Origin of the sequence: Hymenobacter properus, assembly GCF_015694735.1 — a bacterium.
Taxonomy (GTDB): Bacteria; Bacteroidota; Bacteroidia; order Cytophagales; family Hymenobacteraceae; genus Hymenobacter; species Hymenobacter properus.
The window spans coordinates 634,113-864,798 of the sequence record NZ_JADQDP010000002.1 but is presented as its reverse complement, the minus strand read 5'-3'; the positions used below and the strand labels follow the sequence as shown (position 1 = coordinate 864,798).

Genomic DNA, 230,686 nt, shown 5'->3' with positions numbered 1-230,686 from the left:
TGCACGACAACTCGGTGCCTACCCTCGACGAGCTGCTGAACCCAAAGCGCGGCAAAACGGCCCCGCACCCCTTCTACGTGGTATCACCCGCCCAGCGCACCGAGTTGGTAGCCTACCTGAAAAGCCTCGACACCGACAGCAAATAGGCTTCACGCATCTTTCAACTTATTTAATCCTCCATCTCATGAGCTACATCAAAGCCGGCCAGGATGCCAACGGCGAAGACATCAAACTGCATTACACCGACCAGGGCAAAGGGGCGGTGGTAGTGCTCATCCACGGCTGGCCGCAGAGCCACGAGGCGTGGACCTACCAGCTGGGCGAACTGCCCAAGCACGGGCTGCGCGTGGTGGCTTACACCCGCCGTGGCTTCGGCAACTCGACCAAGCCCTTCGAGGGCTACGACTACGACACGCTGGCCGACGACCTGAAAGCGGTGCTCGACACGCTGAACCTGCAAAACGTGACGCTGGTGGGCTTTTCGATGGGCGGCGGCGAAGTGGCCCGCTACATGAGCCGCCACGGCGGTGCCCGCGTAGACAAAGTGGCCTTCGTGTCGTCGGTGACGCCTTATTTGCTGAAAACCGACGGCAACCCCGACGGCGTGGACAAGTCGACTTTTGACGATATCCAGGAGAATATTGCCAAAGACCGGTTCGATTTCCTGCAGACCTTCGGCAAGCAGTTTTACGGCGAAGGGGCGTTGAGCAAGCCGGTGAGCCAGGCCGTGCTCGATTGGTCGTTTGGGCTGGCGGCGCTGGGCTCACACCAGGCTACCGTGGCCTGCGGCCATGCCTTTGCCGAAACCGATTTCCGCCAGGACTTGGCCACCATTCAGGTTCCGGCGCTGGTTATCCACGGCGAAAGCGACAAGACGGTGCCGATTAAAAACAGCGCCGACCGCATGAGCCAGTACCTGCCGCACGCCACCTTCATCACCTACGAAGGCGCGCCGCACGGCTTATTTATTACCGACAAGGACAAGTTCAACCGCGACCTGATTGACTTTGCCACCGGCACCGACGTGCGCGGCGGGCAGGCCAGCTAGCGGCCCGCACTGCCTCCGAAGGCCGGCTCCGCTACTCGCAGGGCCGGCCTTTTTTACCTTTCTTATTTTGCGCACCCGGCTGCTCACGGGGTACCGGGTTGCGTTTTACACTCTTTTGACCATGACACTACATCACATCAGACGGGGCAGCGGCTCGCCATTGCTGTTGGTGCACGGCATCGGCGGCAGCTGGCGCTCCTGGAACACCGTGCTGGACCAGCTGGCGGCCGAGCACGAAGTCATTGCCGTGGATTTGCCCGGCCATGGCGACTCGGCCCCGCTGACCGGGAAACACACCGTCGGCACGCTGGCCGATGCGCTGACGGCGTTTCTGACCGAGCAAGGCCTGCTGGGCATCGACGCGGTGGGCAGCTCCATGGGCGCGCGGCTGGTGCTGGAGCTGGCCCGGCGCGGGGGGGGAATCGTGGGCGCGGTGGTGTCGCTGGACCCCGGCGGCTTCTGGGAGGGCTGGGAGGTGCCGGTCTTCTACCATTCTGTGGACTTGTCGCAGCGGCTGGTGAAAGTCCTGCAGCCGGTGATGCCGGCCCTGGCGGGCTCGGCCGTGGGCCGCACGGTGCTGCTGCCCCAGTTTTCGGCCCGCCCCTGGGCCGTGCCGGCGCGGCAGGCCCAGGAAGAAATGTACTCGTTTGGCCACACGCCCGTGTTTGGCGAGTTGCTTGATGCGTTGGCCCACGGAGAGAAACAGCAGGGAGCCCCCCAGGGGAGCCTGCCGCCGCTCGTCATTGGCTGGGGACGGCAGGACCGGGTGTGTTTGCCCCGGCAGGCGGCGCGGGCGGTAGCGGCCTTTCCCGACGCCCGCTTGTACTGGTTTGCTAACTGCGGCCACTTTCCGCAGTGGGACCAGCCCGCCGAAACTGCCCGCCTGATTCTGGCGGCGGTTTCCCGGCAGCCGTTTCACGACCGCGACATCGCCGGGGCGGCTTCAGTGCCCACTCCGCGCCCTGTGCCGCGTGCCGCCGTTGCCGCAGCTGTAGTAGGGCTGGTAGCCGGTGCCCTCTGGCTGCTGCGCCGCCGGTAGGGCATGGTGGAAACCCTGCTGGTGGCTGGCTACCAGACGCTGGTGCCGTCCATGCGCGGCTGCGACAGTTCCGTCTTTCCAGACGTCGCCCCGCTGGGTATACCACGGCCCAGACGCAGGATGTCATGGACCTGCTCAACCGGCTGGGCATCGACCAAGTGGGGCTCGTGGGGCATGACTGAAGCGCGCGGCCGGGTATGCGGTCGTCGGCGTGACCCAGCAGGAGAAGCGGAGCGGACGACCACCGTGGCCGAGACGCTCTGTCGCGAGCAGCAACTCGGGGTGAACAAAATTGCGCAGCGCCCGCGCATCTCCAAAGTCACGCTCTATAAAACACTTGCGCCATCGGGGCGTCATGAAAGCCGCAGCCAAGGTGACCGGATTGAGTTATGTGCCAAACGCTCAGTCGAATCCCTCAATGTGCTATTTATTCCGTTTTCTGAGAGGACCCCAAGTATGGGAATGGCGCCCTCTCGTTCACTTTAACGGTCATTTCTGCGGCCGAAGCAGTCCTATGGTTTCTGCTTTAATCACGGATTAAAATTCTCCGCCGTTACCTTCAGCAAATCCATGTCCGGGAAACTACCCAGCAACGAAAGCGCGTGTTTGGTTAATTCCTGGGGAATGCGGCCCGCCAGGTGTTTCAAACGGGCCCCGTTGTCCGGGAAAACATCGAAAATGCCGTACTCCCCATTCGGCAGGCGGATGGCAAACCACGCAATGGTTTCTTCTTCGGCCATGGCCAACGGCTGGGCATCTTTTAAAAATTGAACCACTTCCTGCTCGTGGCCCTCCTTTGCTTTGAAGGTGAGCAACAGTCCTTTTGTATTCGGCTCAGCGGGCGGTTGGGAGGGTAGTTTGCTGGCCAATACCTCTATTTTCTGGATATCCGGAGAGGTTTCAAATAAATCGGCGGCTTGTTGCCGCAAGGCGCTGGCAACCGCTCCGTTAAGGTGTGCCTCGCGGGCCGCTTCATCAGGAAAAAAATCGACGATGCCGTATTCAGACCGGCCAAAACGAACGGCAAACCAGGCTGTTGTACCGGCCTCCTGTCGTACCAATGGAAGGGCAGAAGAAAGAAAGGCTTCTACCGCGTCGTCTTTGCCATGTTTCGCCTCTAAACGAACGAGTAACCCTTTTGTCGTCATCGTCATGTCTGAATTAATTAATATGATTTTTTAAATGTAGTCTATTAAAGGATTAAAACCTAATGGTTTTCTGTGCATGCCTATTCCGGCGTTGGGTTTTCCTGTTTCATCCTTTTCTCACTCAGCCGCGGCAAGGCAAAGTAGACGTACAGCAGCACCACGGGGACGATGCTAAACGGAACGCTCCACCAGCAAACGAGCAAAGCCGCTAGGTGCAGCGCTGGGGCAATGGCGTATTCTTTGGTCAGCAGTCGAATGAGCCGCTTATCGGTCCCGTCTTGCACCAGTTCCTCCCGGCTGATGGCGTACCACCAGGTGCCATTGTAGAACAAAGTCATCAGCACCAACGTCCCGTGGTAAATCAAGGCGGCCGTCCGTTCGTCGGGGTGGCCGACCTGCCGGGCCAACAGCCCGGTGGTAAAGGATTGCAGGGTCACAAACAGCAAAAACAACGTATTGAGGAGCAGCAGGTACTGGTCCGTCTGCTTGATGTACACAAACATGTTGTGGTGGTTGGACCAGGCAATGCAGATGAAGAGAAAAGACGCCGCGAAGGCCGCGTAATGCGGCCAGAGCTTCGCCATCTCCTGCAGCAGGCCCGTTTCCGTGTCGGGCTTGGGCAGTTCGGTCGCCAGCAAGGTGGCCGCGATGGCCAGCACGGCGTCGCTGAAATATTCGAGTCGGTCCGTTGGTCGGTGGTTGTGCATACGAGTGGTTCAACAGTAAATGCCCCGAAACCCTAGAAGCCGCCCGTTAAGCGCCCAACCGCACCTCCATCATAGGTATGCGTACGGATTTAATATTTATTATACTTACTATACGTCCCTGCTCGATGGGTGGCCCGCGGTTTACTACGGATATTCGCCGGGACAAACCCCTAATCTTGGCGGCACGGGAATGCCCTTGCGCCTCGCGTGGCAAGGCGGGTGGTCGCCGCCCTGCGTGGGCGAACGCGCCTCTTCGTGCGCCCACACCCCGGACGGGCGCGGCGGGGGAAAAGCCCGGGGATGGCCGGGGGCGGCACCAGACGCGGGCCAGGCCCCGGCCCGTTGACGCACCCGTCCGGTCGTCGCCTCCCCTCAGGCCACACGAAATTGTCTTGTTCGGTAAGCTGAACGTTCGTTTACGAAAAGGGTGGTATATCTGACGCTGGTATCCTCAACGCGATTTGGTCGATTTTCTTCGGGGGACCCGTCAGGGGACCCGTCGCTTCTCTCCCTTATATCAGAACGCATCAGACTAGACAATAGCCTGCAGCGCGAACCGCCAAGGAGACCAGAGAAGGCTACTCTTATCTGTTCTCATCTAGCTCAATAGCCTATTTCTGGGCCTTATGCGACCACAGAAAAGGCCCTCACGCTAGCGTGAGGGCCTTTTTCGTTATATCCTGTGGCAGTTTCTATAGCAGAGAGGGCCGTTAATCTTTTGCGAGGCAATCCAGTCACGGCTGACAGGGGGTCCGAAACGTTATCTTTAAGTTTCCATTTTCCCGCCCTGCCCTGCGCGTCTTGGCGCTCTGCTTTTTACCAGAGTCAGTTCAACCGCCCGAATTAAATCCGATGAAATACATTCTATTCGCGCTAGCCTTACTCACAACCGCCCCCTCAGTTTACGCTCAGAAGGCGGGCACAACGGAAACTGCTCCTGCGTTGCCTATTGACCCCAATACGCACCTGATGACCTACACCGCCGTTGTTGAAGTCCCAGGTGCCACCAAAGACGAACTGTATGCCCGGGCGTTGGAGTGGATGGCTAAGACCTACCAGTCGGCCAATGATGTCGTGCAGTTGAAGGATAAAGCAGCCGGAGAAATCATTGCAAAAGGCGGCATACCGTTCTTCTTCAAGCACCAGCCTTGCGGCTACGTTGTGCATACCCAGACCCTTTTCGTGAAAGACGGCCGTTACAAATTTGTGATGACCGATTTTAAGCATGTCAATGTGCTGCCGGTGCGTGACTGGTCTATGGGGCCACTAGAGCAGCCCACTACGCCCAAAGGCTTTTTAAAGAGGGCATGGGCCGAGGTGCAGAGCACGACCGACGAAAAGGCGAAGGCAATGATTGCCAGCTTAGAACAAGCCATGCAAGCCAAAGGCAAAGCTGCCAGCGACTTCTAAATGCTGCTGATGAAGCATCAGCTACTGCGCGGCCAGTTCAACTGTTCTAACAAACATTTCTATGAAAGCACGACCGTTTTTTCCTTCGCTGGCAGTTGCGGCTTTGTTAGTATTGAGTGCCGGTTGTTCCAAAAAATCAGACCCCTACGCGCCCCCCAAAGTCGCTCCAAGCGCCGGTAGCTACGACCTTAACGGCCGCATCGCCAGCAGCGGCGCGGCGACGAGCCGCCAAATCACGGCGCAAGTGCGTACGGTCACCACTTCCGACAATTTAAACGACCAGCTAGAGGTACGCTTTACCACTACTCCCAAACCAGCCATCGGCGAAGAGCACCTCTTGCTCACCTTCATCAAAGGCAAAGACCAGCCCGCAACGGCATACCGTTACTTTAACGGAGCATACTACACCGATTTAGCGCCTTACGCCTTGTTCACCGACGACGTGGCCACGATTATGCCCACCAGCGACGGTGCTTTCTCGGGCATGTTTTCGGCCAAGTGTAGTTGGCAAGTAGGCACTCCCAGTCAAACGGATTACACCATCTACGGCACCTTCACCAACGCCAAACCCTAGGCTGCGCAGCCAGTTCATCAGGAACACGGGGCGCTACTAACCAGCTCGGGAGGCTAATCCATCGATGTGGGTTACGCTTTCAGGGCCTTTGGCGCAGCCTCCAGCCGGCTCCGGCCAGCAGCAACGCCCCGCCGCACATGATTGCCTTCATGAGCAGGAAAGATACCGGGTAGAGCAGGCTGCCGCCGATAATAACCCCCACGCCCAGCCACCAGAGCACTTCCACCGGCAGGGGGCCGGTTTGGAGCGGTACGGCCTGCAGGGCCACACCGGCCGGGGGATACAACAGGTACTTGAGGCGGTGGTAGTCGTGCAGGAGTAGTCCAACGGTGAGCACCAGGAAACCCGATACCAAAAAGGGCGTGCCCACCCAGTGCTGCGACCAGGTCAGGAAGATGATGTTAAGCCACATGGGCACCAGCAGCACCGCCCCCAGCAAGGCGAAGCGGCGCGTGAGCAGCAACACCCCAATGAGCAGTTGCGCCACCCCGATGAACTGGGCGAAAACCTCCAGGCCGTATTTCGCCAGAAAAGCATGATTCACGGGCGGCCCCATGATGCCCCGAATGTGATTGTCGGATAGCTTATAAAGGCCGCCCGTCAGCATGAGCGCCCCCAGTAGCAGCCGCGCGCCCAGCACGTAGAGGCGCCGCCACCAGCCGCCGGCCCGCAGCGCCACCCCCGTAGCCAGCGCGGGCAGCACAATCATTAGCGTGTACAGAAGGGTGCTCATAAAGCTGTTCATGAAAAGTGGTAGCAATACCGCTCTCGCCAGGCCTTTTGGGACCGGAAACGCCAAGTTGGTTTCGCAGGCAGTGCCAGACAAGCACTACCTGCGAAACCAACCTGTTGTGCTTATCAACCGGTCTTCTTAGTGAGTGGCGAAGTAAAGATTGGCCCAGCCCATCCACGCGCCCGGCAGCGTGTCGTGGTAGATGCCGCTCCAGTCGCCTTTCACGGGGCTGTTGAGGGTGCCGTTGCCGTTGGAATCGCCGCCGCGGCTGTCGTCTTTGAAGGAGGTGAAGGTCACGCCCGGGCCGGTGGCGTTGAGGAGCTGGCTCGGGCCGTCGCGCAGGGTCACTTCGCGGCCCGACGTGAACTTGAGCGTGACGTTGTTGCCTAGGCGCAGGGTTTTGCCCCTGGCGATGTCGATGTTGCTGATGTTGACGTAGGCCAGCTCGGTTTCGTCCCAGCCCACGTTGGGCTTGCTCACGTTGTTGTTCCACTCCGTCACGATGCCCTGGTACTGATTTTTCTCAGTGGCGTTGGCGGGGTTGTGGAAGGTGTTGGAGTCGTCGAGGTCGATGTTGGAGGTGATGGACAAGGGTCGGACGTTGTCGAAAAACGTGTTGTTCTGGATGACGGTGCCGGCCTGGGCCGAGTGCGCGTTGAGGGCCGCCGTGGTGATTACCGACACGTCGTCGCCGTTGTGGGCGAAGGTGCAGTTGGTGATGCTGGCCGCGCCGCCGTCGCAGAAGAGCGTGTTGCCGCCATTGCCGCCGTACATAAACTGGCAGTAAGCGAATTGCGAACCCGTGGTGGCGTTCAAATCCATGTAGCGCCAGTCTTTGCGGGCCGGGCCGGTGGCGGCACCGTTGGCATTGGAGTCGCCGCCGTGGGCGTCGTCGTGGTAAGACGTGAAGTAGATGGGCGCCGCGGCCGTGCCCTTGGCCACGAAGCGGCCGTTGCCGGTGAGGGCCAGCGCGGCGTTGGGCCCGAACTTCACCACCGTGCCGGGCTCGATGGTGAGGGTGTTGCTCACCATAATGCCCGAGTTCAGGTAGTACACGTTGCAGGCCGTCCAGGTGGTGGCGGTGGAGATGGAGGCCGTCACGGGCACCACGCCGCCGCAGCCCACGCTCACGCGCTGGCTGGTGGTGTCGGTGCCCGCGGCACTTTGGGCCGTGAGCTTTACGCGGTAGAAACCGGGCTGAGCGAAGCTGTGCGTCACCTGGGCATCGGCCTGGGTGCCGGTGGTGTTGTCGCCAAAATTCCAGGTGTAGGTGGTGGCGTTTTTCGACGTGTTCTGGAACGTGACCGGGCAGCCGGTTTGGCAGGCGCCGCCGGTATAGGTGAAGGCCGCCGTGGGCTTGGGCGTCGGCGCGGGTGTATCGGCGTCCTTTTTAGAGTCGCAGGAACTCAGCGACAGTGCGGCCGCAGCGGCCAGGAGTACGGAGAGGTGTTTTTTGCAGAAAGTCATAAGGGAGAGAAAGCTGAGGAGTATAGAATGCAGGCAGCCCCAAAGGCAGATACCGGGCATCAGTTAGAAGCGGGCGTTGAGGCCGAGCTTGAGGTAGCTCGTGTCGTTGCCGAGCTCGGCAAAGGCCCCGATGGCCTCCGAGAAGAAGTAGCGGACGCCCGCGAAGCTGTTCACTTCCACCTGGCTGCCGCTGTTGGTCTGGCTCTGGCTGAGCCCGCCGCCGTTGTAGCTGTCGGTATAAGACGCCACGCGCAGGCCCACGCCCAGGCCGGCGTAGGCGTCGAGGTGGGGGTTGTGGAAGCCGTAGTGAAAGGCGCCGCGAGCCCCAGCGTAGATGTTGCGCAGCGTAGCGCTTTCGCTGCCGTCTTTCCAGGTAATGCTCTTGTAACCCACCAGGGCGCCCACGCTGATGGCGCCGGGGCCGGCATTGCCCACACCGTACATGTAGCTCAGGCTCAGAGCAGGCGTTTGGGAGGTGTTGCTGCCGGTGGTGTAGTTGTAGCCCAGCCCGAAGCCCACGCCCAGGTTGAGGGCGCTGGAGCCTTTACTAAAGGAGCGGTCAGCCGCCTTTTTCAGCGACAGCGTTTTACCCAATGGCTCCGGGCTGCTGGTGCGGTCGGCTTCGGCAGGGCGGGCTACCGGTGCGGCGGCCACCGGGGCGGGCTGCGGCTGGGCAGCGGGCATAGCGGCGGGCTTGGGCGCAGGGGCAGCAGGGCGCTTAACGAGGGATTTGGCGGCTGGATGAGTAGCCGGGCGGGCGGCGGGGCGGGTTTGGGCCTGGGCCTGACCGGCCAGCAGGGCAGCCGCTAGGGCGAAAGTGAATATTTTTTTCATGACAGAAAAAAGGAAGGAGCAGTGGGGAGTGCAGCGATGAAATGGGCAAAAGCAGTGGCTGGCCCCAGCGGCGGGGCAGCATTTGGGGCGGCCGAAGTGAGCCTCCGGCCGCCCGCACCACGAAATGAATTGGATGAAAAATGCTGGGCCTATGCCGTGCGCCTAACCCTACTGCTTGGTGTAGGTGAGGGTGTAGGCCACGCTGGTGCCGGTGCCAATGCCGAACACGTCGTCGTTGGTGACCACCTTCAACTGGGTGTCGCTCACCTCGAGCACTTTCAGGTGCAGGGTGCCGCCGCTCACGGTCACGTTCACGTTGGTGTCGTTGCCGGATTTGGCGCTGGTCCAGGTGCCGGTGGTGGTTTGCGGGTCGTTGGTGTCGCACTTGCTGGCGCCTTCGTCCATCTTAAACTGACCGCTGGCTACGAACTGCTGGGTGTCGTCCTTGGTGCAGTTCGGCACGAAGGGGTAGATGTCGGTGACGATGGCGCCGGTGCTGGTTTGCAGGCCGGGGTTGGCGGTGATGGCCGTCATGCGCCACACATTGGCGCTGAGCAGCTGCTCGGTGGTTTTGGGCTGGGGGGCCGGGGTGTTTTCCGAGTCCTTTTTGCAGGCGGTGGCGAGCAGCGTGGCGGCGGAGAGGGCGAGGAGGGCGAAGCGTTTCATTGCAGAAAAAATGTGAGGGTGTGAAAAATGAGTTTGCAGAAAAAAGGTGTTAGTATGCAGGTTGTGAGCCAGCTACCCTTTTGGAGTGCATCAGTATGCAGCTCCGTTGGCCAGTTGACGATGCAAAGATTCCGGGCCGGGGCAGGGGTACCCAACGGCCCGTGCAGCCAATTGCAGTTTGTATGACATGAACCGGAATAATTAGGACTTCAACTGGCAGCAGCATTTCCTCAATTGCACTCAACTGACCTGCCACGGCACACCCGTCCCCTATTTCAATCTGAATGTCAGTGGTTTAATTCCGCCCAGCCTTACGTCTCCTTACTCTACGCACAGCGGTTCATGCAACTGGTCGCGCAGTTCGCGCGGCGGTTTGCACAGTTCACGCGCGAAATGGTGCAATCCATGCGGGCCGGAGGGTGATAACCCGAACAGTCCTTGTAATTTAGCTTCTGCACGCCCACTAGGCGCTCCATTTAATTTTGCCCGGTATTCTTAGCTTGCTTTCTGCCCCATCGGCCGTGCCGCGTGACCCGCTCCTGCTGCGCATCCTGCTGAAAGGCCTGCGGCCCAGCACGAGCCAGACTAGCCTCTACCGCTGGATTGCCACCGTGTGCGTGCCGGTGTATGGCTATGTGTATTTTGGGCAGCGCTACTTCGCCGACTGGCAAACCTTCCTCGGCGCGACGGCCATCCTGTACGTGCTGGCCGCCGCCTGCCTGGCGCCGCTCAACTACCTTACCGAGAGCGTTTTTCAGCGCTACCCCGAACCGCACCAAAGCCTGAAGCGCTTCGGCGCCTACGCCCTGGCCATGGGCCTGACCACCGGCCTCGGCACCTTTTTCACGATGTGGACTTTCAACGCCGTTCACCTCTTCGGCTACCGCTTCCAGGCTTCCGAGGCCTTTTGGGTAGTGGTATCGGTCATGATTTTCAACGTGTTTGTTGCGGCGCTCTTTGAAGTGTCGCTGGCGTTCAACCAGTGGCAAACCAACCAGCTGGCCGTCGAGCAACTGGAGCACCAGGAGCTGCGGGGCCAGCTCGACGTGGTGAAGCAGCAAATCAGCCCGCACTTTCTCTTCAACAGCCTCAACTCCCTGTCCGTCCTCATCGGCGAAGACCCGCAGCACGCCGAGCGGTTCGTGGACGAGATGGCCCAGGTGTACCGCTACCTGCTCCAGGCACACCGCCCCGGCCTGCTGCCCGGCCAGCCCAACCTCACCACCCTGGAGGCCGAGTTGCGCCACCTGCATTCCTACGCTTACCTGCTGCGCACCCGCTACGGCGCGGGCCTGGAGCTCGACATTGCGCCCCTGCCGGCCCTCGACCGGCAGCAGGCGAATGGGCTGCTGCCGCTGACGCTGCAAACGCTGGTCGACAACGCCATTCAATACAACGTGGTGTCGCCCACCCGGCCCCTGCGCATTGCCGTGGCCACCACAACAGCCGGCCAGGTGCGCGTGCACAACAACCGCCAGCGCCGCTCGGTGCGCGTGGCCAACTCGTCGGAAAGCCTAGGTGCCTTGCAGGCCCGCTACCAGGAACTGGGCTGCCCCAATGCCGTGCAGGTGGAGGCCGATGAGGCGCAGTTTTCGGTGGCGGTTCAATTGCTGGCGTCCTGATGCAAACCGCTCGACTTTCCTGGTTGGGGCGGTTCCGGTTCCGCCAGCACTGGCATCGCGTGCTGGTGCTGCCCTGGGCGGTGCCGCTCACGTGCCACCTCCTGGTGGGGCCGGCCTACCTGAGCCGGCCCGTGTCCTTCGTGGGGGCCACGCTGCTGATGGCTCTGCTGGTCGACCGCTGGTTTTGGGGGCTGAACCGGGCCACCAGCGCCGTGGTGCAGCGCTACCCCGACCTGCACCAAACCGGCCGCCGGGTGGTCGCCAACGTACTGGTGTGCCTGACCGTGTCGGCCTGCTTTCTGGTGGCCACGGTGGCGCTGTTTTCCTACCTGCACTTGTTCGGCACCACCATTTCGGTGGAGGAATTTTTTTCCACGGCTAAAGTGGTGCCCCGCACGCAGGAGTGGGTGTCGCGCACGCTGGGCATTTCGTTGAAGCCGACCCTGGTGCCGCTGCTGTTTTACGCCTTCGATTTGGTGGTGCTGCTGCTGGTGGTGCTCATGTACGAGGCGTTTTACCTGCTGGGGCAGTGGCAGGCCAGCAAAATTAACTTCGAGCAGCGCCGCAAGGCCAGCCTGCAGGGCCAGCTCCAGAGCCTGAAAAACCAGGTTAACCCGCATTTCCTGTTCAATACCCTCAACTCACTGTCGTCGCTCATTGCCGACGAGCCCCGCCGGGCCGAAGAATTTGTGGACGAGATGGCCAACGTGTACCGCTACCTGCTGCAAACCAACGAGCAGGAGCTCACGCCGCTGGCCGTGGAGCTGGCCTTTATTCAGTCGTATTTCCACCTGCTGAAAACCCGCCACGGCTCCGGCCTGCACCTACGCATCCGCGTTAAGGAGGAGTTTCTGGGCCACCGCCTGCCGCCCCTCACGCTGCAAATGCTGGTGGAAAACGCGGTGAAGCACAACGTCATCCAAACCCACAAGCCCCTGCTCATCGACATTGCCACCACCCCCGCCGGCGGGCTGCGCGTGCGCAACAACACCCAGCCCAAAAACACCCGCGTCGACTCCAACCACGTGGGCCTGGCCAACATTGCGGCCCGCTACCAGCTGCTGGCCCAAGCCATGCCGCTGGTGAAGGCCGACGCCGAACACTTCACCGTAACGGTGCCACTGCTGGCGCCGGCTACCTGAGCATTATTGGAGCGCACCACCAAGCAGTTGAGGCTGGCAAATTCGCAATTGATGCAACTGCAGCTTGAGCCCCGGTTTAAGCGCCTGCAACTTTGAAGCACGGTGGCCCTGAAACGCTTGTCTTGACCGCTAAACATTTATTTTTCATCTTTTTGACAATACCTGGCTGAACTCTTCAAACCACGCGAAGCCAGGTGCTCAGGCCATGTCGGCGGTGGACTAGCTCGCCACAGTTCAAGCGCCCTCCCCTACAATTCACGCACTGAACAGTGCAGCTCATGCGCCGACAGGTAGGATTCAACCGGCTCGGCATTCAATTTCGGGGGTTACGCGGCGGACGGGCCAAGGCCACAAATCCGCCCGTTTGGGCCCCGGTTTTCACTTGATTATCTTTCCCTCGCTACTCCTATTTCCTGGTGCTTTCGGCTCCTGAATTGTCCTTCGCCATGCCGCAGTTTCCGGCCCAGCTCAGTTCCCGCCTTCGTTGGGGTTTTGCCCTCACGATGCCGTGGTTTCTGGTGCTGTTCAGCTACTTGCTGGTGGGGCCGGCCTACTGGCATAGCCTGCGCACGTTTGCCGGGGCCACGCTGCTAAATCTGGTGCTGCTGTCGACTACCTTTCTGGCGCAAAACTGGGTGTCGGAGCGCATCAGCCAGCGCCTGCCGCGCTTCGAGCAGACGCTGTGGCGGGTGGGGCTCACGCTGCTGGCGCACGTGACGCTGTCGGGGGTGTTTCTGGCGATGGTGGCGGCGCTGTACATCCATTTTCGGCTGTTTGGCTCCACGGTGAGCTACCCAGCCCTGCTGAAAGTGTACACCCTGAACCTGATTGCGCTGGTGCTGGTCATCGGCCTCTACGAGTCGTTTCACGCCCTGAGCCAGTGGCGGCAGCAGCAAATGGACCGCGAAACGCTCAAGCGCGAAAACCTCAGCGGCCAGCTGCAGGGCCTGAAAAGCCAGGTCAGCCCGCACTTTCTGTTCAACAGCTTCAACTCTCTATCCTCCCTCATCGCCGATGAGCCCGCCAAGGCCGAGCAGTTCGTGGACGAGATGGCGCGGGTGTACCGCTACCTGCTGCAAAGCCACGGTCCCGCCCCCGGCCAGCCCGATAACGGCGCCGAGCGGCACGACGAGTTGACCACGCTGGACTGCGAGCTGGCCTTTATCGACTCTTATTACCACCTGCTGAAAACCCGCCACGGCCCCGGCCTGCACCTCAGCGTAAACGTGGAGCCCAGCCTGCGCCAGCACCGCCTGCCGCCGCTCACGCTGCAGCTGCTGGTGGAAAATGCCGTGAAGCACAACGTGATTCTGCCCCACCGGCCGCTGCTTATCGACATTGCCACCACCGCGCAGGGCCGGCTGCGGGTGCGCAACAACCTCCAGAAGAAAGCCGCCCGCGCGGGCGGCTTCGAGTCCACCGGCATCGGGCTGGCCAATATTCAGGCCCGCTACCAGCTCCTCACCCCCGCCGAACAGCCCGTCATCGAGGCCGATTCGAGCTATTTTACCGTCACCCTGCCCCTGCTGGCCACAACTCCCCCCAATTTATGAATGCCCTGATTGTTGAAGACGAAGAACTGGCCGTCCGCAAGCTGCGCAAGCTCTTGCAGGAAGTGGCCCCCGACCTGGCCGTGGAGGGCGTCACGGCCAGCATCGAAGACACGGTGGAGTGGTTTGAAGCGCGCCGCGCCGCCGGCCAGGCCGAGCCCGACTTGATTTTCCTGGACATCGAGCTGGCCGACGGGCAGAGCTTCGAGATTTTTGAGCGCACGCCCGTTCGCAGCACCGTCATCTTCACCACCAGCTACGACGAATACGCGCTGCAGGCCTTCAAAATCAACAGCATCGACTACCTGCTCAAACCCGTGCAGCGCGACGAGCTCAAGCGCAGCCTGCAGAAATACGAGGACCTGCGCGGCCCCGCCAACCCCGAAACCGCCGCCCTTAACATCGACAAGCTGCTGCAGCAGCTGCAGAAACAGGCGCCGCGCGAGTACCGCCAGCGCTTCCTGGTGCGGCAGGGCCAGCGCATGCTCTCCGTCGAAACCGGCGACATCGCCTATTTCTACACCGACGAGCGGTACAGCTTTTTCGGCACGCACACGGGCCAGAAATTCCTGGTCGACTACACCCTCGATGAATTGACCGAAGCGCTGGACCCGGCCCGCTTTTTCCGCATCAACCGCGGCATGCTTGTCACGCACCAGGCCGTGGACCAGATGCAGCCCTACTTCGGCAACCGCCTGGCCCTCACCCTGCGCCCGCACTTTGAGAAGGAGGCCCTTGTGAGCCGCGAGAAAGTGAGCGACTTCAAGACGTGGATGGGCAAATAGAACGTCATGCTGATTTTAGAATGTCATGCTGAGCGCAGCCGAAGCATCGCTACCGCAACACTAAACCCAAGCTATTGGATTACTTGCGCGGTAGCGATGCTTCGACTTCGCTCAGCATGACGTTTCTTTTTGCGCGCCGCATTACGTCCTGTATTACGCTACCTCAACCAAACATGCCTGAGCTGCGCCCCCGTTTTTTCTCCAAGCCGGAGTGGTGGTATCACCTCACCATGATGCCGTTGCTGTTTCCGCTCGGCAACTACTACCTGATGGGGGCTCGCTACTTTGGGGGATGGCGGCCGTTTGTGGCGGGCACGCTGTTGGTGGCAGTGCTGTACTGGTTTTCCGTGGTGGTGCTGACGGTGGCGGTGCGCTGGGCCGTGAGGCGGTTTCCGCACCTGTGGCAGGCCGTGCCGCGCACCATCACCATGTTGGCGCTGGTGGGCGGGCTCACGGCCGGGCTGGCCGTGCTCGACGTGTGGGTATACAGCCTGGTGCCGGCCACCGGCGTGCGCTTTACGAGGGCGGCGGTAGAGCCCATTTTGGTGCTGGGCGCGTTGTTCGCTGTGTTTTTGTGCTTGGCCCTAAGCATCTTCTACTCCTACGGCCAGTGGGACCGCCACCAGGCCGACAACGATGAGCTGAAGCGGGCCAACCTCCAGCACCAGTTCGATACGCTGAAGCGCCAGCTCAACCCGCACTTTCTCTTCAACAGCCTCAATTCCTTATCGCTGCTGATTGGCGAAGACCCCGCCCAGGCCGAACAGTTTGTGGACGACCTGGCCCGCGTGTACCGCTACCTGCTGCAAGCCGGCCCCAACGCCCGCCCGCGCACGGCCGCCGATGCTGCGCACGAACTGGTGCCTTTGCAGGGCGAGCTCGCGTTTATTCGTACCTACGCCTCGCTGCTGCGCGCCCGCTACGGTGACGGCCTGCGCATCAACGTGTGGGTGCCGCCGGGCTTTGCCACCCACTACCTGCCCCACCTGAGCCTGCAAGCCGTCATCGACCACGTGATTCAGCACAACGTGATGCTGCCGAAAACACCGCTCGTCATCACCATCACGGCGCACAGCGAGGGACTACTGCGCATTCAGCACAACCGCCAGCAGAAAACCATCCGCCTGGAAACCAACCAAAATGGCTTTGCGCAGCTGGAAACCAAATACCACCTGCTCGGCCAACAGCGCCTGCGCGTGGAACAGACCGAACAGCACACCGCCGTGCTGCTCCCGCTGCTGAATAGCTGTGAACTGTAAGCTGGGAATAAAGAACGTCATGCAGAGCGCAGCGAAGCATCTTTACCGCAGCAGTAAATGATTACGTTGTTAGGTAAAGATGCTTCGCTGCGCTCTGCATGACCGTTCTTGCCATAACACTACCCTTTCATGCCTGCTCCCGACGCCCGCACCTTACTCACCGCTTTGCTCAGCCAGATTCCTGGCTTAAGCCCAGAGGAAGTAGCCGATTTTGCTGCGCGCTGGGACCAATCCATCCTATTGCGGCGCAACGACTTTCTGGTGCAGCCCGGGCAGGCGGAACAGCGGCTGTGCTTTGTGCGGCACGGATTGCTGCGCATTTACTACCCCACCACGCCGGGCGAGGAAACCTGCGTGGGCTTCGGGCACGCCAACTCGCTGTTGTGTTCGTTTCCATCGTTCGTGACGGGGCAGCCGTCGGAATACGCCATTCAGGCCTTGCGGCAGAGCGAGCTGCTGGCCATCGGGCGGGCTGATTTTCTGGATTTTGTGGAAAGCTGCCCGGCCTTTGCCCGATTCTGGCGCGCGGAGCTGGAAAAGGCCCTTGTGGGCCGCATGGAGCACGAAATCGACCTGCTGCTGCCCGAGCCGGCCCAAAGGCTGGCGCGTCTGCGGCAGCGCAACCCGCGCATCTTCCAGGTGGTGCCGCGCAAGTACCTGGCCTCCTACCTGCGCATGACGCCCGAAACGCTGAGCCGACTGCGCTAATTCTTGATTCCGGTCAAGGTTTTGCGGTGGGTGAGGGCCAGAACTTTGCAGCAGTTAATCAACTTTTTCTGCACCCTCCATCCTCATGCAAACCGCTCCTTTCCTCGCCGCCCTCGAAGCCGCTGTAGCCGACCTGCGCGCCACCGCTCAAACCGATTTCGCCAAGCTCGATGTGGCCCTGCTCAACCAGCGGCCCGCGCCCGCCAGCTGGAGCATTCTCGAATGCCTTGAGCACCTGAACCGCTACAGCCGCTACTACAACGCTGCTTTTGCCAAAGCCCTGGGTCGGCCCGCCGCCGCCACATCGGCCGAGGTCGCCTACACCTGGCTGGGCCGCAAATCGGTGGACATGATGCGGCCCACCAACGCTAAGAAGAGCAGCACGCTCAAGCACCTGAACCCGCTGGGCAGCCGCCTGGGCCTCGAAGTCCTGACTGAGTTTGACCAACACCAGGCCCGACTGCTGGAGCTGCTGGCTCAGGCCCGCCACACCGACCTCAACCGCAAGGCCATGCCTGTGGAGTTTTTCCGGCTGCTGAAACTGCGGCTGGGCGAGGCACTCGAATTCGTGGTAGTGCATCAGCAACGCCACCTGCAGCAGGCGCAGCGCGTGCAAGCCGGCCTGCGCGTCGAGCTGGCCTGCTGATTTCTGAGTGTGCGCTCCCAAAATGCGGAGCTTCTTCAACTTCTCAGCACAGGCACGGCCCGTAAGGCGGACCAAAACCTTAGCCAAAGGGGGCCCAGCACATGGGCCTGCCGCCCACCGGCTGCGGCCACTGCCCGGCCCGAGCCCAAGCCGACCCAGCTGACCATGCCCAAAAGCTGGCTGAGCCGCTAAATCTATGCTGCTGAATTGCGGGCAGCAGGGCACGGGCTGCCGTTTGCCTCAAAGCGCCAATTTTGCTTTTCACTTAACGATATTATTTGCACAGTACAGGGAAAGTTTTTGACAATTCACGCAGAAATGGGTGGTGCGACGAGTGCACTTCGGGGAGCTTTGTACAGGATTTACGCAGCGCATTAGCGGCATAGTGATTCCGCTAGCTGCTTAAAACCAGCCTGGTGCAGCTTCCCCCAACGCCTCTTCTCACTCTCTTTTCTGCAAACTTCATGTTCAACTTTCCCTCATTCCGCACCCTGACTGTGCTGCTCGCTGGCAGCAGCCTCTCGCTGGCCGCCTGCACCCATACCGGCGACCCGGCCCCTAGCCCTTCTGGCGGCAACACCGGCGGCAGTGGCAGCCAGGCGGCCTACACCGTGGCCGGCGTGGTGCTCGACACCAAAGGCCAGCCCGTGGCCGGCGCCCTGGTGCGCGCCGAAAACGACGTGACCCACAGCCAGGCCGAAGTGCACACCGATGCCACCGGCCATTACACCATGCCAAAGCTAGAATTCGGCGGCTGGAAAATCTATGCCTGGAAGGAAACCACCTACAAAGGCCAGGCCTACACCCTGCGCATGGGCATGCCCAACGCCGCTGACTACGACGCCTTCTCGACCACGGCCCAAGGCACGGTGCGCAACTTCCGGTGGCAGCTCAGCGGCCGCATCCCCGACCGTCCCATCTCCTCCATGTCGCCGGGCGCGGGCTACTTCGGCGGGGCTTTCCGCTTTGGCACGCTCGATTCGAATTTTAACTCCCTGCCCGCCGGCACCGAAGTCACCGTGACGCTCACGCCGGTGGCCGGCGCCACCTTGTTCGACGGCAGCGCCCCGCAGGTTATCCAAAAATCTTTCACGGTGGTGAACGCCTCGCCGGCCCAGTACAACTACTGGCTCACCGACATCCCGCAGTGCGAGTACCGCATCACGGCCCAAAGCAACTTCAACGGCATCACCAAAGCCTTGACGCTGAGCGCCGACCTGGCGGCGCCCTACCAAACCGCACTGCCCGGCAACTACTTCAAATCGAGCGGCAGCGGCAGCTACGAAAGCGGCCTGGGCGAGCCCCAGATTCCGGTCATCTACCTGCGCTAATCCTGCAGTTTCCATCCTCCCACACCTTTTTCTGCATTCTTATGAAACGCTTTTGCATCCTGCTGGCACTGCTCATTGTGGGCGCCCGCAGCCACGCCCAGACGGTGCCGAACGGCAACCTCGAAACCTGGCCCACGGCCAACCACGCCCAGAACTGGCAAACCACCGACGACATTTTGCAGGCCGTTATAGGCATTCCATTTGCCACCGGCACCACCAGCAAAACGACCGATAAGTACGCCGGCAGCTTTGCCGCCCGGCTCGAAACCAAGTCCATGCTGGGGTCCTCCGCCATTCCGGGCTCCCTGGTGCTGGGCACCGGCCCGCTGAACCCCGCGCTCGACAACCTTGGCGGCATGCCATATACGGGCCACCCCGCTGCACTGCAGCTGCGCTACAAACTGAGCGGCCCCGCCCTGGCCACGGATTCGGCCTTCGCCGGCGTCACCCTCACGCGCCGGGCCAACGGCCGCACCGAAGTGGTGGCCTCGGGCTTTCTCTTCCTGCTGCAACCCGCGGCTGCTTACACCCTGGCCACCGTACCGCTGCAATACGCCTCAAACGCGGCTCCCGACTCGGTTTACATCATGATTGCCTCGGGCTCGAGCAGCAACCTGACCGTGGGCACCGCCCTCACCGTCGACAACATCGAGCTGACGGGCAGCGCTTTGGCTAGCCGGGCCGAAACCGCCGCGGCCGCCAGCCTCTCGGTGTTTCCCAATCCCAGCGCCGACGGCCTGTTCACCCTGGCCGCGCCCCAGGAGCCGGCCCTATTGCAAGCCCCTGTGACAGTGCACGACCTCACGGGCCGCCTCGTGCTCACCGCCCCTGCCGCGGCGCCGGGCGCCGCCAGCCGCACCATCAGCCTGCGCGGCCAGCCCGCGGGCGTGTACACAGTGCGCCTCGAAACTCCGCACGGCCTTATCACACGGCGCTTGACGTTGCAATAGGCTCATCTACAGCATTTTTCTACAGCTTTTTCTACACCATTTTCTGCAACCAAGTACCCACTTCCATTCTGTTTCACTCATGAAAAAAGCTTTGTTGGCCCTCCTCCCGCTGTTTGGCCTCAGCACCGCGGCTTCGGCCCAAACCAATGCGCTGAAAGTAAATATTCTGAGCCCGCTGGTCCGCACCGGCTCCTTTTTCATCGAGCACAAGGTGAACGAGCATCAGAGCGTGCAGCTCGGCGGCCTGTTCACCGCCTGGAGCGCGGGCGATACCAAAATCACCGGCTTTGCGCTCACCCCCGAGTATCGGTTTTACCTCTCCGATAGCAAGACGGCGCTTGAGGGCTTTTACCTGGCTCCCTTCCTGCGCTACCAGAACCTAACCCTCACCGCCGTGGACGGCTTCGAGGACCCCTACGGCAACACTTCCGATGGCAAGGCGACGCTCAATACCGTGGGCGGTGGCATGCTGGCCGGCTACCAGTTTGTGTTTAAGCGCCGCTTCACCCTCGACGGCTTCCTGGGCCCTTCCTACAATGGCGGCTCGCTCACGCTGCAAGCCGGCGACGCCAGTCATTCATTCGATGCCGGCCCTTTCAAGGGGTTTGGCTTGCGCAGCGGCATCACCTTTGGCGTAGCCTTCTAAGCGAATCCGCCTGTCTACGAGCTTTAAAAGCCCGTTCTGTTGACGTTAGCAGAACGGGCTTTTTGGCTTTGCTTTACGCGGTTTTCACCCCTCTCCTGTCCTTTCTAATGCCAACGCCCGATGCTTCCACCTTCTTCTCGCTGGCTCTTTTCTAGCCACAGGGCGTTGTTGGTTTTGAAGTCGTGCGAGTGGCAGTCGTAGCACTTGTAGTGGCCAACCACGAGGTATCGGCCGAAGGCTGCAGCATTGATTCCTGCAGGGTTTGGCCCCTCTTGTTAGATGACTAGAATTAGGGCACCCGTCGGGAGACCGGTGGCTTTTCTTCACTAAATGCAGGACGTATTAGATTAGATAATCAGCTACCAAATAGACGGCCAAAGAGTCAAGAGAGGGCTAATCTTAACTATTTTCATCCAGCTGAATAGCTAATTTCCGAGCCTTATACGACCACAGAAAAAGGCTCTCGTGGCAGCTTGATGGCCTTTTCCATTCACGCCATATTGCTCCGATTTATCCGCTTAGCAGCATGGTTTAATGACCTTGGCGAATCCATGGAGTTAAAGCTCAGCGGCCCCTGCACTTATAAGCTGGCGCAAATGCGGTTTCGCGCTTGTTTACTAACCGTGCAAACTCCCTGGCTCGTCTTTTGCGAAGGGCCATTTTGTGGCGTTATTTGGCCGTGGGGTTGCCTTGCTTGCATGATAAAAGCAAGCCTCTCGCGCTGAATGGCCTTACCGCTGGCCGTATCCTAAACCGACTATTTTCAAGATGTCCTTCTCCTTTGCAAACCGCGCCGCCGGTTTTCTGCTGCCACTGGCCGTGCTCGGCAGCCTCGCTTTTCTGCCCCACCGGGCCAGCAAGCTTTATGTGTCGGACTATGAGAACGTGCTGGGCACCTCGCTCGAAATCAAGTTGGACGCCGACGCGGAAGCCCACGCCGCCCAGTCCGAAAGCGCCGCGCTGCGCGAGGTAGACCGCCTGAACAAAATCCTGAGCGGTTACGACGCCAACAGCGAGTTCAGCCGCTGGCTGCGGGCCGGCAAGGCACCGGTGGCCGTGTCGCCGGAGCTATACGAGGTGCTTTCGCTGTTTGAGCAGTGGCGCCTGAAAAGCGGTGGCGCCCTCGATGCTTCGGCCGAAACCGTGGGCCAGCTCTGGCGCGATGCCGCCAAGCAACACCGCCAGCCCACGGCCGACGAGATTGCCGCGGCCGTGGCCACCGTGCACCAGCAGCACTATGTGCTGAACGCCCAAAACCACACGGCCCAGCGCCTCACCGACGCGCCACTGCGGCTGAACTCCTTCGCCAAAAGCTATATCATGAACAAGGCGGCGGAGGCGGCCCTGGCCACGCCCGGCGTGAGCGGCTTGGTGGTGAACATCGGCGGCGACATCCTAGTGCGGGGCGCGCACACCGAGCAGGTTGCGGTGAGCAACCCTAAAGCCGACGCCGAAAACGACCTGCCCGTGGCGCAGCTGCAGGTGAGCGGCAAAACCATTGCCACCAGCGGCAACTACCGCCGCGGCGAGCTGATTGGCGGGCGCTGGTACTCCCACATCGTCGACCCGCGCACGGGCCGGCCTGCCCGCGAGGTCATCAGCGCCACCGTGGCGGCCGATAATGCCACTGATGCCGGCGCTCTGGCCACGGCCCTGAATGTGCTGCCGACTGCGGAAGGCGAGGCCCTGGTGGCCGCCGTGCCCGGGGCCGAGTATATGCTTCTCACCGCCGACGGCCGCCGCCTGGAAAGCGCCGGCTGGAAAAAGCTGGAGCTGCCCGCCACCAAGCCCGCCGCCAAAACGCCCGCCACGGTGACCAAAGACAAGCCCTGGAACCCCGACTACGAAGTGGCCGTGAACCTGGAGCTGGCCACCATTGAGGGCATGCGCGTGCACCGGCCCTTCGTGGCCGTGTGGGTGGTGGACGAGAAGAAGCAACCCGTGCGCCAGATAGCGTTGTGGTATAACAAGCCCCGCTGGCTGGATGACATGCGCTTCTGGTACGCCACCTACTACACCCAGTTTTCGGCCGCCGGCAGCCCGCTCAGCTCCACCACCAGCGCCACCCGCTCGCCAGGCAAGTACACCCTGAAATGGGACGGCAAGGACGACAAAGGCAACCTCGTGCCCCAGGGCAATTACACGCTGTTCATTGAAGTGGCCCGCGAGCACGGCACCCACCAGCTGCTGAAGCAGGACCTGAGTATCAAGAAGCAGCCGCTGCACTTCGACCTGCCGGCCAACACCGAGGTAGCTTCGGCGTCGGTAGACTTCCGCAAAAAGGCGAATGACAAGCAATAAGGAACCGCAGAATGCCAGCGCGCCCGGCAAGCACAAGCACGTATGGAAAAAACGTGGGGCGGCGTGGTCGCGCTGGCTGCACCTGTACCTGTCGATGCTCAGCTTCGCGGTGGTGCTGTTCTTCGCCGTCACGGGCCTCACACTGAACCATGCCGAGTGGTTTGACGGGCAGCAGGCCGAGAACAAACGCACCGGCACCCTACCCGCCGCCTGGGTGAACGCGCCGGATACGGCCCGCATTCGCAAGCTGGAAATCGTGGAGCTTTTTCGCAGCAAATACGGCGTGAAAGGCGCTGTGAGCGACTTCCTGGTGGAGGACGACCAGTGCTCGGTGTCATTCAAAGGCCCCGGCTACAGTGCCGATGCCTTCATCAACCGCCCCGACGGCACCTTTAAGCTCACGGAGCTGCGCCTGGGCTGGGTGGCCGTGCTCAACGACCTGCACAAGGGCCGCGACAGCGGCCCGGGCTGGAGCTGGCTCATCGACATCTCGGCCGTTTTCCTGACGGTAGTGTCGCTGAGCGGGTTGGCGATGCTGTTTTTCCTTAAGAACAAGCGAGTGAAAGGCCTGGTGGTGGGCCTCGTCGGCGGCATCGTCTGCTACCTGCTATACTGGCTGCTAGTGCCGTGAGGCGAACGGGCCGCCTCAGTAGTAGCGGGAGCTTCTGCTGAAACGAAAAGCCCCGACGCTGCATAGCGTCGGGGCTTTTTGCTATTTCTGAGCAGGCTCCCAGGCCTGCGTGCCGCCGAAAATGGTTTTGAGCGTGTATTGCCTGGCTTGTTTGGCGGTGAGCTGGTGCGCCCATTTCACCCGGTCTTTGGCGTTGGCGCCGGGGCCTCGAGAGTTGAATTCGGCGTAGTAGGCCGTCTGCTCGTTGCTGGGGGCGTGCCAGTTGTCCCAGCCGGCGGGGGTGATGTGGGCGCCCATATCCGTGTTTAGGAAAACCGTGTTGGAGTGGGGGCGCCAGGGCCGGCCCAGGTAGACTTTGGTGGCTTCAGGCGCGGCCGTGAGGGTGCAGCCGAGGAACACGAAGCCGAATTTCTGGCGCGGTGAGGTGGAGGCGGCGGTGATGTAGGAATTGGTTTTGCTGAAGATGGTGCAACGGTCGAACACGGCCGTGCTGCCGCCGAAAATGAAGTCGGTGGTGCCTTCGATGTAGCAGTCCTGGTAGTACTGCCGGCTGTTTTCCACGGCCGGAAACAGCGTGTCCTGGTTGCCGAGCATGCGGCAGTGGCGGAAGGTGGCGCGGTCGCCTTCCACGTGCAGGGCCACGGCCTGGCCCACGCGACCGGCCGAGTTCTCGAAGGTGATGTTTTCGGCCGTGAAGTCGTTGGCCTGCACCCGCGCCGTGGAGGAACTGTAGGTGCTGTGCTTGGCGGCATCGCCGGAGTAGTCGCCAAAGGTGATGACGACGCCCTCGCGGCTCTCACCCAGCAGGGTGATGTTGGTTTTCTGCGAGGGCACAAGCAACTTCTCCTTGTAGGTGCCATTCTTGATGAAGATGGTGGCCGTGACCTGCATGAAATCGCGCACGGCCATCACGGCTTCCTGCACGGTGCGGTAGTCGCCCGAGCCATCGGCCGCCACCGTCAGGCGGATGGGCACGAGGAAGGTTTCTTTCTTAGCAGGTTCGGCTGGGGCAGGCGGGGCTGTCTGGGCAAAAAGGCTTTGACTGGCTAAAAGCAGGCTACCGGCCAGTAGAAAGCGGCGAGAATTCATAGCGGATAAATGAGGGAGAAACGGCCACAAAGCCGCTACTTGTGAAACTGAGTGGCAAGTAGCGTCACGCGGCGCGAACCGCCGCGCGCAGAGCCGTGCAGAAACCTAACTTTGCGAGGTAGCTTTTGAAGTTTAACCAACCGAAAAAAGCCTGTCGTGCTGTCCAGGGCACTCGCTCCGTCTGGCTCCCCTCTCCTGAGGAGAGGGGCCGGGGGTGAGGTTCCGGTGCCAGACGAAGCGGTAAAGCTGCTTCGGCTGCGCTCAGCATGACGTTCTAACATTCCTAATCCCACCCCACATGACGCCCACCCTCGAAAATTATACCCTCGGCCGCTGGACGCCCGGCGCCACCGCCCCGCAGGAACTCCTCGACGCCAGCACCGGCGAAGTCATTGCCCTGGCCAACACCGGCGGCTTCGACTACGAAGCCATCCTCGATTACGGCCGCCGCGTGGGCAACCCCAAGCTGCGCAAGATGACTTTTCATGAGCGCGGCCGCATGCTCAAGGCCCTGGCCCTGCACCTGATGGAGAAGAAGGAGCAGTTTTACGAGCTAAGTTACCGCTCCGGCGCCACCCGGGCCGACTCGTGGGTCGACATTGAGGGTGGTATCGGCAACCTGTTTGCCAATGCCTCACTGCGGCGCAAGTTTCCCGACAAGCCTTTCTATGTGGAGGGCGAGCCGGTGGGCCTGAGCAAGGGCGGCACCTTCATGGCCCAGCACCTGATGGTGCCGCGCGAGGGCGTGGCCGTGCACATCAACGCCTACAACTTCCCCGTGTGGGGCATGCTCGAAAAAATTGCCGTGAACCTGCTGGCCGGCATGCCCGCCGTGGTGAAGCCCGCCGTGCCCTCGGCTTACCTCACCGAGGCCGTGGTGCGCGAAATCATTGCCTCCGGCATCCTGCCCGAAGGCGCGCTGCAGCTGGTGGTAGGCACCGGCGAGGGCCTACTCGACCACGTGACCTACCAGGACGTGGTGACCTTCACCGGCTCGGCTGCCACGGGCCGGAAGCTGCGCGCCCACCCGCGCCTGCTCAGCGAGGCCGTGCCCTTCACCATGGAAGCCGACTCGCTGAACGCCGCCGTGCTGGGCCTGGATGCCAAGCCCGGCACGCCCGAGTTTGACCTCTTTGTGAAAGAAGTGCGCAAGGAAATGACCGGCAAATCGGGCCAGAAATGCACGGCCATCCGCCGCATTTTGGTGCCCGAAGACGTGCTGGAAGACGTGCAGATTGCGCTGGGCAAGCTCCTGAAGCAAACCACCATCGGCCACCCGCTGGCCGAGGGCGTGCGCATGGGCGCCTTGGCCGGCCGCGAGCAGCTGCAGCGCCTGCGCCAGCAAGTGCAGCAGTTGGCTCAAAACACGCCCATCGTGTACGGCGACCTCGAAAACGTGGAAATCCTGGGCCAGGAGCGCGGCGCCCACGCCGAAAAGGGCGCCTTCTGCTCGCCCATTCTGCTGCTCAACAAGGAGCCTTTCAAGCACCTCGACTCGCATGAGGTGGAAGCCTTCGGCCCCGTGGCCACCCTCATGCCCTACCGCGACACCGACGAAGCCGTGAAGCTGGTGAACATGGGCAAGGGCTCGCTGGTGTGCTCCATTGCCACCAACGACCCGCGCACGGCCCAGGACTTCGTACTGGGCGCGGCCACCCACCACGGCCGCATCCTGGTCATCAACGAGGAAATGGCCAAGGAAAGCACCGGCCACGGCTCGCCCCTGCCCCTGCTCATCCACGGCGGCCCCGGCCGGGCCGGCGGAGGCCAGGAAATGGGGGGCATGCGCGGCGTGGAGCACTTTATGCAGCGCGTGGCCCTGCAGGGCTCGCCTAGCATGATTACGGCCATTACCGAAGTGTATCAGCCCAAGGCCAAGCAGATTGAAAAGGACAAGCACCCCTTCCAGCACTACTTCGAGGAGCTGGAAATCGGGCAGGCTTACACCACGCACAAGCACACCGTGACGGAGGCCGACATTGCCAGCTTCGCGCAGGTATCGGGCGATAATTTCTACGCCCACGTGGATGCTACCTCGCTGGAAGGCACGCTCTTCACTGGCCGCGTGGCCCACGGCTACTACATCCTGAGCAAGGCCGCCGGCATGTTCGTGGACCCGCGCAAGGGCCCCGTGCTGCTCAACTACGGCCTCGACGAGTGCCGCTTCACCAAGCCCGTGTACCCCGGCACCACCATCGGCGTGACGCTGACGGTGAAAGAGAAAATCGGCCAGGAAAAGCGCGACGCCGAGGACGTAGCCAAGGGCATCGTGCGCTGGTACGTGGAAGTGACCGACCAAACCAACGAAACCGTGGCCGTGGCCACAATTCTGACGATGGTTAAAAAGAAAAATCAGGAATAAGCAGCCGCTTGGCTCAGGCGTGAATTACTCAAAACGGTCCTGCTGAGCGCAGCCGAAGCATCTCTACCGCGCCGTCTGTCATGCTGACCAAGGAAGCAGCTTATCACCACTGAACGACAGTCGTTCTTACTTGATAAGGTCCTTCGTCTCTGCTTGAGCCGCAGAATGCTCAGGATGACAGACGGCGCGAGCGAGATGCTTCGGCTGCGCTCAGCAGGACCGTTTTATAGTAAGTAGACGGCGCTGCTACGTGTGCTCTAGCCCGCCGCTTCCTGTTTCCGGACCTTTTTGCCCTGAGCCGCTGCCCGGCGCACCGAAGACTGGCGCACCACCAGTGTCGGGGGCAGCACCACCTGCTGCAGGGCCCGTGGGGCCGGACTGGCGCACTGTGTGAGTTCGGCCAGCAGGATGTCGATGACGTTTTTGGCGATGCTTTCCACGGGCTGGGCAATCACTGTGATGGCTGGGGTATAGAGCCGGAACAGGTCGTGGTCGTCGTAGGAAATGACGGCTAGGTCGTCGGGGATGCGCAAGCCAAGGCGGGAAATGGCTTCCAGGCCGTAGATGCTGAGGTAGTTGGTGGAGAAGATGAGGGCATCGCACTGCCGATGCTCGTCGATGAAGGCCATGAGGTCGGCCAGCACGGCTTCGCGGTCTTTGCTCACGGCCACGTGCTTCACGGTTTGGGGCAGTTGGTGCTCCTGCACGGCACGCTGGTAGCCGGCGAGGCGGTCCTGCATCTGGGTTTGAGCCGAGTCGGTGGTGACGAAGGCAATGTTCGAGAATCCCTGTTCGAGCAAATGGGAGGTGGCGTCGTAGATGCCTTGGGCGCCGTCAACCACCACGTAGTTGGTGGGCAAGCCGGGCAGGTAGCGGTCGAACAGCACCGTGGGCGTGTGTTCGCGCAGAATCTCGGTGAGCTGCTGCTCAATATCGGCGGCGGGCACCACGATGTAGCCATCCACGTGCCGCTCCTGGAACATGGAAATCAGCTCCTGGGCCCGCGCGGTGTCATTGTTGGTGCTGCAGTAAATGATGCGGTAGCCGCGCTCGAAGGCCTGCCGCTCGATGAGAGCCGCCACGGTGGCAAAAAACGGATTGGCAATGTCTTCCACCACCAGCCCGATGACGTGGGTTTTGCCGGTGCGCAGGCTTTTGGCCAGGTGGTTGGGCTTGTAGCCCACTTCCTTCACGTAGGCCAGCACCCGCTCGGCCACGGCGTCGCTGATGCGGCTCTGCTTGGCCTTGCCGTTCAGCACCAGCGACACGGTGGCGATGGACACTTCCAGGTGGGCGGCGATGTCGCTGATTAGCGTGCGTTTTTTCACCTTTTCGCTCATTTTGGCTCGGGAATAAAGGGCAAAGGTAAAGTTCCTAAAACGATTAGGCCGGCGCAGCCGATTTCCGACCATCTTTGCGCGGCAGGTACCCCGCCGGTTTGTTTACGCAAAACCGGGGCGCAACCGCCAGTTATTCTGCCTTTTCCTACGTCGTATTCCTCCCTGCCCTGCTTCATGGCCTCCATCGCTCCCACCCTACCCACCCCACCTGCCACCGACGAGGGCACGCCGCGCTACACCACGGCCCTGAGCGCCGTAACCACGCTGTTTTTCCTGTGGGGCTTCATCACCTGCCTCAACGACATCCTCATCCCCTACCTGAAGGCCATTTTTCAGTTGAGCTTCGCACAGGCCAACCTCATCAATCTGTGCTTTTTCGGGGCTTATTTTTTCATGAGCATTCCGGCCGGGTGGCTGGTGGCGCGCGTGGGCTACAAGCGGGGCATGCTCATCGGGTTTGCGGTGGCGGCGCTAGGGGCGTATTTGTTTTATCCGGCGGCGGCGCAGCGGGTATACGGGCTGTTTCTGGGGGCGCTGTTCGTGCTGGCTTCCGGCATCACGGTGCTGCAGGTGGCGGCCAATCCGTACGTGGCCATTCTGGGGCCGGCGCGCTCGGCTTCGGCCCGGCTCACGCTCACGCAGGCGTTCAACTCGCTGGGCACCACGCTGGCCCCGCTGCTGGGCACGGCCCTTATTCTGAGCCACCTGCCCAAGCTGACCACCTCAGGCAGCGCGGCCGCCATCGACGTGACAGCCGTACAGGTTCCTTACCTCGTCATTGGCACTGCGCTGCTGCTCATCAGCCTGCTGCTGAGCCGGGTGCACCTCCCTCAGATTGAGCCCCCCACCGAACAGGTGGCCGACGTGGCCGCCGATTCGGTGCGGGCCTGGCACTACCGGCACCTGGTGCTGGGCGTGGTGGGCATTTTTGTGTACGTGGGCGCCGAGGTAGCCATCGGCTCGCACATTGCCAACTACCTCACCCTGCCCGATGTGATGGGCCTCAGCCTGGCCGACGCGGGCCCGCGCGTGTCGCTGTACTGGGGCGGGGCCATGGTGGGGCGCTTTCTGGGGGCCTATGCGCTCAATAAGTTTACGCCGGCCAAAGTGCTTGCTTTCAACGCCGTCATGGCGGTCATTCTGGTGCTCATTTCCATTAATACCACCGGGGCCGTCGCCATGTGGAGCCTGCTGGCCGTGGGCTTGATGAATTCCATCATGTGGCCGGTGATATTCCCACTGGCGCTGGCCGGGCTGGGGCGCCATACCGAGGCGGGCTCGGGGCTGCTGTGCACGGCCGTGGTAGGCGGGGCGCTGGTGCCCATGCTGTTCGGCTTCGTGGCCGACCACCACGGCCTGCGCGTGGCCTTGCTGCTGCCAGTGCTGTGCTACGCCTACATTGTGTGGTACGGGCTGCGCGGCAGCCGCCATCGCACCGCGGCCTGAGTAGGTGCGGGCTTGCCGGCTCGCGTTTCGGGGCTATTTTGGGCAGTGTGCACCCGTTGGCCCTTGCCGACGGCGCTAGTTCTCCTTGTGCTCTTGATGTTCTGACCTATGCCTGCAAAAAAACAACAAACGTCCATCCGCGACTTAGCCCAGCAGCTTAACCTTTCCATCTCAACGGTTTCGCGGGCGCTGGCCGACCACAAGGACATCAGCGAAAGCACCAAGCAACGGGTGCGCGAGCTGGCCCAGCAGCTCAGCTACCGTCCCAACCAGCTAGCCGCTGCCCTGCGCAAAGGCCACAGCAAGACGCTGGGCGTGGTGGTGCCCCACATCAAGGGCTACTTTTTTCCGGCCGTGCTCAACGGCATCGAGAAAGTGGCCACCCGCGAAGGCTTCAACGTGCTCATGTGCCAGAGCAACGAGGACGTGCAGCGCGAGCAGCGCAACATCGAAACCTTTCTCGATGCGCAGGTAGAGGGCATTCTCATTTCGGTGTCGGCTACCACGCACGGCGAAGTGCAGCACTTCGAGCAGGTGCGCCGCCAGGGCATTCCGCTGGTGTTTTTCGACCGCGTGCCCGAGCTGCCGAACAGCATGGCCGTCATCCTCGACGATTTTCAGGGCGCCTACCAGGCCGTGGCGCACCTCATTGCGCAGGGCTGCACGCGCATTGCCCACCTAGCCGGGCCGCAACACCTCAACACCAGCCGCAACCGCTACCTGGGCTACCGCGAAGCCCTGCGCGCCCACGGCCTCGAATACCAGGAGGAATGGACTTATTCCCTGCCGGCTCTCACCCACGAGGCCGGCCGCCTGGGCATGCAGCACCTGCTGGCCCTCGACGCCGGCCTCGATGCCGTGTTTGCCGCCTACGCCATCCCCACGGTGGGCGCCATGGAAGTGCTGCGCGACCAAGGCCTGCGCGTGCCCCAGGACCTGGCCGTGGCCTGCTTCAGCAACGACCCCTTCACGGCCATGACGCAGCCGCAAATCACCGTCATCGACCAACGCCCCGAGCAAATGGGCGAAACCGCGGTGCGGCTGTTTCTGCAGCTGCTCAAGCGCGGCCCGGCCTACACGCCGCCCCACCTCATGCTCAAGCCTGAGCTGGTGATTCGCAACTCCTCGCTGCACCGCTCGCGGGAGGGCATGGCGCGGTAGGCGCTATAGCAGTTGCTTGCGCAAGCACACGCTGTTTTCTACCCCAATGTACTGGCCGTAGTTGGGCGTGTGGGCGTAGCCGCTTTTCTCGTAAAGCCGAATGGCCTCAGGCTGCTTTTTGCCCGTTTCGAGCACGCAGGCGGCGCAGCCCAGCTCCCGGGCCCAACGTTCCAGCTCGGCCAGCACGGCGGGGGCCACGCCGGTGCCCCGGTGCGCAGGCAGCACAAACATGCGCTTGACTTCCATCTGGCTGACCTCAAACTGCTTGATGGCGCCGCAGCCCACGGGCTCATCGCCTTGGTAAGCCACCACTACGTGGTTGATTTTGTCAATCTTGTTGAACTGGGCGTAGAAGGCGTGCTCGGCCCCGTCGCGGCGCGCCAGGTCCTGGTCGAGCAGCTGCACGAGGGCGCGGAAATCGGCATCATCGGAGGTAGTGCGGACGAGGCGTAGCATGTTTACTCCGGCAGATGGCGGTTGAAATGGTTTTTCAGCACGTCGTTCAGCTTTTCCTTGGTCAGCGGCTTGTTCAGGAAGCCGCCGATGTTGAGGCGGCGCACGCGGTCCACGTCCTGCGGGTGCAGCGAGGTGGTGAGCATCACAATGATGATAGCCGCTTTTTCGGGCAGCGGTAGCTTGTCATAGGCTTCCAGAAACTGAAAACCGTCCATCACCGGCATTTTCACGTCGAGCAGTATCAGGGCCGGGCAGTCGGGCGTGGCTTCGTGGCAATGGGCTTGCACCAGGTCCAGCGCCTCCTGGCCATTGAGGGCGATGAGCAGCTTGTCGGTGATTTCCAGCCGGTTTATCAGCAGCTGGTTGAGGTAGTTGGTCGTCTGGTCGTCGTCGACCAGCAGCACACAAGTAAGCTTTTGCAAAGGCATAGGCAGCCGGAAAACAAGTTTAGCACAAGACGCAGAAGCCGCGGACTAGCGGTTGAAAAGCACCGAAAAGGTAGTGCCAATTCCGAGATTAGTGCTCACACTGATGCGCCCACCGGCGTTTTCCACCATCTTCTTCACCATGTAAAGCCCAATGCCCGAGCCCTCTACGTGGTCGTGAAAGCGCTGAAACATGCCAAACAGCTTCTGCTCGCTGGCTGCGTCGAGGCCCAGGCCGTTGTCCTGCACTTCTAGTACCACGCCGGCGCCCTCGGGGCGGGCGCGCAGGTGCACCTGCGGCTGCCGCCCCGGGGCGCGGTACTTAAGGGCGTTTGAGAGCAGGTTGAACACCACCGAGCGCAGGTTTTTCTCCGAAAACATCACCGCAGGGGCGGCGGCCACGTCCACTTCCAGCTGCGCGCCGGTGCTTTGCAGCAGCGGCTCGAGGTCGAGGCGCACGTCGCGCACCACGGCGGCCAGGTCCACGGGCTCGGTGGGCAGGCCGTGCTCCTTCTGCAGCTTGCTCACGTCGGTGAGGAGCTCAATGGTGCGCTTGAAGCGGTTCACCGAGTCCTGCATGAGGTGCAGAATGGGCTGCACGGGCTCGCGCGCCACGGTTTCGGCCGGTAGCTCCGTCAGCAGGGCATCGAGCAGGCCCTCGATGTTGCTGATAGGGGCCTTGAGGTCGTGCGAGGCGGTGTAGATGAAGTTGTCAAGGTCCACGTTCACGCGGGTGAGCTGCTCGTTGTAGTTGAGCAGTTCGCGCTGGCCCTGGTCGATGCGCTCGAGGGCCAGCTTGTGCTCGTGGATGTCGGTGTAGGTGCCAATCCACTGCAGCACTTCGCCCTGCGCGTTGCGCGAGGGCTGGGCCCGGCCCAGCATCCAGCGGTAGTCGCCGTCGGCGTTGCGAATGCGGCATTCCACCTCAAACGGCGCCCCGGTGCGCAGGCTCTCGTTCCAGCGGGCCAGGGTGGCGGGGGCGTCGTCGGGGTGCAGGCGCTCGCGCCAGGCCCGGCCAATGCTGGGCCCCTCGCCGGGCGCCACGCCGATGTAGTCGTACCAGCGGCGGTTGCGGTAGGTGTTGGCGCCGCTGGGGTCCACGGTCCAGGCTATCTGCGAGATGCCTTCCAGCAGGCGGCTGGCTTCGGCGGCGGCGCGCTCGCCGGCGAGGCGGGCGGTTTCCTCGCGCTTCAGCTCTTCGTTTTTGCGGTCGAGCAAGGCATTTTGCTCTTCCACCTGCGCCCGAATGGCCGTGATTTCGCGCTGGGCCGAGAGGTCGGTTACAATCACGGCCAGCGTGGCCGTCTCGTTGAAGCTCAGCACGTTCATGCTCACCGAAAACGGCACCAGCGCGCCGCCGCGCGTTTGCAGCGGCAGCTCGCCCTTGCTCTTGCTTTCCCAACCCTTCAACAGCAGCCCGGCCCAATAGTCCCGAAACGCGGGCGGCACAAAGTCCGCGAAGGCGCGGCCCATTACCTCGCTTAGGTCGCATTGGAGCAGGCCGGCCAGGCAGGCGTTGCAGTAGAGCACGGTGCCGTCGTCGCTCAGCAGCAGGGCGCCCTCGTTCATTTGCTCAATCAGGGTGCGGTAGCCCTGGTCGGCGCCCTGCAGCGTGAAAATGCGCGGCCCCTCGGTGCCCTGCACAGCCAGCGCGTCCACGGCCCCGGTGCGGATGGCGTGGATGAGGTCGTGCGCCTCCTCCAGTTGATGGCGCAGCTCCTCGTTGGCGCGGGCCAGCTCGGCGGCGGGGGGCAGCGGGGTGCTACTCATGGGCGGGCGCGTCGTCGGATGAGTCGGGCAGGGCCGACACGATGCCGAGCACCTTCAGCACCCGCTCGCGGTCGGAGAGGTCGCCCACCATGCGGCGCACCAGCCCGGGCCGCTGCTTGATGAGGGTGGGCACGCCAATGAGGTCCTGCTCCTGGGCCAGCTCGGGCTGCTGGTAGATGTCGATAATCAGCAGCTCGTAGCGCCCTTTCAGGTGCTGCTCGCAGATGTCCTTGATGTTGCGCACGGCGCGCGTCGAGTTGGGTGTGGCGCCCGTAATGTACAGGTGCAGCACGTACTCGGGGCCGTCCGACGGGGCCGGGTCCAGAAAATCCGGAAATGGTTCAGGTTCCATGTCCACTACTTGCCGGCCAGGGGGCGCACGTCGAGGCCCACCAGCACCTTTTCTTCGTTCGAGAGGTCGCCAATGATTTTGCGAATAGGCTCGGGCACCTTGCGCACCAGCGTGGGAATGGCCAGAATCTGGTCGCCTTCGGCCAGCTGCGGGTTCACCAGCAGGTCGATGACTTCCAGCTTGTAGCGCCCTTTGAGGTGTTGCTCGCAGTACTTGCGCAGGTTGGCGACGGCCGTCACCGACTTTGGCGTCTGGCCGGCCACGTACAGGCGCAGCTCCCAGGTCTCGGCATCGAGGGGTTCGTTCAAATCTTCAGCCATGGAAAGGAAAGGAATGGGTGGCGAGCGTCTGGGGCCGCTCGGTGGCTATAAGTTACTGGCCGCTCTCGCCGGTGGCGGGCGCGCCGGGCGTGGCGGGCAGGTGGTGGGCCGCGGCCATGCGCTGCTTGCCGGTGGCCAGGGCCTGCTGGCGGGTTTGCTCGTCGGAGGTCATCTGGCGCAGCTCTTCTTCCACGCTCTCGAACTCGGTGCGCAGGTTGGCGATGTTGGCTTCGAGCACGCGGCGGCGGCGCTCCAGCTCCCGGTCGCGGCGCTCGGTTTCCTGCTGGGTGGCCAGGGCCTGGGCGTGCTCTTCGAGCTGCTGGGCCAGGCGGCTGGCCCCGGTCACGATGCCCGTGGGGCCGAGCACCACGTCCAGCAATTCGATGCCGTGGCTGGTCACGATGAACTCGCGCACTTGGTTGGAATGGGCCATGCCGCGCGATTTGAGGATGCTCAGCCCGCGGTTGCGCTCGCCGATGCCCTCCAGGTCGCGCACCGAAATCCAGGTGTCGACCAACGACGACACGCCTTCGTCGGTCATCTCCTGCTGCTGCCCGCGGCCGCTTATCAGAGCCGTGAAAAACGCCGTGATGTTGCTAACCTTTAGGAAATCGATGAGGCGCGTAAGCATACTGCGCACCTCCGAAATATTGCCCACCGTGATGAGGTTGGTGATGGGGTCGATGACCACCGCATCGGGCTGGAACTCCTTCACCAGCCGGTGCAGCGTCACGAGGTGCTGCTCCAGGCCGTTGAGCGTGGGGCGCGACGCCTCAATGCGCAGCAGCCCGGAAGTTACGTGGCGCTGCAGGTCGATGCCCACCGAAGCCATGTTGCGCGTGAGCTGCATGGGCGACTCTTCGAACGCAAAAAACAGGCACCGCTGGCCTTCCGCGCAGATTTTATCGGCAAAAGCGGCGGCCAGGGTGGTTTTGGCCGTGCCAGCCGTGCCGGTGACGAGCACGCTGCTGCCCTGGTAAAAGCCGCGCAGGCCGAACATGTCGTCGAGCGCCGGAATGCCCGTCGACACAATGTTGCTCGACACCGTGTGCTCCAGCTTGAGCGAGGTGACGGGCAGCACCGAAATGCCGTCAGCCGTTATCAGGTAGGGGTATTCGTTGGTGCCGTGCGTGCTGCCGCGGTACTTCACAATGCGCAGCCGCCGGGTGGTAATCTGGTCGATAACGCGGTTGTCGAGCAGAATCACGCAGTCCGACACGTATTCTTCCAGGCCCTGCCGGGTCAGGGAGCCGTCGCCGCGCTCGGCGGTGATGACGGTGGTCACGCCCCGGTCCTTGAGCCAGCGAAACAGGCGGCGGATTTCGGAACGCAGCACGGCCTGGTTGGGGAAGCCCGAAAACAGCGACTCGATGGTGTCGAGCACCACGCGCTTGGCCCCGATGGAATCGATGGCGTAGCCCAGCCGGATGAACAGTCCTTCGAGGTCGTACTCGCCGGTTTCCTCAATCTCGGAGCGGTCAACGTGCACGTGGTCGACGCGCAGCAGCTTGCGCTCCTGCAGGTCCTTTAGGTCAAAGCCCAGCGAGGCCACGTTGGCGGCCAGTTCCTCGCCGGTTTCCTCAAAGGCCATGAGCACGCCCGGCTCGCCGTAGTCCTGAATGCCGCGTACCAAGAACTCGACGCCCAGCAGGGTTTTGCCGCAGCCCGCACTGCCGCAGATGAGGGTGGGCCGCCCCTGGGGCAAGCCGCCTTCGGTGATTTCGTCGAGGCCCTCGATGCCGGTGGGCGACTTGGGCAGCGTGGGCAGTGCCGGGTGCTGGGATGTGGTATTTTCCTGCATGAACAAAGAGGCTAACCGGGCAAAGGTAACCCGACGCGGGCGTGGAACCTCACCCCTGCCAGCCCCCGCCCCGCAACGCCGCAGCGCCCCTACCGGCTGCCCGCCTCAAAGTCCATCCAGCCGGCGCGGTGCTCGTCCATTTCCTCGGCGCTGATGCCGTAGGCCGTGCAGGCTTCTTCGGCGTTCATCAGGCCTTGGTCCACAGCGTTGAGCACAGCCCACACCTTCAGCTTGCGCTCGGCGTCGGCGCTGGCGTCACGGGCCGGTTCGGGGCGGCCATCGGTGTCGTAGTAGTTGGGCTCAAGCTCATTCATATCCACTGCAAGATAATCGAATATTTATTAAGCCAGAGTGAATTTTGCGCCTTTTCGTTGCGCCGCTGGCAATTATTTCCAGCGGCTAAAAAACTGGTCGAACGCCTCGCGGTAGCCGTCGCTCACGGGCAGGGTTTCGCCGGCAATCTGCACCGTGCCGCGCCCCACGGCCTGGATGTGGTTCAGCCCCACAATGTAGCTGCGGTGGATGCGCAGGAACTTGCCGGCGGGTAGCTTTTCTTCCATGCTGCGCAGGCTGGTGAGCGAGAGCAATGGCCGCGGCTGGCTGGCCAGGTGCACCTTCACGTAGTCCTTCAGGCCCTCCACGTACACGATGTCGGCCAGGGCCACGCGCACCAGCTGGTACTCCACTTTGAGGTAGATGTGGTCTTCCTGCGGCAGCGGGGAAGGAGCCGCAGGGAGCTGCGCTGATGCCGCAGCATTGCCGGCCTGATTTTGCTTCAGCTCAAAGTAGGTTTTGGCCTTGAGGGCGGCGCGCAGAAACTCCTCGTAGTTGAAAGGCTTGAGCAAGTAGTCCAGCGCATCGACGCGGAAGCCTTCCAGAGCATATTGGTTGAAGGCCGTGGTGAAGATGACGCGCGGCCCGCGCTGCAGCACGCGGGCCAGCTCCATCCCGCTGAGGTCGGGCATCTTGATGTCGAGAAACAGCAGCTGAATTTCGGGCTGCTCGTGCAAGGCTTTGAGGGCGGCCACGGCGCTCTCGTGGCGGCCGGCCAGGCGCAGAAAGGGCGTTTGCTCGATGAAGGAGCAAACCAGCCCCAGGGCCAGCGGCTCGTCGTCGACGGCCATGCAGTTGATAACCAGCGGGGCGGGGGCTACAGATTCAGATGGAGACATACTTCGTACTCGTTGGAGGCGTTGCGGGGCGTGACGTGGACGGTGTGCTGCTGGGGGTAGAGCAAATCGAGGCGGCGCTGGGTGTTCACCAGGCCAATGCCGCCGGGCTCGTCGTCCTCGTCGGGCCGGTCGGGAAATACGGTGTTGCGCACGCACAGCTCCACGGTGTGGGCCGTGGGCTGGCGCAACTCGATGCTGATGCGGCTGGGCGCGGTGGCGCTCACGCCGTGCTTGAAGGCATTCTCCACGAAGGGCTGAAACAGCATGGGCGCGATGAACGGGTCGGGGCTGAGCGGGTCGGGCCGCTCGAACTGCACCTGCACTTTGGAAGTGAGGCGCAGGTGCATGAGGTCGATATAGTCCTGCAGGAAGCTGATTTCCTGGCTCAGGCGTGTGTGGCCGGCGGGCGACTCGTAGAGCACGTAGCGCATCATGCGCGAGAGGCGGTGCAGGGCAGCGCGGGCCTGGTCGGCGTCGAGCAGCGTGAGGGCGTAGATGTTGTTGAGGGTGTTGAAGAAGAAGTGCGGGTTAATCTGGGCCTTGAGCAAACTCAGCTCGGTGGCCACCTGGCGGCGCTCCAGCTCCAGGCGGCTTTCGGCGTCGCGCTGGCCTTTTTGCATGGCCGCGAGGCTGGTAGCAATACCCAGCACCAGCAGCGTGATGAGGAGCACGCCGCTGTTGAACAACGGGCGGCCCTCCTCGGGGCCCAGTTGCGGATGCGGGCGCGGGCCCGACCACGGGTTGGGCGGGTTCAGCACGGCCTCGCGGGCAGTGGCCACCAGCTCGGGCACGTTCAGGCGGGTTTCTACTTGCTGATGCACGGCCAGCACGGCCAGCACCAGTGTCGCGTTTAAGGCCACGTAGGCCCACCATTTGCCGCCGTAGAGCAGGCGCGGCGCGGCCCACAGCACGTTTAGGTAAAATACGCCTACCAATAGGACGAATACCACGGCCTGCGTCAGCCAGAACTCGGTGGGCTTGGGGCCGGGGTAGTCGGGCTGCTGCCCCACGAGCAGCACCGTTACCAGCCCCCACACCAGGGCGTGCAGCAGCAGCGTGGAAGCAGAACGGAGTAGCGGTAAGGGCATGGGTGTTAGTTAAGAGTTAACAGTGAAGAGTTAAGAGTTGAATCTGGAGTTGCTCATGTTTCAACTCTTAACTCTTCACTGTTAACTCTTAACTGCCGCAAGCTACTACCCACGCCTACGGCGGCACGCCAGGTATCGGCCAGCCGGACGGGTTTGCCGGCCAGTTGGCGGTTTGGGCCGCTGGCCCTGATGAACAGCCGGGCCGAAATCTATCCGGTAGCATTTGGCTTCCAAAACCGGCCAATGGGCGACGCCGCTCCGCAACTGGCCGATTGTAGTTGAGATACCTTCTGACACGCGAGCAAATTTGAAGTAACGAGTCCACCGGCTCCTTATCAACTCCCTGCTTCCCTCCCGCTTCCGCATGGCCTACTCCCTACTCCCCCGGGTTGCTTCGATGCTGGCCGCCGCGGCGCTGCTGGTAGTGGTGGCCTGCCAGAAACAAGACACCGACCCCAACGCCGCCGACCTGGCTGCCCTCACGGCCCTGCCACTGGTGGCGCCCGCTCCGGCCAACAACCCCAGCAGCCCGGCCAAAATCGCCCTGGGCCGGGCCCTGTTCTGGGACCCCGTGCTCTCGGGAGGCAAGGACGTGAGCTGCGCCAGCTGCCACCACCCCGCCACCGGCTACGCCGACGCCCTCGACCTGAGCGTGGGCGTGAACGGCCAGGGCCTGGGCGCCAGCCGCCGCTTCCGCGCCCCGAATGACATTCCCTTCGTGAAGCGCAACTCGCCCACGGTGCTCAACTCCGCCTTCAACGGCCTGCACGCCGACGGCTCCTGCGACCCCACGGCGGCCGCCATGTTCTGGGACGTGCGGGCGCAGTCGCTGGAGGCGCAGTCGCTGCTGCCGGTGGCCACGTTGGAGGAGATGCGCGGCCACCAGTACGCCGAGGGCGTGGCCCTCGACTCGGTGGTGGCGCGGCTGCGGCGCATTCCGGCGTATGCGTCCCTGTTTGCGGCGGCGTTTCCGGAGGCTTCGCCGGTTAACAGCACCAACATCGGCAAGGCCATTGCCTGTTTCGAGCGCACGCTGCTGGCGACGGATTCGCCCTTCGACCGCTACCAGCGCGGCGAGACCTCGGCTCTCACGGCCCAGCAGGTGCAGGGGCTGCAAGACTTCGTAACCAGCGGCTGCGCCAAGTGCCACAGCGGCCCCATGCTGAGCGACTACAAAACCCACGTGTTGGGCGTGGCCGACAACCCCAAAAACCCCGCCTCCGACGCGGGCGTGAACGGGACCTACGCTTTCCGCACGCCCAGCCTGCGCAACGTGGCCCTCACCGCGCCCTACATGCACGACGGCACCCTGCCCAACCTGCAGGCCGTGCTCAACTTCTACGACCCCGGCCGCGGTGGCCCCGCCCCCTCGCCCAACCCGCACGTGGCCCCGAGCCAGCGCGACCCGCTTTTCCCCACCCGCGTGGCCAACCCGGCCAACATCATCGCCTTCCTGCAGTCGCTCACCGCCGCCAGCTACGACCGCACCGTGCCCACCAGCGTGCCCAGCGGCCTCCCCGTGGGTGGCAATTTGTGAGGATGGGAGGAAGTGAGATGGGAAAAAGGGGAGCGGGAGATAGATAAACAGAGAAAGCCCTCTCCCCACCTTACCGCCCTCCTACCTCAACCTTCTACCCACCTCCTCCTCTCCCCGCCTTCCCTTCAGCTCATTTTTTCACCCTTTTTCCCATTTCATTTTTATGCGTACCCGTTCCATCCTTCGCATTGCCAGCGCCGCGGCGCTGCTGTGCTCCATGAGCAGCTTCTCGGGCTGCGAAAAAGACAACGTGAGCCCCAGCGGTGGTTGCCAAAACAAGAAAACCACCACGCCCACGACCACCACTACCACCACGACGGACACGACGCCCACCACCTCGACGAGCACCTCGTCGGGCGGGGCTGGCTAAGCCGCCAGCGCTTTTGCGCTACCCAGCCGGGCCTTGCTCTTCGGAGCGGGGCCCGGCCTTGGTGGGCAGGCGTAATTCAGAACGGTTTTCAGGAAATTATTCATTAACCACCGGTGTATTCCTTAGACAATATTATTTGAAACCACTTCTTACTACTTATTAATCAATACTTACCACTATCCTGTCATGAAGTGTTTCTGGACGGCTCTGCGTTTTTCTCCGTGGCTGTTGTTGGGGCTGCTGCTGGCGCCGTTGGGCGCTTCGGCCACGCACATTGTGGGCGGTGAGCTGGATTTGCAGTACAAGTCCGGCAGTACCTACGCTCTCACGCTCAACCTTTATTTCGATGCCATCTACGGCGACCCCAACGCCCTCGACCAGTCCCTGGTAGCGGGCATTTTTGCCAAGGGCACTAACCAGCGTATCACTCTCGTGACGCTGCCGCTCACCAGCAACACCTTCGTGCAGTACACCAACCCGGCCTGCTCGTCGGGCTCGCTGAGCACCCGCAAGCTGGTGTACACCAAGGACATTACCCTCGACGCCGCCACCTACACCAACGCCGCTGGCTACTACGTGGCCGTGGAGCGCTGCTGCCGCAACGTGAGCATCAGCAACATCGTGAATCCCGGCGGCGCGGCCCAGGCCTTTTACCTCGAATTTCCAGCCGTCGTCCGCTCGGGCGCGGCTTTCATCGACTCGACGCCCCGCATTTTCCCGCCGCTGGGCGACTATGCCTGCCGCAATGAGTTGTTTTATTACGACTTCGGTGGGCAAGACGTGGACGGTGACTCGCTGGTATACGACATGGTGACGCCCTTGAACGGCCACGCCACCGCGGCCGTGGGCAACACCGCACCTACGCCCCTGGGCGCCCCCTACTCCACCGTCAGCTGGAATGCCGGCCTGGGCACCGCCAACCAGATACCGGGTTCGCCGGCCCTGGGCATCGACGCACACACCGGCCGCCTCACGGTACGGCCCCGCGACCTGGGCTTGTTTGTGTTTGGGGTGCGCTGCTCGGAGTACCGCCGGGGCGTGAAAATTGGCGAGACGCGGCGCGACTTCCAGCTTTACGTGTTGGCTTGCCCCACCAACGTGGCACCCAAAGCCACCGTGCGGGCCGCCGGCAGCACGGTGGCTTACCGCCCCGGCCGCGACACGCTGCGCCTGCTGCCCGGCGGCAACCGCTGCCTCACCATCCGCTACACCGACCCCGACCCCAACTCGGTGCTGACCATGAGCGCCCGGCCGGTGAACTTCACCACACCCGCCGTGGCCTTCACCACCAGCACCAGCGGCACGGTGCGCACCGCCGCCGATACCCTGACGGCCACGCTCTGCTTCCCCGACTGCACCGACACCAAGGGCAAGGTTTATCTGCTCGACATCATCGTGGCCGACAACGGCTGCAGCCTGCCCAAGCACGACACTGTGCGGGTGGCCTTCACGGCTGCGCTGGCGCCCAATACGGCCCCGGTGCTCACCAGCAGCTTCCCTCCCGCTCCGCTGCCGGTATCGGACCAGGCACCGGCCGTGGTGCGCGTGGCGCTGGGCCAGCGCTACACCGCCACCCTGGCGGGCCTCGATGCCGACCGCGACGCGCTGACGATGACAGCGGCCGGCGTTGGGTTTGACATGGCTGCCGTGGGCATGCAGTTCACGGCCCAAAACGGCGCGGGCCAGGCCAACGCCACCTTCAGCTGGGAGCCGGCCTGCGACGCCGTGGCAACGGCCGGCGAAGACGGCGGGCTGCTGGTGCGCTTCCGGCTGGCCGAAGCCGGGCCCTGCGTGCCCGTGCCGCAGGAGCGCCTCATCCGCTTCGAGGTGGTGCCGGCGGCGCAAGAGCAGGCCTTTCTGCCGCCCAACATCATCACGCCCAATGGCGACGGGCAGAACGACTACTTCACCATGCCCAGCCTGCCGGTGGATTTCTGCGACCGTAAATTTGCCAGCATCAAAGTTTTCTCGCGCTGGGGGCAGAAGGTGTACGAGTCCGACGCCCGCGACTTTCACTGGGGCGGCGCGGGTGCGGGCGGCTTGTACTACTACCTCGTCACCTACACCGATGGCCGTAAGTTTAAAGGCTGGGTGGAGGTGGTGCCGTAATGATTTTGGGCTCCTGATTATCGCCTGTCATCCTGAGCATTTACTCCTCTACCCAGCTATCCTATTCATGAAGCTCAAAAAGAACATTGCCACCAGCGAGGCCGGCTTCATCTTCAACCCCGCCACCGGCGACTCGTTCGCGGCCAACCCGCTGGCGGCCGACATCCTGGCCCGTGCCAAAGCCGGGCAGGATGCCGCCGCTATCAAGGCCGACATTCTGGAGCGCTACGACGTGGCCCCGGGCCAGCTGGAAAAGGACTGGGACGACCTGCTGGCCCAGCTGCGCGAGTTCAACCTGCTAGACTAACCCCGTGCCCGCTTCAACTACTCTTCCCCGTCTCACCGTGGCCGTGACCGGCCTCAACGCCACTGACAGCCCTGGGCCGGGCGTGGCCGTCATCCGCGCCCTGCGCGAAACGGCCGACTTCGACCTGCGCATCATCGGGCTGAGCTACGAGGCGCTGGAGCCGGGCATTTACCTGCGCGAACTGGTGGACCGCACCTACCAGCTGCCCTACCCCTCGGCCGGCACGGCGGCGCTGCTGGAGCGCCTGCGCTACGTGCGGGAGCAGGAAGACGTGGCCGTGCTCATCCCCAACTTCGACGCCGAGCTGCACAACTTCATCAAGCTGGAGCCGCAGCTGCGGGCGCTGGGCATCCGCACCTTCCTGCCCACGCTGGCGCAACTGGAAGCCCGCGACAAGCTGAACCTGCCGGCCTTCGGGACGGCCCACGGGCTGCCCGTGCCGGCCAGCCGCGCCCTGCACCACGCCGGCGAGCTGCTGGCCGCGGCCGAGACATTGGGCTGGCCCCTGGTGCTGAAAGGGCGCTACTACGATGCCGCCGTGGTGCACACCCTGGCCCAGGCCGAGCAGGCGTTTGGGCGGCTGTCGGGGCAGTGGGGCGTGCCGCTCATCGCGCAGCAGTGGGTGGGTGGCCAGGAAATCAACATCGCCGGGCTGGGCGACGGCCACGGCCGCTGCCTGAGCGCGGTGCCCATGCGCAAGCTCACCATCACCGACAAGGGCAAGGCCTGGGCCGGCATCACCCTCGAAGACGAGGCCCTGCTGACCCTGGCCCGCCGTTTTGCCGAAGCCACCCAGTGGCGCGGCGGCTTCGAGCTGGAGCTGATGCGCGCCGCTTCGGGCGAGCTGTTCATCCTGGAAATCAACCCGCGCTTCCCGGCCTGGATATACCTGACGGCCGCCGCCGGCCAGAACCAGCCCGCCGCCCTGCTGCGCCTGGCCCTGGGCCTGCCCGTGATGCAGCAGGAAGGCTACGCCGTGGGCAAGATGTTCGTGCGCTACGCCTGGGACCTGATTACCGACCATACCGCCTTCCAGCAAGTGGCCGCGCTGGGCGAACTTTGATGCTTGGTTTAATGGAAAACGTCTGTCATCCTGAGCGCAGCGAAGGACCTTCTCACGGCTGAGCCGATTGAAATTACTGCAAGCTGTTCGGCGGTGACAAGGTCCTTCGCTACGCTCAGGATGACAGCCCCCCTTGTCTGCCCGATTATCCCACCCATGAAACTCCCTTACGAACGCCCCACCCTCCGCAAGCTCACGGCCGGCGCCCTGAACAAATTTGGGCCGCGCGCCGGAGTTCGTCCCGTCACGGCCCTCGACGGGGTGGCGGTGGGCGAACTGGTGGCGCGCTTCGGCTCGCCCTTGTTTGTGCTGAGCGAGCGACAGCTGCGGCGCAGCTACCAGGCGGCGGTGCGGGCCTTCGGCACGCGCTACCCGCGGGTGCAACTGGCGTGGTCGTACAAAACGAACTACCTGAACGCCGTGTGCCGGGTCTTTCATCAAGAAGGCGCTTGGGCGGAGGTGGTGAGCGGTATGGAGCTGGAAAAGGCGCTGCTGAACGGCGTGCCCGGCCCGCACATCCTGTTTAACGGCCCGGGGAAGCGGCGGGCCGACCTGGAGCGCGCCTGCGCGGTCGATGCCGTCGTTCACCTAGATAATGCCGACGAGCTGCACCTGCTGCTGGACGTGGCCGCTGGCCGCCCCCGCCGGCCTCGCGTGGCCCTGCGCGTTAACCTCAATGCCGGCATCGTGCCGCAGTGGGACCGGTTCGGCTTCAACCTGGAAAACGGCGAGGCCTGGCAGGCGCTGAGCCGCCTCGTGGCCTCAGGCCAGCTGGAGCTGGTGGGGCTGCATTGCCACATTGGCACTTACATTTTGCAGCCGGCGGCCTACGGCGCGGCTGCTACCAAGCTTGCGGCGTTGGCCCAGCGTTGCGCCCGAGAGCTGCACACCGTCGTTCAGTACCTCGACCTGGGCGGCGGTTTTCCCTCGACCAACACGCTAAAGGGCGCCTACCTGCCCGCTACCGACACTGTGCCCCCGCTCGACGACTACGCCGAGGCCGTGGCCGGCGCCTTGCTCGGGGCAGGCTTCAAAACCGACGACCTGCCGCTGCTGGTGCTCGAAGCTGGCCGCGCGTTGGTTGACGAGGCGGGCTCGCTCATCGGCACGGTGCTGGCCAACAAGCGGCTGGCCGACGGCCGCCGTGCCACCATCCTCGACTTCGGCGTGAACCTGCTCTTCACTTCCTTTTGGTACGACCATCACATCAGCCCCACCCGCGAGTTCTCGGCCGATACCGAGCCCACCGTGCTATACGGCCCACTGTGCATGAACATCGACATGCTGCGCGAAAGCATCGCCCTGCCCCTGCTCGCACCCGGCGACACCGTGGTGGTGCACAAAGTGGGCGCCTACAACATGAGCCAGTGGCAGCAGTTCATCAACCTGCGCCCCTACGTGGTACTCATTGACCAAGCCGGCCAGCCCCACGTCATTAGAGCCGCCGAGACACTGGAGTATCTGCAGCAGCTGGAGCAGGTGCCAGCGCATTTGCTGGGCTAACTTTCATCGTTCTGGCGGCTAACCTCACCCCCTGCCCCTCTCCTTGGGGAGAGGGGGAGCCAGCCGACAGGATGCAGACAAAGAACGAATTATCATCTGCTTTTCTCAATACGTAACATCTAACCAAAGGCATGTCCGGTGCCCCCTCTCCCAAGGAGAGGGGGTCAGGGGGTGAGGTTAGCCGCCAGAACGATGAACTCCTACTTCCGCACCATCCTCCACAGCTACGCCATGCTGTTCTTCTCGCAGCACCGCGGGCTGGGTGCGCTGTTGCTGCTGGTGTCGTTTGCCCACCCGCTGGTGGGGGCGGCGGGGCTGGCCAGCACCGCGCTGGCAGTGGCGGGCGCGCGGGCGGCGGGCTTCAACCGGGAGTGGACCGGCCGGGGCGCTTACAGCTTCAACTCCCTGCTGACGGGGCTGGCGCTGGCCTCGTTTTACGCGCCGGGCTGGGCGCTGGCGGGGCTGGTGACGGTGGGCGCGGGCGTGGCCCTGCTGCTAAGCGTGGCGCTGGGCGGCTGGCTGGGCGGGCGCGGACTGCCGTTTCTATCCCTGCCCTTTGTGGCCACGGTGTGGCTGCTGATGATGGGCAGCGCCCCGCTGCTGCACCTGCCGCCCGCCGAAGCCAACATCTACTGGCTGAACGAGGCCTACGCGCTGGGCGGGCCGCGGCTGGTGGCCGTGGCGCAGTGGGCCGCCGACTGGCCCTGGCCGCCGTTGTTGGCTACCTACCTGCGGGCGCTGGGCTCGGTGCTGTTTCAGGACAATGCCTTGGCCGGGCTGCTGGTGGCGGCGGGGCTGCTGTGGCATTCGCGCATTGCGTTTTCGCTGTCGGTACTGGGCTTTTTGGGGGCGTATGGGGTGCTGTGGCTGACGGGGCCGGCCGGTAGCGGGCCGCTGGAATACAACCTGGGGGCCAACTACGTGGTGGCGGCCGTGGCGGTGGGCGGCGTGTTCGTCATCCCCTCGGCGGCCAGCTACGGCTGGGCCCTGCTGAGCGTGCCCGTGACGGTGGTGGCGCTGGCCGCCGCCACGGCGGTGCTCACGAAGCTCGGGCTGCCGGCCTTATCGTTGCCCTACTGCGTCACGGCGCTGCTGTTTCTATACGTGTTGCTGCTGCGCGAGCGGCCGGGTGCGGGGCTGGTGCTCACGCCCGTGCAGCGCTACTCGCCCGAGCGCAACCTCTACGCCTACGCCACCGACCGTGTGCGCCTGGCCCACCAGGGCGCGGTGGCTTTCACCCTCCCCTTTCTGGGGCAATGGGCCTGCACGCAGGGCTACACTAGCGGCGGTCCCACCCACCTCGGCGACTGGGGCCAGGCCCTGGACTTCGCCATTGCCGACGCCGACGGCCACACCTACCACGGTGCGGGCTTCGCCCTGAGCGACTACTACGCCTACAACAAGCCCGTGCTGGCCCCCGCCGACGGCGTGGTGGAAGAAGTCATTCAACACATCGAAGACAATCCCATCGGCGAAGTAAACCTGCGCGAGAACTGGGGCAACACCGTGGTACTGCGCCACGCACCCGGCCTGTATTCCCAGCTCTCGCACCTGCGGGCTCACTCTGTGCCCGTAAAACCCGGCGACTACGTGCGGCGTGGCGACATCGTGGGCACCTGCGGCAACTCGGGCCGCTCGCCGGAGCCGCACCTGCACTTCCAGGTGCAGGCCACGCCTTATGTAGGCTCCAGAACGGTGGCATACCCACTGGCCTACTTCGTCGCGGAAGCAGCTACCAAGCCGGATTTGCTGCCTGTGCTGAACCCATTTGGTACGACTGATAACGTTTACAAAGCACCGGGAGGCGCTTCCAAGGCGCTGGCAGCATTGTCCAATACGACCAAGCCTTCAGCGGCGATACCCAGGACGCCGCAGCTCCGCCACTTCGCCGTGCCCAATGCGGGCGACCTTGTGAGCCCGCCCGCCATCAACCGCACCCTGAGCCAGGCCCTGCGCCTGCCACCCGGCTATGCGCTGGACGTGCGCAATGCCGACGCGCCCACTGCCCCGGCCCAGCGCTGGGAGGTTTTCACCGACGCCTACAACCTGACCTATTTGCGCTGCCAGACCACCGGGGCCGTGGCCTATTTCGCGGGCGATGCGTCGGTGTTCTACTTCACGGCGTTCTATGGTTCGGAAGACTCGTGGCTTTACTTCTTCTATCAGGCTGCTTACCGGGTGCCGCTGGTGAGCTTGCCGGGCCAAATTACCCGCGATGCTTTTCCGCTGTCGGTGGTACGCAACCCGGCCTTGGCCTGGGCGCAGGACTTGCTGGCGCCCTTCTACCGTTTCCTCAAGCCCACGTTCGCCCTCGAAGCCGTGCCCGATGCCGATGCCGCCTGGCCCGGCCGCCCGGTGCGCCTGCGCAGCCGCGCGGCGGTGGGCTATTTCGGCCGGGAGCGCGCAACGCAAACAGCGGAGCTGACCTTTGCTGACGGCCATTTGGCCGCGCTGCGCGTGCAGCGGGCGGGGCAGGAAATCAACCTCACCTGTTCCCTGGTCGGCGCATGAAAACACGCATTCTCTGCCTGCTGGGATGGTTGATGTTGGGGCTTGGCCTACAGGCGCGCGCCCAACAGCCCGACTTCCAAGCCACCGACAGCCTCATTCACGCGCTGGCCGGCCAGTACCGCTGGGCCGAGCTCGACTCGGTGGGCCGGGCCCAGCTGCGACTTGGCCTCGACTACCCCGCCCTGCGCCGCCGCCTCGGCCAGGCCGCCCTGGCCCTCGACCAGCCTGCCCTGGCCCTGCGGCACTACGGCCGCGCCCTGCGCGAAAATCCGCTCGACACCATCGCCCGCTACGGCCTCACCCTGGCCTACCTGGAGCTGAACCAGCCCGGCCCCGCCGCCCTGCTGGCCCGCAACCTGCCCGACTCCTTGCGCCGCCCCCTGCACCTGATGGGCTTCCGCCCCGTGGCGCGCGTGGAACTGGAAGCCAGCGGCCAGCAGACCGAGAACATCCACCGCGGCGGCGCGGGCTTCGTGCGTCTGGGGGTGAGCAGCCGCCTCAGCCCGCGCCTCACCCTGACCCAAAACGTGAGCCATTTCGGGCAGGACATCGACTTGCCCGACCCGCGCCGCCCCCGCTTCGGCGAGCGCTACGCCGTGCGCCAAAACCAATACCACGCCCTGCTGCAAGTGCAGCTGGCACCACGCTGGCGCGCCCTGCTGGCCTACCACAGCCTCGCCAGCGACTTCGGCCGCCCGCGCACCACCCCCGACCACTTGGGCTACGCCGCCCTGGCCTACGCCCGCCCCTACTGGACGGCCCAAGCCGGTTACTATTTCGGCACCCTCACCGACACGGCCCGCCAACAGGCCGACCTGCGCCTGACCGTGTACCCCCTCGGCAACCTGCGCCTCTACGGCTTCGGGCGGGCCAGCGTGGTGCGCTCGGGCGGACGCAGCTTCCCCAACGGCGTGCTGGGCGTGGGCGGCCGCCTGCACCGCCGCGTGTGGGCCGAAGCCTACGGCGGGCTGGGCCAGGTGCCGGTGCTGGCCGAGCTCGACGGCACCTACGTCTACAACCTTTTCGACGCCCTGCGGCAGCGCGGCAGCGCCAGCTTGCTTATTTTGCTGTCCCGGCCGCTGCTGTTGCGCCTGAGCTACGGCGCCGAGCAGCGCCGCGACGGCATCGACGGCCGGACGTATTCCCTCTATTCCTTAAGCACCGCCCTTGCATGGACCTGGTAAAGCTGACCTTTTCCGCCGCGCTGGTGTGCGCCGCCCCGGCCGTGGCCTGGGCCCAGGCCGACCAGGCTACGGCTTTTGCCAGCAGCTACGCCGCCGAAGCCAAGGCCGACTACGCCGACGCCATTGCGCCCATCAAGGCCATCTACACCGGCACCTACGAGCAGAACCTGCGCCTGGGCTGGCTCTACTTCCTGGCCAAAAACTACACCGCCTCGGCCGCCCATTACCAGAAGGCCGTGGAGCAGCGCCCCTATGCCGTGGAGCCCAAGTTTGGCCTGGTGAAGCCGCTGAACGCTCTGGGGCAGGTGGAGAAAATGCTGAACCTGTACCAGGACATCCTCAAAATTGACGCGCAAAACACCCAGGCCAACTACTGGGCCGGCGTCATCTACCTCAACCGCAAAAGCTACGCCCAGGCCGCTCGCTACTTCGAGCGCGTGGTCAACCTCTACCCTTTCGACTACGATTCTACCATCTCGCTGGCCTGGGCTTACCTCAACCTTGGCAAGAAGGCCGAGGCCCGCGCCCTCTATACCAAGGCCCTGCTCATTCGGCCCGGCGATGCGGCGGCCACGGCCGGCCTCAAGCGCCTGTAGGCAGCTCAGGCGGCCAGCCGCTACGTCGGCCGCCTGAGCTGCTGGCGAATTCGGCGTTGCCGCGACGTGGGGATGGCCGGCTGCAGTGACGGGAAGGCCCGGACCGCCCAATGAGGGCTTGCGTCCTACATTTTAAAGGCCAAACTGGCTATTTCAACGGGGCATTAAACCAAGTCATCGATTATTGGTCTGAGCCTTGCCAAGGGATGCTGATATTTGCTTCCAGGAGGGCTTTTAAGTAATTTCGCTGCGAAGTCTACCGGTTCTTGTTCTGTTTTTTGCCATTTACTTGCCCGGTGTATGTCCGACTCCAACCGCACCTCATTTCTAGCTTTTGACCTCATCGGCAGTGGCTGCGCCGTTTCGCCGGAGGTTACCCCCAGTCCGCAACACCACGACCGCGAAACCGGCGGGCAGTTCACCCTCGGCCAGAACTACCCCAACCCCTTCGTGAGCGAAACCACTGTGCCGTTCACGCTGAACACCAACGCCGACGTGCGCCTCGACCTTTTCGACCTGATGGGCCGCAAAATGGCCGGCGTGGTGCGCAAAGGCCGCAGTGCCGGCGCCCAAAGCATCAAGCTCAACCTCGACGGCATGGGCCTTTCGGCCGGTGACTATACCTACCAACTCGAAGTAACCACCCGCCACGGCGTGTACCGCCAGCGCAAGCTCATGACAGCGGAATAACGCTTGGGTCCGGAACGTGAAGATGAAGCCCCGGAGGCTGGCCGCTGCAACGGCCAGCCTCTTTTTTTGGCAATGCGCGAGGCGGCCAGCCAACTCCGGGCGGTGGGGTCTTTCAGGTTAGGCGGCGGCAGGCGTACTTTCGCTGCCGGAGCCGCCGCTGGTGCGGCCCGCTCGTTCTACTGCTTTCACTTCCCACCGCGGCCTGGCCGCACATTCCATTTTTATGGCTGACCAAACCCTTACCGGCCTGCGCGCCGGCGTGCTGCACGGCGACGAAGTGCAGGCGCTTTTCCAACACGCCAAGGCCAACGCCTACGCCCTCCCGGCCGTGAACGTGACCGGCACCAACACCGTGAACGGCGTGCTCGAATCCGCCAAGGCGGTGAACTCGCCGGTGATGATTCAGTTCTCGAACGGCGGCGCGCAGTTCTATGCCGGCAAGTCCTTGCCCAACGACAAGCAGCAGGCCAGCATCGCCGGGGCCATTTCGGGCGCTCACCACGTGCACCTCATGGCCGGCCTCTACGACGTGCCCGTGGTGCTGCACACCGACCACGCCGCCAAAAAGCTCCTGCCCTGGATTGACGGCCTGCTCGACGCCGGCGAGAAGTACTACCAGCAGCACGGCCAGCCCCTCTACAGTTCGCACATGCTCGACTTGTCGGAAGAGCCGATTGAGGAGAACATCGAAATCTGCAAGCGCTACCTCGAGCGCATGGCCAAAATCGGCATGACGCTGGAGATTGAACTCGGCGTGACCGGCGGCGAGGAAGACGGCGTGGACAACTCCGACGTGGACTCCTCCAAGCTCTACACCCAGCCCGAGGAAGTGGCCTACGCCTACGAGCAACTGAGCCAAATCAGCCCGCGTTTCACCATCGCGGCGGCCTTCGGCAACGTGCACGGCGTGTACAAGCCCGGCAACGTGAAGTTGCAACCCAAGATTCTGCACAACTCGCAGGAGTTCCTGCGCCAGAAGCACAACATCGAGGAGCAACTGCCCATCAGCTTCGTGTTCCACGGCGGTTCGGGCTCGAGCCGCGAGGAAATCCGCGAGGCCATCAGCTACGGCGCCATCAAGATGAACCTCGACACCGACCTGCAGTGGGCCTTCTGGCAGGGCATCAAGGACAACTACGTGAAGAACGAGGGTTTCCTGCAGGGCCAAATCGGCAACCCCACCGGCGCCGACTCGCCCAACAAGAAGTACTACGACCCCCGCGTGTGGCTGCGCAAAGGCGAAGAAACCTTCGTAGCGCGCCTGAAAGAAGCCTTCGAGGACCTGAACTGCGTGAACCGCCGCTACTAATTCCAGCCTGCGAATAGAAGTGATAAGCCCCGGCACCTGCAAGGTGCCGGGGCTTTTTTTGTGCCCTGCGCCTTTAAGCTTCCACAATACAGCAGACCATGTGCACTAGCACGGAGCAAATAGCGGCCACTCAGAGGAGTGGTAAATCCTTTCAATAAGCCTAATGCGAATACTAAGCGCAGGCACCACACCCCCGCTCCAGTCCGCTGCTAAACGGCTGTCAGCGCCCTGTCGGCCCTGTGTTTCACTCGGAGCGGGGCCTGAATGCGCTGACCCCGGATGAGTAACCAGCCCATAAAAAGCAATTCTCCATAAAACGTGACCATGGCGAAATCGAAGTTTAGGTCGGGGGCGAGATACGGGCGGAGGCTTGTGAGCAAATAACCGATTCCTGTAATGGCTACTGCCACCCCTAGCAGGCGAGGAATGTACGTCGATTTAAACACCAGATACCCCAACAGCACCAGGTGGATGCCAAAGTGCAGCAGGCCAAAATACCAGTGGTTCTTGAAAGCCCGGAGGTAAACCATGGCCAAATCCTGGGCTTGCTCGGGCGAAAGCAGGGTGGCATACTCGGGCGTTGTCACAAGCCGCAAGGCCGTCACCAGGTTGTTGAGGGCAACTAGCGCCACCACAGCATACACCAGCCGGAAGCCGGCCGTCAGCTGAGCCAGCGGCTTGTTGACAGGCTTCATTAAGTGATACAGCGACCACGCCAGCACCACATCGAACAGAAAGGTGAGAAAATAGGCAAAGACACCTGCGGTAAACAGCGTCTTATGTGCCAGGATATTACGGGCCGTTTCCGCGGCTTGGTAAGGCACAACCAGCTTGGGCATCACGTACATTTCGGCAAAAGGGGCCGCAACGACCGAGCCCAACAGAGCCAGCCCCGTAACAAGGGCCGCCCAACGAAGACGTTTAGTGGTATTTGACATGATGAGGCAGCTAAGGTGAGGTTTCCAGCAGATGCGGAAAGTAAACACCAAGTTGCCTCACTCTACTAGTTTAATTAAATATTATTTTACCCTAATATAAAAGCCGTAAGCGGCGCGCTTAGCCTAACTATTTCTGGGGCCCGCACTACCTCCATCGAAGATTAACAGGGCCACAGTGTTAGGCTCACCCGTTTAGCACCTACTTCTATCTACTTCCCTATTGACCCAATTTTGGGCTGAATCTGAATGATAAAGCGCTTGTTAAGCGCCTCCTGGCTACCGGTATAGCGGCCGGCGCCGCGGAAGCCGCTGCCCGCCGCCACCACTTCCAGGTTGGCGGGAAAGCGCAGCCCAGCTTGCTCCCAGAGTCGAATCACACTCAGGGCGCGGCTGTAGCTGAGCTGGCGCACGGCGGGGCCGTCGAGGTTGCGCGGGTCGGTGGCGGGGAAGCGCAGGTCTTTGGCGGCGCGGCCCTCCACCACAATGAGGTACTGCACGTTGTCGTCGTTTTTTATCGACTTCATCTCGTTCAGCAGGAAACGACCGGCTTTGATGAGCGGGGCTTCAGCGTTGGCGGGAAGTACGTCGCTCTTGGGCGCGAAGGTGACCGGGAATTTCAACTCGTAGCGCTTGTAGGTGGCGTTGTACTCAAAGTAATTACTCTCAAGACGCTTGAGGGCGGCCTTGATTTCGTCGAGCTTGCGCTTTTCCTGCACCTGCACCTTCAGGTCGTAGATAAGCTTGTCGTTGTCGCGCTGCTTGTCTTTGAACAGCTTGTAGCTGAGCACGAACAGCACGAGCATGGTTAGAAACAAGGCCGTCATGAGGTCCACGTAGCTGGGCCAGAAGAAGTCCTTGTCTTTGCTCATGGTGGTTGGTTTTAGCTGAATTAATTCAGAACGTCATGCCGAGCGCAGCCGAGGCATCTCGTTCGTTTAAAATCGGCTCAACGAAGCGCGTGAGATGCCTCGGCAGCGCTCGGCATGACGTTCTGCTACGGTGCGTTTCGGCGTTACTTCTTGCCCAGAATATTCCGTTGGAACCAGTTCGGTTTGGTTAGCTCCTCTAGCACCTTGTTGGTGCGGTCTACCTGCTTCAAGAGTTCCTGTTGCACCTGCGAATCGACCAGCAGGCGCCCTTCTAAGCGCTGCATGGCCTGGGCTGTTTGCTGGGCCTGGCGCTCCTGCAGCAGGTTGAGGTCTTTTTGCTGGGCCGGGAGCTGGGTGAAGGGGTTGAGGTACTCCGTGATTTTCTGGTAAATGTTGTCCTGGTTGAGGCGGCGGAAATGCTGCTGCCACTGCTCGTGGGCGGCGCTGGCTTCCTTTTGCAGCTCCTGCAGACGGCCGTCGAGCTCAGCGTCCATGCGGTGCACGCCCTCGCTCACGCCCTGGCGGATTTGCGCGCCAAGGTCGGCCAGCAGCTTGCCGTGCTGGCTGAAGAAAGCCACCTGCTGACGCAGGGCATCGTCGTGCTGCTGCAGGTACTGCGGCACGCTGGCCAGCCCCTGCTCCAGGGCCGTGAGGCGGTTGAGCAGCGAGCCAATGGTCTGGGCGGCCTCGGTGCTGTGCGTCACGGTGGTGTTCAGCGCTTGCTGGTAGCCGAGGAATTTCTCGAAGGTCTGCGCGCTTTCGTCCACCCTATCAAACACCTTGACGGTGGCGTTGGCCAGTTCCGAATAACCAATTTTCTCCAACTGCTCCAGAAAGCGCTTCTGCACGCTCACGTTCTCGGTGATGCTGGCAATAAGCGGCGTGAACTCGTGAATTTTGCTAAAGAAGTCGTTCTGAATCTGGCTAAAAAACTCGGCGTTGAAGGTATCCAGCACCGATTTCAGGTTGCTCATGCCGGCCTGCATGTCGGAGTTCAGCTTGGGCAGCAGGGCCTTCTGCAGGAAGGTGTAGTAGGCGTTTTTGTGGCGGTCGCGCACGGCGCGGGCCTGTTTCAGCAACTGGTTGCCGGCCAGCGTGAAAGCCAGGCCGAACAAGCTGCCAATCATCGCAATAAGCACCCCGCCCAGGAAGTGCTGCACATCGCCGTTGCTGAACGAGGTATCCGTATTCGGGTTGGCTGTCACGTCGGCAAACGGGTTGCCCACCAACGACACCAGCCCGATGATGGCGCCCGTGAAAGTGCCCAGCAAGCCCAGGTAGAGCGGCGTGGTTATCTGCGCCTGTATCTCGTCGTCCAGCGCCTCGGCGTGGCGCTCCGAAATGTCTTTCAGAATGCCGAAATCGGCCGCCGCGCCGCGGTTGTTCAGCAGGTACTCGTTGGTGTCGGTGATGATTTGGCCGAACTCCGGCGAGGTATTGTTGGCAATGAGGGCGTCGTACTGCACCTCGAAGTTCTTCTCGGGCTGGGCAGCGGTGTAGGGAATGGGCTGCACGCCCACCGCTCCCGCTGCCGGGTACATGTTCTGGATGCGCCCGATAAGCTGGCGGTTGCGGAGGAATACCACCGCCTGCCACGCCACCAGCGCCAGTATTAACAAGATTTCGATTAGGAGCATAGCTGCTATTTACCGCGAAGGTAGAGACACACCGTTGCGTCTCGCCATTGAAAGAGCAAGAACGTCATACCAAGCGCAGCCGAAGCATCCCGCATGCCGAAGTAATCCAATCGTCAGGATTTACTATCACAAGCGAGATGCCTCGGCTGCGCCCGGCATGACGTTCGTTTATTTCAGACGGGCTAGCTCAGCGCAATGCCCGCCTTTTGTACCACATGCCAGGCATCGTCGCGCTTTTCCAGCTTGCCGGCCGTCAGGTTGGTGATGCTGGTGAACTGCTCCGTGGGCGGCAACTCAAACTGAAAGAACTCCTTAAGCTCCCGCACACCGTTGCCGATGATGCGCGACTGGTCGGCCTGCGGGCTGAAGGAGAACTGCGCCGTGGTGGCTTCCGAATGCGGCAGTGTGATGAGCAGCGGCATCTGCGGCAGCGGGTTGGGGCTGAGCTTGCGGTGCTCGATGCTGGGCACGTCGGGCGCCGGGGCATAGAAGTGTAGCGGGCCGTTGCTGGGTGCGGCAGCTACGGCATCGGGCGTAGCCGCTGCTTCGGCGGGCGCGGCGGCTTCCGGTGCGCTGGCCTCAATCAGTTCCTGAATGGCAGGCGGCGTGGATGTGGGCCCGCCCCATTCAACGGTTTGGCCCGGCTCCAGAGATGCTTCGTCAGGGTTGGGAGTAGTCGGATTCATAGCGGCGGCACGAGGAGCAATGGTGGGCCAGGAAGATGCGCGCTCGTTAGGAGGCAAGGTCCTGGAATTGGTGTTAGACTTCTTTTTTCTATCGTCGCGGGCCTGCTTCTCCGGCGGTCGGGGCACCGGAGAAGTGCCCTGCGCCTGACGCATCGACTGCACCTTGGGCGCTTTGCCAACTTGTTCCGCCGGAGCAGCAGCGGGCGGCGCAGCCGGGGTGCGAGGCACGTTTTCCGCCTTTTTGCGAACCGGCTCGGTCTGCAAGGGGACTCTGCTGTCGGGCGATGACACGCGTCCGGAGCGGTGTCGCCGCTTCGAACGCGTGCTACGCGGCCATATTCGCGCGCCCAGTACGCCTAAGGCAATACCACCCAGCACCCCTAGCACCAGCGGCCAGTTCGAAGGAGACCCGTCCACCGGCGCGGGCACCTCCACCGAATTGTTCGCGGTAGCCGTCTGGGTGGTCCCAGCCGTCGGAGGCGCACCCGACTGGGAGCCAGATTGCGCCCGCAGCGCCGGACTCGCCCCGAGGGCCAGCAGGAGCAGCAGCCCCCGCCAGCCCAAGCGGTTAGTTGAGCGGCTGCGCGTCATGAAGCACCTTGGATAGCTCATACAGGGCGTTTTTGAACGGCAGGAAGAACAGCGTTTCGGGAATCGTGTCGCCGTCGCGCAGCACGTCGGCGTACTGCTGGCGGTAGAGGTTGAAGGAGTCGCCGAGGCTGCGCTCCAGCGTGTTCATCACCAGGCCGGGGTCGTTTTTCACGCCCAGGTCGGCCTGCACACGCTTCAGCTCGGGGTCTTCGAGCAGCAGCTTGAGGCAGGCGCGGGCGTTGGCCAGCACGGCCTGCTTGATTTCGTCGGTCACGGCCGCGGCTTCGAGGTGGTGCTCGCCCTTGTCAGCCTGCGGGTTCTCAGCATCGGGCGCCACACCCACGGGGCGCACCATGGGCGGGTCCTGCGGAATCTGGCCGGTGGCGAGTACGCCGCCGTTGGCGGTGGTTTGCTTGGGGTCGTCGGCCAGTTTGATGCGAAAATCGGCCGGCACGGGCTGCCCGGTGGCTTTTTCCATGATGAGGCGAGCCAGCTTCTCCACCGGCTGCAGGTTGGCCCCAGCGGCTAGCAAGCGCACATAGAGGCTGCCGCGCCCCGTGAAGCACAGATAGCGCGGCAGCTGCTGGCCGTTGGCCACCGTCACCTGCGCCACGTGGTAAATCAGCGCGCCGAAGTGCAGGTAGAACAGCACCCGCAGGTGCTCAGCCCGCAGCAGTCGCTCGCTGAAACCCAGTAGCTGGTCGTAGTTGAACAGGAAGCTAGCCACATCCTCAGAGCCGAAATTATCGGTCCCCTCGGCCACTAGCACGTATTCGCGGGCCCGGCGGGCGGCGGGGCTCAGCACTGCGCTTTGCACGCCAGCCACGCCGAAACGCACCAAGCCGTTGTCCTTCGAGCCGCGTACTTCGGCGCCACCGTCGCCCCACAAGTCGTTGCCAGCGAAGCGGAACGAAGTGCTCAGCACCGGCTTGCGGTCAGCGTAGAGCAGCACGTCGGTGGTGCCGCCACCGATGTCGATGAAGGCCGCGTTTTCGCCCGGCCCCAGCGTCACGATGTTGCGGCGGGTGAGGTAGTAGTACGGCGCCGTCGATTCTACCATGCAGGGCATGGAATTGGTCGTCTTGAACACGTCGTGAAACAGCGTGTCCCACTCGCGCTGGTACAGGTTGCGCTGGTAGGTCGAGAAGCTCAGTGGGGCAAACCAGGTGATTTGCGTGGCCGCGAGGTTGCCGCCGTTCAGGGCCACTTTGGCGCGGCACAGCAGCAGGATTTCCTTGAAAAACGCCCGCACGCGGTTGGTGTTGGCGATGTTCAGCGAATTATCCCACTTCAGGTTGGTGTGGTAGTTAGGCCGGCGTTGCTCCTCGGTGATGATACCGAAGGCCACGTTGATGTTGCCGAGCACGCTCAGCTCCTGGGTGGCGTAGTTGGCCGCCTCGTAGGTGGCGGTGCGCGCCGGGAAGGCGTAGGGCGAGCTGTCGGCCCCGATGATGGGTGGCACGAACTCGCGCTCCTGGTATTGCTGCCAGCGCTTAATTTGCACGAAGTTGGCCGGGTCGTCGTCGATGCCGCGGTACAGACGCTCATAAGCAGTGCGGTCGGGCTCGGCGGTGCTCTTTTTCAGCAGGGCCACCGGCGTATCGGCCAGGCCGAAGCTGAACGGCTTGGGCTCCTGCCCGGGGCTGTCCTGCATGGCCACGTGGGTGTTGGTGGTGCCGAAGTCGATGGCAAAGCGGAACTCCTTAGTGCCCTGCCGCACCTCAGGCCAGCGCGGAATCACGAGCGCGCGTCCCTCGGCCGGGGCCGGGTTCAGCACTTCGAGGTAGTCGAAATGAGTGCCGCGCACCTCGTAGTAGGTGCTGCCCTCGTCCTGGCTGGTTTTGGGGGTGCGCTCGTAGCGGGTGGCGCTCTGGTCGGTGCCGGTTTCGCTGAGCTGGTGGCCGTTGGCCCAGAATTTCAGGTCCACCTTCTTGGTCACCATGCTGGGGTCGATGTTGTTGGCATCCACCAGCATGACTTTGTAGAAGTCGTTGTACTGCGGCGCGTCGGCCACTTTCACGAAGGGGAACACCGACAGCGCTACGTTGGTCACGCGCAGGCGGCCCACGCCGTCGCCCTGCGGGTTGTCGTAGTAAGCGCGCTCATAATCCACGTAGTCGCCGCCGCTCACCGGCACCCGCAGCCGCACCCGGATGCAAGCCGATTCCAACTCCAGCGAGAGGTGCTCGGCCAAATCCTGTTGCGTGAAGTAGTCAAAATACGCTGGCTTGATGGGCAGCAGCGGCCAGCTGCTGGGCCGGAAGCCGGGCGCAATTTTCAGGTTGCCGCTGAAAAACCGCGTTTCGTCCACCTCATAGGGCACGGCCAGCAAGGTTTCTTCCAGCAAGTCGTTCACCGTCAGATACGGATACGGCAGCTCCGGGCCGGGCAGCGTGCGCTCCTTCAGCGGCCGGGCATCGGTGAGAGGCACAATGGCGCCGCTGTCAGCAAAAAGCGTTTCGTTGTAGTACTTCTTGCCAATGGCCTTCAAACCAGGCCGCAGCACGATGGGCAGCGGCCCCGCCACCCCCGCCCGCGTGGGCCGGATGAACAGGTCGGAGCCGCGCACGGTGCCTTCGTCGGGCCGTACGCGCAGCAGCACGCCGGCCACGTCAATCTGATTGTTGGAGGCGTCGGTCAGCACCGGGAAGTTGGCGAGGCTGGCGGTGCCGTCCATGGCCCACTTTTGCAGCAGGCCGCGGTCCAGCGTATCACGCACCAGCGGCGCCATGGCCGTGAGGGCGGGGTCGCCTACAAATTCCTGGTACACGTAGTCGCGGAAAGCGGCTTCGCGGTTGGCCAGCGGCACGTACTGGTTGTCAAAATAATACCCCCCACCCTGCGGACGCTGCACCGGCAGCGGCTTCACGTTGGGCGCGGGGAAGAACAGCGTCAGCGGCGAGGTGCCGCCGATGAGCTGCGGCACGCCGTTGGCGCCGGGAAAGTAGATGAGGTGCATCTCGGTCAGCTTCGCAAAGCGGCCGTCGAGGTACAGGGCCAGCACGTCGGCCAGCGGACGGGTGGCGGGATTGGCGCGCAGCTTGGCCAGTTCCTCATCCTTGCGCCAGGCCCGAATTTGCAGGCGCTGGTTGGCCAGCTTGCGCTGATGGAAGTTGAACACCATTTCCCACACGTCCCAGAAGTGGCTCACCAGCTGATGGTACACCGAATCCTGGGCCGCGCCGCCCTGCGTCACAAAGCGCAGGGCCGTTTCCACCAAGTGCATGCGGGCGAAGGGCGAGGGAATCGAAACCGCCACCTTGGCGGCGCGGCCGCCCTGCGGGTCGAGCAGACGCTCTACTTCGTGGGGGCCAATTTTACCAGTCGGTCCCCAGCCCTCGTGGGTGCTGGAGCCAGTATCGTGCAAACGCAGGATTTTAGCCATATGTATGATTGCGAGAGGCGCTAACGGCGGAACCTCACCCCCGACCCCTCTCCCCAGGAGAGGGGAGCCACGGCGGCGCGGGCGTTGGCTGCGAAGGGCCTCTAGAGTTGTTTCAAGTTTGTTTTAAACAGAATGTCGTCTGGCCCCCCTCTCCCCAAAGAGAGGGGGCCGGGGGTGAGGTTGACGTGGGAACGGCGTCAGGAGTACTGCAGCTTCTTGTCCAGAATCTCGCCCGTCGCCTCCTCAAACGCCTTCACTACCCAGCGCAGCGCCTCGTTCTCTGTCGGGTTTTTCAGGGTGTCTTTGCCCACGGCCTTCGTCAGCTCGTCGCGGAAATAGCCGGGCGTGATGCCTTTGCTGAAAATGCCGGTTTCGACGGTTTTATCGGCCACCATTTTGTTGAAATCGGCCTCGTCGGCGCGGATGGCGGTGTAGCGGCGCTGGTTCACGCCCAGTTCCCGAATCCACTCGTTGTACTCGCCGAAAAAGTCTGTTAGCTCGCGCAAGGCGCGGTTGTTACGCAGTTGGGCCGAAAGGTCACCAGCCTCGTAGTAGGGCGCTTTGGCGTCCTCGGGCGTGTGCTTGAGGAAATAGCGGGCGAAGTAATGCAACTGAATCAGCGGGCGGGCCACTTCCAGGCGCATGTCGCTGGGCAACTGACCAAAATCCACGTCCGTCGTGTCCGATTTCAGGCCGTATTCATGGAAAAGCGGCTGGTTGCCATCGAGCTGGTTGTCGGGCACTTCCATGAAGTGCTGGATGGACAGCGCGCCCAGCATTTCGAGCAGGTGGGCCTGGTTGCGCTGCTCGGCGCGGCCGGGATGGTTGGCCAGCGGCTGGCCGGGCTGGTCGCCCAAGTAGTACATGGCTTCCAGCCCCTGCAGGTTGTCGGCATAGTACGAGAGGGCCGTTTTCGTCTTCGTAATGAAGGTGTTGGAGTCAATGAAATCCTGGCCGGCGGCTTTCTCATCAGCCGAAGGGTCAGCTAGCTTGAAATAGGGCAGCATCACTAGTGCCCCGGCCTTGAGGCGGCGGCGGATTTCGGGGTGGGCCAGCGGTGAGTTGGCATCGCGCAGGTTTTTCACCAGCAGCGGGAAGCCCGCCGCGCCCGTACCACCAAAAATCGAGCTGATGAAAAAGGCGCGGTCGCCGTCCTGCAGGCTCTGGGCGAGGTAGCGCATTTCCTTGCTCTGCACCACCGCGTTCAGTACCACCGAGCCCACGTTGGGCGAGCCGCGGAAGCCTACGTCGAGGTTGGCCGCGAGGCTGTCCTGCGTGAACAGCAAATCAACCAGACCCTGGGTTTCCACCGAGAGGTCGTTGTAGCGCAAGTAGTCGCGGAACGGCTGGCTGATGCCGCCGAAGTCGTACACGAACGAGTCGCGCAGTTCCTCCCCGCCCCCGCTGGTGTTCAGGTGGGCCAGCGTGTTCATGGGCTGGCTGAAGAAGCCGGTTTTCTCTTTCTGGCCGTCGCCGTACAGCGCCTCGTGGATGCGGGCGTAGCGCTTGAGCAGGGCCACCGTGCGCGTCACGTCGCCGTTCTGGGTGTCGGGGTCAATGAGGACGGGCACCACCTGGTCACAGTTCGGAATGCGAACACCCGAGGCCAGCAGCATGGTGAGGGAGCGCAGCACGCGGGCTCCGGTGCCGCCCACGGCAAAGATGAATAGTTTGGACATTGTTTTCTAGCGAATTGAGAAAGCTGTCGTTTTCACGTCTGTCATCCTGAGCGCAGCGAAGGACCTTATCAAGCCAGAGTCATTCGCAATAAATTCAAAGTATCCAGACGTGGGAAGGTCCTTCGCTGCGCTCAGGATGACAGATGTTGACAGAAAAAACTAAAACGGCCCCACAAACGGTGTGGTGCGCGCATACGTGCTCCAGCGCTTCAGCAGCACCGAGAAAATCAGAAACCACAAGGCGGCCACCAGCATGTTCACCACCATGAAGTAGCCCAGGTAGCTGCTCACTTCGGCGCCGTGGCTCTTGCTGAGGCTGTTGGCCAGAAAGGTGCCCAGGCCAGCGGCCAGCGCCAGCGTCAATACCCAGTGCGTGGTACGGAACATGCCCGTGCGCAGGGCCGAATTGAATACATAATAGAAGACTAGTACCAGCAACAAGCTCACGCCCAGCGTGCTCCAACCCACCAGTGAAAACAGGTCGGTTTTATACAGGCCGTAATCGGCCGGGCGCTGGCTTTGAAAGATGGAAATAAGAGCCGAGTACAGGCTGGTGAAGAAGGTTTGCATAGCGGGAAGCGCGGGTTATTTATCGTTTTTAAGTGGCAGTTGGACCGTGAATACGGCCGGCAAGGGCGTGGGATACGATTGGCGGACGCCCGCCAGAATTTGGTCGAGGCCAAACGTGCGCGGGGCGGGCGTATTGTCGTTGGTGGTGCTCCAGGCCGCTACCCAGTCCGGCGTTTCCGGGGCGGGCAGGCTCAGGGTGAGCGTGGCGGTGGGGGCCGCCAGTTTGCTCACGCGAAGGCGCGCTACGTGGGTGTAGGGCGCCAGCACGGGCTGGCCGCTCTGCTCGTCGTCGGTGAGGGGGCGCACCGAGTTGGGCAGCAGGCTGGCCTGGCCGTTGGGCAGGCGCACTTGCAGATGTTGGGCCAAAAATGCGGGTTTCTGCCACGCGGCGGGCAATTCCTTCAAATCCAGGCCCACCGAAAAGTCCACCGGGTCGTCGGAAGGGTTCAGCGTCAGACCGTTGTTCTCGGCGTACACGGTGCCGCCGCTCGACTTTAATTTGGGGTCGGTGAGCTTGGTGAGCAGCGGCGCAAAAGCCGGCGTGCTCGTTTTCAACCCAAAAAATGCCTGCTGGGCCGGCGCGTTGCGAAACACTTCGGCGGCGTAGCGCGCCACCTGCGCGGGCGGCCCAACCACCCACACGTAGTAGGGCACCTTTTCGCCGTTGAGCGTGCGCTTCTGCACCGGCGTTTTCACGGCGGGGAAGTAGCTGCCGTAGAAGCGCGACGTCTCCCCAAACACGGCCACTGCCAGCTGCTGGCGGCTCACGGGCGCGATGGACGTACGAATCAGGTTCGGCAGCTGCGAAAAGGCCGACCGGTCTTCCGGCCCGTAGATGAAGTCGGAGATGATGACGCTGACTTCCTCCGTGGCCTTCGGCCGGTTGAAGATGCCTTCCAGCATCTGCGGCAGCTCGGTGCCCAGGGCGGCCTGGGCCACGTTGCCCTGCACCAGGTTGCGCAGCTCCTCGAACTTCACCGGCTTGGGCGCGGCGTTTTCGCAGAGGTAGTACTTGCGCTCGGCCACTGCCCCGTTCACCTGCGTTTCGGTGATGAGCGCGCCGATGCGCTGCTGAAACTCGGTGGCCGGCTTATCGGCCCCGCCGCGCGGCACAAAGCCCTTCATGCCGCCCGAATATTCCAGAAATACGCTTACCCGCAGCGGCGCGGCTTGGGGCGCAGTGGAGGCTTCGGTATCGGCTTTGGGGGCTTTAGTGGGCTTGCTGGCGGTGGTTTCGGCCGGCTCCGAGTTGCAGGCCGTCAGGAGGGAAAATGTTCCAAAAAACGCCCCAGCGAGCCGGAAACAACGAAACAAACGCGACGCAGGCAAGCCCGCGGAAACGGAAATCGGCATAGAATAAGCGCTAGGCAAGGTTTTGGGGCGAAGTATAGGCATTACGTAGCGAACTACCCAGCGGCCGAAAACCAGTGGCCCTATAACGTAGCCGCCATGCGGCTAGTACGGCCTTTGCTGTTGCCAAACACTTTTTCACTATCGCTTGGAAGCACGCCTCACATTGCCAGCCCATTACTAAACACAAACGAGGTTCGCTTTTTAATCATCTGGCATTACCTGCTAATAGCCAGCACCTTGCTTCTGCTGCATCAACACACCGCTGCGTATTCGAATCAGTAAATTAGGTTTAAACGAGACCAGCTATTAACATTGCCAGACAGATGTGCTGTTGGTTCTTCTAGGTTCCGTGTTGCCATGCTTCTCATTGCTTTCCGCACCGAATACCAAATCACGGTCGACCGGGCCCAAAACCGCATTTTCTACCAGAATTTCGGCCCAATGCGTACCGCTGCGGCCCTGCCCCACTACCGCGACGATTGGAACGCCGCCCTGGCCGAAGTGCAGCCCGGGTTCTGCATCCTTACCGATATGCAGATAGTGAACGAAAACGGCGGCGCCCTGCTCGCCGAATTCCAAGCCGTGGAGCAGCTCATCGTGCAGCGGGGCGTGCACCTGGTGGCCGAAGTGCACCTGCCCGGCCTGCCCACCCGTCGCTACACCGACGCCGTGACCACCCGCCAGGCCATGCCCGTGGAGTATTTTCTGGACATCTGGGACGCCACGCAGTTTCTCGACCAGCTGCAGCTCCACACCAACACGGCGGCCTAAAACCGGCCAATTATTGCCTTTGAGGGGATTCCCACCGCCAACGTTTCCGGCGGCGCTGCTGTTATAAGCAGTGTGCTGGTTGGGCGGCCCCCGCCCCGGCCCGTACCTTTGCGCTAACGGCTTCCTACGTTGTGGCCGCTTCAAAGCCGACGCCCGGTTAAAGGCACTATTACCCTTATGTCCACCCCCATTTCCACCGATATCTGCATCATCGGAGCCGGCCCGGTCGGTCTGTTTGCAGTGTTTGAGGCGGGCTTGCTCAAGCTCCGCTGCCACGTCGTTGATGCCCTGCCGCAGCCCGGCGGCCAGCTCTCCGAGATTTACCCCAAAAAGCCGATTTACGACATTCCGGGCTTCCCCGAGGTGCTGGCCGGCGACCTGGTCGACAATCTGATGAAGCAGATTGAGCCCTTCCACCCCACCTTCACGCTGGGCGAGCGGGTGGAGAAATTTGAGAAGCTGGACGACGGCTCGTTCAAGCTCTTCACCACCGACGGCACCGAAATCCAGTGCAAGGCCGTGGCCATTGCCGGCGGCCTGGGCTCGTTCGAGCCGCGCAAGCCGGCCGTGGAGAACTTGGAGCAGTTCGAAGGCGGCCGCGGCGTGCACTACATGGTGCGCGACCCCGAGCACTTCCGCGACAAGAAAATTGTCATCGCCGGCGGCGGCGACTCGGCCCTCGACTGGACCAACTTCCTCGCCAACGTGGCTTCTGATGTGACGCTGGTGCACCGCGGCACTACCTTCCGCGGCGCCGCCGACTCGGCCGAGAAAGTGAAAACCCTGGCCGAAGCCGGCAAAATCAAGCTCGTGCTCAGCTCCAACGTGACGCACCTGCACGGCAACGGCGAGCTGAAAGAAGTAACCATCACCGGCAACGACGGCAAGGCCGAGACCGTGCCGCTCGACTGCTTCATCCCGCTGTTTGGCCTCACGCCCAAGCTCGGCCCCATCGGCGAGTGGGGGTTGGAAATCGAGAATGACGCCGTGAAAGTGGACACGCTCGACTACAGCACCTCCCTGCCCGGCGTGTTCGCCATTGGCGACATCAACACCTACCCCGGCAAGCTTAAGCTCATCCTCTGCGGCTTCCACGAGGCCGCGCTCATGTGCCAGGGCGCGTTCAAATACATCTTCCCCGATAAGAAGTACACGCTCAAGTACACGACCGTGAACGGGGCACCTTCTATGTAAAATGGCGAACTAGACCGTCATGCCGAGCGCAGCCGAAGCATCTCTACCGCAATAGTATTCATTTACTGCCGCACACGAGATGCTTCGACTTCGCTCGGCATGACGTTCTTTTGTGCCCTTCCCCCTCCTACCCTATGCAAGAAGATATTCGCGTTTACGTCGAGGAAGCCCCCGGCCAGCGCACCGAGCTTACCGGCCCCACCGACATGGGCCTCAGCCTGATGGAGCTGCTGAAAGCCAGCGGCTACGACATTCAGGCCACTTGCGGCGGCATGGCCCTCTGCGCCACTTGCCACGTGGAAGTACTGGCCGGCCCCGCCCTGCCCGAGCCCGAAGACGCCGAGCTCGATATGCTCGAAACCCTGCCCATGGTGCACGAAGGCTCGCGCCTGAGCTGCCAAATCCGCCTCACGCCCCACACCGATGGGCTAGTGGTGCGCCTCGTGCCCACGGGCGCGTAGCGTAGGCAACCGCCGCCTGAAGTCGCCTGTCATTGCGAGGCCGCAGGCCGTGGCAATCCGTCCTCTCAACCGCGACCAACCCTGAGTTGTGATAAAGCCAATCAGAAAGCCCCGGTGCCATTGTGGTACCGGGGCTTTCTGGTAGAAGAACGTATCTGGTTTTGACAGGACGGATTGCCGCGCTTCGCTCGCAATGACAGACGAAAAAACGCGAATCCTACCCCCCTGCTGCCAGCCGTTCTCGCATTCGCTGTTTCGCAGCGGCGGATAACGTCGGGCCGGAATGCTCGCGGGTAGTGGCCGCCGCTTTGGCCCATTCGGCCAGCAGCACGGTTTGCTTCGCGTAGCGCTGGCAGTAGGGGCAGTAGCGCAGGTGCACCCACAGGCTGGCGCGCGGCCCCCACGGCAGGGCACGGTCGGGGCGCTGGTCGAGCAGGCGGGTGGCGTTTTGGCAGGTAATGAGTCGTAGCATCGCAGAGGGTTAATTCTTGCCTAAGCCGTGTTTTTCGAGGCAGCGGCGCAGCTGCAGCTTGGCCCGGTGCACCAGCACCCAGTAGTTGGACGCGGTGAGGCCCAGCTCCTGACAAATTTCTTCGGCCGATAATTCCTCCACGAAGCGCATGGCAAACACGGCGCTCTGCTGGGCCGGCAGCCGGGCCTGGCAGCGCGCCAGTACCTCGTGCAGCTCCTGCTGCTCCAAAGCCGCATCGGCGTTCAGCCAGCTCACGGGCGCCTGCGCGTTGGTCCAGTGGCCGTTTTCAGGATTGAAAAAATCGGCTTCCGTGGGTCCGCCGGCCTCCACTTCCTCGAGCCCAACGCGGGTACTGCGGGCCTGGCGGCGGTAGTGGTCGATGATTTTGCGCCGCAGGATGACGAACAGCCAGGTTCGCTCCGAAGCCTCGGCCCGGAAGGTGGCCAAGCCATCAAGGGCGCTAAGAAAGGTTTCCTGCACCAGTTCTTCAGCCACGGTGGTGTCGCTCACACGGCTGAGGGCAAAGCGAAAAAGCTCGTCGCCGTAGCGGTCGAGCCACTGCGCCGGGTTGGGAACGGAAGGGGTCATGCAAGGCAGCGAGGGGCTCGGCCCGGCTCGCACCGCAAGATTACGGCCGCCGCCGGGAAATGGGCATCTTCAGCTCGTTTAAATCCATTGGCTGACTATTCTCCAACCCATTGTACCGCGAGCTGGCAAGCTCCCCAAACATCCCGACTAAGCGCGTCATTACACAGTTAGCCGCATCAAAAAGCCCTTGCTGCTGATGCAGCAAGGGCTTCAATGAAGCTTCCAAGAGCCAGACCTGTTACTGCGCCCGCTTCAGGGGCGACTGCGCGGCGCTGCCAGTCGAGCCCTGCGGCGAGCCGGCGGTGGTAACGGGCACCGGTGCGAAGTTGAAAATTTCGAGCACCACGCGCCAGCCGGCCACGGCCTCGCGACGCCAAATGCGCAGGTAACTGCCTTTTTCTTCGGGGTGCTTGGCGGTGGCCATGCGGCGCAGGTCGCCCACCACATAGCCCAGGTCGCCGGCGGCGGCAAGGTAGCCGGTGGTAGGGGCAAAAATGTAGCTGTCGCCGAGGTTTTTCATGTTGGCCACAGCGGCGGCGCCCTGCATCATGGAGAGGCCCGGCCGGTAGAGGCGCGCTTCGGCACTCAGCGACTGCTCATAGGTTTCGCCCGGCTTGGTCAACTCCGCGTTAGCAAACTTGCGGTCCACGTCGAGAATGATGCCCGAGGGGGCCATGCTGGGCGTGGCAACGGCCGGCTGCAGGCGCGGCGCCGGCACCGCGGTGGGCTTGGCGGGCGCCGCACCAATGCGCTCGATGCCCATGTCGACGGCAAATTTCCAGGTGCCGTCGGGCTGCTTGCGCCACACGGTCACGTACTCGCCCGCAGCCTGGGGCTGGCCGTCCTTGAGCTGCGTCCAGGGGCCGGTGGTGTAGCCCAGGTCGCCCGATTGGGCCACATCAGCCAGCACAGGATACCAGGTCAGGCGCGTGTTGGGCTGGGCCGGGCGGGCCTGCCACACATCCTGGGCATTCACAAGTTTGCCCCCTTCGGCCACAAATGCCGTGGGGGCGCTAAAAGCTAAGAAAGCTGCTTTGGTGCCCGCTTGCGCCGATTGCGCGGCGAATGAATTTTCGGCGTCAACCACCGCCTGACGGGCCTGGCTCCACCCCTGAAATGGCAGCGCCAAAGCCAATAGTGCTATAACAGTCAAGGAATTCTTCATAATATACAAGGGTAATGGCTTATTAATGGCTAAGATACGGATTACGGGATAATTACAATTCGTGGCCAGCTTTCGTTTGCGTGCTGGTGCCGTTCTTGCGGTCGCATTGGCCTTTGCCGGAAGCTTTGCGCCGTTATTCCCCAACTCCTTTTCTTGATTTTATGAAACTAGCCGACCTCACCGCCCGTGCCCGCCGCATCCGCCTCGTCCTCACCGACTGCGACGGCGTGCTCACCGACGGCGGCGTGTATTACTCTGAGCGCGGCGAGGAAATGAAGCGCTTCAACATCCGCGACGGCATGGGCGTGGAGCGGCTCCGCAACCAAGGCATTGCCACGGGCATCATCACGGGCGAGGTGTCGCCGTCGGTTCGCACCCGGGCGGCCAAGCTGCGCATCGATGAGCTGCACCTCGGCATCAAAGACAAGCCCGCCTGCCTGCAGGAAATCATGGCCCGCACGGGGCTGCGCGCCGACGAGATTGCCTTCATCGGCGATGACACCAACGACCTGGAAATCCTGGGCCTGGTGGGGTTTTCGGCCTGCCCCGGCGACGCCACTTCGTTTGCCCGCGCGGCGGCCGATTTTCATTGCCAAGCCTTTGGCGGGCACGGCTGCTTCCGTGAATTGGCCGAGTTCATCATCGCGGCCCAGGGCCACACCCAGCCGCCGGTGGACGACAAAGGGAGTGAATAGTGGATTGGTGAGTTGGTGGAGTGGCGGATTGTCAATAGGAGCGCAGCGAAGCAATCCGTTCTGTTCTTAGCGACCAGCCTTCTAATGTGACGAAGCCCCGGCGCTGTGTAGTGCCGGGGCTTTCTGGTAAAAGAACGTGGCTGGTATTGACAGGACGGATTGCTTCGGCTCTGCCTCGCATTGACAATCCACCACCCCACCAATCGGCTAACCCATCATTACCCCGGCAGCAAACCCTGGCTGGCGGCCAGCCGGATGAGGGCGGCGGTGTTGCGCGTCTGGGTCTTGTCCATGATGTTTTGGCGGTGGGTCTCGACGGTGCGCTTGCTGGTGAAGAGCTTAAGGGCAATTTCGGCGTTGGTGAGGCCGGCGGCCACCAGGCCCAGCACTTCCATTTCGCGCTTGCTCAGGCCCAGGGCCGCACGGGCGGCGTCGCCGTCGGCGGGCGTGGAGGCGTGGAGGCGGCCCAGCAAGGCCAGCCCGATGGCGGAGCACAGAAACGACCGGCCCGAAGCCACGGTGGCCAGAGCGTGCACAAGCTCGGTGGGCACAGCGCTTTTGAGGATGTAGCCGTGGGCACCGAGGTCGAAGGCGCGCGTTACGTAGTGCTCGTTGGTGAGTTCGCCGCGGGCCAGCACGCGCACCTGCGGGTATTGGCCGCGCAGGGCGGGCAGCAGGGCCATGGCGTCGGGGCCGGGCAGGTTCAGGTCGAGCAGCACCACGCTGGGGCTGGCGGTGCTCAATTGGGCTAACAGCTCATCGCCGTCGCCGGCCTCGCCCACTACTTCGAGCCCGGGGGCCGCCGCCAATCCGAGGCGCAACACTTCGCGCGTGGGGGCGTGGCCATCGGAAAGAAGCAGGCGAATCATGGGTGTAGAAAGGGAAATCAAGCGCGTAAACCGAAAAGAAGCCGATTTTGGTTTGCAGCGCAACAAAACTGGTTTTCGGCACCTCGAAAGTACAGATAAGGGCAAGCTGAACCCTAAACCCGCTAATAAAAGCCGTATAAATCCCTTAAAATATCCGGGCATTAGGGGCCGATTTGGTACAAATACGGAGCGCTGTTTTCCGTATAAGGCAGTTGGTTCAACTTTGCGGTTTGCCCGCTGTTCCAATACTCTTCTCTTCCTCCCCGCTATGACCCGCATCCTGCTAGCCGACGACCACACTATTCTACGCGACGGCATTCGGGCCTTGCTTTCCGCCGCCCCCGACTTGGAAGTGGTGGGCGAAGCCAGCAACGGCGCCGAAGTGCTGACCATGCTGGAAACCACCTCCGCCGACGTGTTGCTGATGGACGTGCAAATGCCCGTGCTCGACGGTTTTGCTACCATGCCCGAGCTGCGCCAGCGCTTTCCGGAGGTGCACGTGCTGGTGCTCACCATGCTCGACCACGAAAACTACGTGGTGCGCATGTTTGAGGCCGGAGCCCTGGGCTACGTGCTCAAAAACGCCGCCATCAACGAAATTATGTACGCCATTCGGACGGTGGCGGCGGGCAACCCGTTTTTGTGCACGGAAATCGGCATGAACCTGCTCTACAAGGCCGTGGCCAACCTGGGCAGCGCCGCACCCGACGACATGAGCAGCCACGCCGGGGCCGACCTCACGGCCCGCGAGCTGGAAGTGCTCAAGCTCATCGCTGAAGGCCTCACCAACGGCGAAATTGCCGACAAGCTTTTCACCAGCAAGCGCACCATCGAAACCCACCGCCAAAACATCATCGCCAAAACCCAGGCCAAAAACACCGCCGCCCTCATCAAGCTGGCCGTGAGCCGGGGGCTGATTTCTTAGGTGGATTGGCGGATTGCCTACGATGCTAATCCACCAATCCACTAGCCCGCCAATTCACTCATAAAAGCCCCCCGATGGCACTGATGCTCAGGGCCACAATAGCGGTGTTGAAGCTGAAGGAGATAAAGGCGTGGAGCAGGGCGGTGCGGCGCTGGCGCCGGCCGGGGATGGTGACATCGGCCGTTTGGGCGGCCATGCCGATGGTGAAGGCGAAGTAAGCGAAGTCGAGGTAGTCAGGCTCGGGTTCCTGGCCAGGGAATTCCAGGCCGCCGGTGTCGCCCCCGGCAGCCTCGTTGTTGTCGTAAAAAATGTGGGCGTAGCGCAGTGTGAACACCGTGTGTACCAGTAGCCAAGCCTCGAACACGGCCGCCATGCTCAGCGCCACGTTTAGCGCCATTCCTTCGGTGGCGAGGCTGATGTGCTGGTTTGGGTCTTTGGTGGAGCGCAGTAGGGCCACCACGCCCAGCAGACTGGCCAGGGCGGCCACCAGCACAAACACGAAGGCCAGCGCCCGGCTGGGGTCTTCGTCGTTGGCCACTTCGCGGATGCGGGCAGTGCTGGCCGTGAATATGGCCGCGGCGATGAGCAGCAGCGTGGCGGCGGCGAAGGCGTCCCAGGCGGCCACCCACTGGCTGATGTGGTGGGGGCTGGCCGGGGTGTTGGCCCAGGCCAGCGCCCCCAGGGCCAGGCCTATCAGCAGCCGGTAGCCCGCCGACACGCGGCCCACGCGGTGAACGGCCCGAAAAAGAAAGCTGGGAGAAGATGTTGGCACGCCGCAAAGTACGGCGGCAGCAGCCCAGCGCGCCGAAACTTTTACCTCAGCAAATGCTTCCTTTGTGGCGCCGGCGGCTGTCGGTGTTTTCTATGTTTCGTTTATGAATTCAGCGCCCCTTTCCGGCCTCTACGCGCCCTCGCTCGCCCTCGTCACCGACCTCTACCAGCTCACCATGGCCTACGGCTACTGGCAGCAGGGCCTGCAAGACCGCGAGGCCGTGTTTCACCTCTACTTCCGCAAGGCGCCGTTTCAGGGTGGCTACGCGGTGGCGGCCGGGCTGGCCCTGGCGGTGGACTGGGTGGAAAATCTGCATTTCTCGGAAGATGACCTGGCCTACCTGGGCAGCCTGCGCGGCAGCAAGGGCACAGCCCTGTTTCCGGCCGAGTTTCTGGAATACCTGCGGCAGTTGAAATTCATCTGCGACATCGACGCCGTGGCCGAGGGCACCGTGGTATTTGGCAACGAGCCGCTGCTGCGCGTGCGCGGCCCCCTGCTGCAAGCCCAGCTGCTGGAAACGGCCCTGCTCACGCTCATCAACTTCCAAACCCTGATTGCGACCAAAGCAGCCCGCATTCGCGAAGCCGCCGGGCCCACGGACCAGGTGCTGGAATTCGGCCTGCGCCGCGCCCAGGGCTTCGATGGGGGCCTGGGGGCCAGCCGGGCGGCTTTCCTGGGCGGGGCCGACGCCACCAGCAACGTGCTGGCGGGTCAGCGCTACGGCATTCCGGTGCGCGGCACGCACGCTCACAGCTGGGTGATGTCGTTTACGGACGAGGTAACGGCGTTTTCGGCCTATGCCAAGGCGTTTCCCGACGACTCGGTGTTTCTGGTCGATACCTACGACACGCTGGAAGGCGTGCGCCAGGCCATCAAAGTGGCCCGCGAGATGCGCGCCAACGGGCACGAGCTGGCCGGCATCCGGCTCGATTCGGGCGACCTGGCCTACCTGAGCCGCGAGGCGCGGGCCGTGCTCGATGAGGCCGGCTTCACGGAAACACGCATCGTGGCCAGCAACGATTTGGAGGAAAACCTCATTACCAGCCTCAAGCAGCAGGGCGCCCGCATTGATACCTGGGGCGTGGGCACCCAGCTCGTGACGGCCTACAACCAGGCTGCGCTGGGGGGCGTGTATAAGCTGGCCGCCCTGCGCAAGGCCGACGACTCGGGCTGGGACTTCACCATCAAGCTGTCGGAGCAGGTGGCCAAAACCAGCGTGCCGGGCATCCTGCAGGTGCGCCGCTACCTCAACGAGTACGGCAAGCCCCGCGCCGACATGCTCTACAACACCGCCGAGCCCCTCCCCGACCAACTCACCATCATCGACCCGGCCGACCTCACCCGCCGCCTGGCCATCAAGCCCGAAACCAAGTTTCGGGAGCTGCTGGAGCCGGTGTTCCGGCAGGGTAAACGGGTGCTGGACCTGCCCACGCTGGCCGACAGCCGCGCCCATGCCCAGCGCGAGGTGCAAAGCCTCGACCCCAGCATTCGTCGCTTCCTCAACCCCCACACCTACCCCGTGGGCCTCGAAAAAACGCTGTGCGACTACCGCACAGAACTCATTCTGGAGAAGAAGCCGGTACGCGGGGCGTAGCAGTTGATTAGCCCAAAAAAAGCCCTCATGCTGAGCACAGGTTCAGCATGAGGGCTTTTTTGGTTGAATCATTTGTGCCGCTGCTAATCAAACTCCGGCCAATTTTCCTCTAGTGCCACGGGTTCCGGCCGGGGCTTGGGCGCCGTATGGTGGCCCGAGGTAAAAGTCAGCAGCGCAATCACCAGGCTAAAAAACACGGCCAACACCGTCACGAACTGGTGCGACACCACCCGGTTGCGCGAAAAAATCAGCAGCACGGCCAGTGCCAGCAGCAACACGTCGGAGGCTACCACCAACAGGGCGTCGCCGGGCCAGTGCATCACCCGGAACACCACGCCCAGAATGCCTACGGTGAGGGTAGCCACCATCACGTAGTTCAGCGCGTCGGAGGTGCCGGCTTCGGCGTTGGCGCGCGCCGTAAAGCCCAGCACCGACGCCAGCAGGGCCCCGAACCCGGCTAGCATCAGCGCATTGGCGCCGTACCACCAGTGCATTTTGAAGTACACGCCCAGCAGGCCTAGTAGTAGCGCTGCCCCGTTTAGTAGTCGTGGTACATTCATGCCGAGTTGTTGTTACCAGCCCTAACGGTGCCAGCCGATGAACTATTGCCGCAACTACCTACAAACATCATGCTCGGCCAGCGCCCAGCAGCTTACGCGTACCGCAGTTCGCCTGCACCCACGCGCAAGGTCACCCCGCTTTCAGCCGTGAGGCGGCCGGCCACTTGGGCCCGGTAGCCGCTGGCTTGCAACGACGCCACCACGGCAGCGGCACTGGCTTCTTCGGTTACCAGCAGCATGCCAGTGCCCATGTTCCAGTAGAGGTAAGCTGTTTCGGCATCAATGTCGCCGATTTCCATCAGCCGTTGCATGGCCGGCAAAGGGGCAAACAGGTTGTCGAGCACGGCGCCGAGGCCGTTTTTCAGCACGCGCTTGAAGTTATCGGCCACGCCCCCGCCGGTGATGTGGGCGGCGCCGTGCAGCGGCAGACCAGCATCGAGCAGGGCCGAAATGCCGGGCGAGTAGATGAGCGAGGGCGCGAGCAGGGCCTCGCCCCAGGTGGCGAACTGGTCGGCATCGGTGCCGTCGTAGGGGGCCTCGTGCCAGTTGTCGCCGAAGAGGCGGGTGAGGGTTTTGCGGGCCAGCGAGTAGCCGTTGGAGCGGAACGAGGGCGACTGCAGGGCCACCACCGTCATGCCGGCCTGGGCGGTGTGCCCACTCAGGGGGCGCGCTAGGCTGGGGTGCAGGCTGCCGATGGCCGTGGAGCACCAGTTGAAGTTCATTTTGGCACCGGGCCAGCCGCCGATGCGGTTGCCCAACTCGGCAATTTCGCCACCGGTGATGGCAATTTGGGCGAAGTTGCAGGCGTCGTGCAGGCCGCGCATCATCTGGTCTACCACGTCGTAGTCGAGGTGATTCACGTCGATGATGTTGGAGAGGTTGGTGGGCACGAAGCCGGCCACAATGAGGTCGTCGGCCGTCATGGCCACAAGGTCGAAGCCCAGAGTGTCGTAGCGGCCGGTGCGCTCGGCCACTTCAATCTTGGTCCCAATGCCGTCGGAGCTGATGCCGAGGCGAGCGTTGCCGAAGCGGATTTCATTGGCAAAGCCGCCGTCGAGGTCCTGGGCGGCTTCGCCGGGCTTGCCGGTGCGGTTGGCAAAGGTCTTTTTGGCCCAGCCGTAGGCGTTGCGGGAAGCGGCGTTGCCTTCTTCGATGGAATAGCCGGCGGGGTTATTTTTCGTGTCGTTCATGCGAAAACGGTCGGGGAATGTCAAGCTAAAAGAACGTCATGCAGCGCGCAGCGAAGCATCTCGCGTGCGCAACGCAATCCAACCAACGGATTAGTTAAAACACGCGAGATGCTTCGCTGCGCGCTGCATGACGTTCTGGTTTGTTGTACTTTAATGCTCAGTCGGCGCGGGCGCCTTGGCGCTCACCGACTGGCTTTTCTTTTCCTTGCCGCTGCGGTGGCTGGCGCGCTCCTCCTGGATGTGGCGCAGGTAGTGGGTCACGTCGCCGGTGGGGTACTTGCCCGAGAAGCAGGCGAAGCAGTTGCCGCCGTGGCCCTTTTCCTCGGAAAACAGCTCCTGCAAATCCTCCAAATCCTGATAAATTACCCGGTCAGCCTCGATGTAGCGGCAGATTTCGTCCTCGGTATAGTTGGCCGCTATTAGCTCGGTGCTCATGGCCATGTCGATGCCGTAGATGCAGGGCGACACGATGGGCGGCGCGCTCGAAATGAAGTACACCTCCGTGGCCCCGGCCTCGCGCAGCAGTCGCACGATGCGGCGCGAGGTGGTGCCCCGCACGATGCTGTCGTCCACCACGGCAATCTTCTTGCCTTCCACGAACTCGCGGATGGGGTTCAGCTTCTTCTTCACCACGTCTTCGCGCCCGGCCTGGGTGGCCACGATGAAGGAGCGGCCCATGTGGTTGTTTTTCACCAGCGCGCGGCGGTAGGGCACGCCAATGGCCTCGGCCAGCCCGGAGGCGGAGAAGTAGCCCGAGCTGGGCACGTCAATCACCATGTCGGGGCGCAGGCCGGCGTCGGCCACCTTGCGGGCCAGGCGCTTGCCCAGGCGCACCCGCTCCCGCGCCACCAGGCGGCCGTGAATCACAGAGTCTTCGCGGGCGAAGTAAATCTGCTCGAATACGCAGAAGTTTTTGGGCAGCTCGTAGGGGTTCTTGCGGTGAACCTGGTAGTCGTTGTCAATGAGGATGGCCTGGCCCGGGCCCACATTCTCCACAAAATCAAACCCGAGGAAATCGAAGCAGGTGCTTTCCGAGGCGAAGGCGTACACCGGGCCGGCGGGCGTGTCGCGGCGGCCCAGCACCAGCGGCCGGATGGCCAGCGGGTCGGTGAAGGCCAGCAGGCCGTGCCCGGCAATGAGGGTGATGGTGGCATAGGCGCCCTTCACCAGCTCCTGCGTGGTTTCTACGGCATCGAAAATGTCCACCACCGAGAGGTGGTCGAGGTCTTTCACGCGCAGCTCCGAGGCGAAGGTGTACATGATGAGCTCCAGGTCGTTGGTGGTTTTGGGCAGCACGTGGTACTGGTCGTGCAAGCGCTTGGCCACGTCGCGGAAGTTGATGACGTTGCCGTTGTGCACCATGGCAAGCCCGAAGGGGTAGCTGGTGGTGAAGGGCTGGGCCAGGTTGGAGTCGTTGGCGCCCTGGGTGGTGTAGCGCACGTGGCCGATGCCGCTGGTACCCTTCAGCTTTTTCACGTGTTTCTTTTTGAACACGTCGTTTACCAGGCCCTGCCCCTTGTGCAGGTGAAACGACGTGCCATCAAAGGTGGCAATGCCGGCCGCGTCTTGCCCGCGGTGCTGCAGAGCCGTGAGGCCCACCACCATGTCGGCCACTACGTCATCGGGACCGTGAAAACCTACTATTCCGCACATATCAAATGGGGTTGTTGCTAGTCAATTAAGAACGTCATGTCGAGCGCAGCCGAGGCATCTCGCTGCGGACAACTAATTACTTCGGCACGCGAGATGCCTCGCCTGCGCTCGACATGACGGTTTGGTTGCCTTTAATCAGTTCGGCCAGCGTTTCCGCGTATAAGTAATGCTCCACGGCCAAGCCGCGGCGCTCTACTTCTTCCAGGGTATCGGCCCCGCGCAAGTCCACGGTTTGCTGGGCCAGGATGGGACCGGTATCGAGGCCTTCGTCAACCAGGTGCACGGTGATTTTGGTTTCGGGCAAGTGGTTTTCAAAGGCCCACTCGTAGGCGTGCAAACCTTGGTGCTGCTGGGTGTCGGCCGGATGAATATTGAGGATGCGCCCCGCAAACGGCTGAATAAACGCCGGCGACAGAATGCGCATGTAGCCCGCCAGCACCACCAAATCGGGCTGATACCGCTGGAGCAGCGCGGCGGCCTCGGCGTCGAAGGCTTCGCGCTTGCGGCCCTGGCTGGGCAGCGCGGCCACGGGGCAGCCCCGCTCAGCCGCAAAGGCCAGGCCGGGCGCGTCGGGCTTGTTGCTGAACACCACCACTACTTCGGCCAAGTCTTTCAGCACGCCGGTTTTGGTGGCTTCAAGCAAGGCCAGCATGTTGGAGCCCCGGCCGGACAGCAGAATGGCCAGGCGCGCCTTCCCCCCCTCCTGCTCTTCCCCGAAGGAGAAAGCGGACTGCTTCAATTGCTCAAATGAGGCGAGGAGCTTCATGAGTTTCAGTTGGGCTTCGGGTCTCAATTTACGACTTCGGTGGTGAGTACCGGCGCGGGGCGCTGGGCAATGTCGGGGCGGAAGTAGGCGCCTTCGAAGGTGACGCGGGCGCAGGCCTCGTAAGCGCGGGCGGTGGCTTCTTCCAGGTCGTGGCCGTGGGCCGAGAGCACCAGAACGCGGCCACCGTTTGTCACTAGCTCCCCGGCGTCGTTGCGTTTGGTGGCGCCGTGGTAGGCGCGCACACCGTTCGGCAGGTTGTCGAGGCCGGAGATGGGAAAGCCGGTGGGGAATCCCGCGGCTGGGTAGCCGCCCGAGGCCAGCACCACGCCCACAAAGGCGCCGGGCCGCTGCTGCACGCCTTGTTTGGCAAGGGTGCCATCCAAAGTGGCTTCGATGAGCGTGAGTAGGCTGCTATCCAGGGCGGGCAGCAGTACTTCGGCTTCGGGGTCGCCGAGGCGCACGTTGTATTCCAGCAGCTTGGGGCCAGTGGGCGTGAGCATGATGCCGAAATACAGGAAGCCCCGGAACTCGAACTGCTCGTTTTGCAGGCCGCGCAGGGTGGGGTCCACGATGTCGCGGCGGATAGCGGCCAGCACGTTGGCATCGGCGAAGGGCACGGGGCAGTAGGCGCCCATGCCGCCGGTGTTGGGGCCCTGGTCGCCGGCCAGCAGCTGTTTGTGGTCCTGCGAGGTAGCCAGCAGGCGGATAACGTGCCCATCAGTGAGGCCGATGATGCTGATTTCGGGGCCGGTCAGCTTCTCTTCAAGCAGGAAGGAAAACCAGCCCGAATAGCTCGTTTGCAAATCATCAAAAGCCGCCTCGGCTTCTTCCGGCGACGAGCACACGTACACGCCCTTGCCGGCGGCTAGGCCGTCGTACTTCACCACCACATGCCCGCCCAGCTCGGCCGCCTTGGCGCGGGCCGCTGCGATGTTGTCGCTCCGAAACGGCCACGCCTGCGCGGTAGCCACGCCGTGGCGGCGCATGAATTCCTTGCTCCACACCTTCGAGCTTTCCAGCCGCGCCGCCGAGCGGGTCGGGCCGAACACCTGGATATCAGAACCAGCGAAAAAGTCGGTGATACCAGCCGCCAGCGGTGCCTCGGGCCCCACCACAATCAGCTTGGAATTGTGGGTTTGCGCGAAGGCGCGCACAGCCTCAAAGTCCAGCGGGTTCACCTCGGGGTGGCTGTTGGGGATGCCGGCGTTGCCGGGCAGCACGTGCACCGTGGCCCCGTCGCGGGTCAGCTTTTCGGCCAGGGCGTGCTCGCGCGCGCCGGAACCGAGGAGGAGAAGGGTTTTGGAGTCAGTCAAGGGAATAAAGGCTTAGGCTGGCGAAGGCTAGCTGATGTCTTCGATGGAAATAATCTGGCCGTTTTCAATCTCAAAAACGGACTGGCCCTGCAGCTGCAAAGCGTCGCCCGGTTTCAGGCCGCTGGGAAATTCAATAGCGGCCACCGCCGAGTAGTCAATGGCAACTTCAACGCGCGGGCCATTGACCTGCCAATCGGTAGCTCGTTGCTCCCGCTTAGAGAAATAATGCGTGGCCCGCTCGGCCTGCTGCCGAAACGCCGCTTTGCCCGTCGTGGTCAGGTTTACCTCGCCGTTGGAAATGTTGCGAAACACCACGTCCTCATGCAAGGGCGCGAGCATGCCAGCCACATCAAAGCGGTTGTACGCTTCGATGTAAGCTTCAACAAGTTGCTTGGACGCGGCAGCTTCCATCAGGTTTTAATTACAGGGCTTTAAACTCTTCGTCAGCTGCGCGCAGCTTGGCTTTGGTGGCTTGCATGTCTTGGCCCAGGCGCTCGCGCAGGCGGGGCAGATTCAGTGCTCGCAGTGCTCCCTGGGCGGCGTTATCGGGGCGCACCGCTGTGAGGCTAGGCGTGCCAGAGGGCAGTACCGCCGCCGAGTTGAGGCCTAGGGCCAGCTCGGTGTAGTCCTGGTAGGGTGGGCACGAAATCACGGGCACGTTCACGTTGGCCGCCAGCGCGGCACCGAGGCCGTTGCCAGCCGCGGCGATGACGACGCCAGGCTCGATGCTGTTGTTCCAGGTTTCGGCCAGGCCGGCAATGGTTTCGCCGTTTTGCTGGGCCGAGGCCACGCGCAGTTGCGTGAACACGTCGTAGCCCGCCAGCTGCTGGCGGATTTGCTCGCCGTGCGCCTTGTGCTCCGGCGCGTCCAGCACGATGCTCACCCAGGCGTCCTTAATCAGGCCGGCCTGCACGAGGTTGGCCTGCATGCGGGCGCGGGCGTCCTGGCGGCCGGTGTGGGGTGCGTAGGCGGCGCCGGTTTCGGCCGTGGGCAGGGGCTCGCCCACGATGCGCTCGTAGATGTCGAGGTAGCGGCGGCTGGCTTCCTGCGTTACTTCCGGAGTGAGGGCACGGGGGTACTGGCCGTCCTTTTTGTTGGCGATGAGCCACTGGCGCACATACTCCTTGTCCATTTGCTCGGCCGTTTCGGGGTTCCGGGCGTAATCCTCGGTGCTCCAGAAGCGGGAAGAATCGGGCGTGTGCATCTCGTCGATGAGAATCAGCTGGCCATTCAGCAAGCCGAACTCATACTTGGTGTCCACCAGAATGATGCCCTTCTCGGCCAGCAGACGCGAACCCACGGCAAACAGCATTTGGGCCTTCACGGCCATCTGGTCGTACAATTCCTTGGTCACCCAGCCTTCACTCACCAGGTTTTCGGGCGTGATTTCGCGGTCCGATTCCTCTTTGGTCGTCGGCGTCACGATGGCCTGCGGGAAGGCTTGGTTCTTGGTCATCCCGTCCGGCACCGTCACGCCGGAAAACGTCCGCTGGCCGGCCTGGTAGCCGCGCCACATCGAGCCCGTCAGGTACTGGCGCACCACCATTTCCACCTTGATGGGCTGGGCTTCCTTCACCAGCATGGCGTTGGCATCCACGAGCTTGATAACGTGGTTGGGGATGATGTGCGAGGTCTTATCAAACCAGAAGTTCGCCAAGCCGTTCAGCACCGCGCCTTTGTGCGGGATGGCCGTTTCCAGCACGCTGTCGAACGCCGAGAGGCGGTCCGTCACAATGATGAGGCGGTCGCCGCTGGGCGCGCGCAGGCTGTCGCGCACTTTGCCGCGGTGCAGCAGGGGGAGTTGGGGAGAAGCGAAGTGGGTGAGGGTGTTCATTAACTGCGTTTCTGGGAGCCTAGTTTTGGTTGGCGAGTTGCACAGTGGCTGCCTTGGTGGTGTGCTTTTCGGCGATGTGGGCCACGATATTCTTAAAAATCTGCAGCCCCTCCCCTTCTTCGCTAGCGCCGGGGTTCTGGCGGCGGCGACGGGCCCAGTCGGGGTGGTTGTAGGCGGCCAGGAAGGCCTCGGGGTGCGGCATGAGGCCGAACACCTGGCCCGTGGGGTCGGTGAGGCCGGCGCAGTTCAGGTCGGCGCCGTTGGGGTTGAGGGGGTACTCGCTGGTGCCGTCGCCATTGGCGTCGATGTAGCTGAGGCAGTTGAGGCCGGCGGCCTCAATGGCAGCGCGGGTGGCATCGTCGGGCACCACCAAGCGGCCTTCGCCGTGGCGCACAGGCACCTCCAGCTTATCTATGCCGGTGAGGAATGGCGTGCGGGAGGCGGGGTTCACGCGGAGCGTCACCCACCGGTCTTCGTAGCGGCCGCTGGCGTTGTGGGTCAGCGTCACTTCGGGGGTCACGTCGCCGCCCAGGTTAGGCAGCAGGCCCAGCTTCACCAGCACTTGGAAGCCATTGCAGATGCCCAGCACGAACTTGCCGTCGGCAATGAATTGCTTGATGTCGTCGAGCAGGGTGCGGCCGGCGGCACTGGTTTGGCGGTAGCGCAACTTGTTGGCCAGCACTACACCCGAGCCCAAGTCGTCGCCGAAGGAAAAGCCGCCGGGGAAGTTCAGCACGTCGAAATCGTGGATGCTCACCTGCCCGTGCAACACCTGGTTGAAGTGCACGATGGTAGCTTCTGCGCCAGCCAAACGGTAGGCAGCAGCAAATTCTTCCTCGCAGTTGATGCCGAAACCAGTCAGCACCAGCGCCCGCACCGCGCCAGCTTGTACTTCCGATTGAACTTTATGTGCTCCTTGAGCCGAGTCTTGTACCATTTCAAAAGTCTTTTGGGCCAATGGAAAAGGGTCTTGTGCTTTTAGAGCGAGTTAGAGTGGCTGAGGTTGTAATTGGATACCACACCCAGCAGATTATTAACCGGCCCGTTGGTCCAGGCGGTGCGCAGAGAAGCGCTGTCAGCGGCAATAACCGTCTGGCCGGCGTGGCGCACAGTCAGCTTGCTATCAGCCGTCACCCGGCCGAGGCGCGTGGCGCGCTCGCCGAGCAGCTGCTCAAACGCCACCACGTCCTCGGGCGCCACCGTGGCCACGAAGCGCGAGTGCGACTCCGAGAACAGCTGCGTAGCCAGCGGCAGGCCTGTGGCGGGCAGCTCTATTTCGGCCCCGTAGCCGTAGCCGAAGGTAGTTTCGGCCAGCGCCACGGCGAGGCCGCCGTCGCTCAGGTCGTGGCAGGACTGGATGAGGTTCTGGTCGTTGGCTTGGCCGATAAGGGTGTAGAGGGCTTTGGCTTTGGCAAAGTCAACCTTCGGCACATTGGCGCCCAGCTGCCCGTGCAGGGCGTAGAACTCCGAGCCGCCCAGCTCGTCGTGGGTTTCGCCAAGCAGATACACCACGTCGTCAGCCTGCTTGAAGTCGGAGGTGATGGCGCGGCGCACGTCTTCCATCTTGGCCGTCATGGAGTAGAGCACGGTGGGTGGCACCGAAATCTTCACGCCGTCGGCCTTGAAGTCGTTTTTCATCGAGTCCTTGCCGCTGGTGAGCGGGATGCAGTAGGCCGCCGTGGCGTCGCGCAGTGCTTCGCACATTCGCACCAGCTTGGCCAGTTTCTGCTTGCCGTCGGGGTTGCTGGCGGGGTCGTACACCGAATCGGGCACGCAGAAGTTGTCGTTCACCGACCAGAAAATGTTGTCGCCCGGCGTCAGGTTGGGCAGCTTGCCGCCTACCGCAATAATCTGCCGAACGGCCTCGTCAAACGAGCCGGCCGACATATCGTAAGCGTCCAAATCGCCGTAGCGCGGCAGGATGCCGTTGCTCACGGCCACGCCTTCCCAGCTCTCGAAATTGAAGCGCACCACGGCTGCATCCTGCGGCGCCTGACCCGTCGCGCCCATCAGCGGCTTCACGATGGTGCGGCCCTTCACCTCGTGGTCGTACTGGCGAATCACGGACTCACGCGAGCAGATGTTGAGCGAGCCCAGCAGTTGGGCCAGCGTTTCGGTGTAGTCAGTTGCGGCGGGAATCTGCGGCTCGGCGGTGGCAGGCTTGGTCCACTCCGCTTCTAGGGTTTTGCGCGGCACGCCCTCGTGCAGAAACTCCATGTTCAGCCGGGCCACCGGGGCGCCGTCGAAGCGCACGTCCAGGAAACCGTCGGCGGTGAAGAAGCCGATGTCGGTCAGCTCCACTTCCATTTCCTGGCCCAGTGCTAGCAATTCGGCCATTTTACCGGGCTCGACTACCAGCGTAAACCGCTCCTGCGATTCGCTCACGAAAATCTCCCAAGGCCGCAGGCCCGGGTACTTCAGCGGCACGCGCTCCAGCTCCACCACCGCGCCGCCCGAGATGCCGGCCAACTCGCCCACGGAGGATGAGAGGCCTCCAGCGCCGTTGTCGGTACTGCATTTCAGCAGGCCGCGACGGGCCGCCAGCAGCAGGAAATCCATGGCCAGCTTCTGGGTGATGGGCGAGCCGATTTGCACGGCTGTGGCGGGCGCCGTTTCGTCCAGCTCGATGCTCGAGAACGTGGCGCCGTGGATGCCGTCCTTGCCCACACGGCCACCGGCCATGATGATGCGGTCGCCGGCGTCAATCTTCTTCTCCCACGAGTCTAGGCCCGCGAATTGCATGGGCATCACCGCGCCGGTGCCGCAATACACCAGCGGCTTGCCAGCGTACCGGTCATCAAACACAATCGCGCCGTTCACCGTTGGCACGCCCGACTTGTTGCCGCCGTCTTCAATGCCTTTGCGCACCCCTTCTAGGATGCGACGCGGGTGCAGCTGCCCAGTCAGCAGTTGCCCGTCAAACTCCGGGTTGCCGAAGCACAGCACGTTGGTGTTAAACAGCAGCCGCGCGCCCCCGATGCCAGTGGCCAACGGGTCGCGGTTGTTGCCCAGTATGCCCGTGATGGCCCCGCCGTAGGGGTCGATGGCCGAGGGCGAGTTGTGCGTTTCCACCTTCCACACGAACAGCGAATCGGGGTTGATGCGCACCGCGCCGGCGTTGTCCGAAAACACCTTAATCAGCCAGTCGTTGCCGTTGGCGCGCAGCTGGCGGTCCACTTCCGAAGTGGCGTTTTTGATGTAGGTCTTGAAGAGCGAGTCAATCTGCTTTTCTTCGCCCGTCTCGGTGTCTTTGTAGTTGATAACGGCCGCGAATTCCTTGTGCTTGCAGTGTTCCGACCAGGTCTGGGCAATGATTTCCAGCTCGCAATCCGTCGGGTCGGCCGGCAAGCCCGCGGCTTTCCGCTCAGCCTGGGTGTCAGCAGCGGCGAAGTAGTCGCGCACGGCGCGCATTTCCTCCAGGTTCAACGCGTAGATGTTGTCTTTCGACAATTGCAACAGCTCAGCGTCGCTCAGACCAGTCAACGAAACGACTTCGGTGATGGCCTCGGCGCCACCGCCGGGGCGCGGCGTGTAGTCGCGGATGCCGTCGGCCACGCGGCCCACTTCCAGCCAGTTGATGAGCTTGTTGCCGAGCAGCTCTTCCGCGATGCGGCGCAGGTTGGTTTCGGGCAGGTCGTTTTCGAGCAGGTAGAGCTTCTTGCTGAAAATGTGCTGGGTATGCACATCCAGCGGCTCGTTCAGCAGGTCGGCCAGGGCGTTTTGGGCCGAAGTGCCTTCGTCGTCGGTCACCCCGGGGCGGCGGGCCACCAGGATGTAGGTGGCGTAGCCCTCGGCGCCGGTCAGCTCGTTCAGGCGTACGTCGTGCAGCACCGGGTCGGCCAGGCAGCGGGTGGCGAAGTCGCGCAGCTGGGTTTCGCTCAGCGGGTAGCGCACGGTGTAGAGAGCGGCGCTGCGCACGCGGCCGGTGCGGAGGCCAAGGTGGCGGGCGGCGGCTTCGGCCACGCGCTGGCCATCGCCGTCGTGCTGGCCGGGTTTCAGCGTGAGCTGGATGGTGTGGGTGCTTTGGATGGTGGTATCGGACATTGCTGATATCGGAACGCCTTATTTAAGAACGTCATGCAGAGCGCAGCGAAGCATCTCGCTTGGGTTGGTAATCCTTTCGTTAGAACGTCACTGATTAGTGGTGGCACGCGAGATGCTTCGCTGCGCTCTGCATGACGTTCTTTTTAACTCTTCTATCAAAACGCTTTCTCCGGTCGGCTGCCGGGCTTCACCACCGGCACGCCCGCCGCGCACAAAGGGCAGCTCTCGGGCGCATAAGTGGCGGCCTGCACCTGCAAAAGCGCGAAATGCGGGAAATCCAGCCCGCCTTTACCGCCAGTGCGGTCAATCAACGAAGCCACGGCCAGCACTTCGGCCCCCATTTCGCGCAGCACCTTGGCTACTTCCAGCGTGCTCTTGCCGGTCGTCACCACATCTTCGGCAATGACCACCCGCTCGCCGGGCTCCAAGGTGAAGCCGCGGCGCAGGGTCATCTGCCCGTCGGCGTCGCGCTCGGTGAAGATGCCGGGCAAGCCCAGCTGCCGGGCCAGCTCGTAGCCAATCACCACGCCGCCCATGGCGGGGCCCACCACCACGTCGGGCTGCAGGCCGGCGGCCTGAATCTGCCCGGCCAGCGCGGCGGCGGCCGGCGCGGCCAAATCGGGCCGGCGCAGGAAGCGGGCGCACTGCACGTAAGCATCGGAATGCAGGCCCGACGACAGCCGGAAGTGCCCGCGCAGCAGGGCGTCTTCCTGCCGCAGCTGCTGCTCCAGCAGCTCGGCGTCGAGGGCAATGGGCGAATGGGTGTTGGTGGTTTCAGTCATCTGATTCAGAAAAACTACCATGCAAAAAGCCGCAGTAAAGCGGCTTTTTGGTTCAGGCGTGGGTTGGGCTCGTCACGGCCCGAAATTCGTTGATTTGTTCTTGCAATTCGCGCGCGGCGGCGCCCGCATCCTTCGCCTGCCAGATGCCGCGCGAGGAGTTTATCAGCAGGCCGCTACCGTCGGCGCGGAGGCCGGCGCGAAGCGTAGCGGCCAGGTCGCCGCCCTGTGCGCCGATGCCCGGCACCAGAAACCACTGCTCGGGGCAGGCGGCCCGCACTTTGGCTACGGCAGCCGGCTCGGTGGCGCCCACCACCAGCCCGATGGTCGATTCGGTCAGCTCCTCGTCCATGAGGCGGGCCAGGCGGGCGGCCCAGTCGCTGATGGAGCCGCCGCGCGTCATGGCGGCGTCCTGCAGGCCGTGCAGGGGTTTGTTGGAAGTTTTGGCGAGCGAGAACACCATTTTGCCGGGCCGGGCGAAGGGCCGGATGGTGTCGTCGCCCATGTAGGGGTTCACCGTCACGGCGTCGGCCCCCACAATGTCGTAGGCGAAGCGGGCGTACTGCTCAGCGGTGTTAGCAATGTCGCCGAATTTGCCGTCCAGAATCACCGGAATGTCCTGCGGGATGCTGCGCACGGTGTCGCGGAGCATGGCCACGCCGTTTTCGCGGCTCAGGAAAAAGGCCAGGTTGGGCTTGAAAGCAGCCGCGTAGGGCGCGGTTTCAGCAATGACTTCGCGCAGCCGCTGGGTGGCCTGGGCGTCGTCGCCCGTAGGGTCGAGGCCCACGCACAGTAGGGAATTGACGGTTTCGACGCGAGTGAGGAGCTTTTGCATGGCGGGGTGCGAAGCGGAGGGTTTGGGTGGGATTTGGGGGAGAAAGAGAGAATTTATATCAGGCTGTCATGCCGAGCGCAGCGAAGCATCTCGCGTGCAGCAGTAATTAATGATTAGTTGAAGCACGTGAGATGCTTCGCTGCGCTCGGCATGACGTTTCTATTCATCATTTCACGTTCTGCATCACCTCCGAAGCCAGCCGCGCCGTGAGGCCCGGCGACAGCCACTCGCCGCTGGCCACTTGCACGGCCTGGGCGCCTACTTTCAGGTAGTCTTCCACGTCGCGGAGGGTGAAAATGCCGCCCGTACCGAAGATGGGCAGCGTCAGTTTCTCATCATTCGCCAACTCCCACACGCAGCGCAGCGACAAAGGCCGCAGCGCCTCGCCCGAGAGGCCACCCACCAGCGGCGCGGCATTGGGGTCGGCGGGCAGGTGCAGCACCTTGAGGGTGTTGGTGGCGGCCAGGGCGGTGGCGCCGCCCTCCTGCGCGCCCAGGGCCAGGCCCCGGATGTGCTCGGGCCATGGGGGTAGCTTCACCACCAAAGCCAGGTCGGGGTGTAGCTCGTTGCGCACGGCCTCGGTGGCCTCGCGCACGTAGCGGGGCGTCACGTCGGCACCCGAGCCACCGTGCGGCGTGGTGATATATACTTCGAGGCCCGCAATCTGCTCGCCGGCCTCGCGCTGCAGGTAGCGCGCAATCTTGCGGAAGCCCGGCACGCCCGGCGCCGTGATGCTCACAAACACCGGCACGCCGAAGCGGCGCAGGCGCGGCAGGTGCTCCTGCACCAGCAGCTCGGCGCCCTCGATGCGCAGGTCGGTGCGGTTGAGCAGGGTTTGGTCGGCTACTTGCAGAATGCCTTCGTCGCCGGGCAGGCCGGCGCGGGGCTCCATGGTCACGGTTTTGGTGAAAATCGCGCCCAACTGCTCGTAGCCTGCGCCGTCGAGTTCCCAGGGCGCGGCGGCCAGGCACACCGGATTCTGTAGGGTAATGGCGCCGAGTTTCATATGCTTCTGGGGATAGTTTCTTGTTACTGGCTGCTAGCTGCCGGACGGCACCTAGCAGCCAAGTTTTGTTTTCAATTGCGGCGCAGCTGTAAGCGCTGCGCAGTGTGTAAAGTGTTAGGCAAATACCGGGGCGTTGAATCTAAAATACTGAAATCAAAGGAGTAATTCGTACGATTCAGAAACAATCAGGCAGAAAAAAAGCCGCTTCGACAACGAAACGGCTACACAGGAAGCGGCGGCACGGCGGCCGGCGTGGGCACAAAAAAACCGTTTCGGAACACCGGAACGGCAACGGAACAAAAACCGGGAAAAGCAGCCAAAATATCGGCAAAACCGACGGGCGACAAGACCTTCTGGTCTCGTTGCGAAGCGTCGTAACCGGACGTTTCGCACTTCATCGTTTGGTTTTTGAGGTGAAGCACGGTGCAAAATTAAGGAGTCGTTACGCCCCTACAGGCTTTGGTAATATTAAATTTTTACTGCGATGTTTTTTCAACGTTTTGTTTCCGCCCTAACTCCTTAATCAGAGCCCTTTTCACTATATCTGCCAGCGAATAAAAAATTTCGCCCAGCTGTAACGCATTGCGCTGCAACCACAAGCCGCCGTAACTTTGACAGCTTTGCCCCCGAAATGCAGCCGTCGGCCGTATGCAGCAGGCAGCAAAAAGGCCATGAAATACGCGGTATTTCATGGCCTTTTTGCTTGGTGGGCAGCGCATTTAGCACAAGCGTGTTAAATCAGCCACCAGCCTGCACAATACCGCAAATCAGCTGGTAGGGCCGGTGTCCACCTTCGATTCGATGGTGGCTTGCACGGTGCTGTTCACGGCCGAGAGGATGTCGTAGCCGGTGGCCTGCTCGATGGCGTCCACGGTGGTGCGGTAGGAGCCCCAGCTGGAGCTGATGCTGGTGGTGTTGGGGGTGTCGATGGCGATGATGCGCGTGCTGGTGGTCACGCGGCTGGCGTCGGAGCTGCCTTCGGGCAGCACCACTACTACCTTCCAGCAGCGGGCGGGCACCGTGATTTTGCCGCTGGCAATGGTGGTGGCGTAGCCGTTCACGCCGGTGCCGCCGCTGCCGTAGCTGCCGCAGATGACGTACAGCTCGTAGCCCTGGCTCACGAGGGTGCGCTCGTAGTTTTCGAGGTTGGCCCAGGTTTGCTGGTTGTTGTTGGCGGCCTGGGGCATCATGTTGGTCATGAGGAAGGTGGCCGAGTTGTCGGCCACGGAGCCGGTGCGGTCGGCCGAGGGGCAGTTGTGGCCGCGGTCGAAGCCCGAGCCGGTGTAGCTGCTGCTCGTGGCGTGGAACCATGTGCTGGGCAGCGTGCCGTCAGACGCAAAATTGTCTTGGCGGGGGGTGCTGCCGAGCCAGGCGCTGCTCAGGTGCCAGCTCACCCAGTTTGGCTTGCCCCGGTCGCGGCTATACGACAGGCTGTACTGGGTTTTGGTCATCAGGTAGTTGTTGGGGGAGTTGGTGGCGTCGGTCACAGCGCCGCTGGGGTTGCCCATGGCCAGGTTGTTGTCGCGCGTGGCGTCCTGGTTCACGGTGGCGGCGGTGGGGCCCTGGCTGGGAGCCAGTTGCTCGTCGCGCGAGCACGATACGGCCAGGGCCGCCAGCAGCGCTAGGCTGCTGATTCGGGTAAAAGTAAGCTTCATAAAAAAAAGAGAAAGGGTAAAAGAGTGAATGGTGGCCGCAAAATTCCGGCGACGGTACTGCGGCGGCACCATCGCAATGTTACGGTTGCTTTATCATTATCCTACATGAGGAAAGCACAAGATTTTGGCATTGACAATCAGCTTTATGGAATGATATTTGATACTTGTATACTCTAATTTTTCCTGGGTCGGCAGCCTTTTCTTGCATTGCTTGGTCTGACGATTTAACTGCTCATCACAATTCTTTTTTTCACCTTTTCCCTTCTCTCACATGCGCAAACGCTTACAGTTTTCCTGGCTACTGGTCCTGCTCGGCCTGTTCTTCGCCAAACCCGCGGCGGCTTCCCACATGCAGGGCGGCGACCTGACCTACGCCTCGCTGGGCAACAACCGCTACCTCGTCACGCTGCACATCTACCGCGACTGCTCCGGCATCCTTCCCTCTTCATTCGATTTGGTGTGCCGCTCGGGTGGCTGCGGCACCCCGGCTACCGTCACCACGCCGTTCGTGCAGGTGGGAGCCCCCGTGGTGTCGACCCAGTACTGCGCCACCCTCACGGGCCTGTGCAATGCCACCGTCACCAACACCGAAGCATATACTTACACAGCCACTGTGACCTTGCCCCCGGCCGCGCAATGGGTGCTGAGCACCGCTCAGAACGCTCGGCCCAGCACCACCAACATTACCAATCCCGGCGACCTTTATTTTGAAGCTACGCTGAACAATTTGATAGCGGGCACCACCACTTCCATTGTCAACAACTCGCCAACAGCCAGCGTGCAGCCCGCTTTTTTTGTGCCGGTGCACCAGCTTACTTCCCTGAGCAATAACGCATTCGATGTGGACGGCGACTCGCTGGTGTATTCGCTCGAAACGCCGCTGCAAGGTTGTGGCATGCCGGTGAGCTTTGCCTCTTATCCCTCCGCTACCGGCGTTATCAGCACTAATCCGGCCTGCACCTTCCAGCCGTTGCCCATCTCGGCGTACAGCGCCGCCTTGCCCATTTTTGTTGATACCGACACCGTGGGCACCTGCCCGGTGAAGACGGGCATTAACCCGCGCTTCTTCTTCGATGCCCGTACGGGCAACGTCACCCTGCAGCCGGGCCGCTACCTGAACACCCCCAGCGCCAACGGAGACAATAAATACGCGGCTTCCATCAAAATCAGCGAATACCGGCGCATCAACGGGCGCTATGTGCTTGTGGGCACCATGCGGCGCGAGCTGTACTTTATGGTGTACGACTGCGGCAACAACCTTATGCCGGTGGTGAGCCCGCAGGTGACCGTGCAAACGGGCACGCGCAGCACGGTGCAAGCCTTGGGCCAGGCCATCCCGGTGGTGGCAGGCGAGTCGGTATCGGTGCTCATCAACGCCTCCGACCGCAACGCCGGCCAAGCCCTCGCCCTCACCCTCGCCTACAACGCCGTGCCCGGCACCACTCTGCAAAACCTCGGCAACGGCCAGGCCCGCCTCACCTTCACGCCCGCCCTGGGCACGGTGCCCGGCAGCTACCGCGTGGCCGTGACGGCCGAAGACAACTCCTGCCCCATCAAAGGCATGGACACCAAGCTGGTTACCTTCAATGTGGTGGCGAGCGGGCCCCTGGCCGCCCGCGCCAAAACTGCCCTTGTTATCGACGCCTACCCCAACCCCTTCACCGAGGCGGTGCAGTTCCAGCTGAGCACGCCGGGCGTGCAGGTGCTGACCATCAGCGACAACCTGGGCCGCGCCGTGGCCACCGTGCGCAGCCAGCCCGACGGTTCGGTTCGCTGGCAGCCGGCCGCTACCCTGCCGGCCGGGCTTTACCTGGCCCGCACCATCGACGGCAGCCAAAGCGTGCGCTTGCTGCGCAACGCCGCCAACTAAGCCTGGCGCCTGGTACTGCGGCAAACAAAAAGCCCTGCTGACGGCGTCAGCAGGGCTTTTTGTTTGCAGAAAGGAAGGTTGAATTAGCGGTTCCCGATTACCAGGCGCTGCGTGTCCAGCAGGCGGCCTTCGGCATCGCGCAGCACCACATGATAGAGGCCGGGCTTCAGCGCGGGCAGCTGCGGGGCCTCGGCCGCGGGCGACACGGACATTTGTCCCACCAGCTGGCCCAGCTGCGAGTAGGCCTGCACCACGCCACCCATGGCCGGCAGGTTGGGGCAGCGCACCAGCACAGTTTCGGCGCCTGAGGCGGGGTTGGGATACACCTGCAGCTGCGGGGCAGCGCCGAGCTTGCCCACGCGCAGCGCCACTAGGGGCGACAGGGTGGTGCTGCCGTCCAAGTCGACCTGGCGCAGGCGGTAGTACAGGATGTCGGCGCCCTGCGCCCCGGCCTCCGCATCGCGCAGCTTATAAGTATGAGCCTGGCTGCTGTTGCCGGCAGCGGCCACCTGGCCCACGGCCTCGAAGGCAGCCTCGGGGCCCTTGGCGCGCTCTACGATGAAATAATTGCTGTTTTTCTCCAATGCCGTGGCCCAGGTCAGGTCGGCGCCGCCGTTACTCCATTTAGCAGCAAAGGCCGTCAGCTCTACGGGCAGCGGAATGATGACCGAGGGCAGGCCCCCGCTGCGGTCGTCGGCAAAGGCCGTGTACACGGGCAGGCTCGTCAGCAGCGACACGCCGGACGCGGCGGTAATCTGCACCGACTTGAAGGCCTGCGTGGTGAGGAAGGAGATTTCCTGGCGGCCGTTGGGCAGCAGGTTTACCGACAGCAACGAGCTGCCCGAGGCGCTTTCCAGCACGTTGCCATTAGCATCGTAAGTAGTGAGGGTGAGCTGGTCGAGGGCCGCCGCGTCGAGCAGGCCTGCCCCCGCGCCTACCACCATACCGGCCCGGTTGCCCGCGGCGCCCGTGCCGTTCAGGGCCAGCTTCAGGTCGACGGTAGAGAGAGCGGCTGTGGGCATGGTGATGGTGGCAAAGGTGTTAGGGTCGTTGTCGGCGGCACCGGCCGGGTTGGTCACGCCGCAAGAGCCGTTGAGGGCTACGCACACCACAGCGTTCTGCCGCACTTCATAAGTATTCGAGAAGCCGGGCTGCGTGGGGTCGTTGTCCGACAGCACGTCCGTGGTGCCATCGAACGCGCGCGGCTCCACGCCAAACCCGTAGTACAGCCGCAGGTTGTCGAGGGCCGACACCGTGCCCACGCGCTCAATCTTCACTTCATCAAAGGGCAGCGTGGTGGGGAAGCTAACCTGGTATTTGCCGTCGGGCAAGGCCCGCAGCTCCAGCAGGCCTACGTCGGTGGCCGACTCGCCGGTGGCCACGCCGTTGCGGTAGGTGCTGATGCGCAGGCCCGCCAGCACGTCCAAATCGAGCAGGCCGCCGTTGCCAATCACAAAGCCGGCGTAGTAGCCGGCCGGGGCGGGCCGGGTATCGGCCAGCTTCACCGACAGCGACTGCGCGCACGACACGCCCACCGGCGTCACAAACTGCGCGTAGTCGGTGAGGCTGTTGTTCACGGCCTGTTCGGGGTTGAGCACCCCTGCCCCGGCGCACACGCTCACCACGCCCACGTTGGAGGTGCTGGCGCCGTAGTACGGCGTGAGCGAACCGGCCGGCAGGTTGAACTGTGACAGGATGCCTCGGGCCTGCTGCTGCTGCAGCGACGGCACGGCGTAGGCATAATAAATCCGCAGCTTAAAAGAAACCGAGGCCACTCCGCCCACGGTGATGCTGATTTTGGAAAAAGCCCGGTTGGCTACAAATTCCAGCTGCGTGGGACGCTCGTCGCCCGCCAGAAGGTCGCGCACCACAGCGGCCGATACCACGCGCGTTTCCAGCACGTTGTTGCCGTTGCCATAAGTACGCAGCGTGATGGTACCCAAGGCATTGAGGTTAACCAGATTTCGGTTGGTGCTCACGTTGGCCACCACAATGCCGGCGCGGTCGCCCACCGCCCCCGTGCCATTCAATCCCAGGCGAATGCCCGAAGAAGAAAGCACCCCAATGGTGGTGTTCAGGGTGGCATAGTTGGTAAGCGACGCATCGGCTGTCCGCTCCGGATTCTGCACCCCCGATTCTAAAGTGACGGAAGTGAAGGGAACAGTTGTGGAGACGTAAGGGTCGTAGTCTGAATACTGGTTATTGTTTGAATAAACCGGGAGGCCCGCTGCGAGTGAAACCCCAGTATGCAGAACCATCGCAAGAGCCATCACCAGCAAAGCCCGAAGCCGGCCGGTGGAATAGAGCATGTGAGTAAAAGCGTGCATGACGTTGAAGAGAAATATTTTAACTAATTGGCACTGTGCCTGCTCTCCTCTTGCAATTCCGCGGCCACCGTGTGCCAATCCGGCTGTATGGCTTATTTTCAATTAGATATGATTTGAGCAGCAATAATCATTGTTCCCAAACGTGGAATATATTCCTAAATTGAGAAATCAGCTAATATGTTGATGCAATCCGAACGCAATTCTACTTCGTACATCACCCATTTTGACGAGCTTTTTTGCCGTCAAAGTCGTTTATGATGTAATTTCGTAATTATAATTTTTCCAATGTATTAAGCACACCCAGGCATCAACCGCTATTCGCTGGGCCATCTTGCATACACATCTTCATTCCTTTGTCCCATGACATCTACCTTACCCTTCAAGATTTTTGTCATCGAAGACAACGAGTGGTATGGCGAGCTGCTGGTGTACCGGCTGAGCCAGAACCCCAACCACAGCGTGCAGCGCTTCGCCACGGCCCGGGCCTGCCTCGACCACCTGGACGAAAAACCCGACTTCATCACGCTCGACTATTCGCTGCCCGACGCCAAGGGCGAGCAGTTGCTGCGCCAGATTCGGGAGCGCCTGCCCGGCACCGAGGTGCTGGTGGTGAGCGGGCAGGAAGACGTGGGCACCGCCGTGAGCATGCTGCGCCAGGGTGCCTACGACTACCTGGTGAAGGACGAAAACACCCTGGACCGCCTCTGGAACATTGTGGGCAAGGTGGAGCAGCAGGCCCGCCTGCGCCGCGAAAACAACCAGCTGCGCCAGCAGATTGGGGCGCGCTACGGGGCCGGACAGGCCATTCTGGGCGAGCACGCGTCCATTCAGCAAGTGCACACGCTCATTGCCAAAGCCGCCCGCACCACCATCACGGTGAGCGTGAGCGGCGAAACCGGCACCGGCAAAGAGCTGGTGGCCAAAGCCATCCATTTCCAGTCGAGCCGCGCCGGCCAGCCGTTTGTAGCCGTGAACATGGCGGCCATTCCGCGCGAGCTGGTGGAGAGCGAGCTGTTTGGCCACGAAAAGGGCGCTTTCACGGGGGCAGTGGCCCGGCGGGTGGGCCGGCTCGAAGAAGCCAACGGCGGCACCCTTTTCCTCGACGAAATTGCCGACCTCGACCTGAGCTTGCAGGCCAAGCTGCTGCGCGTGCTACAGGAGCGCGAGGTGACGCGCGTGGGCGGCAGCCAAGCCGTGGCCTTCGACGTGCGCCTGATAGTGGCCACCCACCGCGACCTGCTGGCTGAGGTGCAGGCCGGCCGCTTCCGCGAAGACCTGTACTACCGCCTGCTGGGCCTGCCCATTGCCCTGCCGCCCCTGCGCCAGCGCGGCAACGACGTGCTGCTGTTGGCCGAGGAATTTGTGCGCGACTTCTGCACCCAAAACAACCTGCCGCCCCGCCTGCTCACCGACGACGCCCGCGAGCGCCTCAAGGGGCACCCCTTCCCCGGCAATGTGCGCGAGTTGAAGGCTGTGGTGGAGCTGGCCGCGGTGCTGGCCGATGGCGAAGCCATCAACGGCGACGACCTGCCCCTGCGCGCCGGCCGCACCACCGTGGGCCCGGGCAGCCAGCTGTCGCTCCGCGAGCAAACCACAGCTATAGTGCAGCATTGCCTCGACGAGATGGAGGGCGACGTGCTGGCCGTGGCCGCCCGCCTGCGCATCGGCAAATCGACCATTTACCGGATGATACAGCAGCGGGAACTGCACGTCAGCTAAGCCGACGCCGCTTCACTACCTTGCCGCTGCATTCCGTTTCTGCCTCGCTTTTTCCCGATGATGCGTCGCTCCCGCTCTCCTCGTGTGGCCCGCCGGCCGGCCGCGCCCAGCACCCGGCGGGCGGCCGAACGGCCGGCTCGTTGGGCGGGCGCCCGGCCCGATACCGAGCCGCTCATCTTCGGCGACGGACTGGCCGATAAGGTGCCGCTCATTCTGTTTTATTACGACGTGCAGCACCGCCGGCTGCGGCACTGCAACCAGCACTGCCAAACCGTGCTGGGCTATTCGCCGCAGGAGCTCCTCTCCTTGGGCACCGGCATGGTGAGTGCCTTGTTGCACCCGGAATCGATGCAGCAGGCCCAGCTGGGCAACCTGCACACGCTGCTGCACTCCGAGCGGCCCATTAGCTGGGACTGCCGCGCCCGGCACCGCGACGGCAGCTGGCGCTGGCTGCGCCTGCGCCTACGGGCCAGCGTGCTGGGCCCCCACGGCAACGTGCGGGAGCTGATGGGCAGCGCCGAAGACGTGACCCGCCACCGCGCCGCCGTGGACGAGTTGCGCCACAACCGGCACCTGCTGCGCCAGGTGGTGGACTTGGTGCCCAACCTGATTTACATCTACGACCTGCGGCAGGAGCGCAACGTGTATTCCAACCGGCGCCTGGAGCTGATGCTGGGCTATGCCAGCGAGGAATTGCTGGCCTTGCCGCAAGGCGCCTTGCTACCCCAGCTGCTCAGCCCCGAGGAGCGGGAACGGCTGCTGGCCCACTGGCGGGAGGTGGCCCGCCTGCCCGACGGCGAGGTGCTTACCCTGGAATTTGCCGTGCAGCACCGCAACGGCACGGTGCGCTGGCTGCGCAGCACCCACACGCCGTTTGCGCGGGCCGCCAATGGGGAAGTCACCAGCATCATCGGCGTGGCCGAAGACGTGACCGACCGCCGCGCCACCGACGCCCACCGCCGCGCCGCCACCGACCGCCTGGCCGAGCAGCACCGCCTGTTCCGACAGGTCATCGATGCGCTGCCGCACCCCATCTACCTCAAAGATGGCCACGGCAACTACCAGCTGGCGAACCGCGCCATGGGCGCGCTCTATGGCCTCACGCCCGAAGAACTGGTGCGTCTCGACGCGGCCAGCCTGCCCATGCAGGACCACGGCGACCTGGCCCGCTACATCGAGCAGGACCGGCAGGTGCTGGCCACCGGCGAAGACCTCACCGTGGAGGAATCGTACACGGCCCTGGACGGCACGGTGTCGTGGTTCAGCAGCGTGAAGCGCCTGTTTGTGCGCGCCGACGGCACGGCCCAGGTGCTGGGCCTCGACAGTAACATCACCGAGCTGAAGCGCACCCAGCGGGCCCTGGAACAAGCCATTGGCGAAGCCGAAGTGGACGCGCAGGCCAAGCAGGATTTTTTGGCCAACATGAGCCACGAGATTCGCACCCCGCTGCACGGCATTCTGGGCCTGACCGGGGTGCTGGCCAAAACCAACCTCAGCCGCAGCCAGCACGACTACCTGCGGCTGCTGGGCGAGTCGGCCGAGCACCTGCTCACGGTGCTGAACGACGTGCTGACCACCGCCCGCCTCGGCGCGGGCAAGCTGCAGCCCGAATCGACGCCCTTCGACCCCACCGAGCTGCTGGTTGGCTGCGCAGCCCTGCTGCGGCCCCGGGCCCGCGAAAAGGGCCTGCGCCTGCGCATCGACCGGCCCGCTGCCCTGCCCGAGGTGCTGGGCGACGCCCACCGGCTGCGCCAGGTGCTGCTCAACCTGGTCAGCAACGCCATCAAGTTTACCGAAGCCGGGCAGGTGCGGCTGCGCTGCCGGCGGGTGCCTGCCCCCCTGCACCACGCCGAGCCCGCCGACACGGTGTGGCTGCAGTTTGTGGTGAGCGACACCGGGCTGGGCATTGCCCCCGAAACGCTGGACAAGGTGTTCGAACCCTTCGCCCAGGCCGCCGCCAGCACCGACCGCGAGTACGGCGGCTCGGGCCTGGGGCTGAGCATTTCCGAAGGCCTGGTGCGGCTGATGGGCGGCACGCTGCGCGTGAGCAGCGAGCTGCACCAGGGCAGCACGTTTGCCTTCACGCTGCCGCTGCGGCCGGTGCCGCTGGAGGCACCCGCGCCCGCGCCGCCCATTGCGCCGCCCACGGAGGCCGAAGCCGGCCGCATCCTGCTGGTGGAAGACAACCTGGTGAACAGCCTGCTGGCCGAAACCGTGCTCCGCAACTGGGGCTTCCAGGTGACCACCGCCGCCAGCGGCCCGGCGGCCATTCAGCTCTTCGAGCACCGGCCCTTCGACCTGGTGCTGATGGACATTCAGATGCCCGGCATGGACGGCGAAACCGCCGCCCGCGCCCTGCGTCTGCACCCCGATGCCGCCCGCGCCGCCACACCCATCATTGCCCTCACGGCCCGCGCCCAGGCCGGCGAAGCCGAGCGCCTGCAGGCCGCCGGCTTCGACGGCTACCTCTCCAAGCCCTACCGCGAAGAACAACTCCTCGAAACCATGCGCGCCGTATTGGCCCGCCACGCCGCCGAACCAACTCACCCTTACCATACCGCCGACACCATGTCTTCTGCAAAACCCCTCTACGACCTGAGCAACGTGCGCCAGTTGGTGCGCCAGGACGAAACCATTGTGCGCCGCCTGGCCTGGGCCTTCATCGAAACCACGCCCGCCATCCTCACCGCCCTCGACGAAGCCCTGGTGAAGCCCGACTGGGAGGCCGTGGGCGACGCTGCCCACCACCTGAAAAGCTCGCTCGACGGCCTGGGCGTGGAAAGCCTGCGCCACGTCATCCGCGAGATTGAGGCCTATGGCGATGCCGCCCCCAACCCTGCTCACGCCGCCCGACAAATTGCCCAGGTGCGCGCCGTGACCGAGGAAGTAATGGCCGCCCTCCGCGCCGAATTTCCGGAGCAAGGCTAGCGAACCAGGCGCCCGCCTGGACGGGCGCCACGCCTCAAATGCCTAAATCTTGTTGAAACCCGCGTTCCCTGTTTGGGGTTGAATACCCAACAGCGACTCCCCGACCGGAGCCGTTTTCATCCACCCGCTTTTTCGTTCACTATCATGTTTCTGTTCATGCTCGGCCTGCTCGTTGTCACGGCCATCCTCGCCTACAGCACCGTTAACGACATTAAGGAAATGCTGACGCCCGCTCCGGTGCGCGCGAAGTAGTTCTCAGCCGTTTGGTTAAATGAAAAAAAGCAGCCCAAGAGCTGCTTTTTTTGTTGTTCTGGCTTAGCCAATGAAGCGCTTAGCGGATGACCAGCTTGCACATCTGGCTGTTGTTGTCCGACTCGAGACGCACGTAATAGAGGCCGTTGGCAAATTTGCTCAGGTCGAGCATTTTGGTGTAACGGTCGTTGAGTTCGGTGAGCGTTTCGCGGTACATCACCGAACCGATGACGTTGAGCACGCTCAGCTCCACTTTTTTACCTTGCTGGTTGTTGATGGTCAGGTGCACGATGCCGGTGCTGGGGTTGGGGTATACCACCAGCGTTTTTTCATCGTTGCCGGGTTTGCTGCCTTGCTGGCCGGGGCGGTGCAGGGTGGTAGCGGCGGCAGCGGGCAGCGTGCGCAGCATGGGGGCAAAGCCAAAGCTCAGGCCCATACATAGCAAGAAAGATAGAAAGTAGCGTTGCATCATAGTATAGTTAGCGGGTGGAAAGGCGCGCGAGGCGTAGAGGAGATAACGAAAAATGGTGATTTTAGTTGACAAAGGTACGGCAGTTAATTTGCCGAGCCACTCTCAATATACAGAAACCTCGATGAATTACGTTGTTTTCGCTTCCGCCGTTCTCATTTTGCCGACCAATTAAGTGGATATTCTCCTGATTGGCGGCGGGCTGGCCGGCTTGGCGGCGGCCCTCGACCTGGCCGGGCGCGGCCACCGCGTGGCGGTGGTGGAGCGCAAGCAGTACCCCTTCCATAAGGTGTGCGGCGAGTACGTGAGCAACGAAGTGCTGCCCTACCTGCGCCGCCTCGGGGCCGACCCGGTGGGGCTGGGGCCGGCAGCCATCACGCAGTTCCTACTGTCGTCGCCGGGCGGGCGCACCCTCACGGCCCCGCTCGACCTGGGCGGCTTCGGCGTGAGCCGCTACGCGCTCGACGACTTTCTGTACCAACAGGCCGCGGCGCGGGGCGTCACGTTCTACCTGAAAAGCACGGTGACGGACGTGGCCTTTGATGCCACCGCCGACCAGCACGTGGTGGCGCTGGCCGATGGCCGCCAGCTGACGGCCCGCATGGTGCTGGGCACCTACGGCAAGCGCGCCAACCTGGACCGGCAGCTCGGGCGCGGCTTCTTTGGGCAACGCTCGCCCTACCTCGGCGTGAAGTACCACTTGCGTCTGCCCGGCTTTCGGCGCGACGTGATTGCGCTGCACAATTTCGCCGATGGCTACGCGGGCATTTCGGCTATTGAAGAGGACAAGCTGTGCTTCTGCTACCTCACCACCCGCGAAAACCTGCGCCGCCACGGCAACATTCCGGCAATGGAGGCCGCAGTACTGGCCCAAAATCCACGGCTGCGCGAGATTCTGGGCGCGGCCGAGGTGCTGTATCCGCAGCCGGAGGTGATTAATGAAATTTCCTTCGCGCCCAAGCAGCCGGTGGAGCAGCACATTCTGATGGTGGGCGACGCGGCCGGGCTCATCACCCCGCTGTGCGGCAACGGCATGGCCATGGCCCTGCACGGCGCGGCACTGGCCGCAGTGGCGGCCGATGACTTTCTCAGCCACAAAACCACGCGGGCGGGCATGGAAACCGCTTATGCGCGGGCCTGGCAGGCGCAGTTTGGCGCGCGGCTGCGGGTGGGGCGGGCGGTGCAGCAGCTGTTTGGCGGGCCGGTGCTGAGCGAGCTGGTGATAGGCGGCCTGCGCCACTGGCCGGGCGCGGTGCAGGCCCTGATGCGGCGCACCCACGGCCGGGAATTCTAGCGCCGGGGCGGGCTGCCGGCTTTTCGCCGGCTGTCCGCTCTTCGCCAGGCAAATTTGCCGCTTGCTGAGCGGACAGCAGCATGGCTGGCGTCGGCGGCTTGCTCTTCGCCAGACAATCCGTTGCCCATAGAGCGGACAGCCGGCGACAAGCCGGCAGCCCGCCCGTTTCCTTGCTCAAACCAATTTTCCAAAGCGCTTCCCGCCTGACGCCAAAAAGTTATTGACGGGATTTTAGCCGAGCAGCGCGCAAAACTGTTTGTAATCCCGTAAATAGGGTGTGCCGAGGCGCGGATGTTGTTCCGGGCAGCGGCTACGCTCTCCTTCCGCCCGTCATTTTCCTTCCGGCATGCCGAGTTATTTAGGTGCCATCGGCACAGCCAATCCTGTCCACCGCATTGCCCAGCCGCAGATAGCCGAGTTCATGGCCAGTGCGTTGGGCTTTGGCGAGGCCGATACGCGCAAGCTGCGGGCGCTGTACCGCGTGTCGGGCATTGAGCACCGCTACTCGGTGCTGCTCGACTACGGCCGGGCCAACGGCGAGTATACCTTCTTCCCCAACACACCCGACTTGGAGCCATTTCCCAGCGTGGGCCAGCGCATGGCCGCCTACCGCCGCGAGGCCCTGCCCCTGGCCGTGGAGGCCGTGCGCAATAGCCTGCGTCAGGTACCGGATGTGGCTGCGGGCAGCATCACGCACCTCGTGACGGTGAGCTGCACGGGCATGTACGCGCCGGGGCTCGACATTGAGCTGGTGCGGGCCCTAGGCCTGCCGCCCGACGTGCGCCGGACCTGCGTCAACTTCATGGGCTGCTACGCTGCCGTGAACGCCCTGAAGCTGGCCGACGCCTTCTGCCTGGCCGATGCCGGGGCCCGTGTGCTCATCGTGAGCGTGGAGCTGTGCACCCTGCATTTTCAGAAAAGCCCCGAGGAAGACCACCTGGTGAGCAATGCGCTGTTTGGCGACGGCGCGGTCGCCTGCCTGGTGCAGGCTGCTCCGCTGCCCAATGAGGTGCCTAGCTTGGCCCTGCAAGCCTTTCACTGCGGCCTGGAGCCTGATGGGCACGACGACATGGCCTGGCACATCAACGACTTCGGGTTTGAGATGACGCTGAGCAGCTACGTGCCCAAGCTCATTCAGCGCGGCATCCGCACCCTGACCGATGGGCTGCTGGACCGCTTGCCGGTGCAGCTGGGCGACGTGCGGCACTTCGCCATTCATCCCGGCGGCCGCAAGATTCTGGAAGCCATCGAGGCGGCGCTGGGGCTGACGCGCGACGACAACCGCCACGCCTACCGCGTGCTTCGCGACTATGGCAACATGTCGTCGGCCACGGTGCTGTATGTGCTGCGCGAGGTACTGGCCGCTGCCACGCCGGCCGACGATGGCGCGCCAGTGCTCAGCTTCGCCTTTGGCCCGGGCCTGACGATGGAAGCCATGCTTTTACAGTTAACAGTTGGCAGTGAACAGTTAGCAGTTGCGGCTCATCAGCAGCAGGAAGAAACCGTGCGTGAAGCAAAACTGCTCACTGTTCACTGATAACTGTTCACTGACAATGTTTGCAGAGCGCGCTGCCGGTCCCGAGCTGATGGACGACCTGACGTTGGCCTCCGACGCCCTGCGCCAGAACCTCGACGAGCTCGAAACCATCAATACCTGGCTGGGCGGCTACGCGCCGGTGCTGGATGCGTTGGACCGCCTGCGCCCCCGGTTCCCGGCCGGCCGACCCCTGCGTATAGCTGACTTAGGCAGCGGCGGCGGCGACACCCTGCGGCAGATAGCCCGCTGGGCCCGCCGCCGGGGCGTTGCCGTGGAGCTGACCGGCATCGACGCCAACGAATTCATGCTGGAGTACGCGGCTGGCAAAAGCGCGGATTACGCCGAAATCAGCTACCGGCAGTTCGACATTTTCGCGCCCGAATTTCAGGCGCAGCCCTACGACGTGCTCACGTGCAGCCTGTTCTGCCACCACTTCACCGATGCAGAGCTGGTGACGCTGTTGCGACAGTGGCAGCAGCAGGCGCAGGTGGCTGTCGTCATCAATGACCTGCACCGGCACTGGCTGGCCTACCACAGCATTAAGTGGCTGACGCGGCTGCTGGGCGGCTCCTACCTGGTGCGGCACGATGCGCCGCTGTCGGTGGCCCGGGCCTTCCGGCGCGAAGATTGGGTGGCGCTGCTGGCGCGGGCCGGTATTGAGCGGTATGAGCTGCGCTGGCGCTGGGCGTTTCGGTGGCAAGTAATTATCAGCGGTTAGCGATGAACGGTTAGTGGGTAGTGACCACATGCATACGGGCTACTATTCATTAATCGTTAACCATTCACCGCTAATAGATGCCCGCCGCCACCCGAAACGTATTGGCGTGCGCCTCCACGATATCGGCGATGCGCTCGGAGTAGCCGCCGCCCATGCACACCACCACGGGCAGCCGGTGCTGCTGACAGAGGCGCAACACGAGTTCGTCGCGCTGGCGGCAGCCTTCGCGGGTGAGGGCGAGGTGGCCCAGCTTGTCGGTGGCCAGCACGTCGACGCCAGCGAGGTAGAACACAAAATCGGGCCGCACGTCGGTTAGCAGGCGCGGAAGCGTGTCGGCCAGCAGCTTGAGGTACGAGGCGTCGTCGGTGCCGTCGGGCAGGGGCAGGTCGAGGTCGGAATGCTCTTTGCGGGCGGGGTAGTTGCGGGCACCGTGCATGGAGAAGGTGAATACCCGCGGCTCATCGCGAAAAATGGTGGCCGTGCCGTTGCCTTGGTGCACGTCGAGGTCGACGATGAGGACCTGGCGGGCGTGGCCGTGGGCCAGCAGCCAGGCAGCCGCGGCAGCCTGGTCGTTGAGCAGGCAGAAGCCCTCGCCCCGGTCGCAGAAGGCGTGGTGGGTACCGCCGGCGATATTGAAAGCTACGCCGTGCGCGAGGGCCCGGCGCGCGCACTCAATGGTGCCGCCCAGGATGGTGATTTCGCGCTCGAACAGCTGCGCCGACCACGGGAAGCCGGTGGCCCTCTCCTCCTGCCGGGTGAGCTGGCCGAGGCGGAGGCGCTGGTAGTAGTCGGCGTCGTGCACCCGCAGAATGTCCTCGTCGGGTGGGGGCTGGGCCACGAAGAAGTCGGCCGCGGTGGCAGTGCCTTCATGGAGAAGCTGCTCGGGCAGCAGCTCGTATTTCAGCATGGGGAAGCGGTGGCCGACAGGTAGCGGGTGGTCGTAGTTGGGGGCGAGGGCAATGGACAGCATCGGGTAGGTAACGAAATAAGCACCGTAGTGGCCGGTTTGGAGCAACTGATGCCAAGGCACAAAGCAACCGGTGAAAATTTGTTGTCGGTCATGCTGAGCGGAGTCGAAGCATCTCTCCCGCGCAACGTAATCACATATTATTGCGGTAGAGATGCTTCGACTCTGCTCAGCATGACCGGCAGGCGGCTACCAACTGGGTGCACTTGCGCATTCCGAAAGAATCATGACATTTGTGCAAACGTTTTCACACCCGCTCTAGCCTATGTATTCCCACCGCTTCTTCCCCACCGGTTGCTCCTTACCGAAATCGGTTTGGTCCCTCTTGCTTTTAAGTCTGTGCCTGCTCGGGCAGGCGGCCGCAGCCGAGGATATCAAGTCGCCCAACGGCCAGCTCACGCTCAGCTTCAACCTGCAGGGCGACGGCGTGCCCACATACCGCCTCACCTACAAGGGTCGCGACGTCATCAAAACCAGCAAACTGGGCCTGGATTTGAAAAACGCCACCGCCCTCACCAGCGGGTTTGCCGTGGCCGAGAGCAAGCAGCGCAGCTTCGACGAAACCTGGACGCCGGTGTGGGGCGAGGTGAAAACCATTCGCAACCACTACAACGAGCTGGCCGTGACGCTCAAGCAGGCCAGCACCGACCGCAGCATCCGGGTGCGGTTTCGGGTGTTTGACGACGGGCTGGGCTTCCGCTACGAGTTTCCGCGCCAGCCCAAGCTCGATTACTTCACCATCAAGGAGGAGCGCACCCAGTTTGCCCTGGCCTGCGACCACAAAGCCTTCTGGCTGCCCGGCGACTACGACACGCAGGAGTACAGCACCGTGACGTCGAAGCTCTCGGAGGTGCGCGGGCGCATGAAGGCAGCCGTGACACCCAACGCCTCGCAAACCACCTTCTCCCCCACCGGCGTGCAGACGCCGCTCATGCTCAAAAGCCAGGACGGGCTCTACATCAATATTCACGAGGCGGCGCTGATTGACTACTCGTGCATGAGTCTCGACCTTGACGACAAGAATTTCGTGCTGGAGTCGCACCTCACGCCCGATGCCGTGGGCGACAAGGGCCTGATTCAGACGCCGGCCAACTCGCCCTGGCGCACGGTGATTGTGAGCGACAAAGCAGGCGACATTCTGGAGTCGAAGCTGGTGCTGAACCTGAACGAGCCGACCAAGTTCAAGGACGTGAGCTGGATTAAGCCGGTGAAGTACGTGGGCGTATGGTGGGAGATGATTACGGGCAAGAGCACGTGGTCGTACACCAACATGGATAACATCAAGCTCGATTCCGTCGACTACAACAAGGTGAAGCCCAACGGCACGCACGGCGCCAACACGGCCCACGTGAAGGAATACATCGACTTCGCCGCCAAGCACGGCTTCGACGCGGTGCTGGTGGAGGGCTGGAACACCGGCTGGGAAGACTGGTTCGGCAAGCACAAGGACTACGTGTTCGATTTCGTGACGCCCTACCCCGATTTCGACGTGAACGAGCTGCAGCGCTACGCCGCCAGCAAAAACGTCAAAATCATCATGCACCACGAAACCTCGGGCTCGGTGCGCAACTACGAGCGGCACCTCGACGCGGCCTTTGATTTCATGAACCAGCACGGCTACAACGCCGTGAAAACCGGCTACGTGGGCGACATCGTGCCCCTGGGCCACCACCACTACGACCAGTGGGTGAACAACCACTACCAATTCGTGCTGGAAAAAGCGGCCGCGCATAAAATCATGGTGAACGGGCACGAGGCCGTGCGCCCCACCGGCCTGGCCCGCACCTATCCCAACCTGATTGGCAACGAGGCGGCCCGCGGCACCGAGTACGAGTCGTTCGGCGGCAACAACGCCGACCACACCACCATTCTGCCCTTCACCCGCCTCATCGGTGGGCCGATGGACTACACGCCCGGCATTTTCCAGACGCGCATCAGCACCTTCAACCCCGCCAACAAGTCCTTCGTGCACAGCACCCTGGCCCGTCAACTGGCCTTGTACGTAACGATGTACTCGCCCCTGCAGATGGCGGCCGACATGATTGAGCACTACAACGAGCACCTCGACGCCTTCCAGTTCATCAAGGACGTGGCCGTGGACTGGGACGACAGCAAAGTGCTCGAGGCCGAGCCCGGCGACTATATCACCATCGCCCGCAAAGCCAAGGGCAAAAACAGCTGGTTCGTGGGCAGCACCTGCGACGAAAACGGCCGCACCTCGAACGTGAATTTTAGTTTCCTCGACCCCGGCAAGAAGTACACGGCCACCATTTACGCCGACGCCAAGGACGCGCATTACGAGAAGAACCCGCAGGCCTACGCCATCCGCAAAATGACGGTGACGCGCAAGAGCAAGCTGGCGCAGTACTGCGCACCGGGCGGCGGCTATGCTATCAGTGTGGTGCCGCAATAACTCAATCCTCTGTCATCCTGAGCGCAGCGAAGGACCTTATCACGTTTAAACATTAGTTGTTCAGCCGTGAGAAGGTCCTTCGCTGCGCTTAGGATGACAGGCGGCGCAGTTGATATGCCTCGGCTGCGCTCGGCATGACCGTTTTGCCAGTGGCTCAGCAGCTGCCGAACAGCCGAACGAGCAGGTGACGAATTACCTTGCGAAAGCCCAGCATTGGGCTTTCGCTGTTTTACGCCCGGCTCTCCCCCATGCAAAACCTGTTCTTCGAGTTCGTTTTTCTGGTGCTCATCATTCTGGCGCTGGTGATGCTGGCCCAGAAGCTGCGGCTGGCCTACCCCATTGTGCTGGTGCTGGGCGGGCTGGCCCTGAGCGTCACGGGCTGGTTTGCCAACATCACCATCGACCCGGAAATTGTGTTTCTGGTGTTTCTGCCGCCGCTGCTGTATGAGGCGGCCTGGCAGGTGTCGTGGAAGGAATTCTGGAAGTGGCGGCGGGTGATTGCCAGCTTCGCGTTTCCGGTGGTTATTATCACCTCATGCATCGTGGCGGTGGTGGCGCACTCGCTCATTCCGGGGTTCACACTGGCGCTGGGGTTTCTGCTGGGCGGCATCGTGTCGCCGCCCGATGCCATTTCGGCTACCACCATCATGCGCAACGTGCAGGTGCCGCGCCAGATGGTGAGCATCATCGAGGGCGAAAGCCTGCTGAATGACGCTTCTTCGCTGATAGTGTTTCGGTTTGCGCTGGCGGCCGTGCTCACGGGGCAGTTTGCGTTTAGCGCGGCGGCGGGCAGCTTTTTTCTAGTCATTGTGATGGGCACGGCCATTGGCATGGGCATCGGGCTGGTGTTCTACGCCATTCACCGCTGGCTGCCCACCACGCCCAGCATCGACACGGTGCTTACCCTGCTCACACCCTACTGCCTTTACTACGCGGCCGAGCATTTCCACTATTCCGGTGTGCTGGCCGTGGTGAGCGGCGGCCTGCTACTCTCCAGCCAGCGCCACGCCATGCTCACCTACCGCAGCCGCATCGAGAGCATCGACGTATGGAGCGTGCTGAGCTTCGTGCTGAACGGGCTGGTGTTTCTGCTCATCGGGCTGGAGCTGCCCGCCATCACCCAGCAGCTCGACGGCGGCCTGGGCCCGGCCATTGGCTACGGGCTGCTGATTTCGCTCACGCTGGTGCTGGCTCGGCTGCTGTGCTCCTTTGGGGCGGTGCTCTTTACCAGGTTTGCCAGCCACTTCATCACCGTGGCCGATGCCAACCCGGGCTGGCGCGGGCCGGTGGTGCTGGGCTGGGCGGGCATGCGCGGGGTGGTGTCGTTGGCGGCGGCGCTGTCCATTCCGCTGCTTACGCCGCAGGGCCAGCCCTTCCCCTACCGCAACCTGATTTTGTTCATCACCTTCGTGGTCATCCTCGTCACGCTGGTTTTTCAGGGGCTCACGCTGCCCTGGCTCATTCGTATGGTGAAGCCGGTGGCCAGTCACCAGCCCATTGCGCCCGAGCAGCAGGAATTGATTTTGCAGAAAAAGCTGGCCCTGCAAGCCCTTCGCTCCGTGGAAGCCGCCGACGGCCCGCCCAGCGACTACATGCAAAACCTGCGCGCCCGCCTGCAGCTCGACGCGGCCTTTTTCACCCACCAACTCGAAGCCCCCGCCGGCCCGCCCGACGACCGCCTGCACCGCTTCCACCAAAGCTACCTGCAGCTGCTCGACCAGCAGCGCACCCTGCTGCACGAGATGAACCACCGCATGGAGTTCGACGAGGAAATCATCCGCAAGTACCTCACCATCCTGGATTTGGAGGAGTACAAGCTGCGTGAGAAACAGCCGCAGCTGCTGGGCACGGAGTAGCGGGGCTGAATCGGGTACAGCCCATCATGCAGAGCGCAGCGAAGCATCTTTACCGCACAACTAATCCTCTTAAAAGAAAGCGCGACCGGTAACCTCTGGGGCCGCTTGTGGTTGGTTAATCCCAGCGACGGCTGTTCTTGGGCCCGCTGGCATCAGCCTGGCTTAGGGCTGGCACATTGCTTATCTTTTGCTCTCACTTCCATTCCTTTCCTTCTATGGCGATGAACCCCGAGCCGGACGTGCCGGCGCCCCACGACGAAAACCGCCGCAATTTCCTCAAGCAGTCATCGCTACTCACGGCCCTGGCCCTGGTGCCGGCCCCGGTGGTGTCGGCTGCCGAGGCTAAGCTGGACGAGCGGGTGGCTGAATCCATCGAGAAAGTGCCGCTGAGCCTGAAAGTAAACGGCAAGAAATACAAGCTCTCGGTGGAGCCGCGCACCACGCTGCTCGACTTGCTGCGCGAAAACCTAAACCTGACCGGCACCAAAAAAGGCTGCGACTACGGGCAGTGCGGCGCCTGCACCGTGCACGTGGATGGTCAGCGCGTGAACAGCTGCCTGAGCTTCGCGGTGATGCACGACGGCCAGGAAATCACCACCATTGAGGGCCTGGCCGACGGCGACAAGCTGCACCCCATGCAGGAGGCGTTCGTGAAGCACGACGGCTTCCAGTGCGGCTACTGCACCCCGGGCCAGATTATGAGCGCCGTGGCCTGCGTGCGCGAGGGCCACGCCGGCTCGGAGGCCGAAATCCGGGAGTACATGAGTGGCAACATCTGCCGCTGCGGGGCTTACACCAACATTGTGGCCGCCATTCAGGACGTGAAATCGGGAGGGCAAAAGGTATGAACCAGTTTCAGTACGTGCGGCCCACCAAGCCGCAGGCCGCCATCGACGCAGTGGCCAAAGACGCCAACGCCCGCTTCATTGCCGGCGGCACTAACCTCGTGGATTTGATGAAGCGCGGCGTGATGACCCCGCAAAAGTTGGTCGACATCAACCGCCTAGACTTCCGCAAAATCGAGCGGGAGGGCAATACCCTGCGCATCGGTGCCCTGGCCCTGAACTCCACCGTAGCCAACGACCGGCAGGTGCGCGAGCGGCACCCACTGCTGGCTCTGGCACTGAATGCCGGGGCCAGCCCGCAGTTGCGCAACATGGCTACCGTGGGCGGCAACATGCTGCAGCGCACTCGCTGCGCCTACTTCTACGACATCACCATGCCCTGCAACAAGCGCCAGCCCGGCTCCGGCTGCGGCGCGCTGGAAGGCATCAACCGCATGCACGCCATTTTCGGATTCAGCGACAAGTGCATTGCCGTGCACCCCTCCGACATGAGCGTGGCCCTCGTGGCCCTCGATGCCACCGTGCAGGTGAGCGGCCCCAAGGGCAACCGCAGCATCCCCTTTGCCGACTTCCACCGCCTGCCCGGCGACACGCCCGAAAAGGACACCAACCTGGAGCCCGGCGAACTAATTACGGCCGTGGACCTGCCCGACAGCCCCTTCACCAAGCACGTGCACTACCAGAAAGTGCGCGAGCGGGCCAGCTACGCCTTCGCCCTGCTCTCGGTGGCCGCGGCGCTGGATATCGACAATGGCACCATTAGGGCGGCGCGGCTCGCGATGGGTGGTGTGGCGCACAAGCCCTGGCGCCTCACCGCCGCTGAGCAGGCGCTGGTGGGCAAACCGGCCACGGAAGCCACGTTCCAGCAAGCTGCCGCCGTGGCCATGCAGGGCGCCAAGGCCTTCAAATACAATGAATACAAGCTGCGTCTGGGCCCCAACGCAATTGTGCAAGCCCTGAAAACGGCCGCTGCGGTATAGCGTCATGCCGAGCGCAGCCGAGGCATCTCGCGTGCGCAACGCAACTCAATCGATTGGTTTACTTCGGCATGCGAGATGCCTCGACTGCGCTCGGCATGACGTGCTATAGCATAAGCACTTTCTCCTTATGAACGCCCCAGAAAAGAAAATTGGCAAGCCCATGAACCGGGTGGACGGCCGCCAGAAAGTGACCGGCGCGGCCAAGTATTCGGCCGAGTACGAGCTGCCCAATATGGCCTACGCCGTGCTGGTGGGCAGCACCATCGCCAAGGGCCGCCTCACGGGCCTCGACACCAAAGCTGCCGAGCGGGCTCCGGGCGTGCTGGCCGTCATCACCCACCTCAACGCGCCCAAGGCGCCCGGCATCAAGCCCGCCGGCAAAGACCCCTCGCAGCCGCAAACGGTGGGCAGCGCTCTGCAGGTGCTCGTAGACGACAACATTCGCTTCAACGACCAGCCCATTGCCGTGGTGGTGGCCGACACGCTGGAGCGGGCCCGCTTCGCGGCGCGGCTGGTGCAGGCCCGGTACGCTGCCGAAAAGCACCTCACCAACCTGGAAGCCGCCAAGCCCAACGCCTTCCTGCCCACCCAGGCCAAGAAGAACCCGAAGTCGCCCACGGCCGACTACCAGCGCGGGCAGGTGGACGCCTACAAAACCGGCGCCCTCAAGCTGGAAGCCGAATACGTGATACCGACCGAGGTGCACCACCCCATGGAGCTGCAGTCCATCACGGCGCACTGGGAGGCGCCCGACCGGCTCACGCTCTACGACAAAACCCAGGGCACCATGGCCACCCGCCGCGACTTTGCGCGGCAGTGGGGCCTGCCCGAGGCCAACGTGAAAGTCATTGCCACCTTCGTGGGCGGGGCCTTCGGCAACGCCCTGCACAGCTGGCCCCACGAGTCGGCGGCCATTATTGCGGCTAAAGTGGTGAACCGGCCCGTGAAGCTGATGCTCACGCGCGAGCAGATGTTCACGATGGTGGGCTACCGGCCCCACACCTGGCAGAAAATCGGCATGAGTGCCACGGCCGACGGCAAAATCACGGCCATCACCCACGAGAGCATCGGTCAGACTTCTACTTATGAGGAGTTTACCGAATCGACCCTGGGGCAGACCAAGATGATGTATCAGTCGCCGAACCTGACCACCCGCTACCGGCTGGCGGCGCTCGATATAGGCTCGCCCATCTGGATGCGCGGCCCGGGTGAGGCCACCGGCGCCTTCGCCCTGGAATCGGCCATGGACGAAATGGCTCACCTGCTGAACCTCGACCCGCTGGAATTCCGCATGCGCAACTACACCGAGCAGGACCCCGAAAAGGACCGTCCCTGGAGCAGCAAGTTTCTGAAGGAATGCTACCAGGCCGGCGCCCAGCGCATCGGCTGGAACAAGCGCCAGCTTAAGCCCGGCGCCCTGCGCGACGGCGAATGGCTGGTGGGCTACGGCATGGGCGTGGGCACCTTTGGGGCGCACCGGGGCTCCTCCAAGGCCAGCGCCCAGCTGCTGCCCAACGGCACCGTGCTGCTGCAAAGCGCCGTGACGGACATTGGTCCTGGCACCGGCACGGCCATGACGCAGATTGCGGCCGATACCCTGGGCCTGGCCCCAGAGAAAATCCGCTTCGAGTGGGGCAATTCCGACTTTGCCCAGGCCCCCACCCAAGGCGGCTCGGCCATTGTGAACACCGTGGGCCCGGCCGTGCAGGAAGCCTGCCTGGCCTTGAAAGACAAGTTGCGCGAGCTGGCCGCGGCTAGCAACGGCGCTTTTGCCACCGCCAAAAAAGAAGACATAACTTTTACCGACAACCACCTCACCTTGGCCGGCAACCCCGCTGCCCGCGCCGCCTACGCCGACTTGGTGAAGCAGGCCGGCGGCACGGCCGTGACCGTGGAATCGAAGCCCAGCGGCGAGGGGCAGAAGTATTCTATGTACTCGTTTTCGGTGCATTTTGCCGAGGTGCGCGTGCACGAGCTGACCGGCGAGGTGCGCGTGAGCAAGCTGGTGAGCTGCGCCGATGCCGGCACCATTGTGAACGAAAAAACCGCCGGCAACCAGATGAAAGGCGGCGCCGTGGGCGGCATCGGCATGGCCCTGATGGAGCACGCCATCATCGACGACCGTTTCGGCCGCTACGTGACCAAGGACCTGGCCGACTACCACGTGCCCGTGCACGCCGACGCGCCGGCCGTAGAGGTGTACTTCGTGAACCAGCCCGACCCGCACGTGAACGCGCTGGGCACCAAAGGCATCGGCGAGATTGCCACCATCGGCGTGGCCCCGGCCATTGCCAACGCCGTGTTCAACGCCACCGGCAAGCGCGTGCGCGAGCTGCCCATCACGCCGGACAAGCTGGTGTAGTGGCTGATTCGAGCCCAGTACGTCTGAATAAAAACCCTCACCGCAAGGCGGTGAGGGTTTTTATTCAGACGTACTGGGCTCTGGTTATTTCTGGCAGGGCTGGTAGGTGCTGGCTTATAACTCTCAATATGAGTGCTTGCTCGACGGTTTCAATGCCCGGCGCACGGGATTCCATCCCGCCGCGTGGCAGCCGTGGCGTACGACGCTTGACTTGTTCTTGGAATCATAACCTACAATACTTGCGTTATACTGGCAGAGCGGCTACTATTGCATTAGTGGACACCAGCTGCTGGCCAAGCTGAGGAAACACCAGAGCCATACCAAACGGCCAGTCTCATCCGCTGGCCGTTTGTAATTTTAAATTATGGAAGTAACTAACCACACCCTCGCCGAAGCCACCACCACCGCGCCCTTCATCGACTACGCCGTGTGCGTAGACGACAGCAACCGTCCGGCCAAGCACGTAGGCGATTGGCCAGTTGAGGGCCAGATTTACCCCGTGCGCGTGACGGAGGGCAAGGCCGAAGGAACGGAACTAGTGCACGTGCTGGGCTTTCAGGGCGAAGCGCCCTATTTTAATGCCTTCAGCCAGCACCGATTTGAAATCATCGAGCGGGTATGGCTCAATTAGCCTTTGGCGCCCCGCTACACAAAAGCCCTGGCCAGTTGGCCGGGGCTTTTTATTTTCTCTTAAAATGGCGATGCCATCTGTTCCGTGCACGCCAATGGGCAGGTGCCCGCCCCAGCGTTACCAGATAGCAACGGCGGGCGGCAATGGAATGCGCACAGACTCGTCGGTCTTTTCTTGCCAGAGGCCGATGCAGCACGTTGGACCGTTGCCTGGCCACTCGTGCTGGTTGACGTGGTGCGGCTTGAGGGCCTGCACAGCAGGTAGCCAGTGCTCAGGTGAACAACGGAGCCAAGGCTTAAATCAAGGCGACGCTCATTCCGTCGGCTGTCATACCTCGACTGCCACTGCGTGTTCAGTCGTTGTGGCGCAGGTAAAAGGTGACCTGCACGGAATCGCCGGGCTCCACCTTGACCGTGGTGCGGGCAGGGCGCATGCCCGTATGCTCCACGACCACCTGGTGCTTGCCGGGCGCGACGGGTACACGGTACGCCCCGAACGCATCGGTGTAGTGTGCTTGGCCATCGATTGAAACCAATGCTTTGGCTACGGGGAATCTTCCGGCCTCATCTACCACTTGCACCCGGCCCACCAATACCGGGGCACTGCCGGGGGCCGCGCGGAATCGCACCTCTTCCTGCCCCCGCAACGAAGAGGGGCTGCTGGTGACGCGTTCTGAATTGCAACTGACGAAACCAGCGACGGAAAGGAGCAAGAAGAAAGTCGAGGTAGAATGAAGTGCCTTCAAAAACAAGAGGAAAAAGGTGGTAAAAGCCCGAAGCCATGCTCGTGCTGGCCGCTATTTTGTCGTGTCAATAATAACGATGAGGTGATGGTACTAAGCGCATTATTTGCCACCTCCTAAGTACCCCATTTTTAGTAAAGCCAGGAACCGTATATGTAAAAACCGCCTCTGCGCTTCGCAAAGACGGTTTTCGTGAAGTGTATTGGGCTCGAACCAACGACCTCCACCGTGTCAGGGTGGCGCTCTGAACCAACTGAGCTAACACTCCGGAATCGGCCCTGCCAGGGCTGCTGAGCAACCCCAAAGGTAGTACTTGTGCGCTTTTGGAACACCAGGCGACTCGGCTTTTTTTCCCGTGCGCTGGCCGCGGGGGCAACTTTCTGAGCCCGGGAAAGTATAGGGGCAAACGGGAATAGTAATCTTCCCGGGCCTGTGGCCTCATTTCCTTACCTTCTTTCACCATGAAAAAGATTTTTCTGTTTCTGCTGCTCGCTGTGGCTTCCGGGCCGGCTGCTTTTGCACAAGCTGCCCCGGGCGGCGCTCAATCTTCTAAGGACTACACCGGCGGCGCCGTGACCGAGTCGGGCAACACCGGCTTCGGTGTAAAAGGCGGCTACAACCTCAGCGGCATACGCGGCGATGACGTAGTGGGCCTTAATCGCAATTCGCTCAGCAGCTTCCACGCCGGGGTGTATGGCCAGTTCGGCTTCAACGACTTTTCCTCCATCCAGGCTGAACTGCTGTATTCGCGGCAGGGCTTCTCCGCCGATTTTACGCCGACCGGCTCCTCGACCAAAACCACGCAAACCTTCCACCTCGACTACGTTTCGCTGCCCATTATGTATGTCGGCAATTTTACCGACAACTTCAGCTTCCACGTAGGCCCGCAGGTTTCCTTGCTGGTGAATGCCAACAACGGCTCTTCGCTCGATTTTGCGGCTAACGGCATCCACTCGTTCGACTACGGTGGAGTAGGTGGCCTGGAAGCACGTTTTGGCCCCGCCCGCTTGGGCGCCCGCTACAACCTGAGCCTTGGCAAGCTGTTCAAAAGCCCCGACAACCCCAATGCAGCAGGCGCATACGTTGCCAGCCAATACAAAAACTCTAACATCTACAACAACCTGCTGCAGGTATATGTAGGCTTCGGCTTCACCCAATAAGCAACGCTTACTGTTATGGTTCAGAAAAGAGGCCTTCGGGCCTCTTTTTTTGTGCGCAGCCAAGCGCCTGGTGGCAACCCTGGCCGCGGGCGTCCGTTTTCCCTAGCAATCCATTCATTGTTTTTAAGCATGAAAACAACCTTATTCACCCTGGCGCTCGGGCTGGCCCTGGCGCCGGCCGTGCAGGCCCAGCAGGGCCCTGGCGTGGGCTCGTCAACTGATTACACGGCCGGCGACGGCACGGAATCGCGCAACACCGGCTTCGGCATCAAGGGCGGCTACAACCTGGCCAGCATTCAGGGCACGGGCACCAGCCTGTTTACCAACCGCGACAACCTGAAGGATTTTCACGCGGGCGTGTACGGCCAGTTCGGGTTCAACAACTTTGCTTCGCTGATGGTGGAGCTGCTATACTCGCGCAAAGGCTACCGCACCGACTACCTGGGCACCGCCACGCGCGACACCCGCCTCGACTACCTCGAGCTGCCCATCCTCTTCGTGGGCAACATCACCGAAACGCTCAGCATCCACGTGGGGCCGCAGGTGTCGCTGCTTACCAACGTGCGCAACGGCGACCTCAGCGTAAGCATCAAAGACAACGGTTTCAACAGCCTCGACTACGGCGGCATTGTGGGCGCCGAAGCCCGCCTGGGCTTTGCCAAAGTGGGCGCCCGTTTCGACTGGAGCCTGGGCAAGGTATACAAGGACGGAACGGTGGTGCGCTACAACTCCACCACTGGCGCGGCCATTGGCGACAACAACATCCGCAACCAGGTTTTTCAGCTGTACCTGGGGCTGGGCTTCAAAAAATAGCGGGCCCGCATGCCCGGGCTCGACGTAGCGGCGCTGGACCACGCCCGCGAAATGCTGCTGGGCCGGGCGCTGGCCGTGCTGGCCGCCTGGGCCCTGCTCAACCTGCTGGTGAGCGGCATCCTACTGCGGCGGGCCGACCGCCGCTTTGTGCCCTATTACTTCCACGGCATGAACGTGGGTTGGGGCTTGGTGAACACCGTGCTGGCCTGCTGGGGCATTCTGCACCTGCGCTTTACCTCGCCGCCGGGCCTGCGGCTGGCCGAGCTGGTGGCGGAGCAGCTGCACAACGAAAACCTCTTTTTGCTCAACACGGGGCTTGACGTGGCCTACGTGATGACGGGCTTTTACCTGCGGGCGCTGGCGGCGGTGCCGGGCCAAGCCAATGCGGCGCGCCTGGATGGTTTTGGCCGGGCGCTGTGGGTGCAGGGCGGCTTTCTGCTGGTGTTTGATGCGGCTGTGTGGTGTCTATTGCACTGGCAAGGGCAGGCTTGGATACCGCTTATTTAATCATTGTTTAGCCAACATCTTGAATCTCATATTGGGAACAAAATCCGACTTAGGGAGAATCTCGTTTCTTTCATCGGGCGAATTTGCCAGTAAGTCGGCCAAAGCGGCAGGTTTAACTTATTTATCTTTTAGTAATCACGCTGATAGATGAAATTTGAGTAATCCTGCTACGGGCACCGGCTGGCTGATTGTCATTCGCCGTTTAGCCCTAAGCAGGAATTATATGCGCCTTTTTACCCTCTTTTTCAGCTGCCTTTTGTCGCTGGCTCCCGTTTTGGGAGCTTCTGCAAACACCTTCGACCGCGTAGAAGCCGTGGCCGTAACCAGCCCCGCCGGCGGCGTTCGCCTCAACGGCATCTTGCGACTGCCCACCGGCCAGGGCCCCTTCCCGGCGGCGGTGCTGCTGCCCGAGCGCGGCGTGGACGCCAGCGACCCCAACTCGGCCAACAACCAGCTGCTGAGCAGCCTGGCCGAATACCTGGTGCGCCAGGGCGTGATAGTGCTGCGCCTGCACGAGCGGGGCCTGGGCGGCTCTGGCGGTTCGGCCGCCACCACCACGCTGGCCGAGCGCACTGCCGACGCCATTGCGGCCCTCAACTACCTGCGCACCCGGCCCCAGGTCGACGTGACGCGCCTCGGCCTCATTGGCCACGGCGAAGGGGGCAACGTGGCCCTGCTGGCCGGTGCGCAGCCGCTGGCGCCCACGTTTGTAGTAGCCATGGGCGCGGCGGGCCTCACCGGCCGCGAAGTGCTGGCCAGCCAGCCCACCATGTACGGCAAGGTGCTGGGCAATGACTCGACCGACGCCCAACGCGCGCGCAAGTACCGCCTCGAAATGGTGGCCGCCGAGCAGGAAGCCGCCAAAATGCGCCTGCACGGCTCCAACGCCGCCCAGGTGCAAACCTACCTCGACCAGCAGCGCCTGCGCCAGAAAGCCGCCATGCGCCGCGACGAGGAAGCCCTCCTCAAGCAGCAGCGGGCCATGCTCGAAATTGTGCGCCAAACCCCTGACAATGGCCAGGCCCAGGCCATTTTGGGCAACATGCTGCGCCAGCGCTATCCCGGCATTGCGCCCCAAGACCTGCAGGCCAGCGTGCAAACCCTCACCACCCCCACATATCGCAGCTACCTCAATTTCGACCCGCAGCCTGCCCTGCCCGGCGTGAAATGCCCCGTGCTGCTACTGCAAGGTGAGGCCGACCAGCAGGTGAACGCCACTGCCAATCTAACGGCCCTGCGCAAAGGCCTGCGCAACAACGCCCGCGTGGCGGAGCTGCGCTACCCCAACCTCAACCACGCCTTGCAGTTCGCCAGCAACACGCCGGCCGAAGCTGCGTCCGCCGCCTTCAACCCCGATACGCCGACGGATATTTATAAGTGGATTGCGAGCCAGAAATAGGGCCGGCGTCTGTCATTCAAGAAGTAACATCTGTCATTGCGAGCGAAGCGCGGCAATCCGTCCTCTTAGCCGCAACCAGCCTATTAACGTGACAAAGCCCAATTCAAAAAGCCCCGGTACCGCAGTGGTGCCGGGGCTTTCTGGTAAAAGGGCAGGTCTGGTCCTAACAGGACGGATTGCTTCGGCTACGCCTCGCAATGACAGACGACGCCCAGACTATCCGTTGTTTAGTTATGCCCGCCGTGCTGGGGCTCCAGCATTTCTTCCACGATTTTCTTATTGAAAGCGGGGATGTCTTCGGGCTTGCGGCTGGTGATGAGGCCGTGGTCGGTCACTACTTCGGAATCCTCCCAGAGGGCGCCTGCGTTTTTGAGGTCGGTGTGGACGCTGGGCCAGCTCGTGACGCGCTTGCCGCGCACCACATCGGCTTCTACCAACAGCCAGGGGCCGTGGCAGATGGCGGCCAGCACCTTGCCCGAGCCGGCGAACTGCTTCACGAAGCTCACCACGTCTTTATTGGTGCGCAGGATGTCGGGGTTCATCTGGCCGCCGGGAAGCACCAGGGCGTCGTAGTCGGCCGGCTGCACGTCGGTGATGACCTTGTCGACGTCGACTTTGCTGCCCCAGTCTTTGTTAGGACCGTCCCAGCCCTTGATGGAGCCGCTTTTGAGGGAGATGACGTGGGTTTCGGCGCCTTCGCCTTCGAGGTATTTTTTGGGTTCGTCGAGTTCGGCCTGCTCGAAGCCGTCGGTGGCGATAATGGCAATTTTCTTGCCCTTGAGTTTGTCGCTGCTGAAAATGCTCATGGTGGAAAGGGAGGATATAAAAGAAGAAAGCCGGAAACGGTCCGGCTTTTTCTGTACGCCCTTTCCGGGCCAGTGGTTGATATAAAATTCGGCCCTCAGCTCTCAAACCAATGGATGGTGAAGGTGGTGCCCTCACCCACCGTGCTGCTTACTTGCAGGTGGCCGCCGCGGCTGGCCACAATGCGCTGCACCAGGTACATGCCCACGCCGGCCCCGGCAATGTGCGGATGCTGCCGGGCAAACGGCTGGAACACCGGCGCCGGGCGGCCCGGCAGCTCCATGCCCATACCGTTGTCCTGCACGGTGAGCACGGGCTGGCCGGCGTCGGTTAGGGAGCTGCGCACCGTGAGGTGCAGCGGCCGGGCGGGGTCGGCAAACTTGAGGGCGTTGCTGAACAGGTTGTGCAGGATGGAGCGCAGGTTGGCGCGGCCGTAGGTGAGCGTGGGCGCCGCCTCAAAGTCCAGGCTGACAGTGGCCTCGGCTTCCTGCACCTGGGCGCGTAGGCCTAGCAGCACTTCGTCGGCCACGCTGCGCAGGTCCAGCGCTTCTACCGGCGCCGAGAGGCCGCGCTGCTCCTGCACGGTGGCGGCCAGGTCTTGCAGGGTGATGTCGAGCTGAAGCAGGGCTTCGTCGAGCATGCCCACAATTTCGCCTTCCTCGGGGTCATCGAAGGACGCCGAGCGGCGCAGTTCGTCAAACAAGCCGCGCAGGTTCAGCACGGGCTGCTTGAGGTCGTGGCTGGCCGTGTACACAAAGGTGTCGAGGTCGCGGTTGGTGCGGGCCAGCTCGTCGTATTGCGTTTGGAGCACTTCGCGCAGGCGGTATTGGTCGTCCACATCGGTGCAGGTACCGAACCAACGCGGGCCCCGCTCGTCGGTGAGCTGCCGCGCCCGGATGATGTGCCAGCGGTAGCGCCCGTCATGCCGCCGCATCCGAAACAGGCCCTCGTAAGGGAGGCCAGTGGCTATGCTCTGCACCCAGCGCCGGGCCGCGCCGGCCTGCTCGCTGGGTTCCAGCAGGTTTATCCAGCCCGTAGGCCCCAGCTCCTCCTTGGTCAGGCCCGAGTACTCGCCGGTGTAGTGGTTGTAGTAATCAATAAAGCCCTCGGCCGTGGCCGTCCAGATGAGCTCAGGTATGCTGTCGGCCAGGAAGCGCAGCTCAGCCTCGCCGCGGCGCAGGGCATCGGCCAGCTCGCGCTGGTCGTGCACTTCGGTGAGGGCGCCGTGCCAGAACACGGCCTGGTCGGGGGCGTGCAGCTCGGGCAGGGCGCGGCTCAGCATCCAGCGGTACTGGCCGTCGTGGCGGCGCAGGCGGTACTCGTAGCTCCAGCCCACGCCGCTGGCCCGGGCCGTGTCGGACTGGTAGAGCACGCGCAGGCGGTCGTCGGGGTGAATAAGCAGGGGCCATATGGCGTTCAGGTCGGCCGTGGGCGGCTGGCCGGTGAAGTAGTACCACTGCGGGCTCACGTACTCAAACCGGCTGTCGGCATCGACGGTGAACGTGATTTGGGGCACAGTTTCCGTCAGCACCCGCAGGCGCGTGTCGAGGCGGCGGGTTTCGATGGACAGGTGGTGGGCCCGCTGCCGGGCCTCCTCCTGCACCGTCACATCCACGGCAAACAGCAGCAGGCCGCTCACCGGGCCGTCGCCCTCGTGCACGGGCTCCAGGGCAATGTCGAAGTAGCGCGGCGCGGGCTTTTCGTCGGCCGTGGTGGGCAGGGGCAGGCAGTAGGCCTTGGCCACGAAGGGACGGTCGGCGTCGTACACCTGCCGCATCACCTCCAGCAAATCGGTCGGAATGGCACCCGGGTGCTCGGCCACGGCATCGCCTTCGCGCACGGCCGGGCCCAGCACGGCCTGCATGGCCTCGTTTACAAACCCGTAGCGCAGCTCCGCTCCTTGCAGCGTGGCGACTCCGGCCGGCATGTGCCCTAAAATATCCCGAAGTTGTTGCTCACGCATGGCCAAAGGTAGGCAGCCGCCGTGGGTAAGCGCCCGCATTGGCGCCGAATGCGCCGCACTGACGCGCAGAAACGATTGGGCTTCTACGCATCCAACGCCCCCAGACCGGCCGGGACTTCTTCGGCCCCAAACACCGCCAGCTTCACCAAATCAACCAACAAGGAATCGGCGATGCTGAGCGAGCTGGGGGGCGGGGGCAGGTGGTGGGGCAGCAGGAAACCCTGCAGGGCCTCGAAGCCGCTGGGTTCGAGGGGATGAAACGCCATCGACCAGTCCGAGAAGCTGCGCACGGTGATGGGCTTGTCCACTAGCTTGATTACGTTGGAGTGGCGCCCGTCGCGCGAGATGGTTTCGAACAGGGGCTCCAGCACTTCTTTTTCGCCTTCAATGAGTTGAGCGATGTTGCCGTGGCTGTAGAACAGCACGCCGGTCACGTTGTGCGCGGCGTTGTCGCGGCGGCACTGCATCAACAGCTCCTGCAGGTCCTGGTCGGAGAGCGGACGTACGGCCCGGCTCATGTACACAATGTGAATCATATTAGAAATCAACAACTAAAGCTTCTCCACCCCTGCTCCGAGCAGAACAGTAGTACGGGTGCCCGGGCGGCGGGTTATTGGTTATTTCCAGCCGGCCGCCCGGATGTCGGCTGAGAGCTTAGAAAAGCATAAAAGTAAAGTGGTAATCATTTCAAGAAGGGAGTTGGCCATCTAATGGAAGCAGCTGCAGCGCAATTGCTCAGGCTTCCAGTGCTTAAAGCCTCACACGTGCAGCAAACGTTGGAAGCAGTCGGCTACAGGTGGCCAATGGTCGGCGCTGGCGGCTAAACCGCCGAGTGCGTTTTCGGTGCCAGGTAGCGGCAGGCACCTTTGAGAAACTATCGGGCACTTCGTGTTCTGCCTTATGCCAACGCTGCGCTGTCTTCGCCCTCTCCTCTGCCCTTTGCGCCTGTTTCGTGGGTTGGCTTGTTTGCTGCTTTTGCTGAGCAACTTTCCCACCTGGGCTCACCCCATGCCCAACTCCGTGGTGCTGCTCGACCTGCACCCCGGCGGCGTGGCAGCTGAGGTGCAGCTGCCCCTAGGCCAGCTGGAAATTGCCTTTGGCCAAAACCTCACCCAACAGCCCGAAACGCTGGTGCAGCGCCTCGGCCCCGAGCTGCGCGCCTACATCCAACAGCACGTGCGCCCCGAAACGCCCGACGGCCAACCCTGGGCCGTGGCCGTGCGCGAGCTGCGCATTCAGAACGCCGAGCAAACGGCCACCGGCCCCTACCAGGAGCTCACGGCCCAGCTGTGGCTCACGCCGCCGGCCGGCGCCACCGCCCGCGCCTTCACCTTTAAGTACGACGTGATTGTGCATCAGCTGGTGACGCACGTGGCGCTGGTGTCGGTGCGGCGCGACTGGGAAGTGGGCCGCGTAGGCACCGAGCGGCCCATCGACGTGGGCGTGGTGCGGCTCGACGTGGTGAATAACGTGGTGCCACCGCTGTTTATCAGCCAGGCGGGCGACGGGTGGTGGGCCGGCTTCCGGGGCATGGTGGGGCTGGGCGTGCGCCACATTGCCGAGGGCACCGACCACCTCTTGTTTCTACTGGTGCTGCTGTTGCCGGCGCCGCTGCTGCTTGGCAAGGGCGAGCGCTGGGGCCGCTTCGGTGGCACGCGCTACAGTGTGCGGCGGCTGTTGCTGGTGGTGTCGGCTTTCACGCTGGGGCACTCCGTTACGCTGCTGGCCGGGGCGCTGGGCTGGCTGCGGCTGCCCGGCCAGCTGGTGGAAGTGCTGATTGCAGTATCCATTCTGGTGTCGGCGGTGCACGCGGTGCGGCCGTTGTTTCCGGGGCGTGAGGGCTGGGTGGCGGCAGGCTTCGGGCTGGTGCACGGGTTGGCCTTCGCCAGCACCTTGGCCGAGCTAAACCTGCCTGCCGGGCCCATGGCGGTAAGCATTCTGGGCTTCAATCTCGGCATCGAGCTGATGCAGCTGTTCGTCATTGCCCTCACGGTGCCCTGGCTGCTTTTGCTGAGTCAGACGCCCAGCTACCCTGCCGTGCGAATGGCCGGGGCGGTGGCCGCCGGCGTGGCGGCCCTGGCCTGGATTGCGGAGCGCATTTCCGCCCACGCCAACCCGCTCACGGCGCTGGTGGCGCGGCTGGCGCAGCACGCGCCCTGGCTGCTGGCAATGCTGGCGGTGGCGGCCGTGGTCAGCTTCCAGCGCCAGCGCCGAACGGCCGCTCAGCCTTTATTCTAACTGCCGTGCTTCAGCGTGCAGCACTGATTTTCTTTTTTAATCCCACTCTCTATCATGAACAAATTCCTACTCGCAGCGCCCCTTGCGCTCGCCGTATCGGCCTATGATTGGGCCACTAGCTTCTTTGAGCCAGCCGCACCACTCAGTTACACGGCTACGGCCGCGGCCCCGGCAGCCCCCGCAACGCTCAGCACCTTCAAAAGCCTGAAAGGCACCCAATCGACGGCCGCGGTGAGCGACGTGGTGAATGCGGCCAACGCCTTCATCGCCTCGCTGAGCGCCACGCAGCAAGCCACGCTGCTACAGGCCTACAACTCGACAACCGTCACGAAGTGGTCGAACCTACCGGTGAACTCCACCAACCGCATCGGCCTGCGCCTCGATGCGCTAACCGCGGCTCAGCAAGCCTTGGCACTGGCCGTGGTGCAGGCCGCCACGGGCACAGTAAGCGGCGACGGCTTCAACGAGATTCAGCAGTTGCGCGCGGCCGACGACAACCTGGCGGCCAACGGCGGGGGCGGCGGCTACGGCAGCGGCGTGTACCTGATTGCGTTTTTGGGCACGCCCTCGCTCACGGGCACCTGGCAGCTGCAGTTCGGCGGGCACCACCTGGCCACCAACATCACCTACGGCAACGGCCAGGTGACAGGCGCCACGCCCAAGTTTGAGGGCACCGAGCCGCTGAATTTCACCACGGCCAACAGCAACGTGCTGCCCGCCGGCACGGTGTGCGCGCCGCTGTCGAACGAAGGCGCAGCCATGCTGGCCATGCTCAACGGCCTCACGGCCGCTCAGAAAACCACGGCTCGCCTCAGCCAGAGCTTCGGCGACGTGGTGCTGGGCCCGAACGGAAACGGGCAGTTTCCGGCCACCAAGGTGGGTTTGGCGGTGAACACCCTCACGGCCGCGCAGCAAGCGCTGGTGGTGGAAGCCATGCGCCCCTGGGTGCAGGACTCCGACGACGCCACGGCCGCCAGCCTGATGACCAAATACACCAACGAGCTGGCCGGCACCTACATCGCCTACTCCGGCACCGGCAACTTCACCACCAGCGGCGACTACGCGCGCATCGACGGGCCCACCGTCTGGATTGAGTTTGTGTGCCAGAATGGGGTGATATACTCGAGCCAGATTCACTACCACACCGTGTGGCGCGACCACGCCCGCGACTACGGCGGAAACTTCTACGGCACCTATACCAACGTGCTGGGCACCAAAACTGCCGCAGCAGCCCAGGCCTTCTCGGCCTACCCCAACCCGCTCATTGGCGGGCAGCTGCTGCAGGTGCAGCTGGCCAGCCCCGCCACGGCTGCCACCTACACCCTGCGCAACAGCCTGGGCCAGGCCGTACGCACGGCGTCGTTCCGCGGGCAGGCCACCGAAGTATCCATCACCGGGCTGGCAGCTGGCCTCTACACACTCAGCGTGCAAGCCGATGCCAACCCTGTGGTGACGCAGCGCGTGACACTGGAGTAGCAACCACACCGCTTCGCAAAGAAGCCCCGTCCGTCAATCCGGGCGGGGCTTTTCTTTGATGCAGCCGCCCACTTAGCAGCGCGACCGACAACCACTTTAGGCGAGACAATGCGCCGCTTTGTCGATTGCGTGCCTCCTGGCTGCGGTGGTAGCTGACCTTTGCATCAGCCAAGCAGCATAATGCAAACGCCTAAGCGCGTCGGCCCCGTTTGTGAAGAAGGTATGTGCGGTTGGGTCTGAGGCTGGTCGTTTCTACGGCCGGCCTCTTTTTTGTCTATTTCCGCCCGCGCAGCCCGGCCACCAGCCGCTGCATGGCGTGCTGCCGGAACGGCGAAGGCGAATCGAGGCCGGTGGTGAAATTGTAGCGCACCGCCACGATGTCCAAGTTCCGAAACCGGTCGAGGTATGTGGGCACGAAGCGAAACAAGGCCAGCACCTCGTAGCTCTCATACACCAGAAAAGTGCGGCGCTGGCTGCCGTGGAATAGCCGCTCCTTACGGGTGAGGTCGAAATAGCCCGTCAGTGGCGACGAGTTGAAGGCAAACACCTTTTCGATGCGCGGGCAGGTGTAGCCCGCGTGCTGGGCCAGCCCGCCGCCCAGCGAGTGCCCGGCAGCCATGATGCGCTCCTGGCCGCCAAAGGCCGCATCGAGCCGGGCCGCCACCGCCGGCGTGAGGGCGCGGGCCTGCTCGTACTGGTCCCACAGGCGGGGCCAGTTGGTGACGGGTCGGGTGTTGGCCACCCAGTCGGCAAACTCCAGGTAGTTGGTGCCCCGAAACACCAGCACTGCCAGCGGGCGGGCGCCGGTGCGCTGCTGCACCCACACGTCATACACCATGCCGCCCAGCCGATGCTGGCGCGCCGGGGCCACTAAAGTGTCAGTGAAAGGAAACGGCTGCCAGCCGCGGCGGGCTAGCTCGCGGCGCTCTACGGCATACTTGGCGGTGTCCTGGCGGTAGTCGGGCCGGTGGTTGGGAGCCTTCACGCCCGAATACACGATGGCGCTGAGCATGGCCATGTCCAGCACCAATTGGTAGTCGGCATCGTGGAGCGTGGGCGTAAGCTGGCCCTGGGCTAGTTCGGCCGGCGTGCGGTGGTACTGCTTGCCCTTGATGTTGACCACGGCATCTTCGGGCCGCTGGCAGGCGCTGAGGAGTAGCAAGGGGCCCAGCCACGAAAGAAGCCGGGGACTCACTGCTGCCCATGAAAACCGTTTGTGCATGAGTGTGCTGCCTGCTGCCGGGTTGGGCCCTCGGCGGCCCGTTGCCGGCATACTGCAGCCGGGTGCCGCGAAAGTAGCAGCGCCGGCGCTTTGATTGCCGCCCGGGCGCCGCCTGCCGCTCAGCACCCGGGCGTGCGCACTTTTGCAGGGCTGTGTGCAGTTAGCCCACAGTAAGCTTCGGGCCAACGATGCGGCACTGGTTGGCTATGTGGATTTTCTGCGCGTCGTCCGGCGTGGCCGTGGGCGGCAGCGCGGCCAGTTGCTTAAACAGCTGCTCGGTTTTGCCGCTGGGGTGGGTCATAAACACCATGCGGCCCGTGTCGCTCAGCGTGAGGAAGGTGTGGGGGATGTTGCGCGGCAGAAAAATCAGGTCGCCGGCTTTCAGCGTGTACCGCTCCTCGCCCACCTGCACCAGAAACTCGCCTTCGGTGATGTAGAACTCCTCGTCCTGCTCGTAGTGCACGTGTAGCGGCGGGCCGTCGTGCTTGCGGTAGACGCCCGAAAACATCGACATCTGCCCATCGGAGTCTTTGGCCGACACTTTCAGAAACAGGTCGAAGCCCATCAGGTGGTAGTGCTCGCCGGCGCGGGCATCGGCCAGGCGCAGCACAAAGGGCTTTTTCGGGGCGCCCGGGGCCGCGCCCAGCGCAAGGTGGGGCGCCAGGGCCATGCCGATGGCCGTGGCGGAAAGGGCTTTGAGGGCGGTGCGTCGCGATTCGATTTCCATGGCGTTTGCTGAAATAGTGAATTATAGCAGCAAATCTATATCCTACCTCGAGGGGCACAGTGGTCAAAAAGCGACATCTTTAGCGCAGCAGCAAAATGTGCTCCGGCGCGCGCGCCTCCGCCTCGGCAAAAAGCGTGGGCGTGACGCCCGCAAACTGCTTGAAATCCTTCACCATGTGCTGGTAGTCGGCGTAGCCGCAGGCTAATGCTACGTCGAGCCAGTCGCGGGCGGGTGCGGCTTCCTTCAGGGCATACGCTCGGTTGAAGCGCGCAATCCGCATAAACAGCTTGGGGCTCACCCCCATCCGCTCCCGGAACTTGCGCTCAAACTGCCGGAAGCTCAGGCAGGCTTGCCGGGCCAGGTAGTCGAGCGACACGGCCGGGCTGGCCGTGTGCAGCCAGCGACCCAGTTGGTCGATGGGCTCGTGGCGCAGGCGCAGCCGGGCAAATTTTTGCACCAGGTAGGCATCTACCACGGCCAGCATTTCGGCGTAGCGCGCCGTGTTCATCAGCTGCTGTATCAGCTCGCCCATCTCCTTCCCAAACACGGCTTCGGCATCGATGGCCGCGTCCGTGAATTCGGCCATCGGCGCGCCGCCCAGCAGGTGAAACAGCCCGCCCGGCTGAAAAATGACCTTCACCAGACTGAACGTGCGCGGGTAGTGGTGGTGCCACACCGTGAGGGGCTGGCCCTGCAGCAGCGTGTGGGGCATCACCATCCGCTTGTTCAGGTCGGTGTTCACCTTGGTGAAGGCCTCCCCCGGATAGAAAATGATGCTCTGCTCGGCGCGCGCCGGCAGCAGCTTGGTGGGAATTTCGGGCAGTCCCCTGAAATCAAAGTCGCAGAGCAGATATTCCTTCACGTAAGGCTGCAAAGCGGGGTGCGGCAACGTTACTTGGTATATCATGGCGCCGGGGTTTCGTGCGGGCCGGTGCCTTCCGGCCGCGGGCCTAACCGGCTGGTAATTTAGGGAATCGCCAGCGCTTTGGCACCCGGCCACCGGCGCGCGGAGTCTTAGCTCAATTGCAACCCTTTGTTCACAAAACGCCGGTAGATGCCGGACAGAATTTCGCTCTTGGTGAGCTGCTCCTGGCGGATGTTGCTAATCCAGAACAGCACCTTAAGCTCGTATACTTGGCCGTTGATGCTGCTGAGCAGGATTTCGGCCGGCTGGTGGTGCAGGGTGTAGGGGCTGGTTTTGATTTCCTCCTGAATGAGCTCGCGGGCGGTGGTCAGGTTGGCTTGCAAGTCGGCAGTTTCGGAAGTCATCTTCAAGGACAGCTCGGTGCGGATGTGGTCGTTGGTGCGCGTCCAGTTGATGACGTGGTTGGAGAGCAGGTCGCCGTTGGGCACAATGATTTCGGAGCCCGTCACGGACGTGAGCTTGCTGGACCGAATGCCGATGTCGTGCACGCGCCCTGCCTTGCCGGCCACCTCAATGAAGTCGCCCACGTGGAAGGGCCGCTCAAAAATCAGGATGATGCCCGACACCAGGTTGTTGACGATGCTCTGCAAGCCCAGGCCGATGCCCACGCTGAGCGCCCCGAACACAATGGCAATTTTGCTCAGCGGCAGCCCCGTGGCGGCCGTGGCCAGCGCGAAGCCCACCAGCACCAGCAGCAGCCGCAGCGCCACCAGCCACGAGCCCCGCTGCCGCGCATCCACGCTGTCGTCGGTGCCCACGTCGCCAAAAAAGTAGCCGATGTAGCGCTGCAATAAGGCCGAGATGTAGAGAATAACGAAAAACAGCCCGATGTTGCCGAACGTGAATTCGGTGCTGCCCAGCAGGTGCGGTGTGGTGAGCAGGCGCTCGAAGAAGCCGTAGATGAGGTTGTAGATGTTGAGGTTGGAAGTGAACACCACCAACCACAGCGCCCCAGCCAGCACCGTGAGCAGGCGCAGCAGGTTGGCCTCGATTTTATCGTAGTCGAAGGCCGAAGTGGCGCCCGTGGCGCCCCGGCTGCACAGGATTTGCAGGTGGAATGCTTCGGTGAACAGCTCAATAAACACCGCCAGCCCGATGCCCTGCGTGAGCCCGAAAATGGCCGCCGTGCTGAACATCTTGGCCAAACTCAGCCGGCCCACCACGTTGCAGAGCATGGCCAGCGCATTGAGCCCGATGAACAGGCCGGTGACGGGAATGAGAAACCGCAGCTGAGCCAGCGTGGCACGCAGCCGCCACAGCAGCCACGCCCCGATGCCCACGGCCAGCCCGTTAAGCCCCAGCAGCCCCCAACGCGCGCCCAGCCCGGTGGTGGCGTTGGCGTTGGTAATGCTCAGCCACACAAAAAACACTACCAGCCCCAGCCAGCCCAGAAACGGCCGCCGCGGCCAGCTGCGCGCAAACACCGCCGTGAGGGCCACCAACAACAGCAGTTGCAGCAGCGACAGGTAGATGGGCGGCGGGTGCAATTCCAGGGCCGGCGCCAAACTGAACATGACCACCAGCGTGGCCGCCACCGGCCCCGGCCGCAGGTAGCGGAATGGCTCGGTGATGACCAGTCCCTCGGCCCGGGCCCGGCGGTAGTTGAACGTGACCCAGCCGTAGAAAACCAGCCCGATGAGGGCCATATAGGCCCAGTTGTCCCAGTTGTGGGCGAAGTAGAAGTTGATGATTTCGCGGCGGTACTGGCCGGCTTTGCGGGCTTTGGGGTCGGGCGGGATGGGGGGAGTGGCTTCGGCGTCCCACAGCGGCGGGTAGTTGAGCTTGGCGCTGGTGCGGCTGTAGCGGCGCAGTTGGTCGCCCACCTCGTCCTGCAATTCCATGCCCTGGATGTAGCTGGCGGCCACCTGCGTCTGCAGCTGCTTCACCTTGAGGTAGCGCTTTTCGAGCAGGCCGGCAATGCGCTGGCGCCGCGCCCACAGCGCCGAGTCGGAGCGGGCCAGGGCCAGCGTGGTGGCATCGAGGGTAGCGGCGCGGGCGGGGGGCGGGGCAATGCTGCGCAGGCGGCCCTGCATGGCGGCCAACTGCTGGTTGGCCGCGGCCAGGTCGGTGCGCCACTCCCCTAGTTCGTCCTGAATGGTGCTGAGCATGAGCTGGCACATCTGCAGGTGCTTGATGTCGACTACCTGCCCTTTTTGCTTGAGGGTATACTGAATGGCCTTGAGGTTTTCGACCACGTCGGGCAGGTCTTCGGCCAGCCCGCGCGTATCGAATACCTTGCGCACCTGGCCCGAAATGCTGCTGAGCGTGGTGTAGCCCACTTCGAGGCGGTAGGAGTCGTCGCGGACGGCCGCGGTAGTATCCACGGCCATGGTGTCTTCCTTCGCAACGGTGGTTTGGGCGCGGACAGGGCCCAGCAGTAGCAACCAGCAAAGCAGGCTGAGCCAGGTTGTTTTCAGATTTAAAACGGGCATAGGGCGGCTTTAAGCTGGAAAATTACGCTTCAAGCCGGGCCGGCTTTTCTGCAAAAGATGCAGCCGGGCGTTGTGCCGCTAAACAGGGTAATTGCATCGACGGGCCCTTACCCCCGGCCCCTCTCCTTGGGGGAATGCGACCAAGCATTCTTCGGGGGCCACGGCGGCGTGGGCTTGTGGCAAAGGCTTTAGCTTGTGCGCCGACTGGGAGAGAATGAGGTGACGCAATACAGGCTAAAGCATGAGCTATGTGAATCGGCAGGCACCCCTCTCCTAGGGAGAGGGGCCGGGGTGAGGTTTTCCCTTTCGCGCCACGCTACATTGCAACGGCTATGCTCCTGCCACCGTCTGTCTCCACTATGATAAAACCCCTCCTCACTGCTCTCCTGCTGGGCGGCTTGGCCGACACGGCCGCCGCCCAAACCACGCCGCTCTACATGCCGCGCGACATCAAAGCGGCCTTCGCCAAGGGCACCCGCAGCCCCGACGGCCGCCCCGGCCCCAAGTACTGGCAAAACCGCGCCCGATACGACATCACCGTGCAGGCCGCCCCGCCCGCCCGCGACATCCGCGGCCGCGAAACCATCACCTACTATAACAACAGCCCCGATACGCTGCGCCAGGTGGTGCTGCGCATCATCCAAAACATTCATAAGCCCGGCGCCTCGCGCGACGGCGATGCCTCGCCCGACTACCTCACCAGCGGCGTGGTGATTGACACCTTGCTGGTGGCCGGCCAGCTCAAGCCGATGCCCGCCAACCTGGGCACCGCACCGGGCGTGCGCCTGCCCCGCCCGCTGGCCCCGCACGACTCAATGAAATTTGCCGTGGCCTGGCACTTCCCCATCTCGGTGGAAAGCGGCCGCGAGGGCATGATTGACCCCACCACTTATTTCCTGGCTTACTTCTACCCGCGCATTGCGGTGTATGACGACTACGCCGGCTGGGACCGGCTGCCCTTCGTCGACAGCAAGGAGTTCTACAACGACTTCAACGACTACACCCTGCGCGTGAAGGCGCCGGCCAACTACATTGTGTGGGCGACTGGCACGCTGCAAAACCCCGACCAGGTGCTGCAGAAGGACGCTGCCAAGCGCCTCAAGCAGTCGATGACCAGCGACAAGGTGATTCACGTGGCCACGGCCGCCGACCTGGCGAAGAAAAACATCACGGCCCAGCAAGCCATGAACACCTGGGTGTGGACGGCCAGGGACATTTCCGACGTGACTGTGGGCCTGAGCGACCATTACGTGTGGGATGCCGCCAGCGTCATCGTGGATGCCAAGGCCAAGCGCCGCGCCAGCATGCAGGCCGCCTATGCCGACTCGACGGTGGATTTCCGCGAGTCGGTGAAAAACGGGCAGTTTGCGCTGGGCTGGTTTTCGAACCCCAATAACTGGCCGGGCGTGGCATATCCGTTCCCGAAAATGACGGCTTTCCAGGGCTTTGCCGACATGGAATACCCGATGATGGTGAACGACAGCCCGCAGAAGGACCCCAAATTCGCGCAGTTTGTGCAGGACCACGAAATCGCGCACACCTGGTTCCCGTTCTACATGGGCATCAACGAAAGCCGCTACGCCTACATGGACGAGGGCTGGGCCACCACGTTTGAGCGCCTCATCAACACGGCCGAAAACGGGGCCGAAACGGCCGACAAGTTCTATAAGATGTTCCGCGTGAGCAACTGGATTAACAACATTGCCACGCCCCAGGACTTGCCCATCATCACGCCCAGCAACGAGTTGAAGTCGGGCTACGGCAACAACGCCTACGGCAAGCCCTCGCTCAGCTACTTCGCCCTGAAGGACATGCTGGGCGACGCACTGTTTAAGAAAAGCCTACACGAGTACATGGACCGCTGGCACGGCAAGCACCCCATTCCGTGGGATTATTTCAACTCCATGAGCAACGCCAGCGGCCAGGATTTGAGCTGGTTTTTCAACAATTGGTTCTTCACCAACAACTACATCGACCTTGCTGTGACGGCCAGCGGCCCCACCGTGACGGTGCAAAACATTGGCGGTTTCGCCGTGCCGTTTGACATGCAAGTGGAGTACGCCGACGGCAGCAAGGCCACCCTGCACCAGTCGCCCGCCGTGTGGCAGGCCAACCAGAAGCAGGCTACCATCACCGTACCCAAAGATGTGAAATCAGTGCGTCTGGACGGCGGCATCTTCATGGATGCCAATGAGAAAGACAACGCCTGGGCCCAGCGCTAGCCGCCTGGCGCGGCCCGGATTCACAATTTCTTAACATTGCCAAACCGGCGGCGCAGGATGCGTCGTAAGTTGTGCAGCAAAAGCCCCCCACTGGCCTCCAGCGGGGGGCTTTTGCTTACGTCCTTATGCGTTTTCTATGCTGCTGCTTTTCCTCTTTTTGGCGGTGCTGCTGCTCACGTACTCCAACGGCGCCAACGACAATTTTAAGGGCGTGGCCACCCTTTGGGGAAGCGGCACGCTGGCCTACCGCCCGGCCCTGGTGCTGGCCACGGTGGCCACGTTTGCCGGCTCGGTGTGCTCGTATTTCTTCGCCGATGAGTTGATTAAGAATTTTTCGGGCAAGGGGCTGGTGCCGGATGAAGTCATTCAGTCGGTTGATTTTATCCTGTCGGTGGCCTTGGCGGCGGGCGTCACGGTGTTGCTGGCCACGCGCTTTGGCTTTCCCGTTTCTACCACCCACGGGCTGGTTGGCGCGCTGGTGGGCGCCGGCCTGGTGGCCGTGGGCACGGCCGTGAATTTTGCCAAGCTGGGCGCCACCTTTTTCCTGCCCCTCGTGCTGGGGCCGGTGCTGGCGGTGGGCGTGGGCAGCCTGGTGTACGTGCTGTTCCGGCAAGGGCGGCGGGCGGCCGGCATCACCGAGGAATCGTGCGTGTGCGTGGGCGATGTGTGGGTGCCGGTGGCCTCGGCGCCCACGGTGGCTTTCACGACGCTGCCCACGCTGCAGGCCAGCACGGGCACCTCGGCCGAGTGCCAGAACCTGTACCAGGGCTCCTTTCTGGGTGTCCGGTTCCAGCCGCTCATCAACAACCTGCACTACGCCAGCGCCGCCGCCATGAGCTTCGCCCGCGGCCTCAACGACACGCCCAAACTGGTGGGCCTGCTGCTGGTGTGCAAGTTCTTCGCCATGCCCGTCAACGTGCTCATTCTGGCCGTGGCCATGGCCGTTGGCGGCCTGCTCAACGCCCGCAAAGTGGCCGACACCATGAGCAAGAAGATTTCCTCACTCAACCACGGCCAGGGCTTCACGGCCAATTTCATTACCAGCCTGCTGGTGATTGTGGCCAGCAAATTCGGCCTGCCCGTGTCCACCACGCACGTGTCGGTGGGCAGCATCTACGGCATTGGGCTGGTGAACGGCACGGCCAACTCCCGGGAGATTGCCAAGATTGGCTTGTCGTGGCTGCTCACGCTGCCGGTGGCGGCGCTACTGAGCGCGGGCTTCTACTTCGCTTTTCACACGCTGGGCCGGTGATACCCGACGCCGGAACCTCACCCCCGCCCCTCTTCACAAGAGAGGGGAACCAGACGATTTCCGTCAGGAGCACATCCGGTGCCCACTCTCCGGCGGAGAGGGGGTTAGGAGGTGGGATTCTGCCGCGCACGCGAGATGCGTCGGCTGCGCGGATTCCTGATGAGCAGGACCGTCCGTTTTGATTCAATGGCCCTTTTACCGCTCTACATGAAGCATTTCTTACTCCTTCTACTCACTGCCTTTCTGCCCCTGCTCACCTTCGCCCAACAGACTACCAGCGCCTTCGAGGGCCAAGTGGTGGGGCAGACCGGCGAGGCCATTCCGGGGGCTACGGTGCTGCTGACCCACGTGCCGACGGGCACCCGCAGCGGCACGCAGTCGGATGCCGGCGGCAAGTTTTTGCTCACCAACCTGACGCCCGGCGGGCCCTACCAGGTGCAGGTGAGCTTTGTGGGCTACCGCCCCGAAACCCAGGAGGGCCTGTACCTGAGCCTGGGCAAGGTGGCCCGCCAAACCTTTGCGCTGGTGGAGGCGGCCACCGAGCTGGGCGGCGTGCAGGTGACGGCCAACAAGAGCGACCCGTTCACGACCGACAAAAACGGCCAGGCCTACCACCTGGGCCAGACGGCCATCCAGAACACGCCCACCGTGAACCGCAGCCTCGGCGACCTCACCAAGCTGCTGCCGCAGGGCAACAAGAACTCTTTTGGCGGCTCGAACTACCGGTTTAACAACCTGAGCATCGACGGCATGGCCACCAACGACGTGCTCGGCTTTCAGGAGCCGGCCAGCGGGGCCAGCGGCACGGTGGCGGCGGGCACGCCGGGTGCGCTGGCGGGCACCCAGCCCATTTCGCTCGATGCCATTGATGAAATTTCGGTGGTGCTGTCGCCCTTCAACGTCGCGCTGGGCAACTTCACCGGGGCCAACATCAACGCCGTGACCAAGGGCGGCACCAACCGCCTGGCGGGCAGCGTGTACAGCTACGGGCGCAACCAGGCCATCACGGGCAAAAGCGTGGACGGGCTGAAAACGCCCATCGAGAACTACTATGATATTCAGTCGGGCGCCAGCCTGGGCGGGCCCATCATCAAGAACAAGCTGTTTTTCTTTGGCAACTACGAGCTGCAGCGCCGCGAGGAACCCGTGTCTTTCGCGCCCGGCGCGCCCGGCACCAACGTGCCGCTGGCGGTGGCCCAACAGGTGAGCGACTTCCTGAAAACGCAGTATGGCTACGACCCTGGCACCTTCGGCGACGCGGCCATTAAGCGCAACAGCGACAAGTTTTTGCTACGCCTCGACTACAACCTCTCCGACAAGCACCGCCTCACGCTGCGCGACAACTACGTGACCGGCTTCGCCGACAACCTCGAACGCTCGCCCACGGTGCTGAACTACGGCAACCAGGGGTTCCGACACCACAGCCGCACCAACAGCCTGGTGGCCGAGCTGAAAAGCACCTTCAGCAACCAGGTTTCCAACCAGTTGATTGTGGGCTTCAACACCGTGAACGAAAACCGCAGCTACGACGGGCGCCTGTTTCCGCACCTCGAAATCAACTACAACGCTTCCACGGTCATCTACGCCGGCACCTACCGCGAGGCTGCCGTGTACGGCACCAGCCTCAACACCACGCAGGTCACCGACAACCTCACGCTGTTCAAGAACAAGCACACCTTCACCTTCGGCACGTCCAACGAGCTCAACAACATCGAGTACCGTTTTCTGACGGCCTTTAACGGGCGCTGGCAGTACTCGTCGGTGGATGCGTTTCTGGCCAGCCGCCCCAACCGCGTGCGCGGCGTGTACAACACCGACAACAACGACGTGGCCTATAACAAGGCCACGCCCTCGGCCAACTACCGGGTGCTGCTGCTCAGCGCCTACGCCCAAGACGACTACCGCGTGACCAACCGCCTGAACGTGCAGCTGGGCCTGCGCCTCGACCTGCAGCTGCACCCCGACAAGGTGCCCGCGAACCCGGCCGTGTTCAAGAACCCGGAGTTTGCGCCCTACCAGAACAAGTTTGGCGGGGTGCCGCAGCTCAATCCCCGCGCGAGCTTTAACTACCAGCTGAACGAGGCCGGCACCGTGCAGCTGCGCGGCGGCTCGGGGCTGTTCACGGGCCGCATCCCGTTTGTGTGGTACGCCTACGCGCACTACATCTCCGGCAACCGCTACAACAACATTGACTACCGCCCCACCGGCGGGCTGCGCATTGCCGAAGACCTTTCGGCGCTGCAGGCCGTGCAGCCCGGCCTCGCCGAAATCAACCTGATTGACAACGATTTCAAGCTGCCGCGCGACTGGAAATCCACGCTGGCGTTTGATGTGAAGCTGCCGCACGATTTCACCTTTACGGCCGAGGGGCTGTACTCGAAAGTGGTGACGGGCATGCTGTTTCAGTCCATCAATTTCAAAGACGCCAAATCGACCTTCGCGGGCGCCGACAACCGCCCCTACTTCACCAACACCGGCAACGCGGCCAAGATTGACCCGGCCTTCACCAACGTGTTTGTGATGAGCAACACCAACCAGGGCTACAACTACAACGCCACCTTCACCCTGACCAAGCGCGTGCAAAACCGCCTGGAGGCCACCGCCGGCTACAGCTACGGCCAGAGCAAGGACATCGTGAACGGCGTGCGCGTGTCGCCAGCCGCCAACTACGAATGGAACCAGGCCCTGGTGGCCAACTCGCCGGCCCTGGCTTATTCCAACTTCGACCTGCGCCACAAGTTCATCGGCAACGTGTACTACAACCTGAACCTGAAGAAGGTGAACCTGGGCGCCAGCCTGGTGTACATCGTGCGCTCGGGCAGCCCGTTCTCGTTTGTGTACGAGGGCGACGTGAACCGCGACGGCTCGGCCAAAAACGACCTGCTGTTCATCCCCCGCACCCGCGAAGACATCGTGCTGGCCGACATCACGGGCAGCGCGCCGGTGTCGGCGCAGCAGCAGTACGAACAACTCGAGACCTACATCAGCAACGACCCCTACCTGTCGGAACACCGCGGCAGCTATGCCGAACGCAACGCCGCCCGCACCCCCTGGACGCAGCAGCTCGACCTGCGCCTCACCGCCAAGCTGCCCCTCACCCAGGCCGGCACTCAGCGCCTCGAAATCACCCTCGACGTGCTCAACCTCGGCAATCTGCTGAACAACGACTGGGGCCGCCAGTACTTCGTGCCCAACATCAACAACTCGGGCTACGCCTTGCTCGACTTCGTGCGCATCGAGAACAACCGGCCCGTGTACCAGTTCAAAAACCCCACCGGCGCGCCCTGGCAGGTCGACCCCATCAGCTCGCGCTGGCAGGGCCAAGTGGGTTTGCGGTATTCGTTTAATTAACAGGCCGTCACCCGCAGCAGCCTGCGCCGCCGGTCATTGCGAGGCCGCAGGCCGTGGCAATCCGTCCTGTTCTCAGCGGCTAACCTACTACTCTAAAAAAGCCCCGGCACTGCGCAGTGCCGGGGCTTTAGCTTCGCGGACCTAAGGTTCTGGTTAAAAAAGACGTGTCTGGCTCTGACAGGGCGGATTGCCGCGCTGCGCTCGCAATGACAGGTGGCGCAGGGGCCCGCTACTCGTCGCTGCCCGCGTTGCGCCGCTGCTTTTTCAGCTGCTGGCGCACCTCCTTCACCCGTTCGTCGAAGCCGTCGGGGTCGTAGCTTACATCTTCCACGTCGAGGTCGTCGAGCAGGTCCATCATGGCGTTGGAGTGGTCGGTGCGGGTGCCGGCGGGCATGCTCACGAAGGCCATTTCCGACCACAGCAGGGCCAGCAGTCGCAGGCCGTCTTCGCTGCGCATCTGCATTTCGAGCACCAGGTTGGAGTTGTCGAAGTGAATGAGCTGGCTCAGAATGCGGACGCGCGCGCCCTGCCGGGCCGGCTTGAGGTAGCTGATGTGGTGCTTGGTGATGACCCAGCCGGCTTTTTGCTCGCGGGCTATTTCGCCCATGTTCAGCTGGTAGTGCTCGGTGGTGTGGTCTTCGCGGGCGTTGAGGAAATAGTCGAAGTAACGGGCGTTGTTGAGGTGGCCCAGCATATCGCAGTCCTGGAAGTGGACGCGGTAGGTGGTTTCGGGCGTTTGGATGAGCTTGGGCATGGTGGGCGAGGGTTGAGTGGGGCAAAGGTCGGCAAGCCGAACGTCATGCAGCGCGCAGCGAATCATCTCGCCTGCGCAACGCAATCCAATCAAAGGATTAGTTAAAACACGCGAGATGCTTCGCTGCGCGCTGCATGACGTTCTGGCTTTTACTTCCTTCCCTCATACCCTGAATATACTCGGCACGCCTAACACTTTGCTGAAAATTCCCTACCTTTTACCACCCAAATTCCCGCCGCATGTTTTCGCTCACGCCCACCCGTTCGCTCCTCCTTCAAGCCTTAGCCGATACCTTCATCCCCCCCCTGCCCGACGGCAGCCCGTCCGGCTCTCAGGGCGTGAACCTGGAGAAGCTGGAAGCCGCCATCCGGGAGCAGCCCGAGGGCGCGCAAAAGGAGTTTGGCCAACTGCTCGATCTGCTGGAAAAGCCGCTGCTGGGCCTGACCTGGTTTGGGCCACTCAAGCCCTTCCGCAAGCTCGATACTGCCCACCGCGAGCAGCTGCTGCAAAGCTGGGCGGCCAGCAATGTGCCGCAGCTGCGCAAGGGCTTCCAGGCGCTGCGCAAGCTGTGCACGCTGCTCTACTATGGCGGCAGCATGGCCGAAGTGCCGGCCGCCTGGGGCCTTCTCGGCTACCCGGGGCCGGATGAGAAGCCGGTGGATACGCCCAAGCCCATCCATACCCTGAAGCCTACCGAGGCCACCACTTACGAGTGCGAGGTGCTGGTGATTGGCAGTGGTGCGGGCGGCGGCGTGGTGGCCGGCGAGCTGGCCGAGGCGGGCTTCGACGTGCTGGTGCTGGAAAAAGGCCCCTACTGCCACGGCTGCGACTTCACCCAGCGCGAGGTCGACATGCTGGGCACGCTCTACGACGCCAAGGGTACGCTCTGCACCCAGGACGGCAGCATCGGCATCCTGGCGGGCGCCTGCCTGGGGGGCGGCACCACCGTAAACTGGGCCGGCGCCTTCCGCACGCCCGACTACGTGCTGGAGGAATGGGCCCGCGAGCACGCCGTGCCCCATTTCACCACCCCCGAGTTCAAGGCCAGCCTCGACGCCGTGGCCCGCGCTATCAGCGTGAATACCGATTACCCCCGGCACAACGGCCAGAACCAGGCCCTGCGCGACGGCTCCATCCGGCTGGGCCAGGAAGTGAAGCTGATTCCGCGCAACGAAAAGGGCCTAACCGACTCAGACAGCCACTTCCGCAGCCTGGGTTACAGCACCATGGGCGATGCCTATGGCATTAAGCAGGGCACGCTGAATACCTATTTGCTCACCGCCTTTGAGCACGGCGCCCGCATTCTGGCGGATACCAAAGTAGATAAAGTCACCGTTGCCAACGGCCGCGCCACCGGCGCCGAGGCCGTGTATACCGCCGCCGATGGCCGCCAAATTCCCATCAACGTGCGGGCGAAGCGCGTAGTGGTGGCTGGCGGCGCCATTCAGACGCCCGCGCTGCTGCTGCGCTCGGGCCTCAAGCACCCGCATCTGGGCCGCCACCTGCACCTGCACCCCACCGTGGTGGTGGGCGCCCACTACCCGCAGGCCATGAACTCCTGGCATGGCCCCAGCATGAGCGTGGTGAATGACACCTACACCCGCCTGCACGGCACCAACTTCGGCGCCAAGCTCGAAACGCCTCCCACCCACCCCGGCCTGCTGAGCATGGTATTGCCCTGGCGCTCGGGCCGGCAACACCACGAACTGCTGCGCGGCGCCAGCCACTTGGGCTCGTTCATCGTCCTCACCCGCGACCGCGACGGCGGCCGCGTAACCATTGATAAAAACGGGGCGCCCCTGATTGACTACGTGCTGTCGGATTTTGACCGGGCCAACATGCTGGAAGGCGTGCGCGCTGCCGCCCAAATCCACGTGGCCGCCGGAGCCGAAAACGTATATCTGCCCCACGGCACCCTGCCCACGCTCCAAGCCCAAGACGGCGTGCTACTCAACCCCGCCCTGCTCGACCAGCTGCCGCACCTAAGCTGGAAGCCCAACCAGTTTGGCCTTTACAGCGCGCACCAGATGAGCACCTGCCGCATGGGCGGCGACGCGGCGACCCACCCCCTCCGGCCCAACGGCGAAACCGTGGAGGTGCAGGGCCTCTTTGTGGCCGATGGTTCGGCATTCCCGGCCTGCAGCGGTGTCAACCCCATGCTTACCATCATGGCGCTGGCCCACTTCACGGCCCAGGGAATGAAAGCCGCCGAAACGCCCTCCCGCCGCCCGCTACCTTTGGCCTCGACTTTGGGCCACCATGCTGCAACTACTACCTGAGAATTTCCGCGCCTCGCGCCGGCTGATTACGACCTTATTTTTTGGCGGCTTGCTGCTGCTCGGCCTGCGCCTCACCAACGACTACGGCATGGGCTGGGACGAGCCCACCGACCGCGAGGGCGGCTACATTAGCCTGCGCTACGTGGCCCAGCGCCTGGCCCCCGGCCTGCTCGAACGAAGCCACCTGGCCCACCTGCCCGAGCTGCGCACCTACCGTGAGGCCGACCACGGCGTGGGCTTCACCATGCCGCTGGCGGTGCTGGAAGAAGTTTTCTACCCGAATGACCTGCCGGGTGCCTACTGGATGCGGCACCTGCTGGTGTTCGGCACATTCGTGCTGGGGGCGTGGGCGCTATTTCGGCTGGGCACCGAGCGGTTTGGCAGCTGGCGCTGGGGGCTGGTGGGCGCGGCGGCGCTGGTGCTTTCGCCCCGAATTTTTGCCGAAGCGTTTTACAACCACAAGGACCTGGTGTTCATGAACCTGTTCGCGCTGAGCGGGTTCACGCTCACGCGGCTGCTGCGCCGGCCCACGGCCGGGCGGGCCCTGCTTCATGGCCTGGTGATGGCGCTGGCCACCGATGTGCGCGTAATGGGCCTGCTGCTGCCGGTGCTCACGGGCGCTTTTGTGGCTCTCGAACTCTGGGCCCGGCCGCTGCGCCGGGCGGCCCTGCTGCGGGCCCTGGCTTTGTGCGCGGCCGCCACGGCGGTGCTGATGGTGCTGTTTTGGCCCTACCTGTGGGAAGCGCCGGTGGCGCGGTTGTGGGAGTGTTTCGGCAACTTCCGCTACTTCCGCCAAACCATGCAGGTGTTTTACCTGGGCCAATTGCAGTCGTGCCGGGAGCTGCCCTGGCACTACCTGCCGGTGTGGCTGCTCATCACTACGCCCGTGGCCTACTCGGTGCTGTTTGTGACGGGCACAACATTGGTGCTGAGCCGCCTGTTGCGGCGGCCGCTGGCGCTGCTGCGCCGCACGAGCGCCCGGCGCGACCTGCTTTTTGTGGCCTGGGCCCTGGGGCCGCTGGTGCTCATCATCGCCATCAATTCGGTGGTGTACGACGGGTGGCGGCACGTATATTTCATTTATCCGGCCTTCCTGCTGCTGGCGGTGCAGGGCCTGCGGGCGGCGGTGCGGGCCTGGCGGGCTGCCCCGGCAGCCTCGGCCCGGCGGAAGGTGGGCGTGGCAGCGGGTGCGCTGCTGGCCCTGGGCGTGGCCCACACGGCCTACCGGCAAGTGCACGACCACCCGCACCAGTACGTGTACTTCAGCTTTTTGCCTGGCCCGGTGGCGGCGCAACTTTTCGAGCGCGACTACTGGGGCATCTCGGCCCGGCAGGGCCTAAGCTGGGTGCTGGCCCACGATGCCGGCGCCACCGTGGCCATCAGCGACACACTGACCCAGCGCGACGTGCTGCACAACAACGCCCTACTGCTGCCCACCACGGCCAGCGCCCGGCTGCGCTTCGTGTCCCACGCGCAGGCCAGCTACTTTCTGGGCATCTACCGCTGGCACCCCTGGTCCTATGAGGCTCGGTTCGGTACGCCGGTGCATCACATTTGGGTGGATGGCATGCCCATTTTGACCGTCTTCCGGCGCTGAGCCAATTCATGTACAGGGTGTTAAGTTTGGGGCATGAAGCGCCCGCCCCTGCCCGCCCTGTTGTTGCTGCCGCTGCTGGCGGTGCTGCTGTTTGGCAACTGTTCGCAGAACGTATACCGCGTGCTGGGGCCTGGCACCACGCCGGCGCAGGTGGCCCAGCTCAAAGAACTGGACCACAACGCCGAAACCGCTTACCAGGCCACTTTTACCGGGCCCAACAGCCTGCCGGGCCCCACCGCCCGCCAGATTTTGGATAGTGCCACGGCGGCCCGGCAGCGCCTGCTTTCGCCCGAGCAATACCGTCGCTATAAGGGCCGCAACTTTTGGCGAACGCTGCGCTATCCCAAGCGCCCGCCCCGCGGCTATCGGTAGCCAACCGTACCCGCCGTCTTTGGTGCGACATGCACCCGCGGCCGGTTTCCTGCGTAGTGGAGAAATATTGTCGTTTCCTATTATGCGCGCCTCCCGCCTTTCCCTGCTGCTGTCTCTGAGCCTGACCGCCGCTAGCTGCTCCATCTTCCACCGCAACAAGCCGGCCCCGGTGGTTGAAACTGTGCGCACCGCCGACTCGCCCGCCCCGCCCACCGCCGCTCGCGACCTAGCCGACGTGATGGGCACCGAGCTCAAGCTCACCCCCGACCAAACCGGTCGGGTGCGCACCATCCTCAACGGCACGCTGGCGGAATCGAACGCCGCTAAGGAAAAATTCGCCCCCAAGTCGCCGCAGCTCATAGCCGAGCTCAAGCGCATCAACACCAAGTCGCAGCGCGAGCTGAGCGCCGTGGTGGGCCCCGCCAAGTTCAAGCAGCTCCAAACCAAAGCCACCCAGCAGAAAATTGCCACCGAAATGCAGCAGCGGCAGAAGTAGCCGGCGCCTGCTAGCGCGGCGGCAGCGCCGTTTTCACCCTCAGCATCGACCAGTCGCTAGTGCCGCCGCTGATACGTTTCCTGCGTTTCCCAGAGCCCGGCGGAACGGCCCAGTTGGCGTGCTTGCGCCGCCGTTGCGGGGGCCAGCCGAATGGAAGTCAGCGCCCCGTTCTCGCGGCGGTAGCGCACGGTGCCGCGGTTCAGCACCAACAGGCGCAAGGTGTCGGCGCCGAGGGTTTGCCAGTTGAGCCGAGTGCCGTCGATTTCCAGGCGTTCTACTCTCCATTTGTCATTGGCGTCGGTGGGATTATTGAGATAATACCGCCCCTGAAAGCGGCGCAGCTTGCCGGCTTCGGCACCCACGAGGCTGAAAATGGTATCTATCCACAGCCAGCTGTCGCGCACCGAGTCGCGGCCCATGAGGTGCACGTAGTGCAGATGCCCGTCCTGCTCATACGTTGTGTCGGTGTGCAAATGGTAGTGTAGCGCCGAATCGGCCTGTCGGCGGCTGCCCATCACACGCTGCAGCTCCTGTCGCCACACTGCCGTGCGACCGATGCACAGCGACTTCCCCGAATCGGCCGCCGTGTACACGCCGCGGTGCCGGGGAGGGAAAGACGCCATGTCCGCTGCCTGCGCCGGAAATGGCTGGGCAAAGCGCACTTCCGGGCCATCGTCGCAGGCGGTCAGCAGCAGGCCAGCAGCTCCCAGGCCCCAGCCGCACAGGCGTTGTGCAGTCGTCATGCACGTTCATGCGGCTTCTGCCCAGAAAGTAACCTGACACCGGCCGGGCGTTTACAAATACTTCACCAGCCAGTCAATCAGCCGCTGCACCTTGCCGGTGTAGGGCGGATACATGGCCTTGATGCCGGTGAAGCCCACGCGCTGCCGCAGCACCCCTTTCTCGTTGCTGAACGCCAGGAAGCCGCTGTGGCCGTGCGCCTTGCCCAAGCCGGAATTGCCCACGCCGCCGGTGGGCAGCTCGGGGTGAGCAAAGTGCAGCACCGTTTCGTTCACGCCCGCGCCGCCGGCCGACACGTTTTCGAGCAGGTAGCGGCGGTTGTCGGCGCTGGTGCTGAATACGTACTGCGCCAGCGGCTTGAGGCGCGCGTTGATGTAGGCCGTGGTTTCGGGCAGGGTTTTGAACGTGAGCACAGGCAGCAGCGGGCCGAATATCTCCTCCTCCAGCACGCGGGCACCGGCCGGTACGTTGGTGAGCAAGGTGGGCTCGATGTAGTTCTGCAGGGCATCTACGGTACCGCCGGCGGCCACGGTGGCGCCGCGCGTCTGGGCGTCTTCGAGCAGGCCGGCGAGGCGGGCAAAGTGGTGCTGGTTTACGATGCGGGCCAGTGATTCGGAGCGCTCGATGCCGGCGCCGGTGGGGTTATAGGCACGCTGAATGGCGGCAGTGAGCTCGCGCAGCAGGGCCGGCTGCACGCTTTCCTGCACCAGCAGGTAGTCGGGGGCCACGCAGGTCTGGCCATTGTTCAGGAATTTGCCCCACACAATTTTCTCAGCGGCGTCGCGCAGGTTGGCGGTTTCATCCACCACGGCGGGGTTTTTGCCGCCCAGCTCCAGGGTGAGGCCCGAGAGGTGCTGGGCGGCGGCGCGCATCACAATCTTGCCCACCTCGGGGCTGCCGGTGAAGAAAATGTGGTCCCAGGGCAGCTTCAGCAGCTCGGTAGCCACTTCCTTGTCGCCTTGCAGCAGCAGCACTTCGTCGGGCCGAAACAGGTCTTCGCACATCTTTTGCAGCAGCGCCGACGTGGCCGGCGTTTGCTCGGCGGGCTTGATGACCACGGCGTTGCCGGCGGCCAAAGCCGAAATCAGCGGGCCCACGGCCAAGTAAAACGGGTAGTTCCAGGGCGCGATGATGAGTACCACGCCCTTGGGCTCGACCTGCACCCAGGCGCGGGTACCCAGCAGGGCCATGCTGGTGCCCACGGGGCGCGGCGCCATCCACTTTTTCAGGTGGCGGCTCGTGTGTTTGAGCTCTACCAGCGAGGTCCAGATTTCGGTGAGGTCGGTTTCGGCGGCGGGCTTGCGGAAGTCGGCGAGCAGTGCTTGGTGAATGTCCTGCCGGTGCGCGTGCAGCCAGTCGCCCAGCTTTTGCAGGCGGGCGCGGCGGGCGGCTACGCCCTCCTGGCGCAGGGCCGGGGTGCGCTGGCGCAGGGCCTCAAAGGCGGCCCCATAACGGTTGGCGGCAATAGCTTGGGTGGGCGAAGCAAGGCTTTCCAGGGGCGCGGCAACGGTTTCGGGCATGGGTGAGATAAGCTGATAGGAGCAGATATACGCGCTGCGGTACGGCGCGGGCCAGGGCTCGCTGAAAGATACGCGGCTTGCCTAAAATATTCCGGCTGCCCATCCGTCAGCGCAATTCGGCAGCGCGGCGGTTACCCCAACGTGACGCCGGTGTTACCTTTGTGGCTCGTTATGCAAGCCACGGCTTGCCCGTTTTCCCATCTGGTGCCCCCTCGCCCCACCCCCTGCCGCGAGGCCGCACCGCCGTTATCCGCTATTCGTTTCTGTTCGTGAATTCTTACTACCCTGGCCGCGCCGCGCGGCTGTTTGTGACGCTGTCTTTCAGTTTGGGTTTTGCCTTTAGCAGCGCCGCCCACGCGGCCCCTGCCGTTTCCGATTCTACCTGCTGGGCCGCCGACTCGGTGGCTGCTACTCCCGCTACGGCCGACACCACCAAGGCCCTGGCCCCGGCCGTCGCTTCCGATTCGCTGGTGCGCATCCACCCGCGCGGCGCCGACGGCCGCATCAGCGACTACACCGTGGCGCCGGGCGTGACCTGGCACTACGAAAACACCAAGCCTTTCCGCTGGCTGTTCCACATTCCGCGCGACCTGGGCCAGGCGCCCGGCTACATCTTCCGCAAGGAGAATAAGGACACGTTCATCGGGCTGGCCACCAGCTCAGTGGCGCTGTGGGTGGCCGACCAGGCCATCATCGACTGGAGCCAGGATTTCGGCAAGTTCATTGGCCTGAAGGCAGCCAGCACCCAGAAAACCCTGGTGTACATCCCCTTCCACGTGGGTTCGGCCAACCTGCCGTTCGAGTTCAACGTGCCCGATAACCTCAACAGCACGTTCTACTTCCTCGGCGACGGCTGGACGCACCTCACCGTGGCCAGCAGCTTTTGGGTGTACGGCGGCATCAAGAAAGACAACCGCGCCCTGCAAACCTCCAGCCAGCTCGGCGAGGCCATCCTCAGCACCGGCCTGGTTATCCAAACGCTGAAGCGCCTCACCGGCCGCCAGAGCCCCTACGTGGCCACCAAAGACCGGGGCGAGTGGCACCTGTTTCCGTCCTACAGCCGCTACCAGAGCTTCGTGCCCAACTACGACGCCTTCCCCACCGGCCACCTGGCTACGGCCATGGCCACGGTCACCGTCATTGCCGAAAATTACCCCGAATACCGCTTCATTCGCCCCGTGGGCTACTCGCTGATGGGCCTGCTGGGCTACTCCATGCTCAACAACGGCGTGCACTGGGCCTCCGACTACCCCATCGGCATTGCCATTGGCTACGCCTTCGCCAAAATAGCCGTGCGCAACGGCCGCACCCGCGTGGAGGCCACCCCCGACGGCAGCCCCGCCGCCCACGGCACCGGCATGGCTCCGCCGCCCAAGCCGCGGCCCTGGTACCGTCAAGGCCATTTTGCACCTTATAACTACGGTCCCTTCACCGGGGCCTCGTGGTCGTTGCACTGGTAGGCTTATTTCAACAAAAAAGCCCGCTTCTAATCAGAAGCGGGCTTTTTTATATGTTGTAAGAACGTCATGCCGAGCGCAGCCGAGACATCTCGCCGCGGGATACTAATTACTTCAGCACGCGAGATGCCTCGGCTGCGCTCGGCATGACGTTCTCACTTTTGACATTCAACAGGCTTATTTAAACAAGCCCTTTTTCACGGTGCGGTTGCCGTTTTCGTCGATTTTAATCTTCGTGCCGTCGGCGCGCTTGATTTTCACCGAGCCGTCGTCGTCGCGCTTCACTTTGGCGCCGTTCATGTACTTGGCTTTGTGGTCACCGTCCTTTTCGTTTTCCACTTTCTTCACACCCGAGCCTTGGCCCACGCTGCCGCCGGTGCGGCGCGTCGTGGTCGTGGTGGTCGTCACGGTGGCGGGAGCTAGCGAGTAGGGCCCGTCGCCGTAGTTGGCGCGGTTCGAGGAATAGGTGTTGTAGTAGCCGGGGTTGTTGAGGTCGGTCCGAATTTGCTCATCGGCGTCATCGTTGGCCTGGCGAATGGCGGCGTAGCGGCCAATGGTGTCGGCGGTGTAGCGCGTTTCGAGCTCGTTGATGCGACGGCCGCGGTTGTAGTAGGTGCGCTCGATGCGCGTGGTCAGGGCCGGGTCGTTCAGCTTGAGGTCCTCGGCCACGCGGGCGGCCATGCGGCGGGCGTCGTCGTGCAGGGCCACGGTGTCCACGGTGGTCGTCGTGGTGGTAGTCGTAGTGACGGGCGCGGTGGTTTCGGGAGTCGTCGTGGTGGTCGTTTCCACCTTTTTATCCTGTTGGCAAGCGGCGGTGGCCAGCGAGGCGGCGGCCAGCAGGCCGAGCAGTTTCGTGTTCATGGGGTACAGTTAAGAAATTGAAAACGGCGATGTAGCCATTTTACCGGGCAGATACGGCCGTGCTTGCGGCGGGGTTATGCCCCTAGGCATTCACCACCGAGCCGCCGTTGGGGTGCAGCGTCTGGCCTGAGAAATAGGAAGCGTCTTCCGAGGCCAGAAACACATACGCCGGCGCCACTTCCGAGGGCTGTCCGGCGCGGCCCATGGGCACATCGTGGCCAAAAACCGGCAGCTTGAAGAAGCCCGCTGCCGTCACAAACGGCGTCCATATGGGCCCCGGTGCCACCGAGTTTACCCGGATGCCCTTCTTCACCAGCTGCAGCGACAGCGCCCGCGTGAAGGCCGTGATGGCGCCCTTGGTGGAGGTGTAATCAATCAGCATCTCGTTGCCTTTGAATCCGTTGACCGAAGCCGTATTGATGATGGAGTCGCCTTCCTTGAGGTGCTTGAGCGCGGCCCGCGAGATGCGGAACATGGCAATAATATTCAGGTTGAAGATGCTGTCGAGTTCTTCGTCCTTGATGTCCTCTAGGGTGTCGTGCCAGTTCTGCTCGGCGGCGTTGTTCACCAGCACGTTGAGCCCGCCCAGTTCGGCCACGGTGCGGTCCACGATTTCCTGGCAGAAGGCGGGCGACTTGAGGTCGCCGGGCAGCAGCAGGCAGCGGCGGCCGCGGGCCTGCACCAGCTCCTGCACCTTCTCGGCATCCTGCTGCTCGGTGGGGAAGTAGCTGATGGCCAGGTCGGCGCCTTCCACGGCGAAGTGCACGGCCACGGCCCGGCCGATGCCGGAGTCGCCGCCCGTGATGAGGGCCACTTTGCCCTTGAGCTTGTCGGCGCCCTTATAGCCCTCGCGGATGAATTCGGGCTCGGGGGTCATCTTGTATTCGAGGCCGGGTTTGCCGGCGCCCGCGTCCTGGCTTTGGGGCGGGAAAATGGTGGGCTTGTCAGACATGGAACCTGGAATGGGGAAAGGTTGAGCTTCTCCTAACGGACCGGCTCGGGCCGGGTTGCTTTGTAGCGTGGACGCTGTGAGTCCGCGCATCGGCAGGACTTTCGCCCATACGCGGACTCGCAGCGTCCACGCTACGGGGGCTCGTACCTTTGCCTGCCAACCGACCATTCCGCCTCATGCCGCCCACCTCGCTCATCCGCCTCAACAAATTCATCAGCGAAAGCGGGCTGTGCTCGCGCCGCGAGGCCGACCGCTACATCGAGCAGGGCCTGGTGCTGCTGAATGGCAAGCCCGCCAAAGTAGGCGACCAGGTGGGCCCGCGCGACCGGGTCAGCGTGAATGGCCACCGCCTGGAGCCCAGGCAGGCCGAAGACGCCGTGTACCTGGCCTTCAACAAGCCGGTGGGCATCACGAGCACCACCGAGCCCGGCGTGCGCGGCAACATCGTGGACTACGTGAACCACGCCGCGCGCATCTTCCCCATCGGCCGGCTGGATAAGGACTCGCAGGGCCTGATTTTCCTGACCAGCGATGGCGACATTGTGAACAAGATTTTGCGCGCCGGCAACCAGCACGAGAAAGAGTACGTGGTGACTGTGGACCGCATTCTCACCGACCAGATGCTGGACGAAATGAGTCGCGGCATTCCCATGCTGGGCACGGTCACGAAGCCCTGCGTGGTGCAGAAAGAAACGCCCTACATCTTCCGCATCACGCTGGTGCAGGGCCTCAACCGCCAGATTCGGCGCATGGTGGAATACTTCGGCTACGAGGTGGTGAAGCTGGAGCGCGTGCGCATCATGAACGTGACGCTGAAGGGCCTGCCCGTGGGCGACTGGCGCGAGCTGACGCCAACCGAACTGGCCGGCATCATGAAAATGGTGGAGAAATCGAGCGGCACCGAGGAAGCATCCGGCGGCCGTCGCAGTCAGCCCAAATCGCCCGCCAAAGCAACTACGGAGGCCACGACGCCGAAAGCGGCCCGGCCCTACAAACGAAGCAGCCCGCCTTCAATAAAAAACCCGTCGAGCAATGGCTGGTGGGGGCCACGCCCCGAGAAGGCCGCTCCCGGCAGCACCAAGCCCGGTGCCGCTGGCAAGCGCCCCTCCGCAGCTGGCCCCGCCGCGCGCCCCAAAAATGGGGGCACCAGCGGCCCGGCTCGGGGTCAGAATGCCCGGCCCGGCAATGCCGGCGGCCGCCCAGCGGGTGGTGGCAAAAGTGGCGGCCGGGGCCCCGGCCGGCCGCGCTAGGGTTGGCCTACCGGAATCATTGCCCCGCCTGCTGCCGTTAGCCCCCCGGATGAAGTATTTGCTCCTGCTTTTTTGCTTGTGGCTGCCTGCGGCCGCAGCCACCCCGCCCCCGCTCGAACCGCTGCAGATAGCCGAGCAGTTTGTGGCTCCCACGGGCTGGGCCGAGATGAAGGACTACCTCTGCTGTGAGGCCGCCGGGCAGGCCAAGCGCGAAACCCTGGGCCAGCAGATTCCGCCGCAGCTGCAGCGCACCTGCCAGCTGGTGGCGCAGGGCGACAGCACCGCCGTGGTGGCCGTGGAGCTGCAGGGTTCGAGTGCTGCCGAGCACCGCGACTTCTACCTGCACTTTGCCAAGGAAGCGGAGGGCTGGAAGCTGGGCGCTATCCGCAACCTGGCCATGACGCACCTCGGGCCGCCCATGGTGGAGTTGCTCTCGGCCCTGCCCCCCGCCGAAGTGGCCGACTACAACCGCAAGCACCCCGACGCCAGCCACGCCTTCACCGTAGGAAACCTGCGCCTGTGGACGGCCGCCGACGCCGACATTGCCGCCCACTTCCGGAAGAATCGGGCCGATTTCCGCAAGCTGCTGCGCCTGGTGCAGACTGGTCGGTACTTCGCCAGCGCCGACAGTGCAGCCACCGGCGAAACTGCCGCCAATGCCAACCCCGCCGTGCACGCCCTGCTCCGCAAGCTGTTCCTGAGCCGCGTGACGCGCCGCGAAACCGGCTGCGCGAGCTGCCTGGAGTTCGTCATCGGCGGCAAGGTGAACAGTACGGTGGGCCTGCTCTACCAGGCCGAGCCCGCCCTGCTGCCGGCCATGACGCCCGAGCACCTCATTGTGCTCAAGCCGCTGGGCGAAGGCTGGTACCTGTACAAAACCACCTAAAGCGCACGCGAAAAACCGCCGGCCCGCGTTAGGCAAACGCGGCCCGGGGTGCGGTGGGCCGGCTTTGTTCAAGTACTGCGCTGGCCCATGAAACACGTGTTACTGTTGCTGCTTTTGCTGACGGGGTTGAGGGGTGCGGCCCAGCCGCGGGTGCCCGCCCCGCGGGAGCTGGAGGCGTTTTACGACCAGTGCAACGCCTACCAGGTGCGCAAGTACCGGCCCGAACGTGGCTACGAACTGCGCACGCTGCGCTCCAACTTTTCGGACGAGGAGCTGGCGGCCCTGCGCCTGGGCAACCTGCAGCTGGTGCGGGTCGACCTGGTATACACCGCCTTCCGGCTCGACCCCGCTTTCAGACAGCGGCAGCTCAACCTGGGCCGCCTCCGCAACCTCACGGCGCGCCTGCCGGGCATCCTCACCAACCCGGCCATCAGCTGGAACCTAGTGGAGCAAACCGGCTGCTCCAGTTCCGAAACCTGCCAGGACTACTTCCATGGCTTCGTGCTCTACATCGAAAAGCGCTACACCGCCGCCGACACCAAGCGCGAAGCCGACAGCCTGGCCCGCACGCTGGACTTGCGCCTGCGGAAGTTCGACCGGCTGCGAGCGGCCCGCAAAAGCTCCGGCAAGCCCATTGCCTGCAACTATCCGCCCAGCCGCTACTCCCTCAAAGACCTCAACAAGCGGCTGAAGCAACGCTACCGCACCCCGCCCGGGCTGCACGGCACGTTTGGGTTCGAGGCGCGGGCCGACCAGGCCGGCGTGGTGCAGCAGGTGCTGCTCCACCCCGCCGACCCTGGCGCTGCGGTGCCGCCGGAGTTGGCCGCCAAGCTGCAGGAGACCCTGGCTTTTGCCAGCGGGTTTCGGGTGGGCAAGCAGCGGTTTCCGTTTGTGGTGCGGGGCGAGGTGGTGCTGCCCGTGCGGCGCCGAAGCCTGCGCTTCCGGGGCTATTACCTGGCCGACTCGCTGATGCGCAAGCACAACATCCGCCTGCGCTCCGACGACTGCGTGGCCCGTTTCTACAAGCCGGGCGAGCTCCGCGACGACGAGCTCCTGCCCAACCCCGACGCCAGCGTGGTGAGCAAGGTGATGGCCCGCCACCCCGAATGGCGCAAGCAAGTGGTGGTGGCCGACGTGACCGGCAGCATGGCCCCCTACACCCTCGACCTACTGACCTGGCTGCAGCTCAGCGCCCTGCAGGAGGAAAAGACCTTCGTGTTCTTCAACGACGGCAACGATGCGCCGGACAAAACCAAGACCATCGGCCGCACCGGCGGGCTCTACGAAGTGAAAACCGCCGACTTTGAGCAAATCAAAAGCAAGGTACTGGAAGCCATGCTGGCTGGTGGCGGGGGCGACGCGCCCGAAAACGACGCCGAAGCCCTGCTCCGCGCCCAGCAGCTGGAGCCCGCGGCCACAGAATACATCTGGCTGGCCGACAACCACACCTTCCCGCGCGACACCGAGCTGCTGAAGCTGGGGCCAGGCAAGGTGCGCATCATCCTCTGCGGCGCCTACGGCTACGTGAACCCGCGCTACTTGGCACTAGCCCGCACCCGCGGCTACACCCTGCACACACTCGAAGGCGACATTACCAGCCTGAGCACCCTGCTGGAGGGCCAAACCATCAGCATCATGGGTGCCCAGTACCTGGTGACGAAGGACGGCTTCAAACTCATCAAAACGCTGTAGGGGGCCGGCGCCCGGCCCAGCCACAGGCCAGCGGTACCTTTGCGCCTTGCCGCGCCCGTATTATGAAGCCTCCCCACCCCGCCGCCCCCACTACCCCCGCTCCCGAAAAAGAGCAGCTGCACCCGCGCAACCCCCACCGCGCGCCCTACGATTTTCCGCAGCTCAGCCAGGCCAATCCAGCCCTGAAGGCTTTTGTGCAGCCCAACAAGTTCGGCAACCTGTCGATTGACTTTGCCAACCCGGCCGCCGTGAAGGCGCTGAACCAGGCCTTGCTGAAACAGTTCTACGGCATCGAGCACTGGGATATTCCGCGCGGCTACCTGTGTCCGCCCATCCCCGGCCGGGCCGACTACGTGCACTACCTGGCCGACTTGCTGGCCGAAAGCAACGGCGGCACGCTGCCGCGCGGCGAAGACATCACCGTGCTCGACGTAGGCGTGGGTGCCAACTGCATCTACCCCATCATCGGCCGGCGCGAATACGGCTGGCACTTCGTGGGCTCCGACGTGGACGGCGTGGCCCTGCGCGCCGCCCAGCAGATTGAGGCCGCCAACCCCGCCCTGGCCGGCGCCATCGAGGCCCGGCTGCAGCCCACGCGCAGCCGCATTTTCGACGGGCTCATTCAGGCCGGCGAGGTGTTCGATATGACCATGTGCAACCCGCCTTTCCACGCCTCGGCGGCCGAGGCGGCGGCGGGCAGCCAGCGCAAAGTGGCCGGCCTTGGCACGAGCCCGGGCACCGGGCACGGCCGGCGGCCGGCGCTCAACTTCGGTGGGCAGCACCACGAGCTGTGGTGCGCGGGCGGCGAGGCCGGCTTCATCCGGCGCATGGTGCAGGAAAGCGGCCGGCGGCCCACTTCCGCCTACTGGTACACGTCGCTGGTGTCGAAAAAAGAAACCCTGCCTGGCGTGTACCGCGCCCTGCAAACGGCTGGCGCCACCGAAGTGCGCACTGTAGAAATGGCCCAGGGACAGAAAAAAAGCCGTTTTGTGGCCTGGACATTCCTCAAGCCCGCGCAACGCGATGCCTGGCGCAAAGCGCGCTGGCAGTAGCCGGTAGCAGTGGCCGCGCGTTGCCCTGCAGATATTGCGTATCTTCGTCGTAATCCACTCCGCTGTTTTGCCGCCTTGCCCACCATGAGCCGAAACAGCCCCACGAATCAGCCACAAAACGAATACTATGGGTAGGTCTCAAGAGACATTTGGTAAGAAAGACAACGAGAAAAAGCGCGCCAAGAAGAAAACCGAGAAGGAAGAGCGCAAAGCCGAGCGCCAGGCCAACGCCAAATCCGGCGCGGCCCTGGAAGAAATGTTTGCATACGTGGACGAGGACGGCAACATCACCACCACCCCGCCCGACCCCACCAAGAAGCGCGTCATCAAGGACGAGGACATTCAAATCAGCGTGCGCAAGCAGGAAGACCGGGAGCCCGAAGACACCACCCGCACCGGCACCGTCACCTTCTTCAACACCTCGAAGGGCTACGGTTTCATCAAGGACAGCCAAAGCCAGGAAAGCATTTTCGTGCACGCCAACGCCCTGGGCGGCCTCACCATCGGCGAGGGCGACAAGGTGACCTTCGAAACCGAAATGGGCATGAAGGGCCCCAACGCCGTGCGCGTGAAAAAGGGCGGCGCCACGCCGCCCCCGGCGGTAGAAGAATAAATATTGCTTAAGCAAAAAGAAAGGCGGCTACTCGATGAGTAGCCGCCTTTTTGGGTTATTGTCCGTCATGCAGAGCGCAACGAAGCATCTCGCGTGCAGCAGTAATTCAATGCCTTTGATTAGTTAAAGCACGCGAGATGCGCCGCTCTGCATGACGGCCTTCTGTTACTGTCTTAAGCGTTGGCATCCATTGCCGCCAGGTTTTGCTCGGCGGCGTTGGCGTCGGTCGTAGCATCGGCTTCGGAAGCAGAAGAGGCGGCGTTGCGGCGCTTGGCAATCAGGCCCAGGCCGATGGCGGCCAATGCGGCACCCGCCAGCACTTTCTGCCCGGTGCTGAGCTTGCGCTTGCCCAGTTTTTTGAGCGACTTGCCGGCCCCGCCGAGCAGCGTGGCTTTCTTATCGGCTTTCTTTTTCTTGGTCTTTTTCATGGCGATGGGTTAAACAGAAATGAGAATAAGCGGGAGCCGCCCGGTGTTTAATCTTCCGATTCGGCCTCGGCGGCGAATTTGGGCTTGGATGCTTTGCGGCTTTTGTGGCGGGCAGGCGCGGCGTCAGCTTCCTGGGCCGAGTGGCTGGGCAGCAGGTGCGCCGGGCCGGAGGCATCGTCCTCAGCCTCGGCGGCCGAAGCAGCGTCGGTTTCCTGAGCGGCCAGGTAAGCCAGGCCGGCAGCTACCAGCGCAATGCCACCCACCAGCTTCTGGCCGGTGCTCAGCTTGCCGATTTCCTTGGTCACCTTGCGAAACTTCTTGATGGATAAGGCGGCAACGTCCAGAATGTCTTCTGATACGTCGTCTTTCTTGTGCTTCTTCTTTTTGTCTTTGGCCATGAGAAGGTTGGGTAAAACAACGGTTTCCAGAAAGAATTGAAGCGGGAAGGCCATAGCAGGCTTGCGGGGCAATACCGGGGCAATGGCGCGGCCGGCGAAATAGGGTATTCGCAAGCCGCGGCAGAATGTTGCCTTTTTTGCCGAACCGCCGGCAACGGCCGTGCTAAGCGCGCCTAAGGCTTGCTCTCAGCCAGTCCCTTATCAATTATCTGAAACAGCGGATTGTCGGGCTTAGCCACCTTTTTCAGCTCGCGCTGGGCCGCCAAAAAATGCGGACGCGCCTCCTTGGGTCGCTGCAGCTGCATGTTGAGAATGGCCACATAAAAATGCAGCAGCCCCTGCGCGCCGGGCTGGGCGGGCGCCGTGGGCAAGCGGCTGCTGAAAAAAGCTTCCGCCTCGGCCCACTGCCCCTGCGCCTGGTAAATGTCCATGATGTCGCTGAACATCTGGTCGTCGGCCGGATTGAGCTGGTAGAGGCGAGTGGCCCAGGTGGTGGCATCGGGCGCGTGGGTGGTCACGGCCAGCTCCAGCAGGTTGCGCAGGGTGGCGTAGTTGGCCGGCTGCAGGTCGAGGCTTTGCAGCAGGGCTTTTTTGGCTTCGGCGGGCTGCTGCAAGCGCTGGTAGAGGGTGCCGAGCATGCGGGCGGCGTCGGCCTTCATCTCGGGGTCGGTGTAGAGCCGCAGGGATGTTTGCGCGAAGGGCACGGCCCGGGCCGGCTCCTTGAGCTGCAGCAGGGCATACGCCAGGTTGTAGGGCGCATCGGGGTACTGCGGGTTTAGGGCAATGGATTTTTCAAACGGCGCCACGCTGGGCTGGGCGCGGCCCTGTGCTAGGTGCGCGTAGCCCACGCCGTAGTAAGTCATGTAGTCGCCGAGCTGGTGGGTGTGGGCCCGGCCGTAGTGTTCTATCACGAGGTCGAGCAGCTGGGCTTCGGTTTTGTCCTGCTCGCCGCAGTGGCACAGCACCGCCCGGTAGTAATAGTCGCCGAGGCCCTGGCTGAGGCTGTAATCCTGCGGAAAACGCTTCTGCAGCTGGGCCAGCGTGGCTGGAATATCAAGCAAGTGCATGCTGTACTTGCCTTGCTGGCCGCGCAGCCGCTCCACGGTTTCGCCGGGGGCCAGGTCCTTCAGCCCAAAAGCTTTAAAATTGATGGCTATGAGGTAGTACCGCAGCAGCAGCTTTTCCTTTTCCAGCACCACGGCGGGCTGCTGGTTTTGCGGGTCGGCTTGGTCGAGAATTTTACAAGCCGACTCGTATTTCTTTTCGGCCTCCAGCTTGGCTGCTTGCGCCAGGGCCGGGGCAGCTGCCCCCTGGGCCACGCCCAGCTGCGGCAGAAGTAGTAACACCAGCAGCAAGCGCGTCAAGCGGGTAAAGAGGGACATAGATTTTGGTGGTTAGGAAAGATGCGGAGACTGTTTAAGCCACGAAAGACGGTCATGCTGAGCGAAGTCGAAGCATCTCTACCGCGCAACGTAATCATTTACTACTGCGGGAGAGATGCTTCGGCTGCGCTCAGCAGGACCGCCCTTAGTTGGGAGGTCATTTGCTGCTACCATGCGCCCGGCCCGCACCCACCGCCTCAGAGCAACAGCACGTCGATGCGGTGGGCGTGCACCTGCTGCAAGTTTTCCGACCAGGCAAATACCGTGAAAAAGCCGTCCATGCTGGCCACCAGGGCAATGGCGTCGCGCTGGTCGTGCACAAACTGGGCGGCGGCCAGGTGGCGGGTGCCGCCGTTCTGGGCCGGGTGCAGCTGCCGGGGCTCGCTGCCCACCACGGGCTCGGTGAGCGTCATCATCTCCACGGGCGTGCTGCTGGCGGCCCGCGTCACCTTCGCCCCGAAGGCCAGCAGGTGGTAGTCTTGGGTGATGACGGTGGCCCCGTCGACGGCCGTGAAGCCGCCCACCACACCAATGCTGCGGTGCAGCTGGTTTTGGCGGCCGCGGCGCGACTGCCCCGGCCGGCGCCGCAGCGTGATGCCCTTGTAGGCCGGTGCCACGGGGTAGCTCAGCGGGTGCACCACCGATTCCTGCCACCGGTCGGAGCCGGCGGGCACCACCAGCACCAGGCCGCCGCGGCCGTGGGCGCGCATGGCGGCGGCCAGCTCCAGCAGCACGTTGTCGGTTTCGCCCGAGCCGGCCGAGGGCAGGCTGCGGCCGGGCAGGAAGGCGCGCAGGGCCGGGCAGTCGCTCAGGCCGCCGTGGTCTTCGTCCACCAGCTGCAGGTGGTCGCCGCGCAGCACGGCCACGTTCACGTACTTGCCGAAGCCGCCCACGCGGCGGTGCTTCACCACCAGCAGGCCGGGCTCCACCACCTCCAGCACAAAGCCCAGCGACGGAATGGCGTTGGCCGTGCCCCAGAGGTAGAGGCCGTCGGCGTCGTGCCACACCCCCAGGTGAATACCGGGCTGCTCCACGGCTGGGGCCAGTTTGAGCAGGTTGTAGGGCGTGAGGCGACGCTTGTGGCCGAACAGCAGCGGCCGGCGCACTTGCTCAGGCGGCAGCAAAGCCAACGAAATGCGCGGCGGGTGCCCCTCCTCGCGGCGCAGGCTGGCCCAAAAGGCCACATCTAGCACGGCCTCCACCCACTGCGCCTCGGGCGGAGCAGCCAGCCGGTCGGTGTCTTCCAGGCTGGCGGCGCGGTGCCGGGCAAAGTGGGCTTCAATCATGGGCGCAGCCATGCGAGCCGTGAGGTAGGTGGGTTCGGAAAGCATGAGGGGTGGGAGCAGCAAGGGAGGCGGGGCGGCGAGAAACGAATAAGAATTCAAAGGAACGTCATGCCGAGCGCAGCCGAGGCATCCCGCGTGCAGCAGTAAACCAATCGCCTCACGGTTTTGATTACTCTCGCACGCGAGATGCCTCCGCTGCGCTCGGCATGACGCGTTTTGGCTATCTGCTTATTCTATATCCACCCTACTCCCGGTCGTAATTCGCTCGTTTGCCCAGCGCGGCCATGCGCACGGTTTCGGCCACACGGCGGGCGCGGGTCTCGGGCTGCTTGGCGCCCAGCACCCAGGTCAGAATCTGCTTGCGGGCCGAGGGCGCGAAGGCAGCAAAATGCCGGCCCGCGGCCTTATCGGCAGCCAGGGCGTCGGCCAAATCCTCGGGCACGGCGCCGGCTTCGGCGGCATCGAGGCTTTCCCAGGCGCCGTTTTGCTTGGCGCGGGCAATGGCGGCCAGGCCGGCGGGCATGAGCTGGCCGGCGGCTTCGAGGCGCTCCAGCCGCTCCTTGTTCACCTTGCTCCAGCCGCTGCGGGGCTTGCGCGGCGTGAACAGCAGCTGCGTGCGCTCGGCGTCGAGCTTGCGGGGGTGCGAGTCTATCCAGCCGAAGCAGAGGGCTTCCTCCACGGCTTCGGCGTAGCTCAGGCTGGGCAGGCCGCTGGCTTTCTTGCCGTACACCAGCCACACGCCGGGGGCACTGGCGTGGTGCTCGGCCAGCCACTGCCGCCACGCTGCGCGGCTGGCGGGTTGGGTTTGGGCGAAGGCGTCGGTGCGGGACATGAGGAGTCACTAGTCTTTTGGAATGGCGCAGAGAGGCAATATCAAGCGTTTTTGCAATAATTTGCTATTGACAGACCTGAGTAGCATCGAACCCAAGCAATGTACTACTTAGCAGCCACCGCCCGGTATCTCGCCACGGGGAAGCTCAGCCCACCAGCGGCAGGGTCCGCACGGCGTCATCGACGCGGATGCGGGCCTGCCCCCGTCCAGCCGCACCGTGTCGTTGATGCTACTGAAGCGCGAGGTCTGGCCCTTCACGGCCAGGCGCAGCGGCTCGCCGGCGGGCGTGACGGCTAGTTGGGCCCGCAGCGCCACCGGCGAGACCCGGTCCACGAACTTGAAATCGACGTCGTAGGTGTGGGCCTGCGCGGTGCGCGTGAGGCGGTAGGTTTCCTTCCCGATGCGCTGCGCAAACTTGTGGAGCAGGAAGGTGGGGCTATCGGCCGGAGCCTGTTGGGCGTGGCTGGCGGCGGGCAGCAGGGCCAGCGCGGCGGCAAGGAGTCGTTTTTGCAGCATGGAAAGGATAGTTCTTCCCAAATATGCGAAGTGGCGGAGGGTTTGTCGCTTGGAAGCCGTACGCGACAAAGTAGTTGTGGCTATTAGAATTGCCTGTTGCTCCCGGCCTGACGTTATGGCGTGCTTCCCCTATTTACCTCTCAATACCAGAGCATGCGATACTTAAAGATATTTTAGCTACGTGGCCTATTAGTTTACAATGCAATTCCAACCTATATTGCGGAAACAATTCTTTTCTCATTAAAAATGTACATCTCAAAAATAGACATCAAAGGCTTCCGCATTTTTAAAAATACAGAAGTGATTTTAAACGATGGAATAAATGTAATCATAGGACATAATAATGCAGGTAAGACTAATTTAATTAAAGCTCTTTTATTAGTAATAGATTATCAAGAAAGCAAACGCCTTGAGATAGACGATTTCAACAAAAATGCTCTACTTTCCGACCTACAACTTTCTCCTCCCGAGATTACGATACAACTGACAATATCCCAAAGCAAGAACGAAAACTTGAATTCAGATGATTTGGTAACGGTATCAAATTGGCTTACGAAATTAAAGGCGCCTTATGAAGCTGTACTCACGTACAAATTCTTTCTACCAGAAAGAGAAAAAGCACGGTACCTTAAAGATGTGGCAGCAGCTACCGACTCAAACCAGGTTTGGCATATTGTAGAGCATGAATTCATTCGACTCTATACCTATAAGATATTTTGCGGAGACATCAAATTACAGACCACTGCAGATAGCGAATCATTACAAAAATTTGATTTTCAGTTCTTAGATGCTATTCGCGATGTACAACGCGATATGTTCACAGGTAAGAATGCATTACTGAAAGAAGTACTCGATTTTTTCATGGATTATGAAATAAAAAGCGACACTACAAAAGTTGATGCAGACAAGACTTCTGAAATAAAGCAAAAAAAGTCCGATTTCTCAAACAAAGCCAATGATTTATTAAAAGACCTACAGTTGAGAATGAAAAATGGCAAAGACCAAATCTTATCCTACACAGACAACACTGGTGCATCCTTCAATAAGTCAAACCCAAACTTTGAAGGCAGCATATCAGATGTGGAAATGTTTTCCGCATTAAAATTAATTGTAGAATATGAGACCGGCATAAAGATACCTGCCACACACAATGGGCTTGGGTACAACAACCTAATTTACATATCACTATTGCTGGCGAAAATGCAAGTAAATTCAGATGGAAAATATTTAGGTAGTAATGCTAAGGTTTTCTCTATTTTAGCTATCGAGGAACCCGAAGCGCATTTGCATCCAGCAATGCAGTATAAATTCTTAAATTTTTTAAAAGAAAATATTCAGACAAGTAAGAAAGTAAGACAAATATTCATTACATCACATTCTACGCACATAACCTCAACAGTTTCACTCGATGAGCTGATATGCATTCACAATGAAAATGGAGACGCCAAAGTGGGTTATCCAGGAAAAGTATTTACTGATGATGCCGAAGGAAAAAAATCCAAAGAGTATGTTCAAAGGTTCCTTGATGCAACTAAGTCTGATATGCTATTTGCTCAAAAAGTAATTTTAGTCGAGGGGCTAGCAGAGCAGCTAACGATATCAACCTTTGCTGCATATATTCAAAAGTCTTTAGAAGATAGACATATTGTCGTCATAAATATCGGAGGCCGATATTTTGAACATTTTTTAAAAATATTTGACACATTGTTTACATATACAATACCTAAAAAAATTGCGTGTATCACGGACAGAGACCCTGAAAGGAAAGCAAAGGCAAACCAGATTTTTACAATGTGCTACCCTTTTGAGTTTAATGAAGATGTTACCACATATGACTACAAGGATAATGCGTCAGATAGCATCATAAAATATCAGAATCATCCTAACATCAGGTTTTTTAGTCAAGATTCTAGAGAAGGCAAAACTCTTGAATATGACTTGATGCTAAAGAACCCCACGCTAGATTTAATAATTACTAGCACAACAAAGAATAAAAGTGAACTCAAAACCCTGATGACCCATTACCAAAACAACAGCCCATTAACAGATTTCATCTCTTGCTTGAGAGCGAGCAATGAGAATGACAGATTAGTTAAAAGCATCAATGCCAACACCTCTTGGAATGATAACGAAAAGAAAAAAGCGATAATAGCGTCTAGATACTTAAACTCTGTCGGAAAAGGCGAAAATGCCTTAGAGCTCTCTTACTTATTGAAAGAAAATCTTAAATCAGGTAATTCTGTTGGCTTTGAGGTCCCCATATACATTCAAGAAGCAATCAATTGGATATGCCAGTAAAGACTATAATCTCGGATGATTTAATTGATATTGAGCAACATTTTAGAGTTGCTGCAGGCCCCGGTGCAGGTAAAACCCACTGGCTGGTCAATCACATTAAGAATGTACTTCATAATTCCACGAGGCTACAAAAAACAAGAGCTGTAGCTTGCATCACTTATACAAACGTCGCAGCCGAAACTATTATTCAGCGCTTACAGCTAGCTTCATCGCGAGTGGAGGTTAGCACTATTCATGCCTTCTTGTATAAACATATTGTCAAACCCTACTTAAGCTTTATTGATACCAAGCACGGCCTAAATATCGAGAAAGTAGAAGGGCATGACGACACCATCTTATCCAACTATTCTCTACTCAAGGATTGGAAAACAAATACGAACCAACGTAGAATTACAGATGACACCGCAGTTGTAGAGGCAATAAAAGCTGCTCGCTGGAGATTTAATACTAATGGCGAATTAGAAGTAAGACCTGACAGACCCTATAAAGCCAATAATTACTCGATAAGAACTATTTCATATTTAGAATACAAGAAATTAGCTTGGCAAAAAGGAATATTACATCACGATGATGTACTATTTTTCAGTTATGAGCTTATAAAGAATAACCCGTTTATTATTAGTGTAATAAGAGCGAAGTTCCCTTATTTCTTTATTGACGAATTTCAAGATACCAATCCAATCCAAACTTATATTATCGAACAAATTGGACAATCAGAAACTATTATTGGCGTAATTGGCGACAAAGCTCAATCTATATATGGTTTCCAAGGAGCGAAGCCTGACAATTTCGATTCAGTTCAGTTACAAAACCTAAATACATTACAGATTCAAGCAAATAGACGCAGTACAATTGCAATTATCAATTTATTAAATTCGATACGCAACGATATAACACAAACCCCTGTAAGAAACGATATTGGTGACAAACCCATAGTTATAGTTAATAATCCTGTTTCTGCCTTAGCAATTGCCCAAGCAATTATTGGACAGGAAACCATTCATTCCATAACAAGGCTTAATATCACTTCAAACCTTATAAGAAAAAGCCTTAGTGCGGCCAGTACAAACGGGAATCTACTAGAGAAGATTACAGATATTGACAAACCATCACAAAGCAATAACTACAGAAGCAAGGTAATACAAGGGTTTATCAAAGCCACAGAGTGGGCACAAGAAGGGCGCTATAAAGAGGCGCTTGCAGAGTTAGATAAAGTATTTAAACACAAAAGCAAGAATGAAAGAGCAAAAGATAATTTAAAGTACATCATAACTTTATGTGAGAAATACGACAGCTTTAAGACTAAAAAACTTTATGAATATTTCTTAATTATAAGAAATGAACTTAACGTTGATATTTCTGACTTAAGAACTGGCGCCGGTAAGAATTTCTATGAAAATCACACTTATCAAGAGCTTGCATTATGTGTTAGAATTCCTGAAGACAATGGACTACATAGGACCATCCATAAGTCAAAAGGTGCAGAATTTAACAACGTCCTCGTAGCACTCACTGAAGAAAAAGATATAGATTTCTTAATTAAACCTAATTTACAACTTGAAGACCATAGAGTATCTTATGTTGCGATTAGCAGGGCGAAGAATAGATTATTCATTTCTGTACCGACTTTGTCCAGTACAAATAGAGTTGCCTTGGAACAGAAAGGGTTTGTGATACAGTAAACCACAAACCCTTTAATACATTCCGTAAAAAGCGGCTGAGGCTCCCGTAGCTTCAGCCGCTTTCAGTTTCTATCGCTCCGACGTTATGCCGCGCCGGCTGGGTTCGGAGGCGCTGGGGCTTGCCCGCCCCCTGCAAGCCATGCTAGCCACCGCGGTGCCGCCCCAGCGCTCCGACGGAATGCTCCTAAACGGTGGCCCCCATCGGATGCCCATTTATTCGCCGTTTCTACCTGCCCCTCGCCCGTCCGCCGGCGAGACCTCCTGTAGCCGCTTTACCTTTGCTTAGCAGTTCTGGGCCTCGTTGCAGTTGCTGCTTCGCCCTCCACCCGCGTTTCCCTATTGTCTTATTTCACCCGGAAGCCCCAGCTCCCTCCTTCACCTGTGCCTCTACCTTTTTCTATGAAACGTCTTTTCACAACGCTCGGCTTGGGGCTGACGCTGGCGGCTTGCTCGCCGCGCGTCATCACGCAAGCCAGCCAAAGCCCGCACAACATTGTGGCCGCGCCGGGTTTTGTGGTCATTGATGAAACCGACAAGTTCAGCGGCCCTTCCGAAGAGGTGGGCGATATTGAAATCAAAGACACCGGGCTGACGCTTTCCTGCGATTACGAAACGGTGATTGCGCGGGCCACCAAAGAGGCCCAAGCATTGGGTGCCAACGTGCTCAAGGTGTACGAGCACCACCTGCCCGACCACTGGAGCACCTGCCACCGCATCAAGGCCAAAGCGCTGCGGGTGGCCGACCTGGCCCCTTTCGAAAAGGAAATTGTTTGGAATGCCGCGCGCCGGCTCGCCCAGGTCGACTTTAAAGCCAGCACCGAGAGCCGGCCTTTCGAAGCGGCCACGAGCAGCTTCATTCGCTACCATTACGTGGGGCGGCTGTTCCAAGGCAAGGTGCAGTTCAAAGTGGAAACGGTGTTCGACTGCCAGAATTCCTACTTCAAAGGCAAACAGGACCCGGAACGCACCCTGGCCCACGAACAAGGCCACTTCGACATTACCGAGGTTTTCGCGCGCCGCTTCACCAAAGCCGTCAAGGAACAAGTGGCTGACACCAAAGAGCTGGCCCAAAAACAAGAGGCTATCTACCGCCAAATCAGCACAGAAGCCCAGGCCATGCACGACAAGTACGACAGCGAAATCTATGCCGACCGCAGCAAGCAAGCCGGATGGCTCGTCACCATTACACAGGAGCTAAACGGCCTGCAAGCTTACGCCGATAAGGAAATCAGTCTAAAGATTAAGATGTAATTCGCCCAGTAGCGCAAAGCGGAAGCGGCTGAAGCTCATGTAGCTTCAGCCGCTTCCGCTTTGCGCTTCTCGGGGTGATGCCGCTCGGCCGGGACCGGCGCTAGGCAGCCAGGTGCTGCTTGCCGAAGGCCACCAGGCTGTCTACTATCGGCAGGGCCTGTTGGCCGCTGTCGGTCAGCTCGTACTCCACGCGCGGCGGGATTTCGGGGTAGGCGTGCTTGGTGAGCAGGCCGCTGGCCACCAGGTCTTTCAGCTCCTGGATGAGCACCTTCTCGCTGATGTCGGGAAGCAGGCGCTTCAGCTCGCCGTCGCGCTTGCGGCCGTCGCGCAGGTTTTCGAGCAGCAGTACCTTCCACTTGCTGCCAATCAGGTTCATGGCCTTGCGCACGGGGCAATGGGCGGTATCGCGCGGAATGGTGTTCATTTTTTCGGGCTGAGTATCAATGTTTCTTACCTGGAGGTAGGCACCGCACAAATTTGTAAGTACTTGACAAATATACCGGTAGGCCACAACCTTTGCAGCACGCAGTTCGGAGCCGGCGCCCCGGCCGCGCGGTGGGCTTCCGCCCCCGGCCCATTGCCAACCGCGCCAACGGCTGCCCTGTTTCACCCCTTACCTCTTTTTGTGATGCGCCCTACTTCCGTTGAGATTCTGGAGCCCCAGGCCGGGCCGACCGTGTCGCTGGCCGGCAACACCTACCGCACGCTGCTGAGCGGCACGCAAACCGGCGGCGCGTATGCCGTCATCGACATGCTGGTGCCGCCCGGCGGCGGGCCGGCCCCGCACGCCCACGCCGAAGTGCAGGAAAACTTCTTCGTCATCGAGGGCGAGGTGGTGGTGCGCTCCGACACCCAGACCTACACAGCCGGTGTGGGCACGTTCATCAACATTGCCAAGGGCGGGGCCGTCCACAACTTCAAGAACGAGTCGGAGGCGGTGGCGCACCTGCTGTGCATCGTGGCCCCGGCCGGCACCGAGGAGATGTTTGCCGAAGCCGGCCAGCCGGTGGCGCCGGGCACCTTCCTGCCCCCGCCCCGCCTCGAACCAGCCGACATTGCCCGCCTGCAGGGCATTGCCCGCCGCTACGGCCAGGAGGTATTTGCGCCCACCTATTTCGACCAGCCCACCCGGTAAGCCCCAGCGCGGTGGTGGAGGCGACTCGTCTAAGGAGTAGAACTGTCATGCTGAGCGAAGGCGTAGCCGCAGTCGAAGCATCTCTACCGCGCAACGTAATTATTTACTACTGCACGCGAGATGCTTCGACTGCGGCTACGCCTTCGCTCTGCATGACCGTTTTTCTATTCCCAACACGCCCTCATCCCGAACCTGTTTTCTTCTTTGCCATGAAAAAAGTAATGTATAGCCAGTACGGCGGCCCAGAGGTGCTGCAGCTGGTGGAGGTGCCCCAGCCCGTGGCGGGCCCCAAAGAGCTGCTGGTGCGCGTGCGCGCCGTGAGCCTGAACCCGCTGGACTGGAAGCTGCGGGCCGGTGAAATGAAGCTGGTGGCCGGCTCGAAGTTGCCCAAAAGCGTCGGCATCGACTTTGCAGGCACTGTGGCGGGAGTGGGCGCCACCGTGCGCGCCTTCCAGCCCGGCGAGGAGGTATTTGGGCTGGTGGATGTGCTCAAGGGCGGGGCTCTGGCCGAGTACGTGGTGGTGAGCGAGCAGCAGGTGGCGCGCAAGCCGGCCGGGCTGTCGTTTGCGCAGGCGGCGGCTTTGCCGGTGGTGGGGTCGTCGGCGTTGCAGGTGTTTGAGCAGCTTATCAAGCTGCGGCCCGGCGCTGAACTGCTCATCAACGGGGCTAGCGGCGGCATCGGCATGGTAGCTACGCAGCTAGCCAAGCGCCAGGGGGCGCGGGTAACGGCCGTGGTGGGCCCGGCCGGCCTGGCCGCCGCCCGGCAGTGGGGCGCCGACACCGTGCTCAACTACCGGGAGCAGTCGGTGCACAGCCTCGGACGGCGCTTCGATGCCGTGCTCGATTTGTCGGGCCAGCTGCCCTTTGCGCAGGCGCGGCCTCTGCTCACGCCCGCCGGGGTGTACGTGCACTCAGCGCCGGGCGTGCGGGAAATCGTCGGCTCCTTCTGGCACAACCTGTTTTCGAAACAGAAATACCGTGTGCTGCTGCTCAAGCCTAAAGCGGCTTACCTCACCACCCTGGCCAACAGCAACCTAGACGTCGTTATTGGGGCTACGTATCCGTTGGCGGACTTTCAGCGGGCGTATGCTGAGGTGGCGAAGGGCGGGATTGTGGGCAAAGCTGTGTTCACGGTGGACTAGGCTAACCATAAAAGCCGTCATGCCGAGCGCAGCCGAGGCATCTCGCGTGGAGTGGTAATCCAGTCGTCAGGATTTACTACCCCACGCGAGATGCCTCGGCTGCGCTCGGCATGACGACCTAGAAACCTAGGAAGCTTCAGTCGCTTTCGCATTATTGCCCCTAGGGCGCCTTATTACCACGGAATCTCGCCGGTTTCCGGGTTGTATTCCTCGCTGATGAACTTGCTGGTGGGACCGTCGGCGCCAATCAGGGCATATTTCACCACGCGGGCGCCGGCTTCCTGCACGGTGCCGGTGCCGCGGTGGTTGTTAAAATCGGTGGCCACGAAGCCGGGGTCAACGGCATTCACTTTGAAGGGCGTGTCGCGCAACTGGTAGGCCAGGTTGATGGTGTACATGTTCAGCGCCGACTTGGAAGAGTGGTACACGGCCGCTTTGTGGTCGTAGTACTTGTAGCCGTGCACCCGGTCGCTGTGCAGGGTGAGCGAGCCCTGGGCCGAGCTGACGTTCACGATGCGGGGCGCCGGCGACTGCCGCAACAGGTCGATAAAGGCCTGCGTCACGGATATCACCCCGAAGAAATTGGTGTCGAACACCGTCTGAAACTGGCTGATGGGGGACTCAAGGGCCGACTGCGGCATGCCGCCGTTGATGCCAGCGTTGTTGATAAGCACGTCGAGGACGGGCGTCTTTTGGCCGATGGTTTCCCGAGCGGCCTGCACCGAGGCGGGGTCGGCTACGTCGAGCTGCACGGGCTCTACCTGGGTAAGGCCTTCGGCGTGGAGCTGGGCCACGGCGCGTTGGCCATTTTCGAGGTTGCGGCTGCCCAGGTACACGTAGTAGCCTTGCTGCAGGAGCAAGCGGGCGGCTTCAAAACCGATGCTTTTGTTGGCGCCGGTAATCAGTGCTGTCTTCATGATGAAGGGGGTTACTTGATTGAACAACACAAAATTACCGGGCCCTATAAGCGCCGCAGTGGCACATTCTGCGGCATCACGGGTACATTTCGCGGTTGCTGGCGCGGTACTCGGCGGGCGTGAGGCCGGTTTCGCGCTTGAAGAAGCGGCTGAAGTAGGACGCATCGGCAAAGCCCAGGTCGTAGGCAATTTCCTTCACCGACTGCGGCGTGTGGAACAGCAGGCGCCGGGCCTCCAGCACCAGCCGCTCCTGAATGTGGGCAATGGCCGGCTTGCCGCTCTGGGCCTTCACCACCTCGCTCAGGTGCCCGGCCGAGATATGCAGCAGGGCAGCATACGCGCCCACCTCGTGCCGCTCGCGGAAGTGTTCCTCAATCCGGGTCCTATACTTCCGCAGCAGCAGTTGGTCCGCCGAGGGCTCATCGCCCGGAAACTGCTCCGTGTAGAGCCTGCTGAGGTAGGTGAGCAGCACGGTCAGGTGGGCGCTGAGCATGGCCTGCTGCCACTCGCCGGGGCGCTGGTACTCGGCTTCGAGCCGGGCCAGCAGGTCTTCCACAAACGCTACATCGGCCGGGGCCAGCAGCAACTCGTGGCCGTTCTGCGGATTCAGCAGCAGCGGCAGCTGCGCCAGGGCCGCGTTGGGCTGCCGGGCCAGAAACTCGCGGGTGAACGCCAGGCTGACGCCCCACATCGGCTGCAGCTTTTCCTTAAGCTGCAGCTGGCCGGGAGCCGAGAAATACAGCGCGTTTTCTTTCAGCTCATAGGGCGTCATGTCCACCCAGTGCCGGCTGCCGCCGCGCTGCACGTACACCAGATGGTAGTAGTCCTTGCGGTGCGGCTGCAGCATGTTCTGCCGGAAAGCCGGCTGTCTGCCGTCGGCCCGGTTCAGTTGGAAGAAGGCTCCGGCGGCTCCTTGTGACTCCAGGGAGTAAATGGGGATTTGCTGGTCGAGAAGAAGCGTGGGCATAACCCAAAACTACTTTGTTTGTAGGCACCGCGCCCAAAAGAACGGTGCTGGTGTCGAATAGAACGGTCATGCCGAGCGCAGCCGAGGCATCTCGCGTGCAGCAGCAAACCGGTCGATTGATTTACTACCACAGGCGAGATGCCTCGGCTGCGCTCGGCATGACGTTTTAGGGAAGCATTTTACCTTCCTAAGTCCGCTGTTTCTACCAGGGGCTGAGGCCCGTTTCCGGCGCGTTGTCGTCGCTGAAAAACTGGCCAGTGGGGCCATCCGGGGCCAGCAGGGCGGCTTTTACCACGCGGGCGGCCGCGTCGGGCACGGTGCCGGGGCCGCTGTGGTGGTTGAAATCGGTGGCGGTGTAGCCGGGGTCCACGGCGTTCACTTTGAAGGGGGTGTCGCGCAGTTCGTAGGCCAGCACGATGGTGTACATGTTGAGCGCGGCTTTGGACGAGCCGTAGGCGGCCGTCTTCACGGCGTAGTATTTCCAGGTGGGGTCGGCATTTAAACTCACCGAACCCAGGCCCGAGGTCACGTTCACAATGCGCGGCTCGGCCGAGGCGCGCAGCAGGTCGAGGAAGGCCTGGGTGGTTTGCACCACGCCGAATACGTTGGTGTCGTACACTTCCTTGAAGGTGGCCACAGGTGTGTCGATGGCAGTTTGGGGCACCCCGCCTCCGCTGATACCGGCGTTGTTGATGAGGACGTCGAGGCCGGTTCCTTTTTGGCCGATAGCCTGTCGGGCGGCGGCTACCGAGGCGGCATCGGTTACATCAATCTGCACGGGCTCGACCTGGGTAAGGCCTTCGGCGTGCAGCTGGGCCACGGCCTGCTGGCCATTTTCAAGGCTTCGGCTGCCCAGATAGACGTAAAAACCGTGTTGGAGCAGCTGGCGGGCGGTTTCAAAGCCAATGCTTTTGTTGGCGCCGGTGATGAGGGCGTATTTCATAGGAGGATTTTGGCTGGGTTGATTGAACAGCACAAAAGTCCCCTACCCCGCCGCGGCACCCTAAAGGGATTCAAACGAAACAGTAAGAAATTCAAACAACCACTGGGTGCCGACCCACCAGGGCGCGGTGGGCCGAGGGCGTGGTGCCGGTTTGCTTCTTGAAGAAGTTGTTGAAGTAAGTGGGGTACTCGAAGCCCAGGCTGTAAGCAATTTCGGCAGTGCTCCAGTCGGTGTGCTGGAGCAGGGCGCGGGCCTCGCGGATGATGCGCTCGGCGATGTGCACGGAAGTGGTTTTGCCGGTGAGGTCGCGCACGGCCCGGTTGAGGTGGTTGACGTGCACCGAGAGCTGGCGGGCAAAGTCGCCGGGCGTGCGCAGCTTTAGGCCGTGGGTGGGCGAGTCGATGGGAAACTGGCGCTCCAGCAGCCCCTGAAACAGGGCCGCAATGCGCGTGGCAGCGTTGGGGTGCTGATAGTAGCTGGCCTGCGGCTGCAGCTTCAGCGCTTCGTGGATGAGCAGGTTCAGGTAATTGCGAATAACCTCCTGTTGGTACACGTAGCCCGAATTCATCTCCTGCAGCATCTTGCGAAAGAAGTAGCTCAGGTCGGCGTACTGCGTTTCATCCACCAGGTACACCGGGTCAGACCCGAGCCGAAACAGCGGCGATTCCTGCAGGCTGGCCGCCCGGTCGTTCACGATGAGAAACTCCTCGGTGAACATGCACAGGTAGCCGCCCTGCTCCGCCGACACGGGCTCCCAGGAGTAGGGAATCAGCGGGTTGGAAAACACCAGTGCGGGCCGGTCGATGAGCACGCCGCGGGTGGCGTAGTTGTAGCGGCTGCTGCCGGTGAGCAGCGAAATCTTGTAGTAGTCGCGCCGCCCAAACACGAGCTTGCGGGCGTTGAACTGCTCGCGGGCGTACACATTGAAGCAGTCAGTGGCGACAATTTCGGGCAGCTGGCTAGTAGCAGGAGCAGGTGTAAGGGCTGGGATTGACATGTCTCAAAAGTAAGCATATCAAATAAGGCGAAGGTTTGCGGGCCGGAACCAGTTGGCAATTTTCCGAAAGCCACCGGCGAATTGGTAAAAGCAATAAGAAGCGGCCTAGCGCCAAGCAATCGAAACCTTGGCAACGTCGGCCGCTTTCAGCTTCTGGCGCTATGAAATTATTGCCCCACCCGCAGCATCCTGCCGCCCCGGTAGCGGTAGCGGCCGGCGGGCAGCATCGTTTCCGGCAGCGGCCCCTGGCTCCGCTCGTCAGCCCCCGAACGACCAACGCGGCTGGTGAGGCGAGGCCGCTCCACCCGAATCAGACCCGCTCGCACCTGCACGGTTTGCGCCCGGTACTCGCTGCCGGCCGCATCGTCGTCGTACGTCGTGTCGTCTTCGCGGCCGTAGCTGGTGTCTTCCCGCAGCGCCTCGGTTTTGAGGAGCAATAGCGGTTTTTCGGTCACGTCGATGAGGTTGGTGAGGCCGTAATCGAGGCTGCCGCCCCAGAAACCATTGTGGCCGCGCAGGTTCAGCAGCAGCACCCGCCGCTGCGGGTCAAGCTGCACCGTGTCGAGACTGAACTCGCCGCCTACCGCCCCGGTGTCGCCCACCGGCTCCAGCTGCACCTGCGTCCAGCAGGTTGCGGCGGGCGTGGCCCGGTACAGCAGTCGCGTGGGCTCAAATAGCCGGCTGATGCGCAGGTAGCGCCCAAACACCGTATCGATGCCCCAAGGCCGCCGCGCCACATCGGCCCGCAGCGAATCGTCGCTCACGCACCGAAACCGCAGGGGCCGCACCCCCACGAAGGCCCGCAGCGAATCAGGCTCGTGGTACAGGTCAGCAACCGGCGGGGCCGTCTTCAGGGTTGGTTGAACCGCCGGCCCGGTTGGTAGCGGCGGCGCAGCTGCCGGGCTTTGTGGCGGCCTTGCCCCACTTTGGCCAGACTCCGGCAAGCGCCCCGCCTGCTCGCTGGCTGGAGATTGACATGCCGAAACCAATCCCAGGGCCAACCACAATACTGGAAACGCTCTCATCGGTGGGCTGCTTTCATGGCCCAAAGAAAAGCAGCAAAAACGCTGAAAGCTTCAGCCGCTGGACGTTGCTGGTGCAGCAGTGTTCACTTCCCTACCCAGACCAAGTGCCCGTTCCGGTACTGATAGCGACCCGGCATCAGCGGCGTCAGCTTCTGGTCGCCGCTGCTTGCCCCGATGCGCAGCTCCCGGCCAAAGCGCACCGGCCGATTGGTGAAATGGACGCCATAATCCACCTGAACCAGCGCGGTTAGCAGTAGCCGGGGAGCCTGGCTGACGTCCAGCAGATGGATTATTTTGGTGTTAATGCTGGACTTATTTCGCTCGAAACTCCAGCAGGTCAGCCGCACCTCTGGCATGCCCTGCTGGTCCATATTGCAAGTGTCGAGCTGCGCAAAATTGTCGCGGTCGGACGGGACGTAATTATATTGACTGCCGTAAAGACGTGTCAGGTCCCGAAAGCTCTCAAGGTCGTATTCATTTACATAAATCGGTTCCTGGTCCCACAAGCGCCGTTGCGGCACTCGGATGCGCGTCCAGACCGTATCGGCAGGCGAGTGCCGGCAGAGGAGGATGTAGCCGCCGTGTACGAGCAGAAAACGGGCGCGGGACTGCCGCACTTCTGCCAACACCAAACTATCCAACCCGAGTTGCGCGGTGCTGGCGGTGTCGCAGAAGATGGGCCGGCTGGGGATGACCACCGGCCGGGCCACCCGGTGTGGCTTGGGGCCGCGGGGCCGCGCCTGTTGGGCAGCCGCTCTGGTCCCACCTCCAACCAAACTCAGCAGCACGAGTATCAGTAGCTTATTCATTTTCCCATCCAAACCAGATGCCCGTTACGGTAATGGTAGCGGCCGGGGGTGAGTGGTGTTATCTTGCTTTTATCATGATTTTCATAACCATGGTGAACCAGGCTTCCAATTCGAAGGTACGGCGTGGCAGTCAGCGGTTTTACCTCTTTGACTAAACCGTCGTTATGACCAGTTTCCAATAGTAAAAGAATATCCTCTTTTTCTAACCTTACCGACCGCTCCCACCCTGAGGTAAAAAAAGTCTTGTCGCCAGAATCAGGAATATCGGAGTCCGTCGCCCAGCCCTCTTCTTTTATTTGAATTATCGCACTTAACAACAGTCGCGGCGTACCGCTTACGTCGATGAGGTTGAGGGCCACGCGGCTACCGTGGCCGTGCTCCCAACCCCGCCAAAAACCCACTAAGGCTTCCGGTACGCCATCGTGGTTCAGGTCCTGATGCAAGAGGCACATATTCCCCTCGATAAAATAGTTTTCATTGAAAGGGAAAGGGGGTGGTTCCAGCGCAATCCTCAGAAACACGGTGTCGGTGGGCAGTCGGCGAAACAGCAAGCTGCCCGGTTCCAACCAAAATAGTTGGGGAAAGGCCAGCAGGCTATCCCGATAATGCTTTGGCCAAACCTTAGATGCCCCTACGCGGCTGAATTGCATTTCGTGCGTCGGCAGTATAATGGGCTTGGGGGCTACAAGTACCCGGCCCGTTTTACCCTTCGGGTGTGCTGGCACCGTCCATTTTTGCGGCTTTGCGTTCCCCGGCCGGGCTTGTGCCACCACTTCATACAGGCCGATGCTATGCACCAGCACAACCAGTATTATGATACCTGCGCGCGTCATAGTGGCAGACAAGGTATGGGTTAAAAGCAAAAGAAGCTGAAGCCACAGCGGCTCCAGCTTCTTTCAGTTTTTACTGCGTGTAGGCTTACATGTGAATGGCCCGGTTCTCCGTAGCGGCCAAACACGCTTCTTTCATGGCCTCGGCGTAGGTGGGGTGCGAGTGGCTCATGCGGGCCACGTCCTCGGCGGAGGCGCGGAACTCCATGGCCGTCACGGCTTCGGCGATGAGGTCGGCGATGCGCGGGCCAATCATGTGCACACCCAGGATTTCGTCGGTGGTTTTGTCGGCCAGCACCTTCACGAAGCCGTCGGTGTCGCCGCTGGCACGGGCCCGGCCGCTGGCTTTGAAGGGGAAGGAGCCCACTTTGTAGGCCTTGCCCTGCTCCTTGAGCTGCTCCTCGGTGTAGCCCACGCCAGCTACTTCGGGCCAAGTATACACCACGCCGGGGATGAGCAGGTAGTTGATGTGGGGCTTCTGGCCCACAATGGTTTCGGCCACGAACACGCCTTCTTCCTCGGCCTTGTGGGCCAGCATGGCGCCCCGAATGACGTCGCCAATGGCGTAGATGCCGGGCACGTTGGTTTGCAGGTGCTCGTCGACCTTGATGCGGCCGCGCTCTTCCATCTGCACGCCGGCGGCTTCCAGGTTGAGGCCGGCGGTGTAGGGCACGCGGCCCACGGCCACGAGGCAGTAGTCGCCTTCAAACTTCACTTCCTCGCCCTTGGCGTTGGTGGCCGTCACGGTCACGGTGTCACCGTCGCGGGTGGCACCGGTCACCTTGTGCGAGAAGAAGAACTCAATGCCGATTTTGCCCAGCACGCGCTTCAGTTCCTTGCCCAGGCCGCGGTCCATGGTCGGGATGATGCTGTCCATGAACTCCACCACGCTCACTTTGGCGCCGAGGCGGGCGTACACCGAGGCCATTTCGAGGCCGATGACGCCTCCACCAATCACAATCATGTGCTTGGGCACTTCGCGGATGTTCAGGGCCTCGGTGCTGGTGATGATGCGCTCCTTGTCCTGGGCAATGAACGGCAGCACCGTGGGCTTGGAGCCGGTGGCGATGATGACGTTTTTGGTTTCAATCTGCTGCGCTTCGCCGCCTTCGCGGGGCGCGATGCTGATGTGGTTTTTATCGACGAAGGAACCCACGCCGGTGAGGACGTCGATTTTGTTTTTCTTCATCAGGTAGGCGATGCCGTCCACGTTGGCCTTCACCACGCCGGCCTTGCGGTCAATCATACGGTTCATGTCCACCGTCAGGTTTTCCAGGCCAATGCCGTGCTCGGCGAAGGCCGTGTGGGCGTTGTGGTAGTGCTCGGACGAGTCGAGCAGGGCCTTGCTGGGGATGCAGCCCACGTTGAGGCAGGTGCCGCCCAGGGTGGGGTATTTCTCGATGAGGGCGGTTTTCAGGCCCAATTGGGCGCAACGGATGGCCGCTACATAGCCGCCCGGGCCGGAGCCGATGACGGTGACGTCGTATTGATTCATAGAGCCGAAGGTTCGGTGATGGTTCGCGCCGCGAAGGTACGGCACGGCGCAGGTGGGTTTAAGAAGTTTGGCGATATAAAAACGTCATGCTGAGCGCAGCCGAAGCATCTCGCGTGTGGTAGTAATCAAAACAGCCGAACGATTGAGTTAGTATCCCACGCGAGATGCTTCGGCTGCGCTCAGCATGACGTTCTGTTTATTTAATCCACCAGCTCAATCAACCAACACGCCGATGTAGAAGTTGAACGTATCGACTTCCAGCGTCTCCTTATCTGCCCCAGCCAGCTCCTTTATCTCCGCAAACCGGGCCGTGGGCTTGATGAACTGGTACTCGCCGCCCTTGCGCCGCACCCGAACGGGCATGTCGAACTTCTCCACCTCGCTCACCCAGCGGGCCAGGGTTTTGCCTTCCTCGAAGCGGATTTCGAGGACGGGCAGGCTTGTGTGGCGCAGGTACTGGTCGAAAACCTTGGTGAAATCCTGGCCGCTCTCGCGGTTGATGTAGTCCATCACCTGTTGGCCGGTCACGGTTTGGTGGTAGAAAGTGCTACTGAGGCCGCGCAGGATTTGGCGCCACTTTTCGTCGTTGTTGAGAATGGTACGAATGGTATTGAGCATGGCGCTGCCCTTGTCATACATGTCACCAGAGCCCTCCTTATTCACGCCGTAGGGGCCGATGATGGGCGAGTCGTTCTGGATGTTGCGGCGCTGGCCGTGCACATATTCCTGGCCGGCCTGCTTGCCAAACTGGCTTTCTGTAAACAGCGCTTCGGAGTAGCAGGTGAAGCTTTCGTGCACCCACATGTCGGCAATATCCTTGGTGGTGATGTTGTTGCCGAACCACTCGTGGCCACTCTCGTGGATGATGATGAAGTCCCACTTGGTACCCCAGCCGGTGTTGCTGCGGTCGCGGCCCAGGTAGCCATTCTGGTATTTGTTGCCGTAGGCCACGGCGCTCTGGTGCTCCATGCCCAGGTGCGGGGCGTCCACGAGTTTGTAGCCGTCCTGGTACCACGGGTAGGGACCGAACCAGTGCTCCATGCTCTTGAGCATGGGCTTCACGTTGGCGGCAAACTGGGCTTTGGCCTTGGCCACATTCTCGGGTAGCACCCAGTAGTCGAGCGTCAACGGACCTTTCTCGCCCTGGTAGGAATCCGCAAAGTGCTGGTAATCGCCCACGTTCAGGGCCACGTCGTAGTTGTTGATGGGGTTGCGCACGGCCCAGTCGAAGCGGGTGTAGCCATCTTTCAGCTTGGTGGTTTTGCGCAGGCGGCCATTCGACACGTCCTTCAAACCATTCGGCACGCTGATGCTGATGAGCATGGAGTCCACCTCATCGGCCTGCTGGTCCTTGGTGGGCCACCAAATGCTGGCGCCGGTGCCCTGGCAGGCCGTAGCCACCCAAGGCTTGCCCGCGGCATCCTGGGTGAAGACCATGCCGCCGTCCCAGGGTGCTTTTTTGGCCACCGTGGGATTGCCGGAGTAGTACACGGTGAACTCGTCGCGGCTGCCTTTGGCAATGGCTTTGGGAAAGGTGACGAATACCGCGTTGGCCTCGCGGGTGAAAGGCACTTCTTTGCCTTTGTACACAACCTTTTCCACCTTCAGATTGGCGAATAGGTCGAATTGCAGCCGGGTGAAATCTTGCGCGGCGGTGAAGCGAAACAGGTTGGAGCCACTGATGAAGCGCTGGGCCGGGTCGAGCTTCACGTCGAGGTGGTAGTAGTTGAGGTCGTAGCAGGTGCGCAGCGGCGTGGTAAGGCTGCCGCGCAGCGAGTCGGCACGGGTATAGGCTGCGGGCTTGGGCTGGAGCAGTTGCGCCGTGGCGGCAGGCGCAATAGCCGCCAGCAGCAACAGCAGAACCAGAAGTTTCTTTTTCATGCCACAAAGCAACGACCCACGGCAGGAATATGGGCCGGCCCTCCCTGTCATCCTGAGCGCAGCGAAGGACCTTATCATGCTTGCTTAAATTAAACGCAAGTCGTTTTTCGGTAATAAGGTCCTTCGCTGCGCTCAGGATGACAGGGAGCGTCGGCCGTAATTTTGCGGTCAGTCCTTCCAACTAAATATGTCTGAATCCACTCCGGCTGCAACCTCGCGGGCCGCGCTGTTCACAGCTTTTGCCCTTGTCTACCTCATTTGGGGCTCAACATATCTGGTGATGAAAATGGCGGTGGCCACCATGCCGCCGCTGCTCATGGCCGGTACGCGCTACGCCCTCGCGGGCGGGTTGCTCTACGCCTACCTACGCGGGCGGGGCGAGCCGGCGCCTACGTGGCAGGGCTGGGGCTTTGCGGCCGTCATCGGCATTTGCCTGCTGGGATTTGGCAACGGCGGTACCACGCTGGGCGTGGTGTATTTGCCTAGCAGCATCACGGCGCTGCTGGTGGCTACAGTGCCCATGTTTCTGGCGGTGCTGGGGTGGCTGAGCGGCATCTCGCCCCGGCCCGGCAAGTGGGTGACGCTGGGCCTCACCGCCGGCATGACGGGCCTCTACCTGCTGGTGGCCCACACCCAAGCCAGCGCCGTGAAGCAGCCCGGCCATACCGGCCTGGGCGTATTCTCGGTGCTGCTGGCCTCGCTGGTGTGGGCCATCGGCTCGCTCTATGCCAAAAACCACCAGCCGGCGCCCTCCCCTTTCCTTTCCGGCGGCATGCAGATGCTGTGCGGCGGCGTGGTCATGTTCGTAGTGGGCTTGCTGAAGGGCGAGGCCACGGGGTTTGCCTTTGCGCAAGTCACGGCCCAGTCGTGGTGGGCGTATGCCTATTTGGTCACGTTCGGGTCCATCGTGGCGTTCACGGCCTACATCTGGCTGCTACGCGTGGTGGAGCCAGCCCTGGCGGGCACCTATGCGTTTGTGAATCCCGTGGTGGCAGTGCTGCTGGGCTGGGCCTTCGCCGGCGAGGTACTGAGCCCGCAGATGCTGGGCGGCGCCGCACTCATCGTGCTGGCCGTGGTGCTGGTGGTGCTGGGCGGGCGCCGGGCTTCCGCCAAAAAACCGGCCGTATTACCCAACCCAGCCGAAGCTGCCCGGCCGCGCGAGTAGTCGCGCTACAGCGGGTGCCACTCGCTGGCAGCCGGGCGCTGGGCGCCCACCAGGGCCGAGCCACCGGCCAGCACCAACGCGTCCTCGCCCACGCCCACCAGGGCAATGGGCAAGCCCGATTTGTCGCTGATGCCCGTGCGCAGGGCGTAGCTCACAATGGTGGAGGCAAAGGCCACGGCGGCCCCGAGCAGCCCGCCGCCCAACGCGCTGCCGTGGCGCGAACGGTACCAGGCCGCGCCCACCAATGCGCCGCTCACCAGCCGGCCCGTCATCACAGGCAGGGCAATGCGGTCGGGCGTGTTGGGCAGCTTATCGGCCACCATTTCGCCGGCGGCCACGGCCTTGAGGATGCCCGCCGCGACGGGCTTCTGCAGCAGGCGCAGCGAGGAGCCAGCCAGGCCGCTGCTGGGCTGGCGCGACAAATAGTGGCTCAGAAACGCGGGCGCGCTCATGCTGCGCATGCCGGCCAGGGTGGCGAAGCCCACGGCCGGCCAGAACTTGGCCGGGCGCCGCGAAATATGTTTGGATGGTTTCATACTAGAACAGAAGTGTGGCCCGTTAAACGGTGTCGGGCTCGCCTAGGTCATGGGCTGCTTCAAAATATTCGCTACTAACCACTGAAATAACCTTTACCCCTATCCTGCTCCGACGGCATCGGCCCGCGCCTGGCGGGCTTTCTTCCACATCTTACCTATTGCCCTGCGCATGGAAGTACCCGTGGTTGCCTTCATCATCGCCGTCGTCCTCATCGCCCGGCTTTGGGACCTGCCCAAAAAGCTGGCGGCGATGCAAGCCGAGCTGGACCGGCGACACAACATCCAAGAAGAAATGCGGGCCGAGCTGCACCGCCTGCGCGACCAGCTGGCCGTGCTCCGCGAGGCCGGCCTGACGCCCCCATCCGGCTCCCCGCCGATGCCCGCAACAGCTGCGGCGACGGTAGTTGCTCCGGCATCCTCCGCAGCAGTGGCGCCGGCGATGACGACAGCACCCTCCGCAACCGCACCGCCGGTAATGGCCGCGGCCACCGCTCCACCAACTCCTGTGCCGGTCTTGCCGCCTGCTGCTACGCCGGCTGTGGTTGCTCCCGTGGCAGCACCCGCACCGGCGGCTCCACCTGCATTAGCCCCGGTACTGCCGGTGGTGCCGGTGCCCGATGCCGCACCTGTGGCCCCGCCCACTCCTGTGGCGGTGCCCATAGCGCCGGAAGTTGTTCCCGTAGCATCCTCAGAGCCTATTGCTTCGCCCACGCCAGCGCCTGTGCTTCCAGTGGCTGCGCCGCATGCTCCGGTGGTGCCGCCCGTGGTGGCCCCCTTGCCAGTGGCGGAGGGGCCCGCTCCCGTCCCCATTCCTGTTTCAAAACCGGCCCCGGTGCCGCAGGCAGCAACCACGCCTACCCCAACGCAACGGCCACCGGTAGTACCACCCACCCCTCCCCCTCCGCGCCGCCCGCTGCCCCCGCCGGTGCCCGCTGGGCCCAGTTGGTGGGACAAAGCCGCGACCCTGCTGCTGGAAAACTGGACTGGCATTCTCGGGGCGGTGGTGCTGGTGACGGGCGTGGGCTTTTTGGGCATCTACGCAGCTTTGCGGCTGGCTCCGCCTTACCGGTTTCTTCTGATTTGCGGGTTTGCGGCGGGCTTGCTGGGGGCGCGGTTTGGGCTGCGCAACAAGGCGTTTGCGCAGCAGCTCAATGCGTGGTTGCTGAGCAGTGCAGCGGCCATTTTCCTGTTTGCCTGCGTGGGGTCGGTCAGCATTGCGGGGCTGCGCTGGGCCGTGCCGCCATTCGACTATCTATTGTTGCTGGCCGGGGTAAGCGCCAACCTGTACCTAGCCTGGCGCTCCAGCCGCGAGGCGGTGTCTACCCTGCACGGCGTGCTGAGTTTGGTGGCGCTGGCGGTGCTGCCGCCCACGGCCCTCACGCTGGCGGCCGCGGCGGGTGTCACGGCGTTCAGCATTGCCATTACCTACCGGCAGCTGTGGAAATATCAGCTGCTACTCAGCATTGCCAGCTTTTTCGTCTTTCACCTCTACTGGCACCAGCAGCTGCATGCGGTTTCCAACACGCTGCGCCTCACGGCCATGGGACTGGTGCTGCTGGTGGGCGCGGCCGCGGCTGTGGTGCAATACCGCCGCGTATACGCCAAGCGGCGGTTTGAACCGTTGCTGTTCACGGCCCACGTGCTGAACTGGACCACGCTGGGCATCAGCCTGTACCTGCACAGCACGGGCTCCATCTGGAAAACCATTCCGCTGGCGCTGGGCGCGCTGCTCACGCACTGGGCCGGGCGGCGGGCCCGCCAGCTGGGCATCGGCTGGCTGTTCCAGACCGATACCATCATTTCGCTGATTTTGGCCTTGGCCACGGCATTTTCGCTGCAGGGCTGGCACGCCACGCCGCCGGTCATCCTGCTGTTTATGCTGCTGGAGTCGCTGCTGATTACGCTCATCATGGCCCGGCAGCGGGAGGCACTGGTGTACCGCGTGGCACTGGCCGGGGCGGGTTTTGCCGGCGTGGACCTACTGCTGGTAGCCGCCGGCCGTGCGGGCAACCCACCCTTCCTGCTTTACCGCGACGCCCTGGTGTTGGCCCTGGCCGGCTGGGCCGGGCTGGCGTTTGCGCAGCTCACCTACCGGCAGCCGCTGCTAGCCGCCTCTTCCGACGGCCGCAATCAGGCGCACCACAACCTGCTGAGTGGCTTCGCCGGCCTGGCGGGGCTGCTGCAGGTCGGTGCGGGCCTGCTGCTGGCGCGGGTGCTGTTTGGCTACGCCCACCCGCCAGTTTGGGGGCTCATGACGGCGCTGCTCGGGCTGGCGGCGGGCTCCGTGGCCTTGGCATTCTGGGTGCGTACCGCCAAGCTGGCACCCGGCTGGGTGCGGCAGCAACAGCTGCTGCTAGGGCACTTTTTTGCCGTACTGGCCGTGTTGGGGCTGCACGAAACCGGCCTGAGCTGGCCCCTCGTGTTGGGCCTGCTTTACGGCGAGCACCTGCTGGCGGCCGCACTGCTGGCCCGGCAGCGCGAGGCCCTGCCGTACCACGTTGCCCTCACGGGCGCCTACCTAACGGCCGTCGGCCTGCTGGCCGTGGTGGGCTATCAAGCCAGCTATAGTTTGCCGCCTGCACTGTACCGCAACGCCGCGGTGCTGGCCCTGGCCGGCTGGGTGGGCCTGTTCTTCACCAATCGGCTGCAACAGTGGCTGGCGCAATGGGCTGAGAAAACAGGCATCATATTTACTTTCAGTAACGCTGAGCAAGACTATCTGAGCGGACTGGCTCGGCTGGCTGGCTTGCTGCAAGTGGGCGCCGGGCTGGTGCTGGCGCGGGTACTGTTTGCCTGGGAGGGCGTGCCCGTCGGGGTACTGCTGTTGGCCCTGATGGCACAGGCGGCCATCTCCGTGGGCTTGGCCATCGGGCTGCGCACCGCTTCCCATCCCGACCCTTGGGTGCGGCAGCAACAACTGCTACTGGGCCAGTTCTTCGCCTTGCTGGCCGTGGTTGGCTTGCACGAAATGGGCTTGGGCTGGTCCGTCGTCCTGCTACTGCTCTACATTGAAAACCTGTTGGTAGCCTGGGTAACGGCTCAAAAAGGCGAAAGCCTGCTGCACCGTGTCACCGTCGTTGGGGCGTATTTATTCGGCGGTGGCTTGCTGCTGGTGGCGAGCGGCAAACTCTATTCGGGCTTGCCGGCTGTGCTCTATCGCAACGCGCTGTGGCTGACCTTAGCTGGGTGGGCAGGCATCATATTCCTTATCGTGGCCAGGCGCACAGGTGCGTCGCGGGCTTCGACCAGCCAGGCTAGCACTCCTGCTCTTGTCTCATCCGATGTGGCCTTGCAAAATGGCCTGACCGGACTGGCGGGGCTGCTGCAGGCGGGGGCCGGTGGGCTGCTGGCCCGGGTGCTGTTTGGGTGGCAGCCCGTGCCGGTGTGGCTGCTCATGGGTGCGCTGCTGGGGCTGGCGGCCGCGGCGCTGGGGTTGGCGGCCTGGGTTCGCACCGTGCCGCAAGTGCCGGGCTGGGTTCGGAAGCAGCAATTGGTATTGGCGCAACTCTTTGCGGTACTGGCTCTGCTTGGCCTGCACGAAGCCGGCCTAAGCTGGCCAGTGGTACTGGGCCTGCTCTACGCCGAAAACCTAGCCATTGCATTTCTTACGGCCCGGCGCCGCGAGATGCTGCTCTATCACCTCACGCTGGCCGGGGCATTCCTCACCGGCACGGGCCTGATGTTGGTGGTGGGCAGCCAGGAAGGCATTCCGACCTCTGCCGTGCTCTACCGCGATGCCTTGGTACTGGCCTTGGCCGGCTGGGCGGGCCTGGCTTTTGCCCAACGTACCTACCAGCAGTTTGCCTCTGGTCAAGCCGCTGACCCATCCGAGCAGCCGGGCATTGGCAAAGGTATTTTCGAAGCACTGGGCGGGTTTGCGGCGCTGGCAGGTTTGCTCCAGGCCAGCACGGGCCTGCTGCTGGGCCGGGCGCTTTTCACCTGGCACAACGCGCCCACCGCACTCCTGCTGCTTCTGCTGATGCTGACGGGTGCTTCGGTAGCAACGGCGGCGTGGGTGCGCAAACAAGGGATACTGCCCGTTTGGGTGCGGCGCCAGCAATTGGTGCTGGGACAATTTTTCGCCGTGCTAGCCGTATTCGGGCTGCACGAAATCGGCCTGAGTTGGCCCGCCGTTTTCACCGTGCTCTACGCCGAAAACCTGCTGGTGGCCCTGCTCCTCGCCGGGCGCGACGAAGACGCCCTGCTCCACAGCCAAACCTATCTGCTCGTGCTGCAGGCGCTGCTGCTGCCGCTGCTGGTGCGCAGCCTCTGGCCCGGCACCCTGGCGGCGCTGCCCCGCGCCGGGCTGCTGGCCGGCGCGGGCCTGCTCACGGCCGCCTACCAGGCCCGGCGGCGCTTCTGGCCGCTCTCCACTGAAGCCGAAGAATATGGCGCACTCGGCCTCGGCGGCACCTGGCAACTCTCGCTGCTGGGCCTGGCCGTGGGCTGGCTGCTGCTGGGCGTGGGCACGCTGGTATACGAGCTGCCATGGGCGGCCTGGGCGATGGTGGGCCTACTGGGCAGCCTGCTGTGGCTGCGCACGCGGGTGGCCCTGCCGGGCGTGTGGGCCGGGCTGGTGCTGGCCGGCGTGGGCTACCTCGCGCTGCAATGGAACCACGTGCTGCTGCCCGCCCATGGGCAAGTGTATAGCCCCGGCTACGTGCTGCTGTACCTGCTGCCCACACTGGCTGTGCCGGTGGCGGGGCTGCGCACCTCGTGGTGGGCGGCCGGCGGGCGCTTTGTGCGCGCGCCCTGGGTGTACCTGCTCGGTGCCCATGGGGTGGTGGCCCTGGTAGCCGCGGTACCCGCCGGGCACGTGGCCTACTTCTGCTTGGGCTTGCTGGCGCTGGCGGCCACCTCCTTTGCAGCCGCCCAGCTGTGGCGACGCCGGCTGCCCGATACCGCCGCCGTGCATCGCGCCGGCCAGCCCGACCGCTACTTCCTGCATCTCGGCTACTGGCTGCTGAGCGGCGCTCTGCTCACACACCTGTGGCTGCTCACGCGCAACGAGTGGTTTTTCGGCCAGCCGGCCGAATACTTCACGGCCGCGCTGCTCTTTGCGGTACTGGCTGCCTGGGCTGCTGTGCGCCCGCCGGCCACGGCCCCTGTCTACAATTCCTGGCGGCGCCTGCACCCCTGGCTGGCCGAAGCCGCGCTGCTGTTCGGCACCGCCACGCTGGGGCACAACGTGCGCACTTCCTGGCTGCCGCTGCTGTGGGCCGCGGCGGCGCTGGGCCTGGGCTATGTGGGGGCGCATTTGCCGAAACGCTTCCGGCGCCTGGGTGTGTACGGGCGGCTCTACTACTGGCTGGCGGCCGGCACTTCCGGCGCCGTCAGCCTCATCCACCTCGACCCCAGCCAATTGCTCAGCGCTCAATGGTGGGAGCTCACGGCTGCCGTGGTACTGTTGTTTGGCTACGTCTGGCTGGCCCTCACCCAGGGCGACAAGGCCTTCCGGGGCCTCTCGCCGGCCTGGGACATCCTGGCTCGTCCACCGCGCCGCGCCCTCGAAGCCTGGCTGCTCTACCCGGCTTTTCTGGCGCTGGCGCTGCTGCTCATTCAGTCCTTCGACCGCTCGGTGCTCACGGTGCTGCTGATGCTGGAGGTGGTGGCCGTGTTCAGCATCAGCCTGCTGCTGCGCCGGCAGGATTTGCGCTACCTCTCGCTGGCCGGCCTGCTGGCGTGCCTGGTGCGCCTCGTGTTCTTCGACCTCAGCCGCAGCGGCACCATCACCCGGGCGGTTGTTTTCATCCTCATGGGCTTGCTCCTGCTGGGCATGAACGCGCTCTACGCCCGTTTCAAAGCCCGTTTCACCGCCATTGAGGCAGAGCCCGAGGACGATTTCTCGCTGCCCGATTTCACTGCACCCGACGAGGAGCCGCAAGTGGTACCGGAATAGCGAAACAGGCTGGCATTTGCCCACGAAAAAGGCCCGTCCGGTATCGAACGGGCCTTTTTCGTGGGCAAATGCCAGCACTAGTAGTGCTTAGTTAATATCGCTAGCGTGGGTGCGCAGCACCTCGCGGGCAATGGCCAGGTTGGTTTCGCGCGCGTTCACGGCCAGGTAAATGAATTTGTTGCCGGCTTCATTCAGCTTGATGAGGTGCAGCTGGTTGGTGAGCGTGATGAGGATGTCCTCAATCCGCTCGCCCGTCAGCTTCAGGGCCGACATGGCTTTCTGCTTTTGCTTCACCACTTCGGTGTTGTAAGCCGCAGCGGTTTCGGGGTTTACGGTGGGCGAGTTGGAGTGCGAGGCCAGGGCCATGCCCGAATTCACGTCGACCACCGCCACGGCCACCAGGCTCGGCAAATCGGTGATAATTGCTTCCACTGCCTTGCCGGCAGGACTGTTTGTAGAGTAGGCCATATCGGCTATTGGGGAAGGGGTATTGGGGGAAAAAGATTCTTGGGGCTCATTCGCAAACCGCCTGCGGTAGGTCTTCGCTTTCACTACAATAAGGCCGCCTGGAACCGGCAACTGAATAATTAATAGTCAGAACAAAGCCGCAAGTAGTAAGATGTGTTCAGCCTTGGTCTTGCCTCTTTCACCCTACTACCTGCCACTTAATGCTCATTAGAAAAATAACCAGTGCTTGCGCTTGGCGGCACGGGGCTGCAACGTCACGCCCTGGGCCGCCACGTCGGTGGCTTTCAGTTCCTGGTCGTGGTAGCCGGCGTAGCCGTATTGCAGCGTGGCGGTAGCGGCGGTGCCGGCCGTCATGCGCAGGGCATAGTTGCCGTTGGCGTCGGTGCTCACGCCCTGGGCGGTGCCCTTGCGCAGCACGGTGGCGCCCACCAGCGGCTGGCCGGCTTCGTCCACAATGCGGCCGCTCACCGTCACGAGGCGGTTGGCATTGGCAGTGGCTTCGGCAGCGGCGGTGCTGGCCTCAGCCAAAGCCGTCATTTCGGGCAACGACACCGGCACGGCGGGCGTGTTGTGCGAAGGCAGGCGGGTGCCGGCCATCGAGGCGCCAGCCACCAGCGCAGCCACGCCCACCATCGAGAACGCGCGGCGGCGGAAACGCTGCGGCTGCTCGCGAATGAACAGCAGTTGCTTTTGCACCCAGGTGGTGGGAGCAGCGGCTTCGGCTTCCTGGGTAGCCATTTCGTGCCAGCGCGTCACGGTAGAATGGGCCTGCGTGGCGTCTTTGCGCAGGTAGTTTTCCACGGCGCGGGCCGAGGAGCGGGCCAGGTCGCCGCGCAGGTAGGCGTCGCGGTACACGGGCAGCAGCTCGCCGGTTTGCGGGTCAAATGGAGTAGCGGTAAGCTTCATTTGATGAACAGAAAAAAAGGGTGAGAAAAGAAACGGTGTGGCTTACCGGCCAGCCACGGGCCAAATTCCAGCTGTTTACTGCCCCTGCCCCGTGGGCTCCAACAGTGCCAGGCTGCTGCGCATCACCTCGCGGGCAATGGCCAGGTTGGTGTCGCGCGAGTCGACGGCGAGGTAGATAAACCATTGCCCCGGGGGCACCAGCCGCAGTAAATGCAGTTGCGAGGGCAGCGTAAACACCATTTCCGCCACTTGCTCGGCCGGTGTGCCCAAGGCCCGCAGCCCGGCCTGCACCTGCCGCACCGCTTCGGCGTTGTACCCGGCCACCGTGCCTGGCCGCAGGTCGCGGTCGACGGTGTAGGTGGCCAGGGGCTTACCGGAAGCCACTTCCGCCACGGCCGCCATCAGCAAATCGGGCAGCTCGGCCAGCAGGTGCCGCATGGCACTTTCAATGCGGGCGCTGGCAGGTCCGGTGGCAGCCAGTTCCACTTCATGGGCCACCGGGCCCGCCAGGCGCTGCAGTTGTTTCAGAAAAGGAATTTTCATAGGGCACGAGGCGGGCGGTCCCGGCTGGCGCGGCGGCTGGGCCCGTGGGTAGCCGGGCCCGGCCGCAATGCGTGGGTTGCGGCGGCGCGGGCCGCCGCGGCCAGCACTAGTTCAGGTTGGCCGACGAGCTGCGCAGCACTTCGCGGGCAATGGCCAGGTTGGTTTCGCGCGAGTTCACTACCAGGTAAATGAATTTGTTGCCGGCCAGCTTGATGAGGTGAAACTGGTTGGTGAGCGTAATGAGGATGTCCTCAATGTTTTCGCCCGTCAGCTTCAGAGCCGACATGGCTTTCTGCTTCTGCTTCACCACTTCGGTGTTGTAGGCGGCAGCGGTTTCGGGGTTGATGGCCGGCGAGTTGGAATGCGAGGCCAGGGCCATGCCCGAGGTAATGTCGACCACGGCCACGGCCACGAGGCCCGGCAGGTCGTTCAACACGTCTTGTACTACTTTGCCAGCGGGGGAGTTTGCGGAGTAAGCCATGATAAAGGGGGAGGTTAAAAGAATGAGAGAGTTGTTGGATGCTGTTTTAAGCAATGATGGATTTCAATATTTCACGGGCCAGCGCCAGGTTGGTATCCTGTGTTTTCACGGTCAGGAGCACAAACCACTGGCCGCTTTTAGCCAAGCGAATCAGGGATAGTTGTTTTCGTAGCGGGATTAGGATGTCTTCGAGGCGTTCGCCACGAATAGGGCCAGCGGCCAAGGCCTGCTGTTGTTGGCGCACCGTTTCGGCGTGGTGGGCGGCCGCAGCCGCGGGGTCGAAACCCCGCCGCCGGCTTAGGTGTGCCAGGCAGTTTCCGGTGGCCACCTCCACCACCGCAACAGTTGTTAGGGCGGGCAGTTGGTCGAAAACTTCTTTTATTACTTTTTCAATTTTAACTAACGGGATTTTCGAAGCTATAAGTGCTTCGTGGTTCAATACCAACCGCACACTTCCGGGGCGCTGAGGACGCGTCCCGTTGGCGGCCGCCATAATATTCATTTAAAATAAGCTGAAGAATAAATAAATATATCGACCACATTAATTGCACTTTCAACACATGTTGCAGTGCCTGTTTCACATTACAAAGCTCTGCATTGTACTACCCCAATAAAAATGACTTAGGTCACTTTTGAGAATGATTTACATCAAATCGGAAACCAAGGCCCCTCTATTAACGTAAATGCGCGCTTTGCTAATTTATAATTAATCTAATATTTTATTTCGCACGCTTTGACTGTAAACGGCCACGCAGTTCCCCTACTCGCTGCTCGGTTAGGCAGTGAATGATGAGAAGCCTAGTTGACGTTTTCAGCGCAGCCCGCGCCTGTAGCAGCCCGATGCTGCGCCGCTGCTAATCGTAGAGCGAGGCGATTTCGCTCAGGCGGTTGGGCTGCAGGATGGACACCAAGCTGCCGCGGGTGGCAATGATGCCGGCTTCCTTGAAATCTGACAGCAAGCGCGTGGCCGTTTCCTTGGCCGTGCCCACCAGCGAGGCCAAGTCTTCGCGCGAGAAGCTGATGCTGAAAGCTTCGGCATCTTCCTCTTTGCGGAAGGTGTGGTAGAGCAGCAGCAGCGCTTCGGCCAGCCGCTCGCGCACGGGCTTGTAGGCCAGGTGCAGCATCTGCACTTCGGCCGCCCCCAGGGCTTTGGCCATCATCTGCATCAGCGAGGTCGAAAACTGCACGTTGGATTGCCACACCCGAAAGAAATCGGCGCGCGGGATAAAGCACACCACACAGTCTTCCAGCGCCACCGCCGAGGTGGAGTACTTCGTCTCGGTGAGCAGCGACTGAAAGCCCAGCATGTCGCCGTCTTTTGCCAGGCGTACAATCTGTTCTTTGCCGTCGCCCCCCGTCTTGGTCACCTTGATTTTGCCCTGGCTCACGCAATGCAAGCCCAGCGAAGGCGCGCCCTCCTGGAATATCCGCTGGCCTTTTTGGTAGCTCTGCGAGACTTTGCTGCCGGCAATGAACTCCAACTCCTCCAGTTGGCAGCACCCCATCAGGGGACCTTTGCGGTGCGGGCATTGCTGGCAGTTCGGCGTAATGAATTTTCCCATGAGCGAGTAAGATGGTAGGCTTAGGCATCCCAAAGATAGCACCTCTCGCAATAATTCAATTTCGAAAAAAATATTTAACGAGCTTTTGCGCCTGTTTATCGCGCAAAACATCGTTTCCAACGTCCAAAAATAAAAAAGGCCAGTTCCCGATTTGGGAACTGGCCTTTTAAAAATCCTAAATCAGGAATTAGATACCAAATAGCATACGAGTGGGGTCTTCGAGCAACTCCTTCACGCGTACCAGGAACGACACCGACTCGCGGCCGTCGATGATACGGTGGTCGTAGCTCAGGGCGAGGTACATCATGGGGCGAATCACCACCTGGCCGTTCTCGGCCACGGGGCGCTGAATGATGTTGTGCATGCCCAGAATGGCCGACTGCGGCGCGTTGATGATGGGCGTGCTGAGCATGGAGCCGAACACACCACCGTTGGTGATGGTGAACGTGCCACCGCTCATCTGCTCAATGGTGAGCTTGTTGTCGCGGGCCAGGCCGGCCAGGCGCACCACTTCTTTCTCGATGCCCTCGAAGCTCAGCTGCTCGGCGTTGCGGATGACGGGCACCACGAGGCCTTTGGGAGCCGATACGGCAATGCTGATGTCGGCAAAGTCGGAGTACACGATTTCGCCGTTGTCAATCTGGGCGTTCACCGCGGGCCACTCTTTCAGGGCGATGCACACGGCCTTGGTGAAGAAAGACATGAAGCCGAGGCCCACGCCGTTTTTCTCCTTGAACTTGTCTTTGAACTTGTTGCGCAGGTCCATGATGGGCTGCATGTTCACCTCGTTGAAGGTGGTGAGCATGGCCGTCTCGTTCTTCACCGTCACCAGGCGGCGGGCCACCGTCTTGCGCAGGTTGCTCATGCGCTCGCGGCGCACCTCGCGGCTGCCACCGGCGACCGGCGCTGCAGCCGGAGCCTGAGCAGCAGCGGCCGGGGCAGAGGCGGGAGCCGGCGCAGCCGGCTTGGCTTGCGCGTTCTGGGCATCTTCCTTAGTGATGCGGCCGTCGCGGCCGGTGCCGGCAACATCGGCAGCAGCAATGCCTTTTTCACCCAGAATCTTGCCAGCTGCCGGCGAGGGCACGCCGGTAGCATAGGTAGCGGCACCGCCAGCGGTGGGGGCCGTAGCCATAGCCGCTACCGGAGCAGCGGCGGGGGCAGCAGCTGCAGGTGCCGGCGCGCCATTGCCAGCCTTGTCACCGCCTTCGATGCGGGCAATCACAGCGCCGATGCTGATGGTTTCGCCTTCTTTCACGGCATGGCGCAGGGTGCCAGCGGCCTCGGCGGGCAGTTCAAACGTGGCTTTGTCCGATTCGAGCTCGGCAATCACCTCGTCGCGGCTCACCTGGGCGCCGTCTTCTTTCAGCCACTTGGCCACTGTCACTTCCGAGATGGACTCGCCTACGGCAGGAATTTTCATTTCAACCGAGCCACCGCCCGCAGCGGGGGCAGCAGCCGGGGCGCCCGGGGTAGCGGGGTCGTTGCTTTCTTTCCCGGCGGGAGCACCGCCGTAGCCCGACTGGTCGCTGGCAGCGGGGTTTTCTTCGCCTTTGTTGATGGGGTCGGCGGCTGCAGCAGGCGCGGCGGCTGGGGCAGCGCCACCGGCGGCGCCGTCAAGGTCGGCAATCACGGTGCCGATGCCGATGGTTTCGCCCTCGGCTACGCGGATTTTCAGCGTACCGTCGGCCTCGGCGGGCAGCTCAAACGTGGCTTTGTCCGATTCGAGCTCGGCGATAACCTCGTCGCGCTTCACGGCATCGCCGTCTTTTTTGAGCCACTTCGCAATGGTGACTTCGGTGATGGATTCGCCAACGGCGGGAATTTTGATTTCGAGAGCCATGAGCAGGCGTTTGGGATTAGTCAGTTAAGAAGAAAGGTCGGGCAGGTGAATTAGTCGGGCGTGTCCTTTTTGGCCGCTTCGGCCACGGCCTTGATGTTGCCGTCGGCCACGGCTTCCTTGGGCTTGTCGAAGGCGCGGGCCACCAGCTCCTTCTGCTCCTTCACGTGGATTTTGTTGTAGCCCGTGGCGGGCGAAGCCGAGGGCTTGCGGGCCACCACGTCTTCCAGCTCGCGGCGCATGAAGCGCAGCAGGTAGTTCCAGTAGCCCATGTTCTCGGGCTCTTCCTGCACCCAGTAAATCTTGGCCTTGCCGTACTTGGCCAGTTCGGCGTCGAGCTGCTTTTTGGGGAAGGGGTGCAGCTGCTCTAGGCGGATGATGGCCACGTCAGTGCGGTTGGAAGCGCGCTGCTCTTCCAGCAGGTCGTAGTACACCTTGCCCGAGCACAGCAGCACGCGCTTCACCTTCTTGGCTTCGGCGAAGTCGTCGCCCAGCACCTCGCGGAAAGCCCCGCCGGTGAACTCTTCAATGGGCGACACGGCCAGCGGGTGGCGCAGCATCGATTTCGGCGACATCACCACCAGCGGCTTGCGGAAGCTCCAGGTGAGCTGGCGGCGCAGCGCGTGGAAGAAGTTGGCCGGCGTAGTGATGTTGGCCACGATGATGTTATTCTCGGCGGCCAGCTGCAGGAAACGCTCGGGGCGGGCGTTGGAGTGCTCGGGGCCCTGGCCTTCGTAGCCGTGGGGCAACTGCATCACCACGCCGTTCATGCGCTGCCACTTGCTTTCCGACGACACAATGAACTGGTCAATCATGGTCTGGGCGCCGTTGGCGAAATCGCCGAACTGGGCTTCCCAAATCACCAGCGCCGTGGGGTTGGCCATGGCATAGCCAAATTCGAAGCCCAGCACCGCGTACTCGCTCAGCAGCGAGTTGTAGATGCTCAGCTGCTCGTGCTCGCCCTCCATGAAGTTGAGCGAGTTGTAGGGGGCCGAGGTTTCGGCGTCGTGCAGCACCGCGTGGCGGTGCGAGAAGGTGCCGCGCTGCACGTCCTGGCCGCTTACGCGCACCGTGTGGTTTTCGCTCATGAGCGAACCGTAGGCCAGCAGCTCGCCGGCGGCCCAGTTCAGCACGCGGGTTTCGTAGAACATTTTGCGGCGCTCCTTCAGCAGGTTATCAATCTGCTTAATCGGCTTGAAGCTCTCGGGAATTGTGGTCAGGGCCTTGGCCACTTTCTGCACCGTTTCCTCCGAAATGCCGGTTTCGGGCGACTTTTCAAAGTCTTCCTGGGTGCTGCGGCGCAGGCTGCGCCACTCGTTTTCCAGGGGCTGGTATTTGTAGGGCAGCGGGTTCTGCTTCACCATGTCGAGGCGGGCCTGCAGGGTGTCGCGGAACTCCTTGTCCATCTGGTTGGCCAGTTCGGCATCCACGTCGCCGCGCTGCACCAGCATGGCGTTGTACACCTCGCGCGGGTTCTGGTGCTTCGAGATGAGGTTGTAGAGCGTGGGCTGCGTGAACTTGGGCTCGTCCGACTCGTTGTGGCCGTGGCGGCGGTAGCACACCATATCAATGAAGATATCGGCGTGGAACTGCTGGCGGTATTCGGTGGCCAGCTGCACGGCAAACACCACGGCTTCGGGGTTGTCGCCGTTCACGTGCACTACCGGCGCGTCGATGATTTTAGCGAGGTCGGTCGAGTAAATCGACGAGCGGGCGTCCTCAAAGTCGGTGGTGAAACCCACCTGGTTGTTAATCACAAAGTGGATGGTACCGCCGGTTTTGTAGCCTTCGAGTTGCGACATCTGCGTCACCTCGTAGCCAATGCCCTGGCCGGCCAAAGCCGCATCGCCGTGGATGAGGATGGGCAGAATCTGGTGGTAGTCGCCGCCGTACTGGTGTTCGATTTTGGCGCGCACGAAGCCTTCCACCACCGGGTTCACCGCCTCCAGGTGCGAGGGGTTGGGGGCCAGCTTCAGGTTCACTTTCTGGCCGCCGCTGGCTTCCACTTCCGAGCTGTAGCCCATGTGGTACTTCACGTCGCCGTCGCCCATGGTGAGGTCGGGCACAGCCGTACCTTCAAACTCGCTGAAAATCTGCTCATAGGTCTTGCCCATGATGTTAGCCAGCACGTTGAGACGGCCGCGGTGGGCCATGCCAATCATTACTTCCTTCACACCCAGCTCCGCGCCCTTGCCGATGATGGCGTCCAGCGCGGGAATGGTCGTTTCGCCGCCTTCGAGCGAGAAGCGTTTCTGCCCCAAGAACTTGGTGTGCAAGAAGTTCTCAAATACCACGGCCTCGTTCAGCTTCTTCAGGATGCGCTTCTTGTACTCCACGCCGGGGTTGAAGGCCAGCGAGTCGCGCTCCACCTTCTCGCGGAACCAGTCCAGCACCTGCGGGTCGCGGATGTACATGTACTCAAAGCCAATGGCGCCGGTATAAATTTTCTCCAGCGCCGCCACGATGTCGCGCAGCTTGGCCTGGCTGCCGAGGCCCAGCACCTCGCCGTTCTTGAACACCGTGTCCAAATCGGCTTCGCCCAGGCCAAAGTCGGCGAGGTCGAGGCGGGGCTTGCGGTCTTTGCGCTCGCGCACCGGGTTGGTTTTGGCGCGCAGGTGGCCGCGGCTGCGGAAGGCGTGGATGAGGTTGCGCACGGCCGTTTCCTTATCGGAAGCCGGCTCACCGCTGGCCAGGCCGGGGGCGTTGTTGGTAGAGGCAGCGGTGTTCAGCACGCCGTAGTCGTCGGGCTGGGGCCGGGGGCCAGGCGCGGGGGCAGCTTTGGTCGCGCCAGCGGCGGCGCCGTTGGCTGCACCGTTGCCGTTGGCCCCGGGCACTACGGGCGCGCCCTCGGGGAATTGCTGCGAGAAGTCAAACCCTTCGAAAAACTTGCGCCAGCCAAAATCAACCGATTCCGGGTTCTGGCGGTAAGCTTGGTATAGGGTTTCGATGGCCGCCGCGTCGGCGTTGGCGATATACGAGTATGCGTCCATGGATGAAGGAGCTTTGGTAATGCTACGCAAATGTAATCAGCTTCATACCCAGCTAAAAACCTGCATTCGCATACACGAATTAACCAGTAATTCAACACAATAAGCCCTAGCGACACTCATGTATTGAAGGGCTTGGCTGGTCAATTTATCACATTTCGCCGGATGTGCTGATTTACGCTTACGCATATTCTTACTCAGCGTCCGGAAGCCATGAAATGAAATCCGGCCGAAGCGACGCCCAAACGGCTGCGGAACCCCGGTCTTTTCTATAAACTTTTTACTATATGTTCCGCCTCAGCCTTCTCTAAGGCATTTAGCAATTGGATAATTTATTTTTAGCAAACTTATAGGGTCTGTTTACCGTTTTACTTTTCCGCCTTTGCTTAACAGCCAAGGTTTTGCCCATACCGCCGGGCTGGAATGGCGGCCGGACGAACCCGTAATAGATGTATAATGCACGGCTATTAATAGAAGCGTTTTTAGCAATTTCGACGCTTGCAGCCCCTCTTTTTAGTGCTGCTTTCAGCGCTGCCCCACTAACTGAAACTTCCGGAATGCGCGCCTTTATCGCGTCGCGAGGGGTGCGCCACACCGCCCTGATGGGAGCGGCCAAAACCAAAAAGAAGATGGCCCGCAGCCTGACCTACACCGTGACCGCCACAGTGTACGAAGCGGTGCCCAGCCAGACAGACAGCGAGCCCTTTGTCACGGCCGACAACTCCCACATCAAACGCCACTACGGGACCAAAAAGCGCTGGATGGCGCTTTCCAGGGACTTGCTCAAGCCCTGGGGCGGGCAGTTTGACTACGGCGACAAGGTGCGGGTGCGTGGCATCTCGCCGGAGCTCGATGGCGTATACACGGTGCACGACACCATGAACCGCCGCCACCGCCACTGCATGGACATTCTGGCGCATCCGAGCGAGAAGCTCGATATCTTCACCAAGGGCGTTAAGATTCAAAAGGTGGCCCAGCTATAGGCGCCTGCTATTTATAGTTTATTATCGAATTATAAACCACAACAAAAAGCCGCGCCCAGTAGGGCGCGGCTTTTTGTTTGCCTCGTGGTGGCGCAACGACGGCTATTTGGGCAACGCCATTTTGAAGATGCGGAAGGGCGGGCGGGGCTGGCCCACGCCCTTGTTCCAGTTGGGCGTTTTGTGAATGGCGGAATTGGTGACGTACAGCGTGCCGTCGGCGGTGAGGCTGTAGGTGTCGGGCCACTGCAGGCGCGGGTCTTTCACGAGGGTTTCGATTTTGCCGGCGGGCGTGCGGCGGAGCAGTGCGCTCTGTTCGAAAGAAGTGAGGTAGACGTTGTTGGCCGCGTCGATTTCGAGGCCGTCGGTGCCGGGGATTTCGCCCACGGTTTCGACCTGCTGGCCCAGTTGGGCTTCGCTGAGGCTGGCGTCGCGCAGGGCGGCGGTTTTAATGCGGTAGAGGGTGTGGCCGGTGAGGGGGCAGTAGTAGAGGTAGGCGTTGTCGGTGCTCAGGGCAATGCCGTCGGCATTGAACTTAGCAGGCTTGCCTTCCAGGTCAATCATGGGGTGGCCTTCGGCTTTGATGACAAGGCCTTTCACGGCTTTCGTGGATGGGTGGTTGGCCAGCAGGCGGCGTGATTTCAGGGTTTTCAAATCCGTCACAACCAACGCGCCCAGGCCCGATTCGGTCATGTAGGCGTAGTTGTTTTGCAGGTCGATGCGCACGTCGTTGAGGTAGGACTTGCGCGGGGCCACCATTTCGGAGAAGGGAATGGTGAGCAGCACCTGGCCGGTTTTGGGGTCGGTTTTCACCAGCTTGGGGCCGCCGGCTACGGTGAATTTTAGGCCCGGCGCGGCGGGGTCCAGTATCCAGACCATGCCGGACTTATCGGCAAACACGCTTTGCGGGCAAATCCAGTGCTTGAGCGGTTCCGATTTCACCGAGTCGTTCCAGGTGCACCAGCTGGCGTTGGGGTAGGGCGTGAGGGTGTTATTCGGGCCCACTTTGGCAATGGGGTACGAGGGGTTCCAGTCCCAGCGTGGAAAACAGGCGAATACCTGCCCACCTGGTGCCACGGCCACGCCCACCATCTGCGGGTCGTTGAACTCGGCCACCACCTGCAGAGGCGAATTGGCCGGCGCTTCGTATGTGGCGGCGCTAGTAGCCGTAGAGTCAGAAGCGGGGGTTTGGGTTGCCGTGTCGGCCTTGCCGGAAGGCGACGAACAGGCGCTTAGGAAGCTGGCTGCAGCCAGGGCGGCCCCGGTGCTTAGGGTAAAAATGCGAGAGGCAAACATGAAAGAAGGAATGTGGTGGAAAGGAAAAAGCCCCAACCGGTGAGGTTGAGGCTTTACATACGGCCGGCGGGGGCCGGCGTTGAGAAAATGCTGGCTTATTGGCTAGCGGCCGAATCGGCAGCAACCGGCGCTGCCGCAGCTGCGGAGTCGCGCACCGCTGCCGCTTTGCGTGCCATGTCGGCAGGCGAAGGCACGGGCGGCGCGGGGTTGGTAGGTGCCACCCGGATGGTTTCGGGCGCCGCCGTCACCGGGGCCACCTGCTCGGCCTGCGGGCCGGTTTCGATGGGAGCGGCCAGGGTATCGGCAGCCGTTTGGCTGGTGCTGGAGATATGCTCCGACGGCTGGCGGTTGAGCGAGAGGTAGAGCACCAGCCCCAACAAAGCCAGCAAGCCGCCAATGGACAGAATGAGCGCCAACGGGCTGCGGGTCGCCGGGGCACTGCCCGCCGGGAATTCATCGGCCACGTAGCCCGCATCGGCAGCGGCCAGCCCGGGCGAGGGCGCAGCCGGCGGGGGCAATGATGCAGCTGGTGCGGCAGTGGTATCGGCTTCGAGGGCCCGGCGCACGGCCGGCGGGATGAAAGCGGGCTCCTCCTCTGCGGCGGCAGCTTCGGCGGCAGAAGCGGTGAAGCTTGGTGGCAGCGGTGCCAGGGGGGGCTCGGCCTGCGTCACGTCTTCGAACATCGGCGAGGGCGTTTCCACGGCCGGGTTGGCCGGCAGCACCACGGGGGCCTCAGGCGCAGCGTCGGATGAAGCAGAGGCCGCGGGCGCGGCTGGGGTAGCGCCGTCGTGGAAAACCAGGCGCTGCTTCAGGGCTTCGAACTCGGTGGGCGTGAGGGCACCCGAGTCGAGCATTTCCTTGAGCTGGCGCAGGGTGTCGAGGGGCGAGGAATTGGGGTTGTCCATGTCCTGAATACGACCGGGAACGGGGCTAGTTTTTGCGGTCGAGGGCCGAGAGGCGGTCGCGGCGGCGCTGCAGGCGCAGGCGGCTGTCGTCGAGCAGCAGCTTGTTCTTCACCTGCGCGGCCGAGTCGGCGCGCGACTGCACCAGGTTTTCGATGTTCTTTTTCTTCAGCTCCTCGATGCGGGCCAGGTTGGCTTCGGTGTTGCTTTTGAGGGCGGCTTGCTCTCTTTCGAGGCGTTCTTTCTCCTTTTCGGTGGCCTTGAGCTTCTTCTCGGCTTCGGCAATCATATCGCGGTAGGCCTTGAGGCGGGCGGCGCCAGCGAAGTTCTGCGTCATGGCGCGCAGGGCCTCGTACTCGGTTTTGGTGCTGCTGGGGTCGAAGAAGGTGTTGTCGTCGAAGCCGCCAAAAATCATGACTTCGGCCACCGAATCGGACGGGGCCACGATGGTGGCGTAGAGGTCGACGAGCTTGCCCGACACGGTGCTGGCGGGTGTTTGCTTGGCCATGAGAATGTCGCTTTTGCCCATGCCCAGCACGCCGCCGGTTTTGAACTTCACGTTGTAGCTCGACTTCATCCAGTCTTGCAGGAACTCGCGCACGTCGGTGGCCTTGCCATCGACCTGCACCTTGAGGGCGGGGCGGGGCTTCTTGTTATAGTTCACTTCGCCGGCGCGCACGTCGTAGAGCTGAGCCGAGGCCAGGGCGGGCGCCAGCCAGCCGGCTAGCAGAAGCAGGAACAGAAAGATTTTTTGCATGGAAAAGGTGGGATGAGAGGCGGTGCGGCTAGCGCAGCTCGTGGCGGTCGAAGGCGGCCTGCAGGTCGTCGCGCATGGCCTGGAAGCGGGCAATGGCCGCGGCCAGGAACTCGTCGTCGAGCAATTCGCGGGCTTCGGCGTCGGTGCCGGTGAGCAGGTCGAGCTCGGCCACTTTATAGGTTTGCTCCAGGTTGCCCTGCTCCAGCTTGAGCAAGAACTTGCCGTTCCAGGCCAGCAGCGTGATTTTGACGGCGGGGTGCGGAATGTCGGCGACGTGGCGCATAAACAAGAAAATAAGGCCAGGAACCGGGCACGAAGATAGTAAGCTCGGCCTAACTCCTCCCCTGCTCACGGCGTAAAAATAGCGTGGTGCGGCGCCCCGCACCGCTTCCTTTCCACCTTTTCATTCATCACCGCCATGTCACAGGGAGATAAGTCGAAGTACACCGACAAGCAGAAGCGCCAGGCCGAGCACATCGAAGAAAGCTACGAGAAGCGCGGCGTGTCCGAAGAAGAAGCCGAAGCCCGCGCCTGGGCCACGGTCAATAAAAACGACGGCGGCGGGAAACAACCCGGCGGTTCGGGCCGTAAAAAGGACAGCAAGTAGCTATTGAGTGCGCTTATGCGCAGCCCCGTGGTTCGTAATTCCACTTGAAGAGCCCCACCGGTTGAAGCCGGCGGGGCTTTTTTGTGGGCGTTGGGCTATTGCGTACTGGCCGCCGCCCAGTCGTTTTATGCAAGATGAACGGCCCGAGCATCCAGGCAATGAGGTTTTACTTATTGCCCTGCTATGCGTTTGCTATTCTTCCTGCTACTGGAGCTGGGCGTGATGCCGGCCCTGGCTCAGGTGCGCCCCCCTCACCGCAACGGGGGACGCCGGCATTACGCCGCCGCGAAAACCCGTCTTTCGTTTCCGCCGAAATACGACGGCACTGAGCCTTTGCAAAACGGAATGGTACGGGTGCGGCGCGAGAGTAGCTACGGCTACCTCGATGCTGCCGGACGGGAAGTAGTACCGGTACGCTTTGCCGCCGTGGCCGACACGGATACGCCTGAAAGCTACGCCCTGGCCAAGCGCGTAGTGCCCGGCTGGGCGCAGCGGGACATCCGCCTGCCGCCGCACTTGATTCTGGTAGTGGATTTTGTTCCGGCGCTGGTGCAGTCGCCTGCCGATGTGGCCAGGCAGCGGCCCAATCCCCGCCCCGAAGATGAATACCGGCTGGGCCTCTACCGCCCGGACGGGCGCGAGGTGTTGCCCGCCAAATATGCTTACATCCGCGCCATTGGGCCGTTTCATGCCGGGTCCGGCGCCGATTCGCTGACGCTGACGTCGGATTGTTTCGCCGCCGGCATCCTGGCAGGCTACGCCGGTTACGTCACGCACGGGGGCTGCATGGTGACCTATCACCCCCCGGAGCCCTACTACCGGGAGCAACTGCTGCATCGCAGTGGCCGCCTGCTGCTGAGCGGCAAGCAGGTGGCGCCCATCAAGTGGCTCAGTAGGGATTTGGTGGGCATTGGCAATTTGATGCCCGGCGCATACTCAACAGGCGGCGCCTGCATCGTGCTTGATACCACGGGCCGCCAAGTAATGACGGGCCGCTCCATCACCCCTTTCGGGAAAGATGACCGTTTGATGGTCGACAGAGACAGAAGCCAGGTGCTGTTGCGGCGCGATGGCACCCCGGTAACCAACAAGCTATTCACCTACCTGCAAGCCCTCGATAGCACCCGGGCCATTGCCCATGCCTACGTCCTGGGCAGCGTTGGCCATGAAGACTACGGCTCCGCACGCACCCGCTATGCCGTTCCGCTGCCCTTGGCGGGCCTGCTTGACTTAGCAACCGGCAACTGGCTGCTGACGCCGCGCTACGAGTCGATGCGTCCGGTTGGTGAGGGCTTTGTTGTGGTGCAGCACGGCAGCGAAGGCACCGCAGACCAGCACGGCGAATTGGTGATACCGCCTACTTATAAGCGTGGCAGCCTGCATGCGTGCCACGACAGTGCCAGCGGCCAGCCCCTGCCCTACTGGCTGGCATACCAACGGCACAAGGCTTTGCTGCTCGATTGCCAGGGGCGGAAGCTATTGGCCTGGCCTCTTTCGCTTACGCCTCGGGACCGGCACGGATTCTTCAACAACGGCCAGATGTTCTTACAACCATCCAACGGCCGGCGCGCCCGGAAGGTAGTGGTTGCGCTACCGCCGCCGGGCGGCGCCGGGCACGCGGTACTGCGCCGGGCAACCGAATGATTTTCGTGCGGGCCAATAGCCCAAGCCACCGAAGTCAACCATGCGCTTTATAACAGCGCAGGCGCTACGCCTTCGGCTGTATTTTCGTCGCATGAAAAAATTTCTCCTGGCCCTGCTCCCACTCGCGGCGGCCGCCCAAAATTCCACCATCCTCACCCCCGAGAAGCTCTGGCAGCTTGGCCGCCTGGGCGAAATGCAGGTATCGCCCGATGGCAAAAACGTGGCCTACACCGTGACCAAGTACAGCGTGGCCGACAACAAGGGCAACGCCGACATCTGGCTGGTGCCCGTGGCCGGCGGCACGCCCAAAAAGCTCACCGACACGCCCGGCTCGGAAAACACCCTGAACTGGCGGCCCGATGGCAAGCTGACCTTCATTTCGGGCGAAAGCGGCACCGACCAACTGTACGTGATGAATGCCGACGGCACCGGCAAAACCAAGCTCAGCGAGTTTCCCGACCAAGGCCTGAGCAATCTGAAATACGCCCCCAAGGCCAATTTCATTCTGTACACACAGGACGTGAAATCGAGCCCGAGCACCCTGGACATGTTCCCAGACCTGCCCAAGGCCGACGCCAAAATCATCGACGACCTGAACTACCGCCACTGGAACGTGTGGGACGACCACCTGGCCAGCCACGTGTTCTTCCAGCCGCTGGGCACCGACGGCCGGCCCACCGGCTACGGCAAGGACGTGATGGCCGGCGAGAAGTTCGACTCGCCCCTGATGCCGGATGGCGGCTCGGAGCAGCTGGCTTTCTCGCCCGACGGCTACCGCCTGGCTTATACCAGCCGCAAGCTCACGGGCAAGGCCGAGGCCGAAAGCACCAACTCCGACATCTACCTCTACGATATTCACAACGCCCAGACCGTGAACCTGAGCGAGGGCCTGGGCGGCTACGACACCGAGCCCAGCTTCTCGCCCGATGGCAAGCAGGTGGCCTGGCTAAGCATGGCCACGCCCGGCTTCGAGAGCGACCGCAACGGCATCGTGGTATATGATTTCGCCAGCAAGAAGCGCGAAGACATTACCAAAGGCTCGGAGCTGAGCGCGGCCAACGTGCGCTGGAGCGCCGACGGCAAAACCATCTACTTCGTGGCCGTGGTGGAAGGCACCGAGCAGCTGTTTGCAGTGCCCAGCAAGGGCGGCAAAATCCGCCAGCTCACGAAGGGCGCGCAGAACTACAACGCCTTTGAGTTGGTGGGCAAAGACCAGGCCGTGGCCAACCGCACCACGCTGAGCACCTTCGCCGACCTCGTTCGGCTCGACCTGAAAACCGGCAAGGAAACCCCGCTCACTACCATCAACCAGCAGGAGCTGGCCGGTATTAAAATGGGCAAGGTGGAAGACCGCCGCGTGACCACCACCGACGGCAAGCAGATGCAGGTGTACGTCATTTACCCACCCGATTTTGACCCCAGCAAGAAGTACCCCACGCTGCTCTACTGCCAGGGCGGCCCGCAAAGCCCCATCACCCAGAGCCAGAGCTACCGCTGGAACTTCCAGCTGATGGCGGCCAACGGCTACATAGTGGTGGCGCCCAACCGGCGCGGCCTGCCCGGCTTTGGCCGGCAGTGGAACGACGCCATTTCCGGCGACTGGGGTGGGCAGCCCATCCGCGACTACCTCTCGGCCATTGATGACGTGAGCAAGGAGCCCTACGTGGACAAAGACCGGCGCGGCTGCGTAGGCGCCTCCTACGGCGGCTACTCGGTGTATTACCTGGCCGGCAAGCATGAAGGCCGCTTCAAGACCTTCATTGCCCACTGCGGCCTCTACAACCTCACCAGCTGGTACCCCAGCACCGAGGAAATGTTTTTCGCCAAGCACGACATGGGCGGCGCGCCCTGGGACGCCAATCCGGCGAAATCCTACACCGATTTCAACCCGCAGCAGTTTGCCAAGAACTGGGACACGCCCATCCTCGTCATCCACGGCGGCAAGGACTTCCGCGTGCCTGAGGGCCAGGGCATGGAAGCTTTCGGTACGGCCCAGCTGCGCGGCATCCCCAGCCGCTTTCTCTACTTCCCCAACGAGGGCCACTGGATTCTGAAGCCGCAGAACGCCATTCTGTGGCAGCGCGTGTTTTTCGACTGGCTGGGCCGCACGCTTAAGCCCGAAGGCACGGCGGCGAAGTAGCAATTACATCAATTAGTTGAGCGAATCCATTTGCCAGCTTGCCATTACCCGGCAAGCTGGCAAATGGATTTTTATTTTAATAAAAAGAAATTTTCGCTGACTTCATACGTACTTGGCAAGCCTGTTATGCTTGACCATTGGCCTATGAGAATTCTTCTATGGGTTTTGCTGCTTGTGGGGAGTGTGCTGAGCGTGCCCACGCAGGCGGCCGAGTTGCCGCCGCACCTGCGCGACACCCTGCTGCTGAAAGACCCCAAAGGCGCCCACGTCTCCGAAGCGTACCGCTACTACACCGAGCCTTTTGGCCCGGCGCCCAACCCCGAGCGGGCCGAAGCTGCCTGGCGCGCCGGCCGTTTCCGGCCCGGGCCCTGGCACAAAACCCTCAACCTGGGGCTGCTGCACGAGCGGGTGTGGCTGCGCCTGCCCGTGCGCAACACCGAGGCCCGGCGCCTGCGCTTCGTGTGGAGCATCTTCAATTTCGTGGACAGCGCCGCGCTCTACTGCCGCCGCCCGGGCGAGGCCAACTTCCGGCAGATTGGGGCGGCCAGCTCGTGGGTGCCGGCGGCCGAGCGGCAATTTCCGGCCCGTTCCATCAGCTTCCCGTTCGAGTTGGGCGCGGGCGAGTCGGCGGTGCTGCTGCTGCGCGTTGATGCACACACCGGCGGCGTGTACTTGCCCACTTACATCGAAACCGTCGAGCATTTTCTGGCCTGGGAAATGGGCTTTCCGTTTGAGCGGCACTGGGTGTGGCTGCTGGGCTTCTACCTGGGCAGTGCCCTGTTCAACCTGGTGCTGTTTGCCTTTCTGCGCGACCGGATTCACTTGTGGTACATCGCCTACGTAGCGGCCGTGACGCTGTTTTTGATGATGGAAGACGGGCTGGACGCCATGCTGCTGCCGGCCGGGCTCTACCGCCTGCTGTGGTCGGTGGGCCAATACAATTTCATGATTCTGGCCGGGGCAGCTGGCATCTGCATCATGCAGCTGTTTCTGCGCTGGCCGGGGCAAACGCGGCTTTACCGCGCTGGCACCGGGCTGGCGGTGGCCGCCGTGGCGTTTGTGGCGGTGTATGCAGCGCTGTTTCCGTGGGCGGTGCGCCACAGCCTGACCGTGGTAGAAACGCTGAACTGGAGCCGCGAGCTGCTCATGGTGCTGGTGTTTGGCTACGGCTGGGTGCTGCTGATTTCGGCTTTCCTGAGGCGGCACTGGCGGCGGCTGGCAGCCTTCTATGCGCTCACTTATTTTTTCTTTTTTGTGGGCTACGGCGTTTTTTGGCTAAACCACCTGGGCCTGACCAGTTTCAACCCCATTTACCCCAACACACTGGCCTGGGGCCTGTTTGCCGAGCTGCTGGTGCTGGGCGCGCTGCTCACCGGCCGCTTCCGCCACACCCTGCGCCAAAACGCCCAGCTGCGCATCCGGCGCCTGCAGCAGCGCAACGAGGAGGGCGCCCGCCTCATCGCGGCGCAGGATGCTGAGCGGGAGCAGCTGGCCCGCGAGCTGCACGACGCCCTGGGCCCCAACCTGGCGGCCCTGCACATGGCCTGGCAAAGCAACGCCGTGCGCGATGCCCTGGCCGCCGCCCCCAACGCCGCCACCATTGGCCTGCTCACCGAAGAAATTCTGGGCCAGCTCTACGGGCAGGTGCGCCAGCTCAGCCACGCGCTGCTGCCCTCGGCGCCGGGTACCAACCGCCTGAGCACCTCCGTGGCGGCCCTCTGCGACGCCTTCAACCTGAACGGCACCCCCCACGTGGAGGCGAAGCTCGACGACAACCTCGACAACCTGCCCTCGGCCGTGCAGTCGGCCGCCTATCGTATTGTGGCCGAGCTGCTGAATAACGCCGTGCGCCACGCTCAGGCCCACCACGTGCAGGTGCACCTGCGCCGCCGCCTGGCCGCCCTTGAAATCTGCGTGCAGGACGACGGCCGCGGCTTCGGGCGCGGCGAAGACACGCCCAGCACAGGCATTGGCCTGCGCGGCGTGCGCACCCGCGCGGCCTACCTGGGCGGCAGCGTCCGCATCGAAACGCCGGAAACAGGCACGCGGGTAGTAGTGAGCTTGCCGGGGTAGTGGCGGATTGGTGGATTGGTGAGTTGTCAGCGCGAGGGCACAGCCCGTGGCAAACGAAGTTCAGCGAAGCTAATCCGTCCTGTTCTCAGCGACTAGCCTTCTAATGTGACAAAGACCTAAAAAAGCCCCGGCGCTGTGTAGTGCCGGGGCTTTCTGGTAAAAGAACGTGTCTGGTGTTGACAGGACGGATTGCTTCGCTGCGCTCGCAATGACAGGCGGCTTACTTCACCAGCACTTCCGTCACCTTCCCAATGTCTCCGCTCACCTTCTGCAGAAAGACCAGTTGCTCCAGCAGCGACTTGTCGTCGGCATCGGCGGGCACGGCGGGTTCGGTGGGTGGTAGCTCGGGGCCTGACTCGGGGGCGGCAGGGGCTATGCGGGTCAGGCTTTTTTGCAGGGCAGCAGCGGCGCTGGTGAGGGCGCGGCGACCCTCGGCGGCGAAGGGCGGCACGGCGGGCGCGGCCTCGCGCAGGGTACCGGTGAGGGCGGCAATGTTGGAGGAAAGAATGTGGTTCAGCACCACAAACTCGTGGGTTTCGGAAGGGCAATGCTGCTTGCTTTTGGGCTCGGTGAGCATGCGCTGGAAGGCCGCCGCGAGGTTGGCCCCGCTCACGTACACGTCTTTGCGCAGCAGGCGGTACTCGTGCGGCGGCAGCGGGCGCCCAGCCAGCCGGTTGGCCAGCTGGCGCAGGTAGGCCAGGTTGGCCTTAAGGGCAGCGGCCATATAGTCGGTTAGCTGTTCCGATTCCCAGCTCGGAAACAGGAGGTAGCCGGCCGAAAACGCAATGGCGCAGCCAATTAGCGTGTCGGTGATGCGCTCCTCGGCTACCCCAATGTAGCTCAACCCCAGAAAGCTGAACATGATGAGCAGGTAAGCCGTCAGGAATATAACCGTAGCCAGGTACACGGTGCGCTGGAAGCTGTAAGCCAGTATCATAAACACCACCAGCACACCGAACCGCACCTCCGTCCAGGGCAGGGCCCAAAGAATGGCAGCCCCCAGCGCCCCGCCCGCCAGCGTGCCGATGATGCGCTCCTGGTTGCGCTGGCGCGTGAGGCTGAAACCGGGCTTGAGCATGATGGTCACCGTCATCAGAATCCAGTAGTTGTGCTGGCCGTGCCACAGGCTTTCGGCCACCACGAAGGCCACCAGGCAGGCCACCGTCATGCGCACCGAGTGGCGAAACACGCTGGATTTGAGTGTGAAGTTCTGACTCAGGGCCTGGGCTTCGATTTCCTGGTGAGCCACGAAGCGGGTGTGCTCGGCGGCGCGACTGGGCACGGCAGACTTAACCAGGCTTTCGTCGAAGTAGCGGCGGATGTTGCCAATGCGTCGGATGATGTCGCGCAGGTTCACCAGAATTTTCTTCAGCACCCGGGTGTGGCTTTCGGCCTCGTTGTCGAGGGCGCTGATGCGGGCTTGCAGACGCATCCATTCGTCGCTCAGGTCGGGGCCCGTGCCCTCGTAGGGCCGGTTGGCCTGAATGGCCACGCCGAGGTGGTCGAGCTCGGTGGCGATGTGGCGGATGAGCGTGGAAATGTAGGGCAGCACGCCGCTCTGGCCGAAGCTGGCGCGCACGGCGGCGTAGTCGTAGTAGCCGGCCGTCACCCGTTCGTAGAGGTCCACGGTTTCGACGAAGGTGAGCACCAGGCGGCGGCCGGTGCTGGTGGTTTCGTTCACAATCTGGCGGGTGCGGAACAGGATGTCGCGCGCGGCTTCCTGCTTTTCGTTCACCACCACCTGCTGGGCCACCAGCTCGCGGTAGTCCTCATCGAGGGCCGTGGCGGGGTTGTAGAACTTGGCTTTCAGCTCCAGAAAGCGGGCCAGGGCATGGATGCACTCGCCCAGCGCCTGCTGGGCCGGCCGGTAGGGCAGCACCTGGTAGGTCACCATGGCCAGGCCCGCGTACCACAGCCCGCCCAGCAGCAGCAGGCCAGCGTGGGGCAGCGCCTCGGCCAGCGCGGGCGGGTGGGCTAGCATCAGCACCACGTTGAGCAGGCCCGCCGTGCCCACCGCCCCGGCCCGCGCGCCCCACACCAGTAGCATGGTGCAGCCGAAGCTGAGCAGGCCCACTTCGAGCCCCAGCAGCCACACGCTGGTGGCCGCCAGGCTGGTGAGTAGCGAGGTGACGAGCACCATGCCCAGGGCGGCCAGCATGCCGTTGCGGCGGTGCGCAGCGGGGCCGGGCGTGTCGGTCACGCTCACGCACACGGCGCCGGTTGAGATGGTGAGGCCGAGGTCGAAATGCCCCCACTGGGCCAGCAGCAGCGCCGGCAGCAGGATGGACACCGTGGTGCGGACGCCATCAGAAAAGTGCTGCCCGGACAGGAAATAGCTAATGCGGCGGGAATAGGTGTTCATTCGGAGAAAGCGCGGACTCGCTGCGAATAAACGGGAGGATAAGTTAAGAGTTAAGGGACGTCTCTCATCCTGAGTGCAGCGAAGGACCTTCTCACGCTTGAACGCAGCATGGATGATATACTGCAAGCCGTTCTCACTTAATAAGGTCCTTCGCTACGCTCAGGATGACAGATGTGCCCCTGCTCTCAACCCCTACCTCAAAGCGTCGTCGTGCTGGGCCTCCCTTCTTCTTCATCGTACGCCGCCGAGTCGCCCTCATCCTCGTACACGGCGTTCTCAAGGTCGTCGACGCAGGTTTCGAGCTGAGCCACTTCTTCTTCCTTTTCGGCCAGCTGCTGGCGCAGGGCGGCTAGCTCGCGGGCCTGCTGCTGCTGGGTGGCTTCAAGCTGGGCCAGGCGGTGCTGGTCGGCCTGGCAGGCCGATAGGGCTACGGCCAGCGCTGCTACACACACGGCATGTTGCCCCAGCCCGCGGTTCCAAGCAAATTTTACGGCTTTCATCACGCCAAAATTACGCAGGCAGCCCGCCGCAGTTGCCCAGGGCGGCCGTGCAGGCGGCCGGTTTAGCGTTGCCACACGGCGTAGCCATAGGCGGCCAGCGGCACGGTGGCCGGGCTGCCCATCGGCATTTTCGTCAATGAATTCGTCCAACCCGCGCCTTGCAGCGTGGTCGGCAACGGCACCGACACGGCAGTGTTGCGCAGGTTCACCAGCACCACTACTTCCTGCCCGTTGAGGCGGTGGCGCACCACCACGGCACCGGGTGCCTGGTCGAAATACTCGGCTGGGCCGTAGCGCAGGGCCGGCTGAGCGTTGTACACCCGCAGCAAGCCGCGGTAGAACGTGGCCGCCGTGGGGTCGTAGCTCCAGCGGATGGGTGTGCGGGTGGGGCTGTTGAGCTGGGCCGGGTCGCCGGCTTCCTGCCCGTTGTAGACAAGCGGCGCGGCCCCGAAGGCCAGCGTGGCCACGTAGGCGGCGCGGGCGGCGGCCTCACTGCCAAAGCGCAAGGCGGGCGTGCCCTGCTGCACTTCGTCGTGGTTGGTGGTGAAACGCAGGCGGTAGCTGCCCGCAGGCACGCTCTGCATTTCCTGGGTGTGGGCAGCGGCTAGCGCGGCGGCCGGGGCCTGGTTGATGATGACGCGCTGCAGGGCATTGTAGAAGTCCCAGCCAAAAGTGAGCTGGAAGCCGGCGGCGTAATGGCTGGTCTGGCTGCCTTCGGCCAGGAAAAACAGGTTGGGGTTGGCTTGACGTAACTCTGCAATGGCCGCCTGCCAGTAGTCGTCGGGCACGAGGTCGGCCGCGTCGCAACGGAAGCCGTCGATGGCGTGCTCGGTCACCCAGGTTTTCATAGCGGCCATCATGGCCTGGCGCAAGGCGGGCTGGTTGTAATTAAGGTCAGCCACGTCGGTCCACTGCGGGTTGGGATGCGCAATCTGGCCGTTGATGTCGCGGGTGTACCAGTCGGGGTGCTGCTGAATCCAGGGATGGTAGTACGAAGTGTGGTTGGCCACCCAATCGAGCAGCACGCGCAGGCCGCGCTGGTGCGCGGCGGCCACCAGCCGGTCGAAGGCAGCCAGGTCTCCCAGCTCGCGGTTCACGGCGGTGTAGTCGTCCACGGCGTAGGGCGAGTTGTGCGTAGGGTGCAACGGCATCAACCAGAGCGTGTTCACGCCCAGCTGCTGCAGCGAGTCCAGCCGCGGCAGCATGCCATCGAAAGTTCCGGCCGCGCTGAAATCGGGCACAAACACCTCGTACAGCACCACGTCGCGGGGCGCCAGGGCCGGCAGCGGGCTGATGTTGGCTTCCGGCACCAGCTGCTCCGGCGTTTCTTTTTTGCAGCCGCCCCACAAGCAGCCCAGCAGCAACAGCCACAACAGTGGCCGTGGATGCCGCAGCAGTTTCAGGAATTGGGGCCGCTGTTTCATCCTCAAAAATAGCGTAAAACACAAAGGGAATGGAAAGCAACTCAGGCCTTCCATCCCCCTTCGATTCTACTTCTTAATTACCTGTCGCGCTAGCGGTGCATGTCTTCCTGCACCGGCAGGGTGTAAAACTCGCCGCAGCTCAGGATGTGCACGCGCAGGTCGCGGATGGTAATGGCCTCGCCCGATTTGATGCGGTGAATGTTGGTGTCGGTGCAATCCTGGCCGTCGACCACCGTCACCACGCCGCTGCCGATGACTTCGAGTTCGCGCCCGTCGCGGATAACCACGGCCGTGTCTTCCTCCAGGCCCAAGCCGATGCAGCCGGGGTTGGTGGCAATAATCTGGGCCATGCGGATGATGCGGCCCCGCGCCACAAAGTGCGTGTCGATGGCCACGTCGTGCACGAACTGCAGGCCGGTGGTCACGTGAATTTCGTCCTTGAGCATGCCCTGGTTGTCGCGGCCCTGGTAAATCATGGGCGTGCTCATAGCAGCGGCGCCGGCGCTGGTGCCCGCAATCACGATTTCCTCGTGCGTGAACCGCTCCTTGAGGCGCCGCAGCCAGGGCGTGCCCCCCAGCAGGGCCGTGAGGCGCAGCTGGTCGCCGCCCGTGAACATGAAGCCATCGGCTTCTTCGAGCTGACGCAGGGCCTCTTCGCTATGGGCCTGCTCGCGGTTTTGCAAGTCAAGCACGTCCACTTTGCCGGCTTCCAGGCTATTGAATAAGTCAAGGTAGTCTTTGGCAGCCGCCTTCGGTTCTTCGGAGGCGATGGGCACAATCAGAATGTTTTTGTTGGGGCCCACCTCGCTCACGAAGCGGCGCAGAATGGAATCGGGCGCGTATTCGGCCTCGGGGTCGGTGCCCGGAGCAGGCGACTTATCTTCGTGCCCGCCAATGGCAATGAGGATGCCCTTGGGCGGCAAGCAGGTAGACTCGGCTTCCTTCTTGGGGTGGGTTTTGGTTTTGCGGGAAGGCATGGATGGAAAGGAAGGATATGGGAATAAAGGATGACAGCCGGGGCCTACGCCGGGGCCAGGCCCGTGCCGGCGGGGCCGTTCAGCAGCTCGCCCAGCGCCGTGAAGCGCGAGCCATGGCAGGGGCAGTCCCAGCTTTTTTCGAGGTTGTTCCAGTGTACCACGCAGCCCAGGTGCGGGCAAATGGCCGAACACTCGTGGGTGGCGCCTTGGTTGTCTTTGTACACGGCCACTTTGCTCAGGCCGCGGCGCAGCACGGCGCCCTCCCCCACCGGAATTTCCTCGGGGGTTTTCACGTCGCCGCCGGTCAGCAGGTCGGTGTATTCGAAGGCCACGTTCACGTTTTCCTTAATGAACTCCTGGGCGCTTTCGCGCTTTACGGTGATGCGGCCGGGGTCGTAGAGGTCGGCCCAGGGGTTAGGCCGGCCCTGGATGAGGTCGGTGATAATCATGGGGCCCAGCGTGCCGTGCGTCATGCCGTGGCCCGAGTCCCCGGTGATGATGAACACATTGTCCGAGTCGAGGGGGTTGCGGCCGGCGTAGGCCAGCCCGTCCTGCGGCTCCATCACTTGGCCCGACCACCGGTAGTCGAAGTCCTTCACCATCGAAAACCGGTCGCGAGTCCATTCCTCCAGGCAGCGCAGTCGGGCTTCGGGGTGCTCTTCCTGACCGGTTTTGTGGTCTTCGCCGCCCACTATCAGCAGGTCGTAGTTGGCCGCGCCGCCGCGCGGGCCGGCTTCTACCTCCTGCAGGCGCACGTAGTGGTAGGGGTCGGCCGTGTCCCAGTACAGGGCTTTGGTGATGCTGCCTTTGGGCACGCGGGCGGCCACCACATAGGTGCGGTAGGCGGCCTGCTTGGTGTGCATCACCACCCGGTCGTTGAAGGGCGTATTGGTAGCCACCACAATGCCCTTGCGGGCCTTCACTTCGACGCCATCGGCGGTCACGACGTGGGCGTTGGCGCCGCCGTGCACCTCACTCACGCGGGTATTGGTGTGAATGCGGCCACCTTTTTTGGTAATAGCGGTGGTGAGGCCAATCAGGTACTTCAGGATGTGAAACTGGCCTTGGCTAGGGAACTTGAGGCATTCGCCGGGCTCGAAGCCGGTGGTGCCGGCTTCGGAGAGGTGCTCTACGTGGGTGAGACCGGCGCGGTGGGCAGCTTCCAGCTCTTCGCTGAGCTCCTTGCTGCTGCCGTTGGCGGGCAGGAACAGGTAGCCGTCGAGGCGGGTGAAGTCGCAGTCGATTTTCTCTTTCTTCACAATGCCTTCGATGGCCGCAATGGCCGTGGTGTGGCTGTCGGCGGCCAGGCGGGCGCCTTCCTGCCCAAACAGGTTTTCGAGGGTGGTATACCGGTCGTCGAGAGCGTTGGAGAGGTGGGCGGTGGTGCGGCCAGTTTCGCCGCTGGCCAGTTCGCCGTCTTCGAGCAGCAGCACGTCGAGGCCCTCGCGCGTCAGTAGGTAGGCCGTGGTGAGGCCGGCAATGCCGCCGCCCACGATGACCACATCAGCCGAGGCGTTTTCGGTGAGAGGCTCGAAGGTGGGCAAGGTAGGCGCTGTGCCAAACCACGATGTATTGGTGGTGCCGGAGGTGCGGGCGGGGTTGGGGAACTTGTTGGGCATGATGGAAAGGAAAAAGGACTTGCTTTCTTACGCCAGGCCCGGCGGTGGCGTTAGGTTGAGCTTACTCGGCATGCCGCCTAAAAGGCCGTTTTCAGCTCCTGAGAGGCATGTTGCTTCGTCTGCGCCGGCCACCCAACTGAAAATAGTGGGACTCAGGCAGCCCTCCCGCGGTAGCGCCCGGATTGAGGCATGAAAATTGTCGTTGCTTAAACGTTTATTGTGGCTAATTTGCCCCCAGGTAGCTGAATACTCGGCTGTTTTCTTCACCACCCCTTCATTCTTTCACCCCTCATCACCCAATGAGAACAAAAATTACCCATCTGGCCCTTCTGTTCGCCCTGCTGGGCCCGGGGGCGCTGCGCACCGCCCGGGCACAAACCGTGTATGTGCCCGCTGCTGTCACGGGCTTCACAGATGACGTCGTCGCCGAGGGGCCCAATTCCAACGTCGCCGCCACAACCACCAATTCGGTGGACCGTGGCATTCCGACAGTGCGCTGGTGTTTTGCCAGCTCCACTTTTCCAGGTTTGAATGCGAGCAATGCGCTGCCGGCTAACGGCACGATTAACAGCATTAGCACCACAGGCCTGACCTTTCAGTTGGCGTCTTATACCGGGCCAAACTCGCTGCGCATTGACGGCGACAACCGCGCCAACCCCGCTACCCTCACGCTCACCAACCCCCAGCCGTGCAGCGAAGTCATGGTGTTGGCCACGGAAGGCAACGGCACCACCGCGGCCGATAAGATATTCAGGGTCAACTTCACCGACGGCACCAACCAGACCTTTAACGGCGTGACCGTGCCGGACTGGTTTAACGGCACCATTACGCCCGCTATCAACGTGGGCAGCCGGGTCAGCTACGTGACCAACGCCATTGATATCACTCCCAACAACCCGCGTCTGTACGAGGTGCGCCTGAATTTATCGGTGGCCAATTACAGCAAGTCGGTACAAAGCATCACGGTCATCAAATCGGTGGTCGACCCGGTGCTCAACGTGATGGCCATCAGCCTGGGCTCCAACTGCTTGGGCGTGCCCACCGGCGGCACGGCCATTGCCAACCCCGCCAGCGTGTGCCCCGGCCAGCAGGTGGTGCTGGGCCTCACGGGCGCTTCGGCCACGGGCGGCATCACCTACCAGTGGCAGGCCTCCACCGACGGCGGCACTACCTACAACAACATCGCCGGTGCCACCTCCACCTTCTACACCGTAACGCCCTCGGTGACGACGCGCTACCGCGCCGTGGTGACCTGCCGCCTGCAGTCGAGCAACTCCTCGGCCGTGACCGTGACCGTGCCGCCCGCCTCGGCCACGGTGGTCTACCCAACCGGCCCCTATTGCCAGGGCAACGCCGGCGGCCCCGCCCAAACGGTGGTGCCCACGAGCTTCACGCCCGCGGGCGGCACCTTCACCAGCGGCGCGGGCCTGGTGCTCGACGCCACCACCGGCGCCGTGAACCTGACGGCCTCCACGCCGGGTACCTACACCGTGACCTACACTATCCCGAACTCCTGCCAAGCCGTGGCCAGCACGTCCATCACGCTGGTGCGCGCGGTGGCTTCGCTGGCGTATCCGGCCAGCACCTATTGCCGGGTGGGCAGCAGCGGCGCGCCCACGTTCCAGCCCGCAGGCGGCACGTTTACGGCCACGCCGGCCGGGCTGGCCCTCAACGCCAGCACGGGCCTTATTGACATTGGCAACTCCACGGCCGGCACCTACACCGTGAGCTACACCAGCAGCGGCGCCTGCCCGGCCACGGCCACCACTTCGCTCACCGTGAAAAGCGACGCCGTGCCGCAATTCCCCAACGTCATCACCCCCAACGGCGACGACCAAAACGAGGAGTTGAAGCTCAGAATCAGCGACGTGACCGGCTACCGCCTCCGCGTGTTCAACCGCTGGGGCCGCAAGGTGTACGAAAGCAACGACGCCACCAAGGGCTGGAAAGCCGAAGACAACAGCGCCGGCATGTACTATTACCAGGTGGAATACACCGACTGCGCCGGCCGCCGGCAGGAGAGCAAAACCTGGATTGAAGTGATAAAGTAGGGTGCCTGCGCTGCCTTTGAGCAGCCAGAGCATGCAAAAGGCCGTCGTGCTGAGCGAAACATCGCCCGGCACGACGGCCTTTCTCTTTTCGCTGGCTTAATAGAGCACGTCGTTCACCGGCAGCACTTTGGCGGGCAGCTCGGTTTCCTGGAGCAGCTCCCGGATGTCGATTTCGATGCTCCGGCAGATGGACGTCATCGGCACGTCGTGCACATCGTTTTCGAAGGGATTTTCGCTGGTGTGGCCCACCAGCTCGATGACGTTGAACACCCACGACACCAGCACCGAAAACGGCACCATCAGCCACACGTGGTACTGACCCAGGGCAATGCGGTGGTCGAATTCCTCCACCAACCCCAAGGGCAGCACGGCCGCAAAAATCCAGACAAAGGCAAAGCTGAAAAACGCGAACTGCCGCGGAAAAGGCGTGTTTTTGATGCGCTCGCAGCCGCCTTGGGCGTTGAACAAGTCCTGAATGGTCTGCGCCAGGGCCACCTGGCGAAACTCGGTGAGCAGGCCCTGCTCCACCAGCTCGCGCAGCTCGCTGCTTTGGCGGCGCAGCAGGTGGGTGGGCGGGTTGCTGAGGTTTTTGGCCGTGGCCGCTTCGGTCGGGGGCAGGAAGGGCGCCACTTCGGCGTCCCACAGCTCGGCGGTTTGGCGGCGCAGGTGGAGGCGCAAGGCGTTGCACCAGGCCACGTGGCGGTAAGCCAGGCGGCGGTGCAGGGCTGCCATTCCGGCCTGGGCGCTGGGGTCGACGGAACCTTCGGGCTGCACAAAATCGAACACCCGAATGGCCCACACGCGGCTCACGTTCACGATGCTGCCCCACAGCTGTCGGCCCTCCCAAAACCGGTTGTAGGAGCCATTGCTCTTGAAGCCAATGTAGAAGGCCACCGCCGTGCCCAGCAGCGCCACCGGCTGCCACGGAATATCGAGCACGTGAATGTCGAGCGGCCCGTAGAGAAAGCAAACTAGCGTGTTATAAATGGTGAATATCACCAGGCTGCGCCAGGTGAGCCGCCAAACGATGCCCCACCGGAGGTTGCTGCGTACATACATATGACCGGCTTTAACCTAAAAAGGACGCTCGTGGTTGTGCTTCCCCTGTTCGATACCCGCTAGTTCGACAAGGCCGCGATACACTTCAGCTCGATGGCAATGGGCGTAGGCAGGCAATTGATTTCGAGGGTGGTGCGGCAGGGCTGGGCCGTGGCGAAGTACTCGGCGTAGAGGCGGTTGTACACCGGAAAGTCGTCCTTCATATTGGTCAGAAACACGGTCACGTCTACGAGGTCGTCCCACTTGGCGCCGGCTTCTTCCAGAATGTAGCGCACGTTCTGGAACACGGCGTGGCACTGGCTTTCGAAATCGTATTGCAGGATGTTGCCGTCTTCGTCGACCTCGACGCCGGGGATGGCCTTCTGGCCGCGCTGGCGCGGGCCCACGCCCGAGAGAAACAGCAGGTTGCCCACGCGGCGGGTGTAGGGGTAGGCGCCCACGGGCTCGGGGGCGCGGGAGGTGGCGGCGGACTCGGCCATGCGAAAAGTAAAATTTGGTGCGACAGGGCGAAAGTAAAACGCCGGGCCGCACGTCAGCCCATTTAACGGCTCCGGCTGGCAAGGTTTTTTCAGTGGGCTGTGTTCCAAGTACCGTTATTTGCACACATCCCCGACGAATTTATTTAGCTAACCGCATGAAAATCCTCCTTCCTCTACTGCTCTCCTGCGCCCTTGGCTTCGGCGCCCAGGCTCAAAAGCTCAAAATGCCGCCCAAGCCCGCCAGCGGCACCGTGTACGACTCGGTGGCCCAGCCGGCCGTGCCCATCGGCGGCACCGAGCGCTACGCCCAGTTTCTGGCCGACCACCAGAAATACCCCGCCAGTGCCATGCAAAAGGGCATTCAGGGCACGGTGAAGGTGAGTTTTATCGTGGAGAAAACCGGCACCGTGAACGAGGTGAAAGTGGAAAACCCGCTGTCGCCGGAGCTTGATGCCGAGGCCATCCGCCTCATCAAGAGCGCCCCGAAGTGGACGCCGGCCCGCCACCACCGCAACGAAGTGGTGCGCCAGCGCGTGGTGGTGCCCGTGTCGTTCGTGATGTCGCCGGGCAGCACCGTCACGGTGGGCACGCCGGGCAAGGAGCGGCCCATCCTCACGCCCGCGGCCGACATTGCGGCTTCGGCCAATCCCAATGTGCGGCCCGTGGTGGCCCCCGACCGCCCCACCCAACCCGTGGGCGGCACCCAGGCCTTCTTCGACTGGATTGAGAAAAACCAGAAATACCCCCTGCTGGCCAAGCAGCGCAAGATTCAGGGCAAGGTGATGGTGGAATTCATGGTGCAGCCCGACGGCAGCCTTACCGACGTGCGCGTGGCCCGGCGCCTGGGCTCCGGCCTCGACGAGGAAGCCCTGCGCCTTATCAAAGCCGCACCTAAATGGGAGCCCGCCATTTTTCAGGGCAAGCCGATAAAGCAAAAGATGCTTTTGCCTGTTTTATTCCAGTTATAAGCTGGTGGTTTGATAAGTTCTTCCTGAGCAGCCCCCGACTGGTGGGGTCTTGGGGAGGGATATTGCGCCATCTTTTTACGCTGTTCTCATGATTCCCTCCCTCATTCTCGCCACCTCTCCCACCCTGCTCTGGGCCCACCAAACCCGCTACCGTGAAGCCGCCCAAAGCCTGGCGAATGACCTGTTCGATTTTCTCGACGACGACCTGAAGCCGTATGTGCTGCTGCTGGCCCTGCCCGCCGACCCCACGCAGTGCGCCCGCTGCCTGGAGCCCGAGGACTGCGGCCTGCCCAGCGAGCCCTTCGACGGGGCCGTGGCGCGGGGCAAAGTCATTCAGCTTACCACGCCCCCGCCCTACGTCGAAAACAACGACGTAACGGCCGACATGGTACGCCGCAAGCACGAGGTAATTGGCATCCGCGAGGCCGTGCAGGAAACGCTGGACCAGTTGGACGAGAATGCGCCGCACCAGCACTTCGCCGGCTGGCCCGTGGAGATGCACGGCCACTTTGTGGTGACGGTGCTGCGCATGCAGCGCAAGCCGCTGCGAGCCTACCCGTCGCTGCGCCCGCACCGCTACTACACCAGCGGCCGGCCACTGGCGCCCTCGCTGCTGGTGGCCGCCATGCACCGCTTCAACGACGAAACCGTGAAGGCGCTGAAAGAAGCGGCCGCCGGCATGGGCTTCTTCGTGCGGCCCCGCGAGAGCGAGGAACTGCTGCGCAGCGCCGGCCGGGCCCTGATGGACACGCCCGCCCAGGCCCTGGGCCTCGACCCGGCCGTGACGCAGCTGTTCAGCACCTGCAACACCATCAGCAGCCTGCGCTACGAAGGCGCCGAGGGTGTGGGCAAGTTGCTGCTGGCCCGCCGCGGCCACCCCAACCTGCAGGAAATTTTCGCCCTCACCTGCCCCACCGACCTCACCGACTTCCGCGCCGTACGCAAGCTGCTGGAGATGACAACGCCTGATGTGCACCTGCTGGCCGATGGAAACAGCGTGTACGCCCTGGGCCGCCAAGTGGGTCACTACGACGCCGAGCGCGAAGACCTGTTCGTCATCAGCTTCGTGACGCACTACGCCTGGGAATTGCAGCACGCCGGCCACGTGCTGCTGCGCTCGCACTACGGCCTGCCCGGCCTGCCCCACACCCGCCTCAATCGCACGGGCTTCCGCAAGGCCCTCAAGCGCACTTTCGCCCTCACCGACCACGTCAAGGTGGAACGCCTCTGGGACGTGGTGCTCGAAGCCAGCCGCCAGCCCCACGGCACACTGCTCGTCATCACCACCGAGGCCCTGGCCGAAGCCGACCGCCTCAAGCTGCAGTGCACGCTCATCGAACCCGTGCCGCTCACGCCGCTTATCACCCGCCTCGTCACCAGCATCGACGGCGCTGTGCTGCTCGACCCCGAGGGCTACTGCTACTCCATTGGCGTCATCCTCGACGGGCGCGCCTCCGGCCGGGGCGACGGCACCCGCGGCGCCCGCTACAACTCGGCCCTGCGCTACGTGGAAAGCTCGGAGCACCCGTGCATCGCCATCGTGGTGAGTGAGGATGGGCTGGTGGACGTGATTACGTCGGAGAAGGAGTAAGACAGGCAACCCCGCCTGTCATTGCGAGGCCGCAGGCCGTGGCAATCCGTCCTCTTAGCCGCGACCAGCTTAGTAATGTGACAAAGCCTAAATTAGAAAAGCCCCGGTACCACTGCGGTACCGGGGCTTTTCACATTATTAAGGGTCTGATTTTGACAGGACGGATTGCTTCGGCTGCGCCTCGCAATGACAGTCCCGGCACCTTACCGCTTTGCCCGAAACGACCAGGTGAGCCGGAACACGGCCACTACGTCGCCGGCTTCATCGGTGCCAGTGCTGGTGCATTCTACAGTGCGGCCTTCGCCAGTAGCACGGCTCTCGGCCACAGCTTGCGCAATGCGCGGGCCGTCGGGGCAAGTGAAGGAAATCAGGCCCACCGCTTTCTTCTTGAAATCGCCCTGCAGCCCCACCACCAGCATCGAAACCGGGCTGCCGGCCTGTACATGCATCATGGCTTGAATGCCGCTGGCCAGCTCCGCCGCCATCGCCAGGCAGGCGAAATAGATGCTGCGAAATGGGTTTTGTGTGAGGTACTTGTAGCGAATGGTGACAGTGGCCGCCTCTGGTGTGAGTGACGTGAGACGCAGGCCCGCCAGCCAGGCCATAGGCAGCTTTCGCAGCAGGAATAGCCGCAGCTTCATGGGGTTGAGCACCTGGCGGCGGAAGGCGGCGGCTTGCGGGGTATCGGCGGGAATCGGCATGGAGCGAAGTTACGGTTTTGTCATTGCGAGCGCAGCGAAGCAATCCGTCCTGTCAACACCAGACACGTTCTTTTGCCAGAAAGCCCCGACACTACGCAGTGCCGGGGCTTTTTAATTGGCTTTATCACTTCTCAAGGCTGGTCGCGATGAGAGGACGGATTGCCGCGCTCCGCTACGTTCCGCTCGCAATGACAGGACGGGCAGTTGCTAGCTTTTCTTGTCGAGCACTAGCACCACCTTGTTCCAGTTAGCTGAGGCATTAACTACGGCGCGGAAGGCTTCGAAATCAGCTTTGGGCCAGCGGATTTGGCGGTAGTTTTCGTCCACTGTCACGATTACGGTCTGGCCCTGCTGCACGTAGGAAGATTTAAAGTCGTAGTCGGGCTTGGCGGCGTCGGGGCCGGCTTTAACGTCCACGTTTAGGTCGTTGAGGTTGCGCACGGTGTAGCCGGCCGGCACGTCGAAGCGGATGGTGCGCAGGTAGCGGCGGTTGTTGTCGTTTTCTACGTCGAACTGCCGCTCCTCTTTCTGGTAAAGCTCGGTTTGGGGGCCCAGCAGCGTACCGATTTTGAAGAGGTAGCGCGGGCCGGCCTTGTCGAGCAGCGAGGGCGAGTCGAGCTGGCCTTCAATGATGAACGGCTTGTCGAGCGGGTTCACGCCGCGCTCCACGTTTTGCACGGTCATTTTCTGGAAGTTGGTCGCATCGGCCACCACGCCCTTCTGCAGCTGCTGCATAAGTTCCGTGCGTTTGGCCTCTGGAATCAGGGCCCAGAAGGGCTGGATTTGCAGGGCCGGGTAGCCGCCCAGCGTTTGGCGCAGCTTCACGGTGCTGCTGCTCAAATCGGGCGAAAAAACCACCGTGGCGTCGATGTTCTGCGGGCTTTGCTCGGCGCTGAGGGCCGGAATTTCCTTTACCTTGCCCACGGCCGACTCGATGTTGCCCAGCTTCACGCCCTTAATGAACAAGCCGGAGCCAGCCGTCCAATCGGCGGGCAGCATGCCGTAGCGGTACTCGGGGCGGCCAGGGGCCAGGTACTGCCCAGTAGCGGGGAAGTACAGCGCAAAATGGTCGAGGTAGTTCCAGGTATCGAAGCTGCCGTCGAAGGGCGCAGCATCGCGGCCACTCGTCACCACCACTTCAAAATCGATGCCCAGCGTGCGGTAGATGGCCGCCAGCAGGTGCGTGAAACCGCCCTCGGGGGCGTTGTGGGTGGCCACCACCTGGCTCAGGGCCGGACTGGCGCCTTCTTCGAGGTTGAAGTTGAGCTTGACGTAGTTTTCGGCGGCCATGATGCGCTCGGGCAGTGCGCCGCTGGTGGGCAGCTTAGCGGCGGCCAGCACCTTGGCCACAGCCTTCACGTCGTCCTTGCTCAGCTCGGTCATGCTGCGGTAGAGGTACTGGCTGGCATCGGCCCAGGTAAACTGGCGCACCTGGCCCTTGCTGGCAATGTAGGCCAGCTTGTACTCGGCGCGCATGCGCTGGGCGGCCACGTTGGCAAAGGCCTCTTCGCGCACGGCTGGCACCGATTTCAGCGCGAGACGCAGGGCCTTGTGGCCGGCGATGGTGGTGTCCACGGTCACGGCCGGGCCGTTGTACACGTGGGCTTCAAAGGTCAGGGCTTCGGGCGAAATCAGTTCAAACACCACGTCGCGGGCCGCAATATCAGTTTGCAGTACCTCGCTGCCGAAGTGGTTGAAGCGCCGCTCACGGGTGTAGAAGTATTCTACCTCGCTGCCCTTCTCCACCCCGTCTACGGCAAACACGCGGAAGCCACGGCCGCCTTCCTGGTCCTTCAGCTCCTTCATGTCGGCGGCTTTCACCTCGTGCACCTCGCCGCGCGGACTGATGGTGCGAGCCTTGATGTCCACCGGCGCGCCCGTTTCCAGCACCGGCACCACAATCTTGTTGAAGCGCTCGATGCCATCCGACGAGTTCACGCGCACAATGCGGTGCTCGGTTGCAAACAGGCGCATGTCCTTGCGCGTCTTGTCGTAGTAGTACTCTATGCTCGTAAAATCGCGCAGAATGATGGCCGGCAGTTCGGCCTCGGCGGTCGAGATAGGCAGGCGCTGCTTGCGGGCTACGTCCCAGTTGTAGCCGGCGTGCACGAGGTCGGGCGGCAGGGTTTGGGCCGGGGCGACGGCGGCAGTTAGCAGAAGAAGGAAGAGGAAGAGAGGACGCATAGAGTGGTTACAATCTGTTTTCTAAATCAATAATCGGCTGTCATCCTGAGCGCAGCGAAGGACCTTCTCACGCTTGAACAGTTTGCAGTCATTACCGCTACCAACGTGAGAAGGGCCTTCGCTGCGCTCAGGATGACAAACGGTGCCGCTAGGTCTTTTTCTTTTTCAGAATCACCACTTCGCGATAAGCCGTGCCGAGCTTGTTCACTACCGCGTTCCAACTGCCGAACTGCTTGGGCTGAAGCAGCAGGTAGTTCACGTACACCTCGCGGTCCTGGATGATTTTGTCGCCCTTGCGCTCGTAGCTCACCTTGAAGCCGAGGGCGTCGCCCTGGGCCTGCACCGTGGGCGGCAGGTAGCTCACCTCGTAGCCGGCGGGCACCACCAACTCGGTGCGAGTGTGGTCGGTGTGGGCGAATTCGTTGTAGCGCGGCAGCTTGCGGGTGGTCGAGTCGATGCGGTCGGTGGCGAAGGGGCGCTCCAGGCTCAGGTTCACGTACACCTCGTCGTCTACCTGCTGCACGTAGTCCTGCAGGCGGTAGTCGTAGCTGATGCTCAGCGGCTGGTCGCGGGCGTCGAGGTTGGCAATGCTGTATTTGTCGACGAAGAACTTGTTGTTGCCGCGCTCCAGCAGGGCCTTGATGTACTTGGGCTCAGCAGTGCGGTCCAGCCCGTCGAGGCCGTAGCTGTGGTTGACTTTGCTGTAGCCGGCCAGGCTGAGCTTGCCGGTGCCGCGCAGGGTGGTGCCGTCCAGTGTCAGCACCGAAGCATCGTCAAAGCCGCTGCGGGCCTTGTCCATGGTCGGGATGGGCACCACGAGGCTGTTTTTGGGGTCGATGCCGAGCAGGCCTTCCTTGCCCTGAATCATAGCCGAGGGCATGCCGTAGGGCGTGTGCTTGCTGGTAGCATCCAGGAAAACGTACTGGCCCGGCTTGGGCTCGTAGGTGGCAATCATGTGGTTATCCACGCCCGGCGTGGCCAGTTCAGCATACTTGTAGGGCAAGTCGCGGGTGCCCACCCAGGTCAGGTAGGCGTTTTTCACGCCGGCCAGGTGCAGCATTTCGTTGGTGAGGTTGGCCATGTCCTTGCAGTCGCCGTAGCGGCGGGCGTACACCAAGCCGGCATCGTGCGGAATGAAGCCGCGCAGGCCCTGCTCGAAGGCGATGTACTTCACGTTGTCCTGCACCCAGTAGTAGATGCGACGCACTTTTTCTTCCTCCGAAGTGGCACCTGCCACCAGCGAATCGACGCGGTGCTGCAGGGCCGGGCTGGGCTGCCGGTCGATGCGGCGCACGAAGTCGGCGTACATGGTATAAAGCTCGGGCACGCCAGCCAGCAGCTTGCGCGTCTGGCCGTTTACGTTGGCTTCCTGCACGAAAAACACGAGGTGCGGCAGGTAGTAGCTGGCCTCGGGGCCGTCGTCTTCGCGGGGAGGGCTGGGCAGGTTGTCGGCCGTCCAGCGGTACACCACGGTGCTGCCTTTTTCCTCTTTGGTGTATTTGATGGGCGTGTTTTCGGCGTGGAAGGTCTTGTAGCCAATCACCACGCCCTTGGGGGCCGTAATGGTCAGCTCCGCGTGCTTCACGGGCACGTAGGAACCCACGAAAAACGGCATCACGAAGCGCGCGTCCACATGGCGCACGGTGTAGTCGGTGATGGTGCGGGCGCCGGGCGTCACGTTCGGAAACGAGAACGAGGTGGAGCGGGTATCGTCGAAAAACACGCCCGACTGAATCTCGAACTTGTCTTTAAAATCCGTCACCTTCACCGTCTTGAATTTCTCGCCGTTGGGCACCATGGTGCGGGCTTCCAGCTTCTGCAGGCGGTTGAAGTGCGAGCTGAACACCCGGTCGTCGGCGTACATGCCCGACTGCTCATCCAGGTGCAGCATATCGGCGTGGTGGCGGGCCAGCACCTGCACCGAGTCGTTGCGGATTTCCACAGTCAGGTCCTGCCGCATTTCCAGGTACACGGCTTTTTCGCCGGGGTACTGCTTTTTCATTTCCGCCACAGCCTGGCTGGGCGCTTGGGCGCGGGCCGCGGCGGCCAGCACCAACAGTGCAGGCAACAGTAGAGAGAATCTGGACATCGGATAGGGAAAGGGAATAGAAGACTAATTGACGAATAGTCGCATTAAAGTTAATGAGTTGTAGCAGCTTTCAATAGCGCGTTGCACAGGATTTTGCAGCAGCCCCCGGCAGCTGGCACCACGTGGTAGAGACGTCCTACTTGGTAGCGTACACCATCTGGTTCCAGTACACCTCGGTGCGTAAGGGCTTGCCGTTGGCGTCGTAGTAAGTGGTGGGGCCGCGGCGCTCGCCGCTGCGGTAGGTTTCCTCGCGCTCCAGGGTACCGTCGGGGCGATAGTAGCGGCTGCGGCCGTGCAGCTGGCCGTGCAGGTACTGTTCTTCCTCCATGCGCTTGCCGCCGGGGTAGAAAGTTTCCAGCAGCCCCGAGCGCAGGCCTTTCACGTGGGATGAACGCCGGAACACCTCGCCCGAGGCATAGTAGAACGTGGCCGTGCCGGTGGCCTGGTTGTGGTCGAAGGTTTCGGCGGCGGCGGGCTTGCCATTGGCAAAAGCCACGGCCACCGGGCCGGTCTGGTTGGCCAGCGGCTGGAAGGCTGCGCCCTCGCCCGGCCCGCGGAAGCTTACCAGCGTGCCGTGCTCATACATTTTTTCCACCACCAGCTCGCCCGCGGGGTTGAAGCGGCGGCTGGAGCCGTGCAGCTCGCCGCCGTCATAGTGCTCCACAAAGGCTACCTGACCGTTGGGGAAGTAGTAGGTCCACTCGCCTTCTTCGTTGCCGGCGCGGTAGCTGCCCTTGCGCTGCAGCTGGCCGTTCTCGTAGTAGCTCAGCCACTCTCCCTGCTGCTGGCCGCCGCGGTAATCGCCCGCGCGCTCGGGCTTGCCGTTGGCGTAGGTGGTTTTGAAGGGGCCGTGGCGGCGGCCGTCCATTTGGGTGAACGTGGTTTCGGGGCTGCCATCGGGCCGGTACGTCGCGGCGGCGCCGTTGCCGTTGTAGCACAGCATGGTGGCGTGGTAGAACTTTTTGCCGTTGGGGTAGCTCAGGTCCAGGCCTTTGCTGTCGGGCTTCAGCTCCACGCGGCTCATTTCTTTGCCCAGCGAATCGTAGGTGATGATGCGGCGCAGCGTGCCAAACTCGCTCAGGCGCTCCTGAGTGAGTTTGCCACCGGGCTCGTAGCTGCGCGAAGGGCCATTTACTTCCCCTTTGAAATACTCGTACTCTTCGCTCACGCGGCCGTCGGCGTAGTAGTCCTTCCAAGCGCCGTGGCGCTGGCCGTCCAGGTAATAGCCGGTGGACGAGGGCTGCCCGTCCTCATAAAACTGCTCGTAGTAGCCGTTCTGCTCGCCATCGGGCCCAAACTGCAGGCGGCGGCGCACCTGCCCGCCGTGGTAGTAAAATTCGGAAACGCCGCTCTTGGTGCCTTTGTCGTCGTAGTGCGCCATTTCGCGCACGCCGCCGTCGGCGTAGTACCACTTCCACTCGCCGGCCAGCTGCCCGTCCACGAGGGTGCCCGTGGCGGTCTTGTTGCCTTTGGCGTCGAGGGCGTGCACGGCCACGCGGCCTTTTTTCACGGGCTGGTCGAGCACCAGCTTGTTGTTTTGGTCGAAGTGGCGCAGGCGGGTGATGCGGCCGTGGGCGTATTCGGTTTCGGCGTAGAGGTGGCCGGTTTCGTCGTAGTCGCGGTACGGCCCCTGGCGCTCGCCGCTGTCGTCGTAGGTTTCCTCCACGTTAGGCTTGCCGTTGGTGTAGTAGGTGCGCCAGGTGCCCACACGCTTGCCGTGGGCGTAGCGGCCCTCTTCGCTCACGGTGCCGTTGGGATGGTATTCGGTGTAGGCGCCGTCGTGCTCGCCCTTGTCGTTGGTGCCTTTGTTCTCGGGGGTTTTGTCGGCGTAATAAGAGAAGAATGGGCCCTGCTTCACGCCGTTGGCCATCATGGTGGTGTACTCGGGCGTGCCGTCCTGGTAGAAGCCTTCTTCCAGGCCGTCCACCTTGTCGTTGTGCACGGTGGCGCGCATGCGCAGCTGGCCATTGTCGTAGTAGCTGGCGTAGGGTCCCTCCAGGTTGCCGGCCTTGAAGCTGCGGCTGCCGATGCGGGCCCCGCATTCGTTGTAGGCCACCAACGTCCCTTCAATCTTGTCGGCCTTATAGGGAATGTCGAACGAGGGCTGGCCGTTGGCATGAAACTCGCGGGCCAGGCCCTCGCGCTCGCCCTTATCGTTGTAGACGAACGTCTTCTCCACGGTGCCGTCGGGCCGCAGCACTTTCCACGGGCCGGTGCGCTCGCCGGCCGCGTTGTAGCGCCCCACCGCATCGATGGCCCCTTGGTTGCTCAGCGAAATCCACTCGCCGGCCTCATGCACGAATTTGTCTTTGTCGTTGTGGCCCGGGCCGAGGCCCTCGGGCTTGCCATCGCTAAACCAGCCGGTGAGGCGCTGGTCCGGCGCGCCGCCCGCCACCTGCTGCTGGGCGCGGATGTCCAGCAGCGGCGGCACTACCTCTTTCAGCATGGCTTCCACCTTGCCTTTGTTCGACTTCACCCATTGCATGGCCTTCTTATCATCGGCCGATTGCAGGATGAGGTAGGTGAACGTGGTCAGGTTGTCGCCCTGGCGCAGGGCCTTCACCATGGGCCCGTAGGTGCGAATCCAGAAGTCAGTGGCGGGCCCATCTGCCGGAAATTTCTCCACCAGCAGTTGTGTCTGCTTCACCACCGCGGCCTGAAATTTCACCTTGCTTTCGTAGCTCTTTTGCAGGGCTACTTTGCTTTCCAGCAGCTGGTCGAGCTCGGCAAAGGCGTCGTTGGGCGCCAGCGGCTTTTCCTTGTCCTCATCTTTCACCACGGGCTCGCCCTGCGACAGGCGCTCGGCGCTCACCAGCACGTTGTGGCTGGTGGTGCCATCGTCGGCCAGAAACAGGCAAGTAATCCAGCTCATCAGGGCGTGGGCGGTTTGGCCCTGCTCGGCGGCCAGCGTACCCAGCAGCCGGTGCGAGTTGGGGTGCAAGGGGTGCAGCTCCACGCTGTGCTGCAGGTTGGCCAGTGCCGGGGCTACGCGGTTGTGCTGGGCAAATTCCAGCACGCCCAGGTTGTAGTACAGGCTCTGGCTGTAGGGAAAAAGGTGCAGGCCCTGCTGGTAGGTGGCGCGGGCGGCGTCCAGCTGCTTTAGCTCTTCCTGCGCGCTGGCCAGCGTGTTGTAGGTCTGGGGCTCGAAGGGCTGCAGGGCGATGGCGCGCTTGGCGGCGGCCACAGCTTCTTCGTGCTTGCCGGCCGCGTTCAAGCTCAGGGCCAGCTCACTTTGGGCGGTGGCGTAGGACGAGTCGCCGGGCGTCACGGCCTGGTACTTGGCAACAGCTCCGGTGTAGTCCTGCTTGTCGTGCAGGGCCACGCCTTCTTTCACCAGTTGGCCGGGCTTGGGCCAGGTATTCGGAGTTTGTTGGGCAACGCTCAGCAGCGGAGCGGCCACGAACAGCGCCATCGAGGCTCTGCGGATAACAGCAGACATAACAGAAAAGGGAAGGAGACAAAGAAGGCAACTTCCCGGCCGCCGGCCGTAGCAGCGGTGCCTACAGTGCCACAATGATAATCATTTGCGGCTATCCCTTCATGTTCAGCTCATCTATTTTTTAGCCTTGGTCTTGGTTTTTTTCGCGGGCGGCAAAGCGGGCTCCGGCAAGGCTGGCGCGGCCGGGTAAACCGCCAGTTCCTGGTAGCCAAAGGTGGGGTCGGGCTCGCGCCGAAATTCCAGTTCCGTCAGCTCGCTGAGCACGATTTCAGCCGTGGTGTACACCCGGCAGCCGTCCAGCAGGTGCCCACCGATGGTGCGACCTGTGCTGTCGCTCATGGCCAGGTGCAGGTGCGAGCCATTGACGGACAGCGTGCTCACCAGCGACACTATCTCGAAGCGGCCGCGGTACACGCTGGGCCCTTCCTGGTTGGCCAGCCGCAGCGTGGCCACCGTGAGGCTGCCCACGCACGTCACCATGGCGCCCGCCCGGATGTTGTGAGTTTTGGCAAAGGCGGTAATGCTTTGGCGCAGGTCGTCGCCGGGTCGCAGGCGCAGGGCGTGCGTTTTCAGCGTGGAGGTGGAGGCGGCAGACACAGCAGGCGCGGTTTGGGCCAGCGCGGGGCCGGCCAGCAGGCAAAGAAGAAGCAAGCGAAACACGGAGCAAGGTAGGGCGTGAACAGAAAACGCCTGTCATCCTGAGCAAAGCGAAGGACCTTCTCACGTCAGAACAATTGGCGTTCAAATGTGAGAAGGTCCTTCGTTCTGCTCAGGATGACAGGCGCCGCGAGTGTGATGCCTTAGCGGCATTCTGCCCTCTTCCCTTCTCCCTGTTTCTCTTCTTCCCTACTTAATAAACCGCACGGTGCCGTAGCGCACCTTGATATTCACATTCCCGGCATTATGGGCCGGCACGGCGCCGCCAAATACGCCCAGCACGTCGCTGGTTTGGGGTCCGTTTTCCTGCGAGAGCACCCGCACGAAGTTCTTATCTACTAGTAGCTGCCCTTGCTCGGTGCTCACGTCGAAGCGGAAGCCGGGAGCCTCGGCAAAACCCAACCGAATGGTGCTGAAACCGCCGTCGAGGTTCACCTGACGGAAATTGGCGCCCATGTCGCGCACCACAAAATCGGGGCTGTAGCGCACGGCCATGTCCAGACCTTCACTTAGCCGGTCCACCGTGAAGCGCGAGTAGCCCGACGAGCCACGCAGGTTGCGCACCGTGCCCAGAGCCACGTCGCCATACTTGCTGTGCACCGTCAGGTCCTGCACGGTGCCGATGTCGATGTCGGAAAAATTATTGCGCAGGTCCACCGTGGTGCCTTCGTCGAGGCGCAGGCGGGCGTAGCTGGCGTCGATGCTGGCGCGGCCGGCGAAGGCCACGGAGCAGTCGCCGTTGCCGATGCGCAGCAGGTTGCGCGGCCCGTCGAGGCGGCCGGCGCGCAGGGTGCCGTAGTCAACGGCCAGCTCGGTGGGGCCGGTCAGGTCGCCATTGATGGCCACTTCGCCGAAGTTGTTGTGCACACGCAGGGCCGTGGTGCGGGGCAGCCACACGGTGTAGTTCACCTCGTAGCGGCAGCCGCCCGGCCGTCCGCGCAGGGCCGGGCCAAACTGCGTGCTCACGGCCACGCCGCCGGTGCGGCAGTCGTAGTCCAGCCACTGCACGCCCAGTGCATCCAGCACCTGGCGGGCGCCGGCCTCGGTTTCGGAGCGGGCCACCAGCTCGGCGTCAACCTTGATTTCGCGCTTGTTCCAGGTATTCACCTGCACGCGGCCGTAGCGCGTTTCCAGCGAGAACGACCGGCCGCTTTTGGGCACGGCGTAGCTGCGGCTCAGGCGCCGCCGCTGTTCGGCCTGCAAGATGCTGGCTTGGTCGCTGGGCTGGTCGGGCACGGGGTTTTGCTGGCCGCTTGGGCTATACTCGTCGGCTACCACGGCCACGTAAGTCTGCATGCGGGTGAAGGTGAGCGGCCCCACTACCCATTGCACGGCTTGCGCCCGCGCAGTTGTTGGGCATCCCATTCCCATCAGCAGTACCAACAAGCCCAGCGCCCAGCCCGACACGGCGTGAATCGACTTGCTCATTCGGCCTGGCGCCGGCTATCGGCCAGCACGAAAGAGCTTGTGTTGTTGCGTTCCTCCGGGGCCGAGGCCGCGCCCAAGTGCAACTGCTGGTCGAGGATGTCGAGGCGTACTTGCAGGTTGCGGTTCATGGCCGTGAGCACGGCATCGGGCTGCGGGTGGTTCAGCAGCTCGGCCTTGAGCTGGCGGTAGCTCGAATCGAGCGATACCAACTCCAGTTGCCAGTCGGCCGTCACGCGGGCCATGCCGGGGCCTTGCAGTTCGCTCAGCTCGTGCTGGCGGCGGGCCAGCTGGTTGGTGTAGTAGGCCTCCATGCCCCGCACGGCCCGCACAAGCTGGCTGTCGGCGCCGGTGGTGCGCTCGGCGGCCGACATGGCCATCGGGTTGCCGCCCTGGTAGAGCGCGGCGTCGGCCTCGGTGGCCGGGCGGCTGGTGCTTTCCGGAGCCGCAGCAGCGGCTACCTCAGCGGTAGCGTGTTTCGATTTCCAAGCTTCGCTGGCGCCGGCGGCAAATACTAACAGGGCCAGCGACGCGGCCACGCCGTAGCGCTGCAGCCAGCTAGCGCGAGGGGCCTCTACCGGGGCCGCCACGGGCTCGGGGGCCAGGCGCAGGATGGGCGCGGCCACGGGCTCGTTGAGCTGCTGCTCGAGCGCAGCCCACAGGTCGGGGCGCGGCTCGTGCGTGTCGAAATCGGCGCGGTGCCGCTCGACGAAGTTTTCTAAAGAATTCGGCTTATTCGTGTTCATGAATGGGTTACAGACGCACGGTTCTTCCAGGTTTCAGGGGGCTGCGGGGATATATGGGGTGGCCGCGGCCAGGCGAAAAAGGATGAAGAGTAGGTGGAAATAGGTAATAAATAGGTAACGGTATCGGCTTAACTCAGGCCGCGCTGGGCGGCCAACTCGCGCAGTCGCACCCGGGCCCGGCTGTACTGCGATTTTGAAGTAGATTCGGAAATGCCCAGGATGCCGGCAATTTCGAGGTGGTCGTAGCCTTCGAGCAAGTACAGGCTCAGTACTACGCGGTAGCCGTCGGGCAGTTCCTGAATGCAGCGGCGCAGCACGTCGGCGCGGTAGCTGGCGTCGGCCTCGTCGTCGGGCGAGAGGCCAGCGGCTTCGGCGGGCTCTTCGTGGTGCTGCTCGCCCAGCGGCACCAGCGCCAGCCGCCGCTGCCGCAGGCAGTTGATGCTTTTATTCACCACAATGCGCTTCAGCCAGGCGCCAAACGAGGAATCACCCTTGTAGCTGCTCAGCTCCCGAAAGGCGCTCAGAAACGACTCCTGCAGCACGTCCTCGGCCTCGGCGTAGTCGCCGGTGATGCGCAGGGCCGCGTTGAACATGGCCTTGGCGTAGCGCCGGTAAATTTCGGCCTGGGCCTGGCGGTCGTTCAGGCGGCAGCGCTCCACCAGGGGGGCATTGATGTCAACGTAGGCTACGGCGGCTTCCATGTGCAGAGAAAGGCGGGGTTTGAAATGCTTAAGCGAGTGAAGGACTCCGGGCCGGGCGGCAGGGTTGCAGGCCGGCCCCGGCAGTTGGCGGCGCAGTGCAATTTACCGATTCTTTACCTTTGGCTCCTCACTATTCGCTTTTGCCGTGCTCCTGCCCCGCCGCCTGTTTCCCTTCCTGCTACTGCCCGCGCTATGGAGCTGCAGCACTTCCGATTCCAACCCCATTGTTGACTTTGGCGAAGGTCAGGGCATCACCTACCGCAACGGCCAGAACCTTCCAGTGGGCCCACGCGACTACACCGACTGGACCACCGACGCCACCTGGAACAAGCCAGAGCGCGACTTGTTCCCCGATGTGAACGCGGACCTGAACGGGCCGCAACGAACCGAGCTATTTGGCGAAACAACCGTTTTCCCCAACCCTTCGGAGAGCGGACGCACCACTTGGCTCGTATGGCCCCGCAACCGTACCAGCCCTAATCAACTCACCCTGCGGGCCGTGTTGGTCAATCGCCAATATCAGCCTTTGCTGCGCATTGGGCCTTTGCCGCTGGCAACGAACGGACTTGCTACAGCGCTCGACTACCCCAAAGCCGGCCTCAGCCCCCGCGAGCTTTACCGCCTCTACTACGTGGCCACGGACGCCAGCGGGTTGGTGTACAAAGGCCACGGCGACGTGCGCTACGACCCGCAGTAGGGCCTGGCGCCCGGCCGGGCCATGGAGTGGCCTTTTTCGCTGGTTTGTCGCCAATTTTACGGGCGAATTTATTCCTATGCCCCTAAAGTCCCTTCTCATCACCGGCGGCGCCGGCTTCGTGGGCTCGGCCCTGGCCCTGCGTTTCCGCGAGGCTTACCCCGAGTGCCGCATTTTTGCCCTCGACAACCTCAAGCGCCGGGGCTCGGAGCTGAACCTGCCGCGCCTACGCGAGGCCGGGGTGGAATTCGTGCACGGCGACATTCGCAACAAGGAAGACTTCGACGCCCTGCCCGCGGTGGAGGCCGTCATCGAAGCCTCGGCCGAGCCTTCGGTGCTCGCCGGCCTCACCTCGGCGCCCGACTACCTGATAAACACCAACCTGGCCGGCACGGTGAACTGCCTGAACTACGCCCGCCAGCACAACGCGGCGTTTGTGTTTCTGTCCACGAGCCGGATTTATCCGATTAACCAAATCGACAAAATCAGGACTGTGGAGGCCGAAACCCGCTTCGAGGTGAGCGCCGAGCAGCCCATTGCCGGCATCTCGCCCCGCGGCCTGGCCGAGGATTTTCCGCTCGAAGGCTACCGCTCGCTCTACGGCGCCACCAAGCTGTGCTCGGAGTACCTAATTCAGGAGTACCACCATTTTTATAACATGCGCACGGTCATTAACCGCTGCGGCGTGCTTACCGGGCCCTGGCAGATGGGCAAGGTCGACCAAGGCGTGGTGGTGCTGTGGGTGGCCCGCCACCTCTGGCAGCAGCCGCTGGGTTACTTCGGCTTCGGCGGCACGGGCAAGCAGGTGCGCGACATTCTGCACGTGGATGACCTGTTTGATTTGGTGCAGTATCAGCTCGAACACCTCGACCAGGTGAACGGCCAGACCCTGAACGTGGGCGGCGGGCGCGCCATCAGCGTGAGCTTGCAGGAGCTGACGGCCATTTGCCAGCGCGTGACGGGCCACACCGTGCCCATCAGCTCGCAGGTGGAAAACCGGCAGGCCGACATCCAGTTGTACCTCACCGACAATTCCCGCGTGACCAACCTCACCGGCTGGACGCCCAAACGCTCGGCCGAGCAAATTGTGACCGACGTGTACCACTGGCTGCGCGATAACGAGGCGCAGCTGAAACCCATTCTAGGCTAGGCCCCTCCTCTGCATACCATGAAAATCGCACTCATTACCGGGGCCGGGGGCCTGATTGGCAGCGAGGCCGTCGAATTTTTTGCCGATAAGTTTGACGTCATCGTCGGCATCGACAACAACCTGCGGAGCTACTTTTTCGGCGAGCAGGCTTCCACCGACTGGAACCGCGTACGCCTGCAGACCACCTTTGCCAATTACCGCCACCACGCCGTCGATATCCGCGACCAGGCGGCGCTGACGGCCATTTTCCAGGAGTACGGCCGCGACATTGCGCTGGTGGTGCACACGGCCGCGCAGCCCAGCCACGACTGGGCTGCCCGCGAGCCCTTCACCGACTTCACGGTGAACGCCAACGGTACGCTGAACCTGCTGGAAATGACGCGCCAGCATTGCCCGGAGGCGGTATTCATCTTCACCTCCACCAACAAGGTGTACGGCGACAACCCCAACCTGCTACCGCTGGTGGAGCTGGAAACCCGCTGGGAAATCGACGAAAGCCACCCCTACTTTGCCCACGGTATCGATGAGCAGATGAGCATCGACCACACCACGCACTCGCTTTTCGGGGCCAGCAAGGTGGCGGCCGATGTGCTGGTGCAGGAGTACGGCCGCTACTTCGGCATGAAAACCGCCGTGTTCCGGGGCGGCTGCCTCACCGGGCCGCGCCACTCGGGGGCGCAGCTGCACGGCTTTCTGTCGTATCTGATGAAGTGCGCCATCACCGGGCAGCACTACACGGTGTTCGGCTACAAGGGCAAGCAGGTGCGCGACAACATTCACTCGCACGACCTGGTGAACATGTTCTGGCACTTCTACCAGCAGCCGCGCACCGGCGGCGAGGTGTACAACGCAGGCGGCGGGCGCTTTGCCAACTGCTCGATGCAGGAAGCCATTGCCTTGTGCGAAGAAATTACGGGCAACCGAATGAGCTATTCCTACTCGGAGCAAAACCGCGTGGGCGACCACATCTGGTACGTGTCCGACGTGCGCCGCTTCCAGCAGCATTATCCCGGCTGGCAGTTTGAGTACGGCTTGACGGCCACGCTCACCCAGATTTTCAACGAGCTGCGCCAGCGCCAACCCGCCCCCACGGCATGAGCCAGCCCACGCCCCCAGCCCACCAGCCCGCTGTAGCCGCTGCCACAGCGGCCGCACCACTGTTGAGCGTGGTGATTCCGGCTTACAACGAGGAAGAAAGCATCGGCGAAACCCTGCGCACCCTGCACGCCACGCTGCTGGCCGAGGGCATCGCCCACGAAATTGTCGTCACGAACGATAACTCCAAGGACAACACCCTGGCCCGGCTGGAGGAGCTGGCCCAGGAAATTCCCACGCTGGTGTACTACACCAACGCCGGTCCCAACGGCTTCGGCTACGCCGTGCGCTACGGCCTGGAGCGCTACCGCGGCGACTGCGTGGCCGTGATGATGGCCGACCTCTCGGACGACCCCGCCGACCTGGTGCGCTTCTACCGCAAGATGCAGGAAGGCTACGACTGCGTGTTTGGCTCGCGCTGGGGCCGGGGCGGCCGCGTAGTCGACTACCCGCCCCACAAACGCGTCATCAACCGGGTGGCCAACGCCATTGTGAAAACGGTATTTCGACTGAAGTACAACGACTGCACCAACGCCTTCAAGCTCTACCGGCGCCACACCATGGAAGGCCTCAAGCCCTTCCTCTCCCCGCACTTCAACCTCACGCTGGAGCTGCCGCTCAAAGCCATTGTGCGGGGTTATTCCTACGCCGTGGTGCCCAACTCCTGGACCAACCGCAAATACGGCGAGAGCAAGCTCAAAATCAAGGAAATGGGCAGCCGCTACTTCTTCATCATGATGTACTGCCTGATTGAAAAGTATTTCGCGCAAGGCGATTTCCGCAAGAAACAGGAGTAGCTTATGGGATAAGAAAATAGGCCGCAAGTAGCCTATGAGCAGTTTGCGGGCAGTAGTTAGCAAGCGGTTTTCTCATTGAATTTCGAAACACGCTAACATTACCAGATTAACTATACTATTATCAATAAATAATAGTTATTATTGATGAGAACCTACCCCATCCTTCCTTATGAAAAACACGCTACTCAAGCTCAGCTTTTTCTTCCTGTTAGCCTTTCAGCTCAAGGCCCAAAACTCCCCTTTCGTCTTTCAAAGCCTGAGTCAGCAGCCTTATGCGGACTTGGCAGCGCCCGTTCAGTCGTTGAACAACGGCGCCCTATGGGACAGAAACTCCTCCTTTGCCGTGCCGTTGGGCTTCACCTTCACCTATCGTAACCAAGCCATTACGTCTATCAACGTTTTAGCGCGCGGGGTACAGTTTGTGGGGCTTGGCAATTTGTACATGTTCGTGTACAACACTCCTTTCGGCGGCAATCTGATTCAGGACCGGGGCATAGCGAATAATACGGCCAGCATGTCGCCGGTCAGCTATGCCGTGAGCGGAGCGGCGGGCAATCGAATTGGGAAAATAGAATGGAAGAATGCCGGCGTCATACAGTCGTCGCCAACCCCACAGGACCCCACCCATTTTGTTTCCTGCCAATTGTGGCTTTACGAGCAGGGCGGCAAAATTGAGATTCATTTCGGCCCCAGTTTTACTACCGCCACCAGCTTCCAGAATAACAGCATCTTCGTCAAAACCTATTCGGATAACAATTTGGCCGTAACCCCTACGGGGAATAGCAACAACCCGTCGTACGTGGTGGAGAACTGCAATATCCCCTGCTATGGGTCGGTAACGGGCGCCCCGGCCCAGGGCACGGTCTATGTTTTCAATCCTAACACCAGCTTTGCGACGGCTGCCCGGCAGTCTGCGGCAACGGCCTTCAGCGTTTACCCGCAGCCGGCCCGCCAGCAGCTTACCATCGACTTGAAAGGCGCTCCCGCTGCTGCCACTGAGGGCCAGCTAATTGATGCCCAGGGCCGGGTTGTGCACTCATTTCAAATTTCTCAGCAGCAGGCCGCAGCTCCGGTTACCATTGCCTTGCCCACGCTGGCAACCGGGCTCTACGCCTTGGCTTTGCGCAGCGCCACGGCAAACTGGCAAACCCAACGCCTCGTAATCGAGCAATAAATCTCAGCGCTAACGCAAACAGGCCCGGCTTAACGTGTAAGCCGGGCCTGTTTGCGTTAGGAGAGCAGTCTATGCCTTAGATATCAAACTTAATCCCCTGTGCCAGCGGCAACTCGGTAGAGTAGTTGATGGTATTCGTCTGGCGGCGCATGTACACCTTCCAGGCGTCGGAGCCGGACTCGCGGCCGCCGCCGGTTTCCTTTTCGCCGCCGAAGGCCCCGCCGATTTCGGCCCCGCTCGTGCCGATGTTCACGTTGGCAATGCCGCAGTCGGAGCCGGCAGCAGCCAGGAAGGCTTCGGCCTCGCGCATGTTCAGCGTAAAGATGCTGCTGCTCAGGCCCTGGCGCACGTCGTTTTGCAGCGCAATGGCTTTCTCCACGCCGCCGCTGTACTTGATGAGGTAGAGAATGGGCGCAAAGGTCTCTTCCTGCACCGTGTGGTAGTGGTTTTCCACCTCTACCAGCGCGGGCTGCACGTAGTGGCCGCCGTGCAGCTCGGCACCGCTCAGTACCTGGCCGCCGGTGAGCAGCTTGCCGCCTTCGGCCTGCACTTTCTCCAGCGCTTGGCTGAACATCTTCACCGCGTCGGCGTCGATGAGCGGACCCACCAAAGTGCCCTCCTGCAGCGGGTGGCCAATGGGCAGCTTGGGATAAGTGGCCAGCAAGCGGTTTTTCACTTCCTCGAACACACTCTCTTCAATGATAACGCGGCGGGTGCTGGTGCAGCGCTGCCCGGCCGTGCCCACCGCCCCAAACACGATGGCCCGGATGGCAATGTCGAGGTCGGCGTTTTTGGTCACGATGATGGCGTTGTTGCCGCCCAGTTCCAGCAGGGCGCGGCCCAGGCGGGCGCCCACCACTTCGCCCACTTTGCGGCC

The 230,686-nt window shown here is 62.5% G+C and carries 194 protein-coding genes and 1 tRNA gene (2 of these 195 only partly in view); 88 read left to right on the top strand and 107 right to left on the bottom strand.

The annotated features are described in order from the left end of the window. The 3 genes from I2I01_RS09850 to I2I01_RS09840 form a co-directional block, all read left to right on the top strand. Positions 1-146 carry the 3' end of a c-type cytochrome gene (locus tag I2I01_RS09850; protein ID WP_211537892.1) on the top strand. 1,438 nt of this gene lie to the left of the window's left edge, so 146 of the gene's 1,584 nt are visible here — the last part of the coding sequence; its start codon lies beyond the left edge, outside the window; its stop codon occupies positions 144-146. 38 nt (positions 147-184) lie between these two features. Next, positions 185-1,048, top strand: coding sequence for an alpha/beta fold hydrolase (locus I2I01_RS09845; RefSeq protein ID WP_196286268.1), 864 nt, complete (start codon positions 185-187; stop codon positions 1,046-1,048). A gap of 121 nt (positions 1,049-1,169) precedes the next feature. Further along, complete coding sequence (locus I2I01_RS09840) at positions 1,170-2,087, top strand: alpha/beta fold hydrolase (RefSeq protein ID WP_196286267.1); 918 nt, start codon at positions 1,170-1,172, stop codon at positions 2,085-2,087. A 530-nt stretch (positions 2,088-2,617) separates the two neighbouring features. Here the strand turns inward: I2I01_RS09840 and I2I01_RS23700 are convergent. Together I2I01_RS23700 and I2I01_RS09830 are read right to left on the bottom strand one after the other, a co-directional pair. Next, a complete protein-coding gene (locus tag I2I01_RS23700; protein ID WP_230678939.1) occupies positions 2,618-3,241 on the bottom strand; it encodes a putative quinol monooxygenase in 624 nt (207 codons plus the stop codon). 74 nt (positions 3,242-3,315) lie between these two features. Then, positions 3,316-3,942: a TMEM175 family protein gene (locus I2I01_RS09830; protein WP_196286266.1), complete on the bottom strand. Its 627-nt coding sequence runs from the start codon at positions 3,940-3,942 to the stop codon at positions 3,316-3,318. 852 nt (positions 3,943-4,794) lie between these two features. Here I2I01_RS09830 and I2I01_RS09825 point away from each other — a divergent pair. Further along, the gene (locus I2I01_RS09825; protein WP_196286265.1) at positions 4,795-5,352 is read left to right on the top strand and encodes a DUF4468 domain-containing protein; all 558 of its coding nucleotides are present in this window, start codon (positions 4,795-4,797) and stop codon (positions 5,350-5,352) included. Positions 5,353-5,413: 61 nt separating this feature from the next. Continuing rightward, complete coding sequence (locus I2I01_RS09820; protein WP_196286264.1) at positions 5,414-5,926, top strand: hypothetical protein; 513 nt, start codon at positions 5,414-5,416, stop codon at positions 5,924-5,926. A 79-nt stretch (positions 5,927-6,005) separates the two neighbouring features. Here the strand turns inward: I2I01_RS09820 and I2I01_RS09815 are convergent, their stop codons facing one another. From I2I01_RS09815 to I2I01_RS09800, 4 genes are all read right to left on the bottom strand, one after another. Continuing rightward, positions 6,006-6,659 (bottom strand): DoxX family membrane protein, encoded by a 654-nt coding sequence (locus tag I2I01_RS09815; protein ID WP_196286263.1) that lies wholly within the window; start codon positions 6,657-6,659, stop codon positions 6,006-6,008. Between the two features lie 138 nt (positions 6,660-6,797). Further along, a complete protein-coding gene (locus I2I01_RS09810; RefSeq protein ID WP_196286262.1) occupies positions 6,798-8,126 on the bottom strand; it encodes a PKD domain-containing protein in 1,329 nt (442 codons plus the stop codon). A 63-nt stretch (positions 8,127-8,189) separates the two neighbouring features. Further along, on the bottom strand, positions 8,190-8,960 hold the full coding sequence (locus tag I2I01_RS09805; protein WP_196286261.1) for a hypothetical protein: 771 nt from the start codon (positions 8,958-8,960) through the stop codon (positions 8,190-8,192). Between the two features lie 168 nt (positions 8,961-9,128). Beyond that, positions 9,129-9,626, bottom strand: coding sequence for a lipocalin family protein (locus I2I01_RS09800; protein WP_196286260.1), 498 nt, complete (start codon positions 9,624-9,626; stop codon positions 9,129-9,131). A 500-nt stretch (positions 9,627-10,126) separates the two neighbouring features. Here I2I01_RS09800 and I2I01_RS09795 point away from each other — a divergent pair, with 500 nt between their 5' ends. The 12 genes from I2I01_RS09795 (at position 10,127) to I2I01_RS09740 (ending at position 23,197) form a co-directional block, all read left to right on the top strand. Continuing rightward, positions 10,127-11,248: a sensor histidine kinase gene (locus tag I2I01_RS09795; protein WP_196286259.1), complete on the top strand. Its 1,122-nt coding sequence runs from the start codon at positions 10,127-10,129 to the stop codon at positions 11,246-11,248. After that, a complete protein-coding gene (locus I2I01_RS09790; protein WP_196286258.1) occupies positions 11,248-12,390 on the top strand; it encodes a sensor histidine kinase in 1,143 nt (380 codons plus the stop codon). Before I2I01_RS09795 ends, I2I01_RS09790 begins: the two co-directional genes overlap by 1 nt. 446 nt (positions 12,391-12,836) lie before the next feature. Continuing rightward, positions 12,837-13,943: a sensor histidine kinase gene (locus I2I01_RS09785; RefSeq protein WP_196286257.1), complete on the top strand. Its 1,107-nt coding sequence runs from the start codon at positions 12,837-12,839 to the stop codon at positions 13,941-13,943. Beyond that, complete coding sequence (locus I2I01_RS09780) at positions 13,940-14,725, top strand: LytR/AlgR family response regulator transcription factor (RefSeq protein ID WP_196286256.1); 786 nt, start codon at positions 13,940-13,942, stop codon at positions 14,723-14,725. The genes I2I01_RS09785 and I2I01_RS09780 overlap by 4 nt, the downstream gene beginning before the upstream one ends. A 173-nt stretch (positions 14,726-14,898) precedes the next feature. Beyond that, positions 14,899-15,984, top strand: coding sequence for a sensor histidine kinase (locus I2I01_RS09775; RefSeq protein ID WP_211537891.1), 1,086 nt, complete (start codon positions 14,899-14,901; stop codon positions 15,982-15,984). Positions 15,985-16,113: 129 nt separating this feature from the next. Further along, complete coding sequence (locus I2I01_RS09770; protein WP_196286255.1) at positions 16,114-16,692, top strand: Crp/Fnr family transcriptional regulator; 579 nt, start codon at positions 16,114-16,116, stop codon at positions 16,690-16,692. Between the two features lie 85 nt (positions 16,693-16,777). After that, positions 16,778-17,338 carry a DinB family protein gene (locus I2I01_RS09765; RefSeq protein WP_196286254.1) on the top strand — a complete coding sequence of 187 codons (561 nt, stop codon included), beginning with the start codon at positions 16,778-16,780 and terminating at the stop codon, positions 17,336-17,338. A gap of 464 nt (positions 17,339-17,802) precedes the next feature. Next, complete coding sequence (locus tag I2I01_RS09760; protein WP_196286253.1) at positions 17,803-18,669, top strand: carboxypeptidase-like regulatory domain-containing protein; 867 nt, start codon at positions 17,803-17,805, stop codon at positions 18,667-18,669. A 41-nt stretch (positions 18,670-18,710) separates the two neighbouring features. Beyond that, on the top strand, positions 18,711-19,619 hold the full coding sequence (locus I2I01_RS09755; RefSeq protein WP_196286252.1) for a T9SS type A sorting domain-containing protein: 909 nt from the start codon (positions 18,711-18,713) through the stop codon (positions 19,617-19,619). Between the two features lie 79 nt (positions 19,620-19,698). After that, positions 19,699-20,265 (top strand): DUF3575 domain-containing protein, encoded by a 567-nt coding sequence (locus I2I01_RS09750; protein ID WP_196286251.1) that lies wholly within the window; start codon positions 19,699-19,701, stop codon positions 20,263-20,265. 768 nt (positions 20,266-21,033) lie between these two features. Continuing rightward, on the top strand, positions 21,034-22,566 hold the full coding sequence (locus I2I01_RS09745) for a DUF2271 domain-containing protein (RefSeq protein ID WP_211537890.1): 1,533 nt from the start codon (positions 21,034-21,036) through the stop codon (positions 22,564-22,566). Then, positions 22,553-23,197, top strand: a complete 645-nt coding sequence (locus I2I01_RS09740; RefSeq protein ID WP_196286250.1) for a PepSY-associated TM helix domain-containing protein — start codon at positions 22,553-22,555, stop codon at positions 23,195-23,197. Before I2I01_RS09745 ends, I2I01_RS09740 begins: the two co-directional genes overlap by 14 nt. 81 nt (positions 23,198-23,278) lie before the next feature. On the opposite strand, the gene I2I01_RS09735 is transcribed toward I2I01_RS09740, so the two are convergent. After that, entirely contained in the window at positions 23,279-24,286 is a 1,008-nt protein-coding gene (locus I2I01_RS09735) for a pectinesterase family protein (RefSeq protein ID WP_196286249.1), read from the bottom strand. Positions 24,287-24,584: 298 nt separating this feature from the next. Between I2I01_RS09735 and paaZ the strand changes: the two genes are divergently transcribed. Beyond that, entirely contained in the window at positions 24,585-26,648 is a 2,064-nt protein-coding gene (gene paaZ / locus I2I01_RS09730) for a phenylacetic acid degradation bifunctional protein PaaZ (RefSeq protein ID WP_196286248.1), read from the top strand. A 257-nt stretch (positions 26,649-26,905) separates the two neighbouring features. Here the strand turns inward: paaZ and I2I01_RS09725 are convergent, their stop codons facing one another. Further along, positions 26,906-27,988: a LacI family DNA-binding transcriptional regulator gene (locus I2I01_RS09725; RefSeq protein ID WP_196286247.1), complete on the bottom strand. Its 1,083-nt coding sequence runs from the start codon at positions 27,986-27,988 to the stop codon at positions 26,906-26,908. A 174-nt stretch (positions 27,989-28,162) separates the two neighbouring features. Between I2I01_RS09725 and I2I01_RS09720 the strand changes: the two genes are divergently transcribed. Continuing rightward, positions 28,163-29,434, top strand: coding sequence for a sugar MFS transporter (locus I2I01_RS09720; protein WP_230678937.1), 1,272 nt, complete (start codon positions 28,163-28,165; stop codon positions 29,432-29,434). Between the two features lie 108 nt (positions 29,435-29,542). Continuing rightward, entirely contained in the window at positions 29,543-30,595 is a 1,053-nt protein-coding gene (locus tag I2I01_RS09715) for a LacI family DNA-binding transcriptional regulator (RefSeq protein WP_196286246.1), read from the top strand. A 3-nt stretch (positions 30,596-30,598) separates the two neighbouring features. Here the strand turns inward: I2I01_RS09715 and I2I01_RS09710 are convergent, their stop codons facing one another. From I2I01_RS09710 to I2I01_RS09670, 9 genes are all read right to left on the bottom strand, one after another. Then, positions 30,599-31,051: a GNAT family N-acetyltransferase gene (locus tag I2I01_RS09710; RefSeq protein WP_196286245.1), complete on the bottom strand. Its 453-nt coding sequence runs from the start codon at positions 31,049-31,051 to the stop codon at positions 30,599-30,601. A gap of 2 nt (positions 31,052-31,053) precedes the next feature. After that, positions 31,054-31,473, bottom strand: coding sequence for a response regulator (locus tag I2I01_RS09705; protein ID WP_196286244.1), 420 nt, complete (start codon positions 31,471-31,473; stop codon positions 31,054-31,056). 51 nt (positions 31,474-31,524) lie between these two features. Then, positions 31,525-33,246 carry a sensor histidine kinase gene (locus I2I01_RS09700; protein WP_196286243.1) on the bottom strand — a complete coding sequence of 574 codons (1,722 nt, stop codon included), beginning with the start codon at positions 33,244-33,246 and terminating at the stop codon, positions 31,525-31,527. After that, on the bottom strand, positions 33,239-33,598 hold the full coding sequence (locus I2I01_RS09695; protein ID WP_196286242.1) for a circadian clock KaiB family protein: 360 nt from the start codon (positions 33,596-33,598) through the stop codon (positions 33,239-33,241). Before I2I01_RS09695 ends, I2I01_RS09700 begins: the two co-directional genes overlap by 8 nt. Positions 33,599-33,603: 5 nt before the next feature. Continuing rightward, complete coding sequence (gene kaiB, locus I2I01_RS09690; RefSeq protein WP_196286241.1) at positions 33,604-33,918, bottom strand: circadian clock protein KaiB; 315 nt, start codon at positions 33,916-33,918, stop codon at positions 33,604-33,606. A gap of 52 nt (positions 33,919-33,970) precedes the next feature. Then, the gene (kaiC, locus tag I2I01_RS09685; RefSeq protein ID WP_196286240.1) at positions 33,971-35,719 is read right to left on the bottom strand and encodes a circadian clock protein KaiC; all 1,749 of its coding nucleotides are present in this window, start codon (positions 35,717-35,719) and stop codon (positions 33,971-33,973) included. 89 nt (positions 35,720-35,808) lie between these two features. Beyond that, positions 35,809-36,033 carry a DUF1153 domain-containing protein gene (locus I2I01_RS09680; protein ID WP_196286239.1) on the bottom strand — a complete coding sequence of 75 codons (225 nt, stop codon included), beginning with the start codon at positions 36,031-36,033 and terminating at the stop codon, positions 35,809-35,811. 72 nt (positions 36,034-36,105) lie between these two features. Then, positions 36,106-36,891, bottom strand: a complete 786-nt coding sequence (locus I2I01_RS09675) for a LytR/AlgR family response regulator transcription factor (protein ID WP_211537889.1) — start codon at positions 36,889-36,891, stop codon at positions 36,106-36,108. Then, entirely contained in the window at positions 36,870-37,979 is a 1,110-nt protein-coding gene (locus I2I01_RS09670; RefSeq protein WP_196286238.1) for a sensor histidine kinase, read from the bottom strand. The genes I2I01_RS09675 and I2I01_RS09670 overlap by 22 nt, the downstream gene beginning before the upstream one ends. 364 nt (positions 37,980-38,343) lie before the next feature. On the opposite strand from I2I01_RS09670, the gene I2I01_RS09665 reads away from it, so the two are divergent. The 11 genes from I2I01_RS09665 (at position 38,344) to fbaA (ending at position 51,158) form a co-directional block, all read left to right on the top strand. After that, positions 38,344-39,516 carry a cytochrome-c peroxidase gene (locus tag I2I01_RS09665; protein WP_211537888.1) on the top strand — a complete coding sequence of 391 codons (1,173 nt, stop codon included), beginning with the start codon at positions 38,344-38,346 and terminating at the stop codon, positions 39,514-39,516. A 163-nt stretch (positions 39,517-39,679) separates the two neighbouring features. Further along, a complete protein-coding gene (locus tag I2I01_RS09660) occupies positions 39,680-39,886 on the top strand; it encodes a hypothetical protein (protein WP_196286237.1) in 207 nt (68 codons plus the stop codon). A 186-nt stretch (positions 39,887-40,072) separates the two neighbouring features. Beyond that, positions 40,073-41,995, top strand: a complete 1,923-nt coding sequence (locus I2I01_RS09655) for a T9SS type B sorting domain-containing protein (RefSeq protein ID WP_196286236.1) — start codon at positions 40,073-40,075, stop codon at positions 41,993-41,995. A gap of 67 nt (positions 41,996-42,062) precedes the next feature. Next, on the top strand, positions 42,063-42,302 hold the full coding sequence (locus tag I2I01_RS09650) for an HPr-rel-A system PqqD family peptide chaperone (protein ID WP_196286235.1): 240 nt from the start codon (positions 42,063-42,065) through the stop codon (positions 42,300-42,302). 4 nt (positions 42,303-42,306) lie between these two features. After that, on the top strand, positions 42,307-43,365 hold the full coding sequence (locus I2I01_RS23550; RefSeq protein ID WP_196286234.1) for an ATP-grasp domain-containing protein: 1,059 nt from the start codon (positions 42,307-42,309) through the stop codon (positions 43,363-43,365). A 156-nt stretch (positions 43,366-43,521) separates the two neighbouring features. Continuing rightward, positions 43,522-44,868: a type III PLP-dependent enzyme domain-containing protein gene (locus tag I2I01_RS09640; protein ID WP_196286233.1), complete on the top strand. Its 1,347-nt coding sequence runs from the start codon at positions 43,522-43,524 to the stop codon at positions 44,866-44,868. Between the two features lie 192 nt (positions 44,869-45,060). Beyond that, positions 45,061-47,379, top strand: coding sequence for an urea transporter (locus I2I01_RS09635; RefSeq protein WP_196286232.1), 2,319 nt, complete (start codon positions 45,061-45,063; stop codon positions 47,377-47,379). After that, a complete protein-coding gene (locus tag I2I01_RS23405) occupies positions 47,376-48,563 on the top strand; it encodes a hypothetical protein (protein ID WP_196286231.1) in 1,188 nt (395 codons plus the stop codon). Before I2I01_RS09635 ends, I2I01_RS23405 begins: the two co-directional genes overlap by 4 nt. After that, the gene (locus I2I01_RS09625; protein ID WP_196286230.1) at positions 48,551-49,159 is read left to right on the top strand and encodes a tetratricopeptide repeat protein; all 609 of its coding nucleotides are present in this window, start codon (positions 48,551-48,553) and stop codon (positions 49,157-49,159) included. Before I2I01_RS23405 ends, I2I01_RS09625 begins: the two co-directional genes overlap by 13 nt. 300 nt (positions 49,160-49,459) lie before the next feature. Next, the gene (locus I2I01_RS09620) at positions 49,460-49,849 is read left to right on the top strand and encodes a T9SS type A sorting domain-containing protein (protein WP_196286229.1); all 390 of its coding nucleotides are present in this window, start codon (positions 49,460-49,462) and stop codon (positions 49,847-49,849) included. Positions 49,850-50,072: 223 nt separating this feature from the next. After that, the gene (gene fbaA, locus I2I01_RS09615; RefSeq protein ID WP_196286228.1) at positions 50,073-51,158 is read left to right on the top strand and encodes a class II fructose-bisphosphate aldolase; all 1,086 of its coding nucleotides are present in this window, start codon (positions 50,073-50,075) and stop codon (positions 51,156-51,158) included. Positions 51,159-51,367: 209 nt separating this feature from the next. Here fbaA and I2I01_RS09610 read toward each other — a convergent pair whose 3' ends face one another. The 8 genes from I2I01_RS09610 to I2I01_RS09575 form a co-directional block, all read right to left on the bottom strand. After that, positions 51,368-52,096 carry a DUF4386 domain-containing protein gene (locus I2I01_RS09610; protein ID WP_196286227.1) on the bottom strand — a complete coding sequence of 243 codons (729 nt, stop codon included), beginning with the start codon at positions 52,094-52,096 and terminating at the stop codon, positions 51,368-51,370. Positions 52,097-52,305: 209 nt separating this feature from the next. After that, complete coding sequence (locus I2I01_RS09605; protein WP_196286226.1) at positions 52,306-52,965, bottom strand: hypothetical protein; 660 nt, start codon at positions 52,963-52,965, stop codon at positions 52,306-52,308. Between the two features lie 143 nt (positions 52,966-53,108). Further along, positions 53,109-54,602: a hypothetical protein gene (locus I2I01_RS09600; RefSeq protein ID WP_196286225.1), complete on the bottom strand. Its 1,494-nt coding sequence runs from the start codon at positions 54,600-54,602 to the stop codon at positions 53,109-53,111. Positions 54,603-54,784: 182 nt separating this feature from the next. Continuing rightward, positions 54,785-55,288: a hypothetical protein gene (locus I2I01_RS09595; RefSeq protein WP_196286224.1), complete on the bottom strand. Its 504-nt coding sequence runs from the start codon at positions 55,286-55,288 to the stop codon at positions 54,785-54,787. A gap of 568 nt (positions 55,289-55,856) precedes the next feature. Beyond that, positions 55,857-59,264: an acetate and sugar kinases/Hsc70/actin family protein gene (locus tag I2I01_RS09590; protein WP_196286223.1), complete on the bottom strand. Its 3,408-nt coding sequence runs from the start codon at positions 59,262-59,264 to the stop codon at positions 55,857-55,859. Between the two features lie 197 nt (positions 59,265-59,461). Beyond that, positions 59,462-60,943 carry a hypothetical protein gene (locus I2I01_RS09585; protein ID WP_196286222.1) on the bottom strand — a complete coding sequence of 494 codons (1,482 nt, stop codon included), beginning with the start codon at positions 60,941-60,943 and terminating at the stop codon, positions 59,462-59,464. A 159-nt stretch (positions 60,944-61,102) separates the two neighbouring features. Next, on the bottom strand, positions 61,103-61,513 hold the full coding sequence (locus I2I01_RS09580) for a hypothetical protein (RefSeq protein WP_196286221.1): 411 nt from the start codon (positions 61,511-61,513) through the stop codon (positions 61,103-61,105). A 15-nt stretch (positions 61,514-61,528) separates the two neighbouring features. Continuing rightward, positions 61,529-62,866 carry a hypothetical protein gene (locus I2I01_RS09575; RefSeq protein WP_196286220.1) on the bottom strand — a complete coding sequence of 446 codons (1,338 nt, stop codon included), beginning with the start codon at positions 62,864-62,866 and terminating at the stop codon, positions 61,529-61,531. 357 nt (positions 62,867-63,223) lie between these two features. Between I2I01_RS09575 and I2I01_RS09570 the strand changes: the two genes are divergently transcribed. From I2I01_RS09570 to I2I01_RS09560, 3 genes are all read left to right on the top strand, one after another. Further along, the gene (locus I2I01_RS09570) at positions 63,224-63,637 is read left to right on the top strand and encodes a hypothetical protein (RefSeq protein ID WP_196286219.1); all 414 of its coding nucleotides are present in this window, start codon (positions 63,224-63,226) and stop codon (positions 63,635-63,637) included. A 177-nt stretch (positions 63,638-63,814) separates the two neighbouring features. Continuing rightward, the gene (locus tag I2I01_RS09565; protein ID WP_196286218.1) at positions 63,815-64,831 is read left to right on the top strand and encodes an NAD(P)/FAD-dependent oxidoreductase; all 1,017 of its coding nucleotides are present in this window, start codon (positions 63,815-63,817) and stop codon (positions 64,829-64,831) included. A gap of 134 nt (positions 64,832-64,965) precedes the next feature. Continuing rightward, positions 64,966-65,292, top strand: coding sequence for a 2Fe-2S iron-sulfur cluster-binding protein (locus I2I01_RS09560; protein WP_196286217.1), 327 nt, complete (start codon positions 64,966-64,968; stop codon positions 65,290-65,292). 217 nt (positions 65,293-65,509) lie between these two features. Here the strand turns inward: I2I01_RS09560 and I2I01_RS09555 are convergent, their stop codons facing one another. The 3 genes from I2I01_RS09555 to I2I01_RS09545 form a co-directional block, all read right to left on the bottom strand. Next, on the bottom strand, positions 65,510-65,764 hold the full coding sequence (locus I2I01_RS09555; RefSeq protein WP_196286216.1) for an anti-sigma factor family protein: 255 nt from the start codon (positions 65,762-65,764) through the stop codon (positions 65,510-65,512). Positions 65,765-65,773: 9 nt separating this feature from the next. Then, positions 65,774-66,352: a sigma-70 family RNA polymerase sigma factor gene (locus tag I2I01_RS09550; protein WP_196286215.1), complete on the bottom strand. Its 579-nt coding sequence runs from the start codon at positions 66,350-66,352 to the stop codon at positions 65,774-65,776. Positions 66,353-66,590: 238 nt separating this feature from the next. Continuing rightward, on the bottom strand, positions 66,591-67,517 hold the full coding sequence (locus I2I01_RS09545; RefSeq protein WP_196286214.1) for a DUF4440 domain-containing protein: 927 nt from the start codon (positions 67,515-67,517) through the stop codon (positions 66,591-66,593). Positions 67,518-67,678: 161 nt separating this feature from the next. Here I2I01_RS09545 and I2I01_RS09540 point away from each other — a divergent pair, with 161 nt between their 5' ends. Further along, a complete protein-coding gene (locus I2I01_RS09540; protein ID WP_196286213.1) occupies positions 67,679-68,212 on the top strand; it encodes a KdsC family phosphatase in 534 nt (177 codons plus the stop codon). Between the two features lie 218 nt (positions 68,213-68,430). Here the strand turns inward: I2I01_RS09540 and I2I01_RS09535 are convergent, their stop codons facing one another. Next, complete coding sequence (locus I2I01_RS09535) at positions 68,431-69,081, bottom strand: LuxR C-terminal-related transcriptional regulator (protein WP_196286212.1); 651 nt, start codon at positions 69,079-69,081, stop codon at positions 68,431-68,433. A gap of 268 nt (positions 69,082-69,349) precedes the next feature. Here I2I01_RS09535 and I2I01_RS09530 point away from each other — a divergent pair, with 268 nt between their 5' ends. Then, the gene (locus I2I01_RS09530) at positions 69,350-70,006 is read left to right on the top strand and encodes a response regulator (RefSeq protein WP_196286211.1); all 657 of its coding nucleotides are present in this window, start codon (positions 69,350-69,352) and stop codon (positions 70,004-70,006) included. Positions 70,007-70,064: 58 nt separating this feature from the next. Here I2I01_RS09530 and I2I01_RS09525 read toward each other — a convergent pair whose 3' ends face one another. Beyond that, complete coding sequence (locus I2I01_RS09525) at positions 70,065-70,778, bottom strand: DUF1345 domain-containing protein (RefSeq protein ID WP_196286210.1); 714 nt, start codon at positions 70,776-70,778, stop codon at positions 70,065-70,067. Positions 70,779-70,881: 103 nt separating this feature from the next. On the opposite strand from I2I01_RS09525, the gene I2I01_RS09520 reads away from it, so the two are divergent. Further along, entirely contained in the window at positions 70,882-72,372 is a 1,491-nt protein-coding gene (locus tag I2I01_RS09520; RefSeq protein ID WP_196286209.1) for a nicotinate phosphoribosyltransferase, read from the top strand. A gap of 83 nt (positions 72,373-72,455) precedes the next feature. Here the strand turns inward: I2I01_RS09520 and I2I01_RS09515 are convergent, their stop codons facing one another. From I2I01_RS09515 to I2I01_RS09445, 15 genes are all read right to left on the bottom strand, one after another. Further along, the gene (locus tag I2I01_RS09515) at positions 72,456-72,932 is read right to left on the bottom strand and encodes a hypothetical protein (protein ID WP_196286208.1); all 477 of its coding nucleotides are present in this window, start codon (positions 72,930-72,932) and stop codon (positions 72,456-72,458) included. 92 nt (positions 72,933-73,024) lie between these two features. Beyond that, on the bottom strand, positions 73,025-74,122 hold the full coding sequence (locus I2I01_RS09510; RefSeq protein ID WP_196286207.1) for an AIR synthase-related protein: 1,098 nt from the start codon (positions 74,120-74,122) through the stop codon (positions 73,025-73,027). Between the two features lie 150 nt (positions 74,123-74,272). Continuing rightward, on the bottom strand, positions 74,273-75,775 hold the full coding sequence (gene purF, locus I2I01_RS09505) for an amidophosphoribosyltransferase (protein WP_196286206.1): 1,503 nt from the start codon (positions 75,773-75,775) through the stop codon (positions 74,273-74,275). A gap of 76 nt (positions 75,776-75,851) precedes the next feature. Beyond that, on the bottom strand, positions 75,852-76,541 hold the full coding sequence (gene purN / locus I2I01_RS09500; RefSeq protein WP_196286205.1) for a phosphoribosylglycinamide formyltransferase: 690 nt from the start codon (positions 76,539-76,541) through the stop codon (positions 75,852-75,854). Positions 76,542-76,564: 23 nt separating this feature from the next. Next, a complete protein-coding gene (gene purD, locus I2I01_RS09495) occupies positions 76,565-77,854 on the bottom strand; it encodes a phosphoribosylamine--glycine ligase (protein ID WP_196286204.1) in 1,290 nt (429 codons plus the stop codon). A gap of 27 nt (positions 77,855-77,881) precedes the next feature. Beyond that, the gene (locus I2I01_RS09490) at positions 77,882-78,265 is read right to left on the bottom strand and encodes a nuclear transport factor 2 family protein (RefSeq protein ID WP_196286203.1); all 384 of its coding nucleotides are present in this window, start codon (positions 78,263-78,265) and stop codon (positions 77,882-77,884) included. A 10-nt stretch (positions 78,266-78,275) separates the two neighbouring features. Further along, entirely contained in the window at positions 78,276-79,688 is a 1,413-nt protein-coding gene (locus I2I01_RS09485) for a phosphoribosylaminoimidazolesuccinocarboxamide synthase (protein WP_196286202.1), read from the bottom strand. A 19-nt stretch (positions 79,689-79,707) separates the two neighbouring features. Further along, positions 79,708-80,625 (bottom strand): phosphoribosylformylglycinamidine synthase subunit PurQ, encoded by a 918-nt coding sequence (locus I2I01_RS09480; RefSeq protein ID WP_196286201.1) that lies wholly within the window; start codon positions 80,623-80,625, stop codon positions 79,708-79,710. A 41-nt stretch (positions 80,626-80,666) separates the two neighbouring features. After that, the gene (locus tag I2I01_RS09475; RefSeq protein WP_211537887.1) at positions 80,667-83,732 is read right to left on the bottom strand and encodes an AIR synthase-related protein; all 3,066 of its coding nucleotides are present in this window, start codon (positions 83,730-83,732) and stop codon (positions 80,667-80,669) included. A 155-nt stretch (positions 83,733-83,887) separates the two neighbouring features. After that, on the bottom strand, positions 83,888-84,514 hold the full coding sequence (gene pyrE, locus I2I01_RS09470) for an orotate phosphoribosyltransferase (RefSeq protein ID WP_196286200.1): 627 nt from the start codon (positions 84,512-84,514) through the stop codon (positions 83,888-83,890). A gap of 52 nt (positions 84,515-84,566) precedes the next feature. Then, positions 84,567-85,346 carry an orotidine-5'-phosphate decarboxylase gene (gene pyrF, locus I2I01_RS09465; protein ID WP_196286199.1) on the bottom strand — a complete coding sequence of 260 codons (780 nt, stop codon included), beginning with the start codon at positions 85,344-85,346 and terminating at the stop codon, positions 84,567-84,569. A gap of 166 nt (positions 85,347-85,512) precedes the next feature. After that, positions 85,513-86,352 carry a dihydroorotate dehydrogenase gene (locus I2I01_RS09460; protein ID WP_196286198.1) on the bottom strand — a complete coding sequence of 280 codons (840 nt, stop codon included), beginning with the start codon at positions 86,350-86,352 and terminating at the stop codon, positions 85,513-85,515. 221 nt (positions 86,353-86,573) lie between these two features. Further along, positions 86,574-86,774 (bottom strand): hypothetical protein, encoded by a 201-nt coding sequence (locus I2I01_RS09455; RefSeq protein WP_196286197.1) that lies wholly within the window; start codon positions 86,772-86,774, stop codon positions 86,574-86,576. A gap of 54 nt (positions 86,775-86,828) precedes the next feature. Continuing rightward, the gene (locus I2I01_RS09450; RefSeq protein ID WP_196286196.1) at positions 86,829-87,044 is read right to left on the bottom strand and encodes a hypothetical protein; all 216 of its coding nucleotides are present in this window, start codon (positions 87,042-87,044) and stop codon (positions 86,829-86,831) included. A gap of 75 nt (positions 87,045-87,119) precedes the next feature. Further along, positions 87,120-88,007 carry a DNA/RNA non-specific endonuclease gene (locus I2I01_RS09445; protein ID WP_196286195.1) on the bottom strand — a complete coding sequence of 296 codons (888 nt, stop codon included), beginning with the start codon at positions 88,005-88,007 and terminating at the stop codon, positions 87,120-87,122. Between the two features lie 271 nt (positions 88,008-88,278). Here I2I01_RS09445 and I2I01_RS09440 point away from each other — a divergent pair, with 271 nt between their 5' ends. Further along, positions 88,279-89,877, top strand: coding sequence for a T9SS type A sorting domain-containing protein (locus I2I01_RS09440; RefSeq protein WP_196286194.1), 1,599 nt, complete (start codon positions 88,279-88,281; stop codon positions 89,875-89,877). Between the two features lie 83 nt (positions 89,878-89,960). On the opposite strand, the gene I2I01_RS09435 is transcribed toward I2I01_RS09440, so the two are convergent. Then, positions 89,961-92,006, bottom strand: a complete 2,046-nt coding sequence (locus tag I2I01_RS09435; RefSeq protein ID WP_196286193.1) for a T9SS type A sorting domain-containing protein — start codon at positions 92,004-92,006, stop codon at positions 89,961-89,963. 558 nt (positions 92,007-92,564) lie between these two features. Here I2I01_RS09435 and I2I01_RS09430 point away from each other — a divergent pair. Next, entirely contained in the window at positions 92,565-93,923 is a 1,359-nt protein-coding gene (locus I2I01_RS09430; protein WP_196286192.1) for a sigma-54-dependent transcriptional regulator, read from the top strand. A gap of 57 nt (positions 93,924-93,980) precedes the next feature. Next, positions 93,981-96,851, top strand: a complete 2,871-nt coding sequence (locus I2I01_RS09425) for a PAS domain S-box protein (RefSeq protein WP_196286191.1) — start codon at positions 93,981-93,983, stop codon at positions 96,849-96,851. 331 nt (positions 96,852-97,182) lie between these two features. Here I2I01_RS09425 and I2I01_RS09420 read toward each other — a convergent pair whose 3' ends face one another. After that, positions 97,183-97,575: a T9SS type A sorting domain-containing protein gene (locus I2I01_RS09420; protein WP_196286190.1), complete on the bottom strand. Its 393-nt coding sequence runs from the start codon at positions 97,573-97,575 to the stop codon at positions 97,183-97,185. Between the two features lie 172 nt (positions 97,576-97,747). On the opposite strand from I2I01_RS09420, the gene I2I01_RS09415 reads away from it, so the two are divergent. From I2I01_RS09415 to I2I01_RS09405, 3 genes are all read left to right on the top strand, one after another. Then, a complete protein-coding gene (locus tag I2I01_RS09415) occupies positions 97,748-98,866 on the top strand; it encodes an NAD(P)/FAD-dependent oxidoreductase (RefSeq protein ID WP_196286189.1) in 1,119 nt (372 codons plus the stop codon). A gap of 346 nt (positions 98,867-99,212) precedes the next feature. Next, positions 99,213-100,403, top strand: a complete 1,191-nt coding sequence (locus I2I01_RS09410; protein ID WP_196286188.1) for a type III polyketide synthase — start codon at positions 99,213-99,215, stop codon at positions 100,401-100,403. Between the two features lie 16 nt (positions 100,404-100,419). Beyond that, positions 100,420-101,121, top strand: a complete 702-nt coding sequence (locus I2I01_RS09405) for a methyltransferase domain-containing protein (RefSeq protein WP_196286187.1) — start codon at positions 100,420-100,422, stop codon at positions 101,119-101,121. A 70-nt stretch (positions 101,122-101,191) separates the two neighbouring features. On the opposite strand, the gene I2I01_RS09400 is transcribed toward I2I01_RS09405, so the two are convergent. Further along, entirely contained in the window at positions 101,192-102,091 is a 900-nt protein-coding gene (locus tag I2I01_RS09400; RefSeq protein ID WP_196286708.1) for a histone deacetylase family protein, read from the bottom strand. A gap of 262 nt (positions 102,092-102,353) precedes the next feature. On the opposite strand from I2I01_RS09400, the gene I2I01_RS09395 reads away from it, so the two are divergent. The 6 genes from I2I01_RS09395 (at position 102,354) to I2I01_RS09370 (ending at position 111,175) form a co-directional block, all read left to right on the top strand. After that, positions 102,354-104,501 (top strand): glycoside hydrolase family 97 protein, encoded by a 2,148-nt coding sequence (locus I2I01_RS09395; protein WP_196286186.1) that lies wholly within the window; start codon positions 102,354-102,356, stop codon positions 104,499-104,501. 248 nt (positions 104,502-104,749) lie between these two features. After that, a complete protein-coding gene (locus tag I2I01_RS09390) occupies positions 104,750-106,357 on the top strand; it encodes a Na+/H+ antiporter (protein WP_196286185.1) in 1,608 nt (535 codons plus the stop codon). 215 nt (positions 106,358-106,572) lie between these two features. Then, complete coding sequence (locus I2I01_RS09385) at positions 106,573-107,205, top strand: (2Fe-2S)-binding protein (protein WP_230678935.1); 633 nt, start codon at positions 106,573-106,575, stop codon at positions 107,203-107,205. Continuing rightward, positions 107,202-108,182, top strand: a complete 981-nt coding sequence (locus tag I2I01_RS09380; RefSeq protein WP_196286184.1) for an FAD binding domain-containing protein — start codon at positions 107,202-107,204, stop codon at positions 108,180-108,182. The genes I2I01_RS09385 and I2I01_RS09380 overlap by 4 nt, the downstream gene beginning before the upstream one ends. Positions 108,183-108,309: 127 nt before the next feature. Beyond that, a complete protein-coding gene (locus I2I01_RS09375) occupies positions 108,310-110,544 on the top strand; it encodes a xanthine dehydrogenase family protein molybdopterin-binding subunit (protein WP_196286183.1) in 2,235 nt (744 codons plus the stop codon). A gap of 364 nt (positions 110,545-110,908) precedes the next feature. After that, complete coding sequence (locus I2I01_RS09370; protein WP_196286182.1) at positions 110,909-111,175, top strand: hypothetical protein; 267 nt, start codon at positions 110,909-110,911, stop codon at positions 111,173-111,175. A gap of 352 nt (positions 111,176-111,527) precedes the next feature. Here the strand turns inward: I2I01_RS09370 and I2I01_RS09365 are convergent, their stop codons facing one another. Further along, complete coding sequence (locus tag I2I01_RS09365) at positions 111,528-111,887, bottom strand: carboxypeptidase regulatory-like domain-containing protein (protein ID WP_196286181.1); 360 nt, start codon at positions 111,885-111,887, stop codon at positions 111,528-111,530. 223 nt (positions 111,888-112,110) lie between these two features. Continuing rightward, a tRNA-Val gene (locus I2I01_RS09360) sits at positions 112,111-112,185 on the bottom strand. 193 nt (positions 112,186-112,378) lie between these two features. On the opposite strand from I2I01_RS09360, the gene I2I01_RS09355 reads away from it, so the two are divergent. The 4 genes from I2I01_RS09355 to I2I01_RS09340 all read left to right on the top strand — a co-directional run bounded on the left by I2I01_RS09355 (position 112,379) and on the right by I2I01_RS09340 (position 115,796). Next, positions 112,379-113,077 carry a porin family protein gene (locus I2I01_RS09355; protein ID WP_196286180.1) on the top strand — a complete coding sequence of 233 codons (699 nt, stop codon included), beginning with the start codon at positions 112,379-112,381 and terminating at the stop codon, positions 113,075-113,077. A gap of 129 nt (positions 113,078-113,206) precedes the next feature. Continuing rightward, positions 113,207-113,890, top strand: coding sequence for a porin family protein (locus tag I2I01_RS09350; RefSeq protein WP_196286179.1), 684 nt, complete (start codon positions 113,207-113,209; stop codon positions 113,888-113,890). Positions 113,891-113,899: 9 nt separating this feature from the next. Next, positions 113,900-114,397: a DUF6992 family protein gene (locus I2I01_RS09345; protein WP_196286178.1), complete on the top strand. Its 498-nt coding sequence runs from the start codon at positions 113,900-113,902 to the stop codon at positions 114,395-114,397. A gap of 274 nt (positions 114,398-114,671) precedes the next feature. After that, positions 114,672-115,796, top strand: coding sequence for a CocE/NonD family hydrolase (locus I2I01_RS09340; RefSeq protein WP_196286177.1), 1,125 nt, complete (start codon positions 114,672-114,674; stop codon positions 115,794-115,796). A gap of 227 nt (positions 115,797-116,023) precedes the next feature. Here the strand turns inward: I2I01_RS09340 and I2I01_RS09335 are convergent, their stop codons facing one another. The 3 genes from I2I01_RS09335 to I2I01_RS09325 all read right to left on the bottom strand — a co-directional run bounded on the left by I2I01_RS09335 (position 116,024) and on the right by I2I01_RS09325 (position 119,099). Further along, the gene (locus tag I2I01_RS09335) at positions 116,024-116,602 is read right to left on the bottom strand and encodes a type 1 glutamine amidotransferase domain-containing protein (protein ID WP_196286176.1); all 579 of its coding nucleotides are present in this window, start codon (positions 116,600-116,602) and stop codon (positions 116,024-116,026) included. 95 nt (positions 116,603-116,697) lie between these two features. Then, the gene (locus tag I2I01_RS09330; protein WP_196286175.1) at positions 116,698-118,527 is read right to left on the bottom strand and encodes a sensor histidine kinase; all 1,830 of its coding nucleotides are present in this window, start codon (positions 118,525-118,527) and stop codon (positions 116,698-116,700) included. A 119-nt stretch (positions 118,528-118,646) separates the two neighbouring features. Further along, the gene (locus I2I01_RS09325; RefSeq protein WP_196286174.1) at positions 118,647-119,099 is read right to left on the bottom strand and encodes a BLUF domain-containing protein; all 453 of its coding nucleotides are present in this window, start codon (positions 119,097-119,099) and stop codon (positions 118,647-118,649) included. 472 nt (positions 119,100-119,571) lie between these two features. Here I2I01_RS09325 and I2I01_RS09320 point away from each other — a divergent pair, with 472 nt between their 5' ends. Both I2I01_RS09320 and I2I01_RS09315 read left to right on the top strand, forming a co-directional pair. After that, entirely contained in the window at positions 119,572-120,801 is a 1,230-nt protein-coding gene (locus tag I2I01_RS09320; RefSeq protein ID WP_196286173.1) for a HupE/UreJ family protein, read from the top strand. A 54-nt stretch (positions 120,802-120,855) separates the two neighbouring features. Then, complete coding sequence (locus tag I2I01_RS09315; RefSeq protein WP_196286172.1) at positions 120,856-122,277, top strand: DUF3500 domain-containing protein; 1,422 nt, start codon at positions 120,856-120,858, stop codon at positions 122,275-122,277. A gap of 274 nt (positions 122,278-122,551) precedes the next feature. On the opposite strand, the gene I2I01_RS09310 is transcribed toward I2I01_RS09315, so the two are convergent. The 4 genes from I2I01_RS09310 to I2I01_RS09295 form a co-directional block, all read right to left on the bottom strand. Further along, positions 122,552-123,439 carry an alpha/beta hydrolase family protein gene (locus tag I2I01_RS09310; RefSeq protein WP_196286171.1) on the bottom strand — a complete coding sequence of 296 codons (888 nt, stop codon included), beginning with the start codon at positions 123,437-123,439 and terminating at the stop codon, positions 122,552-122,554. A gap of 220 nt (positions 123,440-123,659) precedes the next feature. Further along, positions 123,660-124,226 (bottom strand): cupin domain-containing protein, encoded by a 567-nt coding sequence (locus I2I01_RS09305; RefSeq protein WP_196286170.1) that lies wholly within the window; start codon positions 124,224-124,226, stop codon positions 123,660-123,662. Between the two features lie 79 nt (positions 124,227-124,305). Next, positions 124,306-125,133, bottom strand: a complete 828-nt coding sequence (locus tag I2I01_RS09300; protein WP_196286169.1) for a helix-turn-helix domain-containing protein — start codon at positions 125,131-125,133, stop codon at positions 124,306-124,308. A gap of 107 nt (positions 125,134-125,240) precedes the next feature. Next, complete coding sequence (locus tag I2I01_RS09295; RefSeq protein WP_196286168.1) at positions 125,241-127,583, bottom strand: mechanosensitive ion channel family protein; 2,343 nt, start codon at positions 127,581-127,583, stop codon at positions 125,241-125,243. Between the two features lie 359 nt (positions 127,584-127,942). On the opposite strand from I2I01_RS09295, the gene I2I01_RS09290 reads away from it, so the two are divergent. The 3 genes from I2I01_RS09290 to I2I01_RS09280 all read left to right on the top strand — a co-directional run bounded on the left by I2I01_RS09290 (position 127,943) and on the right by I2I01_RS09280 (position 134,408). Then, positions 127,943-129,805 (top strand): M1 family metallopeptidase, encoded by a 1,863-nt coding sequence (locus tag I2I01_RS09290; RefSeq protein WP_196286167.1) that lies wholly within the window; start codon positions 127,943-127,945, stop codon positions 129,803-129,805. A 136-nt stretch (positions 129,806-129,941) separates the two neighbouring features. Then, entirely contained in the window at positions 129,942-131,057 is a 1,116-nt protein-coding gene (locus tag I2I01_RS09285) for an inorganic phosphate transporter (RefSeq protein WP_196286166.1), read from the top strand. A 207-nt stretch (positions 131,058-131,264) separates the two neighbouring features. Continuing rightward, positions 131,265-134,408, top strand: a complete 3,144-nt coding sequence (locus tag I2I01_RS09280) for a TonB-dependent receptor (protein WP_196286165.1) — start codon at positions 131,265-131,267, stop codon at positions 134,406-134,408. Between the two features lie 229 nt (positions 134,409-134,637). On the opposite strand, the gene I2I01_RS09275 is transcribed toward I2I01_RS09280, so the two are convergent. After that, on the bottom strand, positions 134,638-135,162 hold the full coding sequence (locus tag I2I01_RS09275; protein ID WP_196286164.1) for an acyl-CoA thioesterase: 525 nt from the start codon (positions 135,160-135,162) through the stop codon (positions 134,638-134,640). A 239-nt stretch (positions 135,163-135,401) separates the two neighbouring features. On the opposite strand from I2I01_RS09275, the gene I2I01_RS09270 reads away from it, so the two are divergent. From I2I01_RS09270 to I2I01_RS09255, 4 genes are all read left to right on the top strand, one after another. Then, on the top strand, positions 135,402-137,441 hold the full coding sequence (locus tag I2I01_RS09270) for a GMC family oxidoreductase N-terminal domain-containing protein (RefSeq protein WP_196286163.1): 2,040 nt from the start codon (positions 135,402-135,404) through the stop codon (positions 137,439-137,441). After that, positions 137,422-139,038, top strand: coding sequence for a hypothetical protein (locus tag I2I01_RS09265; RefSeq protein ID WP_196286162.1), 1,617 nt, complete (start codon positions 137,422-137,424; stop codon positions 139,036-139,038). Before I2I01_RS09270 ends, I2I01_RS09265 begins: the two co-directional genes overlap by 20 nt. A gap of 33 nt (positions 139,039-139,071) precedes the next feature. Continuing rightward, positions 139,072-139,410 (top strand): hypothetical protein, encoded by a 339-nt coding sequence (locus I2I01_RS09260; RefSeq protein ID WP_196286161.1) that lies wholly within the window; start codon positions 139,072-139,074, stop codon positions 139,408-139,410. An 82-nt stretch (positions 139,411-139,492) separates the two neighbouring features. Further along, positions 139,493-139,906, top strand: coding sequence for a hypothetical protein (locus I2I01_RS09255; protein ID WP_196286160.1), 414 nt, complete (start codon positions 139,493-139,495; stop codon positions 139,904-139,906). A gap of 56 nt (positions 139,907-139,962) precedes the next feature. On the opposite strand, the gene I2I01_RS09250 is transcribed toward I2I01_RS09255, so the two are convergent. Continuing rightward, positions 139,963-140,649: a hypothetical protein gene (locus I2I01_RS09250; protein ID WP_196286159.1), complete on the bottom strand. Its 687-nt coding sequence runs from the start codon at positions 140,647-140,649 to the stop codon at positions 139,963-139,965. Between the two features lie 51 nt (positions 140,650-140,700). Next, entirely contained in the window at positions 140,701-142,167 is a 1,467-nt protein-coding gene (locus I2I01_RS09245; RefSeq protein WP_196286158.1) for an aldehyde dehydrogenase family protein, read from the bottom strand. 269 nt (positions 142,168-142,436) lie between these two features. On the opposite strand from I2I01_RS09245, the gene I2I01_RS09240 reads away from it, so the two are divergent. Beyond that, complete coding sequence (locus I2I01_RS09240) at positions 142,437-143,627, top strand: phosphatase PAP2 family protein (RefSeq protein ID WP_196286157.1); 1,191 nt, start codon at positions 142,437-142,439, stop codon at positions 143,625-143,627. A gap of 174 nt (positions 143,628-143,801) precedes the next feature. Here the strand turns inward: I2I01_RS09240 and I2I01_RS09235 are convergent, their stop codons facing one another. Both I2I01_RS09235 and I2I01_RS09230 read right to left on the bottom strand, forming a co-directional pair. After that, positions 143,802-144,485, bottom strand: a complete 684-nt coding sequence (locus tag I2I01_RS09235) for a carbohydrate-binding protein (protein WP_196286156.1) — start codon at positions 144,483-144,485, stop codon at positions 143,802-143,804. 82 nt (positions 144,486-144,567) lie between these two features. Then, positions 144,568-145,437, bottom strand: a complete 870-nt coding sequence (locus I2I01_RS09230; RefSeq protein WP_196286155.1) for an SDR family oxidoreductase — start codon at positions 145,435-145,437, stop codon at positions 144,568-144,570. Positions 145,438-145,613: 176 nt separating this feature from the next. Here I2I01_RS09230 and rluF point away from each other — a divergent pair, with 176 nt between their 5' ends. The 5 genes from rluF to I2I01_RS09205 all read left to right on the top strand — a co-directional run bounded on the left by rluF (position 145,614) and on the right by I2I01_RS09205 (position 150,930). Further along, positions 145,614-146,687 (top strand): 23S rRNA pseudouridine(2604) synthase RluF, encoded by a 1,074-nt coding sequence (gene rluF / locus I2I01_RS09225; RefSeq protein WP_196286154.1) that lies wholly within the window; start codon positions 145,614-145,616, stop codon positions 146,685-146,687. 49 nt (positions 146,688-146,736) lie between these two features. Next, positions 146,737-147,573 (top strand): hypothetical protein, encoded by an 837-nt coding sequence (locus I2I01_RS09220; RefSeq protein ID WP_196286153.1) that lies wholly within the window; start codon positions 146,737-146,739, stop codon positions 147,571-147,573. 87 nt (positions 147,574-147,660) lie between these two features. After that, positions 147,661-149,265: a hypothetical protein gene (locus I2I01_RS09215; RefSeq protein ID WP_196286152.1), complete on the top strand. Its 1,605-nt coding sequence runs from the start codon at positions 147,661-147,663 to the stop codon at positions 149,263-149,265. Positions 149,266-149,327: 62 nt separating this feature from the next. Next, a complete protein-coding gene (gene rlmF / locus I2I01_RS09210; protein WP_196286151.1) occupies positions 149,328-150,317 on the top strand; it encodes a 23S rRNA (adenine(1618)-N(6))-methyltransferase RlmF in 990 nt (329 codons plus the stop codon). Positions 150,318-150,444: 127 nt separating this feature from the next. Beyond that, positions 150,445-150,930 (top strand): cold-shock protein, encoded by a 486-nt coding sequence (locus tag I2I01_RS09205; RefSeq protein WP_196286150.1) that lies wholly within the window; start codon positions 150,445-150,447, stop codon positions 150,928-150,930. 173 nt (positions 150,931-151,103) lie between these two features. Here the strand turns inward: I2I01_RS09205 and I2I01_RS09200 are convergent, their stop codons facing one another. From I2I01_RS09200 to I2I01_RS09175, 6 genes are all read right to left on the bottom strand, one after another. Continuing rightward, on the bottom strand, positions 151,104-151,358 hold the full coding sequence (locus I2I01_RS09200) for a hypothetical protein (RefSeq protein ID WP_196286149.1): 255 nt from the start codon (positions 151,356-151,358) through the stop codon (positions 151,104-151,106). Positions 151,359-151,405: 47 nt separating this feature from the next. Beyond that, complete coding sequence (locus I2I01_RS09195) at positions 151,406-151,756, bottom strand: hypothetical protein (protein WP_196286148.1); 351 nt, start codon at positions 151,754-151,756, stop codon at positions 151,406-151,408. Between the two features lie 173 nt (positions 151,757-151,929). After that, the gene (locus tag I2I01_RS09190) at positions 151,930-153,138 is read right to left on the bottom strand and encodes a tetratricopeptide repeat protein (RefSeq protein ID WP_196286147.1); all 1,209 of its coding nucleotides are present in this window, start codon (positions 153,136-153,138) and stop codon (positions 151,930-151,932) included. 197 nt (positions 153,139-153,335) lie between these two features. Continuing rightward, positions 153,336-154,469: a putative sensor domain DACNV-containing protein gene (locus I2I01_RS09185; RefSeq protein WP_196286146.1), complete on the bottom strand. Its 1,134-nt coding sequence runs from the start codon at positions 154,467-154,469 to the stop codon at positions 153,336-153,338. Positions 154,470-154,668: 199 nt separating this feature from the next. Further along, on the bottom strand, positions 154,669-155,256 hold the full coding sequence (locus I2I01_RS09180; RefSeq protein ID WP_196286145.1) for a YdeI/OmpD-associated family protein: 588 nt from the start codon (positions 155,254-155,256) through the stop codon (positions 154,669-154,671). 108 nt (positions 155,257-155,364) lie between these two features. Continuing rightward, the gene (locus I2I01_RS09175) at positions 155,365-155,772 is read right to left on the bottom strand and encodes a hypothetical protein (RefSeq protein WP_196286144.1); all 408 of its coding nucleotides are present in this window, start codon (positions 155,770-155,772) and stop codon (positions 155,365-155,367) included. A 246-nt stretch (positions 155,773-156,018) separates the two neighbouring features. Between I2I01_RS09175 and I2I01_RS09170 the strand changes: the two genes are divergently transcribed. The 3 genes from I2I01_RS09170 (at position 156,019) to I2I01_RS09160 (ending at position 161,003) form a co-directional block, all read left to right on the top strand. Next, positions 156,019-158,070, top strand: coding sequence for an ATP-dependent nuclease (locus tag I2I01_RS09170; protein ID WP_196286143.1), 2,052 nt, complete (start codon positions 156,019-156,021; stop codon positions 158,068-158,070). Then, complete coding sequence (locus I2I01_RS09165) at positions 158,061-159,752, top strand: UvrD-helicase domain-containing protein (RefSeq protein WP_196286142.1); 1,692 nt, start codon at positions 158,061-158,063, stop codon at positions 159,750-159,752. Before I2I01_RS09170 ends, I2I01_RS09165 begins: the two co-directional genes overlap by 10 nt. 399 nt (positions 159,753-160,151) lie before the next feature. Then, positions 160,152-161,003, top strand: a complete 852-nt coding sequence (locus I2I01_RS09160) for a DUF922 domain-containing protein (protein WP_196286141.1) — start codon at positions 160,152-160,154, stop codon at positions 161,001-161,003. A 100-nt stretch (positions 161,004-161,103) separates the two neighbouring features. Here the strand turns inward: I2I01_RS09160 and I2I01_RS09155 are convergent, their stop codons facing one another. Next, the gene (locus tag I2I01_RS09155; protein ID WP_196286140.1) at positions 161,104-161,427 is read right to left on the bottom strand and encodes a winged helix-turn-helix transcriptional regulator; all 324 of its coding nucleotides are present in this window, start codon (positions 161,425-161,427) and stop codon (positions 161,104-161,106) included. 204 nt (positions 161,428-161,631) lie between these two features. On the opposite strand from I2I01_RS09155, the gene I2I01_RS09150 reads away from it, so the two are divergent. After that, positions 161,632-162,138, top strand: coding sequence for a cupin domain-containing protein (locus tag I2I01_RS09150; RefSeq protein ID WP_196286139.1), 507 nt, complete (start codon positions 161,632-161,634; stop codon positions 162,136-162,138). Positions 162,139-162,347: 209 nt separating this feature from the next. Next, on the top strand, positions 162,348-163,280 hold the full coding sequence (locus tag I2I01_RS09145) for an NAD(P)-dependent alcohol dehydrogenase (RefSeq protein WP_196286138.1): 933 nt from the start codon (positions 162,348-162,350) through the stop codon (positions 163,278-163,280). 173 nt (positions 163,281-163,453) lie between these two features. Here the strand turns inward: I2I01_RS09145 and I2I01_RS09140 are convergent, their stop codons facing one another. The 9 genes from I2I01_RS09140 to I2I01_RS09100 all read right to left on the bottom strand — a co-directional run bounded on the left by I2I01_RS09140 (position 163,454) and on the right by I2I01_RS09100 (position 173,144). Then, entirely contained in the window at positions 163,454-164,197 is a 744-nt protein-coding gene (locus tag I2I01_RS09140) for an SDR family oxidoreductase (protein ID WP_196286137.1), read from the bottom strand. A gap of 76 nt (positions 164,198-164,273) precedes the next feature. Then, entirely contained in the window at positions 164,274-165,164 is an 891-nt protein-coding gene (locus tag I2I01_RS09135) for an AraC family transcriptional regulator (protein ID WP_196286136.1), read from the bottom strand. A gap of 202 nt (positions 165,165-165,366) precedes the next feature. Then, complete coding sequence (locus tag I2I01_RS09130) at positions 165,367-166,107, bottom strand: SDR family oxidoreductase (protein WP_196286135.1); 741 nt, start codon at positions 166,105-166,107, stop codon at positions 165,367-165,369. 91 nt (positions 166,108-166,198) lie between these two features. Then, positions 166,199-167,104 carry a helix-turn-helix domain-containing protein gene (locus tag I2I01_RS09125; RefSeq protein WP_196286134.1) on the bottom strand — a complete coding sequence of 302 codons (906 nt, stop codon included), beginning with the start codon at positions 167,102-167,104 and terminating at the stop codon, positions 166,199-166,201. Between the two features lie 167 nt (positions 167,105-167,271). Continuing rightward, complete coding sequence (locus tag I2I01_RS09120) at positions 167,272-167,868, bottom strand: hypothetical protein (protein ID WP_196286133.1); 597 nt, start codon at positions 167,866-167,868, stop codon at positions 167,272-167,274. Positions 167,869-168,212: 344 nt separating this feature from the next. Next, positions 168,213-168,938, bottom strand: coding sequence for a hypothetical protein (locus I2I01_RS09115; RefSeq protein WP_196286132.1), 726 nt, complete (start codon positions 168,936-168,938; stop codon positions 168,213-168,215). Next, positions 168,935-169,783, bottom strand: coding sequence for a hypothetical protein (locus tag I2I01_RS09110; protein ID WP_196286131.1), 849 nt, complete (start codon positions 169,781-169,783; stop codon positions 168,935-168,937). Before I2I01_RS09110 ends, I2I01_RS09115 begins: the two co-directional genes overlap by 4 nt. A 73-nt stretch (positions 169,784-169,856) precedes the next feature. Beyond that, entirely contained in the window at positions 169,857-171,263 is a 1,407-nt protein-coding gene (lpdA, locus tag I2I01_RS09105) for a dihydrolipoyl dehydrogenase (protein ID WP_196286130.1), read from the bottom strand. Positions 171,264-171,476: 213 nt separating this feature from the next. Further along, positions 171,477-173,144, bottom strand: coding sequence for a M1 family metallopeptidase (locus tag I2I01_RS09100; RefSeq protein WP_196286129.1), 1,668 nt, complete (start codon positions 173,142-173,144; stop codon positions 171,477-171,479). 187 nt (positions 173,145-173,331) lie between these two features. Between I2I01_RS09100 and I2I01_RS09095 the strand changes: the two genes are divergently transcribed. Further along, positions 173,332-174,309, top strand: coding sequence for an EamA family transporter (locus tag I2I01_RS09095; RefSeq protein ID WP_196286128.1), 978 nt, complete (start codon positions 173,332-173,334; stop codon positions 174,307-174,309). Between the two features lie 5 nt (positions 174,310-174,314). Here I2I01_RS09095 and I2I01_RS09090 read toward each other — a convergent pair whose 3' ends face one another. Further along, positions 174,315-174,845, bottom strand: coding sequence for a DUF4126 family protein (locus I2I01_RS09090; RefSeq protein ID WP_196286127.1), 531 nt, complete (start codon positions 174,843-174,845; stop codon positions 174,315-174,317). Between the two features lie 169 nt (positions 174,846-175,014). On the opposite strand from I2I01_RS09090, the gene I2I01_RS09085 reads away from it, so the two are divergent. Then, positions 175,015-180,744: a DUF2339 domain-containing protein gene (locus tag I2I01_RS09085; RefSeq protein WP_196286126.1), complete on the top strand. Its 5,730-nt coding sequence runs from the start codon at positions 175,015-175,017 to the stop codon at positions 180,742-180,744. 87 nt (positions 180,745-180,831) lie between these two features. On the opposite strand, the gene I2I01_RS09080 is transcribed toward I2I01_RS09085, so the two are convergent. The 8 genes from I2I01_RS09080 to I2I01_RS09045 all read right to left on the bottom strand — a co-directional run bounded on the left by I2I01_RS09080 (position 180,832) and on the right by I2I01_RS09045 (position 189,531). Next, positions 180,832-181,212, bottom strand: coding sequence for a hypothetical protein (locus I2I01_RS09080; RefSeq protein ID WP_196286125.1), 381 nt, complete (start codon positions 181,210-181,212; stop codon positions 180,832-180,834). Positions 181,213-181,419: 207 nt separating this feature from the next. Then, positions 181,420-182,118 (bottom strand): carboxypeptidase-like regulatory domain-containing protein, encoded by a 699-nt coding sequence (locus tag I2I01_RS09075; RefSeq protein ID WP_196286124.1) that lies wholly within the window; start codon positions 182,116-182,118, stop codon positions 181,420-181,422. 75 nt (positions 182,119-182,193) lie between these two features. Further along, positions 182,194-182,661, bottom strand: a complete 468-nt coding sequence (locus I2I01_RS09070; protein ID WP_196286123.1) for a hypothetical protein — start codon at positions 182,659-182,661, stop codon at positions 182,194-182,196. Positions 182,662-182,767: 106 nt separating this feature from the next. Further along, positions 182,768-183,142: a roadblock/LC7 domain-containing protein gene (locus I2I01_RS09065; RefSeq protein ID WP_196286122.1), complete on the bottom strand. Its 375-nt coding sequence runs from the start codon at positions 183,140-183,142 to the stop codon at positions 182,768-182,770. Between the two features lie 46 nt (positions 183,143-183,188). Next, positions 183,189-183,644 carry a hypothetical protein gene (locus tag I2I01_RS09060; RefSeq protein ID WP_196286121.1) on the bottom strand — a complete coding sequence of 152 codons (456 nt, stop codon included), beginning with the start codon at positions 183,642-183,644 and terminating at the stop codon, positions 183,189-183,191. Between the two features lie 352 nt (positions 183,645-183,996). Next, complete coding sequence (locus tag I2I01_RS09055) at positions 183,997-184,704, bottom strand: Crp/Fnr family transcriptional regulator (protein ID WP_196286120.1); 708 nt, start codon at positions 184,702-184,704, stop codon at positions 183,997-183,999. 187 nt (positions 184,705-184,891) lie between these two features. Beyond that, positions 184,892-186,544 (bottom strand): 2-oxoglutarate dehydrogenase complex dihydrolipoyllysine-residue succinyltransferase, encoded by a 1,653-nt coding sequence (odhB, locus tag I2I01_RS09050; protein ID WP_196286119.1) that lies wholly within the window; start codon positions 186,542-186,544, stop codon positions 184,892-184,894. 50 nt (positions 186,545-186,594) lie between these two features. Next, on the bottom strand, positions 186,595-189,531 hold the full coding sequence (locus I2I01_RS09045; RefSeq protein ID WP_196286118.1) for a 2-oxoglutarate dehydrogenase E1 component: 2,937 nt from the start codon (positions 189,529-189,531) through the stop codon (positions 186,595-186,597). 554 nt (positions 189,532-190,085) lie between these two features. Between I2I01_RS09045 and I2I01_RS09040 the strand changes: the two genes are divergently transcribed. Then, a complete protein-coding gene (locus I2I01_RS09040) occupies positions 190,086-190,511 on the top strand; it encodes an RlpA-like double-psi beta-barrel domain-containing protein (RefSeq protein WP_196286117.1) in 426 nt (141 codons plus the stop codon). Between the two features lie 102 nt (positions 190,512-190,613). On the opposite strand, the gene I2I01_RS09035 is transcribed toward I2I01_RS09040, so the two are convergent. The 4 genes from I2I01_RS09035 to I2I01_RS09020 form a co-directional block, all read right to left on the bottom strand. Beyond that, on the bottom strand, positions 190,614-191,804 hold the full coding sequence (locus I2I01_RS09035) for an SMP-30/gluconolactonase/LRE family protein (protein ID WP_196286116.1): 1,191 nt from the start codon (positions 191,802-191,804) through the stop codon (positions 190,614-190,616). 95 nt (positions 191,805-191,899) lie between these two features. Further along, positions 191,900-192,709 (bottom strand): SHOCT domain-containing protein, encoded by an 810-nt coding sequence (locus tag I2I01_RS09030; RefSeq protein WP_196286115.1) that lies wholly within the window; start codon positions 192,707-192,709, stop codon positions 191,900-191,902. Positions 192,710-192,734: 25 nt separating this feature from the next. Beyond that, the gene (locus I2I01_RS09025; protein WP_196286114.1) at positions 192,735-193,463 is read right to left on the bottom strand and encodes a hypothetical protein; all 729 of its coding nucleotides are present in this window, start codon (positions 193,461-193,463) and stop codon (positions 192,735-192,737) included. Positions 193,464-193,491: 28 nt separating this feature from the next. Next, complete coding sequence (locus I2I01_RS09020) at positions 193,492-193,746, bottom strand: hypothetical protein (protein WP_196286113.1); 255 nt, start codon at positions 193,744-193,746, stop codon at positions 193,492-193,494. Between the two features lie 135 nt (positions 193,747-193,881). Here I2I01_RS09020 and I2I01_RS09015 point away from each other — a divergent pair, with 135 nt between their 5' ends. The 4 genes from I2I01_RS09015 (at position 193,882) to I2I01_RS09000 (ending at position 199,927) form a co-directional block, all read left to right on the top strand. Then, positions 193,882-194,070, top strand: a complete 189-nt coding sequence (locus I2I01_RS09015; RefSeq protein ID WP_196286112.1) for a hypothetical protein — start codon at positions 193,882-193,884, stop codon at positions 194,068-194,070. A 183-nt stretch (positions 194,071-194,253) separates the two neighbouring features. Further along, a complete protein-coding gene (locus I2I01_RS09010; RefSeq protein WP_196286111.1) occupies positions 194,254-195,714 on the top strand; it encodes a WG repeat-containing protein in 1,461 nt (486 codons plus the stop codon). A gap of 91 nt (positions 195,715-195,805) precedes the next feature. Next, positions 195,806-197,854 (top strand): S9 family peptidase, encoded by a 2,049-nt coding sequence (locus I2I01_RS09005; RefSeq protein ID WP_196286110.1) that lies wholly within the window; start codon positions 195,806-195,808, stop codon positions 197,852-197,854. Positions 197,855-197,998: 144 nt separating this feature from the next. Further along, entirely contained in the window at positions 197,999-199,927 is a 1,929-nt protein-coding gene (locus I2I01_RS09000) for a sensor histidine kinase (RefSeq protein ID WP_196286109.1), read from the top strand. A gap of 220 nt (positions 199,928-200,147) precedes the next feature. Here the strand turns inward: I2I01_RS09000 and I2I01_RS08995 are convergent, their stop codons facing one another. The 5 genes from I2I01_RS08995 to I2I01_RS08975 form a co-directional block, all read right to left on the bottom strand. Further along, positions 200,148-202,289 (bottom strand): FUSC family protein, encoded by a 2,142-nt coding sequence (locus tag I2I01_RS08995; protein ID WP_196286108.1) that lies wholly within the window; start codon positions 202,287-202,289, stop codon positions 200,148-200,150. Positions 202,290-202,486: 197 nt separating this feature from the next. Then, positions 202,487-202,789, bottom strand: a complete 303-nt coding sequence (locus I2I01_RS08990) for a hypothetical protein (RefSeq protein WP_196286107.1) — start codon at positions 202,787-202,789, stop codon at positions 202,487-202,489. 62 nt (positions 202,790-202,851) lie between these two features. Further along, entirely contained in the window at positions 202,852-204,213 is a 1,362-nt protein-coding gene (locus I2I01_RS08985; protein WP_196286106.1) for an alpha-amylase family glycosyl hydrolase, read from the bottom strand. An 89-nt stretch (positions 204,214-204,302) separates the two neighbouring features. Then, positions 204,303-205,190: a cyanophycinase gene (locus tag I2I01_RS08980; protein WP_196286105.1), complete on the bottom strand. Its 888-nt coding sequence runs from the start codon at positions 205,188-205,190 to the stop codon at positions 204,303-204,305. A gap of 44 nt (positions 205,191-205,234) precedes the next feature. Further along, positions 205,235-206,809 (bottom strand): FAD-dependent oxidoreductase, encoded by a 1,575-nt coding sequence (locus I2I01_RS08975; protein ID WP_196286104.1) that lies wholly within the window; start codon positions 206,807-206,809, stop codon positions 205,235-205,237. 299 nt (positions 206,810-207,108) lie between these two features. Between I2I01_RS08975 and I2I01_RS08970 the strand changes: the two genes are divergently transcribed. Continuing rightward, positions 207,109-208,860 (top strand): gliding motility-associated C-terminal domain-containing protein, encoded by a 1,752-nt coding sequence (locus tag I2I01_RS08970; protein ID WP_196286103.1) that lies wholly within the window; start codon positions 207,109-207,111, stop codon positions 208,858-208,860. Between the two features lie 96 nt (positions 208,861-208,956). Here the strand turns inward: I2I01_RS08970 and I2I01_RS08965 are convergent, their stop codons facing one another. Together I2I01_RS08965 and I2I01_RS08960 are read right to left on the bottom strand one after the other, a co-directional pair. Beyond that, positions 208,957-209,919 (bottom strand): bestrophin family protein, encoded by a 963-nt coding sequence (locus I2I01_RS08965; protein ID WP_196286102.1) that lies wholly within the window; start codon positions 209,917-209,919, stop codon positions 208,957-208,959. A 59-nt stretch (positions 209,920-209,978) separates the two neighbouring features. Then, the gene (locus tag I2I01_RS08960) at positions 209,979-210,398 is read right to left on the bottom strand and encodes a RidA family protein (RefSeq protein ID WP_196286101.1); all 420 of its coding nucleotides are present in this window, start codon (positions 210,396-210,398) and stop codon (positions 209,979-209,981) included. A gap of 155 nt (positions 210,399-210,553) precedes the next feature. Here I2I01_RS08960 and I2I01_RS08955 point away from each other — a divergent pair, with 155 nt between their 5' ends. Beyond that, positions 210,554-211,366: an energy transducer TonB gene (locus I2I01_RS08955; RefSeq protein ID WP_196286100.1), complete on the top strand. Its 813-nt coding sequence runs from the start codon at positions 210,554-210,556 to the stop codon at positions 211,364-211,366. A gap of 88 nt (positions 211,367-211,454) precedes the next feature. Then, positions 211,455-212,957, top strand: coding sequence for a DNA integrity scanning protein DisA nucleotide-binding domain protein (locus tag I2I01_RS08950; protein WP_196286099.1), 1,503 nt, complete (start codon positions 211,455-211,457; stop codon positions 212,955-212,957). A 203-nt stretch (positions 212,958-213,160) separates the two neighbouring features. Here I2I01_RS08950 and I2I01_RS08945 read toward each other — a convergent pair whose 3' ends face one another. The 8 genes from I2I01_RS08945 to I2I01_RS08910 form a co-directional block, all read right to left on the bottom strand. Then, on the bottom strand, positions 213,161-213,658 hold the full coding sequence (locus I2I01_RS08945; protein WP_196286098.1) for a PaaI family thioesterase: 498 nt from the start codon (positions 213,656-213,658) through the stop codon (positions 213,161-213,163). A gap of 207 nt (positions 213,659-213,865) precedes the next feature. After that, entirely contained in the window at positions 213,866-215,842 is a 1,977-nt protein-coding gene (locus I2I01_RS08940; RefSeq protein ID WP_196286097.1) for a DUF3857 domain-containing protein, read from the bottom strand. A gap of 148 nt (positions 215,843-215,990) precedes the next feature. After that, complete coding sequence (locus tag I2I01_RS08935; protein WP_196286096.1) at positions 215,991-217,931, bottom strand: DUF3857 domain-containing protein; 1,941 nt, start codon at positions 217,929-217,931, stop codon at positions 215,991-215,993. 136 nt (positions 217,932-218,067) lie between these two features. Continuing rightward, positions 218,068-221,370, bottom strand: coding sequence for a tetratricopeptide repeat protein (locus I2I01_RS08930; RefSeq protein WP_196286095.1), 3,303 nt, complete (start codon positions 221,368-221,370; stop codon positions 218,068-218,070). 114 nt (positions 221,371-221,484) lie between these two features. Then, complete coding sequence (locus tag I2I01_RS08925; protein WP_211537884.1) at positions 221,485-222,030, bottom strand: PPC domain-containing DNA-binding protein; 546 nt, start codon at positions 222,028-222,030, stop codon at positions 221,485-221,487. A gap of 186 nt (positions 222,031-222,216) precedes the next feature. Further along, positions 222,217-223,455 (bottom strand): hypothetical protein, encoded by a 1,239-nt coding sequence (locus tag I2I01_RS08920; RefSeq protein WP_196286094.1) that lies wholly within the window; start codon positions 223,453-223,455, stop codon positions 222,217-222,219. Then, positions 223,452-224,198 carry a hypothetical protein gene (locus I2I01_RS08915; RefSeq protein WP_196286093.1) on the bottom strand — a complete coding sequence of 249 codons (747 nt, stop codon included), beginning with the start codon at positions 224,196-224,198 and terminating at the stop codon, positions 223,452-223,454. The genes I2I01_RS08920 and I2I01_RS08915 overlap by 4 nt, the downstream gene beginning before the upstream one ends. Positions 224,199-224,326: 128 nt before the next feature. Then, the gene (locus I2I01_RS08910; protein ID WP_196286092.1) at positions 224,327-224,899 is read right to left on the bottom strand and encodes an RNA polymerase sigma factor; all 573 of its coding nucleotides are present in this window, start codon (positions 224,897-224,899) and stop codon (positions 224,327-224,329) included. Between the two features lie 145 nt (positions 224,900-225,044). Between I2I01_RS08910 and I2I01_RS08905 the strand changes: the two genes are divergently transcribed. The 5 genes from I2I01_RS08905 (at position 225,045) to I2I01_RS08885 (ending at position 229,809) form a co-directional block, all read left to right on the top strand. Beyond that, the gene (locus I2I01_RS08905; protein WP_196286091.1) at positions 225,045-225,596 is read left to right on the top strand and encodes a hypothetical protein; all 552 of its coding nucleotides are present in this window, start codon (positions 225,045-225,047) and stop codon (positions 225,594-225,596) included. A gap of 76 nt (positions 225,597-225,672) precedes the next feature. Then, positions 225,673-226,743 carry an NAD-dependent epimerase/dehydratase family protein gene (locus tag I2I01_RS08900; protein WP_196286090.1) on the top strand — a complete coding sequence of 357 codons (1,071 nt, stop codon included), beginning with the start codon at positions 225,673-225,675 and terminating at the stop codon, positions 226,741-226,743. Positions 226,744-226,761: 18 nt separating this feature from the next. Further along, positions 226,762-227,841, top strand: coding sequence for an NAD-dependent epimerase/dehydratase family protein (locus I2I01_RS08895; RefSeq protein WP_196286089.1), 1,080 nt, complete (start codon positions 226,762-226,764; stop codon positions 227,839-227,841). Beyond that, a complete protein-coding gene (locus I2I01_RS08890) occupies positions 227,838-228,635 on the top strand; it encodes a glycosyltransferase family 2 protein (protein WP_196286088.1) in 798 nt (265 codons plus the stop codon). Before I2I01_RS08895 ends, I2I01_RS08890 begins: the two co-directional genes overlap by 4 nt. A 169-nt stretch (positions 228,636-228,804) precedes the next feature. Further along, the gene (locus tag I2I01_RS08885) at positions 228,805-229,809 is read left to right on the top strand and encodes a T9SS type A sorting domain-containing protein (RefSeq protein WP_196286087.1); all 1,005 of its coding nucleotides are present in this window, start codon (positions 228,805-228,807) and stop codon (positions 229,807-229,809) included. A gap of 76 nt (positions 229,810-229,885) precedes the next feature. Here I2I01_RS08885 and amaB read toward each other — a convergent pair whose 3' ends face one another. Next, on the bottom strand, positions 229,886-230,686 hold the end of the coding sequence (gene amaB / locus I2I01_RS08880; protein WP_196286086.1) for an L-piperidine-6-carboxylate dehydrogenase. Its footprint extends 804 nt past the window's final position; only the last 801 of its 1,605 coding nucleotides appear in the window; its start codon lies off the right edge, out of view; its stop codon occupies positions 229,886-229,888.

Bases quoted from the DNA above. Each gene is read 5' to 3' on its own strand.
- I2I01_RS09845 (WP_196286268.1), top strand. From the start codon at position 185: ATGAGCTACATCAAAGCCGGCCAGGATGCCAACGGCGAAGACATCAAA.
- I2I01_RS09840 (WP_196286267.1), top strand. From the start codon at position 1,170: ATGACACTACATCACATCAGACGGGGCAGCGGCTCGCCATTGCTGTTG.
- I2I01_RS23700 (WP_230678939.1), bottom strand. From the start codon at position 3,241: ATGACGATGACGACAAAAGGGTTACTCGTTCGTTTAGAGGCGAAACAT.
- I2I01_RS09830 (WP_196286266.1), bottom strand. From the start codon at position 3,942: ATGCACAACCACCGACCAACGGACCGACTCGAATATTTCAGCGACGCC.
- I2I01_RS09825 (WP_196286265.1), top strand. From the start codon at position 4,795: ATGAAATACATTCTATTCGCGCTAGCCTTACTCACAACCGCCCCCTCA.
- I2I01_RS09820 (WP_196286264.1), top strand. From the start codon at position 5,414: ATGAAAGCACGACCGTTTTTTCCTTCGCTGGCAGTTGCGGCTTTGTTA.
- I2I01_RS09815 (WP_196286263.1), bottom strand. From the start codon at position 6,659: ATGAGCACCCTTCTGTACACGCTAATGATTGTGCTGCCCGCGCTGGCT.
- I2I01_RS09810 (WP_196286262.1), bottom strand. From the start codon at position 8,126: ATGACTTTCTGCAAAAAACACCTCTCCGTACTCCTGGCCGCTGCGGCC.
- I2I01_RS09805 (WP_196286261.1), bottom strand. From the start codon at position 8,960: ATGAAAAAAATATTCACTTTCGCCCTAGCGGCTGCCCTGCTGGCCGGT.
- I2I01_RS09800 (WP_196286260.1), bottom strand. From the start codon at position 9,626: ATGAAACGCTTCGCCCTCCTCGCCCTCTCCGCCGCCACGCTGCTCGCC.
- I2I01_RS09790 (WP_196286258.1), top strand. From the start codon at position 11,248: ATGCAAACCGCTCGACTTTCCTGGTTGGGGCGGTTCCGGTTCCGCCAG.
- I2I01_RS09785 (WP_196286257.1), top strand. From the start codon at position 12,837: ATGCCGCAGTTTCCGGCCCAGCTCAGTTCCCGCCTTCGTTGGGGTTTT.
- I2I01_RS09780 (WP_196286256.1), top strand. From the start codon at position 13,940: ATGAATGCCCTGATTGTTGAAGACGAAGAACTGGCCGTCCGCAAGCTG.
- I2I01_RS09775 (WP_211537891.1), top strand. From the start codon at position 14,899: ATGCCTGAGCTGCGCCCCCGTTTTTTCTCCAAGCCGGAGTGGTGGTAT.
- I2I01_RS09770 (WP_196286255.1), top strand. From the start codon at position 16,114: ATGCCTGCTCCCGACGCCCGCACCTTACTCACCGCTTTGCTCAGCCAG.
- I2I01_RS09765 (WP_196286254.1), top strand. From the start codon at position 16,778: ATGCAAACCGCTCCTTTCCTCGCCGCCCTCGAAGCCGCTGTAGCCGAC.
- I2I01_RS09760 (WP_196286253.1), top strand. From the start codon at position 17,803: ATGTTCAACTTTCCCTCATTCCGCACCCTGACTGTGCTGCTCGCTGGC.
- I2I01_RS09755 (WP_196286252.1), top strand. From the start codon at position 18,711: ATGAAACGCTTTTGCATCCTGCTGGCACTGCTCATTGTGGGCGCCCGC.
- I2I01_RS09750 (WP_196286251.1), top strand. From the start codon at position 19,699: ATGAAAAAAGCTTTGTTGGCCCTCCTCCCGCTGTTTGGCCTCAGCACC.
- I2I01_RS09745 (WP_211537890.1), top strand. From the start codon at position 21,034: ATGTCCTTCTCCTTTGCAAACCGCGCCGCCGGTTTTCTGCTGCCACTG.
- I2I01_RS09740 (WP_196286250.1), top strand. From the start codon at position 22,553: ATGACAAGCAATAAGGAACCGCAGAATGCCAGCGCGCCCGGCAAGCAC.
- I2I01_RS09735 (WP_196286249.1), bottom strand. From the start codon at position 24,286: ATGAATTCTCGCCGCTTTCTACTGGCCGGTAGCCTGCTTTTAGCCAGT.
- paaZ (WP_196286248.1), top strand. From the start codon at position 24,585: ATGACGCCCACCCTCGAAAATTATACCCTCGGCCGCTGGACGCCCGGC.
- I2I01_RS09725 (WP_196286247.1), bottom strand. From the start codon at position 27,988: ATGAGCGAAAAGGTGAAAAAACGCACGCTAATCAGCGACATCGCCGCC.
- I2I01_RS09720 (WP_230678937.1), top strand. From the start codon at position 28,163: ATGGCCTCCATCGCTCCCACCCTACCCACCCCACCTGCCACCGACGAG.
- I2I01_RS09715 (WP_196286246.1), top strand. From the start codon at position 29,543: ATGCCTGCAAAAAAACAACAAACGTCCATCCGCGACTTAGCCCAGCAG.
- I2I01_RS09710 (WP_196286245.1), bottom strand. From the start codon at position 31,051: ATGCTACGCCTCGTCCGCACTACCTCCGATGATGCCGATTTCCGCGCC.
- I2I01_RS09700 (WP_196286243.1), bottom strand. From the start codon at position 33,246: ATGAGTAGCACCCCGCTGCCCCCCGCCGCCGAGCTGGCCCGCGCCAAC.
- I2I01_RS09695 (WP_196286242.1), bottom strand. From the start codon at position 33,598: ATGGAACCTGAACCATTTCCGGATTTTCTGGACCCGGCCCCGTCGGAC.
- kaiB (WP_196286241.1), bottom strand. From the start codon at position 33,918: ATGGCTGAAGATTTGAACGAACCCCTCGATGCCGAGACCTGGGAGCTG.
- kaiC (WP_196286240.1), bottom strand. From the start codon at position 35,719: ATGCAGGAAAATACCACATCCCAGCACCCGGCACTGCCCACGCTGCCC.
- I2I01_RS09680 (WP_196286239.1), bottom strand. From the start codon at position 36,033: ATGAATGAGCTTGAGCCCAACTACTACGACACCGATGGCCGCCCCGAA.
- I2I01_RS09675 (WP_211537889.1), bottom strand. From the start codon at position 36,891: ATGTCTCCATCTGAATCTGTAGCCCCCGCCCCGCTGGTTATCAACTGC.
- I2I01_RS09670 (WP_196286238.1), bottom strand. From the start codon at position 37,979: ATGCCCTTACCGCTACTCCGTTCTGCTTCCACGCTGCTGCTGCACGCC.
- I2I01_RS09665 (WP_211537888.1), top strand. From the start codon at position 38,344: ATGGCCTACTCCCTACTCCCCCGGGTTGCTTCGATGCTGGCCGCCGCG.
- I2I01_RS09660 (WP_196286237.1), top strand. From the start codon at position 39,680: ATGCGTACCCGTTCCATCCTTCGCATTGCCAGCGCCGCGGCGCTGCTG.
- I2I01_RS09655 (WP_196286236.1), top strand. From the start codon at position 40,073: ATGAAGTGTTTCTGGACGGCTCTGCGTTTTTCTCCGTGGCTGTTGTTG.
- I2I01_RS09650 (WP_196286235.1), top strand. From the start codon at position 42,063: ATGAAGCTCAAAAAGAACATTGCCACCAGCGAGGCCGGCTTCATCTTC.
- I2I01_RS09640 (WP_196286233.1), top strand. From the start codon at position 43,522: ATGAAACTCCCTTACGAACGCCCCACCCTCCGCAAGCTCACGGCCGGC.
- I2I01_RS09635 (WP_196286232.1), top strand. From the start codon at position 45,061: ATGAACTCCTACTTCCGCACCATCCTCCACAGCTACGCCATGCTGTTC.
- I2I01_RS23405 (WP_196286231.1), top strand. From the start codon at position 47,376: ATGAAAACACGCATTCTCTGCCTGCTGGGATGGTTGATGTTGGGGCTT.
- I2I01_RS09625 (WP_196286230.1), top strand. From the start codon at position 48,551: ATGGACCTGGTAAAGCTGACCTTTTCCGCCGCGCTGGTGTGCGCCGCC.
- I2I01_RS09620 (WP_196286229.1), top strand. From the start codon at position 49,460: ATGTCCGACTCCAACCGCACCTCATTTCTAGCTTTTGACCTCATCGGC.
- fbaA (WP_196286228.1), top strand. From the start codon at position 50,073: ATGGCTGACCAAACCCTTACCGGCCTGCGCGCCGGCGTGCTGCACGGC.
- I2I01_RS09610 (WP_196286227.1), bottom strand. From the start codon at position 52,096: ATGTCAAATACCACTAAACGTCTTCGTTGGGCGGCCCTTGTTACGGGG.
- I2I01_RS09605 (WP_196286226.1), bottom strand. From the start codon at position 52,965: ATGAGCAAAGACAAGGACTTCTTCTGGCCCAGCTACGTGGACCTCATG.
- I2I01_RS09600 (WP_196286225.1), bottom strand. From the start codon at position 54,602: ATGCTCCTAATCGAAATCTTGTTAATACTGGCGCTGGTGGCGTGGCAG.
- I2I01_RS09595 (WP_196286224.1), bottom strand. From the start codon at position 55,288: ATGAATCCGACTACTCCCAACCCTGACGAAGCATCTCTGGAGCCGGGC.
- I2I01_RS09590 (WP_196286223.1), bottom strand. From the start codon at position 59,264: ATGGCTAAAATCCTGCGTTTGCACGATACTGGCTCCAGCACCCACGAG.
- I2I01_RS09585 (WP_196286222.1), bottom strand. From the start codon at position 60,943: ATGTCCAAACTATTCATCTTTGCCGTGGGCGGCACCGGAGCCCGCGTG.
- I2I01_RS09580 (WP_196286221.1), bottom strand. From the start codon at position 61,513: ATGCAAACCTTCTTCACCAGCCTGTACTCGGCTCTTATTTCCATCTTT.
- I2I01_RS09575 (WP_196286220.1), bottom strand. From the start codon at position 62,866: ATGCCGATTTCCGTTTCCGCGGGCTTGCCTGCGTCGCGTTTGTTTCGT.
- I2I01_RS09570 (WP_196286219.1), top strand. From the start codon at position 63,224: ATGCTTCTCATTGCTTTCCGCACCGAATACCAAATCACGGTCGACCGG.
- I2I01_RS09565 (WP_196286218.1), top strand. From the start codon at position 63,815: ATGTCCACCCCCATTTCCACCGATATCTGCATCATCGGAGCCGGCCCG.
- I2I01_RS09560 (WP_196286217.1), top strand. From the start codon at position 64,966: ATGCAAGAAGATATTCGCGTTTACGTCGAGGAAGCCCCCGGCCAGCGC.
- I2I01_RS09555 (WP_196286216.1), bottom strand. From the start codon at position 65,764: ATGCTACGACTCATTACCTGCCAAAACGCCACCCGCCTGCTCGACCAG.
- I2I01_RS09550 (WP_196286215.1), bottom strand. From the start codon at position 66,352: ATGACCCCTTCCGTTCCCAACCCGGCGCAGTGGCTCGACCGCTACGGC.
- I2I01_RS09545 (WP_196286214.1), bottom strand. From the start codon at position 67,517: ATGAAGAATTCCTTGACTGTTATAGCACTATTGGCTTTGGCGCTGCCA.
- I2I01_RS09540 (WP_196286213.1), top strand. From the start codon at position 67,679: ATGAAACTAGCCGACCTCACCGCCCGTGCCCGCCGCATCCGCCTCGTC.
- I2I01_RS09535 (WP_196286212.1), bottom strand. From the start codon at position 69,081: ATGATTCGCCTGCTTCTTTCCGATGGCCACGCCCCCACGCGCGAAGTG.
- I2I01_RS09530 (WP_196286211.1), top strand. From the start codon at position 69,350: ATGACCCGCATCCTGCTAGCCGACGACCACACTATTCTACGCGACGGC.
- I2I01_RS09520 (WP_196286209.1), top strand. From the start codon at position 70,882: ATGAATTCAGCGCCCCTTTCCGGCCTCTACGCGCCCTCGCTCGCCCTC.
- I2I01_RS09515 (WP_196286208.1), bottom strand. From the start codon at position 72,932: ATGAATGTACCACGACTACTAAACGGGGCAGCGCTACTACTAGGCCTG.
- I2I01_RS09510 (WP_196286207.1), bottom strand. From the start codon at position 74,122: ATGAACGACACGAAAAATAACCCCGCCGGCTATTCCATCGAAGAAGGC.
- purF (WP_196286206.1), bottom strand. From the start codon at position 75,775: ATGTGCGGAATAGTAGGTTTTCACGGTCCCGATGACGTAGTGGCCGAC.
- purN (WP_196286205.1), bottom strand. From the start codon at position 76,541: ATGAAGCTCCTCGCCTCATTTGAGCAATTGAAGCAGTCCGCTTTCTCC.
- I2I01_RS09490 (WP_196286203.1), bottom strand. From the start codon at position 78,265: ATGGAAGCTGCCGCGTCCAAGCAACTTGTTGAAGCTTACATCGAAGCG.
- I2I01_RS09485 (WP_196286202.1), bottom strand. From the start codon at position 79,688: ATGAACACCCTCACCCACTTCGCTTCTCCCCAACTCCCCCTGCTGCAC.
- I2I01_RS09480 (WP_196286201.1), bottom strand. From the start codon at position 80,625: ATGGTACAAGACTCGGCTCAAGGAGCACATAAAGTTCAATCGGAAGTA.
- I2I01_RS09475 (WP_211537887.1), bottom strand. From the start codon at position 83,732: ATGTCCGATACCACCATCCAAAGCACCCACACCATCCAGCTCACGCTG.
- pyrE (WP_196286200.1), bottom strand. From the start codon at position 84,514: ATGACTGAAACCACCAACACCCATTCGCCCATTGCCCTCGACGCCGAG.
- pyrF (WP_196286199.1), bottom strand. From the start codon at position 85,346: ATGCAAAAGCTCCTCACTCGCGTCGAAACCGTCAATTCCCTACTGTGC.
- I2I01_RS09460 (WP_196286198.1), bottom strand. From the start codon at position 86,352: ATGAAACTCGGCGCCATTACCCTACAGAATCCGGTGTGCCTGGCCGCC.
- I2I01_RS09450 (WP_196286196.1), bottom strand. From the start codon at position 87,044: ATGAAATACCGCGTATTTCATGGCCTTTTTGCTGCCTGCTGCATACGG.
- I2I01_RS09445 (WP_196286195.1), bottom strand. From the start codon at position 88,007: ATGAAGCTTACTTTTACCCGAATCAGCAGCCTAGCGCTGCTGGCGGCC.
- I2I01_RS09440 (WP_196286194.1), top strand. From the start codon at position 88,279: ATGCGCAAACGCTTACAGTTTTCCTGGCTACTGGTCCTGCTCGGCCTG.
- I2I01_RS09430 (WP_196286192.1), top strand. From the start codon at position 92,565: ATGACATCTACCTTACCCTTCAAGATTTTTGTCATCGAAGACAACGAG.
- I2I01_RS09425 (WP_196286191.1), top strand. From the start codon at position 93,981: ATGATGCGTCGCTCCCGCTCTCCTCGTGTGGCCCGCCGGCCGGCCGCG.
- I2I01_RS09420 (WP_196286190.1), bottom strand. From the start codon at position 97,575: ATGATGCAACGCTACTTTCTATCTTTCTTGCTATGTATGGGCCTGAGC.
- I2I01_RS09410 (WP_196286188.1), top strand. From the start codon at position 99,213: ATGCCGAGTTATTTAGGTGCCATCGGCACAGCCAATCCTGTCCACCGC.
- I2I01_RS09405 (WP_196286187.1), top strand. From the start codon at position 100,420: ATGTTTGCAGAGCGCGCTGCCGGTCCCGAGCTGATGGACGACCTGACG.
- I2I01_RS09400 (WP_196286708.1), bottom strand. From the start codon at position 102,091: ATGCTGTCCATTGCCCTCGCCCCCAACTACGACCACCCGCTACCTGTC.
- I2I01_RS09395 (WP_196286186.1), top strand. From the start codon at position 102,354: ATGTATTCCCACCGCTTCTTCCCCACCGGTTGCTCCTTACCGAAATCG.
- I2I01_RS09390 (WP_196286185.1), top strand. From the start codon at position 104,750: ATGCAAAACCTGTTCTTCGAGTTCGTTTTTCTGGTGCTCATCATTCTG.
- I2I01_RS09385 (WP_230678935.1), top strand. From the start codon at position 106,573: ATGGCGATGAACCCCGAGCCGGACGTGCCGGCGCCCCACGACGAAAAC.
- I2I01_RS09380 (WP_196286184.1), top strand. From the start codon at position 107,202: ATGAACCAGTTTCAGTACGTGCGGCCCACCAAGCCGCAGGCCGCCATC.
- I2I01_RS09375 (WP_196286183.1), top strand. From the start codon at position 108,310: ATGAACGCCCCAGAAAAGAAAATTGGCAAGCCCATGAACCGGGTGGAC.
- I2I01_RS09370 (WP_196286182.1), top strand. From the start codon at position 110,909: ATGGAAGTAACTAACCACACCCTCGCCGAAGCCACCACCACCGCGCCC.
- I2I01_RS09355 (WP_196286180.1), top strand. From the start codon at position 112,379: ATGAAAAAGATTTTTCTGTTTCTGCTGCTCGCTGTGGCTTCCGGGCCG.
- I2I01_RS09350 (WP_196286179.1), top strand. From the start codon at position 113,207: ATGAAAACAACCTTATTCACCCTGGCGCTCGGGCTGGCCCTGGCGCCG.
- I2I01_RS09345 (WP_196286178.1), top strand. From the start codon at position 113,900: ATGCCCGGGCTCGACGTAGCGGCGCTGGACCACGCCCGCGAAATGCTG.
- I2I01_RS09335 (WP_196286176.1), bottom strand. From the start codon at position 116,602: ATGAGCATTTTCAGCAGCGACAAACTCAAGGGCAAGAAAATTGCCATT.
- I2I01_RS09330 (WP_196286175.1), bottom strand. From the start codon at position 118,527: ATGCCGGCCGGAGTCGCCACGCTGCAAGGAGCGGAGCTGCGCTACGGG.
- I2I01_RS09325 (WP_196286174.1), bottom strand. From the start codon at position 119,099: ATGATTCACATTGTGTACATGAGCCGGGCCGTACGTCCGCTCTCCGAC.
- I2I01_RS09320 (WP_196286173.1), top strand. From the start codon at position 119,572: ATGCCCAACTCCGTGGTGCTGCTCGACCTGCACCCCGGCGGCGTGGCA.
- I2I01_RS09315 (WP_196286172.1), top strand. From the start codon at position 120,856: ATGAACAAATTCCTACTCGCAGCGCCCCTTGCGCTCGCCGTATCGGCC.
- I2I01_RS09305 (WP_196286170.1), bottom strand. From the start codon at position 124,226: ATGGAAATCGAATCGCGACGCACCGCCCTCAAAGCCCTTTCCGCCACG.
- I2I01_RS09300 (WP_196286169.1), bottom strand. From the start codon at position 125,133: ATGATATACCAAGTAACGTTGCCGCACCCCGCTTTGCAGCCTTACGTG.
- I2I01_RS09295 (WP_196286168.1), bottom strand. From the start codon at position 127,583: ATGCCCGTTTTAAATCTGAAAACAACCTGGCTCAGCCTGCTTTGCTGG.
- I2I01_RS09290 (WP_196286167.1), top strand. From the start codon at position 127,943: ATGATAAAACCCCTCCTCACTGCTCTCCTGCTGGGCGGCTTGGCCGAC.
- I2I01_RS09285 (WP_196286166.1), top strand. From the start codon at position 129,942: ATGCTGCTGCTTTTCCTCTTTTTGGCGGTGCTGCTGCTCACGTACTCC.
- I2I01_RS09280 (WP_196286165.1), top strand. From the start codon at position 131,265: ATGAAGCATTTCTTACTCCTTCTACTCACTGCCTTTCTGCCCCTGCTC.
- I2I01_RS09275 (WP_196286164.1), bottom strand. From the start codon at position 135,162: ATGCCCAAGCTCATCCAAACGCCCGAAACCACCTACCGCGTCCACTTC.
- I2I01_RS09270 (WP_196286163.1), top strand. From the start codon at position 135,402: ATGTTTTCGCTCACGCCCACCCGTTCGCTCCTCCTTCAAGCCTTAGCC.
- I2I01_RS09265 (WP_196286162.1), top strand. From the start codon at position 137,422: ATGCTGCAACTACTACCTGAGAATTTCCGCGCCTCGCGCCGGCTGATT.
- I2I01_RS09260 (WP_196286161.1), top strand. From the start codon at position 139,072: ATGAAGCGCCCGCCCCTGCCCGCCCTGTTGTTGCTGCCGCTGCTGGCG.
- I2I01_RS09255 (WP_196286160.1), top strand. From the start codon at position 139,493: ATGCGCGCCTCCCGCCTTTCCCTGCTGCTGTCTCTGAGCCTGACCGCC.
- I2I01_RS09250 (WP_196286159.1), bottom strand. From the start codon at position 140,649: ATGACGACTGCACAACGCCTGTGCGGCTGGGGCCTGGGAGCTGCTGGC.
- I2I01_RS09245 (WP_196286158.1), bottom strand. From the start codon at position 142,167: ATGCCCGAAACCGTTGCCGCGCCCCTGGAAAGCCTTGCTTCGCCCACC.
- I2I01_RS09235 (WP_196286156.1), bottom strand. From the start codon at position 144,485: ATGAACACGAAACTGCTCGGCCTGCTGGCCGCCGCCTCGCTGGCCACC.
- I2I01_RS09230 (WP_196286155.1), bottom strand. From the start codon at position 145,437: ATGTCTGACAAGCCCACCATTTTCCCGCCCCAAAGCCAGGACGCGGGC.
- rluF (WP_196286154.1), top strand. From the start codon at position 145,614: ATGCCGCCCACCTCGCTCATCCGCCTCAACAAATTCATCAGCGAAAGC.
- I2I01_RS09220 (WP_196286153.1), top strand. From the start codon at position 146,737: ATGAAGTATTTGCTCCTGCTTTTTTGCTTGTGGCTGCCTGCGGCCGCA.
- I2I01_RS09215 (WP_196286152.1), top strand. From the start codon at position 147,661: ATGAAACACGTGTTACTGTTGCTGCTTTTGCTGACGGGGTTGAGGGGT.
- rlmF (WP_196286151.1), top strand. From the start codon at position 149,328: ATGAAGCCTCCCCACCCCGCCGCCCCCACTACCCCCGCTCCCGAAAAA.
- I2I01_RS09205 (WP_196286150.1), top strand. From the start codon at position 150,445: ATGGGTAGGTCTCAAGAGACATTTGGTAAGAAAGACAACGAGAAAAAG.
- I2I01_RS09200 (WP_196286149.1), bottom strand. From the start codon at position 151,358: ATGAAAAAGACCAAGAAAAAGAAAGCCGATAAGAAAGCCACGCTGCTC.
- I2I01_RS09195 (WP_196286148.1), bottom strand. From the start codon at position 151,756: ATGGCCAAAGACAAAAAGAAGAAGCACAAGAAAGACGACGTATCAGAA.
- I2I01_RS09190 (WP_196286147.1), bottom strand. From the start codon at position 153,138: ATGTCCCTCTTTACCCGCTTGACGCGCTTGCTGCTGGTGTTACTACTT.
- I2I01_RS09185 (WP_196286146.1), bottom strand. From the start codon at position 154,469: ATGCTTTCCGAACCCACCTACCTCACGGCTCGCATGGCTGCGCCCATG.
- I2I01_RS09180 (WP_196286145.1), bottom strand. From the start codon at position 155,256: ATGTCCCGCACCGACGCCTTCGCCCAAACCCAACCCGCCAGCCGCGCA.
- I2I01_RS09175 (WP_196286144.1), bottom strand. From the start codon at position 155,772: ATGCTGCAAAAACGACTCCTTGCCGCCGCGCTGGCCCTGCTGCCCGCC.
- I2I01_RS09170 (WP_196286143.1), top strand. From the start codon at position 156,019: ATGTACATCTCAAAAATAGACATCAAAGGCTTCCGCATTTTTAAAAAT.
- I2I01_RS09165 (WP_196286142.1), top strand. From the start codon at position 158,061: ATGCCAGTAAAGACTATAATCTCGGATGATTTAATTGATATTGAGCAA.
- I2I01_RS09160 (WP_196286141.1), top strand. From the start codon at position 160,152: ATGAAACGTCTTTTCACAACGCTCGGCTTGGGGCTGACGCTGGCGGCT.
- I2I01_RS09155 (WP_196286140.1), bottom strand. From the start codon at position 161,427: ATGAACACCATTCCGCGCGATACCGCCCATTGCCCCGTGCGCAAGGCC.
- I2I01_RS09150 (WP_196286139.1), top strand. From the start codon at position 161,632: ATGCGCCCTACTTCCGTTGAGATTCTGGAGCCCCAGGCCGGGCCGACC.
- I2I01_RS09145 (WP_196286138.1), top strand. From the start codon at position 162,348: ATGAAAAAAGTAATGTATAGCCAGTACGGCGGCCCAGAGGTGCTGCAG.
- I2I01_RS09140 (WP_196286137.1), bottom strand. From the start codon at position 164,197: ATGAAGACAGCACTGATTACCGGCGCCAACAAAAGCATCGGTTTTGAA.
- I2I01_RS09135 (WP_196286136.1), bottom strand. From the start codon at position 165,164: ATGCCCACGCTTCTTCTCGACCAGCAAATCCCCATTTACTCCCTGGAG.
- I2I01_RS09130 (WP_196286135.1), bottom strand. From the start codon at position 166,107: ATGAAATACGCCCTCATCACCGGCGCCAACAAAAGCATTGGCTTTGAA.
- I2I01_RS09125 (WP_196286134.1), bottom strand. From the start codon at position 167,104: ATGTCAATCCCAGCCCTTACACCTGCTCCTGCTACTAGCCAGCTGCCC.
- I2I01_RS09115 (WP_196286132.1), bottom strand. From the start codon at position 168,938: ATGAATAAGCTACTGATACTCGTGCTGCTGAGTTTGGTTGGAGGTGGG.
- lpdA (WP_196286130.1), bottom strand. From the start codon at position 171,263: ATGAATCAATACGACGTCACCGTCATCGGCTCCGGCCCGGGCGGCTAT.
- I2I01_RS09100 (WP_196286129.1), bottom strand. From the start codon at position 173,144: ATGAAAAAGAAACTTCTGGTTCTGCTGTTGCTGCTGGCGGCTATTGCG.
- I2I01_RS09095 (WP_196286128.1), top strand. From the start codon at position 173,332: ATGTCTGAATCCACTCCGGCTGCAACCTCGCGGGCCGCGCTGTTCACA.
- I2I01_RS09090 (WP_196286127.1), bottom strand. From the start codon at position 174,845: ATGAAACCATCCAAACATATTTCGCGGCGCCCGGCCAAGTTCTGGCCG.
- I2I01_RS09085 (WP_196286126.1), top strand. From the start codon at position 175,015: ATGGAAGTACCCGTGGTTGCCTTCATCATCGCCGTCGTCCTCATCGCC.
- I2I01_RS09080 (WP_196286125.1), bottom strand. From the start codon at position 181,212: ATGGCCTACTCTACAAACAGTCCTGCCGGCAAGGCAGTGGAAGCAATT.
- I2I01_RS09075 (WP_196286124.1), bottom strand. From the start codon at position 182,118: ATGAAGCTTACCGCTACTCCATTTGACCCGCAAACCGGCGAGCTGCTG.
- I2I01_RS09070 (WP_196286123.1), bottom strand. From the start codon at position 182,661: ATGAAAATTCCTTTTCTGAAACAACTGCAGCGCCTGGCGGGCCCGGTG.
- I2I01_RS09065 (WP_196286122.1), bottom strand. From the start codon at position 183,142: ATGGCTTACTCCGCAAACTCCCCCGCTGGCAAAGTAGTACAAGACGTG.
- I2I01_RS09060 (WP_196286121.1), bottom strand. From the start codon at position 183,644: ATGAATATTATGGCGGCCGCCAACGGGACGCGTCCTCAGCGCCCCGGA.
- I2I01_RS09055 (WP_196286120.1), bottom strand. From the start codon at position 184,704: ATGGGAAAATTCATTACGCCGAACTGCCAGCAATGCCCGCACCGCAAA.
- odhB (WP_196286119.1), bottom strand. From the start codon at position 186,544: ATGGCTCTCGAAATCAAAATTCCCGCCGTTGGCGAATCCATCACCGAA.
- I2I01_RS09045 (WP_196286118.1), bottom strand. From the start codon at position 189,531: ATGGACGCATACTCGTATATCGCCAACGCCGACGCGGCGGCCATCGAA.
- I2I01_RS09040 (WP_196286117.1), top strand. From the start codon at position 190,086: ATGCGCGCCTTTATCGCGTCGCGAGGGGTGCGCCACACCGCCCTGATG.
- I2I01_RS09035 (WP_196286116.1), bottom strand. From the start codon at position 191,804: ATGTTTGCCTCTCGCATTTTTACCCTAAGCACCGGGGCCGCCCTGGCT.
- I2I01_RS09030 (WP_196286115.1), bottom strand. From the start codon at position 192,709: ATGGACAACCCCAATTCCTCGCCCCTCGACACCCTGCGCCAGCTCAAG.
- I2I01_RS09025 (WP_196286114.1), bottom strand. From the start codon at position 193,463: ATGCAAAAAATCTTTCTGTTCCTGCTTCTGCTAGCCGGCTGGCTGGCG.
- I2I01_RS09020 (WP_196286113.1), bottom strand. From the start codon at position 193,746: ATGCGCCACGTCGCCGACATTCCGCACCCCGCCGTCAAAATCACGCTG.
- I2I01_RS09015 (WP_196286112.1), top strand. From the start codon at position 193,882: ATGTCACAGGGAGATAAGTCGAAGTACACCGACAAGCAGAAGCGCCAG.
- I2I01_RS09010 (WP_196286111.1), top strand. From the start codon at position 194,254: ATGCGTTTGCTATTCTTCCTGCTACTGGAGCTGGGCGTGATGCCGGCC.
- I2I01_RS09005 (WP_196286110.1), top strand. From the start codon at position 195,806: ATGAAAAAATTTCTCCTGGCCCTGCTCCCACTCGCGGCGGCCGCCCAA.
- I2I01_RS09000 (WP_196286109.1), top strand. From the start codon at position 197,999: ATGAGAATTCTTCTATGGGTTTTGCTGCTTGTGGGGAGTGTGCTGAGC.
- I2I01_RS08995 (WP_196286108.1), bottom strand. From the start codon at position 202,289: ATGAACACCTATTCCCGCCGCATTAGCTATTTCCTGTCCGGGCAGCAC.
- I2I01_RS08990 (WP_196286107.1), bottom strand. From the start codon at position 202,789: ATGAAAGCCGTAAAATTTGCTTGGAACCGCGGGCTGGGGCAACATGCC.
- I2I01_RS08985 (WP_196286106.1), bottom strand. From the start codon at position 204,213: ATGAAACAGCGGCCCCAATTCCTGAAACTGCTGCGGCATCCACGGCCA.
- I2I01_RS08980 (WP_196286105.1), bottom strand. From the start codon at position 205,190: ATGCCTTCCCGCAAAACCAAAACCCACCCCAAGAAGGAAGCCGAGTCT.
- I2I01_RS08975 (WP_196286104.1), bottom strand. From the start codon at position 206,809: ATGCCCAACAAGTTCCCCAACCCCGCCCGCACCTCCGGCACCACCAAT.
- I2I01_RS08970 (WP_196286103.1), top strand. From the start codon at position 207,109: ATGAGAACAAAAATTACCCATCTGGCCCTTCTGTTCGCCCTGCTGGGC.
- I2I01_RS08965 (WP_196286102.1), bottom strand. From the start codon at position 209,919: ATGTATGTACGCAGCAACCTCCGGTGGGGCATCGTTTGGCGGCTCACC.
- I2I01_RS08960 (WP_196286101.1), bottom strand. From the start codon at position 210,398: ATGGCCGAGTCCGCCGCCACCTCCCGCGCCCCCGAGCCCGTGGGCGCC.
- I2I01_RS08955 (WP_196286100.1), top strand. From the start codon at position 210,554: ATGAAAATCCTCCTTCCTCTACTGCTCTCCTGCGCCCTTGGCTTCGGC.
- I2I01_RS08950 (WP_196286099.1), top strand. From the start codon at position 211,455: ATGATTCCCTCCCTCATTCTCGCCACCTCTCCCACCCTGCTCTGGGCC.
- I2I01_RS08945 (WP_196286098.1), bottom strand. From the start codon at position 213,658: ATGCCGATTCCCGCCGATACCCCGCAAGCCGCCGCCTTCCGCCGCCAG.
- I2I01_RS08940 (WP_196286097.1), bottom strand. From the start codon at position 215,842: ATGCGTCCTCTCTTCCTCTTCCTTCTTCTGCTAACTGCCGCCGTCGCC.
- I2I01_RS08935 (WP_196286096.1), bottom strand. From the start codon at position 217,931: ATGTCCAGATTCTCTCTACTGTTGCCTGCACTGTTGGTGCTGGCCGCC.
- I2I01_RS08930 (WP_196286095.1), bottom strand. From the start codon at position 221,370: ATGTCTGCTGTTATCCGCAGAGCCTCGATGGCGCTGTTCGTGGCCGCT.
- I2I01_RS08920 (WP_196286094.1), bottom strand. From the start codon at position 223,455: ATGAGCAAGTCGATTCACGCCGTGTCGGGCTGGGCGCTGGGCTTGTTG.
- I2I01_RS08915 (WP_196286093.1), bottom strand. From the start codon at position 224,198: ATGAACACGAATAAGCCGAATTCTTTAGAAAACTTCGTCGAGCGGCAC.
- I2I01_RS08910 (WP_196286092.1), bottom strand. From the start codon at position 224,899: ATGGAAGCCGCCGTAGCCTACGTTGACATCAATGCCCCCCTGGTGGAG.
- I2I01_RS08900 (WP_196286090.1), top strand. From the start codon at position 225,673: ATGCCCCTAAAGTCCCTTCTCATCACCGGCGGCGCCGGCTTCGTGGGC.
- I2I01_RS08895 (WP_196286089.1), top strand. From the start codon at position 226,762: ATGAAAATCGCACTCATTACCGGGGCCGGGGGCCTGATTGGCAGCGAG.
- I2I01_RS08890 (WP_196286088.1), top strand. From the start codon at position 227,838: ATGAGCCAGCCCACGCCCCCAGCCCACCAGCCCGCTGTAGCCGCTGCC.
- I2I01_RS08885 (WP_196286087.1), top strand. From the start codon at position 228,805: ATGAAAAACACGCTACTCAAGCTCAGCTTTTTCTTCCTGTTAGCCTTT.